This is a genomic window from Pseudomonas sp. NY15181, from assembly GCF_048068055.1.
Classification (GTDB): domain Bacteria; phylum Pseudomonadota; class Gammaproteobacteria; order Pseudomonadales; family Pseudomonadaceae; genus Pseudomonas.
Genome location: NZ_JBLUPT010000004.1, coordinates 1 through 229842 on the forward strand (window position 1 = coordinate 1; position 229842 = coordinate 229842).

At 63.0% G+C, this 229842-nt stretch carries 204 protein-coding genes, 3 tRNA genes, 1 other RNA gene and 1 pseudogene (1 of these 209 only partly in view); 89 read left to right on the forward strand and 120 right to left on the reverse strand.

What is annotated here, in order from left to right:
• Positions 1–444: 444 nt before the first annotated feature.
• The 6 genes from msrQ to ACNFBT_RS11800 form a co-directional block, all read right to left on the reverse strand.
• Positions 445–1053 carry a protein-methionine-sulfoxide reductase heme-binding subunit MsrQ gene (gene msrQ, locus ACNFBT_RS11775; protein ID WP_416749473.1) on the reverse strand — a complete coding sequence of 203 codons (609 nt, stop codon included), beginning with the start codon at positions 1051–1053 and terminating at the stop codon, positions 445–447.
• Positions 1053–2063, reverse strand: a complete 1011-nt coding sequence (gene msrP, locus ACNFBT_RS11780) for a protein-methionine-sulfoxide reductase catalytic subunit MsrP (RefSeq protein ID WP_416749475.1) — start codon at positions 2061–2063, stop codon at positions 1053–1055. The genes msrQ and msrP overlap by 1 nt, the downstream gene beginning before the upstream one ends.
• A 57-nt stretch (positions 2064–2120) precedes the next feature.
• Positions 2121–2945 carry a CDP-diacylglycerol--serine O-phosphatidyltransferase gene (pssA, locus tag ACNFBT_RS11785; RefSeq protein ID WP_015478888.1) on the reverse strand — a complete coding sequence of 275 codons (825 nt, stop codon included), beginning with the start codon at positions 2943–2945 and terminating at the stop codon, positions 2121–2123.
• 149 nt (positions 2946–3094) lie between these two features.
• Positions 3095–4111 (reverse strand): ketol-acid reductoisomerase, encoded by a 1017-nt coding sequence (gene ilvC, locus ACNFBT_RS11790; protein ID WP_275608675.1) that lies wholly within the window; start codon positions 4109–4111, stop codon positions 3095–3097.
• Between the two features lie 44 nt (positions 4112–4155).
• Positions 4156–4647: an acetolactate synthase small subunit gene (ilvN, locus tag ACNFBT_RS11795; protein WP_017516326.1), complete on the reverse strand. Its 492-nt coding sequence runs from the start codon at positions 4645–4647 to the stop codon at positions 4156–4158.
• 2 nt (positions 4648–4649) lie between these two features.
• Complete coding sequence (locus ACNFBT_RS11800) at positions 4650–6380, reverse strand: acetolactate synthase 3 large subunit (RefSeq protein ID WP_416749478.1); 1731 nt, start codon at positions 6378–6380, stop codon at positions 4650–4652.
• 404 nt (positions 6381–6784) lie between these two features.
• Here ACNFBT_RS11800 and ACNFBT_RS11805 point away from each other — a divergent pair, with 404 nt between their 5' ends.
• Complete coding sequence (locus tag ACNFBT_RS11805) at positions 6785–7228, forward strand: DUF4124 domain-containing protein (protein ID WP_416749480.1); 444 nt, start codon at positions 6785–6787, stop codon at positions 7226–7228.
• A 16-nt stretch (positions 7229–7244) separates the two neighbouring features.
• Here the strand turns inward: ACNFBT_RS11805 and ACNFBT_RS11810 are convergent, their stop codons facing one another.
• The 3 genes from ACNFBT_RS11810 to mrcB are packed head-to-tail and all read right to left on the reverse strand — an operon-like array spanning position 7245 to position 10757.
• Positions 7245–7574, reverse strand: coding sequence for a YqcC family protein (locus tag ACNFBT_RS11810; protein WP_416749482.1), 330 nt, complete (start codon positions 7572–7574; stop codon positions 7245–7247).
• Entirely contained in the window at positions 7574–8416 is an 843-nt protein-coding gene (locus ACNFBT_RS11815; protein WP_416749484.1) for a tetratricopeptide repeat protein, read from the reverse strand. Before ACNFBT_RS11815 ends, ACNFBT_RS11810 begins: the two co-directional genes overlap by 1 nt.
• A gap of 16 nt (positions 8417–8432) precedes the next feature.
• A complete protein-coding gene (gene mrcB / locus ACNFBT_RS11820) occupies positions 8433–10757 on the reverse strand; it encodes a penicillin-binding protein 1B (RefSeq protein WP_416749486.1) in 2325 nt (774 codons plus the stop codon).
• A gap of 206 nt (positions 10758–10963) precedes the next feature.
• Here mrcB and ACNFBT_RS11825 point away from each other — a divergent pair, with 206 nt between their 5' ends.
• The 3 genes from ACNFBT_RS11825 to ACNFBT_RS11835 all read left to right on the forward strand — a co-directional run bounded on the left by ACNFBT_RS11825 (position 10964) and on the right by ACNFBT_RS11835 (position 13889).
• Complete coding sequence (locus ACNFBT_RS11825; RefSeq protein ID WP_416749488.1) at positions 10964–12526, forward strand: AAA family ATPase; 1563 nt, start codon at positions 10964–10966, stop codon at positions 12524–12526.
• Between the two features lie 185 nt (positions 12527–12711).
• Positions 12712–12984, forward strand: coding sequence for a TfoX/Sxy family protein (locus tag ACNFBT_RS11830; RefSeq protein ID WP_152226099.1), 273 nt, complete (start codon positions 12712–12714; stop codon positions 12982–12984).
• 104 nt (positions 12985–13088) lie between these two features.
• A complete protein-coding gene (locus ACNFBT_RS11835) occupies positions 13089–13889 on the forward strand; it encodes a cyclic nucleotide-binding domain-containing protein (protein WP_416749490.1) in 801 nt (266 codons plus the stop codon).
• Positions 13890–14419: 530 nt separating this feature from the next.
• On the opposite strand, the gene ACNFBT_RS11840 is transcribed toward ACNFBT_RS11835, so the two are convergent.
• Genes ACNFBT_RS11840 through ACNFBT_RS11860 form a run of 5 tightly spaced genes read right to left on the reverse strand, consistent with a single transcriptional unit; the run spans position 14420 to position 19087 of the window.
• Complete coding sequence (locus ACNFBT_RS11840) at positions 14420–15307, reverse strand: ChaN family lipoprotein (protein WP_416749492.1); 888 nt, start codon at positions 15305–15307, stop codon at positions 14420–14422.
• An 11-nt stretch (positions 15308–15318) separates the two neighbouring features.
• Positions 15319–16086: a heme ABC transporter ATP-binding protein gene (locus ACNFBT_RS11845; RefSeq protein WP_416749494.1), complete on the reverse strand. Its 768-nt coding sequence runs from the start codon at positions 16084–16086 to the stop codon at positions 15319–15321.
• Positions 16086–17069: a FecCD family ABC transporter permease gene (locus ACNFBT_RS11850; protein WP_416750098.1), complete on the reverse strand. Its 984-nt coding sequence runs from the start codon at positions 17067–17069 to the stop codon at positions 16086–16088. Before ACNFBT_RS11850 ends, ACNFBT_RS11845 begins: the two co-directional genes overlap by 1 nt.
• 50 nt (positions 17070–17119) lie before the next feature.
• Complete coding sequence (locus tag ACNFBT_RS11855; protein ID WP_416749496.1) at positions 17120–18013, reverse strand: heme/hemin ABC transporter substrate-binding protein; 894 nt, start codon at positions 18011–18013, stop codon at positions 17120–17122.
• Between the two features lie 9 nt (positions 18014–18022).
• Positions 18023–19087, reverse strand: coding sequence for a hemin-degrading factor (locus ACNFBT_RS11860; RefSeq protein ID WP_416749498.1), 1065 nt, complete (start codon positions 19085–19087; stop codon positions 18023–18025).
• A 498-nt stretch (positions 19088–19585) separates the two neighbouring features.
• Here ACNFBT_RS11860 and ACNFBT_RS11865 point away from each other — a divergent pair, with 498 nt between their 5' ends.
• On the forward strand, positions 19586–19915 hold the full coding sequence (locus tag ACNFBT_RS11865; RefSeq protein ID WP_416749500.1) for a Rieske (2Fe-2S) protein: 330 nt from the start codon (positions 19586–19588) through the stop codon (positions 19913–19915).
• A 107-nt stretch (positions 19916–20022) separates the two neighbouring features.
• Here the strand turns inward: ACNFBT_RS11865 and sfsA are convergent, their stop codons facing one another.
• Both sfsA and ACNFBT_RS11875 read right to left on the reverse strand, forming a co-directional pair.
• Positions 20023–20730 (reverse strand): DNA/RNA nuclease SfsA, encoded by a 708-nt coding sequence (gene sfsA / locus ACNFBT_RS11870; RefSeq protein WP_416749502.1) that lies wholly within the window; start codon positions 20728–20730, stop codon positions 20023–20025.
• A complete protein-coding gene (locus ACNFBT_RS11875) occupies positions 20730–21902 on the reverse strand; it encodes a pyridoxal phosphate-dependent aminotransferase (protein ID WP_416749504.1) in 1173 nt (390 codons plus the stop codon). Before ACNFBT_RS11875 ends, sfsA begins: the two co-directional genes overlap by 1 nt.
• A gap of 333 nt (positions 21903–22235) precedes the next feature.
• Between ACNFBT_RS11875 and dksA the strand changes: the two genes are divergently transcribed.
• The 11 genes from dksA to pgi all read left to right on the forward strand — a co-directional run bounded on the left by dksA (position 22236) and on the right by pgi (position 34980).
• Positions 22236–22679: an RNA polymerase-binding protein DksA gene (dksA, locus tag ACNFBT_RS11880; protein ID WP_015478905.1), complete on the forward strand. Its 444-nt coding sequence runs from the start codon at positions 22236–22238 to the stop codon at positions 22677–22679.
• A 67-nt stretch (positions 22680–22746) separates the two neighbouring features.
• Entirely contained in the window at positions 22747–23634 is an 888-nt protein-coding gene (gene gluQRS, locus ACNFBT_RS11885; RefSeq protein WP_416749507.1) for a tRNA glutamyl-Q(34) synthetase GluQRS, read from the forward strand.
• Between the two features lie 84 nt (positions 23635–23718).
• Positions 23719–23895: a hypothetical protein gene (locus ACNFBT_RS11890; protein ID WP_275608689.1), complete on the forward strand. Its 177-nt coding sequence runs from the start codon at positions 23719–23721 to the stop codon at positions 23893–23895.
• Complete coding sequence (locus tag ACNFBT_RS11895) at positions 23879–26830, forward strand: sensor histidine kinase (RefSeq protein WP_416749509.1); 2952 nt, start codon at positions 23879–23881, stop codon at positions 26828–26830. The genes ACNFBT_RS11890 and ACNFBT_RS11895 overlap by 17 nt, the downstream gene beginning before the upstream one ends.
• A 26-nt stretch (positions 26831–26856) precedes the next feature.
• Positions 26857–28293, forward strand: a complete 1437-nt coding sequence (locus ACNFBT_RS11900) for a sigma-54-dependent transcriptional regulator (RefSeq protein ID WP_416749511.1) — start codon at positions 26857–26859, stop codon at positions 28291–28293.
• 758 nt (positions 28294–29051) lie between these two features.
• Positions 29052–30458, forward strand: coding sequence for a polynucleotide adenylyltransferase PcnB (locus tag ACNFBT_RS11905; protein WP_416749513.1), 1407 nt, complete (start codon positions 29052–29054; stop codon positions 30456–30458).
• Positions 30455–30940 (forward strand): 2-amino-4-hydroxy-6-hydroxymethyldihydropteridine diphosphokinase, encoded by a 486-nt coding sequence (gene folK, locus ACNFBT_RS11910; protein ID WP_416749515.1) that lies wholly within the window; start codon positions 30455–30457, stop codon positions 30938–30940. Before ACNFBT_RS11905 ends, folK begins: the two co-directional genes overlap by 4 nt.
• A 139-nt stretch (positions 30941–31079) precedes the next feature.
• Complete coding sequence (gene panB / locus ACNFBT_RS11915) at positions 31080–31880, forward strand: 3-methyl-2-oxobutanoate hydroxymethyltransferase (protein WP_416749517.1); 801 nt, start codon at positions 31080–31082, stop codon at positions 31878–31880.
• A complete protein-coding gene (gene panC / locus ACNFBT_RS11920) occupies positions 31877–32728 on the forward strand; it encodes a pantoate--beta-alanine ligase (protein WP_416749518.1) in 852 nt (283 codons plus the stop codon). The genes panB and panC overlap by 4 nt, the downstream gene beginning before the upstream one ends.
• A gap of 121 nt (positions 32729–32849) precedes the next feature.
• Positions 32850–33230 carry an aspartate 1-decarboxylase gene (gene panD, locus ACNFBT_RS11925; RefSeq protein ID WP_045216800.1) on the forward strand — a complete coding sequence of 127 codons (381 nt, stop codon included), beginning with the start codon at positions 32850–32852 and terminating at the stop codon, positions 33228–33230.
• An 85-nt stretch (positions 33231–33315) separates the two neighbouring features.
• Positions 33316–34980 (forward strand): glucose-6-phosphate isomerase, encoded by a 1665-nt coding sequence (pgi, locus tag ACNFBT_RS11930; RefSeq protein WP_416749521.1) that lies wholly within the window; start codon positions 33316–33318, stop codon positions 34978–34980.
• Between the two features lie 40 nt (positions 34981–35020).
• Here pgi and ACNFBT_RS11935 read toward each other — a convergent pair whose 3' ends face one another.
• Complete coding sequence (locus ACNFBT_RS11935; RefSeq protein ID WP_416749523.1) at positions 35021–36037, reverse strand: GlxA family transcriptional regulator; 1017 nt, start codon at positions 36035–36037, stop codon at positions 35021–35023.
• 60 nt (positions 36038–36097) lie between these two features.
• Between ACNFBT_RS11935 and ACNFBT_RS11940 the strand changes: the two genes are divergently transcribed.
• The 8 genes from ACNFBT_RS11940 to ACNFBT_RS11975 all read left to right on the forward strand — a co-directional run bounded on the left by ACNFBT_RS11940 (position 36098) and on the right by ACNFBT_RS11975 (position 46273).
• Positions 36098–37192: a DJ-1/PfpI family protein gene (locus ACNFBT_RS11940; protein WP_416749525.1), complete on the forward strand. Its 1095-nt coding sequence runs from the start codon at positions 36098–36100 to the stop codon at positions 37190–37192.
• 63 nt (positions 37193–37255) lie between these two features.
• On the forward strand, positions 37256–39193 hold the full coding sequence (gene acs / locus ACNFBT_RS11945) for an acetate--CoA ligase (protein WP_416749527.1): 1938 nt from the start codon (positions 37256–37258) through the stop codon (positions 39191–39193).
• Positions 39194–39273: 80 nt separating this feature from the next.
• A complete protein-coding gene (locus ACNFBT_RS11950) occupies positions 39274–40152 on the forward strand; it encodes an oxygenase MpaB family protein (protein WP_416749529.1) in 879 nt (292 codons plus the stop codon).
• A 190-nt stretch (positions 40153–40342) separates the two neighbouring features.
• On the forward strand, positions 40343–40957 hold the full coding sequence (locus ACNFBT_RS11955; protein ID WP_207882757.1) for a response regulator transcription factor: 615 nt from the start codon (positions 40343–40345) through the stop codon (positions 40955–40957).
• Positions 40958–41055: 98 nt separating this feature from the next.
• Complete coding sequence (locus tag ACNFBT_RS11960; protein WP_416749531.1) at positions 41056–44145, forward strand: DUF748 domain-containing protein; 3090 nt, start codon at positions 41056–41058, stop codon at positions 44143–44145.
• 11 nt (positions 44146–44156) lie between these two features.
• Positions 44157–44441, forward strand: coding sequence for a DUF2845 domain-containing protein (locus tag ACNFBT_RS11965; protein WP_416749533.1), 285 nt, complete (start codon positions 44157–44159; stop codon positions 44439–44441).
• On the forward strand, positions 44438–44752 hold the full coding sequence (locus ACNFBT_RS11970; RefSeq protein ID WP_416749535.1) for a DUF2845 domain-containing protein: 315 nt from the start codon (positions 44438–44440) through the stop codon (positions 44750–44752). Before ACNFBT_RS11965 ends, ACNFBT_RS11970 begins: the two co-directional genes overlap by 4 nt.
• 57 nt (positions 44753–44809) lie before the next feature.
• Positions 44810–46273: a rhomboid family intramembrane serine protease gene (locus ACNFBT_RS11975; RefSeq protein WP_416749537.1), complete on the forward strand. Its 1464-nt coding sequence runs from the start codon at positions 44810–44812 to the stop codon at positions 46271–46273.
• 78 nt (positions 46274–46351) lie between these two features.
• Here ACNFBT_RS11975 and ACNFBT_RS11980 read toward each other — a convergent pair whose 3' ends face one another.
• From ACNFBT_RS11980 to rlmE, 17 genes are all read right to left on the reverse strand, one after another.
• On the reverse strand, positions 46352–46702 hold the full coding sequence (locus tag ACNFBT_RS11980; protein WP_416749539.1) for a BON domain-containing protein: 351 nt from the start codon (positions 46700–46702) through the stop codon (positions 46352–46354).
• A gap of 175 nt (positions 46703–46877) precedes the next feature.
• A complete protein-coding gene (locus ACNFBT_RS11985; protein ID WP_416749541.1) occupies positions 46878–48293 on the reverse strand; it encodes a hypothetical protein in 1416 nt (471 codons plus the stop codon).
• A 93-nt stretch (positions 48294–48386) separates the two neighbouring features.
• The gene (gene pnp / locus ACNFBT_RS11990; RefSeq protein ID WP_416749543.1) at positions 48387–50492 is read right to left on the reverse strand and encodes a polyribonucleotide nucleotidyltransferase; all 2106 of its coding nucleotides are present in this window, start codon (positions 50490–50492) and stop codon (positions 48387–48389) included.
• Positions 50493–50661: 169 nt separating this feature from the next.
• On the reverse strand, positions 50662–50931 hold the full coding sequence (gene rpsO, locus ACNFBT_RS11995; protein WP_017518939.1) for a 30S ribosomal protein S15: 270 nt from the start codon (positions 50929–50931) through the stop codon (positions 50662–50664).
• Positions 50932–51029: 98 nt separating this feature from the next.
• Positions 51030–51944 (reverse strand): tRNA pseudouridine(55) synthase TruB, encoded by a 915-nt coding sequence (gene truB / locus ACNFBT_RS12000; RefSeq protein WP_416749546.1) that lies wholly within the window; start codon positions 51942–51944, stop codon positions 51030–51032.
• Positions 51945–51947: 3 nt separating this feature from the next.
• On the reverse strand, positions 51948–52337 hold the full coding sequence (gene rbfA / locus ACNFBT_RS12005; RefSeq protein ID WP_416749548.1) for a 30S ribosome-binding factor RbfA: 390 nt from the start codon (positions 52335–52337) through the stop codon (positions 51948–51950).
• A 106-nt stretch (positions 52338–52443) separates the two neighbouring features.
• On the reverse strand, positions 52444–54984 hold the full coding sequence (infB, locus tag ACNFBT_RS12010; protein ID WP_416749550.1) for a translation initiation factor IF-2: 2541 nt from the start codon (positions 54982–54984) through the stop codon (positions 52444–52446).
• A 27-nt stretch (positions 54985–55011) separates the two neighbouring features.
• On the reverse strand, positions 55012–56493 hold the full coding sequence (gene nusA / locus ACNFBT_RS12015) for a transcription termination factor NusA (RefSeq protein WP_015478930.1): 1482 nt from the start codon (positions 56491–56493) through the stop codon (positions 55012–55014).
• A gap of 45 nt (positions 56494–56538) precedes the next feature.
• Complete coding sequence (gene rimP, locus ACNFBT_RS12020) at positions 56539–56997, reverse strand: ribosome maturation factor RimP (protein WP_207882729.1); 459 nt, start codon at positions 56995–56997, stop codon at positions 56539–56541.
• A 127-nt stretch (positions 56998–57124) separates the two neighbouring features.
• A tRNA-Met gene (locus ACNFBT_RS12025) sits at positions 57125–57201 on the reverse strand.
• A 91-nt stretch (positions 57202–57292) separates the two neighbouring features.
• Positions 57293–57378: transfer RNA gene (locus ACNFBT_RS12030), tRNA-Leu, on the reverse strand.
• A gap of 16 nt (positions 57379–57394) precedes the next feature.
• A complete protein-coding gene (secG, locus tag ACNFBT_RS12035; protein WP_416749553.1) occupies positions 57395–57787 on the reverse strand; it encodes a preprotein translocase subunit SecG in 393 nt (130 codons plus the stop codon).
• Between the two features lie 2 nt (positions 57788–57789).
• On the reverse strand, positions 57790–58545 hold the full coding sequence (gene tpiA, locus ACNFBT_RS12040) for a triose-phosphate isomerase (RefSeq protein WP_416749555.1): 756 nt from the start codon (positions 58543–58545) through the stop codon (positions 57790–57792).
• Between the two features lie 65 nt (positions 58546–58610).
• A complete protein-coding gene (gene glmM, locus ACNFBT_RS12045; RefSeq protein ID WP_416749557.1) occupies positions 58611–59951 on the reverse strand; it encodes a phosphoglucosamine mutase in 1341 nt (446 codons plus the stop codon).
• On the reverse strand, positions 59948–60817 hold the full coding sequence (gene folP / locus ACNFBT_RS12050) for a dihydropteroate synthase (protein WP_416749559.1): 870 nt from the start codon (positions 60815–60817) through the stop codon (positions 59948–59950). The genes glmM and folP overlap by 4 nt, the downstream gene beginning before the upstream one ends.
• A 9-nt stretch (positions 60818–60826) precedes the next feature.
• A complete protein-coding gene (gene ftsH / locus ACNFBT_RS12055) occupies positions 60827–62743 on the reverse strand; it encodes an ATP-dependent zinc metalloprotease FtsH (RefSeq protein ID WP_275608716.1) in 1917 nt (638 codons plus the stop codon).
• 201 nt (positions 62744–62944) lie between these two features.
• A complete protein-coding gene (gene rlmE / locus ACNFBT_RS12060; protein WP_017518950.1) occupies positions 62945–63568 on the reverse strand; it encodes a 23S rRNA (uridine(2552)-2'-O)-methyltransferase RlmE in 624 nt (207 codons plus the stop codon).
• 79 nt (positions 63569–63647) lie between these two features.
• Here rlmE and ACNFBT_RS12065 point away from each other — a divergent pair, with 79 nt between their 5' ends.
• Positions 63648–63962, forward strand: coding sequence for a YhbY family RNA-binding protein (locus ACNFBT_RS12065; protein WP_207882711.1), 315 nt, complete (start codon positions 63648–63650; stop codon positions 63960–63962).
• Between the two features lie 42 nt (positions 63963–64004).
• Here ACNFBT_RS12065 and ACNFBT_RS12070 read toward each other — a convergent pair whose 3' ends face one another.
• The 9 genes from ACNFBT_RS12070 to grpE form a co-directional block, all read right to left on the reverse strand.
• Positions 64005–64409 carry a DUF4149 domain-containing protein gene (locus tag ACNFBT_RS12070; RefSeq protein WP_416750100.1) on the reverse strand — a complete coding sequence of 135 codons (405 nt, stop codon included), beginning with the start codon at positions 64407–64409 and terminating at the stop codon, positions 64005–64007.
• Between the two features lie 10 nt (positions 64410–64419).
• On the reverse strand, positions 64420–64896 hold the full coding sequence (gene greA / locus ACNFBT_RS12075) for a transcription elongation factor GreA (RefSeq protein WP_015478940.1): 477 nt from the start codon (positions 64894–64896) through the stop codon (positions 64420–64422).
• The gene (gene carB / locus ACNFBT_RS12080; protein ID WP_416749562.1) at positions 64893–68114 is read right to left on the reverse strand and encodes a carbamoyl-phosphate synthase large subunit; all 3222 of its coding nucleotides are present in this window, start codon (positions 68112–68114) and stop codon (positions 64893–64895) included. Before carB ends, greA begins: the two co-directional genes overlap by 4 nt.
• A gap of 19 nt (positions 68115–68133) precedes the next feature.
• A complete protein-coding gene (gene leuE, locus ACNFBT_RS12085; RefSeq protein WP_416750102.1) occupies positions 68134–68787 on the reverse strand; it encodes a leucine efflux protein LeuE in 654 nt (217 codons plus the stop codon).
• Positions 68788–68816: 29 nt separating this feature from the next.
• Positions 68817–69953 (reverse strand): glutamine-hydrolyzing carbamoyl-phosphate synthase small subunit, encoded by a 1137-nt coding sequence (gene carA, locus ACNFBT_RS12090; protein ID WP_416749564.1) that lies wholly within the window; start codon positions 69951–69953, stop codon positions 68817–68819.
• Positions 69954–70140: 187 nt separating this feature from the next.
• Positions 70141–70947 carry a 4-hydroxy-tetrahydrodipicolinate reductase gene (dapB, locus tag ACNFBT_RS12095; protein WP_416749566.1) on the reverse strand — a complete coding sequence of 269 codons (807 nt, stop codon included), beginning with the start codon at positions 70945–70947 and terminating at the stop codon, positions 70141–70143.
• Positions 70948–71005: 58 nt separating this feature from the next.
• The gene (gene dnaJ / locus ACNFBT_RS12100; RefSeq protein WP_416749568.1) at positions 71006–72136 is read right to left on the reverse strand and encodes a molecular chaperone DnaJ; all 1131 of its coding nucleotides are present in this window, start codon (positions 72134–72136) and stop codon (positions 71006–71008) included.
• A 122-nt stretch (positions 72137–72258) separates the two neighbouring features.
• Positions 72259–74175: a molecular chaperone DnaK gene (dnaK, locus tag ACNFBT_RS12105; protein ID WP_416749570.1), complete on the reverse strand. Its 1917-nt coding sequence runs from the start codon at positions 74173–74175 to the stop codon at positions 72259–72261.
• Positions 74176–74264: 89 nt separating this feature from the next.
• Positions 74265–74828: a nucleotide exchange factor GrpE gene (grpE, locus tag ACNFBT_RS12110; RefSeq protein ID WP_416749572.1), complete on the reverse strand. Its 564-nt coding sequence runs from the start codon at positions 74826–74828 to the stop codon at positions 74265–74267.
• Between the two features lie 199 nt (positions 74829–75027).
• On the opposite strand from grpE, the gene recN reads away from it, so the two are divergent.
• A complete protein-coding gene (recN, locus tag ACNFBT_RS12115) occupies positions 75028–76704 on the forward strand; it encodes a DNA repair protein RecN (protein WP_416749574.1) in 1677 nt (558 codons plus the stop codon).
• 98 nt (positions 76705–76802) lie between these two features.
• Here the strand turns inward: recN and fur are convergent, their stop codons facing one another.
• Positions 76803–77207, reverse strand: coding sequence for a ferric iron uptake transcriptional regulator (gene fur / locus ACNFBT_RS12120; RefSeq protein WP_009613072.1), 405 nt, complete (start codon positions 77205–77207; stop codon positions 76803–76805).
• Between the two features lie 96 nt (positions 77208–77303).
• Between fur and ACNFBT_RS12125 the strand changes: the two genes are divergently transcribed.
• On the forward strand, positions 77304–77840 hold the full coding sequence (locus ACNFBT_RS12125) for an outer membrane protein assembly factor BamE (RefSeq protein WP_416749577.1): 537 nt from the start codon (positions 77304–77306) through the stop codon (positions 77838–77840).
• Positions 77841–77910: 70 nt separating this feature from the next.
• Here ACNFBT_RS12125 and ACNFBT_RS12130 read toward each other — a convergent pair whose 3' ends face one another.
• The gene (locus ACNFBT_RS12130) at positions 77911–78219 is read right to left on the reverse strand and encodes an RnfH family protein (protein ID WP_416749579.1); all 309 of its coding nucleotides are present in this window, start codon (positions 78217–78219) and stop codon (positions 77911–77913) included.
• Positions 78212–78646, reverse strand: coding sequence for a type II toxin-antitoxin system RatA family toxin (locus tag ACNFBT_RS12135; protein WP_416749581.1), 435 nt, complete (start codon positions 78644–78646; stop codon positions 78212–78214). Before ACNFBT_RS12135 ends, ACNFBT_RS12130 begins: the two co-directional genes overlap by 8 nt.
• A gap of 153 nt (positions 78647–78799) precedes the next feature.
• On the opposite strand from ACNFBT_RS12135, the gene smpB reads away from it, so the two are divergent.
• Positions 78800–79279 carry an SsrA-binding protein SmpB gene (gene smpB / locus ACNFBT_RS12140; RefSeq protein ID WP_017518965.1) on the forward strand — a complete coding sequence of 160 codons (480 nt, stop codon included), beginning with the start codon at positions 78800–78802 and terminating at the stop codon, positions 79277–79279.
• 39 nt (positions 79280–79318) lie between these two features.
• On the opposite strand, the gene ACNFBT_RS12145 is transcribed toward smpB, so the two are convergent.
• Positions 79319–80095 (reverse strand): FCD domain-containing protein, encoded by a 777-nt coding sequence (locus ACNFBT_RS12145; RefSeq protein WP_416749583.1) that lies wholly within the window; start codon positions 80093–80095, stop codon positions 79319–79321.
• Positions 80096–80425: 330 nt separating this feature from the next.
• On the opposite strand from ACNFBT_RS12145, the gene ACNFBT_RS12150 reads away from it, so the two are divergent.
• From ACNFBT_RS12150 to ACNFBT_RS12205, 12 genes are all read left to right on the forward strand, one after another.
• Entirely contained in the window at positions 80426–82102 is a 1677-nt protein-coding gene (locus ACNFBT_RS12150; protein ID WP_416749585.1) for a lactate permease LctP family transporter, read from the forward strand.
• Between the two features lie 125 nt (positions 82103–82227).
• Complete coding sequence (gene lldD / locus ACNFBT_RS12155) at positions 82228–83373, forward strand: FMN-dependent L-lactate dehydrogenase LldD (protein WP_416749587.1); 1146 nt, start codon at positions 82228–82230, stop codon at positions 83371–83373.
• A 175-nt stretch (positions 83374–83548) separates the two neighbouring features.
• Positions 83549–86356 carry an FAD-binding and (Fe-S)-binding domain-containing protein gene (locus ACNFBT_RS12160; protein ID WP_416749589.1) on the forward strand — a complete coding sequence of 936 codons (2808 nt, stop codon included), beginning with the start codon at positions 83549–83551 and terminating at the stop codon, positions 86354–86356.
• Positions 86357–86485: 129 nt separating this feature from the next.
• A complete protein-coding gene (locus ACNFBT_RS12165; RefSeq protein ID WP_416749591.1) occupies positions 86486–87163 on the forward strand; it encodes a response regulator in 678 nt (225 codons plus the stop codon).
• Positions 87164–87168: 5 nt separating this feature from the next.
• Entirely contained in the window at positions 87169–88566 is a 1398-nt protein-coding gene (locus ACNFBT_RS12170; RefSeq protein ID WP_416750104.1) for a sensor histidine kinase, read from the forward strand.
• A gap of 85 nt (positions 88567–88651) precedes the next feature.
• Positions 88652–88903, forward strand: coding sequence for a hypothetical protein (locus ACNFBT_RS12175; RefSeq protein WP_416749593.1), 252 nt, complete (start codon positions 88652–88654; stop codon positions 88901–88903).
• Positions 88904–89096: 193 nt separating this feature from the next.
• Positions 89097–92387 (forward strand): carboxyl transferase domain-containing protein, encoded by a 3291-nt coding sequence (locus ACNFBT_RS12180; protein WP_416750105.1) that lies wholly within the window; start codon positions 89097–89099, stop codon positions 92385–92387.
• A gap of 401 nt (positions 92388–92788) precedes the next feature.
• The gene (locus tag ACNFBT_RS12185) at positions 92789–93799 is read left to right on the forward strand and encodes a sodium:calcium antiporter (RefSeq protein WP_416749595.1); all 1011 of its coding nucleotides are present in this window, start codon (positions 92789–92791) and stop codon (positions 93797–93799) included.
• An 88-nt stretch (positions 93800–93887) separates the two neighbouring features.
• Positions 93888–94565: a type 1 glutamine amidotransferase domain-containing protein gene (locus ACNFBT_RS12190; protein ID WP_416749597.1), complete on the forward strand. Its 678-nt coding sequence runs from the start codon at positions 93888–93890 to the stop codon at positions 94563–94565.
• 73 nt (positions 94566–94638) lie between these two features.
• Positions 94639–94996, forward strand: a transfer-messenger RNA (tmRNA) gene (gene ssrA, locus ACNFBT_RS12195).
• A 104-nt stretch (positions 94997–95100) separates the two neighbouring features.
• Positions 95101–97560, forward strand: coding sequence for a site-specific integrase (locus tag ACNFBT_RS12200; protein ID WP_416749599.1), 2460 nt, complete (start codon positions 95101–95103; stop codon positions 97558–97560).
• A gap of 309 nt (positions 97561–97869) precedes the next feature.
• Positions 97870–99177, forward strand: a complete 1308-nt coding sequence (locus ACNFBT_RS12205; RefSeq protein ID WP_416749601.1) for a site-specific integrase — start codon at positions 97870–97872, stop codon at positions 99175–99177.
• 114 nt (positions 99178–99291) lie between these two features.
• Here the strand turns inward: ACNFBT_RS12205 and ACNFBT_RS12210 are convergent, their stop codons facing one another.
• Both ACNFBT_RS12210 and ACNFBT_RS12215 read right to left on the reverse strand, forming a co-directional pair.
• A complete protein-coding gene (locus ACNFBT_RS12210) occupies positions 99292–101619 on the reverse strand; it encodes a relaxase/mobilization nuclease domain-containing protein (protein WP_416749603.1) in 2328 nt (775 codons plus the stop codon).
• Positions 101609–101914 (reverse strand): MobC family plasmid mobilization relaxosome protein, encoded by a 306-nt coding sequence (locus tag ACNFBT_RS12215; RefSeq protein ID WP_170859938.1) that lies wholly within the window; start codon positions 101912–101914, stop codon positions 101609–101611. Before ACNFBT_RS12215 ends, ACNFBT_RS12210 begins: the two co-directional genes overlap by 11 nt.
• 439 nt (positions 101915–102353) lie before the next feature.
• On the opposite strand from ACNFBT_RS12215, the gene ACNFBT_RS12220 reads away from it, so the two are divergent.
• Genes ACNFBT_RS12220 through ACNFBT_RS12230 form a run of 3 tightly spaced genes read left to right on the forward strand, consistent with a single transcriptional unit; the run spans position 102354 to position 103881 of the window.
• On the forward strand, positions 102354–102839 hold the full coding sequence (locus ACNFBT_RS12220; protein WP_416749605.1) for a hypothetical protein: 486 nt from the start codon (positions 102354–102356) through the stop codon (positions 102837–102839).
• 42 nt (positions 102840–102881) lie between these two features.
• Positions 102882–103487 (forward strand): antitoxin Xre/MbcA/ParS toxin-binding domain-containing protein, encoded by a 606-nt coding sequence (locus ACNFBT_RS12225; RefSeq protein WP_416749607.1) that lies wholly within the window; start codon positions 102882–102884, stop codon positions 103485–103487.
• Positions 103488–103545: 58 nt separating this feature from the next.
• Positions 103546–103881 (forward strand): hypothetical protein, encoded by a 336-nt coding sequence (locus tag ACNFBT_RS12230; protein ID WP_416749609.1) that lies wholly within the window; start codon positions 103546–103548, stop codon positions 103879–103881.
• 270 nt (positions 103882–104151) lie between these two features.
• Here ACNFBT_RS12230 and ACNFBT_RS12235 read toward each other — a convergent pair whose 3' ends face one another.
• Positions 104152–105828: a DNA cytosine methyltransferase gene (locus ACNFBT_RS12235; protein WP_416749611.1), complete on the reverse strand. Its 1677-nt coding sequence runs from the start codon at positions 105826–105828 to the stop codon at positions 104152–104154.
• Between the two features lie 34 nt (positions 105829–105862).
• On the opposite strand from ACNFBT_RS12235, the gene ACNFBT_RS12240 reads away from it, so the two are divergent.
• Positions 105863–106306: a very short patch repair endonuclease gene (locus ACNFBT_RS12240; RefSeq protein ID WP_416749613.1), complete on the forward strand. Its 444-nt coding sequence runs from the start codon at positions 105863–105865 to the stop codon at positions 106304–106306.
• 12 nt (positions 106307–106318) lie between these two features.
• Here the strand turns inward: ACNFBT_RS12240 and ACNFBT_RS12245 are convergent, their stop codons facing one another.
• The 4 genes from ACNFBT_RS12245 to ACNFBT_RS12260 are packed head-to-tail and all read right to left on the reverse strand — an operon-like array spanning position 106319 to position 113521.
• Positions 106319–108382 carry an AIPR family protein gene (locus ACNFBT_RS12245; RefSeq protein WP_416749615.1) on the reverse strand — a complete coding sequence of 688 codons (2064 nt, stop codon included), beginning with the start codon at positions 108380–108382 and terminating at the stop codon, positions 106319–106321.
• Positions 108375–109343 carry a PD-(D/E)XK motif protein gene (locus tag ACNFBT_RS12250; RefSeq protein ID WP_416749617.1) on the reverse strand — a complete coding sequence of 323 codons (969 nt, stop codon included), beginning with the start codon at positions 109341–109343 and terminating at the stop codon, positions 108375–108377. Before ACNFBT_RS12250 ends, ACNFBT_RS12245 begins: the two co-directional genes overlap by 8 nt.
• Positions 109333–112083 carry a Z1 domain-containing protein gene (locus ACNFBT_RS12255; RefSeq protein WP_416749618.1) on the reverse strand — a complete coding sequence of 917 codons (2751 nt, stop codon included), beginning with the start codon at positions 112081–112083 and terminating at the stop codon, positions 109333–109335. Before ACNFBT_RS12255 ends, ACNFBT_RS12250 begins: the two co-directional genes overlap by 11 nt.
• Positions 112073–113521 carry an ATP-binding protein gene (locus tag ACNFBT_RS12260; protein ID WP_416749620.1) on the reverse strand — a complete coding sequence of 483 codons (1449 nt, stop codon included), beginning with the start codon at positions 113519–113521 and terminating at the stop codon, positions 112073–112075. The genes ACNFBT_RS12255 and ACNFBT_RS12260 overlap by 11 nt, the downstream gene beginning before the upstream one ends.
• 406 nt (positions 113522–113927) lie before the next feature.
• Here ACNFBT_RS12260 and ACNFBT_RS12265 point away from each other — a divergent pair.
• Positions 113928–114143 (forward strand): annotated as a pseudogene (locus ACNFBT_RS12265) (WYL domain-containing protein); the annotation flags it as partial.
• A 213-nt stretch (positions 114144–114356) separates the two neighbouring features.
• Here the strand turns inward: ACNFBT_RS12265 and ACNFBT_RS12270 are convergent.
• Both ACNFBT_RS12270 and ACNFBT_RS12275 read right to left on the reverse strand, forming a co-directional pair.
• Positions 114357–115004, reverse strand: a complete 648-nt coding sequence (locus ACNFBT_RS12270) for a hypothetical protein (protein ID WP_416749622.1) — start codon at positions 115002–115004, stop codon at positions 114357–114359.
• Positions 115005–115176: 172 nt separating this feature from the next.
• Complete coding sequence (locus ACNFBT_RS12275) at positions 115177–116049, reverse strand: helix-turn-helix transcriptional regulator (RefSeq protein ID WP_416749624.1); 873 nt, start codon at positions 116047–116049, stop codon at positions 115177–115179.
• A 204-nt stretch (positions 116050–116253) separates the two neighbouring features.
• Here ACNFBT_RS12275 and ACNFBT_RS12280 point away from each other — a divergent pair, with 204 nt between their 5' ends.
• The 7 genes from ACNFBT_RS12280 (at position 116254) to ACNFBT_RS12310 (ending at position 127394) form a co-directional block, all read left to right on the forward strand.
• A complete protein-coding gene (locus ACNFBT_RS12280) occupies positions 116254–117324 on the forward strand; it encodes an ADP-ribosylglycohydrolase family protein (protein WP_416749626.1) in 1071 nt (356 codons plus the stop codon).
• A gap of 1067 nt (positions 117325–118391) precedes the next feature.
• Positions 118392–121424, forward strand: a complete 3033-nt coding sequence (locus tag ACNFBT_RS12285) for a hypothetical protein (RefSeq protein ID WP_416749628.1) — start codon at positions 118392–118394, stop codon at positions 121422–121424.
• A 13-nt stretch (positions 121425–121437) separates the two neighbouring features.
• Positions 121438–122124: a hypothetical protein gene (locus ACNFBT_RS12290; protein ID WP_416749630.1), complete on the forward strand. Its 687-nt coding sequence runs from the start codon at positions 121438–121440 to the stop codon at positions 122122–122124.
• 59 nt (positions 122125–122183) lie between these two features.
• Positions 122184–122978, forward strand: a complete 795-nt coding sequence (locus ACNFBT_RS12295) for a hypothetical protein (protein WP_416749632.1) — start codon at positions 122184–122186, stop codon at positions 122976–122978.
• Positions 122975–123625: a hypothetical protein gene (locus ACNFBT_RS12300; protein WP_416749634.1), complete on the forward strand. Its 651-nt coding sequence runs from the start codon at positions 122975–122977 to the stop codon at positions 123623–123625. Before ACNFBT_RS12295 ends, ACNFBT_RS12300 begins: the two co-directional genes overlap by 4 nt.
• A gap of 68 nt (positions 123626–123693) precedes the next feature.
• Entirely contained in the window at positions 123694–126372 is a 2679-nt protein-coding gene (locus ACNFBT_RS12305) for a hypothetical protein (RefSeq protein WP_416749636.1), read from the forward strand.
• Between the two features lie 410 nt (positions 126373–126782).
• Positions 126783–127394, forward strand: a complete 612-nt coding sequence (locus tag ACNFBT_RS12310; RefSeq protein ID WP_416749638.1) for a hypothetical protein — start codon at positions 126783–126785, stop codon at positions 127392–127394.
• Between the two features lie 106 nt (positions 127395–127500).
• Here ACNFBT_RS12310 and ACNFBT_RS12315 read toward each other — a convergent pair whose 3' ends face one another.
• The 3 genes from ACNFBT_RS12315 to ACNFBT_RS12325 form a co-directional block, all read right to left on the reverse strand.
• On the reverse strand, positions 127501–128073 hold the full coding sequence (locus tag ACNFBT_RS12315) for a hypothetical protein (protein WP_416749640.1): 573 nt from the start codon (positions 128071–128073) through the stop codon (positions 127501–127503).
• A 68-nt stretch (positions 128074–128141) separates the two neighbouring features.
• Complete coding sequence (locus ACNFBT_RS12320; protein WP_416749642.1) at positions 128142–128690, reverse strand: GIY-YIG nuclease family protein; 549 nt, start codon at positions 128688–128690, stop codon at positions 128142–128144.
• Between the two features lie 71 nt (positions 128691–128761).
• Positions 128762–132172 (reverse strand): TM0106 family RecB-like putative nuclease, encoded by a 3411-nt coding sequence (locus tag ACNFBT_RS12325; protein ID WP_416749644.1) that lies wholly within the window; start codon positions 132170–132172, stop codon positions 128762–128764.
• A 288-nt stretch (positions 132173–132460) separates the two neighbouring features.
• On the opposite strand from ACNFBT_RS12325, the gene ACNFBT_RS12330 reads away from it, so the two are divergent.
• Positions 132461–133468, forward strand: a complete 1008-nt coding sequence (locus tag ACNFBT_RS12330; protein ID WP_416749646.1) for a helix-turn-helix transcriptional regulator — start codon at positions 132461–132463, stop codon at positions 133466–133468.
• A 52-nt stretch (positions 133469–133520) separates the two neighbouring features.
• Positions 133521–133685, forward strand: a complete 165-nt coding sequence (locus ACNFBT_RS12335; RefSeq protein WP_416749647.1) for a hypothetical protein — start codon at positions 133521–133523, stop codon at positions 133683–133685.
• 532 nt (positions 133686–134217) lie between these two features.
• On the opposite strand, the gene ACNFBT_RS12340 is transcribed toward ACNFBT_RS12335, so the two are convergent.
• The 4 genes from ACNFBT_RS12340 to ACNFBT_RS12355 form a co-directional block, all read right to left on the reverse strand.
• Complete coding sequence (locus ACNFBT_RS12340) at positions 134218–134520, reverse strand: hypothetical protein (RefSeq protein WP_416749648.1); 303 nt, start codon at positions 134518–134520, stop codon at positions 134218–134220.
• Between the two features lie 114 nt (positions 134521–134634).
• Positions 134635–135306: a YceH family protein gene (locus tag ACNFBT_RS12345; RefSeq protein ID WP_416749650.1), complete on the reverse strand. Its 672-nt coding sequence runs from the start codon at positions 135304–135306 to the stop codon at positions 134635–134637.
• Positions 135307–135367: 61 nt separating this feature from the next.
• Positions 135368–136123, reverse strand: coding sequence for a cache domain-containing protein (locus ACNFBT_RS12350; protein WP_416749652.1), 756 nt, complete (start codon positions 136121–136123; stop codon positions 135368–135370).
• Positions 136124–136254: 131 nt separating this feature from the next.
• Positions 136255–136965 (reverse strand): FadR/GntR family transcriptional regulator, encoded by a 711-nt coding sequence (locus tag ACNFBT_RS12355; protein ID WP_416749654.1) that lies wholly within the window; start codon positions 136963–136965, stop codon positions 136255–136257.
• 331 nt (positions 136966–137296) lie between these two features.
• On the opposite strand from ACNFBT_RS12355, the gene ACNFBT_RS12360 reads away from it, so the two are divergent.
• Together ACNFBT_RS12360 and ACNFBT_RS12365 are read left to right on the forward strand one after the other, a co-directional pair.
• Positions 137297–138790, forward strand: a complete 1494-nt coding sequence (locus ACNFBT_RS12360; protein WP_416749656.1) for an aldehyde dehydrogenase — start codon at positions 137297–137299, stop codon at positions 138788–138790.
• 117 nt (positions 138791–138907) lie between these two features.
• On the forward strand, positions 138908–140392 hold the full coding sequence (locus ACNFBT_RS12365) for an APC family permease (RefSeq protein WP_416749657.1): 1485 nt from the start codon (positions 138908–138910) through the stop codon (positions 140390–140392).
• Between the two features lie 148 nt (positions 140393–140540).
• Here the strand turns inward: ACNFBT_RS12365 and ACNFBT_RS12370 are convergent, their stop codons facing one another.
• From ACNFBT_RS12370 to ACNFBT_RS12455, 18 genes are all read right to left on the reverse strand, one after another.
• On the reverse strand, positions 140541–142157 hold the full coding sequence (locus ACNFBT_RS12370) for an aldolase catalytic domain-containing protein (RefSeq protein WP_416749659.1): 1617 nt from the start codon (positions 142155–142157) through the stop codon (positions 140541–140543).
• Positions 142154–144004, reverse strand: coding sequence for a hypothetical protein (locus ACNFBT_RS12375; protein ID WP_416749661.1), 1851 nt, complete (start codon positions 144002–144004; stop codon positions 142154–142156). The genes ACNFBT_RS12370 and ACNFBT_RS12375 overlap by 4 nt, the downstream gene beginning before the upstream one ends.
• A 48-nt stretch (positions 144005–144052) precedes the next feature.
• Positions 144053–145327 carry a hypothetical protein gene (locus ACNFBT_RS12380; RefSeq protein ID WP_416749663.1) on the reverse strand — a complete coding sequence of 425 codons (1275 nt, stop codon included), beginning with the start codon at positions 145325–145327 and terminating at the stop codon, positions 144053–144055.
• Between the two features lie 35 nt (positions 145328–145362).
• The gene (locus tag ACNFBT_RS12385) at positions 145363–145818 is read right to left on the reverse strand and encodes a hypothetical protein (protein ID WP_416749665.1); all 456 of its coding nucleotides are present in this window, start codon (positions 145816–145818) and stop codon (positions 145363–145365) included.
• Between the two features lie 19 nt (positions 145819–145837).
• Positions 145838–146536, reverse strand: coding sequence for an ABC transporter ATP-binding protein (locus tag ACNFBT_RS12390; protein ID WP_416749667.1), 699 nt, complete (start codon positions 146534–146536; stop codon positions 145838–145840).
• Positions 146533–147996, reverse strand: coding sequence for an ABC transporter permease (locus ACNFBT_RS12395; protein ID WP_416749669.1), 1464 nt, complete (start codon positions 147994–147996; stop codon positions 146533–146535). The genes ACNFBT_RS12390 and ACNFBT_RS12395 overlap by 4 nt, the downstream gene beginning before the upstream one ends.
• A gap of 61 nt (positions 147997–148057) precedes the next feature.
• Positions 148058–148615: a dTDP-4-dehydrorhamnose 3,5-epimerase gene (gene rfbC, locus ACNFBT_RS12400; RefSeq protein WP_416749671.1), complete on the reverse strand. Its 558-nt coding sequence runs from the start codon at positions 148613–148615 to the stop codon at positions 148058–148060.
• Positions 148612–149499 carry a glucose-1-phosphate thymidylyltransferase RfbA gene (gene rfbA / locus ACNFBT_RS12405; RefSeq protein WP_416749673.1) on the reverse strand — a complete coding sequence of 296 codons (888 nt, stop codon included), beginning with the start codon at positions 149497–149499 and terminating at the stop codon, positions 148612–148614. The genes rfbC and rfbA overlap by 4 nt, the downstream gene beginning before the upstream one ends.
• A complete protein-coding gene (gene rfbD, locus ACNFBT_RS12410; RefSeq protein WP_416749675.1) occupies positions 149499–150398 on the reverse strand; it encodes a dTDP-4-dehydrorhamnose reductase in 900 nt (299 codons plus the stop codon). Before rfbD ends, rfbA begins: the two co-directional genes overlap by 1 nt.
• The gene (gene rfbB / locus ACNFBT_RS12415) at positions 150395–151465 is read right to left on the reverse strand and encodes a dTDP-glucose 4,6-dehydratase (protein WP_416749677.1); all 1071 of its coding nucleotides are present in this window, start codon (positions 151463–151465) and stop codon (positions 150395–150397) included. The genes rfbD and rfbB overlap by 4 nt, the downstream gene beginning before the upstream one ends.
• Before the next feature lie 4 nt (positions 151466–151469).
• Positions 151470–152435 carry a glycosyltransferase family 2 protein gene (locus ACNFBT_RS12420; RefSeq protein ID WP_416749679.1) on the reverse strand — a complete coding sequence of 322 codons (966 nt, stop codon included), beginning with the start codon at positions 152433–152435 and terminating at the stop codon, positions 151470–151472.
• A 464-nt stretch (positions 152436–152899) separates the two neighbouring features.
• Positions 152900–153571: a flavin reductase family protein gene (locus ACNFBT_RS12425; RefSeq protein ID WP_416749681.1), complete on the reverse strand. Its 672-nt coding sequence runs from the start codon at positions 153569–153571 to the stop codon at positions 152900–152902.
• 17 nt (positions 153572–153588) lie between these two features.
• The gene (locus ACNFBT_RS12430) at positions 153589–155097 is read right to left on the reverse strand and encodes an amidohydrolase family protein (RefSeq protein ID WP_416749683.1); all 1509 of its coding nucleotides are present in this window, start codon (positions 155095–155097) and stop codon (positions 153589–153591) included.
• Positions 155094–156293, reverse strand: a complete 1200-nt coding sequence (locus ACNFBT_RS12435) for an amidohydrolase family protein (protein ID WP_416749685.1) — start codon at positions 156291–156293, stop codon at positions 155094–155096. Before ACNFBT_RS12435 ends, ACNFBT_RS12430 begins: the two co-directional genes overlap by 4 nt.
• A gap of 213 nt (positions 156294–156506) precedes the next feature.
• Positions 156507–157559 carry an extracellular solute-binding protein gene (locus ACNFBT_RS12440; protein WP_416749687.1) on the reverse strand — a complete coding sequence of 351 codons (1053 nt, stop codon included), beginning with the start codon at positions 157557–157559 and terminating at the stop codon, positions 156507–156509.
• A 54-nt stretch (positions 157560–157613) separates the two neighbouring features.
• Positions 157614–158405 carry an ABC transporter permease gene (locus ACNFBT_RS12445; protein WP_416749689.1) on the reverse strand — a complete coding sequence of 264 codons (792 nt, stop codon included), beginning with the start codon at positions 158403–158405 and terminating at the stop codon, positions 157614–157616.
• Entirely contained in the window at positions 158402–159313 is a 912-nt protein-coding gene (locus ACNFBT_RS12450; protein WP_416749691.1) for an ABC transporter permease, read from the reverse strand. The genes ACNFBT_RS12445 and ACNFBT_RS12450 overlap by 4 nt, the downstream gene beginning before the upstream one ends.
• 2 nt (positions 159314–159315) lie before the next feature.
• Positions 159316–160386: an ABC transporter ATP-binding protein gene (locus tag ACNFBT_RS12455; RefSeq protein ID WP_416749693.1), complete on the reverse strand. Its 1071-nt coding sequence runs from the start codon at positions 160384–160386 to the stop codon at positions 159316–159318.
• A 140-nt stretch (positions 160387–160526) separates the two neighbouring features.
• Here ACNFBT_RS12455 and ACNFBT_RS12460 point away from each other — a divergent pair, with 140 nt between their 5' ends.
• Positions 160527–161213: a GntR family transcriptional regulator gene (locus tag ACNFBT_RS12460; protein ID WP_416749695.1), complete on the forward strand. Its 687-nt coding sequence runs from the start codon at positions 160527–160529 to the stop codon at positions 161211–161213.
• Positions 161214–161344: 131 nt separating this feature from the next.
• Here the strand turns inward: ACNFBT_RS12460 and yjiA are convergent, their stop codons facing one another.
• From yjiA to ACNFBT_RS12480, 4 genes are all read right to left on the reverse strand, one after another.
• Entirely contained in the window at positions 161345–162343 is a 999-nt protein-coding gene (yjiA, locus tag ACNFBT_RS12465; RefSeq protein WP_416749697.1) for a GTPase, read from the reverse strand.
• Between the two features lie 93 nt (positions 162344–162436).
• On the reverse strand, positions 162437–162640 hold the full coding sequence (locus ACNFBT_RS12470) for a YbdD/YjiX family protein (RefSeq protein ID WP_015478970.1): 204 nt from the start codon (positions 162638–162640) through the stop codon (positions 162437–162439).
• Positions 162641–162652: 12 nt separating this feature from the next.
• Positions 162653–164719, reverse strand: coding sequence for a carbon starvation CstA family protein (locus ACNFBT_RS12475; RefSeq protein ID WP_416749699.1), 2067 nt, complete (start codon positions 164717–164719; stop codon positions 162653–162655).
• A gap of 186 nt (positions 164720–164905) precedes the next feature.
• Complete coding sequence (locus ACNFBT_RS12480) at positions 164906–165418, reverse strand: DUF3015 domain-containing protein (RefSeq protein WP_416749701.1); 513 nt, start codon at positions 165416–165418, stop codon at positions 164906–164908.
• A gap of 179 nt (positions 165419–165597) precedes the next feature.
• Here ACNFBT_RS12480 and ACNFBT_RS12485 point away from each other — a divergent pair, with 179 nt between their 5' ends.
• The gene (locus ACNFBT_RS12485; RefSeq protein WP_416749703.1) at positions 165598–165966 is read left to right on the forward strand and encodes a PilZ domain-containing protein; all 369 of its coding nucleotides are present in this window, start codon (positions 165598–165600) and stop codon (positions 165964–165966) included.
• A 206-nt stretch (positions 165967–166172) separates the two neighbouring features.
• On the opposite strand, the gene radA is transcribed toward ACNFBT_RS12485, so the two are convergent.
• From radA to ACNFBT_RS12500, 3 genes are all read right to left on the reverse strand, one after another.
• Positions 166173–167552 carry a DNA repair protein RadA gene (gene radA / locus ACNFBT_RS12490; RefSeq protein ID WP_416749705.1) on the reverse strand — a complete coding sequence of 460 codons (1380 nt, stop codon included), beginning with the start codon at positions 167550–167552 and terminating at the stop codon, positions 166173–166175.
• Between the two features lie 254 nt (positions 167553–167806).
• Complete coding sequence (locus ACNFBT_RS12495) at positions 167807–168049, reverse strand: hypothetical protein (RefSeq protein ID WP_416749707.1); 243 nt, start codon at positions 168047–168049, stop codon at positions 167807–167809.
• Between the two features lie 76 nt (positions 168050–168125).
• Positions 168126–168368, reverse strand: a complete 243-nt coding sequence (locus ACNFBT_RS12500; RefSeq protein ID WP_416749709.1) for a YdcH family protein — start codon at positions 168366–168368, stop codon at positions 168126–168128.
• Positions 168369–168521: 153 nt separating this feature from the next.
• On the opposite strand from ACNFBT_RS12500, the gene mscL reads away from it, so the two are divergent.
• The gene (gene mscL, locus ACNFBT_RS12505; RefSeq protein WP_416749711.1) at positions 168522–168929 is read left to right on the forward strand and encodes a large-conductance mechanosensitive channel protein MscL; all 408 of its coding nucleotides are present in this window, start codon (positions 168522–168524) and stop codon (positions 168927–168929) included.
• 62 nt (positions 168930–168991) lie between these two features.
• Here the strand turns inward: mscL and ACNFBT_RS12510 are convergent, their stop codons facing one another.
• The gene (locus tag ACNFBT_RS12510) at positions 168992–169768 is read right to left on the reverse strand and encodes a ferredoxin--NADP reductase (RefSeq protein ID WP_416749713.1); all 777 of its coding nucleotides are present in this window, start codon (positions 169766–169768) and stop codon (positions 168992–168994) included.
• Positions 169769–169962: 194 nt separating this feature from the next.
• Here ACNFBT_RS12510 and ACNFBT_RS12515 point away from each other — a divergent pair, with 194 nt between their 5' ends.
• Positions 169963–171087 carry a methyltransferase gene (locus ACNFBT_RS12515; RefSeq protein ID WP_416749715.1) on the forward strand — a complete coding sequence of 375 codons (1125 nt, stop codon included), beginning with the start codon at positions 169963–169965 and terminating at the stop codon, positions 171085–171087.
• A gap of 67 nt (positions 171088–171154) precedes the next feature.
• Entirely contained in the window at positions 171155–172057 is a 903-nt protein-coding gene (locus tag ACNFBT_RS12520; RefSeq protein ID WP_416749717.1) for an alpha/beta fold hydrolase, read from the forward strand.
• Positions 172058–172133: 76 nt separating this feature from the next.
• On the opposite strand, the gene ACNFBT_RS12525 is transcribed toward ACNFBT_RS12520, so the two are convergent.
• The 5 genes from ACNFBT_RS12525 to ACNFBT_RS12545 are packed head-to-tail and all read right to left on the reverse strand — an operon-like array spanning position 172134 to position 178249.
• Positions 172134–172700 carry a nucleotidyltransferase family protein gene (locus ACNFBT_RS12525; protein WP_416749718.1) on the reverse strand — a complete coding sequence of 189 codons (567 nt, stop codon included), beginning with the start codon at positions 172698–172700 and terminating at the stop codon, positions 172134–172136.
• On the reverse strand, positions 172697–173668 hold the full coding sequence (locus tag ACNFBT_RS12530) for an XdhC family protein (RefSeq protein ID WP_416749720.1): 972 nt from the start codon (positions 173666–173668) through the stop codon (positions 172697–172699). The genes ACNFBT_RS12525 and ACNFBT_RS12530 overlap by 4 nt, the downstream gene beginning before the upstream one ends.
• A 3-nt stretch (positions 173669–173671) precedes the next feature.
• Positions 173672–174883, reverse strand: coding sequence for a c-type cytochrome (locus tag ACNFBT_RS12535; protein ID WP_416749722.1), 1212 nt, complete (start codon positions 174881–174883; stop codon positions 173672–173674).
• Between the two features lie 2 nt (positions 174884–174885).
• A complete protein-coding gene (locus ACNFBT_RS12540) occupies positions 174886–175425 on the reverse strand; it encodes a (2Fe-2S)-binding protein (RefSeq protein ID WP_416749724.1) in 540 nt (179 codons plus the stop codon).
• Positions 175418–178249 (reverse strand): xanthine dehydrogenase family protein molybdopterin-binding subunit, encoded by a 2832-nt coding sequence (locus ACNFBT_RS12545; RefSeq protein ID WP_416749726.1) that lies wholly within the window; start codon positions 178247–178249, stop codon positions 175418–175420. The genes ACNFBT_RS12540 and ACNFBT_RS12545 overlap by 8 nt, the downstream gene beginning before the upstream one ends.
• A 331-nt stretch (positions 178250–178580) precedes the next feature.
• On the opposite strand from ACNFBT_RS12545, the gene ACNFBT_RS12550 reads away from it, so the two are divergent.
• Positions 178581–179792: an MFS transporter gene (locus ACNFBT_RS12550; RefSeq protein ID WP_416749728.1), complete on the forward strand. Its 1212-nt coding sequence runs from the start codon at positions 178581–178583 to the stop codon at positions 179790–179792.
• 310 nt (positions 179793–180102) lie between these two features.
• On the opposite strand, the gene ACNFBT_RS12555 is transcribed toward ACNFBT_RS12550, so the two are convergent.
• Genes ACNFBT_RS12555 through ACNFBT_RS12565 form a run of 3 tightly spaced genes read right to left on the reverse strand, consistent with a single transcriptional unit; the run spans position 180103 to position 182713 of the window.
• The gene (locus tag ACNFBT_RS12555; RefSeq protein WP_416750106.1) at positions 180103–180252 is read right to left on the reverse strand and encodes a DUF2474 domain-containing protein; all 150 of its coding nucleotides are present in this window, start codon (positions 180250–180252) and stop codon (positions 180103–180105) included.
• Between the two features lie 10 nt (positions 180253–180262).
• Positions 180263–181270, reverse strand: coding sequence for a cytochrome d ubiquinol oxidase subunit II (gene cydB / locus ACNFBT_RS12560; RefSeq protein ID WP_416749730.1), 1008 nt, complete (start codon positions 181268–181270; stop codon positions 180263–180265).
• 3 nt (positions 181271–181273) lie between these two features.
• Positions 181274–182713, reverse strand: a complete 1440-nt coding sequence (locus ACNFBT_RS12565; RefSeq protein ID WP_416749732.1) for a cytochrome ubiquinol oxidase subunit I — start codon at positions 182711–182713, stop codon at positions 181274–181276.
• Positions 182714–183167: 454 nt separating this feature from the next.
• On the opposite strand from ACNFBT_RS12565, the gene ACNFBT_RS12570 reads away from it, so the two are divergent.
• The 4 genes from ACNFBT_RS12570 to betT all read left to right on the forward strand — a co-directional run bounded on the left by ACNFBT_RS12570 (position 183168) and on the right by betT (position 188693).
• Positions 183168–183947 (forward strand): MetQ/NlpA family ABC transporter substrate-binding protein, encoded by a 780-nt coding sequence (locus ACNFBT_RS12570; protein WP_416749735.1) that lies wholly within the window; start codon positions 183168–183170, stop codon positions 183945–183947.
• A gap of 119 nt (positions 183948–184066) precedes the next feature.
• On the forward strand, positions 184067–185257 hold the full coding sequence (locus tag ACNFBT_RS12575; RefSeq protein ID WP_416749736.1) for a trans-sulfuration enzyme family protein: 1191 nt from the start codon (positions 184067–184069) through the stop codon (positions 185255–185257).
• 20 nt (positions 185258–185277) lie between these two features.
• Positions 185278–186180 (forward strand): sigma 54-interacting transcriptional regulator, encoded by a 903-nt coding sequence (locus ACNFBT_RS12580; RefSeq protein ID WP_416749738.1) that lies wholly within the window; start codon positions 185278–185280, stop codon positions 186178–186180.
• Between the two features lie 554 nt (positions 186181–186734).
• Entirely contained in the window at positions 186735–188693 is a 1959-nt protein-coding gene (gene betT, locus ACNFBT_RS12585) for a choline BCCT transporter BetT (RefSeq protein ID WP_416750107.1), read from the forward strand.
• 139 nt (positions 188694–188832) lie between these two features.
• On the opposite strand, the gene ACNFBT_RS12590 is transcribed toward betT, so the two are convergent.
• The 9 genes from ACNFBT_RS12590 to yedA form a co-directional block, all read right to left on the reverse strand.
• A complete protein-coding gene (locus tag ACNFBT_RS12590; protein ID WP_416749740.1) occupies positions 188833–189198 on the reverse strand; it encodes a type II toxin-antitoxin system VapC family toxin in 366 nt (121 codons plus the stop codon).
• Positions 189192–189407: a ribbon-helix-helix protein, CopG family gene (locus tag ACNFBT_RS12595; RefSeq protein ID WP_416749742.1), complete on the reverse strand. Its 216-nt coding sequence runs from the start codon at positions 189405–189407 to the stop codon at positions 189192–189194. The genes ACNFBT_RS12590 and ACNFBT_RS12595 overlap by 7 nt, the downstream gene beginning before the upstream one ends.
• A 134-nt stretch (positions 189408–189541) precedes the next feature.
• A complete protein-coding gene (locus ACNFBT_RS12600; protein ID WP_416749744.1) occupies positions 189542–191581 on the reverse strand; it encodes an OPT family oligopeptide transporter in 2040 nt (679 codons plus the stop codon).
• A 238-nt stretch (positions 191582–191819) separates the two neighbouring features.
• The gene (gene tauD / locus ACNFBT_RS12605) at positions 191820–192653 is read right to left on the reverse strand and encodes a taurine dioxygenase (protein ID WP_416749746.1); all 834 of its coding nucleotides are present in this window, start codon (positions 192651–192653) and stop codon (positions 191820–191822) included.
• Positions 192654–192865: 212 nt separating this feature from the next.
• Positions 192866–193684: an ABC transporter permease subunit gene (locus tag ACNFBT_RS12610; RefSeq protein ID WP_416749748.1), complete on the reverse strand. Its 819-nt coding sequence runs from the start codon at positions 193682–193684 to the stop codon at positions 192866–192868.
• On the reverse strand, positions 193674–194465 hold the full coding sequence (locus ACNFBT_RS12615) for a taurine ABC transporter ATP-binding protein (protein ID WP_416749750.1): 792 nt from the start codon (positions 194463–194465) through the stop codon (positions 193674–193676). Before ACNFBT_RS12615 ends, ACNFBT_RS12610 begins: the two co-directional genes overlap by 11 nt.
• A 151-nt stretch (positions 194466–194616) precedes the next feature.
• Complete coding sequence (tauA, locus tag ACNFBT_RS12620; protein ID WP_416749752.1) at positions 194617–195636, reverse strand: taurine ABC transporter substrate-binding protein; 1020 nt, start codon at positions 195634–195636, stop codon at positions 194617–194619.
• A 177-nt stretch (positions 195637–195813) separates the two neighbouring features.
• Positions 195814–196710, reverse strand: coding sequence for an acyl-CoA dehydrogenase family protein (locus tag ACNFBT_RS12625; RefSeq protein WP_416749754.1), 897 nt, complete (start codon positions 196708–196710; stop codon positions 195814–195816).
• A gap of 143 nt (positions 196711–196853) precedes the next feature.
• Entirely contained in the window at positions 196854–197741 is an 888-nt protein-coding gene (yedA, locus tag ACNFBT_RS12630) for a drug/metabolite exporter YedA (RefSeq protein ID WP_416750108.1), read from the reverse strand.
• A gap of 178 nt (positions 197742–197919) precedes the next feature.
• Here yedA and ACNFBT_RS12635 point away from each other — a divergent pair, with 178 nt between their 5' ends.
• Entirely contained in the window at positions 197920–198366 is a 447-nt protein-coding gene (locus ACNFBT_RS12635) for an Lrp/AsnC family transcriptional regulator (protein ID WP_416749756.1), read from the forward strand.
• Positions 198367–198602: 236 nt separating this feature from the next.
• Here the strand turns inward: ACNFBT_RS12635 and ACNFBT_RS12640 are convergent, their stop codons facing one another.
• A complete protein-coding gene (locus tag ACNFBT_RS12640) occupies positions 198603–199880 on the reverse strand; it encodes an acetyl-CoA C-acetyltransferase (RefSeq protein ID WP_416749758.1) in 1278 nt (425 codons plus the stop codon).
• 165 nt (positions 199881–200045) lie between these two features.
• Between ACNFBT_RS12640 and ACNFBT_RS12645 the strand changes: the two genes are divergently transcribed.
• A complete protein-coding gene (locus tag ACNFBT_RS12645) occupies positions 200046–201401 on the forward strand; it encodes a 3-oxoacyl-ACP reductase (protein ID WP_416749760.1) in 1356 nt (451 codons plus the stop codon).
• Between the two features lie 154 nt (positions 201402–201555).
• Here the strand turns inward: ACNFBT_RS12645 and ACNFBT_RS12650 are convergent, their stop codons facing one another.
• Together ACNFBT_RS12650 and ACNFBT_RS12655 are read right to left on the reverse strand one after the other, a co-directional pair.
• Positions 201556–201960: an EF-hand domain-containing protein gene (locus ACNFBT_RS12650; RefSeq protein ID WP_416749762.1), complete on the reverse strand. Its 405-nt coding sequence runs from the start codon at positions 201958–201960 to the stop codon at positions 201556–201558.
• A 64-nt stretch (positions 201961–202024) separates the two neighbouring features.
• Positions 202025–203032, reverse strand: coding sequence for an AraC family transcriptional regulator (locus ACNFBT_RS12655; RefSeq protein WP_416749764.1), 1008 nt, complete (start codon positions 203030–203032; stop codon positions 202025–202027).
• A gap of 206 nt (positions 203033–203238) precedes the next feature.
• Between ACNFBT_RS12655 and ACNFBT_RS12660 the strand changes: the two genes are divergently transcribed.
• The 9 genes from ACNFBT_RS12660 (at position 203239) to ACNFBT_RS12700 (ending at position 208582) form a co-directional block, all read left to right on the forward strand.
• The gene (locus ACNFBT_RS12660; protein WP_416749766.1) at positions 203239–204096 is read left to right on the forward strand and encodes a MaoC family dehydratase; all 858 of its coding nucleotides are present in this window, start codon (positions 203239–203241) and stop codon (positions 204094–204096) included.
• A 67-nt stretch (positions 204097–204163) separates the two neighbouring features.
• Entirely contained in the window at positions 204164–204481 is a 318-nt protein-coding gene (locus ACNFBT_RS12665; RefSeq protein ID WP_207882535.1) for a nucleotide pyrophosphohydrolase, read from the forward strand.
• Positions 204478–205248 (forward strand): methyltransferase domain-containing protein, encoded by a 771-nt coding sequence (locus ACNFBT_RS12670; protein ID WP_416749768.1) that lies wholly within the window; start codon positions 204478–204480, stop codon positions 205246–205248. Before ACNFBT_RS12665 ends, ACNFBT_RS12670 begins: the two co-directional genes overlap by 4 nt.
• A 53-nt stretch (positions 205249–205301) precedes the next feature.
• Positions 205302–205883: a DUF4136 domain-containing protein gene (locus ACNFBT_RS12675; RefSeq protein ID WP_416749770.1), complete on the forward strand. Its 582-nt coding sequence runs from the start codon at positions 205302–205304 to the stop codon at positions 205881–205883.
• A gap of 119 nt (positions 205884–206002) precedes the next feature.
• On the forward strand, positions 206003–206563 hold the full coding sequence (locus ACNFBT_RS12680) for a DUF4136 domain-containing protein (protein WP_416749772.1): 561 nt from the start codon (positions 206003–206005) through the stop codon (positions 206561–206563).
• A gap of 13 nt (positions 206564–206576) precedes the next feature.
• Positions 206577–207071, forward strand: a complete 495-nt coding sequence (locus ACNFBT_RS12685; RefSeq protein WP_416749774.1) for a GNAT family N-acetyltransferase — start codon at positions 206577–206579, stop codon at positions 207069–207071.
• On the forward strand, positions 207058–207432 hold the full coding sequence (locus ACNFBT_RS12690) for a DsrE family protein (protein WP_416749776.1): 375 nt from the start codon (positions 207058–207060) through the stop codon (positions 207430–207432). The genes ACNFBT_RS12685 and ACNFBT_RS12690 overlap by 14 nt, the downstream gene beginning before the upstream one ends.
• A complete protein-coding gene (locus ACNFBT_RS12695; protein WP_416749778.1) occupies positions 207429–207890 on the forward strand; it encodes a glycine cleavage system protein H in 462 nt (153 codons plus the stop codon). Before ACNFBT_RS12690 ends, ACNFBT_RS12695 begins: the two co-directional genes overlap by 4 nt.
• Positions 207887–208582, forward strand: coding sequence for a M15 family metallopeptidase (locus ACNFBT_RS12700; protein ID WP_416749780.1), 696 nt, complete (start codon positions 207887–207889; stop codon positions 208580–208582). Before ACNFBT_RS12695 ends, ACNFBT_RS12700 begins: the two co-directional genes overlap by 4 nt.
• A gap of 36 nt (positions 208583–208618) precedes the next feature.
• Here the strand turns inward: ACNFBT_RS12700 and ACNFBT_RS12705 are convergent, their stop codons facing one another.
• Positions 208619–209203, reverse strand: a complete 585-nt coding sequence (locus ACNFBT_RS12705; RefSeq protein ID WP_416749782.1) for a hypothetical protein — start codon at positions 209201–209203, stop codon at positions 208619–208621.
• Positions 209204–209381: 178 nt separating this feature from the next.
• Here ACNFBT_RS12705 and ACNFBT_RS12710 point away from each other — a divergent pair, with 178 nt between their 5' ends.
• The 3 genes from ACNFBT_RS12710 (at position 209382) to ACNFBT_RS12720 (ending at position 210743) form a co-directional block, all read left to right on the forward strand.
• Positions 209382–209807 (forward strand): anti-virulence regulator CigR family protein, encoded by a 426-nt coding sequence (locus tag ACNFBT_RS12710; protein WP_416749784.1) that lies wholly within the window; start codon positions 209382–209384, stop codon positions 209805–209807.
• Positions 209808–209892: 85 nt separating this feature from the next.
• Entirely contained in the window at positions 209893–210456 is a 564-nt protein-coding gene (locus ACNFBT_RS12715; protein ID WP_416749786.1) for a GrpB family protein, read from the forward strand.
• Between the two features lie 83 nt (positions 210457–210539).
• Complete coding sequence (locus tag ACNFBT_RS12720; RefSeq protein WP_416749788.1) at positions 210540–210743, forward strand: hypothetical protein; 204 nt, start codon at positions 210540–210542, stop codon at positions 210741–210743.
• A gap of 59 nt (positions 210744–210802) precedes the next feature.
• On the opposite strand, the gene ACNFBT_RS12725 is transcribed toward ACNFBT_RS12720, so the two are convergent.
• The 8 genes from ACNFBT_RS12725 to fdnG all read right to left on the reverse strand — a co-directional run bounded on the left by ACNFBT_RS12725 (position 210803) and on the right by fdnG (position 221053).
• Positions 210803–211147, reverse strand: a complete 345-nt coding sequence (locus ACNFBT_RS12725; RefSeq protein ID WP_416749790.1) for a hypothetical protein — start codon at positions 211145–211147, stop codon at positions 210803–210805.
• 268 nt (positions 211148–211415) lie between these two features.
• Positions 211416–211511 (reverse strand) — tRNA-Sec (locus ACNFBT_RS12730).
• A 141-nt stretch (positions 211512–211652) separates the two neighbouring features.
• Positions 211653–213704, reverse strand: a complete 2052-nt coding sequence (gene selB / locus ACNFBT_RS12735) for a selenocysteine-specific translation elongation factor (RefSeq protein ID WP_416749792.1) — start codon at positions 213702–213704, stop codon at positions 211653–211655.
• Complete coding sequence (gene selA, locus ACNFBT_RS12740) at positions 213701–215107, reverse strand: L-seryl-tRNA(Sec) selenium transferase (RefSeq protein ID WP_416749794.1); 1407 nt, start codon at positions 215105–215107, stop codon at positions 213701–213703. The genes selB and selA overlap by 4 nt, the downstream gene beginning before the upstream one ends.
• Before the next feature lie 161 nt (positions 215108–215268).
• Positions 215269–216201 (reverse strand): formate dehydrogenase accessory protein FdhE, encoded by a 933-nt coding sequence (gene fdhE / locus ACNFBT_RS12745; RefSeq protein WP_416749796.1) that lies wholly within the window; start codon positions 216199–216201, stop codon positions 215269–215271.
• A gap of 134 nt (positions 216202–216335) precedes the next feature.
• Positions 216336–216962, reverse strand: a complete 627-nt coding sequence (locus ACNFBT_RS12750) for a formate dehydrogenase subunit gamma (RefSeq protein ID WP_416749798.1) — start codon at positions 216960–216962, stop codon at positions 216336–216338.
• 72 nt (positions 216963–217034) lie between these two features.
• The gene (fdxH, locus tag ACNFBT_RS12755) at positions 217035–217967 is read right to left on the reverse strand and encodes a formate dehydrogenase subunit beta (protein WP_416749800.1); all 933 of its coding nucleotides are present in this window, start codon (positions 217965–217967) and stop codon (positions 217035–217037) included.
• An 8-nt stretch (positions 217968–217975) separates the two neighbouring features.
• Positions 217976–221053, reverse strand: coding sequence for a formate dehydrogenase-N subunit alpha (gene fdnG, locus ACNFBT_RS12760; RefSeq protein ID WP_416749802.1), 3078 nt, complete (start codon positions 221051–221053; stop codon positions 217976–217978).
• A gap of 529 nt (positions 221054–221582) precedes the next feature.
• On the opposite strand from fdnG, the gene ACNFBT_RS12765 reads away from it, so the two are divergent.
• From ACNFBT_RS12765 to ACNFBT_RS12775, 3 genes are all read left to right on the forward strand, one after another.
• Complete coding sequence (locus tag ACNFBT_RS12765; RefSeq protein WP_416749804.1) at positions 221583–223607, forward strand: FAD-dependent oxidoreductase; 2025 nt, start codon at positions 221583–221585, stop codon at positions 223605–223607.
• A gap of 79 nt (positions 223608–223686) precedes the next feature.
• Positions 223687–223965: a type II toxin-antitoxin system RelE/ParE family toxin gene (locus ACNFBT_RS12770; RefSeq protein WP_416749806.1), complete on the forward strand. Its 279-nt coding sequence runs from the start codon at positions 223687–223689 to the stop codon at positions 223963–223965.
• Positions 223966–223980: 15 nt separating this feature from the next.
• On the forward strand, positions 223981–224268 hold the full coding sequence (locus ACNFBT_RS12775; RefSeq protein WP_416749808.1) for a HigA family addiction module antitoxin: 288 nt from the start codon (positions 223981–223983) through the stop codon (positions 224266–224268).
• A gap of 11 nt (positions 224269–224279) precedes the next feature.
• Here the strand turns inward: ACNFBT_RS12775 and ACNFBT_RS12780 are convergent, their stop codons facing one another.
• Positions 224280–224693: an SRPBCC family protein gene (locus ACNFBT_RS12780; protein WP_416749810.1), complete on the reverse strand. Its 414-nt coding sequence runs from the start codon at positions 224691–224693 to the stop codon at positions 224280–224282.
• 91 nt (positions 224694–224784) lie between these two features.
• Between ACNFBT_RS12780 and ACNFBT_RS12785 the strand changes: the two genes are divergently transcribed.
• The 6 genes from ACNFBT_RS12785 (at position 224785) to ACNFBT_RS12810 (ending at position 229010) form a co-directional block, all read left to right on the forward strand.
• On the forward strand, positions 224785–225234 hold the full coding sequence (locus tag ACNFBT_RS12785; RefSeq protein ID WP_416749812.1) for a DMT family transporter: 450 nt from the start codon (positions 224785–224787) through the stop codon (positions 225232–225234).
• Positions 225235–225276: 42 nt separating this feature from the next.
• Complete coding sequence (idi, locus tag ACNFBT_RS12790; RefSeq protein ID WP_416749814.1) at positions 225277–225876, forward strand: isopentenyl-diphosphate Delta-isomerase; 600 nt, start codon at positions 225277–225279, stop codon at positions 225874–225876.
• A gap of 33 nt (positions 225877–225909) precedes the next feature.
• Entirely contained in the window at positions 225910–226311 is a 402-nt protein-coding gene (locus ACNFBT_RS12795; RefSeq protein ID WP_243804510.1) for a YkgJ family cysteine cluster protein, read from the forward strand.
• A gap of 66 nt (positions 226312–226377) precedes the next feature.
• A complete protein-coding gene (locus ACNFBT_RS12800) occupies positions 226378–227727 on the forward strand; it encodes an MATE family efflux transporter (RefSeq protein ID WP_416749817.1) in 1350 nt (449 codons plus the stop codon).
• 85 nt (positions 227728–227812) lie between these two features.
• Positions 227813–228268 (forward strand): DUF2214 family protein, encoded by a 456-nt coding sequence (locus ACNFBT_RS12805; protein WP_416749819.1) that lies wholly within the window; start codon positions 227813–227815, stop codon positions 228266–228268.
• A 118-nt stretch (positions 228269–228386) separates the two neighbouring features.
• Entirely contained in the window at positions 228387–229010 is a 624-nt protein-coding gene (locus ACNFBT_RS12810; RefSeq protein WP_416749821.1) for a hypothetical protein, read from the forward strand.
• Here the strand turns inward: ACNFBT_RS12810 and ACNFBT_RS12815 are convergent.
• Positions 229001–229842, reverse strand: the 3' portion of a protein-coding gene (locus ACNFBT_RS12815; protein ID WP_416749823.1) for an arylamine N-acetyltransferase family protein. Its footprint extends 4 nt past the window's final position; the window shows 842 of its 846 coding nt (coding positions 5–846); the start codon falls outside the window, past its right edge; it ends in the stop codon at positions 229001–229003. The genes ACNFBT_RS12810 and ACNFBT_RS12815 overlap by 10 nt on opposite strands.

Below are 229842 nucleotides of genomic sequence, written 5' to 3' on the forward strand. Positions count from 1 at the left end.
CTGATAATCAGTCGATCATCAGTCTTACATCACAAGCACCCACACGAATTGCTTGATTCGACTTGTTAAAGAGCAGTTGGTTGATTCTTTCGTCTCAACCGAGGCGCGCATTCTACAGCAGCACCTCATCTTGTCAAGCGTTGTTTTCGAAAATTTTCTTTTCTACTCAACCGCTTGCGCCTCGGAGAAGGAAGCCTTCCCACCAGCGGGAGGCGCATTCTACAGCGATCAAACTCACTGTCAAGCACCTCGATGATCTTCTTTTCGACTCACCGCCGGAGCAGCAAAGGGAAAGTGGCAAGCGATTCACCTGCCGGACCACCACTCTCAACTTCGAACCTTTGTAAGTGCTTGATTTTCAAGCTCTTTCAGCGCTTCGTCGCTGGGAGTGGTGCGCATTATAGGGACTTAGAAAGGCCCGTCAACACATTTCCGTGAGAATTCTCAGTTGGGTACGAATCGGCTGCGGAGCAAGGGCAACTGACGCGCCACTGGGGGTAGCCGCAAGAGCATCAGGAAACATCCGATAGTGGCATATATCGCCCAGCGCTCCAGGTCGGAACGCACGACCCACAGCATATGCAGGAGCCCCAGGGCGAGGATGACATATACCAGGCGGTGCAGCTTCTTCCAGCCAGCCCCCAGCTTGCGCATGCTGTAGCGATTGGACGTCACCGCCATGGCCAATAGGCCGAGGAAGGCAGTCGCCCCGACGAAGATGTAGGGGCGCTTGCGCAGCTCGACGCCCAACTGCGCCCAGTCCAGGCCGAGAATGAAGACAGCATAGGCGCTCAGGTGCAGCACTATATAGGTGAAGCACCACAAGCCCAGCTGCCGTCGTACCTGTATCCAACCATTCCAGCGGGTGAGTTTCTGCAGCGGCGTCATCGACAGGGTGATCAACAGCAGGATCAACCCGCCCTGCCCCAGCCGGTCGACCAGTGCCTTGCCCGGGTCCGGCCCAAGAGCGAAGACCCACGCCTGGTACAGCCAATAGAGCGGCGGCAACAAAGCAGCGACGAACACGCCACTGCGCCACAACGGGTTGCGCATCAGTATTCCTTCCTCAGGTCCATGCCCGCGTAGAGCGAGGCCACCTCATCGGCATAGCCGTTGAACATGAGGGTGGGACGAACATTGGGGCTGAATAGTCCGCTGGGCAGGCGCCGCTCGTGCGCCTGAGTCCAGCGCGGGTGGTCGACAGTCGGATTGACGTTGGCGTAGAAGCCATATTCGTCGGGAGCGAGGCCCTGCCAGGTGGTCTTCGGCTGCTCTTCGACGAAGCTGATGCGCACAATGGATTTAGCCCCTTTGAAGCCGTATTTCCAAGGCACGATCAACCGCAGCGGCGCGCCATTCTGGTTGGCCAGCACCCGGCCATACATACCGACTGCAAGAATGGCCAGGGGATGCATGGCCTCATCCATGCGCAGCCCTTCGACGTACGGCCAGTCGATCAGGGCGAAGTTGGACTGCACGCCTGGCATGTCCTGACGGTCCACCAGGGTCTCGAAGCGCATGAACCTGGCATTGCCGGTCGGTTCGACCCGCTTGATCAGTTCGGAGATCGGGAAGCCGATCCAGGGGATGACCATCGACCAGGCCTCGACGCAGCGCAATCTATAGATGCGCTCTTCCAGCTGGTATGGCTTGATGAAATCTTCCAACGCGTACTTGCCGGGCTTGTTCACCTCGCCATCGATCACCACCGACCAGGGCTCGGTCTTCAGTGCACCGGCATTGGCGGCGGGATCGCCCTTATCCGGGCCGAACTCATAGAAGTTGTTGTAGTTCGTCGCGTCCTTGAAGGGCGTGATCGCCTCATTCTTCACCGTGACGGCATCCCAACGGGTGGCGGCAAGCTTCTCACTCAGCCAGGCGGGAGACTGCACCGCCTCGACATCGGCGTAACGTCCTTCCTCGGCAAAGCTCAAACGAGGCAATCCGGACAGCGCGGCAGCCGCTATCGCACCGGACATGAACTGGCGACGGGAGAAGTAGAGGGATTCGGGCGTGACTTCCGATTCGTGACAATCGGAAAGGCGGGACGACTTGATCAGCATGGCGGGCTCCGCAACGACTGGCTGTATGCGCCAGTAGACTGCGGGGCCCGCTGGAAATTACACGGCGGGCGGCTGCTTGCGACGGCGCAACTGAAGCAAGTATTGCACCGGACCGGAAGCGGCGTATGCAAGGAACAGCAGCAGCAGGATGCGCGGCGGGTCGGTGAAGACCACGGCGAACGCCAGCACTACGACCAGGATCGCCACGAACGGCACGCGGCCGCGCAGGTCGAGGTCCTTGAAGCTGTAGTACTTGATGTTGCTGACCATCAGCATGCCGGCGGCAGCGACCATCAGCGCGACCAGCAGGGATACCTTGGCACCCTGAACATCGAAGTCCGCGAACGCCCACACCGTACCGGCGACCAGAGCCGCGGCGGCCGGGCTGGCCAGACCGATGAAGTAGCGCTTGTCGGCCTTGCCCACCTGGGTGTTGAAGCGCGCCAGACGTAGCGCGGCGCCAGCCACATAGATGAAGGCGACCATCCAGCCGACCTTGCCCAGGCTGCTCAGCGCCCACTCGAAGGCGACCAGAGCCGGTGCAACACCGAAGGCGACCATGTCGGACAGCGAGTCGTACTCGGCGCCGAATGCGCTCTGGGTGTTGGTCAGGCGGGCCACACGGCCGTCGAGACCATCGAGCACCATGGCGACGAAGATGGCGATGGCGGCATTGGAGAAGTCACCGCTCATCGCATTGATGATGGCGTACAGGCCGGTGAACAGTGCCGCGGTGGTGAACAGGTTGGGCAGCAGGTAGATGCCGCGATGGCGGACCTTGCGGCCTTCGGCGTCGTGGCCCTCTTCGATGTGTTCATCGATGGGCAGCAGACTTTCTTCGGTGTCGGAAGCCTTGTTCGGCTCCTCGTGACCTTCACTCATGGACGATTCCTTGAGAACTCGTTGAGGCTGAGATTCGCCGGGGCACGCTACTGCGCTGACGGACCCGGCGCCCCCGCTTTATACCAGATCACTGCCCCAGAACGAAAAAACGCGGCAAGCGCCGCGTTTCTTCGTTTGTCGAAAGGACCTTAGTTCTTGGTCTTGTCGACGATCTTGTTGGCAGCGATCCACGGCATCATGGCACGCAGCTTCTCGCCAACAACTTCGATGCCGTGGGCAGCGTTGTTGCGGCGGTAGGCGGTCATCGACGGGTAGTTGGTGGCGCCTTCGGAGATGAACATCTTGGCGTATTCGCCGTTCTGGATGCGCTTCAGAGCGTTGCGCATGGCAGCACGGGATTCGGCGTTGATCACTTCCGGACCGGTCACGTACTCGCCGTATTCGGCGTTGTTCGAGATCGAGTAGTTCATGTTGGCGATGCCGCCTTCGAACATGAGGTCAACGATCAGCTTCAGCTCGTGCAGGCACTCGAAGTAGGCCATTTCCGGAGCGTAACCGGCTTCGACCAGGGTTTCGAAGCCAGCTTTCACCAGCTCGACGCAACCGCCGCACAGAACAGCCTGCTCGCCGAACAGGTCGGTTTCGGTCTCGTCCTTGAAGGTGGTTTCGATGATGCCGGTACGGCCGCCGCCAACGCCGCAGGCGTAGGACAGGGCGACGTTCTTGGCATTGCCCGAAGCGTCCTGGTAGATGGCGATCAGGTCAGGGATGCCGCCGCCCTTGACGAACTCGGAGCGTACGGTGTGGCCCGGGGCCTTCGGCGCGATCATGATCACGTCGAGGTCAGCGCGCGGAACGACCTGGTTGTAGTGGATGGAGAAGCCGTGAGCGAAGGCCAGGGTGGCACCCTTCTTCAGGTTCGGCTCGATCTCGTCCTTGTACAGGCGGCCCTGGAACTCGTCCGGGGTCAGGATCATGACCAGGTCGGCAGCGGCAACGGCTTCGGCCACTTCGGCGACTTTCAGGCCGTGGTTCTGAGCCTTGGCAACGGAGGAAGAACCCGCACGCAGGCCGACGGTGACGTCGACGCCGGAGTCTTTCAGGTTGCAGGCGTGGGCGTGGCCCTGGGAACCGTAACCGATGATGGCAACTTTCTTGCCCTGGATGATGGAGAGGTCACAGTCTTTATCGTAGAAAACGCGCATTTGGGAATTCCCCTGTCAGTTGGCCTCGTGGGCCGTATTTCAAATCAGATGCTGAGAGTCTTGTCGCCACGGGCAATGCCGGTGACGCCACTGCGGACGACTTCGAGGATCGACGCGGTGCCGATGGCCTGGATGAAGCTGTCCAGCTTGTCGCTGGTGCCGGCCAGCTGCACGGTGTAGACGCTGCTGGTGACGTCGACGATCTGCCCGCGGAAGATGTCGGTGGTGCGCTTGACCTCGGCGCGCTGGGCGCCGGTGGCCTTCACTTTCACCAGCATCAGTTCGCGCTCGATGTGCGCGCTCTCCGAGAGGTTCACCAGTTTTACCACCTCGATGAGCTTGTTGAGGTTCTTGGTGATCTGCTCGATGACCTCATCCTGACCAGCGGTGGTCAGGGTCAGGCGCGACAGCGTCGGGTCCTCGGTTGGGGCGACGGTCAGGCTTTCGATGTTGTAGTTGCGCTGGGAGAACAGGCCGACGACGCGGGAAAGCGCGCCGGGTTCGTTTTCCAGCAGCAGGGAAATGATGTGTCGCATGATCAGGTACGCTCCGTCTTGCTCAGCCACATGTCGCGCATCGCACCGCCGCGGATCTGCATCGGGTAGACGTGCTCGCTGGTATCAACCTGGATGTCGAGGAAGACCAGGCGATTCTTCATCGCGAAGGCCTCTTCCATCATCGGCTTCAGGTCCTTCAGGTCGGTGATGCGCATGCCGACGTGGCCATAGGCCTCGGCCAGCTTGACGAAGTCCGGCAGCGATTCCATGTAGGAGTGCGAGTAGCGGCTGTTGTACTGCATGTCCTGCCATTGGCGGACCATGCCCAGCGCACCGTTGTTCAGGTTGATGATCTTCACCGGCAGGTCGTACTGCAGGCAGGTGGACAGCTCCTGGATGTTCATCTGGATGCTGCCTTCACCGGTCACGCAGGCGACATCGGCGTCAGGGAAGTTCAGTTTCACGCCCATGGCGGCCGGGAAGCCGAAGCCCATGGTGCCCAGGCCACCGGAGTTGATCCAGCGATTGGGCTTGTTGAAGCGGTAGTACTGCGCCGCGAACATCTGGTGCTGACCCACGTCGGAGGCCACGTAGGCGTCGCCATGGGTGACCTCGCAGAGGGTCTCGATCACGGTCTGCGGCTTGATGATGCTGCCGTCGCCCATGTTGTACGGGAACAGGCCGCGGGTGCCGCGCCATTCCTCGATCTGCTTCCACCAGGCAGCCTGGGCGTCCTTGTTCGGGGTCTCGCCGATTTCCTTGAGGATCGCGACCATTTCGGTCAGGACGCTGTCCACCGGGCCGACGATCGGGATGTCGGCCTTGACGGTCTTGGAGATCGAGGCCGGGTCGATATCGACATGGATGACCTTGGCGTTCGGGCAGAACTTGGCGGCGGTTTCACCGTTGATCACGCGGTCGTCGAAGCGCGCACCGACGGCGAAGATCACGTCAGCGTGGTGCATCGCCAGGTTCGCGGTGTAGCTGCCGTGCATGCCGAGCATGCCGACGAACTGGCGGTCGGTGCCCGGGTAGCCACCCAGTCCCATCAGGGTATTGGTCACCGGCACGTTGAGCATGCGCGCCACTTCGGTCAGCGGCTCGGAGGCATTGCCCATGATCACGCCACCACCGGCGTAGATGATCGGGCGCTTGGCGGCCAGCATCATCTCGGCGGCCTTGCGGATCTGGCCGGAGTGGCCACGGACCGCCGGACTGTAGGAGCGCAGCTTGACCTTCTTCGGGTAGTTGTATTCGAACTTCTGGGTCGGATCGCCCATGTCCTTCGGAATATCGATCACCACCGGACCGGGGCGGCCGGACTGGGCGATATAGAAGGCCTTCTTGATGACCTCAGGGATTTCCGACGGGTGCTTGATGATGAAGCTGTGCTTCACGATCGGACGGGAAATACCGACCATGTCGGTCTCCTGGAACGCGTCGGTACCGACCATGTTGCTCGACACCTGGCCGGAGATCACCACCATCGGGATGGAGTCCATGTAGGCGGTGGCGATGCCGGTAACGGCATTGGTCGCGCCGGGACCGGAGGTCACCAGCACCACACCAGCCTTGCCGGTGGCGCGCGCATAGCCGTCGGCCATGTGAGTGGCGGCCTGCTCGTGGCGAACCAGGATGTGGGTTACTTCGTTCTCTTTGAAGAGAGCGTCGTAGATATGCAGGAGGGCACCGCCCGGGTACCCGTAGATGTACTTAACGCCTTCGTCACGCAGCGAGCGGACGACCATTTCAGCGCCGGATAAAAGCTCCACGTTGTCACCTCTAGAACGCTATATACGGAAACCCCCGACGTGGGGGACCGACTTGGATGGCTGCCCGGCAGACATGGGCGAATGTAATCGCCGGCTACGTCGACTGCCGATTGAGCAGAACCTGGAGGCACTCCTGTTTGTGTTACGGAGAGCCTCCACCCAGCGCGAGGTAACGCGAAACAGGGTGAAACTTTGCGGCGCGGGTAGCACCTCTTGTCTGCCGAGTAAAACCAGCTTGCGGCCGGCCCACTGCAGCGAACCTTGGATTCTTCTGATTCAGGAGGGGCAAGTCAAGCCATATATAGCTTTTGGATGAAGCCGGGATGTGAACTTCTCCGGATGAATAAGCTGGCGATTTGGTTATAGTTATCGACAGACTCCGTACTCCCAAGGATCGACAACTCATGCGACGGACGATTTTCATGGGCAGCCTGCTGCTCGCTCTGGCCCCGACCGTGATGGCCGCGCAGGTCTACAAATGGGTGGACGCTCAGGGTGTCACGCACTTCGGCGCGCAGCCGCCGGAAGGCATCAAAGCCTCGGCCGTCAACACCAACACGGCCCCACCCAAGTCGAACTTCCCGCTGCCCCCGCCCAAGCCGGTGGTCCCTCCCAGCGCGGATGACAAGCAGAAAGCCGTGGACGACAAGGTGAAGCAGGACGTCGCCCAGCAAGATGCCGCGCGCGCACAGAATTGCAGCCAGGCGAGGGAGAACCTGGCTCAGCTGAAGAACAATCCACGCGTTCGCGTGAAGGAAGAGAACGGCGAATACCGCCGCATCACCGAAGAAGAGCGCCAGGCGCGCATCGGCGAGAACGAAAAAGCCATCCAGACAAACTGCAACTGAGACAGCGCGGGAGCGCTCAGCGCCCCGCAGAGATCAGTCGATCGAACTCGCCAAGAGCTTCCAGCAGCCGCTTTACGCGAGCCCCTTCGGTGGCGTACGCCTCCTCGGCAATCTCGCGGATGCCGGATGCGGAGGGCAGATCAGCCCCGCTTTCGACGATCTGCTTCATCCGCGGCAGGAATATCCACTGCAGCCACTCCTCCAGCGCCAGCGTATCCACGCAGAACGGCTCGTGACTGGAGAGCTTTTCAGGCGACGGGCTCTCACTTCCCCACAGGCCAATGGCCCGCATCTCCTGCTCGATCAGCAGCAGCAGATCCGCTATCGCCGGCAGTCGCTCATCCATCACAGGGTTACCTTGGCTTTCTGCCGGGCTTCGGCGGCGCCAGCGGCGTCACCCTGCTGATCGCGGCACTTGCCGATCAGGTCCCACAGGCTGGCCTGCAAGGTCGGACGGCCGCCGGACAGCGACAGACCACGACGCGCCACCTGTTCGGCCTGCGCGGCGTCGCCCTGGGCCAGGCGGACCTGGGCCAGCTTGTAGAGCACCTGCGGCTCGCGCGGGGCGATACGCTGGGCGCGTTCCAGACTGGCGGCGGCGCCATTGAGATCACCGCCGCCCTGCTGTTGCGAGGCGGTGGTCAGCAGCGCCAGCACCGGACCATCGAGCTGCTCGTCAGCAGACAGGCCCGCGTTGCTCGAAGGAATGCCCGACGGCCCCTTGTAGGCACCGCCCTGGTTGTAGGTGCTGCCCTGGGTGGACGGCGCCGCAGGTTGGGTCTGGTAGGCCGGCTGCTGGTAGGTCTGCGACTGGAAGCCACCGTTCGAGGTGATGCCACCGCTGGTGGAGATCGGCTGCTGCGAATAGGTCGAGCCGGTACTGCCCGGTGCGGTCGTCATCGGTGAGGTACTGATCGGTGCCGCGCCGGTCTGCGCCGGGAAGGTCTGGATCGGTGCGGCGCCCGCATCCTTCGGAACCATCACGGTGACACCGGAGTCGCCCTGGGGAATGCTCTGGCCGGCGCTGGCGGAAACCGGCGCCTTGTAGTTGCCACCGCTACGGTTCACGCGCTCCGAGTTGGAGACGGTGGTGCCGGAGTCCTGCACGGGGATCGCACCGTGCTGCGGGGTCGCACAACCGGACAGAAGCGCCAGAGTCGCCGACGCCGCAAACCAAGCTTTTCTCACTTCCAAACCTCTCGCATCAGTTCAGCCAGCCACGCACCCAGTCCATGACTTCATTGGCCGGAGCCTGGATTCCGCAACCGGCGCCAGCGGCCGGTTCGCTTCCTCGAATATAAGGCATCTGCACCGCGCCGGGGCAGTTGGCGTCTGTGCCCTGCCCGGTGCGTGGATCAACCCAGGCCTGCACCACATTATCCGGCATCGGCATATCCAATGGCAGCGGATCGGCCTTGCGCATGAAGCTGGTCCAGATCTGCAGTGCACCGGTGGCGCCGGTCAGCGGCGTCTTGCCGTTGTCGTCGCGACCGATCCAGACCACCGCCAGCAGGTCCTGGCCGAAGCCGGAGAACCAGCTGTCGCGGGAATCGTTGGTGGTGCCGGTCTTGCCGGCCAGGGTCAGCGAGGCCGGCAGCTGGTTGTAGACCGAGCGTGCGGTACCCTCGCGCATCACGCGCTGCATGGCGTTCTGCACCAGATAGATGGCGCCCGGATCGAAGCGCTGCTGGACCTGGAACGGATAACGCTTGAGCGGTTGGCCGTCCGACGCCAGCACACTGCGAATGCTGCGCAGCGGGGTGTTGAAGCCGCCGCTGGCGATGGTCTGGTACATGGTCGCCACCTGCATCGGGCTCAACGCACCGGCGCCCAGCAGCATCGACGGGAAGGCCGGCCAGTCCGTCGAAACGCCCAGGCGCTCCAGGGTCTTCAGCACGTTCGGCACACCCAGGTCCAGACCAAGCTTGGCCGTGGACAGGTTCAGCGAGTTGGCCAGCCCCTGGTAGAGGAAGATGGTGCCGCGCGACTGATGGTCATAGTTCTGCGGCTTCCAGACCTGCCCGTCCTTGCCCTTCACCTGGAATGGCTCGTCCTGGATGTAGCTGGTCAGCGTGTATTGGCTCGGCCGCTCCAGCGCGGTCAGGTAGACCGCCGGCTTGACCAGCGACCCGATCGGCCGCTTCGCATCGATGGCGCGGTTGAAGCCGGCGAAGCGCGGGTCGCGACTGCCGATCAGCGCCTGGATTTCACCGGTTTCCGGGTTGGTCACCACCATCGCGGTCTCGGTCTCGGCGACCCCCTTGCGCCCGTCGAGGCGCTTGAAGGTCTCGCTGACGGCGGACTCGGCTTTCATCTGCAGGATGGGGTCGAAGCTGGTGAAGATGCGCAGACCTTCTTCGGTCAGGTCTTCATCCCGATAGTCTTCGCGCAGCTGACGCTTCACCAGGTCGAGGAAGGCCGGGTAGTTGCCGTTGGCCATGCTGCCCTGCTGGGTCACGCCCAGCGGCGCCTGCTTGGCGGCGGCGGCCTCCGCTGCGGTGATCACGCCCTGCTCGGCGAGCACGTCGAGCACCACGTTGCGACGTTCCAGCGCGCGCTCCGGGTTACGGCGCGGGTTGTAATAGGAAGGCCCCTTCACCATGCCGACCAGCAGCGCGACCTGCGGCAGCTTCAGCTCCGACAGCGGCTGGCTGAAGAAGTACTGGCTGGCGAGGCCGAAGCCGTTCACCGAGCGCTGGCCGTCCTGACCGAGGAACACCTCGTTCAGGTAGCTCTCGAGGATTTCGCGCTTGTCGTAATGCAACTCCAGCAGCACCGCCATCATGGCTTCGGTGAGCTTGCGCGACAGGCTGCGTTCGTTGGTCAGGAAGAAGTTCTTCACCAACTGCTGGGTCAGGGTACTGCCGCCCTGGCGCAGTTGCCCGGCGCTGGCGTTGACCCAGACGGCACGGGCGATCGACTTGATCGAAACCCCGTGGTGGGACCAGAAGTCGCGGTCTTCCACCGCCACCAGGGTATCGATCAGGTACGGCGGCACCTGGTCGAGCTTGATCAGGATGCGGTCTTCGTTGTGCGCCGGATACAGGCCGCCGATCAGCAGCGGCTCCATGCGCGCCACGGCGAGATCGGCGCCATTGGCACCGCTCAGCCCGGCGACAGAGTTGCCGGAGAAGCTGACGCGAATCCGCTGGGCGGGCTCGGCACCTTCATAGAACTGGAAGCCGCGGGTATTGAGGTCGACGGAGTTGCCGGAAACGGCGGCGGCGCCCGGACCGTTCACCGCGCTTTCGCGACGATAACCCAGCGCATCCAGCTCGCGCAGGAAGTCGTCCTTGCCCAGTTTCAGGCCGACGAACAGCTCCAGCGGGCGGGCATACACCTTGGCGGGAATGGTCCAGCGCTTGCCGGAGAACTTCTCCTGGACAACCGCATCGAGATACACGGCAAAACCGGCCAGCACCACGATGCCGACCAAGCCGAGCTTGAAAGCCCAGCCCAGCCACTTGCGCATGGCAGGCGACGATTTGCTGCTTTTTTTACGGGATTTGGAAGATCGGGGACGCGTCATGGCGGCGCATTATACGTACTTTATCCACAGGGGACAGACACCGTGCCAGACGGTATCCGGGTTCTTGCAAGGCACCGGCGCGGGGTGGCGCCAGGACTGCCGTGCTTCGACCTCCGCGCGACGGATTGGTTGCCTCGCGGGTTTGCACCACTGGACCCAGCCGCCATAATGCCTGCCTCTCGAAAATAGACAGACAAGGACATAACGTGAGCCAGACTCTGATCGCTGCGCTGCAGAACCCGGCGCTCTACCCTCATCCGGTCGAAAGCTTCCGGGTCATCGAAACCCACATTTCCTGGGTCCTGCTCACCGGCTCCTACGTCTACAAGATCAAGAAGCCCGTCAACTTCGGCTTCCTCGACTTCACCGACCTGGCCGCGCGCAAGCACTTCTGCGACGAAGAGCTGCGCCTCAACCAGCGCCTCACCGAAGGCCTGTACCTCGACGTGCTGCCGATCACCGGCAGCGAGAGCGCCCCGCGCCTGGGCGGCGAAGGCCCGGCCATCGAGTACATGATCCAGTGCCGTGAATTCCCGCAATCCCAGCTGCTCAGCGAAGTGCAGGCCCGCGGCGAGCTCAGCGCCGGGCACATCGACGGCCTGGCCCGGCAGATCGCCGAGTTCCACCTGCGCACCCCGCAGGTTCCGGCCGAACACCCGCTGGGCACCCCGGACGCCTGCATGGCCCCGGTTCGGCAGAACTTCGAGCAGATCCGCCCGATGCTTTCGGACAAGGCTGACCTGCTGCAACTCGACGCCCTGGAAGCCTGGGCCGAGTCCAGCTTCGAGCGCCTGCACGGCGTGTTCGAGTCGCGCAAGGCCAACGGCTTCATCCGCGAATGCCACGGCGACATCCACCTGGGCAACGCCGCCATCATCGACGACAAGGTGGTGCTGTTCGACTGCATCGAGTTCAACGAGCCGTTCCGCTTCACCGACGTCACCGCCGACTACGCATTCCTCGCCATGGACCTGGAAGACCGCGGCCTGAAGTGCCTGTCGCGGCGTTTCGTCAGCCAGTACCTGGAATACACCGGCGATTACCAGTCGCTGGAGCTGCTGAATTTCTACAAGGCCTATCGCGCCCTGGTTCGCGCCAAGATCGCGCTGTTCAGCCTGGCGCACCAGACCGACGCCGTGCAGAAGGCCGCGACCCTGCGCCAGTACCGCAACTACGCCAACCTGGCGGAAAGCTACAGCGCCATCCCCTCGCGCTTCCTCGCCGTGACCCTCGGCGTGTCCGCCGTCGGCAAGAGCCAGGTGGCCTTGCGTCTGGTGGAAGCCCTGGGCGCCATCCGCCTGCGCTCCGACGTCGAACGCAAGCGTCTGTTCGGCGAGCAAAGCGCCGAGCAACGCGGCCAGCATCAGAGCGGCATCTATTCCGCCGATGCGACGCTGGCGACCTATCAACGCCTGAACACCCTGGCGGCGGATATCCTGCGTGCCGGCTACCCGGTGGTACTGGACGCCACCTTCCTCAAGCGCGACCAGCGTGCGGCCGCCTGGAAGATGGCCGAGGAAACCGGCGTGCCCTTCCTCATCCTCGACTGCCACGCGCCGGAAAGCGTCATCGCCGGCTGGCTCGCCCAGCGCCAGAGCGAAGGCAACGACCCGTCGGACGCCACCCTGGCGACCGTCCAGGCCCAGCAGGCCGCCCGCGAGCCACTCAGCGACGAAGAGCAGCAGCACAGCAAGCGCGTCGACACCCCGGATGCCGCCAGCCTGGACGCCCTGGTCGCCAGCATCCGCCAACGCCTCCCGGGGCTCTGACCCCAGCGGCCGGACCGCCAGGAAGGCGGTTCCGGCCCGCGCCTCCACGCTCTCTCCCGCCTTGCCGCTCGCGCAGGGCGATATCACAAAGCCACGCTACACTTGCCTTGTGTATATCCGGCCGCTATGAGCAGCTCACGGCCCTGAACCCAATGCCTGATCGTGCCGCATCGCAAGGACCGACGATGAACGACGAACTGCTGCACCTGAAGAATCTTGGCAAGACCTCCGCCCAGTGGCTGCATGCCGTAGGTATCCACAGTGCCTCCGACCTTCGCCGGCTGGGCGCCGTTGGCGCTTACCGGGCGGTCAGGGCCCGTGGTTTCCGTGCTTCGAAGGTGCTGCTGTATGCCATCGAAGGGGCCCTGCTCGACGTGCACTGGAATGACCTTCCACCGTCCCATAAAGCCGCCCTACTGGGCGAGCTTGAGACTTTCCCCATGAGGAACAAGAGCTAGCTCACAAGCTCTGTGGGAAAATCTTTACGCTAAAGTACCTGTCCGCTTATGGTCTCAGGGCCCTTCGTGCGCCCTCGACTGCCGCCATTCAAGGAATTACGGCCATGTACCTACTCGGTGAACAACCTGCCTATGCCGATGAGCTGATCAACCGCCTGCAGGGAATACCGGTGCAACTGCTCGCTGGCCTGGCGCCCTGCGGCGAACCGATCCGCCTTGAACGCTCCGACGATCTCGAGGCCGAGCTGCCCGACAAGCACCTGTTCCTCATCGAGAATGGCCTGGTCCATGCCCTGGTGGACGAGCGCCCGCTGTTTTATCTGCAGGAAGGCGACCTGATCGGCCTGCGCCAGGGAATCGACCTGCCGCCCTGCCGCTACATCACCGAAGAGCCGCTGTGCCTGATCCCCTATTCGCGCAGCGAAGTGCTCCGCCATATCCATGACGACGAGCACCGCCAGGAGCTCTTCCTGCACTACCTGATCGGCCATACCGCCCTGCTCTCCGACGCCCTGGCACACCTGAAGCAGCCGGAGATCCGCCCGGCCACCGGCTTCCAGCACTTCGCCGCCGGCGCACAGCTGATCCAGCAGGGCGACGACGCCGAGCATGTATTCATCATCATCGAGGGACATGCCGAGGCCTTCGTCGACGGGCAGAAGGTCGGTGACGTGCAGAAGGACGAGATCTTTGGCGCCATGGCGGTGTTCACCCGTGAGAAACGCAGCGCCACGGTGATCGCCAGCGAGCCCTGCACGGTGATGATCATCCCCAAGGACCAGTTCCTCAGCCTGATGCAGAGCAATCCGCGCATCGCCCACAGCCTGATCGAAGGCATGGCCCGGCGCATCGACCTACTGAACAAGGAGGTCACCCAGCTGCGCGTGCAACGCCAGGCCGGCTGAGGCTCATCCCCAACCAGAAGCCCGGCCCTGCGCCGGGCTTTTCGTTTTTCGGAAAGGCTGCCTTCGCAGGCGCGAAAAAACTTCGCGCAAGAAGGTTGACTTGCAAATGATAATGATTATTATTGACTCATCTGGTCGCGAGGCCAGACGATAAGCTCAAGAGACCACGTAGTCGGACTCTTCAGATTATCTCCTCATCAGGCTAATCACGGTTTTAGACCCGGCACTTTGCCGGGTCTTTTTTTGCCTGCGTTTTGGTATCGGGGGCAACGATCCGCACGCGCCCGGCCATCGATCACGGGAAGAAAAAAGCGTTGACTCCCAATTGATAATGGTTATTATTACCACGCTGGCCGCGAGGCCAGTTGGATAAGCTCGAGAGACCACGCAGTCGGACTCTTCAGATTATCTCCTCATCAGGCTAATCACGGTTTCGACCCGGCACTTTGCCGGGTCTTTTTTTGCCCGAGATAAACGCAGCGCCAATGAAAACGGGGCCTCCCGGCCCCGTCCATGGTTGCTCGCCAGCGTTACTGGCGTAACGTCGCGCAATAGTCCGTAGGCGGCAGCGCCGGTGTGTACCAGGCGTAGTCCGCCTGCGCCGGAGCAACCGTCTTCCCCACCTCGGCCAGCATCAGCACCTGCAGGCCCTGCCCCGCCCCCAGGTCCTCCAGATGCAGCGGCACGCCCAAGTCACGGCGCGCATGGAAGCCGCCGGCGATCATCAGCGCCGGCCCGGGCGCCGCCTTCAGACGCTCCGCCATGCGCCGATCGCGCTGTTGCTGTACCGCCAGCATCGCCGGCAACTGGCCTGCCGGCAGCAGGCCGCAATGGGATTCACGCAGGTCATCCAACAGGCTGTTGCGCACCGTGCCTGTGGTGGAGCGCACGCCTTCCAGTACCGGCTGTTCGGCATAGATGCGCATGATCTCGCTGCGATCCAGGTTGGCCGACAGCAAAGGCGCCGGCTGTTTCACCAGCCAGGTCACCAGCGGACCATAGAGCGACCAGTCCCAGCCCGGCTGCCAAGCCAGTGCACCCAGCAGACCCGTCGGCACCTCGCCCCTGGCCGCTGCCGCCTGGGCGGCGGCAACGCGCGACTGCTGGTTCGGATTGATCATCTCCATCAGCACGCTGCCGCTCGGGCGTCGCTCCGCGAGGGCGCGCGCCAGCCAGAGTTCCAGGGCGTGATGGTCCGGATTGTCGTGCTGCTCGCCCACCAGCACCCGCGGCGCCGAGGCCAGCCGGTCGAGCAACTGCTGTGGCGTGAGTTGCTCTCCGCTGTGCAGGTCACGAATGACGCCCAGTTCGGCGCTGCTCCGTCCCTCCGGACTCTGCCAGGCCGGCAGCGGCGGTGCGGAGGTGTGGCTCTGGCAGGCGCCCAGCAGCGCCAGCACGGCAATCAGCAGGTACTTCACGTGGGCTCCCTTCAGCGGGCGATGATCAGCGGGTGACCGCGTTCGGGATGCCGCTGGACCAGCACGTCCAGCCCGAACACCGCACGCAAGGGTTCGGCGCACAGCACTTCCTCCGGCGTTCCCTGCAGGTGCGGCCGCCCCTGGTGCAGCAACAGCAGGCGATCACAGTAGCGCGCAGCCAGATTCAGGTCATGCAGGATCACCAGTACCGCCGCGCCGCGGTTGGCGAACTCGCGCACCGCCTGCAGCGTGGTGTGCTGGTGGAGGGGATCGAGCGCCGAGGTCGGCTCGTCGAGCAACAACACCTGCTCCCCGCTGCCCGGCCAGAGTTGCGCCAACACACGCGCCAGATGCACGCGCTGGCGCTCGCCCCCGGAGAGCGCCAGGTAATTGCGCCCGGCCAGATGGGTTGCATCCGCCGCCTCCAACGCCGCCGCGACGATCTCGCGGTCACGCTGGCGGCCGCTGTCGTGGGGCAGGCGCCCGAAGCCGACCACCGCTTCGACAGTGAAAGCGAAATTTAGCGTCGACGATTGCGGCAACACCGCCAGACGACGTGCGCGCTCGGTGCCCTGCCAGTCTTCCAGCGGACGGCCATCGAGACTCACTGCACCGCCGGACAGCGGCAACTCACCGTTAAGCGCCCCGAGCAAGGTGCTCTTGCCCGCCCCGTTCGGCCCCAGCACGCCGAGCACTTGCCCCGGCTGCATGGTCACACTCACGTTCTGCAGCACCGTCTGCGTGCCGCGCTTCACCCGAAGGTTATCTGCCGTCAGCATCAGGAGCGCCCCCGTATCAGCAGGTAGAGGAAGAACGGCGCACCGATCAGCGCGGTGACGATACCGATCGGCAGCTCCGCCGGTGCCAGCGCCAGCCGCGCCACCAGGTCGGCGAGCAGCAGCAGGATGGCGCCGCCGAACATGGATGCCGGCAGCAGTACGCGGTGATCGGGGCCGACGATCAGGCGCAACAGATGCGGCACCACCAGGCCGATGAAGCCGATCATGCCGGCCGCCGCCACCGCCGCCCCGACGCCCAGCGCCGTGCAGAGGATCAACTCGACCTTCAGGCGCTCGACGTCGAAGCCCAGGTGGCGCGCCTCGGACTCGCCCAGCAGCAGCGCATTCAGCGCATCCACCCGGCGCGGCAGCCAGCAGGCCACCAGCAGGGTGATCGACAGCAACGGCCACAACCGGGGATAGCTGGCACCGTTCAGGCTGCCAAGGTTCCAGAAGGTCAGGGTGCGCAGCGTGGCGTCGTCGGCCAGGTAAGTGAACAGCCCGATCAGCGCCCCGGCCAGCGCCGTAAGCGCGATGCCTGCCAGCAGCATGGTGGCCACGCTGGTCTGCCCATTGCGCCGCCCCAGGCGATAGACCAGCGCCGTCACCAGCAGACCACCGGCGAAAGCGCTGGCGGAGAGCAGATAAGGTGCGAAGGCTTCCGGCAACCCACCAATGGACGCACCGAAGACGATGGCGATCGCCGCCCCCAGGGCCGCGCCGCTGGAAACGCCAATCAGGCCGGGATCGGCCAGCGGATTGCGGAACAGCCCCTGCATGGCCACGCCAGCCAGCGCCAGCACCCCGCCAGCGGCGACGCCCAGCAGGGTGCGCGGCAGACGTATCTGGCCGACGATCAGCTCGGCCTGCCCCAGGCCGTCGGCGGAAACCGGCAGACCGAGCAGGCGCGCCAGTGCCCGCAACGTATCGCCCAAAGGCAGGCTCACCGGCCCAAGGGCCAGCGACAACCAGAGAACCAGCAGCAGAAGAAAACCGAGTAGCAGGAACAGTGGTCGAGCAGCAACGATCCGAGTCAAGGACGACCTTCCGAGTTCAGGGCCTGGGCGGAAGGATAAAAGGCTCGGGAGAGACTGGCCAATCCATCTGGAATGCGCGGTCCCAGACCGCCGACCAGGAGCGTCGGATCGAGGATCACCACGCGCCCTTCACGCAGCGCGCGGATCGCCATCAGGCCGGGGTTCTGCCGGGGTAGCGCGGCGCGGGCTTTGTCGCCGTCCAGGCTGCGATCGGCAAGGACCACCACGTGAGGATCGAGCGCAGTCAGCGCCTCGGTGGAAAGCGCCTTGTAGCCCGTGTGCGTGGCGAGGTTGTGACCGCCGGAATGCCGGATCAGCCAGTCGCCGGAGGTACCCTGCCCCGCCACCAGCAGGTTGCCGCCGGCATGTCCGAGCAGCAGCACGACACCTGGGGCAGTCTGGGTGGCCTGTGCCTTTTTCACCCACGCGGCCTGGTTTTCGATGCGTGCATCGAAGTCCGCCGCTGCGTCTTTCGCCCGCTCCGGCGTGCCGAGCAGTTCGCCCAGGCGCAGCAGGTTGTCGCGCAGCACCTGTTCATCGGCCATTGCCGAGAGCATCTCGATCCGCACTCCGGCGGCACGCAGCTGTTGCAGTACCGGCGGCGGCCCCATCTCATCGCTGCCGAGCAGCAGGTCCGGCTTCAGCGCGAGAACGCCTTCGGCGGACAACTGGCGCTGATAGCCAATCTTCGGCAGGCGCCGAAGACTGGCCGGATGCAGGCTGGTGGTATCGACGCCGACCAGCCTGGACTCACCGCCCAGGGCCACTACCCATTCGCTCAGCGCCCCACCGGCGCTGATCCAGCGCTGGGTCAGGCTCTCCGCCGCCAGATTGGAGGCGACCAGGCACAGACCGGCGAAGAGACCGATCAACAGAGGACGTACCGTCATGATCGCTCCTCAGCGTGCCGGGAAGGATTCGGCGAGCGAGCGCCATTCCTGCAGTTCGGGCACGCCTGGCTTGCGCGCACCGAACACCTGCAGCACCAACTCGCCCGCCGCATCGAAGGCTTCCCAACTGGTGATCACACCGTCACTGCTGGGCTTGCGCACGCGCCACAGCTCGCGCACGCCGGAAGTATTCAGGTGCAGGTTGAACAGCGGATCGAGAATGTTGAACCAGTCGTCCAGCCATTTCAGGTTATCCACAGTGCCGGTGTGGATCTGGATGCAATGGGCGTTGCCAACGAAGATCATGATCGGCACGCAGCGCTCGCCCGCCGACTCCAGCAGGCGCGGCAGCTCGGTGGTGTCCAGCGGCTCGGCCCATTCACGACCGGCCAGACGCAAGGCCTGGGCACGCTCGACCCCATGCTTCTTCAGCAGCGCGAAGAAGTGGTGGGTGTCCTTCAGCGTGGCCCAGCCGTCCTGCAGTGCGGCCACATCGATGTACCCGTCGGCCAGCGCGACGGCCTTGGGCGGCGCCTGGACCAGGTCCAGCCACTCGCTCTGCTCCTCGGCGCGGAAGCGTCTCACCAAGGGTGCCCAGGCAGATGCCGCGCTCTTGTCGGTCAGGAACACCTTGTGCACCGCCGTGCCCTGGCGGTCGAACACCTGGAGGCTGCGCTGGATGCCATGACCGGTCTCTTCACTGATGGCGAACGCACTGTGCCAGCCGCCCAGGAACAGGCGCAGGTCGATATCCGGGGACACCACCAGGCCCATCTGCCCGTTGGCCGACACCGTGACCTCGCGATACGGCCCTTTGCGCTCGTGCACGCAGTGCTCGTTGCGGGTCAGCGCCATGACCTCCCCGAGTTCCCCCAGCGCCGGCAGCAGGGTGGACCACTCCGGACGCAGGCGCACGGCATCCACCGACAGCCGGCTGGCGGTCAGCTCGGCCTCGCTCCCGCCCAGACGCCGGGCAGCGTCACGGGCGCGCAAGCGCGGCTGTTCAGCGCACAGCGCCTGCCAGGTGCGATACAACTCAGGGGCTGGACGGGATTTCGGGCTTGGGATGGTCATCGCAGAAGTCCTCGTTCAAAGGGGGCCGCCGCATCGCGCGGCAGGGAGGAACTGTGCCACAAGAAGCCAAATTATTGATAATAATTTGCATTTAGATTTGTCTGAGATTATGGTCTGCGCCGAGCCTCCGACCCCGTCTTCGGTGCACTGTTACGCAGCGATCAACAACCTCAGCCATCAACGGCGTGCTCGACCTGGGGTATGATGTCCCCCTGCAAATGCTTCGGCAGCGATCCGTTCTGGCCGCTGGCGCAGCCCGGCATCCCATCGACGACTCCGAAATCCCCGTACGCGTCTGGCGGCTACAACTGCCGGACCTGAGCGGCTGGGTGAAGATCCCTCTGGCGCCCCTATTCGAGAACAGTCCCTCCTGGATAGCCCCCAGCCCGACCGTCATGCCACGGCCAAACGGATCACCCTCTTCAGCACAGGGATGTGCACCCTCTTCCGGTCCTGCCGTCCGCGCGCGGATAATGCCCGCCCCCGATGGAGAACCCGATGATCCTGCTCTGCTCCCCGCACGAACTGGCCGAAGGCCAGAGCCGGGGCTTCAAGGCCGGCGGCCTGAACCTTTTCGTGGTGCGCCGCCAAGGTCGCCTTTACGCCTACCGCAACCGCTGCCCCCACCGGGAAATCCCGCTGGGGTATGACGCGGAGAACTTTCTCGATAGCAGTGGCCGCCTGTTGCAGTGCGGCCACCACGGGGCGTTGTTCCTGATCGAATCCGGGGAGTGCATCCAGGGGCCGTGCCTGGGAGATGGACTGGAGGCATTGCCCTGTCATGAGGATGAGCAGGGGATCTGGCTGGATGAGCTGGACGAGGCGTAGCTCGGCTGGGCGGGTTCGCAAGCAAGCGCGCTCCTTCGAAGAGCAGCAGGGCGCAGACCTGTAGGAGCGAGCGTGCTCGCGAAGAATCCCCCGCAGCGGAATCTCGGCTAAAGCAATACCTTCAACGATTGGCCAAGACGGAGATCCTGCAAATCGATCTGCGCGCCATAGGCCAGCACTTCCACCCCGGCGTTACGCGCCTCCGCCAGCGCCGCGGCATAGGCCGGGTCGATCTCCGCCGCCGGGCGCACCGCATCGATATCCGAGAGGTTTACCGCATACAGCAGCACGGCGCGCATGCCCTCGCGAGCCAGCGTCGCCAGCTCGCGCAGGTGCTTGGCACCGCGCTGCGTAACGGCGTCCGGAAAGGCAGCGACCCGGGTGTCGTCGAAGCCCAGGGTGACGCTTTTCACTTCGACGTACACCGGCTTGCCGGCGAACATCAGGCGGAAATCGGCACGGCTGTTCTCCTGCCCATAGGCCACCTCCCGGCGCAGCTCATCGAAGCCCGCAAGCTCGGTCACGCTGCCGGCCAGCAGCGCTTCCTCCACCAGTCGGTTCGCGCGGCCGGTGTTCACGCAGGCCAGGCGGCCCTGCGGGGTTTCCACCAGTTCCCAGGTGCCCGGCAGCTTGCGCTTGGGGTCATTGGAGCGACTGAACCAGACCCGGCAACCCTCGCTCATGCAGTTGAGCATCGAGCCGGTGTTCGGGCAGTGGATGGTCAGACGCTCGCCACTGGCGGTCTCGATGTCCGCCAGGAAGCGTTTGTAGCGCTTGATCAGGCGCGCCTCTTCCAGCGCCGGTTCGAAGCGCATCAGGGACGCCAGGTCTTCAGGCCACGGGCGATGCGTTCCACCGCCTGCTGCAGACGCTCGACACTCTGGGTGTAGGCGAAGCGCACATGGTGCGACGCCTGGTAGCGGCCGAAGTCCACCCCGGGGGTGAAGGCGACGTGCTCGGTCTCGATGAAGTGCTGGCAGAACGCATAGGCATCGCCGCCGAAGGCGCTGATGTCCGCATACAGGTAGAAGGCGCCCTCCGGCTCCACCGCGATGCCGAAGCCCAGTTCCCGCAGCGCCGGCAGCAGGTAGTCGCGGCGGCGGGCGAACTCGGCACGGCGCTCCTCGAAGATCGCTATGGTCTCGGGTTCGAAGCAGGCCAGCGCGGCATGCTGGGCCATGCTTGGCGCGCTGATGTAGAGGTTCTGCGCGAGCTTCTCCAGCTCACCGACCGCATCGATCGGCGCCACCAGCCAGCCCAGGCGCCAGCCGGTCATGCCGAAATACTTGGAGAAACTGTTGAGGACGAAGGCGTCGTCGTCCACTTCCAGCACGCTGGTGGCGTCGGCTCCATAGGTCAGGCCGTGGTAGATCTCGTCGACTACCAGATGGCCGCCACGCGCCTTCAGCGTGGCCGACAGTGCGACCAGTTCATCCCGGTGCAACACCGTGCCGGTAGGATTCGCCGGCGATGCTGCCAGAGCGCCTACACTGTCATGATCCCAGTGCCGCTCGATGAGGTCGGGCGTGAGCTGGTAGCGGCTCTCCGGCCCCACCGGCACCAGCTGCGCGGCGCCTTCGACCAGGCGCAGGAAGTGGCGATTGCACGGATAGCCCGGATCGGCCAGCAACCAGTGCTTGCCCGGGTCCACCAGCAGGCTGCTGGCGAGCAGCAGCGCGCCGGAGCCACCGGGCGTGATGAGGATGCGCTGCGGGTCGATCGACAGGCCATAGCGCTCGGCGTAGAAGCCGGCGATGGCCTCGCGCAGCGCCGGTATGCCCCGGGCGGCGGTGTAGCGGGTATGTCCGGCGGCCAGCGCGGCCTGGCCTGCGGCGATGATCGGCGCGGCGGTGGTGAAATCCGGCTCGCCGATTTCCAGGTGAATGACGTCGTGGCCCGCCGCCTGCAACTCGTTGGCGCGCGCCAGCAGCGCCATGACGTGGAAGGGCTCGATGGCGCGACTGCGTGCACTGTAGGAAGTAGCCATAGGTTTTCCGAACTTTACGACAAGGTGGCGATTCTAACAGGCCACCGAGCGACACAGGTGGAGCGGCGAAGATTGGCTGATCCACCCGAAATATGCGCGATTCACTCACGAAAAACAGGTGATCGTGCAGTGGTTTTCAAAAAATCCGGTAGCGACGCCTATCGGGTCGGCGACCAGGTCGCTGGGTCATGTGCGGGCGCGTGCAGGCTCGACAACAGGGAGTAGCGTCCCCGTTATCGTTCTGGTAAGTTCGCCCGCTTGCGAGCGCGGGGCCGGCAGTGCCGGAGAGGGACCATCCGCGAGAGGATTAGCGAGAGTGAGAGGCGGTCATCCATGCCCACCAAAGCAAAACAACAGAGCAGCCAACTGATTCGTGGCTTCGAGCCCTACCAGGAAACCAAGGGCGAGGAGTACATGAGCGATCGCATGCGCGCGCACTTCACCTCCATCCTCAACAAGTGGAAAGTTGAGCTGATGGAAGAAGTGGACCGCACCGTGCACCACATGCAGGACGAAGCGGCGAACTTCCCGGACCCAGCCGACCGCGCCAGCCAGGAAGAAGAGTTCAGCCTCGAGCTGCGTGCCCGCGACCGCGAGCGCAAGCTGATCAAGAAGATCGACGAGACCCTGCAGCTGATCGAAGACAACGATTACGGCTGGTGCGACTCCTGCGGCGTCGAGATCGGCATCCGCCGTCTGGAAGCCCGCCCCACCGCCACCCTGTGCATCGACTGCAAGACCCTGGCGGAAATCAAGGAAAAGCAGCTGGGTTCCTGAGCCTGGTTGATCCCGAACGGGGCGCTGCGGCGCCCCGTTTCGTTTCCGTCCTATAAAGAGAGCCTCCATGCCCGCTTCCCGCTACGTCGGACGCTTCGCCCCTACGCCCAGCGGCTACCTGCACTTCGGCTCACTGGTCGCGGCCGTCGCTTCCTACCTGGACGCACGCGCGGTCGGCGGCAAATGGCTGGTGCGCATGGAAGACCTCGACCCTCCACGGGAGATGCCCGGCGCCCAGGCGGCGATCCTGGAGACCCTCGAACGCTACGGCTTCGAATGGGACGGCCCGCTGGAGCGCCAGAGCGAGCGTGGCGATGTCTACGCCGCACAGGTCGAGCAATGGCTGCGCAGCGGCCTGGCCTACGCCTGCACCTGCTCGCGCAAGCAGCTCGAAGGCACCCACGGCATCTATCCAGGCACCTGCCGCGACGCCCAGCATGACTGGCACGGCGACGTTGCCATCCGCATCCGCGTGCCGGAACTGGACTATCGCTTCACAGACCGCCTGCAGGGCGAGTTCCGCCAGCACCTGGGACGCGAGGTCGGCGACTTCATCATCCGCCGCCGCGACGGCCTGTTCGCCTATCAGCTGGCCGTGGTACTGGACGATGCCTGGCAGGGTGTTACCGACATCGTCCGCGGCGCCGACCTGCTGGACAACACCCCGCGCCAGCTCTACCTGCAGGAACTGCTCGGCATCGCCGCGCCGCGTTACCTGCACGTGCCGCTGATCATCCAGCCCGACGGCCACAAGCTGGGCAAGTCCTACCGCTCGCCACCGCTGGAAGCCGATCACGCCGCCCCACTGCTGGTGCGCGCGCTGAAGGCGCTGGGCCAGAAGCCGCCCGCCGAACTGCTACAGGCCGCACCGCGCGAAGTGCTCGCCTGGGGTATCGCAAACTGGGACGCCGAGGCCATCCCCCACAGCCTGACGCTGGAAGACGCGCGCCTCTAGACTTGTACCTGTCCCCAGTGGCGGCCGGCTTGCCGGCGACTGTGCGCACAGGTAGCCTGCCCGCCGAACAACGAGAGAGACGACATGTACATCTATCGACTGGTGCTGCTTCTGGTCGTGGGCATCTACCTGTTCTCACCGGCCATCATGGACTGGTGGATCGAGCCCCACGGCGCCTGGTACCGCCCGTACCTGCTGTGGCTGATCCTGATCGTCGTCACCTTCATCCTGCAGAGCCAGCGCGATGCTGACGAGCTTTAGCCTTACCCAGCTGATCCTGATCAGCGCCTCCTACCTGATGGTTCTCTTCGGCGTTGCCTGGATCACCGAGCGCGGCTTCGTGCCGCGCTGGCTGGTGCGCCATCCGCTGATCTACACCCTGTCGCTGGGCGTGTACGCCAGCGCCTGGGCCTTCTATGGCACGGTCGGGCTGGCCTACCAGTACGGCTATGGCTTCCTGGCGATCTACCTGGGCGTCTCCGGTGCCTTCCTGCTCGCGCCGGTGCTGCTCTACCCGATCCTGCGCATCACCCGCGCGTACCAGTTGTCCTCGCTGGCCGACCTGTTCGCCTTCCGCTTCCGCAGCACCTGGGCCGGCGCGCTGACCACGGTGTTCATGCTGATCGGCGTGCTGCCGATGCTGGCGTTGCAGATCCAGGCGGTGACCGATTCGATCAGCATCCTCACCCGCGAGTCCGAGCCCAACCGCGCGGCCCTGGCCTTCTGCGCGCTGATCACCCTGTTCGCCATCCTCTTCGGTGCGCGCCACATCGCCACCCGCGAGCGCCATGAAGGGCTGGTGATGGCCATCGCCTTCGAGTCGCTGGTCAAGCTGGTGGCGCTGGGCGCCATCGGCCTGTTCGCCCTCTATGGCGTGTTCGGCGGTCCGGACGGCCTGGAAGTCTGGCTGCTGCAGAACCAGGAAGCCCTGAGCACCCTGCACACGCCGCTGGCCGAGGGGCCGTGGCGCACGCTGCTGCTGGTGTTCTTCGCCTCGGCCATCGTGATGCCGCACATGTTCCACATGACCTTCACCGAAAACCTCAACCCGCGCGCACTGCTCAGCGCCAGCTGGGGCCTGCCGCTGTTCCTGCTGCCGATGAGCCTGGCGGTGCCGCCGATCCTCTGGGCCGGTCTGCACCTGGGTGCCTCGACCAACCCGGAATACTTCACCCTCGGCCTGGGCATTTCGGTGGACAGCCCGGCCCTGGCGCTGACCGCCTTCATCGGCGGCATCTCCGCCGCCAGCGGCCTGATCATCGTGATGACCCTGGCGCTCTCGGGCATGGTGCTCAACCACCTGGTGCTGCCGCTCTACCAGCCGCCGGCCGAAGGCAACATCTACCGCTGGCTGAAGTGGACCCGGCGCGCGCTGATCGCCGCGATCATCATGGCCGGCTATGCCTTCTACCTGCTGCTGGGCGCCGAGCAGGACCTGTCGAACTTAGGGATAGTCTCCTTCGTCGCCACCCTGCAATTCCTCCCCGGCGCGCTGGCCGTGCTCTACTGGCCGACCGCCAACCGCCGCGGCTTCATCGCCGGCCTGGTCGCCGGCATGCTGGTGTGGGGCGTGACCATGCTCACACCGCTGATCGCGAACCTGCAGAGCATCTACGTACCGCTGTTCGATTCGCTCTACGTGCTCGACGACACCACCTGGCACCTCGCGGCGCTGGCCTCATTGGCCGCCAACGTGCTGGTGTTCACCCTGGTCTCTCTGTTCACCGAGGCCAGCGACGAGGAAAAGGGCGCCGCCGAAGCCTGCGCCGTGGATAACGTGCGCCGCCCGCAACGCCGCGAGCTGATCGCCGTCTCTCCGCAGGAGTTCGCCAGCCAGCTGTCCAAGCCGTTGGGCGCCAAGACCGCCCAGCGCGAAGTGGAGCAGGCCCTGCGCGACCTGCACCTGCCGTTCGACGAGCGCCGTCCCTATGCCCTGCGCCGCCTGCGCGACCGCATCGAGGCCAACCTCTCCGGCCTGATGGGCCCGAGCGTGGCCCAGGACATGGTGGAAACCTTCCTGCCCTATAAAGCCAGCAGTGAAAGCTACGTCACCGAGGACATCCACTTCATCGAGAGCCGCCTGGAGGACTACCACTCCCGGCTCACCGGCCTTGCCGCCGAACTCGATACCCTGCGCCGCTATCACCGCCAGACCCTGCAGGACCTGCCCATGGGCGTGTGCTCGCTGGCCAAGGACCAGGAAATCCTCATGTGGAACCGCGCCATCGAAGACCTCACCGGGGTCAGCGCGCAGCGCGTGGTCGGCTCGCGCCTGGCCGCCCTGCCCGAGCCCTGGAAGGGCCTGCTGGAAGGCTTCATCGAGGCGCCGGACGAACACCTGCACAAGCAGCGCCTGTCCATCGAGGGGCAGACTCGCTGGCTGAACCTGCACAAGGCGGCGATCGAGGAGCCATTGGCGCCCGGTAACAGCGGCCTGGTACTGCTGGTGGAAGACCTCACCGAAACCCAATCCCTGGAAGACAAGCTGATCCATTCCGAGCGCCTGGCCTCCATCGGCCGCCTCGCCGCCGGCGTCGCCCACGAGATCGGCAACCCGATCACCGGCATCGCCTGCCTCGCGCAGAACCTGCGCGAAGAGCGCGAGGGCGACAGCGAGCTGACCGAAATCAGCGGACAGATCCTCGAACAGACCAAGCGCGTGTCACGCATCGTGCAGTCGCTGATGAGCTTCGCCCACGCTGGCGGCAAGCAGGTGGCTGCCGAGCCGGTGTGCCTGGCCGACGTCGCCCAGGAAGCCATTGGCCTGCTATCGCTGAACAAGCGCAGCGTCGACGTTCAATTCTTCAACCTCTGCGATCCGGCGCATTGGGTCGAAGGCGACTCCCAGCGCCTGGCCCAGGTCCTGATCAACCTGCTCTCCAACGCCCGCGACGCCTCGCCGCCCAACGGCGCGATCCGCGTACGCACCGAGGCTCAGGAGCAAACCATCGACCTGATCGTCGAGGACGAAGGCAGCGGAATTCCCAAGTCGATCATCGAGCGCCTGTTCGAACCCTTCTTCACGACCAAGGACCCCGGCAAGGGGACCGGCCTGGGCCTCGCGCTGGTCTATTCGATCGTGGAAGAGCATTATGGGCAAATCACCATAGACAGCCCGGCTGACCCCGAACGCGAATGCGGTACCCGCATCAGCGTCACTTTGCCGCGGCATCCTGGCCCGACGGCCGAGCAGTAAACGAGCACGTCGAGAGAGCTGAATACATGGCACATATCCTCATCGTCGAAGACGAAACCATCATCCGTTCCGCCCTGCGACGGCTGCTCGAACGGAACCAGTACCAGGTCAGCGAAGCTGGCTCCGTGCAGGAGGCCCAGGAGCGTTACAGCATTCCGTCGTTCGACATGATCGTCAGCGACCTGCGCCTGCCCGGCGCACCGGGCACCGAACTGATCAAGCTGGCCCAGGGCACCCCGGTGCTGATCATGACCAGCTACGCCAGCCTGCGCTCGGCGGTGGACTCGATGAAGATGGGCGCGGTGGACTACATCGCCAAGCCCTTCGACCACGACGAAATGCTCCAGGCCGTGGCGCGCATCCTCAAGGACCGCCAGGAGAACCGTAACGCCCCTGCCGAAGCCCGCGGTAACGCCAAGGCCGCAGAACGTAGCAGCGGTAACACCGCCCCGGCGGATGGCGAGATCGGCATCATCGGCTCCTGCCCGCCCATGCAGGAGCTGTACACCAAGATCCGCAAGGTCGCGCCCACCGATTCGAATGTGCTGATCCAGGGCGAGTCCGGTACCGGCAAGGAACTGGTCGCCCGCGCCCTGCATAATCTGTCCAAGCGCACCAAGGCACCGCTGATCTCGGTGAACTGCGCGGCGATCCCGGAAACCCTGATCGAATCCGAACTGTTCGGCCATGAGAAGGGCGCGTTCACCGGCGCCAGCGCGGGCCGCGCGGGTCTGGTGGAAGCCGCCGACGGTGGCACGCTGTTCCTCGACGAGATCGGTGAGCTGCCGCTCGAAGCCCAGGCGCGCCTGCTGCGCGTGCTGCAGGAAGGCGAGATCCGTCGCGTGGGTTCGGTGCAGTCGCAGAAGGTGGACGTGCGACTGATCGCAGCCACCCACCGCGACCTGAAGATGCTGGCCAAGACCGGCCAGTTCCGCGAAGACCTTTATTACCGCCTGCACGTCATCTCGCTGAAGCTGCCGCCGCTGCGCGAGCGTGGCGCGGACGTCATGGAGATCGCCCGCTCCTTCCTGGCGCGCCAGTGCTCGCAGATGGGGCGCCCGGCGCTGAGCTTCTCCCACGAGGCCGAACAGGCCATCCGTCACTACCCGTGGCCGGGTAACGTGCGCGAACTGGAGAACGCCATCGAGCGCGCGGTGATCCTCAGCGAAGGCCTGGAGATTCCCGCCGACCTGCTGGGCATCGACATCGAGCTGGACGATCTGGAAGACGACTTCGCAGAAGAGCTCGACGCCCGCCCGACCAACGGCAACGCCAGCAACCACGAGCCCACCGAGGATCTGTCGCTGGAAGACTACTTCCAGCACTTCGTCCTCGAGCACCAGGATCACATGACCGAAACCGAGCTGGCCCGCAAGCTGGGCATCAGCCGCAAATGCCTGTGGGAACGTCGCCAGCGCCTGGGCATCCCGCGCCGCAAATCCGGTGCTTCGGCCGACTCGTAGGACGTTTCACACTGTTACCGGAGACATGCTCCGTAACAAAAGCCGGGTTCATCGGTAACGGAAACCCGGCTTTTTTGTGCCTGTCGCTCAGAGGGCAATCCTCGCAAACCATTGAAAAATAAGGATTTGCAAAAGTTGGCACGGCATCTGCTTTGTTATTGGCACAACAACAATAACAAGCACGACAACTCAAAATAAGAACAAGACGAAACGACTCCAGCACAACAAAAACAAAATCGCGGAGGCGCAGCTAACTGATTCTTTTGGAGAAGAGTAGCCGTCGGGACCAGTCCCGCAACCAGTCAGAGAAGAATAAAACTGCTTGAAGGCAGCACGAGGACTGGTTGGATCGCAAGATCATCGCTTACTCAGCGACCAAAGCAATCCGTTTGCTATTGGATCCCCTCATGGGGAGCATCCCCGAAGCAACTGGCTTCGAGGGACGGGTCAACAAACAAAAACAACAAGCCCGGCATCATAATAAAAACAAAGCACGCACCTATTTGGGGGGGAGCCTCGGCTCCCCCAGTAGCTTTCGCTACACCCTCTCCCCTTTCCCCCGCAAGTCCTTTTTTCCTCTTTTCTTCATCATCCCACCCCACGATGCTAGAATCGCCGCGGCGCAGACGGCACCCGATTTGCTGCCATTTGTTTCCAGGCAGCAGAATACGCCCGGCATCCGCTCGAAACGCCCAGGCTACAGGGCTGACCGGAACCTGCGTTGGCTACCCCCACATTCATTCCCCGATAGTGCACACATGCTGAAAAAGCTGATCCAGTCCATCCGATCCCCACTGCGCCGTCCGCGCGCCGTCCGCACTACCCCGGAAGTCATTGGCAACCATCAGCATTCGTTGCGGCGGGATCAGTTCAGCAGGAACGCGGTGAATGTCGTGGAGCGCCTGACCAAGGCCGGCTACCAGGCCTACATCGTCGGCGGCGGTGTACGCGACCCGCTGCTGGGCATTGCGCCGAAGGACTTCGACGTCGCCACCAGCGCAACCCCCGAGCAGGTTCGCGCGGAGTTCCGCAACGCGCGGGTAATCGGCCGCCGCTTCAAGCTGGTCCATGTCCACTTCGGTCGCGAGATCATCGAGGTCGCGACCTTCCGCGCCAACCATCCGCAGACCGATGACGATGCCGACAGCGCCCACGCCTCGCGCAACGAAGCCGGCCGCATCCTGCGCGACAACGTGTACGGCACGCTGGAGGATGACGCGCAACGCCGTGACTTCACCATCAACGCCCTGTATTTCGACGTCACCGGCGAGCGCATCCTCGACTACGCCCACGGCGTGCATGACATTCGCAACCGCCTGGTGCGCCTGATCGGCGACCCGGAGCAACGTTACCTCGAAGACCCGGTGCGCATGCTGCGTGCCGTGCGCTTCGCCGCCAAGCTGGGCTTCGAGATCGAGAAGCACAGCGCCGCGCCGATCCGCCGCCTGGCCCATCTACTCAACGAAATCCCGTCGGCGCGCCTGTTCGACGAGGTACTCAAGCTGTTCCTGAGTGGCAAGGCCGAACGTACCTTCGAACTGCTCAACGAGTACGACCTGTTCGCACCGTTGTTCCCGGCCAGCGCCAAGGCTCTCAAAGAGAACCCCGAATACGCCGGCAAGCTGATGCGCCAGGCACTGGCCAACACTGACGAACGCATCCGTCAGGGCAAGCCGGTCACCCCGGCCTTCCTGTTCGCCGCGCTGCTCTGGCCCGCCCTGCCAGCACGTGCCCTGAAGCTGCAGGAGCGCGGCATGCCGCCGATCCCGGCGATGCAGGAAGCCGCCCACGAGTTGATCATCGAACAGTGCAAGCGCACGGCGGTACCCAAGCGCTTCACCATCCCGATCCGGGAGATCTGGGACATGCAGGAACGCCTGCCACGTCGCCAGGGCAAGAAAGCCGACCTGCTGCTGGAAAACCCGCGCTTCCGCGCCGGCTACGACTTCCTCCTGCTGCGCGAGAGCGCCGGCGAGGAAACCGGCGGCCTGGGCGACTGGTGGACCGACTACCAGGATGCCAGCGATGGCGAGCGCCGCGGGATGATCCGCGATCTCTCCAGCCAGGAAGAAAGCAGCGGCGCGCCGCGTAAGCGCCGCCGTGGCGGAGCCAACCGCCGCCGCCGCGGTCCGCGTAACGGCGGTGAAGGCACCGGTAACGAATGAGCGAGCGCGTCTACATCGGACTCGGCAGTAACCTCGCCGAGCCGCGCCAGCAACTCGAGGCGGCGCTGAACGCCCTTCAGCAGTTGCCAGCGACCTCGCTGGCCGGCATCTCGCCCCTCTACGCCAGCGACCCGCTGGGCCCGCCGGACCAGCCGCGCTACGTCAATGCCGTGGCGGCGCTGGACACCGAACTGGAACCGCTGGCGCTGCTCGATGCCTTGCAAGCCATCGAGTTGGAGCAAGGCCGTGTGCGCAAAGACGAACGCTGGGGCCCGCGCACGCTCGACCTCGACATCCTGCTGTTCGGCGACCGCCTGATCGACGAGCCTCGCCTGCAGGTACCGCACTACCACATGCACGCCCGCGCCTTCGTGCTCTACCCGCTGGCGGACCTCGCCCCGCAGCTGCAGTTGCCCAACGGCCGGACCTTGCCTGATCTGCTGGCCGCCTGTCCGTTCTCCGGGCTGGAGCGGCTGTCCTGAGGCATCCTGCGCCCCATGTGGGGCACAGTGGCAGTAACGCCGTAACAGTCCGGTAACACCCGCAATTGACTTCGGTCCGCCCCATCCGGACTATAGGTGCCCGTTTGCCCCTGCCCGGCGCAGAACTGAGGACACTTTCATGCCTGATGTCACCCTGACCACCCTGCAAGGTCTCAAGCAAAGCGGCGAGAAGATCGCAATGCTGACCGCCTACGACGCCACGTTCGCGCACGTTGCCAGCCAGGCCGGCGCCGACGTGCTGTTGATCGGTGACTCCCTGGGCATGGTGCTGCAAGGACACGACAGCACGCTCCCGGTCACCACCCAGGACATGGCCTACCACACCGCCGCCGTGAAGCGCGGCAACAAGGGTTCGCTGATCCTGACCGACCTGCCGTTCGAATCGGGAACCTCCCTGGACCGTCTGCTGCGCGATTCGGTAACGGTCATGCAGGCCGGCGCCCACATGGTCAAGCTCGAAGGCGGCGCCTGGCTTGCCGAGCCGATCGTGCGACTGGCACAGCTCGGCATTCCGGTGTGCGCGCACCTGGGCCTGACCCCGCAGTCGGTCAATCTGTTCGGCGGTTTCAAGGTCCAGGGCCGCCAGGAAAACCAGGCCCGTCAGCTGCGCGCCGACGCCATCGCCCTGGAGCAGGCCGGTGCCGCGATGCTGCTGCTGGAGTGCGTCCCCTCGGCGCTGGCCCAGGAGATCAGCGAAGCGGTGAAAATCCCGGTGATCGGCATCGGCGCCGGTGCCGGCACCGACGGCCAGGTCCTGGTGATGCACGACATGCTCGGCCTGTCGCTGACCGGCCGAGCGCCGAAGTTCGTGAAGAACTTCATGGAAGGCCAGCCGGATATCGCTTCGGCCATGGTCGCCTACGTCAAGGCCGTGAAAGACGGCTCCTTCCCCGGCCCGGAACACGGATTCGCCTCATGAACACGGTAAAGACAGTCCGCGAGCTGCGCGCCGCGGTGGCCCGCGCCCGCAGCGAAGGCAAGCGCATCGCGCTGGTCCCGACCATGGGCAACCTGCACGCCGGCCACGCCGCGCTGGTGACCAAAGCCAGCCAGCGCGCCGATTTCGTCGTCGCCAGCATCTTCGTCAACCCGCTGCAGTTCGGCCCCAGCGAAGACCTGGACAAGTACCCGCGCACCCTCGCCGCAGACCAGGAGAGGCTGCTCAATGCCGGCTGCCACCTGCTCTTTGCGCCGACCGTCGAGGAGATGTACCCCGACGGCATGGACGGCCAGACCCGCCTACACGTGACCGGCGTCTCGGAAGGCCTGTGCGGCGGCAGCCGTCCGGGCCACTTCGATGGCGTCGCCACCGTGGTGTGCAAGCTGTTCAACATGGTCCAGCCGGACATGGCGCTGTTCGGCGAGAAGGACTTCCAACAGCTGGCGGTGATCCGCAAGCTGGTGCGCGATCTCAACCTGCCGGTGCAGATCTTCGGCGAACCGACCGTGCGCGCCGAAGACGGCCTGGCGCTGTCCTCGCGCAATGGCTACCTGAGCGAAGACCAGCGTGCTACTGCACCGGTGCTCTACCGCACCCTGAAGCAGCTCGCCGAGCAGGTTCGCGGCGGCGCGCGTGATTACGCGGCGCTGCTCGCCGAAGGGCGCCAGCAGATCGAGCAGGCAGGCCTGCGCATCGACTACCTGGAAATCCGCGAGTCGGCCGGGCTGCGTCCGGCAACGGGAGAGGATCGTCAGCTGGTGATATTGGTGGCCGCTTTCCTCGGCACCACTCGCCTGATCGACAATCTCGCCTTCCACATCGACTGAATCCCCGCCCGAATACCGAAAAATTCGCCTCAAGACCGCGTCAGCCGCGGCCTTGAGCGCTTTCCGGTGCTCGGGCATACTCGCACCGCACTCCCGTCCCCAGAAAAAGAGGAGCCATGCCATGCAGAGCATCATGCTCAAAGCCAAACTGCACCGCGCCGAAGTCACCCACGCCGTGCTCGACTATGAAGGCTCCTGCGCCATCGATGGCGAATGGCTCGATCTCGCGGGAATCCGCGAGTACGAACAGATCCAGATCTACAACGTCGACAACGGCGAACGCTTCACCACCTATGCCATCCGTGGCGAGGAAGGCTCGCGAATGATTTCGGTCAACGGCGCCGCCGCTCACAAGGCCAAGGTGGGTGACCGGGTGATCATCTGCGCGTACGCTCAGTTCAGCGACGCCGAGTTGGAAGGCTACAAGCCGCGCATGCTGTACATGGCGCCCGGCAACGAACTCAGCCACACCAGCAACGCCATCCCGGTTCAGCTCGCCTGACCCAGAAAAGCCCGGAACCTCCGGGCTTCTTTCTAGGTCGAGAGCACAGGTTCAAAACACGCACGTCACACCCCGAAGGTACGTCATGGAACACCACCTCACCCCGCTGGACGCCACCCGACTGGCGAGTTGGCAGGCATTGGCCGCCCACCGTCAGGACCTGCAGCACTTCACCATGCGTGAAGCCTTCGCCCAGGACCCGGAGCGATTCAAGCGTTTCTCCCTCAGCGCCTGCGGCCTGTTCCTCGACTTCTCGAAGAACCTGATCCGCCAGGACACCCTCGAGTTGCTGGTCAAGCTCGCGGAAGAGGCCAAGCTGGGCGAGGCCATCGAGTCGATGTTCCGCGGTGAGGTGATCAACGCCTCCGAGCGGCGCCCGGTGCTGCACACCGCGCTGCGCCGTCCCATCGGCGACAAGGTGATGGTGGACGGCAAGGACGTGATGCCCGAGGTGCACCGCGTACTGCACCAGATGACCGAGCTGGTTGCCGCCGTGCACAACGGCCTGTGGCGCGGTTACACCGAGAAGCCGATCACCGACGTGGTGAACATCGGCATCGGCGGCTCCTTCCTCGGCCCGCAGCTGGTGTCCGAAGCCCTGCTGCCGTTCGCCCAGAAGGGCGTGCGCTGCCACTACCTGGCAAACATCGACGGCAGCGAATTCCGTGAGATGACCGCCAGGCTCAACGCCGAGACGACCCTGTTCATCGTCTCGTCGAAGTCCTTCAGTACCCTGGAAACCCTGAAGAACGCCCAGGCCGCCCGCGCCTGGTACCTGGCCCAGGGTGGCAGCGAATCGGAGCTGTACCGCCACTTCATCGCCGTTTCCAGCAACAAGGAAGCGGCAACTGCCTTCGGTATCCGCGCCGAAAACATCTTCCCCATGTGGGACTGGGTCGGCGGTCGCTACTCGCTGTGGTCGGCCATCGGCCTGCCGATTGCCATGTCGGTGGGGATCAACAACTTCAAGGAACTGCTGTCCGGCGCCTACAACATGGACCAGCACTTCCTCACCGCGCCGTTCGAGAAGAATATCCCGGTGCTGCTGGGCTTGCTGGGCGTGTGGTACGGCGACTTCTGGGGCGCGCGCAGCCACGCGATCCTGCCCTACGACTACTACCTGCGGAACATCACCGACCACCTGCAGCAGCTGGACATGGAATCCAACGGCAAGAGCGTGCGCCAGGACGGCACTCCGGTCTCCGCCGGCACCGGCCCGGTGATCTGGGGCGGCGTGGGCTGCAACGGCCAGCACGCCTACCACCAGCTGCTGCACCAGGGCACCCACCTGATTCCGGCGGACTTCATCGTCCCGGTGTCCAGCTACAACCCCGTCGCCGACCATCACCAGTGGCTGTACGCCAACTGCCTGTCGCAGAGCCAGGCCCTGATGACGGGCAAGAGCCGCGCCGAAGCCGAAGCCGAGCTGCGCGCCAAGGGCCTGGACGAAGCAGAGGTGCAACGTCTGGCGCCGCACAAGGTGATCCCGGGCAATCGCCCGAGCAACACCCTGGTGATGGAGCGCATCAGTGCCCGCCGCCTGGGCGCGCTGATCGCCATGTACGAGCACAAGGTCTACGTGCAGAGCATCCTCTGGGGCATCAACGCCTTCGACCAGTGGGGCGTGGAGTTGGGCAAGGAGCTGGGCAAGGCGATCTACGGCCGCCTGGTGGGCAGCGAGGAAAGTGCTGCCGAGGACGCATCCACCCAAGGCCTGATCGACTTTTTCCGCGGTCGTCACCGCGGCTGAGGCCAGAGTGGACGGATGCGCACCGCGCATCCGTCCCAGCTCATCGGCAAAAGCGCTGCCGGTATTCTCCGGGCGTTACGCCCAGAGCCTGTACGAAGGCGCGTCGCAGGTTGTACTCGCTGCCGAAACCCGTGTGCTGCGCCACACGCTTGAGCGAAGACTCTCCACCCTCCAGCAATTTGCTGGCCTTTTCCAGACGCAACTGCAGCAGCAGCTTGGCCGGCGTCATGCCCATCTCCGCCTGGCAATGCCGGTGCAGGGTCCGCGTCGACATCGCCATTTGCGCGGCCATCGCGTCCACGTCCAGCGCCTGCGCGAGCCTTTTCCGCAGCCATGCCACCAGTTGCTCCATCTGCCCGTCCGGCGGAGCCTGTTGGGCCAGCAACTCCGCACTGAACTGACGTTGTCCGCCGGGACGCCGCAGATACATCACCAGCCCTCGCGCAACCTTCAGTGACAGCTCGCGACCGTGATCCTCTTCCACCAGGTTCAGGCACAGGTCCATGCCGGCGGTTACCCCGGCGGAGCTGAAGAACGGGCCATCACGCACGAACAAGGCGTCGTGCATCACCTGCAGACGGGGGAACAGGCGTTGCAGCAACTCGGCGTAGCGCCAGTGAGTGACCACCGTGCGTTCGTCCAGCAAGCCGGCCTGTGCCAGCAGGAAGGCGCCCGTGCACACCGACCCGCAACGCGCGGCCAGGGGCGCCGCCTGCGCCAGCCAGCGGGCGATGTCCCCTCGCTGCATGGCCGACTGCACGCCGTAACCGCCGGCGACCAGTAGCGTGCAACCTGATGCATCCGCCGGGTCAGGCAGCGGCAAAGTGGCCAGTTCCAGGCCGGTGCTGGAACGTACCAATCCGCCGTCAGGTGAAAGGGCCTGCAGACGATAAGCCGGTCGTGCGACCGGCAGAAGGTGTTCATCCACTGCGGCGAACACGTCCGCCGGCCCCGTGGCATCCAGCAACTGGAAGTCGGGAAAGACCAGTAACAGCACAGGGTGAGGAACACTCATCCGGGCAATCTCCAGGAAGGCGATTGGCAGATATTCACTCATTGCTGTTATAAGTGACAGATTCACTCCGGGCAAGCTGAAAGTCCCGACCTGGAGATCGCCATGCGCACCCACCCTTTCGTGCTCATCGTCCTGTTGATCATCACGGCCCTGGCAGAAGCTGGCGAAGCCTCGCTGCCGCCGTATCAACCGCGCTTCGGCCGAGAGCGGCCGGTGATCGCCGTGGTAGCCCAGAACCGCATGACCGAACTGGTCGACTATGTGATACCGCTCGGCGTGCTGCGCCGCTCCGCTGTGGCGGAGGTCCAGGCGCTGGCGACCGAACCCGGCCCGGTTCAACTGGCCCCGGCGCTGAAAATGCAGCCGCAGGCCACCCTCGAGGACTTCAGGCGACGGTATCCCCAAGGCGCAGACTACGTAGTAGTGCCCGCCGTGCACGACAGCGAAGACCCCGCCCTTGTCGGCTTCATCCGCGAGCAGGCAACGAAGGGCGCGATTGTGATCGGCGTCTGCGATGGCGTGCTGGTGCTGGGCCACGCCGGTCTGCTGCACGATCGGCGCGCCACCGGGCACTGGTATTCGCGCGGCCAGCGCCAGGCCGACTTTCCCGATGCGATCTGGCTGGAGAACCGCCGCTACGTGGTCGACGGTAATCTCATGACGACCGCCGGCGTCACCGCCGCCCTGCCCGCCTCCCTGGCGCTGGTGGAAGCCATCGCTGGAACAGCGAGGGCCACGGAACTGGCGCAGGATCTGGGGGTGCCGGAGTGGTCGCCACGGCACGACAGCCAGCATTTCACCCTGGGCGCCAGCGGCTACCTGACCGCCGCTGGCAACTACCTCGCGTTCTGGCGCCACGACACCTTCACCGTGGTGCTGCAACCGGGCTTCGACGAAATCAGCCTGGCACTGAACGTGGATGCCTGGGCGCGCACCTTCCGCACCAAGGTGAAAGCGAAGGCCCAGCACCCGGTCACCAGCACTGGCGGCCTGCTGTTCCTCCCTGACGAGGCGGCAGGCCAGCCGGAACTGCCGCAGTCGTCCGGCAGCGCCATCCTCGGCCTGGAGGAGGCTCTCTCCGCCATCGCCAGCCGCTATGGCGAGCCGACCCGGCGACTGGTCGCCGCCCAGCTCGAATACCGTTCGCCTGAACGATCTGCCCGGCAGGCGCGTCGAAACAGCATGGACAACCCTTGAACCCGCCAGGCCTTGGATGCACCCTTGTGGGCATCTCGCCTAACACAACAACAAGGATTCCCCATGTACGAGATCAGCCTTCACCCCGTCCCGGAGGCCGTACGCCAGCGTGCCTACCTCGACAACGACGCCTACCAGCGCCTGTATCGACAGTCGGTGGACCATCCGGAAGCCTTCTGGGGCGAGCAGGCCAAGGCCTTCCTCGACTGGTTCAAGCCCTGGACCTCGGTCCACCACGGCGACCTCGCCCGTGGCCAGGCCAGTTGGTTCAAGGGTGGCCAGCTCAACGTCACCTACAACTGCATCGACCGCCACCTGGAGCCCCGTGGCGAACAGGTCGCGATCATATGGGAAGGCGACAACCCGGCTGAGTCCGCGCAGATCACCTATCGCAAGCTGCACAGTCATGTCTGCCGCCTGGCCAACGTGCTCAAGAGCCGTGGCGTGGAGAAAGGCGACCGGGTGTGCATCTACATGCCGATGATTCCCGAGGCCGCCTACGCGATGCTGGCCTGCGCGCGGATTGGCGCAATCCACTCGGTGGTGTTCGGCGGTTTCTCCCCCGATGCCCTGCGCGACCGCATCCTCGATGCCGACTGCCGTGTCGTGATCACCGCCGACGAAGGCGTACGCGGCGGCAAGTACATCCCGCTCAAGCAGAACGTGGAAAAGGCCCTGAAGGACTGCCCGAACGTCTCCAGCGTGGTGGTGGTCGAGCGCACCCAGGGTGAAATTCCGTGGGTCGAAGGCCGCGACATCTGGTACCACGAGGCCCTGCGCGGCGCCAGCGAAGACTGCGCGCCGGAACCGATGGACGCGGAGGACCCGCTGTTCATCCTCTACACCTCCGGCTCCACCGGCAAACCCAAGGGCGTGCTGCACACCACCGGCGGCTACCTGTTGGGCGCGGCGATGACCCACAAGTACGTGTTCGACTACCACGACGGCGACATCTACTGGTGCACCGCAGACGTCGGCTGGGTCACCGGCCACAGCTACATCGTCTACGGCCCGCTGGCCAACGGCGCCACCACCCTGATGTTCGAGGGCGTGCCCAACTACCCGGACGCCTCGCGTTTCTGGCAGGTGATCGACAAGCACCAGGTGAACATCTTCTACACCGCCCCCACCGCCATCCGCGCCCTGATGCGCGAAGGCGAGGCGCCGGTCAGGAAGACCTCGCGCAGCAGCCTGCGCCTGCTCGGCTCGGTGGGCGAGCCGATCAACCCGGAAGCCTGGGAGTGGTACTACCACGTGGTCGGCGAAACCCGTTGCCCGATCGTCGACACCTGGTGGCAAACCGAGACCGGCTGCATCCTGATCACCCCGCTGCCCGGCGCCACGGCGCTCAAGCCCGGCTCGGCGACCCGTCCGTTCTTCGGCGTGCAGCCGGTTCTGCTGGATGAACAGGGCAAGGAAATCGACGGTCCCGGCTCCGGCGTGCTGGCCATCAAAGCCAGCTGGCCGAGCCAGATCCGCAGCGTCTATGGCGACCACCAGCGGATGATCGATACCTACTTCAAGCCCTACCCCGGCTACTACTTCACCGGCGACGGCGCGCGCCGCGACGAGGACGGCTACTACTGGATCACCGGCCGCGTGGACGACGTGATCAACGTCTCCGGCCACCGCATCGGCACCGCCGAGGTGGAAAGCGCACTGGTGCTGCACGACTCGGTGGCCGAGGCGGCGGTGGTCGGCTATCCCCATGACCTCAAGGGCCAGGGCATCTACGCCTTCGTCACGCCGATGAATGGCATCCAGCCCAGCGACGCGCTCAAGCAGGAGTTGCTGTCGCTGGTGAGCAAGGAAATCGGCAGCTTCGCCAAGCCGGAGATGATCCAGTGGGCACCGGGCCTGCCGAAGACCCGCTCGGGCAAGATCATGCGCCGCATCCTGCGCAAGATCGCCTGCAACGAACTGGAAAACCTCGGCGACACCTCCACGCTGGCCGACCCGAGCGTGGTGCAAGGCCTGATCGACAACCGCCTGAATCGTTGATCCGACTTCAGGCCTCGGGCGCAAGGTGTTAGGTTTGATTCACAGACCTGACGTCCTTGCCCCGAGGCCTGTTCAGCGCAATGGAAACCGTTCGCCGTCATATCGAAAGCCAGGTGCTCAGCCTGACTGGCCTCGCCCTGGGCGGGGTCGACTTCGAATCGCCCAAGGGCGATCCGGGCCTGTTCGGTCCGGACTCGATCTGCTGGAAAGTCCACGGCGACTTCAGCTCGATGCTGATTGGCGGCATCACCGCCTTGCTCCTGCAGATGCTGCATCCCGGCGCACTGGGTGGCGTCTGGGATCATTCCAACTTCCGCACCGACATGCTCGGCCGCCTGCGCCGCACCGGACAGTTCATCTCCACCACCACTTATGGTTCACGGGCGGACGCGGACAGACTCATCGAACGCGTACGTCGCATCCACGACAACGTCCATGGCACGCTCCCCGACGGCACCCACTATTCGGCCAACGATCCTGACCTGCTCACCTGGGTACACGTGGCCGAAGTCAGCAGCTTCCTCGCCTCTCACCTGCGCTATCTGAATCCAGACCTGTCATCGGCAGAACAGGATCGCTATTACGACGAGATCGCTCTGGTGGCCGAGCGCCTGGGCGCACGCAACGTACCCCGCTCACGCCAACAGGTGACCGACTACCTGCAAAGCGTGCGCCCGCAGTTGCGCTATGACGAGCGCACCCGGGAAGTCGTGCAGGTCCTGTTCAACGCGCCCGCGCCCAGCTTCCTGGCCAAGCCTTTCGGTGTCCTGATGATGCGCGCCGGCGTCGACCTGTTGCCGGAGTGGGCTGCCGACCAACTCAACCTGAGCCTGGGCAACCTGCAACGCCAGCTGATCCGCTCCAGCGTAAAACGCAGCGTGCCGCTGCTGCGCTGGGCGGTACGCAATGGCTCGTTGCACCGCGCCCGCCGGCGCATGGGACTGCCCCCGCTGCGCTGATTTCCGGATATTCATGGGCAGAGTTCCTATTGCACAGCAAGTCTCTGCTCCCGCGCGCCGAGGCGGGGTATCGATAGTTGATTCCGAGCAAGCTTTTTGTTGTATGCCTAGGATTTTTCCGTGGGACGCTGAACATTTGGGCTATCTTCATGCTCAATTCGCAGAAATGGCCACACTCAGGGAGTGACATATGAAGAAGCGTGTCGTGCTGATCGAAGATCACCCAGCGATGCGTTTGGCGATCCGCTCGTTACTCGGGCAGGACTCGCAGTTCGAAGTCGTTCGCGAAGCCGCCGACGGTCATGGTGGCCTCGACGCAGTGCGCAAGGAACGCCCGGACCTTGTAATTCTCGACCTCAACCTGCCGGGCATGGATGGGCTCGATCTGCTCGCGCGCATTCACATCTTCGACGAGAACATCCGCCTGCTGGTGCTCAGCTCCCAGGACGAGCGGCTGTATTCGAGCAAGGTGGAAGCTGCGGGAGCGCACGGTTTCGTCAGCAAGAACAACGACACCAGCGCCATTCTCAACGCAGCGCGCATGCTGGTCTCCGGCTACCGCTGCTTCCCGGAAAAGTCGCTCAACATCGCCAGCCATACCGACCCCGTCGCCAGCCTCACACCACGCGAGCTGGTCGTATTGCGCAGCCTGGTGCGCGGCATGAGCAACAAGGACATCGCCGAGGAGCTGTTCCTCAGCCAGAAGACCGTCAGCACCTACAAGACCCGCATCCTGGAAAAGCTCAACCTGGAAAGCGTGGTGGACCTGGTGGAGTTCGCCCGCACCCATCGCCTCAATGACTGATTCGCGCGCGAACAACGCCCGGTAGGGCATTCGTGTGATCGCAAACGCTCAGCCGTGCCATACTTCAACGGCACGTCACGACGGAAACGACACCCGCCATGCCCAAAGGATTGATACGCGCAATCGGCGCACTGTTACTGCTGTTCCTCTTCTACTGCCTGCTGGGCTTCCTGATCCTTCCCGGGGTCGCCCTGCGCGTGGTCAATCAGCAGCTTGCCCAGTATGCGAACGTTCCGGCGCGCCTTGAGCGCATCGAACTCAACCCGTTCAGCCTCGAGCTGACCCTGTGGGGACTGCATCTGGGCAAGGACGGCGAAGAGCAGGTGCGCTTCGAACGCCTGTACGCCAACCTCGAAGTCGACAGCCTGTGGAAGCGCCACATGCATCTCGCCGACGTCGAGCTGGATGCGCCGCACACGGAACTGCTGTTCGCCGAGAATGGCACGCTGAACCTGACCCAGCTGTTCAAGCTGCCACCCAGTCAGCCGACTCCGCCGCAGGCGGAGCCCAGCAAACCTTTCCCGCTGCGGATCGACCGTATCCGCCTGGCCAAGGGCAGCCTGCACTTCCTGGATCGCCGCCCGAGCGAGCCGGTGGAGTTCCTCTTCGACCCGATGGGCTTCGAGCTGAGCAACCTCAGTACGCTGCCTGAAGATGGCGCCAAGATGACCCTCGCAGCCATAGGGCCCCACGGCGGCAAGGTCGACTGGCAAGGCGACCTGAGCCTGGTACCGCTGACCTCCAAGGGCACCCTGTCGCTTCAGGGTGTCCCCCTCAAGGCTTGGTGGCCCTATGTACGTGACAACGCGCCACTGAACCTGGACAGCGGCATCCTCGGCGTCTCCTCCGACTATCACCTGGACCTCTCCAAGGGCACCCAGCTGCTGCTCGGCAAGACTGCGCTGAACGTGCGCGAACTCAGCCTGAAATCGCCCGACGGCAAGCCGCTGGCCAAACTGGCCAGCCTGGACGTCGGCGAGACCAGCCTGGACCTGGCCAAGCGCGAGGTCATGGTGGGCCAGATCCGCAGCCAGGGGCTGGAAGCCTGGGCCGCACGGGAAAAGGACGGGCAACTGGATTGGCAAAAACTCTTCGCCGACTTCCACCCCTACAAGCGCCCGCAAGAGCCTGCTCCCCAGACCGAAACAGCGCCGCCACCTCAGAGCCCCGAGCAGCCCGCAACTGCCAAGGCGGCTACACCCAGCGCAGAAAAGCCTGAAAAGAACTCAGCCCAGGCGCCCGAAAAGACCACGCCGCCTGCCGCACAAACGGCGCAGGCGCCCGCGCCAACGCCTGCCGCTCCTACCAAGCCGGCTCCTGCTGCCGAACCGGAGAAGGCCTGGCACGTGGTGCTGCGCGATACCCAATTGCGTGGCTACAAGGCCCACCTGGCCGACCGCGCGCCAGCCAAGCCAGTTGCACTGGAAATCGGCCCGCTGGATCTGGACCTGCAGAACCTCGATAGCCAGCTCACCTCCCCCCTGCAGCTCAGGCTCAAAACCGGTCTGGGCCAGCACGGGCAGATCGAGGCCAGCGGCCAGGTCAACCTCAGCCCGGTCAATGCCAAGCTGAAAGTCGCCACCCGCGACATCGACCTGCGCGTCGCCCAGGCCTATATCGATCCGTTCATTCGCCTGGAATTGCGCAGTGGCTTCCTCGCCAGCGACCTCAATGTCGACCTGAAGAGCACCGAACCACTCGCCTTCGGCGTCGACGGCAGTGCCCAGGTCACCCAACTGCACACCCTGGACACCATCAAGAACCGCGACTTCGTCAAATGGACCAAGCTCACGCTGGACGGCCTGGCCTACCGCCACGGCGACAGCCTGGCGATTCAGAGCGTCTCCCTCGAAGAGCCCTATGCCCGCTTCATCATCAACGAAGACCGCACCACCAACGTCAGCGAGCTGATCATCCCGCAGCCCGCCTCGGCCCCGTCCGCCTCAGCCGGTAAATCCGGCAGCGCGGGCGCGGCTGGTGGCAAGCCGATGGGCATCCACATCGGTGGCGTGAAGGTGAACAACGGTTCAGCCAACTTCGCCGACCTGACCCTGCGCCCGGACTTCGCCACTGCCATCCAGCAGTTGAGCGGTGAGATCGGCACCCTCGACAACCGCAATCCGCAGCCCGCCTCGGTGGACATCAAGGGCAAGGTCGACAAGTACGCGCCGGTCACCATCAAGGGCAGCCTGAACCCCTTCTCGCCGCTGGAGAAGCTGGACATCGCCACCAGCTTCAAGCGTGTCGAGCTGACCACCCTGACCCCCTACTCGGGCAAGTTCGCCGGCTACCGCATCCGCAAGGGACGGCTGAACCTGGATCTGCACTACCAGATCACCCAGGGCAAGCTCAAAGCCGAGAACAAGGTACTGGTGGAACACCTGCAACTGGGCGAGAAGGTCGACAGCCCCGACGCGGTGGACCTGCCGGTGAAACTGGCGGTGGCCCTGCTCAAGGACGCCAACGGCAACATCGATATCCAGCTGCCGGTGGAAGGCGACCTGAACAACCCGCAGTTCAGCGTCATGCCCATCGTCTGGCAAACCCTGCGCAACCTGGTTATTCGTGCGGTCCAGGCCCCCTTCAAGTTCATCGCCGGCCTCGCCGGGGGCGAAGGGCCCGACCTGGGCAGCGTGACATTCGCCCCGGGCTCCAGCGAACTGGAGCCGGATGCACAGGCCAATCTGGACAAACTGGTCGACGCGCTCAAGCAGCGCCCAGCGCTGAAGCTGGAGGTCGAAGGCGTCAGCGCGGCCAGCAGCGACGGCCCACCGCTGGCGCGGAAGCGTCTGCAGGAGGAATACCGCAAGAACTACTACAGCATGCTGCAACGCCGGGGCGACAAGGTGCCCAGCGATGCCAGCAAGCTGGAAGTACCGGAAGACCTGCAGCCGGCCCTGTTGGAAGGCATCTATCGCACTCGCCTGAAGAAGCAGCCGCCGGATGAATGGAAGGACCTGAGTCAGGCCGACCGCACGGTGAAGATGGAGCAGGCCGTACTGGCCTCCTGGAGCGACAGCCAACTGCTGCTGCGCAAGCTCGGCCAGGATCGCGCCACCCAGATCAAGGACTATCTGGTGTCCAAGGGCGGCCTTGGTGATGATCGCGTCTATCTGATCGACGTCAGCCTCGGCGAGGCGGAGAATGGTGGCAACGTGGCTACCCAGCTCCACCTGGACAGTGAATGAGGAGTCGTACCATGAAAGCCCTTGTGGCCTGCACGCTGCTGCTCTGCGCGGCCACCGCGCAGGCCGAGAGCATGCGGTGCGGCAGTACCCTGGTCAACGCGGGCGACCGCGCCTGGGAAGTCGAACAGAAGTGCGGCACGCCCGATCATCGCGATGAGGTCGGTTATTCCCTCGGCAGTTACGACAATCGCGAGTACCGCATTGAAGAGTGGGTCTACGGCCCGCGCAACGGCACGACCTACATCCTCACCTTCGAAGCCAACCGGCTCAAAACCATCGAGTTCAAGCGCAATTGACCCTACGCATTAGCCTACGCCCGGTGCTGCTGGTGCTCCTGCTGCTCGCCGTGCAGTCCGAAGCCGCCAGCCTGCGTTGCAACAGCAAGCTGATCAGCACCGGCAACCTCACCAGCGAGGTGCTCGATCGCTGCGGCCCCCCTGTCGACCGCTCGTTCCTCGGTTACAAGGAAGTGGTCGGTGACTGGGGGCAGCGCAACGAAGTCGCGGTGGAAGAGTGGATCTACGGCCCCTGGAACGGCATGGTTTATTTCGTGCGCTTCGAGGGCAACCGCCTGACGACCATCCAGAGCAAACGCAGCGGCAACTGACATCCGCGCCTAGCCAGTGCTAGCCTGCGGCATCTTTGCGCCAAGGATCGGTCGCCCATGGTCATCGTACCCGCTGAACACCCGCTGGACTGGAAGAAGCCCCCAGTCGTCACACTGCTGCTGATCCTGCTCAATGTCCTGATCTTCTTCGGCTACCAGAGCGGCGATGGCGAGCGGCGCGAGCAGGCGGTCCGGGTCTATCTCGAGCAGGACCTGCTGAGCCGCGAGCGACCGCTGTTCAGCACCGCCCTGGAGCGCCGCGAACGGATCGCGGCGGATCAACGCCGGACGGTGGAAGCCCTGCCCCGCCAGCAACTGGCCTGGCTCATCCTCAGCGACCTGGAATTCGGCCATGACCTGCGCAGCCTGCCGGCCTATGGCCAGGACGCCGCCTGGCAGGCCGCCCGCGCCAAGGCGGAAAGTGCAAGGGATCGCCTGAGCAGCCTGCGCTTCGGCTTCGTACCGGCGCGCTTCACCGTCGAAGGCCTGTTCGGCTCGATGTTCCTCCACGGCGACTTCTGGCACCTGGCCGGCAACATGGTGTTCCTGTTCATCTTCGGCTTCGCCCTGGAGATCGCCCTGGGCCGCTGGATGTACCTGGGCCTGTACCTGTTCTCCGGGCTCTGCTCGGGGCTGCTCTGGTGGGCGCTGGACCCCGCCTGGGTACCCGGCGTCGGCGCCTCCGGCGCGATCTCCGGGCTGATGGGCATGTACATCGGCGTCTACGGCCTGCGGCGCATCCGCTTCTTCTACTGGCTGGGGCCCCTGCTCGGCTACTTCAGCGCCCCGGCCCTGTGGATATTGCCGCTGTGGCTGGGCAAGGAACTCTTCGGCCTTCTGCGCGCAGCGGATCATGTCAATTACTACGCGCACATCGGCGGCCTGGTGTCAGGGTTCATCGCCGTCTGGCTGCCCCGTCAGCTGGGCGGTTTGAAAGTCGATCACGCCTATCTCGCCAAGGAAGACCCCGACGCCCCCTTCAAGCGCGCCCTGAACAGCCTTGACGAACAGATCGGCCGCTTCGCGCTCGACCAGGCCGCAGTCCGCGGGAACGAACTGTTAGAACTTCACCCAGGTCGTCTTCCCCTGATCGAGCGCCTGTATGGAGTCGCCAAAGCACGCCAGGACCGTGCCTTGATGAGCCCCGTGCTCAAGCAACTGTTCGCCCTGCCCCACAGCCCGGAGGCCGCCGCTCTCGTTCGCCGGCTGGCCGACGAGAGCGGCGCCAGCGGCACGCATCTGTTGAGCCATCCGGCCATCCAGTTGCACCTGCTGCGCAAACTGCTGCAGCTCGACGAACCGGCGCGCGCGCTGGTCTGCTGGCGCAGGCTGGCAGCATCCGGACAACGCCCTGAACAGCTGCCGCAGTTGACTCTGCAGTTGGCCAAGCGCCTGAATCCAAGACAGGACGCCCGGACCATCGCCGAGATGACGCGCTTCCTTCACCAGCACTTCCCGGACGCCGACCCGACCCGGCAGATCCTCATCTACCAGCAGCACCTGACACCCCGTACGCCCTGAGCGAAAAAGCCCCGCCAGGGCGAGCCCGGCGGGGCCATGAGCGGTCACTCGGCCGGTGCCCGGCACCGGCCGGCACACCTAATCGACCGACTTCAGTCCGTCAGCGGAAACGGCCTTCACGCCCTTGATGTCCTGGGCAGTCTTGATGGCCAGCTGTCGCTCGGTGTCAGTCTTGACGTTACCGGAAAGGGAAACCACACCCTGATTGGTTTCGACCTTGATGGTGGTGGCGCCGATGTCCTTGTTGGCGATCAGCATGGATTTCACCTTGCTGGTGATCCAGGTGTCGGAAACCGCCTGTTCGGTCTTCTGAACCGTATCGTTCGCAGCCAGCGTCGTCGGCTGGGCGAACACCGAGTTGGCAAACGAGAAGCTCAGGGCGGTTGCGGTGGCGGCGGCAAGGGCCAGTTTGCTGAAGCGATGTTTCATGGCGGTCTCTCCTTGTGGGTGAAGACTGCTGGCGGCAGTTACATAAGGAGTGTCGCAAGGCCTGTGCCAGCCTTGCATGCCATGAAAGCACCAATAAATCAGGTAGTTACCCAAACAAGCGTTATGCAGATTGCACAGTCGCCCCAAGGGGGCCATGCAACTTGCATGGCAGCACTCAGGCGCTCCTGCCAAGATTTGCCAGAACAGCCTCCAATTGCACGACCTCGCTCATTTGCTCGAAGGCCGGGTAGCGCTGGCGAATAAACGCCAGCAACTGCCGCGCTGGCTCGACCTGCCCAAGCTCCTCGGAAAAGCCCCTTGCCGCCAGCAGATAGGCCCGGGGCACTCCCGGGTAATCCGGGAAACGCTTGTGCAGGTTGCGCAGCAGGCTCAGTGCCTCCCGCGCCTTGTGCCGCTCGAGCAGCGCCTCGGCGATGCGCTCGCACACCAGGGGATCATCCGGCAGGTAGTCCGCCTGCAGTTGGCGAGCATTGAGGAAGGCCGTCACCGCCAAGGGCGTATTGAGACGAACCGCCAGCGGCAGGTAATGGGGCAGATGCTTCAGGCACTCGCTGCGGGCATTCACCGAGAACAGCAACTGGTGATAACGCTCATTCAGCTTGAGGTCCTGCGCCCCTTCGCGCAGCGCCTCCACAAGTATCTCCAGGGCGGCACCGCTCTGCCCTTCCTTGACCCGTATCTCGGCCTCGGCGAGCGCCTTGCGACGACGCCACTCCGGCGCGGCGAAACCCGCCGGGGCCTCGTCACCGGCAGCGACATACCCCAGTTCGCCCTGATACTGGAACACCGCATACCCCATCATGGCGCACATCACCACGCCGAAGTAGCCGCTGAGCAGGGCCACCACCGGCACCATCACCACCCGGGGCAGGCCCTGGGACAGGAACCAGCCGACATAGCTGGGCGACTGCCAGAGGATGAACAGGAACACGCAGAGGATCAGGTAGCGCCAGCCCATGGCGCTCATGACCTGGCCGATCTCCGCCGGGCTCAGCGCAGCGCCGAGACTCTTGTCCAGCGACAGGCGGATGATGCTCGCCGGCAATGCCAGCATGATCGCGACGTTTACGCCCCAGTAGATCGCCTCGCTGTGGAAGTCTGCGGCCAGCCAGAGCAGCACCAGCACGATGACGAACACCGACAACTGCTGGAAGAATGTCCGCAGGCTATCCAGGCGGAACGCCTCGACCAAGCTCGGAGCCTCCTGGCTGCCGAAGCTGGCGGCCTCGATCACGCTGTGCAGGTACTTGGTCGCCACCGCGAACAGCAACAGCCAGAGCAGCAGGACGCCGGGCATGAACACGCAGGCCAACGCCAGCAGCGCGGCGAATGCCAGAGGGCCGCTTTGCAGGCCGTAGGCGAAGAAGCGCGGCAGACGCTCCCAGAACGGCTGGGCGGTGTTGGCGGCGCCGAGATAGCGCAGCGCGCCCCGGCAGAGTGGACAGGCCGGCGCATACTCCGGGGCATCGGAGTTCAGCGGTACGCAGCAATCCCCGTAATGTCGCTCGCACGGCTGGCACTGCCAGGTGGCAGGCTGGGCGCTGTGATAGTGGCAATACCGCTTGTCCATCTCGGGGCATCCTTGGAACGAGATCGGGGAAAAGCACAATTTCAAGGCAAAAAAAGAGGGCCCGCAAGGGCCCTCTTTCATTTCGCAGCTCGCTTAGACGCCAGAGGCTTCAGCGGCGGCTACGTCCTTGATGGACAGCTTGATGCGGCCACGGTTGTCCACATCCAGCACCAGGACTTTGACTTCCTGGCCTTCCTGCAGAACGTCGGTGACCTTGTCGATGCGCTTGTCGCTGATCTGCGAGATGTGCACCAGACCATCCTTGCCCGGCAGGATGTTGACGAAGGCACCGAAGTCCACGATGCGCTCGACCTTGCCGACGTAGATCTTGCCGATCTCGGCTTCCGCGGTGATGCCCAGGACGCGCTGCTTGGCGGCCTCGGCAGCTTCCTTGGTTTCGCCGTAGATCTTCACGCTGCCATCGTCCTCGATGTCGATCGAGGCCTTGGTCTCTTCGCAGATGCTGCGAATGGTGGCGCCGCCCTTGCCGATGACGTCGCGGATCTTGTCGGTGTCGATCTTCATCTGGATCATGGTCGGAGCGTTTTCCGACAGCTCGGCGCGCGGAGCGGCGATGATCTGGTTCATCTGGCCGAGGATGTTCAGGCGAGCTTCCAGGGCCTGGCCCAGGGCGATCTCCATGATCTCTTCGGTGATGCCGTTGATCTTGATGTCCATCTGCAGGGCGGTAACGCCCTTGTCGGTACCGGCGACCTTGAAGTCCATGTCGCCCAGGTGGTCTTCGTCACCCAGGATGTCGGTCAGGATGGCGAACTTGTCACCTTCCTTCACCAGACCCATGGCGATACCAGCAACCGGCGCCTTGACCGGCACACCGGCGTCCATCAGGGCCAGGGAAGCACCGCAAACGGAAGCCATGGAGCTGGAACCGTTGGATTCGGTGATCTCGGACACGACGCGGATGGTGTAGGGGAACTCGTCCTGGGTCGGCAGCATGGCAGCAACGCTGCGGCGTGCCAGACGACCGTGGCCGATTTCACGACGGCCCGCGCTGCCCATGCGGCCACACTCGCCTACCGAGAACGGCGGGAAGTTGTAGTGCAGCATGAAGGGGTCTTTGCGCTCGCCTTCCAGGGTGTCGAGCAGCTGGGCGTCACGGGCGGTGCCGAGGGTGGCAACGACCAGAGCCTGGGTTTCGCCACGGGTGAACAGCGCCGAGCCGTGGGTCTTGCCCAGTACGCCGACTTCGATCTTCAGCGGGCGAACGGTGCGGGTGTCACGGCCGTCGATACGCGGTTTGCCGTTGACGATGTTCTCGCGAACGGTGCGGTATTCCAGAAGGCCGAAGACTTCTTTGACTTCACCCGCGGAGAACTGGCCTTCGCCTTCGCCGGCGAACTTGGCGACGATCTGCTCGCGCAGGGCGTCCAGGGCTGCGTAACGGTCCTGCTTGACGGTCACGGTGTAAGCCTCGGAGATGGCAGCACCGAACTCGGCCTTGATGGTGTTGACCAGGGCGGTGTTCTCCACCGGGGCGGTCCAGTTCCAGCTCGGCTTGCCGGCTTCGGTTGCCAGTTCGGCAACGGCACGGATGACCGCCTGGAATTCTTCGTGGGCATACAGAACGGCGCCCAGCATCTGATCTTCGGTCAGCTCGTCGGCTTCGGATTCAACCATCAGTACGGCGTCGGAGGTACCGGCCACGACCATATCGAGGCTGGAGCTCTGCTGCTGCTCGTAGGTCGGGTTGAGGATGTAGCCGATTTCCGGGTGGAAGCCAACGCGGGCAGCACCGATCGGGCCGGCGAACGGAATGCCGGAGATCGCCAGGGCGGCGGAGGTGCCGATCATGGCAGCGATATCCGGATCGGACTTCTTGTTGGTGGAAACGACGGTGCAGACGACCTGCACTTCGTTCATGAAACCTTCGGGGAACAGCGGGCGGATCGGACGGTCGATCAGGCGCGAGGTCAGGGTTTCCTTCTCGGAAGGACGGCCTTCACGCTTGAAGAAGCCACCGGGGATGCGGCCGGCTGCGTAGGTCTTCTCCTGGTAGTGCACGGAGAGCGGGAAGAAGCCCTTGCTCGGGTCGGCCTGCTTGGCGCCGACGACGGTGCAGAGCACAGTGACGTCGTCCATGGTGACCAGGACTGCACCAGTGGCCTGGCGGGCAATGCGGCCAGTCTCGAGGGTTACGGTCGACTGACCGAACTGGAATTTCTTGATTACCGGGTTCACGGTTTCTCTACCTTCTCTTTAGTTGCCTTGGGGGAAATCGTGGAAATGCCGGGAGTCGGACCCGAATTCATTCCCTATAAAAGCGAGAAAGCCGGGAGCCAGAGCCGATGAGCGGTATACACCGCCCATCGACTCCGGACTCCCAGCTTCCCACTTCAGGCTTGCCGTCTTAGCGACGCAGGCCCAGGCGACCGATCAGGGCGCTGTAACGAGAGGTGTCCTTGCTCTTCAGGTAGTCCAGCAGCTTACGACGCTGGTTAACCATACGGATCAGGCCACGACGGGAGTGGTGGTCTTTGCCGTTGGCCTTGAAGTGGTCCTGCAGCTTGTTGATGTTGGCGGACAGCAGTGCAACCTGCACTTCCGGGGAACCGGTGTCGCCTTCAGCTTGCTTGTACTCGTTAACGATCTGGGCTTTTTCTTGGACGCTCAGTGCCATGATGGGGCTTCCTCTGAGGTAACAGGCCAGGGACTTATCCCTGTGTTCATATAAGAGGAGTGACCGTGCCTGCTGACAGCCACCCTCGAGTTCCGGCCTTACGACCGAATCAGTCGACGCGGCGCCAGGCGCCCGTCTTCGGTCACTTCACCGATACCGATGAAACGACCTTCATGATCCTGCACCCGCAGCATGCCGAACTTCGGCATCTCGGGAGCGCGCACCGGCTGCCCATGCAGCCAGTAGTAGGCGCTGTGCTCGGAAAGCTGCAACAGCGGCCAGTGCTCCAGGCCGGCGTCCACCGGCAACAGGAAGCGGTCGAGGGCTTCGTTGCCGCCCTCGGCATGGACTTTCTCGAGTTCCTCCAGCGTCACCGACTGGCTCAGCTGGAACGGCCCGGCCAGGGTCCGACGCAGGGCGGCGACGTGAGCACCACACCCAAGTTCGCGGCCGATGTCTTCGACCAGGGTGCGAACATAGGTGCCCTTGCTGCAGGAAACGGCCAGCGTCGCACAAGGCGACTCGAAGGCAAGCAAATCCAAGCGCGCAATAGTAACAGAACGCGCCTCGCGCTCCACTACCTCTCCTGCACGCGCCAGCTTGTACAGCGGCTGGCCATCCTTCTTCAGTGCCGAATACATCGGCGGCACCTGCTCTATGTCGCCACGAAAGCGTGGCAGCACGGCCTCTATGGCTTCCCGACCGACGGTCACCTCGCGCTGCTCGAGCACCTCACCCTCGGCATCGCCGGTGGTGGTGGTGACGCCCATTTGGGCAACGGTCTCGTAGGCCTTGTCGGCGTCCAGCAGGTACTGGGAGAACTTGGTCGCCTCGCCGAAGCACAGCGGCAGCACGCCAGTGGCCAGGGGATCGAGGCTGCCGGTGTGGCCGGCCTTCTCGGCGTTGAGCAGCCAGCGCACCTTCTGCAGGGCCTGGTTGGAACTCATGCCGCGCGGCTTGTCGAGCACCAGCACGCCGTTGACCGCACGGCGAATACGTTTCACCTGGGCCACGCCTTACTCCTCGGAGTCGCCGCCGTGGCGACGATCTTCCGCCACCGCCCGCTCGATCAGCGCCGACAGCTCTGCGCCGCGACGAATGCTGGCGTCATAGCTGAAGTGCAGCTGCGGCACGGTGCGCAGCTTCATCGCCTTGCCCAACTGCATGCGCAGGAAGCCTGCGGCATCGTTGAGGATGTCGGTGTTCTGCTTCACCACCGCGGCGTTGTCGTCCTGCCCCATCACGGTGACGAACACCTTGGCATGGGACAGATCACGCGCCACCTCGACGCCGGTGATGGTCACCAGGCCCAGACGGGGGTCCTTGATTTCACGCTGGATCAGCAGCGCCAGTTCGCGCTGCATCTGGTCGCCGATACGCTGGGTACGGCTGTACTCTTTGGCCATTTTCCTAACCTGCTTACCCGAGCCGCGAGGCTCCGGGTCTAAAAGCGGCAAACGCCCGGGGCAGCTGGTTAGCTGGCCCGGGCGCTGCGTTCACGCTCGAATCCCCTTACAGAGTACGAGCGACTTCGACCTTCTCGAACACTTCGATCTTGTCGCCGACGCGGACGTCGTTGTAGCTCTTCACGCCGATACCGCATTCCATGCCGGCACGGACTTCAGAGACGTCATCCTTGAAGCGACGCAGGGATTCCAGTTCGCCTTCGAAGATCACCACGTCGTCGCGCAGTACACGGATCGGACGGTTGCGGTGCACCAGACCCTCGGTGACCATGCAGCCGGCGACCGCGCCGAACTTCGGCGAACGGAACACGTCACGCACTTCGGCGATGCCCAGGATGTTCTCGCGAACATCGCTGCCGAGCATGCCGGTCAGGGCTTTCTTGACGTCTTCGATGATGTCGTAGATCACGTTGTAGTAACGCATGTCGAGGCCTTCGGTCTCGACGATCTTGCGCGCACCAGCGTCGGCACGGACGTTGAAGCCGAACAGCACCGCGTTGGAGGCCAGCGCCAGGTTGGCATCGGACTCGGTAATACCACCGACGCCGCCACCGACCACGCGAACCTGCACTTCGTCGTTGCCCAGGCCGCTGAGCGAGCCCTGCAGGGCTTCCAGGGAACCACGGACATCGGACTTGAGGACGATGTTGAGGGTCTTCTTCTCTTCCTGGCCCATGTTCTCGAAGATGTTTTCCAGCTTGCCGGCGTGGGCACGAGCCAGTTTCACTTCGCGGAACTTGCCCTGACGGAACAGAGCGACTTCGCGGGCCTTCTTCTCGTCGGCGACCACGGTCATCTCGTCACCGGCATCCGGGGTGCCATCCAGGCCGAGGATCTCGACCGGAATGGACGGACCGGCTTCCTTGATCGGCTTGCCGTTCTCGTCGAGCATCGCACGGACGCGGCCGTAGTTGACGCCGACCAGGACCATGTCGCCCTGACGCAGGGTGCCATCCTGAACCAGCACGGTGGCCACCGGGCCACGGCCCTTGTCCAGGCGGGACTCGACCACCACGCCACGGCCCGGGGCCGACGGAGTGGCTTTGAGTTCCAGTACTTCAGCCTGCAGCAGTACGGCTTCGAGCAGCTCGTCGACGCCGGTACCCATCTTGGCGGATACGTGGACGAAGGGAGCATCGCCGCCCCACTCTTCCGGGATCACGTCCAGAGCGGCCAGGCCGTTCTTGATGTTGTCCGGGTTGGCGTCCGGCTTGTCGATCTTGTTCACCGCGACCACGATCGGCACGCCAGCCGCTTTCGCGTGCTGAACCGCTTCCTGGGTCTGCGGCATCACGCCGTCGTCAGCCGCCACCACCAGGATGACGATGTCGGTCGCCTGGGCGCCACGGGCACGCATCGCGGTGAACGCGGCGTGGCCGGGGGTATCGAGGAAGGTGACCATGCCGCGGTCGGTTTCCACGTGGTAGGCGCCGATGTGCTGGGTGATGCCGCCGGCTTCGCCAGCTGCCACCTTGGCACGACGGATATAGTCGAGCAGCGAGGTCTTGCCGTGGTCGACGTGGCCCATAACGGTCACTACCGGCGCACGGGAAAGGGCTTCACCTTCGAACCGGAGCGACTCGGCCAGTTGCTCTTCCAGGGCGTTCTCGCTGACCAGCTTGACCTTGTGGCCGAGTTCTTCGGCGATCAGCTGGGCGGTTTCCTGGTCGAGTACCTGGTTGATGGTTACCGGGGTACCCATCTTGAACATGAACTTGACGACCTCGGCACCCTTCACCGACATCTGCTGGGCGAGTTCGCCCACGGTGATGGTCTCGCCGATACTCACTTCACGCACAATCGGTCCTGTCGGGCTCTGGAACCCGTGCTGGTTACGCTTCTTCAGCTTGCCTTTGCCACGACCGCCGCCACGACGACCGAAACTGTCGTCGTCGTCGACGCCGCTGCGCACGACGCGCGGAGCACTGGTCTTTTCCTTTTCCTTGATCGACGGGCGATGCTGGGCATGCTTGCGATCGCGGCGCTCGTCTTCCTCATCGCGCTTGGGCGCGCGACGCGGCTCTTCCTTCTTGCGGTCATCTGCAGCGGGAGCCGGGGCTGCGGTGGCAGCCGGAGCTGACGCCGGCGCAGCAGCGCGCGGCGCCTCTGCAGCGGCCGGCTGGGCAGAAGCGGCAGCCTGCGGGGCCGCAGCAGCCTGACGGGCAGCCTCAGCCTGACGGCGAGCGTCCTCTTCGGCGGCGCGCTGACGGGCCTCTTCCTCAGCCTTCAGACGAACAGCCTCTTCAGCTGCACGCTGCTCTTCCAGCTCGCGCTGGCGCTCGGCCTCAAGCTCGTCAGGGCTACGCTTGACGTAGGTTTTCTTCTTGCGGACCTCAACGCTGACGGTCTTGCTGCCAGCGACCTTGATGGTCGAGGTGGTCTTGCGTTGCAGAGTGATCTTGCGCGGCTCTTCCGCGCGCTCACCATGGCTGCCTTTCAGGTGGGCCAGCAGCGCCTGTTTCTCGCTGTCGGTCACCACCTGCTCGGCGTTGTTATGGGGCAGACCCGCTTCGCGCATCTGCTGCAGCAGGCGCTCTACCGGCGTATCGACCGTCTTGGCCAGTTCTTTCACCGTGACTTGCGTCATGCACTTCTCTCCTCAGGCCGCGAATGCTTACTCGAACCAATGGGCCCGGGCGGCCATGATCAACTTGCCGGCACGCTCTTCGTCCATGCCGTCGATGTCGAGCAGATCGTCAATAGATTGCTCGGCAAGATCTTCACGGGTGGTTACGCCACGCAGCGCCAGGTCCACGGCCAGCTCTTTGGTCATGCCATCGAGGCTGAGCAGGTCTTCGGCAGGTTGTGCGTCGGCGAGTTTCTCTTCAGTGGCGATGGCTTTGGTCAGCAGGCGGTCCTTGGCACGCGAGCGCAGCTCGTTGACGATGTCTTCGTCGAAGCCGTCGATGCTGAGCATCTCTTCCATCGGTACGTAGGCAATCTCTTCCAGGGTGGTGAAACCTTCTTCCACCAGAACCTGGGCGAGTTCTTCATCGACATCCAGCTCGTCGACGAAGCGCTGCAGGATGTCGCCAGTTTCAGCCTGCTGTTTGGCCTGGATATCGGCCTCGGTCATCACGTTCAGGGTCCAGCCGGTGAGTTGGCTGGCCAGACGGACGTTCTGGCCACTGCGGCCGATGGCCTGTGCCAGGTTGTCCTCGGCGACGGCGATATCCATGGTGTGGGTATCTTCGTCGACGATGATCGCCGCCACTTCGGCCGGGGCCATGGCATTGATCACGAACTGCGCGGGGTTGTCGTCCCAGAGGACGATGTCCACACGCTCGCCGCCCAGTTCGCCGGAGACGGCCTGGACGCGGGAACCACGCATACCGATGCAGGCGCCCTGCGGGTCGATACGTTTGTCCTTGGAGCGAACGGCGATCTTGGCGCGCGAGCCCGGGTCGCGGGCGGCAGCCATCACGTCGATCAGCTGTTCGGCGATTTCCGGTACTTCGATGCGGAACAGTTCGATCAGCATTTCCGGCGCGGTACGCGACAGGACCAGCTGCGGACCACGGTTCTCGCTGCGGATTTCCTTGAGCAGGGCACGCACACGGGTGCCGACGCGGAAGGTTTCACGCGGGATGATCTGGTCGCGGGCCAGCAGCGCTTCGGCGTTGTTGCCCAGGTCGACGATCACGTTGTCGCGGGTGACCTTCTTGACGGTGCCGGAGATGATCTCGTTGACCTTCTCGCGGTAGGCGTCGACCACCTGGGCGCGCTCGGCCTCGCGGACCTTCTGCACGATGACCTGCTTGGCGGTCTGGGCGGCGATACGACCGAACTCGATGGACTCGATTTTCTCTTCGATGACTTCGCCGGCCTTCATGCCGGGGTGCTCTTCCTGCACGTCCTCGACGGTCAGTTCCGACGCCGGATTGGAGTAATCCTCGTCCTCGACGATGGTCCAGCGGCGGAAGGTCTCGTAGTTGCCGTTGGCGCGGTTGATCTCCACGCGCAGGTCAACCTCGTCCTCGAAACGCTTTTTGGTCGCAGTTGCCAGAGCCAATTCCAGCGCTTCGAAAATCACGCCAGGCGGTACACCCTTCTCGTTGGATACCGACTCAACAACCAGCAGTACTTCTTTGCTCATCGTACGCCTCGCCTTTCAATCCATTGGAATCCGCGCTCTGGCGGCTCACTCAAATCGGGGAATGATATTGGCCTTGTCGATCGAGTCGACCGGCAGCAGGTATTCATGGTCGTCCACCAGAACCACCACATCCTGCTCCTCAACACCACGGAGAATGCCCTGGAAATTACGCCGCCGTTCGAAGGGCGTGCGCAGCTTGATCTTTACCTGCTCCCCGACATAGCGGGCGAACTGGTCAAGCGTAAAGAGAGGCCGATCCATGCCGGGTGACGACACCTCCAAGGTGTACTCGCCACTGATCGGGTCCTCCACATCCAGGATGCCGCTGACCTGACGACTGACGATCTCGCAGTCATCGATCAGAATGCCTTCCGGACGATCGATATAGACCCGGAGCAGGGAATGGCGACCTTGGGAAATGAACTCCAGGCCCCAGCACTCATAGCCGAGCGCTTCTACTACAGGGGCCAACAAGGCCTGCAACTGTTCTAGCTTGCTCGACACCTGATCGCCTCGCGTATGCTGTAGAAACAAAAAATGGGCGAAACGCCCATCCCTTAAGGACCGCCTTGCCCTGGCGGCACGGACTGTCCAGCTAGCAAAAAGCCCCTGAAAAGGGGCTCTGCCAAACTGGTTGCGGGAGCAGGATTTGAACCTACGACCTTCGGGTTATGAGCCCGACGAGCTACCAGACTGCTCCATCCCGCGTCAAAGCTGGTGCGAAATTATACGGTTGCGCCCCTGGAAGGTCAACCGAAACTCCGGAACGAAAAGGCCCGCACTGCGGGCCTTTCGTATATGGTACCGAGGAGGGGACTCGAACCCCTACAGCCTATGGCCACTACCACCTCAAGGTAGCGTGTCTACCAATTCCACCACCTCGGCAAAAACTCTTGCCTGCTTACTTCTGCTCAGGAGCAGCCGGAACATCGCTGTTACCGGCCGCAGGGACTTGTTGCTGCCCTTGCGAGCCCGGCACATCGTTAGCTGCCGGAGCCTTTTCCTGCTTTTGCTCCATCACCACCGGATCAGGAAGCCCGGCATGACGAATCATATCAGCTTTTTCTTTAGCAAAATACGCTAAACCCAAGCTGGTAATGAAAAAAACTGCAGCGAGTATACCAGTAAAACGACTCAGGAAGGTAGCAGAACCTTGGCTACCAAATACGGTGGCCGAAGCACCCGCACCAAACGACGCACCAGCGTCGGCACCCTTGCCATGCTGAAGCAGGACCAGTACAACCAGACCCAGCGCCATCAGCAGGTGAATCACGATTACAACTGTTTCCAGCATCTTCAGTTTCCTGCGGCGCGACAGATCGCACCGAACTCATCCGCATTCAGGGAGGCGCCACCAATGAGCCCCCCATCGATATCCGGCATTCCGAACAGCTCGACAGCATTGGCCGCCTTGACGCTGCCGCCGTACAGGAGGCGAAGGCCGCGAGCCACCTCAGCGTTTTCCGCCGAGAGCTGCGCACGAATCGCCGCATGCACTTCCTGAGCTTCTTCCGGAGAGGCCGTCAGCCCCGTCCCGATCGCCCACACCGGCTCGTAAGCCACTACAGCGCGGGAAAAAGCCCCAACGCCCAAATCTTCGATCACCGAACCCAACTGGCGCCCGACGACTTCCAAAGTCTTGCCCGCCTCGCGCTGCTCGCGGGTCTCACCCACGCACAACACTGGAACCAGGCCACACGATTGAACCGCTGCAAACTTGCGGCTGATCACCCCATCGCTTTCACCCAGGATCAGGCGACGCTCGGAATGACCCACCAGCACCAGGGAACAACTCGCATCCGCCAACTGACTGGCTGCGATCTCGCCCGTCAAGGCGCCCTGCATCGGCTCTACCGCGCAATTCTGCGCACCGACGGCAATTGCCTTACCTTCCAGACCATGCTTGACCTGGTTGATGTACAGACAGGGCGGAAACACCGCCACATCGACACCCGTAGGAAGAGCCAGTTGCCGCAGGCCTTTGATCAGCTCCGTCACACTGGAGCGGGTACCGTGCATTTTCCAATTACCGGCCACCAGGGGTCGACGCATGCTGTACCTCGCTGAGCAAAGTGGGCGCAGATATTACTCGACAGTTTTAGAACTGACAAGAGAAATCAAGCACATACCTCAGTCACGACTTTCGCCAGCTGTTCGGCGTAAGCGCGCACCCGGACCTCTTCGTCGCCTTCGACCATCACTCGGACCAGAGGCTCGGTGCCGGATTTGCGCAAGAGAACACGGCCACGCCCCGCCATTTCGTCGGTGACCTTGGCACAGGCCTCCTTGACCGCAGGGTGCTCCAGCGGGTCCACATCGCCACCGGCAAAGCGAACGTTGATCAGCACCTGCGGGCACTTGCGGATACCCATGCGCGCCTCGGCCAGATTCTGACCACGCGTTTTCAGCGCCATCAGCACCTGCAGCGCAGCAATGACGGCATCGCCAGTGGTCGTATGCTGGCAGCAGACGACGTGGCCGGAGTTCTCGCCGCCCAGCTGCCAATTCCGCGCCAGCAGTTCGGACATCACATAGCGGTCGCCGACCTTGGCGCGCACGAACGGGATATTCAGCTCCTGCAATGCCAGCTCCAGACCCAGGTTGCTCATCAGCGTGCCGACCACGCCACCGTGCAACTTGCCGCGATCGAGCAGATCGCGGGCAATCAGGAAGAGGATCTCGTCACCATCGACCACTGCTCCAGTGTGATCGACCATCATCACCCGATCGCCATCACCATCGAAGGCGATACCGATGTCGGCCTGCTCGGCCAGCACGGCCTCCCGCAGCGCCTCGATGTGGGTCGAGCCGCAGTTTTCATTGATGTTCAAGCCGTTCGGCTGCACACCGATCACCGACACTTCGGCACCCAACTCGCGGAACACGCTCGGGGCGATCTTGTAAGTTGCGCCATGGGCGCAATCGAGCACGACACGCAGCCCGGCGAAGTCGGTATTGGACGGCACGCTGCTCTTGCAGAACTCGATATAGCGACCAGCCGCATCATTGATCCGCGAAACCTTGCCCAGGAGGGCCGACTCGACCACGGTCATCGGCGCATCGAGCAGCTCCTCGATGATCAGTTCCACCTCGTCGGGCAGCTTCGTACCCTGACCGGAGAAGAACTTGATGCCGTTGTCGTCGTGCGGATTGTGCGATGCGCTGATGACGATGCCGGCTTCGGCGTGGAAGGTGCGAGTCAGGTAGGCGATACCCGGGGTCGGCATCGGGCCGAGCAGCATCACATCGGCGCCGGCGGCAGATAGCCCCGCTTCCAGCGCGGACTCGAACATATAACCGGAAATCCGGGTGTCCTTGCCCACCAGCACGCGGCACTTGCCCTGCTGACGGAACGCCATGCCGACGGCCCAGCCCAGCTTGAGCACGAAGTCCGGCGTGATCGGCGGCGTGCCGACACGGCCGCGAATACCATCGGTGCCGAAATACTTCCTGCTCATGCGAATATCTCCTCTTCCTTTGCACTTTCAACTGCGTGAATCATTCGAACCACATCCACCGTCGCAGCGACGTCATGGACACGGACAATGCTGGCTCCCTTGGCTACCGCGAGCGCGGCAAGGGCCAAGCCGCCATAAAGTCTTTCGCCGACCTCACGCTCCAGCGCCCGACCGATCATGCTCTTGCGCGAGACGCCGACCAGCATCGGACAACCCAATTCCACCAACCGCTCCATCTGCCGGAACAAATTAAGGTTGTGGCCCTGGGTCTTGGCAAAACCGAAGCCAGGATCAATGACGATCCGATCACGGGCAATGCCCACGGATTCGCAAACCCTGACGCGTCCCTCGAGGAATCCACGGACCTCCTGAAGGATATCCGGGTAGCGCGGGTCGTCCTGCATGTTTCCCGGCTCGCCGCGCATATGCATCAGGCAGACGGGCAAGCCGGTATCGACTGCTGCATCCAGGGCGCCGTCGCGCTGTAACGAGCGCACGTCATTGATCAATCCAGCACCAAGTCGCGCCGTTTCGCGCATCACTGCCGGGGTGGAGGTATCCACCGAGATCACCACGTCCAGCTCTCGAGCGATGGCTTCCACAACCGGCGCCACCCGCTCCAGCTCTTCGGTAGGAGAAACCACGCGGGCACCCGGCCGGGTCGACTCACCACCGACATCGATCAGCGTGGCACCGGCTTCGACCATCTCCGCCGCATGGCGCAACGCCACGTCCAGCCGGTTGAAACGACCACCATCGGAGAAGGAATCAGGGGTGACGTTGAGGATGCCCATGACGTGCGGGCGGCTTAAATCAAGAACCCGGTTGCCGCAAGGCAACCGGGTCGGGTGGTACAACGAACTCATTCAGTGCTCTCAGTGTTCGCCGGCGGGCCCGCCAATCGGATTTTCCTGGCGACCTTCATCGCGCGGCGAAGCGGCGTTACCGGAGGAACCGGAATTGCCACCCTGCCAGTCACGCGGTTCGCGCGGAGTGCGGCCGGCCATGATGTCGTCGATTTGATCGGCGTCGATGGTTTCGTACTTCATCAGCGCATCGGCCATCATGTCGAGCTTGTCGCGGTTCTCTTCCAGCAGGCGCTTGGCGGTGCCGTAGCAGTCGTCGATGATGCGGCGCACTTCCTGGTCGATCATCTTCGCGGTCTCGCCGGACACGTTGGCGTGCTGGCTACCGGCGCTGCGACCGAGGAAGACCTCGCCCTCTTCTTCCGCGTACATCAGCGGACCGAGCTTTTCCGACAGTCCCCACTTGGTCACCATGTTCCGCGCCAACTGGGTGGCACGCATGATGTCGTTGGAAGCACCAGTGGTCACGCCTTCGAAGCCCAGGGTCATCTCTTCGGCGATGCGGCCACCGAACAGCGAGCAGATCTGGCTTTCCAGGGCTCGCTTGGACAGGCTGTAGCGGTCCTCTTCCGGCAGGAACATGGTCACGCCCAGGGCGCGGCCGCGCGGAATGATGGAAACCTTGTAGACCGGGTCGTGCTCCGGAACCAGACGACCGACGATGGCATGGCCTGCCTCGTGGAATGCGGTGTTCTTCTTCTCCTTCTCGGACATGACCATGGTCTTGCGCTCGGCGCCCATCATGATCTTGTCCTTGGCCAACTCGAACTCACGCATATCGACAATGCGCTTGTTGGCGCGAGCGGCGAACAGCGAAGCCTCGTTGACCAGGTTGGCCAGGTCGGCACCGGAGAAGCCCGGGGTACCGCGCGCGATCACGGCCGGATCGACGTTGTCACCCAGCGGAACCTTGCGCATGTGCACTTTCAGGATCTGTTCGCGACCACGGATGTCCGGCAGGCCGACCACCACCTGGCGGTCGAAGCGCCCCGGACGCAGCAGCGCGGGGTCGAGCACGTCAGGACGGTTGGTCGCGGCGATGACGATGATGCCGTCATTCATCTCGAAGCCATCCATCTCCACCAGCAACTGGTTGAGGGTCTGTTCGCGCTCGTCGTGACCGCCACCCAGGCCGGCGCCACGATGGCGGCCGACGGCGTCGATCTCGTCGATGAAGATGATGCAGGGTGCGTGCTTCTTGGCCTGGTCGAACATGTCGCGAACGCGCGAAGCGCCCACGCCGACGAACATTTCCACGAAGTCCGAACCGGAAATGGTGAAGAACGGAACCTTGGCTTCGCCGGCGATCGCCTTGGCGAGCAGGGTCTTACCGGTGCCGGGCGGGCCGACCATCAGCACGCCGCGCGGGATACGGCCGCCCAGGCGCTGGAACTTGCCCGGATCGCGGAGGAACTCCACCAGCTCGCTGACTTCTTCCTTGGCCTCGTCGCAACCGGCGACGTCGGCGAAGGTAGTCTTCACCTGGTCTTCCGACAGCAGGCGCGCCTTGCTCTTGCCGAAGCTCATCGGGCCGCCGCGGCCACCGCCGCCGCCCTGCATCTGGCGCATGAAGAACATGAAGACCGCGATGATCACCAGGATCGGGAAGCTCGCTACCAGCAGCTGGGTCCAGATGCTCTGCTGCTCGGGCTGCTTGCCTTCGACGACCACGTTGTTGTTGACCAGGTCGCCGATCAGGCCGTTGTCCTGGATCGCCGGGCGGATGGTCTTGAAGGTGTCGCCATCCTGGCGCTTGCCGGTGATGACGTAGCCGTCGACGGTCACGCGCTCGACCTTGCCGTCCTTCACCTGCTGGATGAAGTCGGAATAGTTGAGCGTCTGCGGCTCGCTCGGGCTGGAGAAGTTGTTCATCACGGTGACGAGTACCGCCGCGATGATCAGCCACAGAATCAGGTTCTTTGCCATGTCGTTCAATTGACTACCCTCTGAAGCCGGCTCCGCCCTGGAAACCGCTTCTCACGACGGCCAGACTCCTTCCGGCCAAAATTACTACACAACGCCCGCCGCCAGGCAGGCGCCGTCTGTAACCCTTTATGAACCCCGGCTTTCACCGGTACAAGCAAAACCTGCAAGGCATAGACCAGAAGCCTGCCCAATCATTCCAGTCTAGGCGCCGCGAAAGCCTCGTGCGAGCAGATACTGCTCCCGCGAACGGTCGCGGGACGACAGCGGTTTGCGCATCTGCACCTTCTCGAAGTTCTCGCGAACCTGCTTGTGGTAAGCGTCGAAACCCTCACCCTGGAAAATCTTGATCAGGAAATCGCCGCCCGGACGCAGCACACGGGTGCAAAGGTCCAAGGCCAACTCGCAGAGGAACATCGCGCGGGGCATGTCCACGGCGGGCAATCCACTCATATTGGGGGCCATATCCGAAATCACAAGGTCTACCGGATTTTCTCCGATGGCCTGGAGCAACTGGGCGAAGACCTCGTCCTCGGTGAAGTCACCCTGGATGAAGGTGACGTCCGGGATGCTGTCCATCGGCAGGATGTCGGAGGCGATCAGGGTGCCCTTGTCGCCAATCACCCGACTGGTGACCTGGGACCAGCCACCCGGCGCCGCGCCGAGATCGACCACGGTCATGCCCGGCCGCAGGATGCGGTCCTTCTCCTGGATTTCCAGCAGCTTGTAGCTGGCGCGCGAGCGATAGCCGTCGCGCTGTGCCATCTTCACGTACGGATCGTCGAAATGTTCTTTCAGCCAGCGATGGCTAGTCTTGGAACGGGCCACGTATTACCTCGTCTGAGCGGCATCCCGGTATAACCGAAACTCGGGTAGAATATCCGCCTTTTTTCCCAGGGGTCAGATTATGGCGCTCTCTCAGGAGCAGAAAAAGCAGTTCAAATCTATCGGGCATCACCTGAAACCCGTATTGACCGTCGCTGAAAACGGTCTGTCGGAAGGCGTGATGGCCGAGCTTGAGCGCGCGCTCAACGATCATGAACTGATCAAGGTGCAGTTCCGCATCGCCGAACGCGACGACCGTCGTGCGCTGATTGACGAACTCTGCCAGAACGGCAGCTGCGAACTGATCCAGGTCATCGGCAAGATGGCGCTGATCTATCGCCGCAATCCCAAGCCGAACAAGAACCTGTCGAACATCAGCCGCTACAGCGGCCTCTGACAGTCAAGCCCGGCAGCGCGGAGCCGGCAAGGCTCCGCCGCGTCAGGCCTGCTCGTCCCGCCCCGGCGCCGGCTGCAGCACCAGCAGCAACCCGCAGAGCGCCACCACCAGGTAGTTGAACAGCAGCCAGCGCTCGGCGTCCGGCGCAACCTGGCGCACACCGAAATACACCACCGCCATCACCAGCACGCTGAGCAGCAACTGCCCACGCATCTCGCGCATGAAGGCGGCGATTCCACGCGCCTGCCAGAGCACCAGGGCCTGGAGCAGCACGCAGAAACCCGCGAAACCCACTAGCAGCGGTTTCAGCGCATCCGCCACGGCGTCCACCAGCAGCGGCGCCAGACCGATCTTGCCCAGCGCCGGCAGCATCATGAACTGCAGCAGCCAGAGGCCGCCGACCCAGAATGTCTGGGCCAGCAGCCAACTGATGGTGCCTGCGCTCAGGGATTGCCGATCAGGCGTGGCGGACTTCAACGATCTCGTACTCGACGTCGCCACCCGGAGTCTTCACCAGCACGGCGTCGCCTTCGGTCTTGCCGATCAGCGCACGGGCGATCGGCGAGTTGACCGAGATCTTGCTGTTCTTGATGTCCGCCTCGTCGTCGCCGACGATCTGGTACGTCACGGTCTCGTCGGTCTCGACGTTGGCGATGTCCACGGTGGTGCCGAAGATCACCTTGCCGCTGTGCGGAATGGTGGTTACGTCGATGATCTGCGCGTTGGACAGCTTGGCCTCGATGTCGCGGATGCGAGCCTCGGACATGCCCTGCTGTTCACGTGCCGCGTGGTACTCGGCGTTTTCCTTGAGGTCGCCCAGTTCACGCGCTTCGGCGATGGCCTGGGTGATCTGCGGGCGCAGAACGGTCTTCAGGTGTTTCAGTTCTTCTTCCAGGGCGCGAGCGCCCTGGACGGTCATTGGAAATTTGCTCATGCGTTGATTCCTGCATGGAGATCCTGCAGACGGCGAACGGTCTTCTCGGGACCGAACTTGAGCGCCTCACAGATCGCCTGACCCGCCGCGATGGTGGTGGTGCAGTAGATCTTGTGCTGCAGGGCGTTACGACGAATGGAATACGAGTCAGCGATGGACTGGCGACCTTCGGTGGTGTTGATGATCAAGGTGACTTCGTCATTCTTGATCATGTCGACCACGTGGGGACGGCCCTCGGTCACCTTGTTCACGCGGCGCACCGGCAGACCGGCAGCCTCGATGACGCGGGCGGTACCGGCGGTGGCGACCACTTCGAAGCCCAGCGCGACCAGATCGCGAGCGACCTGAACGGCTTGCGGCTTGTCGTCCTCGCGGACGCTGATGAAGGCGCAACCGGCGTTCGGCAGGATTTCGCTGGCGCCCAACTGGGCCTTGGCGAATGCCTCACCGAAGCTGTCGCCGACACCCATCACCTCGCCAGTGGACTTCATCTCTGGGCCGAGGATCGGGTCGACGCCCGGGAACTTGGCGAACGGGAACACCGCTTCCTTGACGCTATAGTACGGCGGGATCACCTCCTGGGTGAAGCCGACTTCGGCCAGGGACTTGCCAGCCATGACGCGGGCCGCAACTTTCGCCAGGGATTCGCCGATGCACTTGGAGACGAACGGCACGGTACGGGACGCGCGCGGGTTCACCTCGATCACGTAGATGTCTTCGCCCTGCACGGCCATCTGCACGTTCATCAGGCCGACCACGCCGAGCTCCAGGGCCATTTTCTTGACCTGCTCGCGGATCTCGTCCTGGATGTGCGCCGGCAGCGAGTACGGCGGCAGCGAGCAGGCGGAGTCACCGGAGTGCACGCCGGCCTGTTCGATGTGCTGCATGATCGCACCGATCACCACGGTCTCGCCGTCGCACACCGCGTCGATGTCGACCTCGATGGCGCAGTTCAGGAAGCGGTCCAGCAGCACCGGGCTGTCGTTGGAGACTTTCACGGCTTCGCGCATGTAGCGCTTGAGCTCTTCTTCCTGGTAGACGATTTCCATCGCGCGGCCACCCAGCACATAGGAGGGGCGCACGACCATCGGGTAGCCGATGTTCTTCGACAGCTCCAGGGCCTGGTCTTCGCTGCGCGCGGTGGCGTTGGCCGGCTGGCGCAGGTTCAGGCGCTGGACCATCTGCTGGAAGCGCTCGCGGTCTTCGGCGCGGTCGATGGCGTCCGGGCTGGTGCCGATGATCGGCACGCCGGCTTCTTCCAGGGCACGGCAAAGTTTCAGCGGGGTCTGGCCGCCGTACTGCACGATCACACCCTTGGGCTGCTCGACGCGGACGATTTCCAGCACGTCTTCCAGGGTCACCGGCTCGAAGTACAGGCGATCGGACGTGTCGTAGTCGGTGGAGACGGTCTCCGGGTTGCAGTTGACCATGATGGTCTCGTAACCGTCTTCACGCATGGCCAGCGCGGCGTGTACGCAGCAGTAGTCGAACTCGATGCCCTGGCCGATGCGGTTCGGACCGCCGCCCAGGATCATGATCTTGTCGCGAGTCGACGGATTGGCTTCGCACTCTTCCTCGTAGGTCGAATACATGTAGGCGGTGTCGGTGGCAAATTCGGCGGCGCAGGTGTCCACGCGCTTGTACACCGGCAGCACCTTGAGCTTCTGGCGATGGCTGCGCAGGTTCTTCTCGGTCACGCCGAGCAGCTTGGCCAGACGGGCGTCGGAGAAGCCCTTGCGCTTGAGCTTGTACATCAGGTCGCGGTCGATGGCGGACAGACCCAGGGTCTTCACGCGCTCTTCGTCCTTGACCAGATCCTCGATCTGCACCAGGAACCACTCGTCGATGCGGGTCAGATCGAAGACTTCGGCGATGCTCTTGCCGGCGCGGAAGGCGTCGGCGACGTACCAGATGCGGTCAGCATTGGGCACGGTCAGCTCGCGCTTGAGGATGCTCGCGGCTTCCGGGTCGTTCAGGTCCAGCTTCGGATCGAAACCGGTGGCGCCGACTTCCAGGCCGCGCAGGGCTTTCTGCACGGACTCCTGGAAGGTGCGGCCGATGGCCATGACTTCACCCACGGATTTCATCTGGGTGGTCAGGCGGGCGTCGGCTTTCGGGAATTTCTCGAAGGCGAAACGCGGGATCTTGGTGACGACGTAGTCGATCGCCGGCTCGAAGGACGCCGGGGTGCGACCGCCGGTGATGTCGTTCTGCAGCTCGTCGAGGGTGTAGCCGACGGCCAGCTTGGCGGCGATCTTGGCGATCGGGAAGCCGGTGGCCTTGGAAGCCAGAGCCGAGGAGCGCGATACGCGCGGGTTCATCTCGATCACGACCATGCGGCCGGTGTTCGGGCAGATGCCGAACTGCACGTTCGAACCGCCGGTTTCCACGCCGATCTCGCGCAGCACCGCCAGCGAGGCGTTGCGCATGATCTGGTATTCCTTGTCGGTCAGGGTCTGCGCCGGGGCAACGGTGATGGAGTCACCGGTGTGCACGCCCATCGGGTCGAAGTTCTCGATGGAGCAGACGATGATGCAGTTGTCCTTCTTGTCGCGAACAACCTCCATCTCGTATTCCTTCCAGCCGATCAGCGATTCGTCGATCAGCAGCTCATTGGTCGGCGACAGGTCCAGACCACGGGCGCAGATCTCTTCGAATTCTTCGCGGTTGTAGGCAATGCCGCCGCCGGTGCCGCCCATGGTGAAGGACGGACGGATGATGCACGGGAAGCCGACCTTCTCCAGCACGCCGTAGGCTTCTTCCATGGTGTGGGCGATGCCAGAGCGCGGGCAGGCCAGGCCGATGTCGCGCATGGCCTTGTCGAAGCGCGAACGGTCTTCGGCCTTGTCGATGGTGTCGGCGTTGGCGCCGATCATTTCCACGCCGAACTGCTCCAGAACGCCGTGACGCTCCAGATCCAGGGCGCAGTTCAGAGCGGTCTGGCCACCCATGGTCGGCAGCAGCGCGTCAGGGCGCTCCTTCTCGATGATCTTGGCGACGGTCTGCCACTTGATCGGCTCGATGTAGGTGGCGTCGGCCATGGCCGGATCGGTCATGATGGTGGCCGGGTTGGAGTTCACCAGGATGACACGGAAGCCTTCTTCCTTCAGGGCCTTGCAGGCCTGTGCGCCGGAGTAGTCGAACTCGCAGGCCTGGCCGATGACGATCGGGCCGGCGCCGAGGATCAGGATGCTCTTGATGTCTGTACGCTTGGGCATGGGACTCTCGTTGCAATATTCAGGAAAGGGTTGCGCTGGCCAGCTTCACGCCAAAGCCGACGAACAGGGCGCCGACACCGCTCGAGGCGCCGGCAGCCAGCCGTTGCCGCCGACGGAACCAGGCCGCCAGACGCACACCGGAGAAAATCAGGAAACTCAGGTACAGGGCGCTGAGGATCTCGAGGATCGTGCCCAGCACCAGGAACGACAGGCCGGGGTAGGCGTATCCCGGGTCGACGAACTGGATGAAGAAGGAAATGAAGAAGAGGATCGCCTTGGGGTTGGACAGACTCAGGAGCAGCGCCTTGCGGAACGGCTGGTTGACGTCCACTTCCTTGGTCGGCGCGGCGGCCGCTTCCAGCGGGTGGCGCAGCTTCTGCCAACCACCGCGGAGCATGCCGATACCCAGATAGAACAGGTAAGCGGCGCCGACGTACTTCAACCCCAGGAACAGCATCGGCTCGGCCTTGAGCACCGAGGCGATACCCAGCGCCGACAGGAACATCAGGATCGCATCACCAAGGAACACCGCGCTCGCCGCCCGGTAGCCCGAGGCCACGCCGCGCTGGGCGGCGGTGGCGAGGACGAACAGCGAGTTCGGCCCCGGCAGCAGGACGATGAATAGCGTACCCAGGACGTAGGTCCAGAGGTCGGTGATTCCCAGGGTCGGCATCATCTTCTTCTACCTCTTCGAGCTCGGACTCAGCGGCGCTCGGCCATCGCCGCGATGAAGCGGTCGAACAGCGGGGCCACGTCGTGCGGACCGGGGCTGGCTTCCGGGTGACCCTGGAAGCTGAAGGCCACCTTGTCGGTGCGTTCGATACCCTGCAGGGTGCCGTCGAACAGCGACTTGTGGGTGGCGCGCAGGTTGCTCGGCATGCTCGCCTCGTCCACGGCAAAACCGTGGTTCTGGCTGGTGATCATCACCACGCCCGAATCCAAGTCCTGCACCGGGTGGTTGGCACCGTGGTGGCCGTGGCCCATTTTCAGGGTCTTGGCGCCGGAGGCCAGGGCCAGCAGCTGGTGGCCGAGGCAGATGCCAAACACCGGGATCTCGGTGTCGAGGAACTCGCGAATGGCCTGGATGGCGTAGTCGCACGGCTCGGGGTCACCAGGACCGTTGGAGAGGAAGATGCCGTCCGGATTCAGGGCGAGCACTTCACTGGCCGGGGTCTGCGCCGGCACGACGGTCAGGCGGCAGCCGCGGGCGACCAGCATGCGCAGGATGTTCAGCTTCACGCCGAAGTCGTAGGCGACCACGTGGTACGGCAGGTCGGCAGCGGCGATTTCCGGATGGCTGTCGGTTTCCAGGTTCCACACGCTGGAACGCCACTCGTAGCGCTCGGTGGAGGAAACGACCTTGGCCAGGTCCATGCCTTTCAGGCCCGGGAAGCCGCGCGCCAGTTCGAGGGCTTTTTCCTCGGTGGCGTCGTCACCGGCCAGGATGCAGCCGTTCTGCGAACCCTTCTCGCGCAGGATGCGGGTCAGGCGGCGGGTATCGATGCCGGCAATGGCGACGGTACCGTTCTCTTTCAGGTAGTCCGGCAGGGACTGCTTGTCGCGCCAACTGCTGGAGAGCAGCGGCAGGTCACGGATGATCAGGCCGGCGGCCCAGACCTTGTTCGACTCGGCGTCTTCCGGCGTGGTGCCGGTGTTGCCGATGTGCGGGTAAGTCAGGGTAACGATCTGTTGGGCGTAGGAAGGATCGGTGAGGATTTCCTGGTAGCCGGTCATGGCGGTGTTGAACACCACCTCTCCGACGGTCTGGCCGTCGGCGCCGATGGCTTCACCGCGAAAAACGCTGCCGTCGGCAAGTGCAAGTATGGCTGGCTTAGTCAAGAAGACCTCCCGTAGTTCAAGCCTGGCTGGGCGTGCGCAGATTGTAAAAAAGCGGGATGACGTCAGAAGAAGTCATCCCGCTTTTTATGTGATCATGCTGCGCTGCTTTTAGTGGACACACTAAAGCTGTAGTTTACAGAAAAGCGACATCATGGTCCACCTTTTGCACGACGTACGGCTATGCCACTCAGCGAAGGCCAAGCACGTCCTGCATGTCGTACAAGGCGTTGGCCTGCCCTTCCAGCCACTGCGCAGCACGCACGGCGCCGCGAGCGAAGGTCATGCGGCTCGAGGCCTTGTGGGTGATTTCCACGCGCTCGCCGTCGGCAGCGAACAGCACGGTGTGATCGCCCACCACGTCGCCAGCGCGCACGGTGGCGAAACCGATGGTCTCGCGCGGACGAGCACCGGTCTGGCCTTCTCTACCGTACACGGCCACTTTCTCCAGATCACGCCCCAGCGCATTGGCGACCACTTCGCCCATGCGCAGGGCGGTGCCGGACGGCGCGTCGACCTTGTGACGGTGGTGTGCCTCGATGATCTCGATGTCCACCTCGTCACCCAGCACACGAGCCGCGGTATCGAGCAACTTCAGGCAGAGGTTCACACCGACGCTGTAGTTGGCGGCAAATACGATCGGGATGTCCTTGGCCGCGTCATTGAGCAGCGCCTTCTCCTCGACGCTGAAGCCGGTGGTGCCGATGACCATGGCCTTACCGGCCTTGCGGCAGACTTCCAGGTTTTTCAGGGTGACGGTCGGGTGCGTGAAGTCGATCAGCACGTCGAACTCGTCGACCACTTTGGCCAGGTCGCCCGACAGCGGCACACCGATGCGGCCCAGGCCAGCCAGCTCACCCGCGTCAGCGCCCACCAGGGTGCTGTCCGGACGATCGACCGCCGCGGTCAGACCGGCGCTGCCAGCAGTCTGCTGTACCGCTTCGATCAGGGTCTTGCCCATGCGCCCGGCGGCGCCCATTACGGCTATACGTCGCATATAAAACTGCTCCAAAGCTAGAAAGCCCCGGACGATTCACACCGCCCGGGGCCTTGCATCATAGATCGTCGAAGAAGCGCTTCATGCCCTCGAACCAGCCACTGGCCTTGGGCGAATGGGAAGAGTTGCCCTGCAGGGTACCGCGGAACTCCTCGAGCAGCTCGCGCTGACGCTTGTCCAGCTGGACCGGAGTCTCAACCACGACACGGCACATCAGGTCGCCCGCACCACCGCCACGCACCGGGGCAACGCCCTTGCCGCGCAGGCGGAACAGCTTGCCGGTCTGGGTGCCTTCGGGAATCTTCAGCTTCACGCGACCATCCAGGGTCGGCACTTCCAGCTCGCCACCCAGGGCGGCGTCGGCGAAGCTGATCGGCACTTCGCAGTACAGGTGCTTGCCGTCGCGCTGGAAGATGTCGTGCTCACGCACGTTCACCACCACGTAGAGGTCGCCCGCCGGTCCGCCATGGGCGCCGGCCTCGCCTTCGCCGGTCAGGCGGATGCGGTCGCCGGTATCGACGCCGGCCGGCACTTTCACCGACAGGGTCTTGTGCTCTTCCACCCGGCCCTGGCCGTGGCACGAGCCACAGGGGTCGGTGATCATCTTGCCGCTGCCATGGCAACGCGGGCAGGTCTGCTGCACCGAGAAGAAGCCCTGCTGCATGCGTACCTGGCCGATACCACCGCAAGTGGTACAGGTGACCGGCGTGGTGCCAGGCTTGGCGCCACTGCCGCTACAGGTCTTGCAGCCGACCAGGGTGGGAACGCGAATGGTCACGGTGGTGCCGCGAACCGCGTCTTCCAGGTCCAGGTCGAGGGTGTAGCGCAGGTCCGCGCCACGCGCCGGGCCGCCGCGGGAGCCGCCGCGGCCGCCACCACCGCCAAAGAAGTCGCTGAAGACATCACCGAAGATGTCCGAGAAGCTCGCGCCGCCGAAGCCCGCACCGCCACCACCCATCTGCGGGTCGACGCCGGCGTGACCGTACTGGTCGTAGGCCGCGCGCTTGCTGGCGTCGGACAGGACCTCGTACGCCTCGTTGGCCTCCTTGAATTTGTCCTCGGCCTCCTTGTCGCCGGGGTTTCGGTCCGGGTGGAACTTCATGGCGAGCCGGCGATAGGCCTTCTTCAGGTCCGCTTCGCTGGCGCCGCGCTCGACACCCAGTACCTCGTAAAAATCACGTTTGGCCATAAATTCTTTGCACCTTGAAAACCTCTCCCCCAGACACGCCAACGCGGGAGCAAGCCCCCGCGTGACGTTTCATGCGCACCGACACGCTGGTCGGTGCGCCGGAGCGGAAGCAAGCACGCGGCTTACTTGTTCTCCTTGACCTCTTCGAACTCGGCATCAACGACATCGTCGCCAGCCTTGTCGTCAGCGGCCTCGCCCTGAGCGGCAGCACCCGGCTGCGGCTGTTCGGCGTACATCTTCTGCGCCAGCGGAGTGGACGCCTGGGACAGCGCGTTCATCTTCGCTTCGATCTCGGCCTTGTCGTCGCCCTTCACGGCAACTTCCAACTCGCCCAGCGCTTTCTCGATGGCGGCTTTCTCCTCGGCGGTGGCCTTGTCGCCAGCCTCGGTGACCATCTTGCGAGTCGCGTGGACCAGCGCGTCGCCCTGGTTGCGGGCAGCGGCCAGCTCTTCGAACTTGCGGTCTTCCTCGGCGTTCGCCTCGGCGTCACGCACCATCTGCGCAATCTCGTCCTCGGACAGACCGGAGGAAGCCTTGATCACGATGGACTGCTGCTTGCCGGTGGCCTTGTCTTTGGCGCCGACGTGCAGGATGCCGTTGGCATCAATGTCGAAGGTCACTTCGATCTGCGGTACGCCGCGCGGAGCCGGCGGGATGTCGGCCAGGTCGAACTTGCCCAGCGACTTGTTCTGCGCGGCTTGCTTGCGCTCGCCCTGCAGCACGTGAATGGTCACGGCGCCCTGGTTGTCATCGGCGGTGGAGAACACCTGCGACTTCTTGGTCGGGATGGTGGTGTTCTTGTCGATCAGCGCGGTCATCACGCCGCCGAGGGTTTCGATACCCAGGGTCAGCGGGGTGACGTCGAGCAGCAGCACGTCCTTCACGTCGCCGGCCAGCACGGCGCCCTGGATGGCGGCACCCATGGCTACGGCTTCGTCCGGGTTGACGTCCTTGCGAGCTTCCTTGCCGAAGAACTCGGCAACGGTCTTCTGCACCAGCGGCATGCGGGTCTGGCCGCCGACCAGGATCACTTCGTCGATCTTCGAGACGTCCAGGCCGGCGTCTTTCAGCGCAACGCGGCACGGCTCGATGGTGCGGGTGATCAGGTCTTCAACCAGGGATTCCAGCTTGGCGCGGGAAACCTTGACGTTCAGGTGTTTCGGGCCGCTGGCGTCAGCGGTGACGTACGGCAGATTGACGTCGGTCTGCTGGGTCGAGGACAGCTCGATCTTGGCCTTCTCGGCAGCTTCCTTCAGGCGCTGCATGGCCAGCGGGTCGCCCTTGAGGTCCATGCCGGATTCTTTCTTGAATTCCTCGACGAGGTAGTCGATCAGGCGCAGGTCGAAGTCTTCACCACCCAGGAAGGTGTCACCGTTGGTAGCCAGCACTTCGAACTGGTGCTCGCCATCGACTTCGGCAATCTCGATTACGGAAACGTCGAAGGTACCGCCGCCCAGGTCGTAGACGATGATGGTGTGGTCGCCCTTGGCCTTGTCCAGGCCGTACGCCAGCGCAGCCGCGGTCGGCTCGTTGATGATGCGCTTGACGTCGAGACCGGCGATGCGGCCGGCGTCCTTGGTGGCCTGACGCTGGCTGTCGTTGAAGTAGGCCGGAACGGTGATGACCGCTTCGGTGACCGGCTCGCCCAGGTAGTCCTCGGCGGTCTTCTTCATCTTCTTCAGGACTTCGGCGGAGACCTGCGGCGGAGCCATCTTCTGGCCCTTGGCCTCGACCCATGCGTCGCCGTTGTCAGCCTTGACGATGTTGTAAGGCACCATCTTGATGTCTTTCTGTACGACGTCTTCTTCGAAACGACGGCCAATCAGGCGCTTGACCGCGTACAGGGTGTTCTTCGGGTTGGTCACGGCCTGGCGCTTGGCCGGCTGACCTACCAGGATCTCGCCATCGTTGGCGTAACCGATGATCGACGGGGTGGTACGAGCGCCTTCGGCGTTCTCGATGACCTTGACGTTACCGTTCTCCAGGATGGACACACAGGAGTTGGTGGTCCCCAGGTCGATACCAATGATTTTGCCCATATTCACTCTCCAGAAATTAGATTCCGCGCTGACCCTGTTGCGGGTCTTTGGCTCGGTTGATTACCCAGATGGGGACCGGGTGATGAATTTCAAGCCTTCTCGTCGATCGAAGGCGGGGTTTGTTCGGGTGCCTTGCTGACCACGACCATGGCCGGACGCAGCAGGCGACCGTTGAGCAGGTACCCCTTCTGGAACACCTTGACCACGCTGCCCGGCTCCAGATGCACGCTCTCCTCCATCGCCATGGCCTGGTGATGCTCGGGATTGAACGGCTCGCCGTGCGGATCGACCGGCTCCAGGCTGTAGCGCTTCAAGGTGTCGTGGAACATCTTCAAGGTCAGCTCGATGCCTTCGCGCATCGGCTTGATCGCCTCGTCGTTCGGGCTGGACATCTCCAGCGCACGCTCCAGGGTATCGACGATCGGCAGCAGGTCGCCGGAGAACTTCTCCAGAGCGAACTTGTGCGCTTTTTCCACGTCCTGCTCGGCACGGCGGCGGACGTTCTGCAGTTCGGCGACGGCGCGCAGGCTCTGATCCTTGGCCGCGGCGACCTGCTCTTCCAGTTCCAGCACGCGGGCGTTCAGGTCCTCGGCAGCACCGGTCTCCGGCTGCTCGTTGAACTGGGAATCCTGAGTCTGTTGTTCGTCAGACATGCCACTCTCCTAAAAAAGAAAATAAGCCTTTGAAAACAAAGCGAACCCAATGGTCCGCGGCTCTGCCGTGTATATGGGGTGCCTTTTTTTTACTTCAAGGGCTTTGACTTCAAGGGCGAGCCAGCAAGCGACAAGGGAGAATTGCCAGCGGCGAAAAATACTGTATAAATAACCAGACCTATTTGTGGAGCCGCCGCCCATGCTGGTTCACCTGTCCGTGCACAACTACGCCATCGTCGAGCACCTCGATCTCGAGCTCGCCGCCGGCATGACCGTGATCACCGGCGAAACCGGCGCCGGCAAGTCGATCATGCTCGACGCCCTCGGCCTCGCCCTGGGCGACCGTGCCGACAGCGGCGTGGTGCGCCCCGGCGCCGACAAGACCGACATTCTCGCCAGCTTCGATGTCAGCGCCATTGCCGAGGCCCGCGACTGGCTGGCCGAACGCGACCTGGAACAGGACGGCCCGTGCATCCTGCGCCGGGTGATCACCGCCGAAGGCCGCTCCCGCGCGTATATCAATGGCACGCCCTGCCCCCTGGGTGATCTCAAGCACCTGGGCGAACTGCTGATCGATATCCACAGCCAGCACGAGCACCAGTCGCTGCTCAAGGCCGACACCCACCGCCGCCTGCTGGACGAATACGCCGGCAGCCAGGACCTGGCGCGCCAGGTGCACCTCGCCGCGCAACGCTGGAAGCAGACCCGTCACGAGCTGGACCGCCTGTCGCGCAATGGTGACGAGCAGCGCGCCCGCCACCAGTTGCTCAGCTATCAGCTGGAAGAACTGGAAAACCTTGGCCTGGGCGATAGCGAGCTGGAGACGCTGGAAGCCGAACACAAGACTCTGAGCAACGCCGGAAGCCTGATCGCCGCGTGCCGACAGGTGGTCGAACTGTGCAGCGAAAGCGATGCTGGCAACGTGCTGTCGGCGCTGACCTCCAGCCTCAACCGCCTGACCGCCTTCCAGAGCCAGCCGGCCGCACTGGGTGAAGCGGTGAATCTGCTGTCCAGTGCACAGATCCAGGTAGAAGAGGCGATTGGCGAACTGAACCGCTTCGTCGACAACTTCGACGCCGACCCGATGCGCCTGCAACAGCTGGAAGAGCGCATGGACGCCATCTATAGCCTCGCGCGCAAGCACCGCGTACAGCCCCATGAGCTGCAGGACCTGCAGCTGCGCCTGCTGGACGAGCTGGAAGCGCTGAATGCCGACGACGAAGCCGTGGAGCGTCTGGGCGACGAGCTGGCCGCCTACGCCCGGCATTATCAGGAGAAGGCCGACGAACTCAGCCGCATCCGCCAGACCGCCGCGCCGCAGCTGGCCAAAGCGGTGGAGGTGGAAATGCAGCGCCTGGGTATGCCCGGCGGTCGCTTCGCCATCGAGCTGCGCGAGTCCGCATCGGACGAACCTCAGGTGAATGGCGTGGAGCAGCTGGAATTCCTGGTCAGCGCCAACCCTGGCCAGCCGATGAAGGGCCTGGCCAAGGTCGCTTCGGGCGGCGAATTGTCGCGCATCAGCCTGGCGATCCAGGTCATTACCGCACAGACATCGCGCATCCCTACCCTGGTCTTCGACGAAGTGGACGTTGGCATCGGCGGTCCTACGGCCGAAGTGGTCGGCCAATTGCTGCGCCGCCTCGGCGACCGCGGTCAGGTACTGACCGTCACTCACCTGCCGCAGGTCGCCGCGCAAGGCCATCAGCACCTGTTCGTGCACAAGGACCGCGACACCAGCGAAACCCGCACCGCCGTGGCCAACCTTAAGAAGGCCGAGCGCATCGAGGAGATCGCCCGCATGCTCGGCGGCGTCGACCTGACCAAGGAATCCCTGGCCCACGCGCGCAAGATGGTGGATTCGGCCGTGCAGGGCTGAGATGTCCACTTGTAGGAGCGAGCTTGCTCGCTCCTACAAAAAGCCCGCACGAACGAAAACGGCGACCCGAAGGTCGCCGTTCTTGCATCTGCGTGCGCTTACTTCTTCTTGCGCACGTAGAGCACCAGATTGTGATCGACGAGCTCGAAGCCGCGCTCCTTGACGATCTCCTTCTGGCGTTTCTCGATTTCCGAGTCCATGAACTCGATGACCTCGCCGGTATCGACGCAGACCATGTGGTCATGGTGGCCGCTGTCGGCCAGTTCGAAGACGGCATGGCCGCCATCGAAGTTATGACGCACCACCAGGCCAGCGGCCTCGAACTGGGTCAGCACGCGGTAGACAGTGGCCAGACCTACGTCCTCACCCGCCTCCATCAGCGCTTTGTAGACATCCTCCGCGCTCATGTGGCGTTGCTCGGCGGAATCGAGCATCTGGAGGATCTTGACGCGCGGCAGCGTGACCTTCAGTCCGGCTTTGCGCAGTTCGCTATTTTCAACCATGTGTGCTTTCTCGGCGCGGGATGCTTCGCAGCTTCCCTCAATGCAGGTATGATCGGGGTTTCGTCGCTCAGCCAAGATAGTGGAAGTCACCACCCGATGCAAAACGCCAAGCTCATGCTGACCAGTCTCGCTTTCGCGCTGGGACTCGCCGCACTCGCCGGTTGCTCTTTCCCGGGGGTTTACAAGATCGACATCCAGCAGGGCAACGTCGTAACACAAGACATGATAGACCAGTTGAAGCCTGGAATGACCCGGCGCCAAGTGCGGTTTATCATGGGTAACCCCTTGATCGTCGACACTTTCCACCCCAATCGCTGGGATTACCTGTACAGCATCCAGCCCGGTGGCGGTCAGCGCCAGCAGGAGCGCATGAGCCTGTACTTCAGCGACAGCGATCAGCTGATCGGCCTCAATGGCGACTTCATGCCCGGCGTGAGCCGCGACGAGTCGATCCTCGGCAAGGAAGGCGGCGCGACCACTACACCGTCGCAACCGACCCAGCAGCAGCCCGAGCAGCCCAAGGAAGAACCGGCCAAGCCCGGCTCCGTGGAAGAGCAGATCCAGAAGGAAGTGGACCAGGTGGAAACCGTGCCGGTCCCGACTCCGGAACCGCTGGACAAGAACCCGCAATAAGGGTCTGCCCGACAAAAAAGCCCGGCCAATGCCGGGCTTTTTGTTGCCTGCCGTTTCATTGTTCGAGCAATCACCCCCTGGCGGCTTTGGCCCGGGCCGCGCGCTGCTTGCGAACCTCCTTGGGATCGGCGATCAGCGGACGGTAGATCTCTACCCGTTCCCCGTCTTCCAGTACCCGCTCATCGGGTCTGGCCACGGCCTTGCCGAAAATCCCCAGCGGGCAGTTCTGCACGTCCAGGTCGGGAAACTGCGCGGCAATGCCCGACAGCAGCACCGCCTCACGCACCCGGGTGCCGTAGGGCACACTCAGGCGCAGCAGGGATTGTCGCTCGGGCAGCGCGTAAACCACCTCGACGGCGATGCTCGCCGGTTCAGCCATGGAGTTGCTTGGCACGCTGGCAGAAGGCATCGACCATGGTGTTCGCGGCCTGGGTGAACAGCGGCCCGAGGGTGGCTTTCACCAGGGCGCCGGCGTAGTCGAAGGTCAGGTCGAGGGAAATCTTGCAAGCCTTGTCGCCCAGTGCCTTGAAGGTCCACACGCCGTGCAGCTGGGTGAAGGGGCCTTCCTCCAGCTTCATCTCGATGCTCTGCCCGGGCACCAGCACGTTACGGGTGGTGAAGCGCTGAGTGATGCTGCCTTTGGCCACGGTCAGCTCGGCGCGCATGGCCACCTCGCTTTCGTCCAGCACGGTGGAAGCCGAGCACCAGGGCAGGAACTCCGGGTAGCGCGCTACATCGTTGACCAGGTCGTACAGCGCCTTCGCCGGATAAGGCAGCAGCGCAGAACGCTGGATATGCGTGCTCATAGACGTCTCGCTTTGTTATGGGGCGACTGCCCGCCCGCCGATCAAAAAAACAGCGCGCATTCTCCGAGATTAGCCACGCCCCCTCAAGCTTGCATGCCTTCACACGCTGTCCCGATAGCGGCGCGGCGAGCGACTCCCTATAATGCGCGGCCTATGGCTAAACAGAAGAAACACCCTTCGGGGACCATCGCGCAGAACAAGAAGGCTCTGCACGACTACTTCATCGAGCAGCGCTTCGAGGCGGGCGTCGCCCTGGCCGGCTGGGAAGTCAAAAGCCTGCGCGCCGGCAAGGCGCAGCTGGTGGACAGCTACGTGCTGCTCAAGGATGGCGAGGCCTGGCTGCTGGGCAGCCACATCACCCCGCTGACCACCGCCAGCACCCACGTCATCGCCGATCCGGTGCGCACGCGCAAGCTGCTGCTGCACAAGCGCGAACTGGGCAAGCTGTTCGGTGCCGTGCAGCAGAAAGGCTACGCCTGCGTCGCGCTGTCGATGTACTGGAAGAAGCACCTGATCAAATGCGAGATCGCACTGGCCAAGGGCAAGAAAGAGTACGACAAGCGCGGCACCGAGAAGGAGCGCGACTCCGACCGGGAGATCCAGCGCGCCATTCGCCACGGCAAGGACGACTGACGTCCCTCGCGCCCTCCTTCAGCGAGGGCGCGTCGCCGATCAGGCGTCCACCGCGCCCTGGCGCCGCTGTGCCCGCTGCAGGCGCACCTCCTGCGCCTGGGCTTCGGCCAGTACTTCCTGTACGTAGTCGATGTGTCGCTGGGAAATTTCCCGCGCCGCTTCCGCATGCCCGCCGACAATCGCCTCGTATAACTCGCGATGCTGACGCATCAGTTGCTCGCGGGTCTCGTCGCGCTGCGCATACATCCCGCCGATATTGGTCACCACGTTGCGCTTGAGCAGGTCGAACAGGCCACGAATGGTGTGCAGCAGCACGGCATTGTGGCTGGCCTCGGCGATGGCCAGGTGGAAGGCCGCGTCCGCCGCCCCCTCCTCCGCCCGGCTGACCTTGCCGGGGCTCAGGTAGCAGTCCTGCAGGGTGTCGAAGGCCTGCTTCAGGCGCTGGCGATCCACCTCGGTCGCACGCTGCGCGGCGTAGTAGGCGCAGGAGCCTTCCAGGGTATGGCGAAACTCCAGCAGATCGCGCTGCGCCTCCGGATTGCTCTCCAGCAGATGCAACAGCGGATCGCTGAACATCGAGCCCAGCCCTTCGCTGACATAGTTGCCGCCGCCCTGGCGACTGACCAGCAAGCCCTTCGCCGCCAGCTTCTGGATCGCCTCGCGCAGCGACGGCCGCGACACGCCGAACTGCTCGGCCAGCACACGCTCCGCCGGCAGGCGCTCGCCGGCCTTGAGGGTGCCCTCGAGAATCATCGCCTCCAGCCGCTCAACGATGTCATCCGACAGACGGCGCTGCTTGACCTGACCAAATCCCATCTTCGTGATCTCCCACGGCAAAACGCTCTGCGCCGCGACCTGCGCGCCGAGCGCGGCAGCCTAATCAGCCCTGAAGCCGACCACAAGACCACCCGGCCCACCCGGGCCTCATCGACAAAAGTAGAACTGCAGCAAATTGACACGCCGACTGCAGGGCTTTTACCCTGAGCGCTCGGCTTTGTAAATTGGTCATACCAATTTACCGGAAGCTGGATTGCATGACAACATCAAGCCGCGATCAGTCGACCACTGCCAGCGCCACAAGCGCCAAGGATTCGCCCGACCGGCAACAAGGCCCTCCACCCAAAAACAATTAGGGAGCCAATCCAGATGCAAACCTGGCAGCAGATCTACACCCCGCTCGGCAGCCTCGGCCTGTCCGCACTGGTCGCCGTCATCCCGATCGTGTTCTTCTTCCTCGCCCTCGCCGTGTTCCGCCTCAAGGGCCACGTCGCAGGCAGCATCACCCTCGCCCTCTCGATCATCATCGCCATCGCCGCCTTTGGCATGCCCGCTGACATGGCCATCGCCGCCGCCGGCTACGGCTTCGCCTACGGCCTGTGGCCGATCGCCTGGATCATCGTCGCTGCGGTGTTCCTCTACAAACTCACGGTCAAGAGCGGCCAGTTCGAAGTGATCCGCAGCTCGGTGCTGTCGATCACCGGCGACCAACGCCTGCAGGTGCTGCTGATCGGCTTCTCCTTCGGCGCCTTCCTCGAAGGTGCGGCGGGCTTCGGCGCGCCGGTGGCCATCACCGCCGCCCTGCTCGTCGGCCTGGGCTTCAACCCGCTGTACGCCGCGGGTCTGTGCCTGATCGCCAACACCGCCCCGGTGGCTTTCGGCGCCCTGGGTATCCCGATCATCGTGGCGGGCCAGGTCACCGGCATCGACGCGTTCAAGATCGGCGCCATGACCGGCCGCCAACTGCCCTTCCTGTCGATCCTCGTGCCGTTCTGGCTGGTGTTCATGATGGACGGCCTCAAGGGCGTGAAGGAAACCTGGCCGGCCGCGCTGGTCGCTGGCGGCAGCTTCGCCGTCACCCAGTACTTCACCTCCAACTTCATCGGCCCGGAACTGCCGGACATCACCTCAGCCCTGGTCAGCCTGATTTCCCTGACTCTGTTCCTGAAGGTCTGGCAGCCGGCCAGCGAGCGTGAAGTGGTCGCCACCGCTGGCGGCGCCGCCGTCATGGGCGGCAACGGCCCCCGTGGCGCGGAACCTACGCCCTACAGCTTCGGCGAAATCCTCAAGGCCTGGTCGCCCTTCCTGGTCCTGACCGTGCTGGTCACCATCTGGACCCTGAAGCCGTTCAAGGCCATGTTCGCGCCGGGCGGCACGCTGTACAGCCTGGTGTTCAACTTCGCGATTCCGCATCTGGACCAACTGGTGGTGAAGACCGCGCCCATCGTCGCCAACCCGACGCCCATCGCCGCCGTGTTCAAGCTGGACCCGGTATCGGCCACCGGCACCGCGATCTTCCTCTCCGCCGTGGTTTCGATGTTCATCCTGCGCATCGGCGCGAAAACTGGTCTGACCACCTTCAAGGAGACCCTGGTCGAGCTGAGATGGCCGATCCTCTCCATTGGCATGGTGCTGGCCTTCGCCTTCGTCACCAACTACTCGGGCATGTCCACAACCCTGGCGCTGGTCCTGGCCGGCACCGGCGCAGCCTTCCCGTTCTTCTCGCCGTTCCTCGGCTGGCTGGGCGTGTTCCTGACCGGTTCGGACACCTCGTCCAACGCGCTGTTCAGCTCGCTGCAGTCCACCACTGCGCACCAGATCGGGGTCCACGACACCCTGCTGGTGGCCGCCAACACCAGCGGCGGCGTGACCGGCAAGATGATCTCGCCGCAATCCATCGCCGTGGCCTGCGCCGCCACCGGCATGGTCGGCAAGGAATCCGACCTGTTCCGCTTCACCCTCAAGCACAGCCTGATGTTCGCCGCCCTGGTCGGTCTGATCACCCTCGCGCAGGCCTACATCTTCACCGGCATGCTGGTGCACTAAAGGAAAATGGCACTGGATCGTCACTCCCGCCCCCTCGGGAGTCCGGATTAACCAGCTAGCTTTCTCTGGGTCCCCGCCTTCGCGGGGACGACGCCCGCAACAAGACCACGATTGATGAGACGCCCATGATCATCTCTGCCTCCACCGACTACCGCGCCGCCGCCCAACGCAAGCTGCCGCCGTTCCTCTTCCACTATGCCGATGGCGGCGCCTACGCCGAGCGCACCTTGCGCAACAACGTCGACGACCTGGCCGGCATCGCCCTGCGTCAGCGCGTGCTGAAGAACATGTCCGAGCTGAGCCTGGAGACGCGGCTGTTCAACGAGACGTTGAGCATGCCCGTCGCCCTCGCTCCGGTCGGCCTGACCGGCATGTATGCCCGGCGCGGTGAAGTGCAGGCAGCCCGTGCGGCCGCCGCGAAAGGCATCCCCTTCACCCTGTCCACGGTGTCGGTCTGCCCCATCGAGGAAGTCGCCCCGGCCATCGACAGGCCCATGTGGTTCCAGCTCTACGTGCTGAAGGACCGCGGCTTCATGCGCAACGCTTTGGAGCGCGCCAAGGCCGCTGGCGTCACCACCCTGGTGTTCACCGTCGACATGCCGGTGCCCGGCGCCCGCTACCGCGACGCCCACTCCGGCATGAGCGGCCCGAACGCTCCGCTGCGCCGCGTCTGGCAAGCCATGACCCACCCGTCCTGGGCGCTGGACGTCGGCCTGCTGGGCAAACCCCACGACCTGGGCAACATCTCCAGGTACCGCGGCAACCCCACTGGCCTTGCCGACTACATCGGCTGGCTGGGCGCCAACTTCGACCCGTCGATCTCCTGGAAGGACCTGGAGTGGATCCGTGATTTCTGGGACGGGCCGATGGTGATCAAGGGCATCCTCGACCCCGAGGACGCCAAGGACGCGGTGAAATTCGGCGCCGACGGCATCGTCGTCTCCAACCACGGCGGCCGCCAGCTCGACGGCGTGCTCTCCAGCGCCCGCGCCCTGCCGGCCATCGCCGACGCGGTGAAGGGCGACCTGAAGATCCTCGCCGACTCCGGCATCCGCAATGGCCTGGACGTGGTGCGCATGATTGCCCTGGGCGCGGACACCGTGCTCATCGGCCGCGCCTTCCTCTACGCCCTGGCGACCCACGGCGAAGCCGGCGTGAAGAATCTGCTGGACCTGTTCGAGAAGGAAATGCGCGTGGCCATGGTGCTCACCGGCGCCAAGTCCATCAGCGAGATCACCGGTGATTCGCTGGTGCGTGAACTGGGTGCCTGAGGGATTCCCATCTGTAGGAGCGAGCTTGCTCGCGAACCTGCCCAACTCCGGGCCTGCCCGAGTTCGCGAGCAAGCTCGCTCCTACAGGAAAGAACGTGCCTCGGCGCATTCGAACTAAAAGAACACCGATGGGCCGTCCAGCGGTCCACGCTCACCGATGATGACTGGAGCCGCCATGAGCCTGCCCGCCGCGTTCCTCGACACGGTAGAACACCTGATTCCCCGCGAGCGCCGCTTCGACGATCCGCTCTCGACCCTGGCCTTCGGCACTGACGCCAGCTTCTACCGCCTGATCCCCAAGCTGGTGATCCGCGTCGAGAGCGAGGACGAAGTCGCCACCCTGCTCAAGGCCGCCCACGCCCACCAGGTTGCGGTGACCTTCCGCGCCGCCGGCACCAGCCTCTCCGGACAGGCCGTGAGCGACTCGGTATTGCTCGTGCTGGGTGACAACTGGAACGGCCGCGACATCCGCGACGGCGGCACGCAGATCCGCCTGCAACCCGGCGTCATCGGCGCCCAGGCCAACGCCTGGCTCGCTCCCTTCGGCCGCAAGATCGGCCCCGACCCTGCGTCGATCAACGCCTGCAAGATCGGCGGCATCGTCGCCAACAACGCCAGCGGCATGTGCTGCGGCACCGCGCAGAACAGCTACCACACCCTGGCCGGCATGCGCCTGCTGCTGGCCGACGGCACCCTGCTGGACAGCGAGCTGCCCGACAGCGTCGCGGCCTTCCGCGACAGCCATGGCGCACTGCTCGACCAGCTCGCCGAGCTGGGCCGGCAGACCCGCGCCAATACCGAACTCGCCGCGAAGATTCGCCACAAGTACCGGTTGAAGAACACCACCGGCCTGTCGCTGAACGCCCTGGTCGACTATGACGAGCCGCTGGATATCCTCACCCACCTGATGGTCGGTTCCGAAGGCACCCTGGGCTTCATCAGCGCGGTGACCTACGACACCGTGCCGGACCACCCGAACAAGGCCAGCGCACTGGTCGTCTTCCCTGATGTGGAGAACTGCTGCAAGGCCGTGACCGTGCTCAAGCAGCAGCCGGTGTCCGCCGTGGAGCTGCTGGACCGCCGCAGCCTGCGCTCGGTGGAGAACATGCAGGGCATGCCGGTCTGGGTGAAAAGCCTCTCCGAAGGCGCCTGCGCGCTACTCATCGAATCCCGCGCGGCGACCCAGTCACTGCTGCACGAACAGCTCGCGCAGATCAGCGCCTCCATCGCCGATTACCCGGTGGAAAAACAGGTCGATTTCAGCGAAGACCCGGTCGTCTACAACCAGCTCTGGCGCATCCGCAAGGACACCTTCCCGGCCGTCGGCGCAGTGCGCGAGACCGGCACCACGGTGATTATCGAGGACGTCACCTTCCCCGTCGAACAGCTGGCCGAAGGCGTCAACCGCCTGATCGAGCTGTTCGACAAGCACGGCTACGACGAGGCCATCCTGTTCGGCCACGCGCTGGAAGGGAACCTGCACTTCGTCTTCACCCAAGGTTTCGAATCGCCTGAGCAGATCGCGCGCTACTCAGCCTTCATGGACGACGTCGCACACCTGGTCGCCGTGGAATACGGCGGTTCGCTCAAGGCCGAGCACGGCACCGGGCGCAACATGGCGCCCTTCGTCGAGCTGGAATGGGGCCACGACGCCTACCAGCTGATGTGGCAGTTGAAGCGCCTGCTCGACCCCACCGGCATCCTCAATCCCGGCGTGGTGCTGACCGACGATGCGCAGCTGCACCTGAAGAACCTCAAGCCGCTGCCGGCCGCCGACGAGATCGTCGACAAGTGCATCGAGTGCGGCTTCTGCGAGCCGGTCTGCCCGTCCAAGGGGCTGACCCTGAGCCCGCGCCAGCGCATCGTCCTGTGGCGCGACATCCAGGCCCAGCGCCGCGCCGGCATCGACACCTCGCAGCTTGAGCGCGACTACCAGTACCAGGGCATCGACACCTGCGCCGCCACCGGCCTTTGCGCCCAGCGTTGCCCGGTGAACATCAACACCGGCGAGCTGATCCGCAAGTTGCGCGGCGAGCAGGCGCGCCACGCGGGCACCGCCACCTGGCTCGCGCGCAACTTCGCCACGGCGATGAGAGGCACGCGCTTCATGCTCTACGCCGCCAACGGCGCACGCCGGCTGCTGGGCGCCCCGCGTCTGGCAAGTTTCAGCGCATCGATCAGCCACGCCAGCAAGGGCCGCGTCCCGCAGTGGACGCCGGCGATGCCGCAGCCAGTTCGCCTCGCCGCACCGTCGCACAGGCTCGATGACAGCCGCCCGCGCGTCGTCTACCTCACCGCCTGCGTGTCCCGCGCCATGGGTCCGGCGGCGGCGGACGAAGAGCAGATGCCGCTGATCGACAAGACCCGTCAGTTGCTGGAGAAAGCCGGCTATCAGGTGGTCTTTCCGGACAACGCCGACAATCTCTGCTGCGGCCAGCCCTTCGCCTCCAAAGGCTACAAGGACCAGGCCGACGCCAAGCGCGACGAACTGCTCGCCGAACTGCTGCGCGCCAGCCGTGGAGGTCTCGATCCGATCTACTGCGACACCAGCCCCTGCACCCTGCGCCTGGTGCAGGACCTGGCGGACGAGCGGCTGAAGATCTACGACCCGGTGAAGTTCATCCGCACGCACCTCGTCGAGCGCCTGGACTTCCAGCCGCAGGACAAGCCGGTGGCCATCCACGTCACCTGCAGCACCCAGCACCTGGGCGAAAGCCAGGCGCTGATCGATCTGGTCAAGCGCTGCACCCGCGAGGTGGTGATTCCCGAGGGCATCCACTGCTGCGGCTTCGCCGGCGACAAGGGCTTCACCACACCGGAACTAAATGCACACTCGCTGCGTACACTCAAGGATGCGGTGCAGCATTGCGAGGAAGGCGTTTCCACCAGTCGTACCTGCGAGATAGGCCTGTCCGCCCACGGCGGCATCGATTATCGCGGGGTGGTCTACCTGGTGGATCGCGTGACCCGCGCCAGAACGTAGGACGTTTTTCGTAGGAGCGCCCTCTTAACGCCCCGTTAAGCCAGCACTGCGACCCTCTGCCGCGAAACTGCCGCTACGGCTATCCTGCTCGGGATAGTCGCGGCAGCGCGGCGCGATGAGGGGGCACCAATGAGAATCCTGTTGGCGGAAGATGACCAACTGCTGGGCGATGGCATTCGCGCCGGCCTCGGCCTGGAAGGCGACACCGTGGATTGGATCCAGGACGGCCAGGCCGCCGATCAGGCGCTGCAGACCGATGAGTTCGACCTGCTGGTGCTCGACCTCGGCCTGCCGCGCAAGGATGGCCTGGAAGTGTTGCGCAGCCTGCGCAGGCGCGGGGACCTGACGCCGGTGCTGATCCTCACCGCCCGCGACAAGGTGGCCGACCGCGTGGCCGGTCTCGATGCCGGCGCCGACGACTACCTGACCAAACCCTTCGACCTCGACGAGCTGCTCGCCCGCGTCCGCGCCCTCACCCGTCGCCGCACCGGGCGCGCCGCCCCCCTGCTGCAGCACGGCGAGTTGATGCTGAACCCGGCTACCCACCAGGTCAGCCTCTCGGGCGCGCCGGTGGATCTGGCCCCGCGCGAGTACGCGCTGTTGCGCCTGCTGCTGGAACAACGCGGCAAGGTGCTGTCACGCACCCGCCTGGTGGAGGCGCTGTACGGTTGGGACGGGGACCTGGAGAGCAACGCCATCGAGGTCCACATCCACCACCTGCGTCGCAAGCTCGGCAATGGCCTGATCCGCACCGTGCGCGGCATCGGCTACGGCATCGACCGCCCCGGCAATCCGTCCTCGCCGTGAGTCCCATCCCGCGCCGCGCCGGCTCGCTCAGTCGCCGCCTGTTGCTGCTGCTGATCGGCGGCATCTCGCTGTGCTGGCTGGTCGCCGGCTTCTTCACCTATCACCTGACCCGCCAGCAGGTGAACGGTCTCTACGACCAGGACATGATCGACTTCGGCCAGGCCGCGCTGAGCCTGGTGGATATCGCCGACTCCGTCGATGCCCAGCCCACGCCACCGGGCGACATCATCGCCCGCAGCCGCAAGGCCATCGAAGGCCTGCCACTGATACGCCGGGAAGCCACGCTGGGCTACTCCATCTGGTACCAGGGTCAGCGACTGCTCACCACCGACGAGCCGCCGCCCGGCGTCGAGCAGCAGCCCCTGGGCTTCTCCAGGCTGGAGCAGGGCGACGTGAACTGGCGAGTGCTGCAGATCGCCTCGACGGGCCCGAATGGCGTGCGGATCTGGGTATTCGAGGACCTGCATTACCGCTCCAAGACGCTGCGCCTGCTGCTGTTCAGTGCGCTGTTCCCATTGCTGTTGGCCCTGCCGTTATTCCTCGTGCTGGTCTGGCTCGGCGTGCGCCAGGGCCTGGCGCCGTTGCGCAGTCTGATCACACAGGTCCACCTGCGCACCGCCCACAGCCTGCATCCGCTGTCGCTGAGCCGGGCGCCGGTGGAGGTGCACAGCCTGGTCAGGGAACTGAACCTGCTGCTGGAGCGCTTGCAGTCGGCCATGGAGGCCGAACGCCGCCTGACCAGCGATGCCGCCCACGAAATCCGTACGCCGCTGGCCAGCCTGCGCACCCACGCCCAGGTGGCGCTGCGCTCCTCCGACCCGGCGGCCCATGCACACGGCCTGCAGCAGGTCAGCCGTAGCGTGGAGCGCATCAGTGCGCTGATGGAGCAGATCCTGCTCCTGGCGCGGCTCGACGGCGAGGAACTGCACGAGACTTTCCGCCGTGTCGACCTCGGCCTGCTCGCCGAAGAAACCATTGCCGAACTCGCTCCCCAGGCCATCGACAAGCAGATCGAACTCACCCTCGACACCCACCCGGACGCCACGCTGATGGGGGTATCGGTCTGGCTCGGACTGATCCTCACCAACCTGGTCGGCAACGCCCTGCGCTATACCCCCGAAGGCGGCCGCGTAGCGGTAAGCCTGGAGCGCGCGGGCGACCAGCTGGAGCTCTGGGTGCGCGACAACGGCCCCGGTGTGGCGCAGGCCGAGCACGCGGCCATTTTCACCCGTTTCTACCGCAGCCCCAGCGTGGCCAGCAGCGCCGGCAGCGGGCTTGGCCTGCCCATCGTCAAGCGCATCGTGGAAATTCATCATGGCCGCATCAGCCTGCACGAAGGCCTGGATGGCGCCGGCCTCGGCGTATGCGTCGAACTGCCGGCAACCGTTGGCGAAAAAGAATGAACCTGGCAAGAAACCCGGCCGTCCACCCTTTACGGTCCGCATGAACGGTCCGCCGCGACTCGGTCGATTGGCCAGGAGTACCACCATGAAACGTATAGCCTTGCTCATTACCGTCGCTTTGCTGGCGTCGCCGGCCTTCGCCGCCGACCTGTGCAGCGACAACCTCCAGAAAATCGATGCTGCCGTGCAGTCCAATGCCGGCAGCGCCCAAACCCAGGATCAAGCCATGCGCCTGCAGGAAAAGGCTATCCAATCCCAGCAGTCGGGCAATACCAAGGCTTGCATCGCCCAAACTGAAAAAGCCCTGAAGTTGCTCAAGCAGAGTGGTAAATCCTGATCCCTCTGTGACGGCCGGCCGATCTGGTCGGCCGCCTTCCTTTCCGGGCGCTGACGACATCAAGGCGCTCAGCGGTCCATTGCGCCAATAAGCTTCACGAAGCTCTCCCCATTCGCGAGAAAGCACTTCATTCCTCCCCCCCACCACCTACCTAAGATGTAGCGATTGCCGACCGACAAGAATCACAACCGGAATCGCCATGCCCCTGACGCACCTGCTCATCGCCAACCGTGGCGAAATCGCCATTCGCATCGCCCGCGCCGCCGCCGAACTGGGTATCCGCAGCCTGGCGGTCTACGCCGAAGACGACGCCGACTCCCTGCACACCCGCCAGGCCGACCAGGCGCAGCCCCTGCGCGGACGCGGCGCCAGCGCCTACCTCGACCCGCAGCAACTGATCGACCTTGCCCTTGCCCAGGGCTGCGATGCCGTGCACCCCGGCTACGGCTTCCTCTCCGAGAACGCCGACTTCGCCCGCCGCTGCGAGGCCGCCGGACTGACCTTCGTCGGCCCCTCGGCCCAGGTGCTGGAGTGCTTCGGCGACAAGGCCCGCGCCCGCGACCTGGCCAGCGCGCATGGCGTGGCGCTGGCCGCCGGCAGCAACCGCGCCACTTCGCTGGAAGACGCCGAGCGCTTCTTCCGCGAGCTGCCCAGCGGCGCCGGCATGATGATCAAGGCCCTGGCCGGCGGAGGCGGACGCGGCATGCGCGCGGTACGCAGCGCCGAGGAAATCGCCGACGCCTACGCCCGCTGCCAGGCCGAAGCCCGCGCGGCATTCGGCGACGACCGCCTCTACGTCGAGCGCCTGATCCAGCGCGCCCGGCACATCGAAGTGCAGGTGATCGGCGACGGCCACAGCGTCAGCCATCTATGGGAACGCGACTGCACCCTGCAGCGGCGCAACCAGAAGCTGCTGGAAATCGCCCCCAGCCCCAACCTGCATCCACGCCTGCGCGGCGCCATCCTCGCTGCGGCCCTGCGCCTGGCCGAAGCGGTGAACTATCGCGGCCTGGGCACCTTCGAGTTCCTGCTGGACGAGGACAGCGGCGACTTCGTGTTCATGGAAGCCAATCCGCGCCTACAGGTGGAACACACCATCACCGAAGCCGTGACCGGCATCGATCTCGTGCAGGCGCAGCTGCGCATCGCCGCCGGCGCCAGCCTTGCCGAACTGGGCCTGACCCAGGCCGAGATTCCCGCGCCGCGCGGCCATGCCCTGCAACTGCGGATCAACCTGGAAAGCCTCGCCAGCGACGGTACGCCCCAACTCGCCTGCGGCCGGATCAGCGCCTACGAACCACCCAGCGGCCCCGGCCTGCGCGTGGACGGTTACGGCTACGCCGGCTACCGCAACAGCGCCGGCTACGACTCGCTGCTGGCCAAGCTGATCGTCCACGGCAACGGCGGCTATCCGCAGCTGGTCCAGCGCGCCTACCGCGCGCTCTGTGAATTCCGCCTGGAAGGCGTGGCGAGCAACATCCCGCTGCTGCTCAACCTGCTGTGTCAGCCGGCTGTCGCCGAGAATCACGTGACCACCCGTTACATCGAGGAGCACCTGTCCAGCCTGCTCGGCGCGCAGGAGCACGCACACCCCCACCGCTTCTTCAGCCATGCCGGCCACGCACCGGTCGAGCAGCGCGCCAGCGAAGCACCGGCCGGCTGTATTCCACTGGCGACGCCCAGCGCGGGCGTGCTGGTCAGCCTGAATGCAGCGCCCGGCGACGCTGTCGCACAGGGCCAGACCATCGCCGTAGTCGAAGCCATGAAGATGGAATTCGAGGTCAAGGCCAGCGCCAGCGGTATCGTCCACAGCCTCGCCGCGACACCCGGCGACAGCCTTGGCGAAGGCGACGCCTTGCTGTTCGTCGAGCCGGCGGACATCGAATCACAGGCCGGCCAGGATGCCGCCGCCATCGATCTCGATGCCATACGCGCCGATCTCGCCGACGTCATCGAACGCCACGCCATCGGCCTCGACGAGCGCCGCCCGGATGCCGTCGCGAAGCGCCACAGGATCGGCAAGCGCACCACCCGCGAGAACCTCGCCGACCTGCTCGACGACGGCAGCTTCATCGAGTACGGCGCCCTGGCCATCGCCGCCCAGCGCCGTCGCCGCAGCGTCGAGGAGCTGATCGCCAGCAGCCCCGCCGACGGCCTGGTCAGCGGCCTGGGCAGCATCAACGCCGCGCAGTTCGGCGACGAGAAGGCGCGCTGTCTGGTGCTGGCCTACGACTACACGGTGTTCGCCGGCACCCAGGGCGTGATGAATCACAAGAAGACCGACCGCATGCTGCACCTCGCCGAGCAGTGGCGCATTCCGCTGGTGCTCTACGCCGAAGGCGGTGGCGGGCGGCCGGGCGACACCGATTTCGTTGGCGTGGCCGGGCTGGACAACATGAGCTTCGTCGGCCTGGCACGGCTCTCCGGACTGGTGCCGCTGGTGGGCGTGGTCTCCGGCCGCTGCTTCGCCGGCAACGCCGCATTGCTGGGCTGCTGCGATGTGATCATCGCCACCCACGATACCAGCCTGGGCATGGCGGGCCCGGCGATGATCGAGGGCGGCGGCCTGGGCAGGTTCGCCCCCGAGGAGGTCGGCCCCAGCGACGTACAGAGCGCCAACGGGGTGATCGACATCTTGGTGGAGGACGAAGCCGAAGCCACCCGTATCGCCCGTCAGTACCTCGCCTACTTCCAGGGCGACACCGACGACTGGCAGTGCGCGGACCAACGCCTGCTGCGCCACGCGGTGCCGGAAAACCGCCTGCGCGTCTACGACATCCGCCAGGTCATTGAGCAACTGGCCGACAGCGGCTCGGTGCTGGAGCTGCGCCGAGGCTTCGCCGCCGGCATCATCACCGCGCTGGTACGCATCGAGGGCAAGCCCTTCGGCCTGATCGCCAACAACCCCATGCACCTGGGTGGCGCCATCGACGCCGAGGCCGGCGACAAGGCCGCGCGCTTCATGCAGCTGTGCGATGCTTTCGACCTACCGATCATCTCGCTGTGCGACACCCCCGGCTTCATGGTCGGCCCGGAGGCGGAAAAGACCGGCACCGTGCGCCACGTCTCGCGCATGTTCGTCACCGCCGCCAGCCTTACCGTACCCTTCTTCACCGTGGTGCTGCGCAAGGGCTACGGCCTGGGCGCCCAGGCCATGGCCGCCGGCAGCTTCCACGCGGCGCTGTTCACTGTTGCCTGGCCCAGCGGCGAGTTCGGCGCCATGGGGCTGGAAGGGGCGATCCGCCTCGGCTATGCCAAGGAACTGGCCGCCATGGAAGATATGCAGGAGCGGCAGAAGCTGTTCGACAAGCTGGTCGCCGCCGCGTACCGCAACGGCAAGGGGCTGAACATGGCGAGCTACCTGGAGATCGATGACGTGATCGACCCGGCCGACACCCGCCGCTGGCTGCTGCGCGGCCTGGCCTCGACGCCCCGCCCGGCGCCGCGCCAGGGGAAAAAGCGTCCACTGATCGACACCTGGTGAGCGGTCGGGTTGAGCTAAGCTTGCGATCGGCTAGAATGCGCGCGTCATTGGGGAGTAGCCGACCGTTCGTGCGAACGGGGGCGACGTCAACACACTTGGCCCAAATCCGTTGACGATCTCGCGAGCTAGAGCAGAACTAGGCGAGAGCTGCTGAGAAAGCGGAGTTTACGCGAGTAAATGAGCATTTCTCAGCGGGTCTCAACGATGTTCTGCCGACGCGCAGCAGATCGTAGACAGATTTCAGGCCATGGCGTCGCCAGCGATACATCGCCTGGCAAGACCTTTGACCACGCAGCCTCCGAACGGCCGGGGAGCGCGTGGTCATGGGTATCGAACCGGCCGGGAGTTTTCACCGTGATGCACCGCCCCGTCCCTCGCTCCATCCACCTGGAGCCCCGCACATGCTGACCTTCATCCTCGAACTGCTCGGCATGCTGATGGTGATCCTGGTCGCCGCCGAAGTCTTCACCAACGCGCTGGAGCATTTCGGTGAACGCCTGGGGATCTCCGAAGGTGTCACCGGCTCGCTGTTCGCCGCCATCGGCACTGCCCTGCCGGAAACCCTGATCCCCCTGCTGGCGCTGTTCGCGGGCACCAGTAACGCCAGACTCAACGAGGAAGTCGGCGTCGGCGCCATCCTCGGCGCACCGCTGATGCTATCGACCCTCTCCACCTGCCTGATGGCCTGCTTCGCCCTGCGCGCGCGCGGCCTGACCGGGCGCGTGCGCCCCGAGCGCAGCGGCTTGCAGCGCGACCTGAACTTCTTCCTGATCGCCTTCAGCCTCGCCACCGTCGCTATGTTCGTGCCGGCGGAATACCTGACGGTACGCCTCGGCCTGAGCCTGCTGCTGGTGCTCACCTACGTCGCCTACATCACCCTCACGCTGCGTGCCTCGCAGGAGCTCGTCGAGAACGGCCACGGCACCGAGGCCGACCACCACATGTACTTGTCACGCATCGGCTTGCCGACCAACCTGGCAACCATCCTGCTGCAGCTGCTGCTGGGCCTGGGTTTGCTGGTGCTGGGCGCCAAGGGCTTCATCCACGGCGTCGAGGGGCTGTCGCACCTGCTGGGCGTCTCCGCGCTGCTGCTGTCGCTGCTGATCATTCCGATCGCCACCGAGCTGCCGGAAAAGATCAACAGCATCCTCTGGGTTCGTCGCGGCAAGGACACCCTGGCCTTCGGCAACATCAGCGGCGCCATGGTGTTCCAGGGCACCCTGCTGCCCGCCATCGGCATCCTGCTCACCCCCTGGCAACCGCGCACCGAAGTACTCACCGGCGTTCTGATCACCCTTGGCGCCGCCCTCTGGCTGCGCCTCAACGCCCAGCGCGACGGCTTACCGATCTGGGTGCTGCTGCTCAACGGCGTGCTGTACGCCGCCTATCTGGGCATCACCCTGTCACGCTGACGAGCGCGGCGTACCGCCTACACTGACCAATCTGGGCTGCCGTTGCTGCGGCAGCCGCTCGTCACAGCGATACGCCGAAGGAGTGAGCATGAAAATCCTGGTAGTCCTGACCTCCCACGACCAGCTCGGCAGCACCGGCAAGAAAACCGGCTTCTGGCTCGAGGAGTTCGCCGCGCCCTACTACGTGTTCAAGGATGCCGGCGCCACCCTGACCCTGGCCTCCCCCAAGGGCGGCCAGCCACCGCTCGACCCCAAGAGCGATGAGGAAGACGCCCAGACCCCGGCCACGCGCCGCTTCCGCCAGGACAGCGAAGCGCAGGCCGCGCTGGCCAATACCGTGAAACTGGCCGAGGTACACGCCGACGACTACGACGCCCTCTTCTATCCCGGCGGTCATGGCCCGCTCTGGGACCTGGCCGAGGACCGCACGTCGGTGGCGCTGATCGAAGCCTTCCACTCCAGCGGCAAACCCGTCTCCGCCGTCTGCCACGCCCCCGCGGTATTCCGCCATCCACGCGGGCTGGACGGCCGTCCACTGGTGCAGGGCCGGCATGTCACCGGCTTCACCAACAGCGAAGAGGAAGCCGTGGGTCTCACCGACGTGGTGCCTTTCCTCGTCCAGGACATGCTCAAGGCCAACGGCGCCCGCTACAGCAAGGGCCCCGACTGGCAGAGCCACGTCGAAGTCGACCGCGGCCTGATCACCGGTCAGAACCCCGCATCCTCCGAAGCCGTGGCCGAAGCCGTGCTGAAATTCCTGAGCTGACAGGAGCTTGCGCCGCCCTGGGTGGCTATCAGGGCGGCTTTCCCGTAGAATGATCGGCGACCTTAAAGGTTTTGGGGCCGATTAGGATTCGACGCCGGTAACAAAACTCGAGGGGCATGCCGAGTAGGTGACAGTTCTCGTAAATCAGCTGCCACAACTTTATAGTTGCCAACGACGACAACTACGCCCTAGCAGCCTAAGTGCCGCTAGCAGACCCTAGGGGATGCCTGTAAACCCGAAGATTAGGTCTGTCATATAGAACAGGATCGCCGCCAAGTTCGCTGTAGGCGTAACGGCTAAAACTCATACAGCTCGCTCCAAGCACCCTGCCACTCGGGCGGCGCGGAGTTAACTCAGTAGAGATGGCTAAGCATGTAGAACCGACAGCGGAGAACTGGCGGACGGGGGTTCAAATCCCCCCGGCTCCACCAATCAAATCGTTAAGTCTTTGATTTTTAAGACTTAACTGATCAAGGGGTTCAAACCGAGTCTGGAAATTTCTCGCAAATTTCCAATTACGACGAGGTTGAACCCCATGATCCATCTCTCTCATTACCTGTACCGCGACCACGCAGATCGCCTGACCTTCCGGCTGATCCTGCCCAGCCTCCTGCAACAACGCTTTCCCTCCGTGGGCCGCGAAATTCGCTGGTCGCTCGACGGCGTCCCACTGGACGACGCTCGGGAGCTGGCCCTGAATCTCGCTCGGCGCATTCGCGATTTGCGCTTCCGTCTGGGCGACATCAAGACCGCCGAAGGCCTGCAGCAGGAGCTCCAGCGGATTCAAGGCTCGATTCCGCCACTGAGTCGCCAGAGTGCCCCCAGTCCGTCGGCGCGCCCCCAGAGTTCGCAGGTCGCCTGCCCGGTCCAGGACCTGAGCCTCAGTGTCGGCCGTCAACGCCTCGAACAACTGCGCCTGACGCCGACCTTTCTGTTGCGTGACGAGCACCAGCTCACAGTGCAGGCCCCCTTGCCGGAGCTGCTCGGAGCCGCCTACCCGCTGATGCTGAAAACCCAGGTGTTCGACCTGCACACCCTGAATCCCCAGGAAGGCGAGCAGCGTGCCGCTTTCATCCTGCAAGGCCTGGCGGAGCTGAACGAGCGACTTCAACATTGCCTGGATCGCGGTGAATGGCTGCCCCTCTACCAGGCCAGCTTCCATCTCGAGGCCCTGCGTCGCTACCTGCTTCCGGAACACGGCCTGCACTTTCACCATGACCCGCGCTGGCTGCCACTGCGCCCACAGGATCTGCGCGAGCGCGACCACGAGCACCTACGCCGTCTAGACACCCAGGCCGGTTCCGACACACCGAGCCATCGGTTGCATCCAGCGACCGGCGGCGCACATCGGCTGGACATCAGCACGCCTCAACTGCTGCGCGAGCACTACCCCCAACTGCCGGAACAGTTGACCCTCGACCTGCACACACAGGATCTGCACGAGGCTGTGCTGAAGGCGGGCTTTGTGCTGGAGCGCTTCGACTGGCTGACCGATCTGGTGAGGCAGGGCCAGCACTTTGGCGGAGGCATTCCAAGCCTGCACGAATTGCGTCTGCACGTGGAGGCAATTCGGGGCCGCTTGCGCCCCGATGACGACCATCCCCAGCCTCCGCGCCCCACGCAACCCGACGCTGCCGCCTCAACGCGAGACGCCAGTTGGACCTTGCCCAGCGCGCACGCCGATACGGTGCCAGCCAATCCCCTCGGCGCATTGTTCGCCAACGGCTTCCAGCCCCGCAGCGAACAGCGCACTGAGGGCCAGATGAGTGTCCATCAACTGATGGAGCGCTACCGGCGCGAGCAGGAGCTGACCGGCCAGTGGTCCCATCAAGGCACGCGCTTTCTCAACTGCGCACGCCTGGAAGTGGTCTGCGAGCTGTTGGGGCCTACGCGCCCCATTGCGTCGATCACCACCGAAGACTTTCGCAATCTGCGCACCGTGCTGCTGATGTACCCCCGCAACCGCCGACAGATCAGCGAGCTGAACGACACACCGATCCACGTCCTGATCGCACAAGGGGGCTATGAAGCCATTCACGCCAAAACGGCGAAGAAGTACTTCGATCTGGCCAAGGGCATGTTTCGCTTCGCCTACGACAATGAGTGGATCGCCCGCGACATCGCGGGCCCGGTTCGGCTCAAGGAAATCGCCCGCAAGAAGAGCAGCCGCGTTCGTCGCGCCTATACGCAGCAGGAGCTGCAGATGCTGTTCAATGGTCCGGTATACACTGCCCACGATGTTCCCCGTTGGCGGATGGACAGCTACAAATTCTGGCTCCCCCTACTCGGGTTGTTCACCGGTTCCCGGCTCAACGAACTCTGTCAGCTCACCCTGGAGGATATTTGCCAGAGCCCCGGAGGAATCTGGGTCATGCGCCACAACCTCAACCATCCACACAAGCTGCTGAAAAACGCCAGCAGTGAACGGGACATTCCGCTGCACTCGGTGCTCATCGAGAAAGGTTTTCTGGAGTTCCTCGCGCAACGCGGTGCCGAAGCCTCATCGCGCAAGGAGCTGCTGTTTCCCGAAATGCGCGCGGACATTCGCCGTGCTCACAGTCACCTCGCCTCGCGCTGGTTCTGTGGCGACCCGCAACGGGTCGGCTACTTACAGCAGTGTGGCTTTCCTCGACGCAATGGCCTCAGCTTCCATTCGCTACGCCACACCTTCGTCAACCAGTTGCGCCAGACCGGCGTGGATCAGCCACGTATTCAAGCGCTGACAGGGCATATCAATGACTCGACGACCAGGGAGTATGGCAATGGCTACAGCATGGAGCTCAAGCAGGAAACCGTGGAAATGTTGCGCTTCAACCTCGATCTCAGCCATGTCAGCTATGAGCGCTTTCAGGCCCTACAGAAACGCAGCTTTCGCCCTGGTCGCCCCACCTCGGCACGACACCCCTCGAGCGCTATTCGGAACACTCTGTCGACCGAGAAGCCCGATAACCAGGCACTGGTGGATTGGCTGAAGCAACAACACGACTCACAGTAATCCGTCGGAATGCCAGGCGCCGGCCAGAGTGCCGGCGTCACCATCAACCGCATCCATGGTCTCAGCCGCCCCTTACTTTCCCCTTCACGCAAAAAAAAATTTCTACTTATTGATTTTTCTACAACCTCCGCCAGCCGGAGGTTTAAAAATAATCAAGCACCGTTTTAAAGCATATCGACATGCAGCAAAGCTCATACTCTCTTGACAGAGCTAAAACCATTTCTATATTGGGTCCACAAGCTTGGTAGCCCCAGGCTTGGTCATAGAAAGAGTCTCCTTATGGCCTCACTTTGGAGCCAAGGAGTTGCAATGTCATGCACTAACACCCTGACCTTTACTGTCCCGCAACATAATACGCTCGACCCGCTCACGCTGGCCGCCACAATTCAAGCGCTGCTCAATAACCCTCAGCACTTGAACGCCCTCCCCGGTCAGTCTCTACGAGATACTGCAGCCCTCCCCAGCTCACCTGCTCCATCACGGCAGGTCACGCTGCAGTATGCCGCCAACGCCATGATCCATGAGTACGCCGCACTTGGACACTGGGAGTATGGCTCCACCTACAAATACCGCTCACAACTGCAGCAGATCATTAACTTGCTGGGCCCCGATCGCCTGACGAGCTCTTTGTGTACGAATGATCTCACCAGCCTAAAAGACTCCCTTAAGTTCAAGAACAAGAACTCCCTGAGTCTTCCAGTGATCGATTCCTCACGGACTCACGATGCAAACATCGAAGGCTATATCAGCGGCGAAACCATCCACCGCTACTTCAACCTGCTGAAGCGCTTCATCGTTTTTTGCCAGGAATCCAAGTATCAGCTCGGCCAGCTCGATATGAGCGTGAAGCTTGCTGGGCAATATCCCAGTACGGCTCATTACGCTACGTTTGACACGACCGAACTCAATGCGATCTTCACCAGTCGCGTCTACACCACCGAGCCGACTGATCGCTTCCGCTGGACGCCATACAGCTATTGCTTCTGGCTCCCATTGCTTGGCGTACTCACCGGTGCACGTCCTGGCGAACTGTGCCAACTGAATGCGGGCGACGTCTTCGAGGAGTCCGGTATCCCCGTCATACGAATCACTGACAGAGGTCCCCTGCAGCGCTTGAAGACCGACGCCAGCGCCCGGTACATACCGCTGCATCCTCAACTGATCGCCGTTGGTTTCCTCGACTTCGTCGCCATACGGCGACAACAGGGCGGTCGATTCCAACCGCTGTTCCCCGAGTTGCCCTATGACCGGAGGCATGGTCATGCGCGCGCAGCCTCCCGCTGGTTCAGTGGCCAAGGCATCACTGACTTGGGTTACCTCAACGCCTGCGGCCTCAGTAAGGGGATGGGCTACTGCCTCTACAGCTTTCGCCACACCTTTATTGATCTACTGCGTAAAGCCGGGGTGCAGGAGATGATGATCAAGACACTCGTCGGCCATGCACTGGACGACGACACGACCATCAACTATGGCCAGAATTTCTCCCTTGCCCAACGATACGAGAAGCTTGCTCAACTTCATCTGGATATCGATCTCTCGCACATCGCGCGGGAGAACTACCAACGTCTCCAGCGGCTCAAACCGCATTGCCAGAAGAACAGGCGAGCTGCGTCTTAGCGCTGCTGCCGCCCATCACGCGGCCATTTCCAGGAGGCAGCCCACCTCCTGGCTGTCGAAGGTTGGCTGCTTTAACGAGCGAGGCAGAACGTCCCCTGCAAAGCCGCCTACGACTCACGGAGCGGGCAATTCCGACTGGGGACGGGGTCGCCCATTCAGCAGCCCTTCATCGTGCTCATCAATGACCTGAGAACGTTGTATGGGTACAGCTCCCAGCATCCTGGGTGGGCCCGCTTCGCCCTTCAACTGCCGCAGTTGACTCGAAAACTGCATTCCCATCGTTTTTGGGGTGAGCCTGAAAGCACTACAGAGCTGCAGCTGCTCATCATGCCAGCAGTCAAACCCAGGCAATGGGAAGGACACGCTGCCAATGTGTGCCCGAACGCTCGCCTGAAGCCCAACCTGAACCTGCTCTGCCAAGCTATCCATAACGTCACGGCGCTCACATCCATAGTTCACATGCACGAAGATCTCGGTCACACCGTTCCGGGTGAACTGGATGGTCGGCTCAATTCCCCGTGCGCTCAGCACCAAGAGATCCGCCTCAGTTACATTGACCAGATGCAGCCAGCTGTCAGCCGATGAGAGCGACAACTGCACATTGCAGCCCTGGCTGTTCAGCACCTGTAAGTTGGACCAAGCAGAGTGAGCCTGCTCACTCGTAGTCAAATTGCAGAGTGGCTCGTTGCCGGGTCTAGCGCACGCGATACTCCACCGCGTAAACCTGCGATCCAGCTCCCATACCATGTCCATAATGGTCTGCAAGTCCTCGGTTTCGAGCGCAGAATGCACACCCTGGCGCAGCAATGCCGCCTTCCCCAGGCGAGAGGCTCGGCGCATATAGGGCGTGAAGTGAGGCTCGGGACTCAGTCCTGCACCTGCGGATACGAGGACCTCAACACGGTTTTGAGTTCCATCAATATCGCTCGAAGCTCGCTCATTTCCACCCTCATTTCCTGAACCTCGTTGCGCATCAACACACGCATTTCCTTGAGCAGCACCTGGTTCTCCAGTGCCAGTGATGTCATGCCCTGAAGCAACGGGTACATCGCCTCCGCCAGTTCCTCGCTGGTCGACACTTTTGCCCTCCGCATGGCATCCAACTTTACGGAGAGGGCCAGAGACATCTCCTCCGTCCGGAGTTGGACCGCCTGCCGAGCCATCTCCTCGGCCATTTTCAGCTTGCTCATTCATCCACCATTCCAATCGAAATCTATCTGCTTCTGTTGGTTCATACCCCACAACCGAAATGCCACGCAGCGCCAGCTCGAACCACATCCGCCTGCGGAATACCTCACCTCCGGTAACACCTACTCGCTTCACCCGACGCAGCCGAGAACGCTCGGCCATTGCCTCATAAACGGATTGATGGGCAGATCTGGCAACGCACACCTTGGGCGACTCGATGAATGCGGTCCGTGTCGGCTTGTTCTTCCATACCCAATCGATCCGTTGATCACTGACAGGTTTGGCAATAAATCGCTCGAGCGCTGGAGGCTTCCCTTGTAGCAAAGCCGGTACGGAGGGATCGGCCTCCATGTGTATCGACCCCGGATCGACGGGATCAACCGCGAAAGGCCGTAGCAGGTGAAGATGCTGCGATGGCGCAAAGTTGAGCTGTTTGGCGAGCGCCGACCATGAGTAGCCCTTCCCCAGGTCACTTCCTTTCATAGGAAACCCATCCCCATACTGAAACGAGACTCCAGAGACTCGACCAGTACTCGCTATCCGAGGGATTGGCGTGACACCGGCATCGAGCAGGCGCTGCCAGAAAACAGGAAATGGGGGATTTCCAGCCAACGCCACATCGACTATTTGCTGAAGCAACATTCGGTTTGAGGGCTGCCCGGTGCGAATGGCCATATTCAGCTCATTGCCCGTTGGCGACCTTTTCCGAGCCGGCTCCCCACCAGGCCGTCCAACGGTCACCTGATACAAGCCATGTTTCACTTCCAGCCGAGCTGCAGCAGCTTCCCAGAGTCGAAAATCCATGCGCGGATTCCAGATCCGTCCACCACGCTCGACGACAGAAAATACGATGTGGACATGCAGGTGAGCCTTATCGCCATGCACGACATACATCGCCTGCCGATCTCCAGGAGCGACTTCAACCATCGCCTCTTTAGCCAATTCAATCGCCTGCTCAGCTGTCAGTTGATCAGCCTTGTGCTCGGTATCTCCGGGGAAAAAACTCAGCACGGAATGTACAAAATAATCCTCCGGTGGCTTTTTCCCGCAGCGCTCCCGAGCAGTGAATTCCCACAGCGCAGCAGCCCACTGTTTCGCATAGCTGAGCGGTGTCTCGCCGGGCAACATCGGCAACGCGTTGATCGACTCATGCCGCAGCACGCGCTCATTTGACTCACCCTTACGAGACAGCAGATACCGAACCAAGATGCGCAAATGTCGCTTCGAGCGATGTTTGCGGACCTTAAAAATCATCCAGCAGCCCCCGCAGGGCACGCAGTTCGGCTGCGATTTCACGCAGTGCTGCGTCATCCACAAGCAGTCCAGCATTGGCCGAGTGAGCCAACTGATTGAGATTGTTGCCGATGCGAGACAAGTGATTGATCGACTCAGCGTCCCAGACCGGGATCGGCGGAATGATTTCGCGATCCAGCGCGGCCCGGACCAGCCAATCGGCAACGCTGAGATGGAGACCACGGGCTTTGGCGGTGATGATTCTCTTGTCGTGAGGAGTTATTCGGAGGCTTAGCCTCGCTGTTTTTCTATCCATGATGAGCACCTTGTTATTATTTTTATGTCAATGCTATTGACGTATTAAGTACGCCTTTTCTTTTTCAAGCGAAGCGCAGAAAAAGCGAGCCGCGTGGGGAGGAACGAAGTGACGTACAACGCCTTTGCTCGCAATCGCGCGGCCTCAAATAAAGTATCTCACAGCTAAACCTGCGGAAAACGCCGACAGGGAAACTTGGTCGTTTTCCAGGGAAATTCGGTAAGTTACCCCCAGGTTAGCCACCTTTTATGAGCGCACAGTCGTCGAGTGTCTTTCCCACTCAGGCCTTTCTTTTCCAAATTTGGACACCTAACGTCCGAATTCGGCCGTGCCATTCCGATTTCGGCCGCGCGTGGCCATACGCGGTGGTCGTCTGCCGTATTTGGCTCATTGCCACCGAAATCGCCGATGAAAAACCGAATTGGGAAAGGAGGTGCCAATGGCTCAGCTACGTATGATCAACGAACCTGGACTGGTCGAGCAGGTGCAATCCAGCCTTTACGAGGCCGGAGTGATCTCCCTGACCGAGGTCAGAGACTGCATCTCGAACCCCAGGATCCGGGATTTCTACGTGCGGGATCTCGACACCTCGGGTCTTCCGCTCGCCGGTATCAGTGCCCTGAGTGAAATCAGCATGCTGGCGGACAACTGGCAGAAAACCTATGCCATCAGCCTTGACGGCTGGCGAGACAGGCAGGGGTCGCTTCAGCTTGTCGATGGCTTCCACTTCCAGGACCCGAGCATCTCGATCGTACAGGTCTGGTACTGCGATCCACTGGAGATTCGCTCGCACGAGTTGGCCTGGCTGCTCGCCCTGGCAGTGTCCTTCACCGATTGCGAATTGCGCCGGTGCGAACGTACCTGTGGGGCGATCAACGAAGTCCTCGAACGCCATGGTTTTGCACTAGAAGACTCATGGTTCTGACAGCAAAGCGCATCATGCAGCTCTTGAGTGAGGGCAACCCCCATGGACAAAACCCTGGAAACCATCCTGTGCTCACGGTACCCCAAGCTTCTCCCTGCGCAGGGGCACGGATGCCTTCAGTTATTCGGCTTCGAATGCCAGGACGGCTGGTTCGCCCTGATCTACGCGGCATGCGATTTGATACAACAGCACATCGATCACACAGGTTCGGAACAGGCCATTGCCTCACAGATAAAGGAAAAATTTGGCGGACTTCGCTTTTACCACCACGGAGGTGATGACTACGTCGCGGCCGTAGTGGACCTTGTGGAGCAACTGTCAGAGTCAGTGTGCGAGCTATGTGGGGCCCCGGGCTGCATCCACGAACGCAATGGCTGGCTCAGCGCTCGTTGTCAACACCACGAGAAATGCAGTGAAACATCACCGCCAAACTCAAGCGCCCGGCTCAGGCAGGGGGAGTCGCTGACTCAGGTACTGGAAGCAGCACTCGCGCTCTTCGCCCTCAACGCAACCCAAACATCGCGCTGGTTGGTATCGCCTGCAAGAGCCTTTGGCATCAAGTCCCCTATCGAACAACTGCAAGAGCACAACGGCGATCGTGATGTGATGAGTCTGATTGGGCGGATTGAATATGGAGTCCTACGCTAATCGCCCTCTCTTGATCGACCATACGTGCGCTCAATACCTACCAAGGGGGATCGCAGCAATGGAACCAATCAAATCGGTCAGCGATGTACAGTGCGACGTTTGCGGCAATAGCACGCATGTTAAGGAGTATGGACTGCAATTTGGCACTCTTCGTGCCAATTGGTGCTATGGCTCAGCCCATGATGGCGAGCGCTATGAGATCGGTCTGTGCGAGCCCTGCTTTTTCAGAACGCTTTTAGGCCTCAGGCGCGATCGGATGGTGAACTTCATGTTCAGCGATGAGGGCCAAGACCTCAGCGTTTTGGGCATGTTGCTCGCGATGATCTTTTCGATGACAGTGGCGCTCGACCTCCTGACTTCTCTACCGAGGCAACATTATCAGCGGGGCGCATAGCCTTCTTCGTGGGAGGATACAGATTCCACACCATTCGGAGGCGTCGGCGATTTATTTGGCTATGTCCTTGGCGCTCGCAAATACCTTCCCATGGGTGAAAATTGAGAAAGCCAGACAACATCAGGTCTCGCCCAACCCCGGCTTGATCCCCAAGGAGCTGAAGAGCCGGTCCTGAAACAACATGGGACCAGTTGCTGAAGGAGGCCAAGTTGGAGACCGCGCGATTGAATTCAACAGCCGCCGCATACAGCTGCGCCAACAACCTGATGTTCAAGCAATCGCAACAAGCGGATGGTCCCTCTGCACGCCTGCAGCCGCCATCTGTTGCCGAACAACACCAAATACTATCGAAGCAATTTTGGACGCTAGCAGTGGGGGCACAGCATTACCCACCTGGTGGTACTGCTGCGTCTTGTTTCCTTGGAAGAAGTAGTTGTCAGGAAACGTCTGGAGCCTTGCCGCCTCTCTCACCGTCAGGCTACGGCATTGCAGGGGGTCATAGTGAATGAAGTAGTGCCCATCCTTCGAGATGTGACTGGTAATTGTAGTTGCAGGCTCGTTCTCGAGCTGTACGCGGAAGCGGTCACTGAACTTGCCGCTTTCCCAGTTTTTATGAGCGGGTGCGAGGCTAGGAAGATCAAACTCTTCGTGGCCCTTTGGTGAGCGATCATTCAGCTGTGCGAAGATGCTTGCGTAGATGTACCTACCCAAGTCAGAAGGCATATGGCTACGAGCCTGATGGTTGAGCCAGTAATCGAGGTGTTCGTCTCGATACCACTTGTCCAGATGCAGTATTCCAGTCGCTCCCTCGTCGCCCTTGCGAGGCACTCGTGGGGCACCAACGCCAAGCTTGGGGAGGTCGAGTTTCTGCCGCACAATCCCCAACTCGCTCGAAAGTCGCGGCTTGCCTCTTTCTTGGGCCTCACGCTTCAGTGTGCCCAGTTGATTAGCCACTTCGAGGTACCAGACCTCATCGCTATCTCGAGGTTTCGTCACACCGCTTCGGAGTTTTGGCAGCGTGCCAATTACCTCACCGACCGATACCTTGTCTGCTGTATCCAGCATAGAGTGCAGAGGAATCTCACCATTCTCATCAAGTGCTATACCCAGAAGGATTACACGGTGCCTGGCCTGCGGAATGCCGTGTTCCTCTGCCTTGATGATAAAGCTGCGGGGATCGACGAGATCGACATCCTCACCCGGGCCGTATGATTCTCGGCTAACCAGCGAGCAAATGCGGTACTTCGTGCCAGGCTCATTAATCTCAAGAGCCCGGTTCGGATCAGAGAGGTCTTGGAGAATCTGAGAGAAGATCTTTTCGCCCCCAACCCGGGACGAGAGGATACCCTTCACGTTCTCCATCACGAAAACGGCAGGCTTCCACTTCTGGATGATTTTGAGGTAGTCACGATAGAGGAAGTGCCGATGGTCATTTTCCGGCGTGTAACCAGCCTTGGCCTGATTGCGAGCACGCCCCACGATGGAGTATGCCTGGCATGGAGGACCGCCAATCAGCACCCAAGGGCGCTTGAAGTCTAGATTCTTTGTCTTGATGATCGCATGAAGCTCATCATCACCTTCCCTCGAACCCAAGGTAATGCAGCGAGCTTCTTGGTCGGCTTCATCCCACTCCTTCTTGGTGGCATCAGACCAAGGAGTGGCAGACTTACCATTGCAGTAGTCGTAGTAGTCCTTCAGCCCTTCAGAGTTCGCCCGCTTCAACCGACGGAAGAAAGCCCTTAGCCTTAGAGTTTCACGGGCAACGGGGTCCATCTCGGCCGAAACGACGATATCGAATCGGTTGCCATTGCCGGATGAAGCAAATCCCTCGCCCAGTCCTCCTGGACCTGCGAAGAGATCCACGATCTGTATGGGCTCACAAAGCGCAGAAGTGTTTTCCAAGGCGGTATCCTGCGACAGGGGCAAGGTCATCTGGGGTTTGTTCATGGACATAGTCAGCAGAGAAGTCAGGTCTCGAATGATGGCCGGCATCCGTGGCAGCGATACATTGCCAGAGATGAAAGTCAGGAAGCTGCTTCATCGGCAAGGCTTCAGGTACCGCTTGCATCAGCGAAATCTTCCAGGCAAACCCGATGTAGTGCTGTCTCGTTACCGGGTCTGCATCTTCGTTCATGGTTGCTTCTGGCACAGGCACCCGGGCTGCAGATACGCCACGACCCCCAAGACCCACGAGGACTTCTGGCAAACGAAATTCGACCAGAACGTGAAGCGTGACCTCAGGAACCGAGACGAACTGCTCAGGCTAGGCTGGCGAGTGATCGAGCTCTGGGAGTGCGGGATACGCGGACCGGAAGCAGAGATGAACTGGCTTCTGGAAACGATCCCGGATTGTAATCAAAAATACGTCTCCTGGCCCGACTTCTCCGACCAACCCGTTCCCAGCGATCAGCTCACAATGACCTGAGCCCATCGGCTCTCAGCATTCGATCTCCAGACGCTCCAGCAGATACTTCAGAGCGGTCTTCTCTCCCTTCGACAGATTCAGACGACCGGTGGCAATCTTGGTCAAAGCGCTCATGTTTTTTGGTGACGCCACTCCGCTTTGCCTAGCCTTGACGATGATTTCATTCGCCCGGGGCACGAGGCCGAACAGAGCGACATCGAAGTCAACCTCGAGGTTTCTGGCTGCTTCGCGATTGCCTTGTCGGGTTTCGTCACCGTAATTCTCCTGGGAAATACCGAACTGGAGAATCGCGTCACTCGGCACGCCGACCTTGCCCTTCACATGCTGCTCCCAGCAGAAATCTCGTTTCGCAAACTCCGAAATGTTTCTCACGTTGTCTGGTGGCGCCTTCAGGATATCTGCCACCCTCTGCGCCTCTACAAGCATCCAGCTAAGCATCGGCCCAGGAACACTCTGCTCTCGCCAAATACGATCGAGGTCAACCTGCTGGCCTTCCGATCGGAACCCGTCTGCGCAGGCCGCAATCGTGTATGTAACTATCTGAGCCTTGTAGCCTCGGTCAGCTTGGTACCAAGCTGACTTTTGAACGGCCTCATCAAGGTCGGTAAATAGAAGCGCCTTGGCCATTGCTCGGCGAAACCACGTTTCACTGAGCGAGGATCCATCACCAAGCTTCGTGAGTACCGATGTCGTATAGCGACTGAAGCATTTTTGGGCGCCCTCACTGACGTGATGGGGACGTCCCTCGAAAGACAACTCGAATTTCGCAAGGTCGGTCTTTGTCACGAGCCGCGTCTTCGGATACATCAGTTCGAGCTTCTTGCGCTCGGACGGGGTCTTGTACGAGAAGAGATTCTTGTACTGGCCTCTCGCCCGCTCATAGAACCACTTGCTGCTGTGAAGCTCGCCCGCTTTCTGGGGAACAGAAACCTCTTTGGAGAAGCGTTCAATTCGAATCTGTACCGGACTATTGGAAGCAAGATCAGCCAGCGAAACCTTGTTCTGAGTATTGGCGTACTCGGAGATTCGGGGTACTACATCAGCAAGCTGATTTTCCTCCACTACGGACAGCTTGACCTGGACGTAGACGTGATTGAGGTTCCTGCCCAGACCATCACGAGCATAGAGCAGGGACGCTGTGGTCTGCCCCCCGTTAACAATCTGGAAATCCTTGATGTGGGAAATTGCCAAAGCACCGTTGGCAAGCCTTCGGGTCTGCACGAAAGACGCCGTAGCAGTAATGCCATTGTTGTACGCGAAGAACATCCCTGGCTCGTCCGCGATAGTACGCAGAATACCTTTGTTGACGCCGGTCTTTGCCTGTAGATAAGTCCTGACGTTCTGCTCGAGCAGGCGATTTCCGAATGCTGCGAAGACCTTGGCCAGTACCGAACCCGGGATTGCAAAGAGATAACTCTGGTAGCTATCCGTCCCAACCGAAGCAGGCAGACATTCGATGGCACCATCGAAGTCCTCGTCGAAATCGACCTCGACCGGCTCTCCACCAGTCGAAGATATCCTCGAGTAGCGCTCGAGATCGAGGACGTTGATATGCATGGTCACGCCGTCGATATCTCTGGTTTCGAAGACGCTCTTGCGGACCCGCAGATGGCCATTGGTGAGCAGAATTACGCGCAGTCGCCTTATCCTAGCGTTGTATTGCTGAATCAGTACAGCAAGCTGATAAGCCGGGCTGGCCTCTTCCAAGCTATCAAGAAACTTTCGGCTGGTTGCAGCCCTGAAGAAGCGCTCGGCACCATCAACAGCTCGATCTATGTCCCGACTAATGATCGACGGCAGCTCCTCACCTTGCCGGTAATCACAAACCGCCAAATATAGATCGCCGGATTCACCGGAATCCCCTTCCAGCACATCCAGCGCATATCCATCTACGCGGTAGCCACCCTGCCCTTCCTTGAGTATCGGGCAGTACTCCATGTCCGGTGTATCGCCGTTCTCGGCAGCAACAGCCGAATAGATTCGGAAAAACTCGGTAATCTGGAGCTCATGATCCGCAATACTGCCAATGCGGACCTCCTCAAGCAGGTGCGAATACTCCTCCTGAAGATCAATCATTGATCAGGCCCACCAATTCAGAAGGGGCAATCACGAAGTCGCTTATAGTTTCACACGCGATCTCATATTTGACCTTGCAAATCCCAAGCGGGACGTTTCCAGGTACTAAACGCGGGAAGCTCTCCGTAACCCGATAGACTCTCAACTCTTCAAGCTTGAATGTCTCGTCAACATAGCCAGCATCGGGATCATAGCCCGCAACAATTAACTTGCGTTGGAACTCCATGAGTCCATGACTGTTGGTTACAAGCCTCGAGGAAACGGTCGAAACCAAAGATCCCAAGCTCACCCCCTCATCTGACGAACAAAAGCGATTGACTGCAATGAACAAATTCCGGCTGTCCCAGTCCAGCTGGTCCAGCGACGAGATTTTCAGTGATTGGCGCTGAGTAGAATGCTGCGCTTTCACTTCAATGCGCACACTGTTCAGACCAATATCGTTGGAGTCACCATCTGGTCCACGCCATCCGCGGATAGCCAGCGGAGCATCGACACAACACTCGTCGATAGCCCAAACCAACATGCTCAGCTCGCCAAGAAGACCCAATCTCTCGTTGAACGAGAGTTCGTGGTCGCGTCGGCGACGCAGTAGCTCTGCCCATCGACTCAGCCTGACCACGAAAATCCGGATCGCGCCTTCTGCTGCTCCCGCCACTGACGATGCATTTGCGAGATCACTACAGATGTTCGAGAAGAGGTCAGTTAACCCACGGTCCGTCAATCGCAAGGTCAGGCTATGAGTACCCCTGACCTCTCCCAGCTGGACATCGATGTTCTCGAATGCAGGTATCTCATCCGCCTTAAAGTCCGCAGTGGAGGACTCCAACGTGAACTCGCGCTCGCCCGCAACCGAAAAGCCTATGAACAGATCGAGCAGGTGATCAGGGCAGACACGAAAGCGTCCTGCACCGTGACCGCGCTCTGAAATTTCGTTCCACTTGCCGGTGAAGTCACTGTTCATCGTCCAGATCCTCATCGGTCTGAGCTTCTTCCAGTTGCTGCTTCAGCAACTGGGCCATCCGGACGGAAATAGCATATTCGCGTGGTTTCGGTGCCACTTCGGTGTTGGGGAAGGCCAGGCTCAAAGTGACAACCGGCAAGCCGCCTTGAAACTTGAGTTCTTTGCCGTCAGCTCGTTTCGAGTCAAGCTCGAAGTCAATCAAATGGATAACAAGCAGAGGGCGCTCTCTCGAAAGCAAGCATGACTTCTCGGCGCTGATCTTAGGATCTTCCGCTTCGATTTCCTTGATCCGCTCGTACAGTGCTGACCCGCGCTCCCCATACATGAGGTCATTGGGAGCAGCATCTGCTACAACGTTTTTCTCAGTGATTTTTACGACATCAGGATCGTCCGACTTGGGTACGCCGGAGTGTCGCTCGCGACAAAATACGTCCCCCATCCCCTCGATCTCCAGGGGAAACTTGAAAGAGCCCTTTTTTCTAAAGGGAATCGCAATGTCCCACTCGGCAAGCTCGCCAGCAGCCCGATCAGAGATGTAGTCAAGTGCCAAGCTTCTCTCTTCGTTGCCCAATGCAAACTCCAGCTGAGGGAGTTTGAATTTCCGAAGCAACTCTTGCACAACAGACACGTTGATACCGGACCAGACAAACGCCGACTCATCTTTCGCACGTTTGTCAGGGAAATCAGAATTGAGAGTAGACACCAATGAAGTGACTACCTCGAAGTGCTTGCGGTTGAAGTCGTCATTGTTGAACAGCTCGTATGCCTGTAAATGGCGCCCCGAAAGATCCAAAGCAATCAGGAGGGGTTTCGCTGCTCGCATCTTGTTCGCAGCCGTGATGGCGATACCTGTCGGACTCTGACGAACCTTAAGACCGAACTGATCTGGAGTGAGCCCCATTCTCTCCATGCGGACAAGGTCGTCTCGCAGCTCCTCAACTGAATCACTAACCTCGCGGAAATCTCCGAGCATGTCCTTGGTTGCGTGGATTCGGCAGAGTTTTTCGTATCCTGGACGGTAACCAAACCACCGCCCCATCTGAAGGAGGGTGTCAGCGGCCCCGACATTACGAAGCACATATGAAACCGCAAGGCCTTCGAGGGTAAGTCCACGTGAAAGAGCCAAGCCCCCAACAGCGATGACATGAAGTCCCGATTCAGGCGCCTTGGCATAGTCCAATCCGCCCCCACGCATATTGACCAAACGGACCTCGATCGATGAGATAGACCGTTGCAGTACTTCTCTCACCTCATTCCAAGTGAATTCGGAATACATTTCGTATTCTTTTTTCCAAACTTCGTGCAAACTACTTAGGACCTCGGATCGCTCCCAATTCGGACTCATCGACCATACTTCAGCAGTCGCTTTCAAGTCTTGGAGCAAACGATAGATCTCATCGTGAACCTGTTGCTGAATAGCATTGAACCTGCTGACGTTTACGAGCATGGAGGAATGGCGTTCCCCTTCACCCGCTAACGTACGGAGACACCTGAATAGCGCATATTCGAAAACAGCATTCTTGAGGCTTTGCGGAAGCTCTTTGACCGGATCTCCCGACTTATGCTTAAGCGGTAGAAGGTCCTGATAGTCGTCAGGAATCGACCTTACGCAAACATCGTAAAGCTCTCCATTTTCGGAAAACAGCTTGTCTGCCCCGATATAATTTCCCGGCGGTTCCAAAGACTTAATGAAGTGCTCAGGAAATAGATCATTCTTGAGCATTTCATCATTTGTATCTGGATCAATGAAGATATTCGCGAACGGAGTTGCAGTATACCCCACGTACGACGAGCGACGGGAACAGTCCAAGAGTTCACGAATGCGAGCATTGATCCTCGTCGTGGCCCCCGGATCCTTTGCCGTATTGATGGAGGCATTATCGGCCTCGTCATCAATCAACAACATTGGGCCTTCGAGCTGCCCGCCTTGACGAAGCCCTCTTAGCCAACCGGCAAGCTGCTCAAGAACTCTTTCATGTTTTTTTGTCACGAACAATATCGGGTCGGCAAAATTCCCTTCTGCTGCACCTATTCCGGTTGCCTTCCCAACATTGAAATCGGAAACCTGTGTTGTGCCACAATAGGGGTGGCGAATATCAGAGCTCTCGCCTTCGACCCCCTTGAATACATAGGAGACGGGATAAATCACCGACGCCACCGAATCACCAAGTGAGGACTTTCCAACAAAGGTCTGGTCAAGCCGCACTTGGGTCTGATATCGCAGCGAATTAGTAAGGCCCGCGAGAACAATGATGACTCGGTATCCGGCATCTGCCGCCTTGGCAATAAGTGCCGAGTAGTTGGTAGTCTTGCCGGACTGCACGTGTCCCATCACAAGACCTCGACGACGCCAAGACTTGCTCTCCTGAGGGTTGCCCAGATAGCCAACGATTTCGTCCGTTACGTTGTCTACGGACCCAACTACCTGGACAGGCAGGACTGAGTGATCCAACCAGTATTTCTGCAGCCGACGCCAGAAGTAGAAACTGATCTCTCCCTTACGCTTCGGGTACCACTCTTCAAAATCAGTTTTCAAAACATGGCCGTCATCTTGGTTGGTTCCGTAAAAAGTCTCAAGATGACGAATCAGCCGATCAGCCAACTCTTCCTCTAGGATTCTTGAAATTCCTGACTTCTCTTTTACATGACTTTCAAGAAACCCTTGAGGAACAGGAAATTTCCCCTTCACTATCTTGTCGATCTCCATTCGGAGAAAACTTAGAGCGGCATCAAAATCCATTTTTCATCCCCCACTTTTTGGCGGTATTTTTTCGGACATAGCTTTCAGTATATGTCCACTGGCTGGAGAAGGGTTCTACGTCCCGGATGAAATCAAGAAACTCGTCAACTTCAAGCGATCCATCACTGCTCTGAAGAAAATTGAGAACACACTGATGGACAAGAGACTCAAATTCCTCAGTTGAAGTCGGGCATTGATTGACGCCCACTCCATTTGCATCGGCAAGAAATCTGTCTGCCGGGAAATAGGACTCTAGAAGTCGAAGTACAGCATCGGCATTACCGGAAATGGAGTCCATATCCAGCAAGCTTGCCACCATGGGGTGATCTCGATTTACTCGATAGCGAACCTGGCCACTTTTGACATACCTTAGCCAGACGGACTGCACCTCAGGCCGGTCAAGCGAAACTCCTTTCTTACGATGAACCGAGAATGACCGTCGATTGAAGCGCCTGACGACATCCTGAAGACGGCGTTTGAGAGCAGCCGGAAGCTGAGCATCCGACTTATCCACAGTGATTCGCCACTCAGAGTCCAAAGTGTTAGGCAGGTCAACCCTGACCCTAGTCAGTTGGGAAAGCTCACCGTGTGGTACCAGTCGGAACCAAGTGCCGAATATGATGAGGCGCTTGTTTCGATAAACATAGAATCCCTGATTTCGAACCATTCCCTCGGGACCGCCCAGCCGCTCCTGTTCCTCGACGGTGAGTTTCGAAAAGTGAGGCAGAACGTAGGGCTGGATACTGATGGAAGATCCGCTTGCTGTCTTGATTTCATCGGCATCCAGCGTCTGCGTTGCATCATGGGAGGTCATGAATGGGTCGATTGGGCGCAACAGACGACCATTGACCGAGATAGTCAAACGCCGCTCGAGCTCACCTGCCAGATAGCGGTGAAATACCAATGACAGCCTCTGGTTGGCATGTGCAATGGCATAGGTAAGCGAGTCATCAAAAGAGAAACTGACATCCCTATCAAGCACACGATCGGAACGGGTCCATATCACTTCCGTACCTGATTTCGACTTGCGGGGTTTGGCCAGCAGGCCTTCTGCTTCAGGTCCTTCCAGAACCTCCATCCCCCAATCGTCGATGTCATCGATATCCCATCGCGCAGCATTGATAGCTCCGTCACACCACGAAACCACCGTCAGCACCCGGGCTTGAGACAGGGAGGCCGATTTCAGTCCCCATCCAAATCTCCCAAGATCGTCGGGCTCCCGTTCATCCTGTGGATTGGCGCTGGCGGGGCGCATGGCAATCTTTAGCGTCTCCAGGTCCATGCCGGCCCCATCGTCACGGATCCTTACGACAACATCACTTTCCTCGGGCTCGAACGAGATATCCACCCGAGTGGCCTTGGCCTTGATGCTGTTATCGATGAGATCCGCGAGAGCTGCTGCTAGGTCGTAGTTGCCAAAACTTCGCGCGGTCGCCATCAGGTCCCTTGCCTGGGGCGGATTCGCTATCCTCAATTCCCTCTCCTCAGCCCATCCAACTGGGCAATATGGCAACAACCCACTGCAACATTATCCTCAGCCGCAGTGTGGGTAAACGACGACTTTCGTGTATGGAAGAATGTTGCCGACGATTGGTTGAGTTTCCAGAAGGAATGCGCCTCTCGCCGACGCATCAACTGCCAAAACAGCACCACTCCCCTAGCTAGCACCAAGGCAAATGCAAGTACCCCTAAAGACATCCCGATACCAGTCACAGCTTTACTCCTTCCGCGTGCGAACCCGATGGTGGCGGTCGGCGAATGACACTCTGAGGATATGTAGCGTGGAACGACGCATCCATGGTGTTTACTCATACAGGTAAAGTTTTCGAGCAGATGTAGGGGCGATGAAACGCAAGCAGCCAATCGAGTCTGTGCGCAGGGATCTGGCCCTGCGTTATCGCCTGATCGAGACGGTGGCATGGTGGGAAGGCCGGCTGACAACGGGGCACTTGATACAAAGCTTCGGTATCAGTCGGCAGCAGGTATCGAAGGACATCAACACCTACATCGCCGAGCATGCGCCTAAGAACCTGACATATGACAAGCACCTGAAGGGCTACGCCTGCGCGACGGCCGCTCCATCGACCTGTTCAAACACACCTTCCGCTGCAGTGAGCCTGCCCATCTGCGGGGCCAAGACCTCAAGCATCTAGACAAGACGTCTGGACATCGCCAAAGCCTACCTGGGTCTGGCGATGATGGAGGTCGCCGGAGCGTGAACATTCCCATCTACGGCCCCCGGCTACCGGATCTGCAAATACGCAGGAAGAAGATCAGCTCACTACCGGATAACAGGCATCTCCCCAAAGAGTATTCGGGTTGTCCAGCATCAGTTGGATGATCAGGGGGACCAGCTTGCCAAGCAGGCTGCAGCAATCACGCAGTTGATCGCGGTTGACGCTGCCGTTCCACGTGGCGCCACCGTGGACGAGTTGGTTGCGCAGGGTATAGATGCGATTGAACAGTACCCCCAACACCGCTGGAGTATTGCGACTGGCAAGCGCTTGCTGAGCAGAGCGCTTACCGTTGCTGAAGCGCTCCTTCCACTCTGCCTCGCTGATCTTGCCGTTTTGATGGTCCCAGAAGCTCTGGAACACAAAGGGATTATCCAGCAATACACGGATGCTCCCGGAGAACTCGGACCAGACAAGCATCTCGATGCTGCGCGAAACGTCGAGTGAACAGAGCTTTTCCAGAAAGGCCTTGAAGGTCTCCTGCTCTGAGAGTCGACGCTGCTCGTCGATATCCGTGGCATAGGCCGCATTAAAGGCAATCCACAGGAAGATGAAACGACCATCGACATCATCAGCCTGTTCGGCGCGGTTCAGCCAACTCAGAGCACGGTGAATACGCAGGCTGAGATTGGGGTGCTGTTGGTCTCGCTCCAGGCGATGACGCTCCTTCAAGGCTTGGTACTGCATGCAACGACTCCCTGTGACAATGGCACAACGATAGCAGCCCTGTTCCAGTGCTGGAACTGCGACGATGTGCTGTAGCGTCACCAGGCATAAACGTGGCTACTGCGGAGTGGAATGGCGGACCGATTATCTAGGCACCACTCAACAAACCGCTCCGCACTACTGCTTCGTTCCGTCACTGATAGATCCACTGCCGAAGCTCTTCCAGGTTCGCCACCACGATCTGCTGCGCAGCGGCCTTAGCCTGGATCTTGTTCGGATCAATCTGATAGCGCTGCAGCACGTATTGCACCAAAGCACCGCGACTGGGGATTAGCAGTTGCTCCTGCTGCATGCCGTAATCCTGCGCGACGATAGCCTTCTGCTCCGGCTTCAGGCGCGGGTCAGGCTCAATGATCACAGTCACTTCGGAGGACCAACCTGCGTCCTCTTCTTGTCCGTTTTCGGAGACATCTAGTACGTCCGGTTCGCCACGAAAACGACTGAGGACGAAGTCGCGGTAGTCCCGGTTCTTCTCGCAGAAGGCCCGGACATGCCAGCGAATACCGGTATAGATGAGGGTGTGCGGAGCGATGAGACGTGTCTCTGGCACCGGATTGGCCAGAGAGACATATTCACACTCCAGGCGCAGTCCTTCACGGCAAGCTCTCACCAAAGGGCGCAACACCTCAGGACGTACCGAGCGATCCGGCACCTTCAGTACTTCGGTATGCGCATAAGCCAGGGCCAGCCCCTCGATGTGTGGTGCCCGCTCCTTGTTCTGGCTCAACAGGTGCAGGTAGGCACTGGCACTGCTGTCGATGAACTTTGGTGAGAACTTCAAGCTGGGGACATAGCCCTTCAGGTGCTTGTCATATGTCAGGTTCTTAGGCGCATGCTCGGCGATGTAGGTGTTGATGTCCTTCGATGCCTGCTGCCGACTGATACCGAAGCTCTGCATCAGATGCCCCGTGGTTAGCCGGCCCTCCCACCAGGCCACGGTTTCGATCAGACGATAACGCAGCGCCAGATCCCAGCGGACAGATTCGATCGACTGTTTCCGTTTCATTGAGCCTCCTTGTGTTCGAAAACTTTACCTGTACAGGTAAACACCATGGATATGTCGTTCAAAGCTACATAACCTGACACCGTCATTCAACAGATTCAGCAGCGAGCTGACACAGATGGGGCTGATCGAGCGCCCCGACATCCAACTGTCGCAATGCCAGCTGGAACTTTGTCAGCACGGCCGAAGAGATCTAAGGAGCGGAGTATGAATCGTCTGGATAGGATCAAAGGCTGCCTGCTGGGTGGGGCCGTCGGAGATGCCTTGGGGGCTCCGGTGGAGCTTCTCGATTGGACGACCATTGAGCGGAAGTTTGGCTCTTCAGGCATCCGGGATTTAGGTCAGGCCTATGGCATCACAGGTGCGATTACCGATGACACGCAGATGATGCTGTTCACGGCCGAGGGACTGTTGCGTGCCCATGTCAGACAAGAATCGCGTGGCCCCTGTCACCCGCCATCAGTGATCCACCACGCGCTATTGCGCTGGTACCTCACACAGGGCGGAGAGCCTGCCACCGAGGTGGCGAAAGATGGATGGTTGATTCAGGAGCGGGCGCTCTGGTCTCGTCGAGCCCCCGGTATGACGTGTCTATCGGCACTGCGTGCATGCAAGTCATTCGGTGAGCAAGCACGTAACAACAGCAAGGGCTGCGGTGGCGTCATGCGGGTAGCGCCCCATGCATTCTTCCCTGCCCCCTTCGAGCTGGCGGCTGAGTCTGCTCGCCTCACCCATGGGCATCCAACCGGTTATCTCGCGGCCGGGCTGTTTGCAGACATCCTCTCCCGCCTCCTGCCGCCCTCCTGTTCGCTGAAGGAGGCCATCCTGGGTAGCCTCCAACAGTACGGAGACCGGGAAGGCATGAGCGAGACACGCGAGCTAATCGAACTCGTGTTGGCATTTCATGAGAAGCGCGTTCGGCCCACCCCCAAAGTCATTGCACTGTTGGGAGGCGGATGGACAGCCGAGGAAGCACTGGCTATCGGACTATGGTGTGCATTGATGGCCGACAGTTTTGAGCAAGGCGTCACCTGGGCCGTCAATCACAGTGGCGACAGCAATAGTACGGGAATGATCGCCGGGAATTTGCTCGGCATCCAGCTCGGCTGCACCAACATTCCCGAGCGCTGGCTCGCATCGTTGGAGTTGAGCGAGGTGATCGAACAGATCGCCGTAGATATCGATGAGGTGCCGCGCGTTTACGGCGGTGAGTACGGTGAGTACGGTGAGGATCGCATTCTCGACAAGCAGATCTGCCAGCGATATCCGGGATGGTGATTGGGTCACCCCACCAGCCCCGCTCGACAGGGCGACGAGAAATGAACCTAGCGCCAGCGACGCAAGTTGTCGCGCGGCGTGCCTAAATTGTGGAACAACAAGGACTGAAGGTATCCCTATGCCGATCCCCCCGCCACCACTCACATTTAGCTGCCCACGTTGTTCGTGGCAGAAAACGACCCTACCGAAGAGCGATGTGTTCGCGATTGGACTCGATTATTACACCCAATGTCCGAAATGCGGTCACGAGCCAGTAGAGCGACACACAGCAACCATGATCGATGCAATGAAGGCTCGGCTCGAACACTTGCTTCGGCTTGATCGACGTTAAAAATCTCTGAACCTGGAGCATAGGCGCATGAAAAATCTTTTTGCGGTTATCGGCTTCATTGTTGTCGCCAAGAAAGGCTATGAGCTGTATCGCGAGCGGGAGGAGCGCGCAGCGAATAAAGGCATTGATGGTTAGGCAGTTGCACAGGCCAGCCAACCAACAATAGCTAGTTGCCATACTCCGGAAGCTTCCGTCATTCTATGCGCTTCTAGTTCGCCAAGGACGACGACATTGCCCACCACTTCCACGTAGCTGCAAGTTCTGGCGCTCGATGAGCAACATTCAACGTGGGTAATCGCTGCCGGATTCAGCGACGCCCACTTCCCTCGAAGACATCAATCCGGGCGCCCCAAGAAATCGGCGCGTCGAAATCCAACTGACCATCGCGCAACTGGACAAGAGTCCTGGCACCAACTGACGTCTGCAACGACATCGTCATTGGCATGCAAGCACAAGGAACGAACGATGAGCCTGGATCACACGAGCGAAATTCTCCGCAACCACAACCAATACTACGAGCACGCGGTTATGAATCTTTACCAGCAACTTGCTGGCAGAGGAAATAATTATCTGGCCATACATATTCGAGAACTAGCCTCTGTTGGCTCGCTCATGCAATCGCCCTGTTTATCAAGTCACATCTTACCGAAAGGTGCTCCGCTTCCGAGGTAGGTCTAGACGACACAGACTTGACTCCGAACATTCTTATTACCCTTCTTCGAACCAAGGTTTCCCCATGACCCGTAATTTCGCTCCCGGAAGCCAGACGCTCCATAACGTGGAGGGCGGCAATCTCGATCGCCTGCAGCTCAGTTGGGATGCTCCAAGTTTTGCGGAGCTTGGCTTGGTACTTGCCGGAGCGTGCGCTCCCGTCGAGTTTCGGCTGCTACACCTGACCGAGATCGGAGAGGGACAACCCGCGGCCTATCGTCGGGCTATGGCCAATGTCATCTCATGCCTGAGCAGCACCGATTGCTCGAGTCTGTACATCGTTTCCGGAAGGCCCGAAGGGGTTGAGCTATATGTTGGCGTCGCCGGGGCCAAGGGATCTAGGGCAACCCAGGCCATGGATCTTCTAGGTACCACGTTCAAGGGCAATTTTCCCGGGGCAGAATTGCTTGAACTACGGCACGGCAGTCCGACTCTTGAAGCCTTCAGCGAACGACTTGGACAGAGCCGCCATCTGGGTCTGATAACTGGCGTCCCGTCGCTCAATGAAGCTGACAGGGGGCAGACAGATGAGGACTTCCAAGGGATCGAACGCCTGGCAAACAGCCTAGTCGGCGAAACCTGGCAACTGATCGTCGTAGCCGAGCCGGCCAAAGAAACAGAAATCCACCAGACCCTCGAACAGATATACGAACTATCCACTGTCCTATCCGCCAACATCCGCCAGTCAGTACAGCATTCCGCTAACTCTAACTGGCAATTGACGAAAACGACGGGTACTTCGGAAACCCGCACCAAGGGGGAGTCGGTGGCGGACAGTCGTGGCAAAAGCGAGGGGTGGAACAACTCCAGTTCCCAGGGGAGCAAAACGAGGAACGCGGGTACGACAGAGTCGCGCACGACAACGGACAATGACTCCCTTGCCGTTGGTAGCAACTTGTCTTCCGCCGAAGGGAGTTCGCACGGAGCGAGCATCGCCATGACCCGTGAGCGTACCGACAAGCGCGCCGAGGAGCTGCAGAAGCACCTTAACGAAACTCTAATCGAACGCTTTCACTTGGGCCGCAGCAAGGGGATGTATCGGACAGCGGTCTATGCCAGCGCTTTGACTTCGTCCACCTATGAGCGACTTTCCCGTGGCGTGCTGTCGATCTTTCAGGGGGAAACATCCAGTGTCACCCCCTTGCGTGCGCACAAGCTGCAGTTCACCTCGCCACTGGCGCTCGATCCCCTTCTGCAGATTCAGAGCATGCCCAATGCCGGCAGCAATGTTGAAAATCTGCTGGCGCATAGTGTGCCTTTCGCGACACTGGATAACCTCTATGGCGCGACTTGGCTGAACACCCAGGAGTTGGCCTTGATCGCTGGCCTGCCGCATAAGGAGCTGCCAGGAGTCAAGATTCGTAAGAGCGTGGAGTTTGCTCTGAACACAGGTGCATCGGGAGGTGCTCCCGGGGAGCTCCTGCAATTAGGGCACATTATCCAGCACGGGCGGCTCCTAGAGCATAAACGCGTCGATCTGCCCCGGCGGGAGTTGTCCAAGCACGTATTCGTGACAGGAGTGACTGGTGCAGGCAAAACCACGACTTGCATGAACCTATTGCTTGAATCCAAGCGCCCGTTCTTGGTGATCGAGCCGGCAAAGACCGAGTACCGTGCTTTGCACGGATCTGGCATCGAAGTCGACTACTACACGCTGGGGCGCGAGGATCTCACACCTTTCCGGTTAAACCCCTTCGAATTAGTCTCACGTCATCAGAGTCTCGCTAGCCACATTTCTGTACTCAAGGCCACCTTGGCTGCGGTGTTCCCAATGGAAGCTGCGATGCCCTCGATCGTCGAGGAGGCGATAATCAACGCCTACAAGCAACAGGGCTGGGATATTCATTCAGGGGCTAACTTCCTGATTGATGATCCATGGGCTGAAGGCGCGCTTGCCTGGCCCACCTTTTCGGACATGATCTCTGAGCTCGACAATGTCATTGCCTCCAAGGGGATGGGGCGAGAGTTCGAGGAGAAGTACCGCGGCTCGCTAGTGGCGCGCCTTAGCAGCCTGACTCTGGGGACCAAGGGCCGGATGCTCAATACTCGCCATTCGCTGGATTTCGATAAGCTGCTGGACAGGTGCGTGGTCATTGAGATGGAAGAGCTCAAGGATGAGCAGGACAAAGCTCTGTTCATGGGTCTAATCCTCACACGCCTTGCGGAATGCATGAAGCATCGTCATCGCCGAAACTCCGAATTCCAGCACCTGACGTTGGTGGAGGAAGCTCATCGCCTGCTGTCGCGCCCGGAGCCGGGGGACGCAGAGTCGAAGAAAATGGGCGTGGAAATGTTCGCCAACCTGCTGGCCGAGGTCCGAAAGTACGGTGAAGGTTTGATCATCGCTGACCAGATCCCTAACAAATTGGTTGCGGATGTCATCAAGAACACCAATACAAAGATTGTCCACCGCCTGTTTGCGGCGGATGACCGCAACTCCATCGGGGATGCGATCGGTCTAAACGACGATCAGAAAAGCTTTCTGCCTCTGCTGCAGCCGGGGGAGACGGTTATTTACTGTGGCGGCTGGCATGCTCCGGTTAGGGTCCAGATCGCCCAAAACGCTCGTACCGACGGCGCGGAAATTCGCGAAGAGGAAATTCGTAAGCGTGGGGCGCGACAGCTCTGGGAGCAACGCAGCAAGCTGTTGCCGTCCTTGTCAGGTTTGGCTGTGCTGCAGCAGGAACAACTTGCAGGCTTCCTGCATGACGGTGTTCAGATGCTGAACATGTTCCTGAAAATCAATTACCTATCGCGGCGGGCACAGCAGCACCTGATGCGAGAGCGCATTCAGCAGAAGCTGAGCGCACATTTGAATGTCTGGAAGCAACACCTCGCACTTGCACCGCTCAGCGTCGAATCGCTGCTGCTGGCGCTATTCCGCGATTGCGCCAGCATGCTCGCGTGGCAGGAACGAGACTGGAGCATCGCCCGAGAGCAACTTCCTCAACTCTTTGAACAACTTTCCATCTCACTGGACGCCTACGACACACACCTAGGGGCGACCCGCAGTGCGCAGACGCTTATGACGACCATCGAGATATTCGATTCTTTCTGAAAAGGAGCCAGCCATGTCTTTTGTTCCCGTACTAGCTAGTCTTGTCAGCTCAGCCATAGCGACAATCACTCCGGTTCTGTCCGCGGCGGGGAGCGCAGCCGCAAGCTTCTGCACAACTGTGTTGCCCCGTGTTGCCCCGATGCTGCTAGGTGCCTTGGAAAAGCTCAATACCTTTGTCGGTGTTGCACAGGCGGTTCTGCAACTCCTGCAGGTGTTCAAGCCTAGCGAGCAGCTCGACGAGATGGGTGACAGGACCATCCAAGCGGCCGAAAAAGGTATCAAGCCGGATGACTTCGATAATTTCGAAGAGTACATGGACAAGATCCGAGCCTTCGAGCTGGATCCCAAGCGCTCGGCGGAGATTAGCTCCGAGCAGAAGTACGCCGCCGGCCTGATGGTTGGCGGACTGGCGTTGGACGACAAGTTCAAGGTTTCTGTGGGGACAATGGCGAACATCTGGGTTCTGCCGGCCAGCGCCCCAGAATACTTCAACGCCAAGCGCCTAGAAGCAATTCTGGGCCAGACACGCGATGTGCTGAATGTCATCAACTACTTCAATGGCAAGCTCGGTCCGGCCGACGCGCTTGCCGTTGAAGAGTCGCTAATGTCCGCAGAGAAAGCCTTGGACCCGGCCAAAGACAATGCGGCCATCTATGCCGACCTAGATGAAGTCAGTCGGCAAGTACAGAAGAGCCAGTAATTCCTGGCTGGCAACGCCTCCCGATAGAACGAGCGCCCGTCTTAGCGGGTGAGACGACCATGTCCCAACACATTGAACTGACTTTGCTGGCTTTGGCTGACCGGGTAGCCTGTTTTCACCTGCAGGACGAATTGTGGCACTGCCTGCAACTAGATGGCGAGCCTTGGAATAGCCTTGCCGACCAATCTCAGAGTGGCCTTGCCGGTATCCTGACGGCCATCAGCAAGCAGCTTTATCGACAGTCGCAGTTGGCGGATGTACAGCTGAACATCCTCTACGATCAGGACGCGCTCCCTCACCTGACCGCTGTGCCCAGTACCTTGGCTGCATTGGGCTGCCGCGCCTGGCAGATCCTGCGCTGGGAGCCATTGTTCTCCAGGCTGCCGGCGCAAGACAGAGCCTCTACCGACGGGTTACCGGAACATGTGTGGTTGCGGGCTTATGCGCTGCCGTATTTGTATGATCTCTTCCAGCAGCCACAGGATACGCTGAGCGACGAGCTCAATCTTCAAAGACAGCGCGCAGCTACCGAGTTGCAGCGCTTGCAGGAGCAGATTGATGCTCGGCAGTTGCCGAGCGTGGAGCACCTGTTGGTGTATCTACCAATGCTGTACCAGAACTTCTGGGGTCACGTCAGCCCGACCGAGGTCGCTGCTCTGGCTGGCTCGCTGCAGGTGCCAGACGTTCCGTCACCGTTCCCTGAGCCTTCTATCGAGATCCTGATGATCTTGCGCAAGCGCTTCCTTCTGTTGCCAGCAACTGAACGCAGCTGGATCATCAGGCTGGGGCAGCAGCTCGGTCAACGCCTCAAGTTGCGAGTGCAGATGCGTGACCTGGTGGAGGCCACCGAATGAGTGACAACGTGAAAAGCCTAGAAGAGTGCTCTCCGCTATACGACGAACCTCTGACACGGGACGCGTTGATTCGTCTGCTGCAGGATGACGCCCAAGTGCGCGACCTCATCACCCGACTGGTCGGAGATCAGACACTCACCGAAGAAACTGCGGCTCCGATGAACATCGAGCCGATTGCCACTCCCAGTGACACAGGGCAGCCAGCTCAGGCCTCCGACGACACTCTACGCGCGGAGATGGCAGAAGTTCTGGCGCTGCTGGCAGTGCTGCGAAACAAACCATCACTAGCTCCCGGTTGGCTAATTCACGAGGCTAGTGAGGGCGACTTGCTCATCCGTCTGGTCGCCATTGCAGCGCAATGGGACCGGCTGCTGGACTTGTGGGATGGCTTAGCGCAGCGCTGTAAGCAAGAGAGACGCCCAGCTCACGCTTTAGAGCTGCGTGTCCTGCAAGATTGCCTAGCCATCCACAACCGCATCTGGGATACCCGGCAGGCCAGCTTGATGTCCGTAGAGCCGGGAACGGCTTATGACTATCGGTGCCACCAGCGCGTTACCCCCACCGGGGAGACAATCCATGAGCTTTGGCTGCCCGGTCTCTGCAATGCCGGAGGAGAACCCCAAAAACTCCCTCTGGTAGCCACATGAGTACATCTCTCTCGCATGCCCGACTGTTGTTGACTCTCCGGACGATCGCCATATTCAAGGAATATGACATGCAGGACGTAATTCCCGAATCCCTCTACAAACGATACTTGGACAAGGAAATGGCCAAGATCGCACAAGCATTGGCACATTGTCGGTTCTGGTGGGTGATGGCACCAAACGAAAATACGAGCATGCTCTTTGACCGTGACACACTCCTGCTTTGGGAGTCGATCCCCGACACCAGCATCCGCGCAGATGTTGAAAGTGCCGAGTGCCTGGTGGAGGACAAAGAAATCATGGGTCTTACCCAATGGCGTCTACCACGGCGCGCAGAGCTGACCAGCTTTGCGAGTGCGTCCGGAAATCCGCTTCAGTCTGGTGCTCAATCGCGTTTGCTACGCGTCGCCATGTGGCTGTGCGACGAGCGAGTTATTGACTTGGAAAATAACAACTGGGAGGAGGAAATAAGCCATCAGGAAGGGGCCTGCATAGCATGTAACGACTACGCCGCAAATCTCACTCTTGTGAGTTTCATTACCGAGGCGAAGCAGAAGGGATGGCGAATTGAGGCCAACAATGGCGATGAAGATCTACTGGCAAACTTGGATCTCAGCACGACCATGCAGGCGTTATATGAGGCAATTGACTACCGCTCCTGCCGCTTACCTATGCTCGAGCAGTCGCAATTTACTGACCCAGACAAAGGACTGTGGGAGTTCTGGGGAATGCCCTCCGAACTGCTTGCAGCAGAGAAGCTACGGGCACGCAATCCTGCCAATGATATCCGAGACTGGAATATCGCCATCGATTTCGGGACCAGCAGCACCGTGGTCGCGTATGACGACAACGGCCGGCACAAGCTCCTGCGTATTGGCGTAAAAGACCATTGGGAGAGGGAGCAGCCCGCGCACTACGAGAACCCTACAGCTCTCGAGTTTATTGATTTCCAGGCATTCATGGGTCAGTGGCACAGCGAGTCTTACCGGCCCAACCTGAGCTGGGACGAGGTACGTTGCTCGCACGAGGCACTTCAAAACCTACGAAACAACGGAAGCAATCCGAGTACCGTGGCCAGTATTCTGACACGACTAAAACAGTGGGCACTGCGGCAGGAAAAAGATGCCCGAGTTCGTCTGATCGATATAAGTAGACAGCATGAACATGAGCTGGAGCCGCAGCGTTTACGTAACCCGGTGAAAGGAGAGCGGCTTAGGGTCGGAAAGGAGGATCCGTTCGATCCTGTGGAGCTGTACGCTTGGTTCCTCGGCATGACGATCAACTGGCGCCAACGTGGGCTATTCCTGCGTTACTACCTGACCTTTCCAGTGGCCTATCCACGGGCAGTCAAGGACAACATCCTTGCTGCCTTCCGCCGTGGTCTACAGCGCAGCCTGCCGGCGTCACTGATAATGCAGGATGCCTTTCTCAGCTTCAGCGTCGAGGAACTGGCCAACGAGCCGGCCGCCTATGCTGCCGCCGTTCTACCTCGCTTGGGATTGGAGCCAAGCGTAGAGGGGGCAGCCTATGCAGTATTCGACTTTGGGGGGGGGACTACCGATTTCGATTTCGGCTACTACCGTGCCCCAAATGCAGAGGAAGAGAATGATGGGTGGGAGGAAGTCATTGCTCATTGTGGCAATGGCGGCGATCGCTTCTTGGGGGGCGAAAACCTGCTGGAGAACATGGCGTATCAAGTGTTCCAGCACAACCTAGAATTGTGCAGGAAGCACAAGATTGCCTTCACCCAGCCACTCGATGCAGATGACTTCCCAGGCTCGGAAATGTTCTTGGAAAAAACCCAGTCAGCGTTGACCAACTCCCTGATGGTGATCTCGCGCCTGCGTCCGCTCTGGGAGAACGGCAAACTTCCCGAAAGTGATGGAGTACTCAAGATTGGGCTGCTCAATCGGACAGGTGAGAGCAAAAACTGCGAACTTGCCGTGCCGGTCGATGCCCTTCAAGCATACCTGTGTCAGCGCATTGAGCTTGGCCTGATAAATTTCTTCAGTGCTATGCGCAAGGTATTCAATCAGCAGGTTCCGGGGCAGATCCATGTGCTTCTGGCCGGCAACAGCAGCCGCTCACATATTGTTCGGGCCTTTTTCAACCGTTCGCTAGAGTCTGCGGAGCAAGACGAAAAGACGCAGTCCATTGATCAGAATGTTAGTCAGGGAGTGATGCCCTCCTCGGTTGAACAGGAGCTGGCGAACAGGCGTGATACCCTGATTCGACGGATATTCGGCAATTGCACACCAGACATCGTGGTTCATTTCCCTATGGGAAATGACTCCGAGGATATCTACGCCCCAAGCGCCAAAACCGGTGTAGCGCTGGGGCTTCTGCGCTTGGCTCCCGGGGGACCGATCAAAGTCATTCAGACCGCGTCCGACGAGCGTGTCGCGAATGAAGCACCTTTTGCCCACTACGTCGGCCGTCTACGACAAGGACGGTTCCAGCCAGGACTCAACCAGGGAGATCGCTATGGCGCCTGGCAAGAGATCGGAGTTCCTAGAGATGGGGTATTCAACCTCTATCACTCGCAGTCGCCCAAAGCATTCCAAGGGGAGATGCTTGATGGCGACCCTGGGTTGTACAAAAAGCGTCTGGATCTTGGCGGAAACCTTCAAGGACAGCGCGTATTTGCATGCGCGGTGGCGCCGAACCTAATCCGAGTCTGCACTGCCGTCTCAACGGAGGCCGCTAGCAGCAACGAGCATGACAACCTCAGGGAAGTTGAACTAGCTTAGTTCGCCCAAGCTGACTGGCAAGCCGCACTTGAGCCGAGGGCTGAGGGCTTGAGCTGTGACTGTTCAGTCAGCATATAACGCCGAGCGATGCGTTTCTATAGGTACCAGCCTAGAATGCCTCAGCGCACGGTGCTGACCATCTGCCAAAACATTGATCATACTCAGATCACCGAAATGGTCGGCGAACTGTCGAAGAAATCTCCAGCGATTCATGATGGTGAAACGCTCGCACCGGGTTGCAGGCATTCCTGAACAACCTGGACTTTGGATGGTTTGGGGTAAGAGCTTCATTGGCGCAGGGAGATCCCGTCGATAAGGGCCATCGCGCCCGCTTAAAAATCCATTCAGAACAGCACACAATCATATGAATCTCAAACAGCCAAAAAATCGAACTTGAAAAAGGACTTAAAATGATAAAAGGAATTGCATTACCAATCGCATTTTACCGCCAACGCGGAGAAAAACTTCTATACAAGGAAATTCAAATTTACTTCTCCTTTGAGCCAATTCCTATTGAAATAAGGGACACCCCCTTCAATGGAGACCTAGACAAAAAACTGCTCAGCGAGATGATAAACAAAAGCTATCCAAAAGGCTTTGACTTCTTAGTTCCATATAAAATCACCAAAGGACACTCATACGAAGCCACCCATGGTGTTAGAAGAAAAATATCCATACTAGACCTAAACCCAACCACTGCGACCCTCAGAAATCACATCGGATTAATGCCGTGCTCACATAATAATCTACCACCACTACTCGAGGCCTTTGGCCACCCTGACTTCTTCTTAGAAAGCGACACCAACTCAATGAAAATCAACATCAAGAGTGGAGATCAGTACTTCTCTGTCCCATCACAGAACTACTCACCGAATTGCTGGGCAGAATTTGCACATCCCTCGATCACTCTTGAAGGCGGAAGCCAGCCTATGAATTATGAAGAAATTAATTGGAGCCAAGCATTTATCGAGATGGCAAGATACTCTCATGAAATACAAAGCCTTGACCAAGTCCATACATAACTTCAAAACCACTATCACAATGACGCCACTCATCGCGTGGCGTTAATGTAGTCGAGATCGTTCGACTTGTTAGCAGCGCGCTTCACTATGCTGCAGCTACAGACAGTTATCGGTTACCAAGCGCAATACATTTTCGAACATATCGGAAGAGCAATTCAAAGTATTTAGTAGGCAGGCTGTTTTTATCGAGCAGCTGGAAATGTCGACCTACGGCCTTGCCGACGCTCAGCAACGTCTGAGCTGAGTTTGGCGTGCCCGCAAAACCGCGTGCAATCAGCAACGCCTCTGCAGTCTTACCCAAGCGATGCGACTCCTCATGAAAGTGCCCAACAAGCCACACAGCAACGAGACAGACCTGACGATGGTCATCACCTGGCAAGAAGAAATCACGACCTCTATTTACTTCCAGCAAACCTTCCCAACCACCGGCAGCAATAACTTTCAGGGCTGTGACAGGAAGCGTTACCAGATCAAACTCCCCCTCCCGAATCGGGAAGCAATATGAACGAGCAGTATTCGGGCTGCTGACGACCTTGGAGCGAATCAACCACTCTTGAAAGTCGATAGTGCCCAGTTCAGCGGTACCGGCACTGCGATAATTGAGGTAATGCTTCAATACCTCGGGAAACGGGTGACCGGTGGGTACCCACTTACAGCCGTCGACATCGGAGTTATTCATTAGCTTTTACTTCCAGAAAAAAGAGGCTGGGTTGTCACAAGATCACAGCGTGATAGTTTCAATGCTGGCTAGCGCGCCCCTTGGCGACCGAACATAGGCTGGCGACTGGCCCACAACCCATCCTCAATTACTTGAATGACCGCCTTGGGCGTTTCTTTGGAAAAGCGCCAAACGTCAATCTTGAGCGATCCGCTCGATTGGGGGGGAAGCCAATGGCAAATCTGCATGGCATAAGTGCCCTTGGCCCCGAAGCCGAGATGCTGCTTAAGGCGCGCCATCGGGGAGCTCGAACTGCCCACGTAGAGGCACTGGGACGCGTGGTGAAGGCGAGCATAAGCACGGCCCCCCGTCTTGTTGTCTTTCGCCAAGCTGAACGCCTTATGCAGATCGTCGATGACCATACCTTCAGAGGCCGATACCTGATAAATGTATTGAGCGTCATTGCCGCCGGCAGCTACCCAGGATTTCAGTGCAGCCAGTGGAGCTTCGGGATAACCCGCCCGAACGTCTTGCAGGGGGAGTTGCACCGTGTGCGAAGCCTCAACGCTCGCCTCCTTCACTTGCTCTGCCAAGCTGACAAGGTTTTCAGCGATCTGCTCCAACAGCTCTTGATTCATCATCCTGTCCTTCGACGTTAATTTTCTCTGTCTACCAAGTGTCGTGGCGTGCGGCTACCGCTCGAATACCCTCACTGATTAGCAGCTTCGCCGGGCGGCGTTCCGTACTCGATCAATTGGCAAAGCGTATTCACCAGCGCCATTTCCTCCGGCGTGGTGCAGCGGATCGCCGTGAGCGCAGGATTAGCCACGACACACGCCAGGGATTTCGCGCGGCTAACCGCTACATTCAATCGATTGCGCGAGTACAAGAAGCCAATATCGCGTGGCAGGTAGTCCTCACTCGAGGTCGCCATCGAGACGATGACAATCTCGGCTTCCTGGCCCTGAAATTTGTCGACCGTCCCCACCCGGGCGCCTGCCGGAAGCAGCTCCTTCAGCAGCTGAACCTGCAGGTTGTAAGGCGCCACAACCAGGATGTTCTCCACACCGATTCGGTGCTGAAAACCCTGTTTGTCGACATAGGGCTGGCGCAGAAAGTACGTATAGAGTTCCAGCACCACCTTGGCTTCCTCTTGGGAGCGTTGGCTATTGCCCTCGTGCGCGACGGGATGGAAATACAAGCCCGCAGCTGGAATGCATGGGCGTTGTCCATCAAGGAGAAGCTGTTGCCGCTCAGTACCCGGCGCTGAGCGTAATTGCCCTTCGTAAGCCACTGCCGAAACAAACGCGCACAGACGTGGATGCATGCGCCAAGTCTGGCTCAGGAAGATGCCATAGCCTGCCGGGATCACAGACTTCCCATCGAGCAAGTAATCGAGCGTCGAATCTCCCGAGCGCCCAGGGTGCTGCCCCTTTACCGGCTGAGCCAATTGCATCTGATCCCCCAGCAGCACCAAATTACGCGCGGACATCCCCATAGCGACCAAATTGGCCACACTTACCTGACCCGCTTCGTCGATGAAGAGATAGTCCAACGCGCCATCAAGCGCCGAGTCAGCGAACGTCCAGGCGGTACCTGCAATGAGATCGGCGCCAGCGCGCCACTGAGCGAGCAACTGTTCCTTGCTGTCCACCGACACGATCAGTTGCCCCACAAAACGTGTGTCCTCATCGCTCGTTGATTTCTTCAAACCGCAGAACGCAAAAGACGCCGCTTTTGCGCAGGCCTCCACCGCCGCCAGCAGGTTGTGAATCGCATGATGGGAGTTGGACGTTATGCCGATCTTCTTGCCCGCTTGCAGCAGATCCACAATCACGTGGGCAGCGGTAAAAGTCTTACCGGCACCCGGTGGGCCCTGGATAAACAGCGCGCTCGAATCGAGACCACGCACAACCTGTTGCACCGCTTTCAGTGTCGGTGCATCGGCCCGTGGTAAGACCTCGCCCATGGTCGTTCCACGTAGACGTGGATGCCGGCGCTGCAGAAAATCACCGATCGCCGAATACTGAGACGCGTCCGCCAGGATTGCATCGGCGTAGCGGAAGATGGCCTCGCGAAGTACCTCCGTGCCGATCGGAGCAGTCGGGCCCAGGTCAAGACTCCTTGCCGGCTCATTGGCCTTTGTGGCCCTGAGCGTGGCGAAGCGTCCCTGCAAATCCAGGTGATGCAACGTGACAGTCTTCGAACTGCCTATCACCTTCGCCTGGGAGCCACTGCGCAACTTGGTTTCCTGCTCGGGAAATGCGTACTGGTAGAGGAATGATTTTTTGTCGGGAATCGGCGGGGCATCGGTGCGCACCAGCCCAGCCAGACTTTCAACATCTTGCAGAAGCTCCTCGCGACTCATGTCGTCGCGCTTGAACATCTCCCACCACTCCGGCTTCGCCGCGCGACGGTGAAAATCCAGTAGCTGAAAAATCAGTTGCCGAACCTGCGCTTGCTCGTCCCATAGCGTGTCATCGCTGGGCAAGCTGCCCAACAGTCGCTGGTGGTAGTGCTCCAGACGCTGCTCCAACTCATTCGCGAGAGTGGCCGCAGGCTGATCCACTGGCTCGGCGGAGACGGTCACATCCTGAGAGTCCGAGGGGGCCGGGGCAATTTCGAACAACCAGTTTCGCAACAGATAGGTCGAGCGCACGTCATCCTCGTTGTAGCGCTCGATCTGCTCCAGCAAGTCGGGATTCAACGTTGCCTTCCAGCGCTCATAGAACACGATGCTGGCTCCGGCATTGGTGACATCACCAGCGCGGCGCCCCATATAGAAATGCTCGATGTTCTTGATCGAGTACCCAGGCTCGGACACCCGAATGGCTTCACGCACAACCTTGTAAAGATCCACCAGCTTGCCGTTGCGCAATAGCCAATCGACCTGAGCCTCCCGTGTGCCATGCTGAGTCATCAACCGCTTGAGTGCGGTCTCCTCGTAGCTGGCATAGTGATAGATATGCGCGTTGGGATAGTTAGCCAGGTGCCCAATCACAAAATCGATGAAGGCCTCGAAGGCTTCCTTTTCCTCCTTACGCGAATGCGCCCAAAAGGACGTGAATCGCTCGCCTTCGCTATCGACAATGTAGAGTCCAAACAGATACTCCAGACCACCGTCCTCGAGAGGATCCCCTTCCATGTCGAAGAACAGGTCGCCGAGGGCAGGTTCGGGAATACGTCGAAAGCCGCGCTTGCCAGGTTGCTCAGGGAGTAGCTCAAATATCGGCACGCCATCCTGCCGACCTTGGTGCTGCAGACGCGCTTGATGGCGCAACCTGGCCAAGGTTTCCGCACTCAGTTTGGGCACCTGAACCCCCTCCCCCACGGTGGCCAATTGCGCCAGCGTCATGACCCCTGCTCGTTGCAGATGGCGAATGTTCAATTGGCTGATACCCGCCACGGCCGACAGATGATCATCCTGTGCGCGGCGCTCGGCACATCGCTCGCGCCAACCACAGAAACGGCAATGTCCGCAGGGTTCAGGGTAGGTTTCGGGCCGCACCGAAGAGGATACGAATGCCTCAAAACGCTGCAGTACACGGTCGAGGTAGGCCGTGTAATCAGCCACTCGGAAGCTCCGCTCGCTCTGGGCCGGATCACCCAGAACCAGATGCATGTACTCAGGCGAATGTCCCTGGAGCGACTTCAGCAGCCGAGAGTACAGGGCCAATTGGATCAGGAATTTTGCTTTGGGCGCCTTGGCAAGCTTGGTGTCGATGACCTCATAGCTGTAGTCACCCAGCGCAGACGGGCGAGCAACCTTCCTAAGGAAGTCGGCATGACCAACGTAGATGCCCTCCCTAAAAGTGGCCTGGAATAGGACGTCGACCCCACGCGCCATGGCTTCTCGGGTCAAGGCCACCCGCTCGGCCAAGGAGCGCGCGCCACTCGCGGCAATATCCACCACCGAAGCGTGCTCTTGCTGGAGACGGGCGAAATAAGCCGCCTCATGAGCCAGCCCCTTCTCCTGAATCAGGCGATTTTCCTCACTCTCTTCCGCCTTCTGCTGCGGCGAGTCGAGGTGGGCCAGATCGGTTACCGTCAGGTGTGCACACTCGAGAAACCCGCAAATATCCGAAGCCGAATAGAGGCGCTCGCCATCTACTACCTGCATCCCTGTACTCCTTACTCCGTGACTTTGTGCATGTTCACTGCTGAAGCGCCGGGAGTAGCACACTCCCTCAACGCATAATGCCATACCGACATCACACCCACGGCAAGGCAGCGCAACGCAATCGCCGAGCGACTTCATGCCAGCAGCATGCTTGTGTACGTGCAGACGACAACGCTTTCCCGAATCGGCTCACTTGATGCCCCTCGCTATCGCCTTGCCATCTTTTGTTTATTATCTCCCCAGCTCGCGACAGCTTGTGTCGCGCCGTACAGACACTGGAGATCAGGGATGAATGAACTGAAGCGACGGCATGCACTGCTGAATATGCTGCCACCCAAGGCAAGCGCCGTGGATACGAATGCGCTCTACGAGCGCCTCAACGAGCAGGGAATGAGCATCAGCAAACGGACGCTTCAGCGCGATCTGGCGTGGCTGCTCGACGAATATGAGCTTCAGGTGCATCGGAAAGAAACGGGGCAAGGCTATCGCTGGTGGGCAACGCGCTCGCTGGCTCACCTCAACTTACTGCCCACTGACGCGATGAATCTGACCATGATCATGGATCACGCCTCCCGCTTCGGCATGCAGGCACAAGTCGACAATTTGGCGACCCTGCGAAATTACGCCAGATCGGTGCTAAAGGACGCACGACCAACTGAAGACTGGTCGAAGAAGATTATCAGCACGACCCGCTTCATCACCCTACATCCCGGTAGAGTGGATGCAACGGTACTCAGTACCTTGCAACAGTCCCTGCTAGATAACTGCTCTGTCGAAGCGCTCTACGTACCACGGGGAGCCCAAGAACCGAAGACCTATCGCCTGAAGCCCTTGGGGCTGTCGTATCAGGACTCCAACATCTACCTGTCCTGCGTATTCGAAAATCACCGGCCAACAGATCGCCCCAGGGCTCTTCCCCTACACCGCTTCGTCTCAGTCAAGACGATTTTCTATGACATCAAGGCGCCAGAGGCATACGACATCAACTCCATCGAAGCGCGCTATAGCCTGGTGGATCTGAAGTCCGATGCCTCGGTTGGTATTCGCCTTCGCCTGCGAAAAGAAATGTTCGAGCGCCTGGTAGAAAACCCGCTGACCGATGACCAACAGCTCGTTCAAGAGACCGACGATCGCTGGCTCATGACCGGGAGCCTGCTCCCCAGCCAGGGCCTCAAGCTGTGGCTACTGGGTCAAGGCGATTTGCTGGAGGTGCTGGAGCCTCTCGATATGCGAGATGACATTGCCGCCACCGCGTTACGCACTGCCGCTCTCTACGATAAAGCGACTGCGACATGAGGTGACGCAGGTCGAGCCGATACTGTCTCCGACGCCCATCAGGAGACGTGTCATGAAGACCTACAGCGCCTTTCTGCAACGTGTTAACCCGAATGCCGGACAAAAAGCCAACTTTACGGTGACCGTCCAGGCCGTCAGTTCGGAGATGGCTCGGGTAACGGCCGAAGCTCAATATCCGGGTTACAAGTGCGCTAGCGCCCCGGTTCAAGTGCGCTAAGACGCTGAGAACCTTGATCTGCATTGAACGCACATTCCACCCAGTCAGTTGAAAGAGACTTCCGGTCCACGTAACGCTCACGGCCATCGCGAATGAACACGGACTCCGAAGCGGAGCGGTGCAGTGGGATGGGTAGAGATGAGCGCACGCATGGCCAGGCATGCCCACTCAATGCGGGCATGCAAACGAGGTGTGCAGTGTCAGATTTTTCGAGCGCAAGAGCTGTCGGCGGACACCCTACCAACTGGATCAATACCCCTCAGATAGCGGCAGAATTTTCTGATACGAAATGAGAGAGAGCACGGCTCAAGCGGAGGGTAAGCAAGAGGTCAACGACCATTGCCACAGCCGATCAACAGGTTTGAGAAGCGAGGGAATCGTCATGCCCGGACCGACGCAGATCGTGGAGGGCACGTCAATCGCGCCTCTGTTGGGGAGCCGCGAGCCGGCTATTCGAATGCTTTCGAAAGAACAGGAGCCGGCGAGGTGGCAGCTGAAATGAGCGGTAGAAAAACTGCAGGCGAATAGAAAACTAGACGACCAAAGCTGCCCAGACCGCCCGGTGGGCGTCGGCCTCCACATCGATAGCTATCTCCTCCTGCCTCCGGCGAATACGCAAACGCTCTGCGCTGTAGAGCAAGGGACCGTCACCGTCCTCGGCGCCAAACGGGTCATCGATCAGCACGCCGCTGATCAGTCCCTGTCGAAACAGCTCACGAATGACCAACAGGTTTCGCTCACGATTGCCGCTCAGATCGTTCACGGTCTTCAAGTCGGTTTCCGAAAGCTGGCTGAGCACGGCGGTCAGCTGGGCCTGGGAGAAAGGACGACTCATGGTGAACTCCGGATTGAAACGGGTAATGCGGTGACTATCGAGACCGAATGTTAACGCTTGATTAGAGGGAGAGCAGGCCGACCAAAGTCGGTCGGCCTGTGGCGAATACCTGATTCAGTCCCGCGAGACGCCGAGCTCCAGCAGGGCAAGGCGCTCCTCCAGGGCGGCGATGCGGGCTTCCAGCTCGACCAGGCGGCCTTCGTCATGCCCACCGACGTCACTGCGCTCGCCGGAGCTGCGGCTGCCGCTGGCAGCGATGGCGGCCTCGCGGTCTTCCTCGGTGCCCAGCAGGTGCATGTAGCGGTCTTCGCGCTGGCCACTCTGGCGCTCCAGCTGCACAGCCATGCCGCGAGCGGCGAGGCGCTCGAGCTGATGGCGGACCTCCTCGGTATCGTCGAAGTCGTGCATGCGCTGGCTGCGGGTGAGCAGCTCGTTGAGGGTCTGCGGGCCGCGCAGGAACAGCAGGCCGAGCAGGATGACCTGCGGTTTGACCAGTTCCAGCGCCTTGTCCAGCCGCTGCTCCCAGCGGTCGGCGCGGCTGCCCATGACCAGGCGGGTCATCTGGCGCCCTTCAAGATGGCGCAAGGACTGGCCGACCTGCCCGGGTGTGAGGTTCATCACCGGGTCACGGCTGGTCTTCTGGTTGCAGGCGGTGACCAGGGAATTCAGGGTCAGCGGGTAGGCTTCGGGCGTGGTGAGCTGCTTTTCGATCAGGCACCCGATAACGCGGGCATCCACTGCACTCAAGGGTTCGAAGTCGGAGAGGGTGTCGAGCGACTGGCTCATGGCGGCATCCGTCGATGAGGGAACCGCCCTAGCCTAGCCGTTTACACGAGATTTGGCAGCTTCAGGCCGCACCGGCCAGTCGGCGGTTCAGCGGCCGCTCGATGACCGCCCAGTGGGAGAAGGATTCGGCCAGCTCCTGCTCGCGCCCCTGCGCATCTCGGCCCAGCGTGCGCCGGGCGAGGTCGCCGGTGAACCAGTTGGCGGTGTTGGCAGCCACCACGCGGCCTTCGCCGTTGACCACCAGGGCCTCGTGGCCCATCTGCATCAGGCTGCCCAGCAGCACGCCCTCGAACTCGTGCAGGGCGATGTCGGCGGCGGCCACGCCGATGAAGCGGCCGTCCACCTGGATCGGCACCGAGAAGGCAAGGATGTACAGGTCGGTGCCGTAGAGGTCGACGAAAGGCCCGACCACCGACGGCTGACCGCTGGCGCGCGGCCGCGAGAACCAGGGCATGTTGAGGTAGTTGTAGAAGTTCTCGCTGCGCCGGTTGAAGTTCAGGCTCATGGGCACGACCTTGTTGCCGCGGCCGTGATACCACCACTCCAGGTACATGTCCTGGTCGGCGAGCTCGCCCGGTTCGATCACCACGCCGGTACCGTGCAGGCGCGTGCCGTCGTCGGTGAGGTCGTGCTGGATGCGCGGACGCAAGACACCGAGGTCTTTCGAGGAAGGACGCTTGCCCTCCTCCGCCAGCGCGCGCCAGATCGCCACGACCTCGCCGGCCAGCTCGTCGAGACGCTGGAAAACGTTACGGATGGAAGCGTCGATGCGCTGGGCGCAGCGCTGGAGTTCATCCGTGGGTTGCTCGCTGGACATGACCGGGGGCCTCGCTGTTCTTGTTGCTGTTCTTGTTATTGGGCGGGCCAGAGAGGCCCGCTGGGTCTGTTCGGTGAGTCATTGCAGGCGCCCGTTCGAGCGCATCGTGAAAGCAGCAAGCACTGTGCCACTCAGCCGTCGTCGGCGAGCAGGCTCAGGCGCAGATTGATCAGACGCTTGATGCCACGAGTGACATGGGCTTCGGCCAGGGCGCCGGCCAGATTGGAGTCGCCCGCGCTGATGGCTTCGAGTATGGCGCGATGCTCCTGTTCGACGGCCGCAGCGCCGGGGAAACCTTCCACCGGCAGCCACAGCCATTCGCCGATTTCCGCCTGCAGGCGCGTCTCCGCGTGGGTGAGGCGCACGGACTGGGCGGCAACGGCGATCTCGATGTGGAAGCGCGCATCCGCGCGACGCTGCTCCTGGCGTGTGCCGGCATTGGCGAGCGCATCGAGGTACTGGGTAATGCGCGCCTGCTCATCAGACGTGGAGCGCTGGGCCGCCAGACGCGCAGCAGCGCCAGCGATGGCGACGTGTTCATCCCCCAGGTCCCGCAACTCCAGGGCACTCATCTGGCGCAACTGGCCGAGCAAGGCGTCCTCGGACGTGTGCTGCGGCGAGCAAACGAAGCTGCCGCCGTTGCGCCCACGCCGGGTCTCGATCACTCCGCGTTCGCGCAGCTCAGCCAGGGCATCGCGCAGGGTCACGGTGGCGACGCCGAACTGCATCGCCAGCTCGCTTTCGCTGGGCAGTTGTTCGCCTTCGGCATAGAGACCGAGGTCGACCATTTCCACCAACCGGCGCGCAACTTCCTCGGTGCGCCCTTCCTGGCGCAGGCGCATGAAACTGGCTGGGCGGACTTTCCTGAATTCGTTCATAGGCAGCAGTGCGAGGAGCGCGGACGCTTCCTGCGCGAGAAATTCCTGTTCTGGCGTTGATGGCGAGTCTACCTGTCAGCTGGGCTGCGGCCTCGCTCAAAACTATGTCTCCATATTTTTAAATCGATTCCCGCAGTTTCAGCAAGGTATTTCCGCGCAAAAACCCCTTTATACCGCTCGTTTTTCGACCTGTATTGGCAATCGCCGATTCATAAGATATGGTTTTAAATGTATTAGCCCGAGACGGTCTGCGAACCGTCCCCGCCAACAACAGCAAGAACGAGGAGCGATACGCATGAGCCAGCCAACCCGCGCCGAATGGGAAGCCCGCGCCAAGGCCCTGAAAATCGAAGGCCGCGCCTTCATCCAGGGCGAGTACCTTGCCGCCGCCTCCGGCGACACCTTCGATTGCATCAGCCCGGTGGACGGCCGCCTGCTGGCCAAGGTCGCCAGTTGTGATGCCGCTGACGCCGAACGCGCCGTGCAGAGCGCCCGCGCCACCTTCGATTCCGGCGTCTGGTCGCGGGAAGCGCCTGCCGCGCGCAAAGCCGTGATGATCCGCTTCGCCGCGCTGCTGGATGAGCACGCCGAGGAACTGGCGCTGCTGGAAACCCTGGACATGGGCAAGCCCATCGGCGACTCGCTGAACGTCGACCTGCCGGGCGCCGCCGACTCCCTGCGCTGGAGCGGCGAAGCCATCGACAAGGTCTACGACGAAGTGGCCGCCACCTCCCATGACCAACTCGGCCTGGTCACCCGCGAGCCGGTCGGCGTGGTCGCCGCCATCGTGCCGTGGAACTTCCCGCTGATGATGGCTGCCTGGAAACTCGGCCCGGCCCTGGCGACCGGCAACTCGGTGATCCTCAAGCCGTCCGAGCGCTCGCCGCTCACAGCCATCCGCATCGCCCAGCTGGCCATCGACGCAGGCCTGCCGGCCGGCGTGCTGAACGTGCTGCCCGGCTACGGCCACACCGTCGGCAAGGCCCTGTCCCTGCACATGGACGTGGACACCGTGGTCTTCACCGGCTCCACCAAGATCGCCAAGCAGCTGATGGTCTATGCCGGCGAATCGAACATGAAGCGCGTCTGGCTGGAGGCCGGCGGCAAGAGCCCGAACATTGTCTTCGAGGACGCCCCGGACCTTCAGGCCGCCGCCGAATCCGCCGCCGCCGCGATCGCCTTCAACCAGGGCGAAGTCTGCACCGCCGGCTCGCGCCTGCTGGTGCAGAAGTCCATCAAGGCGAAGTTCCTGCCGCTGGTGGTCGAAGCGCTGAAAGGCTGGAAAGCCGGCCACCCGCTGGACCCGGAAACCAACGTCGGCGCCCTGGTCGACGGCCGTCAGCTGGAGCAGGTACTGGGCTACATCCAGGCCGGCCAGGACGAAGGCGCGAAGATTCTCACCGGCGGCAAGCGCGTGCTTGAGGAAACCGGCGGGACCTACGTCGAGCCGACCCTGTTCGACGGCGTGAGCAACGCCATGAAGATCGCCCGCGAGGAAATCTTCGGCCCAGTGCTCTCGGTCATCGAGTTCGAGGACGCCGAGGAAGCCATTCGCATCGCCAACGACACCCCGTACGGGCTGGCGGCGGCGGTATGGACCCGTGACATCTCCAAGGCCCACCTCACCGCCCGCGCCCTGCGCGCCGGCAGCGTGTGGGTGAACATGTACGACGGCGGCGACATGACCGCGCCCTTCGGCGGCTTCAAGCAGTCGGGCAACGGTCGCGACAAGTCGCTGCACGCCTTCGACAAGTACACCGAGCTCAAAGCCACCTGGATCAAGCTGTAACCGACCAGGGCCTGAGGTTTGAAGGAAGACGGCGCGCGGCCAGGTCCCGCGCCGAACAATAACAACAACGCTTTCCGTTGCACTGCCGACGCGAAAACCTCAAACAGGACAACCACGATGAATAGTCCGATCCAGCCAGGCATTGCCCTGGACCGCGACGCGGAACAGCTCCGCGCGCTGGGTTACACCTCGAATTTCGAACGCAGCATGACCCTGTGGCAGAACTTCGCCTTGGGCTTCACCTACCTCTCGCCGGTGGTCGGTGTGTACACCCTGTTCGGCCTGTGTCTGGCCGCAGGCGGTCCTCCGATGTTCTGGTCCTACCTGCTGGTGGGCATCGGCCAGATGCTGGTGTGCCTGATCTTCTGCGAAGTGGTCTCGCAGTTCCCCATCTCCGGCGGCGTCTATCCCTGGGCGCGGCGCCTGGTGGGCAAGCGCTGGGCGTGGATGGTCGGCTGGATCTACTCGATCTCCCTCTGCGTGACCATCGCGGCCGTGGCGCTGGGCGCGGGTCCCTACATCGCCACCCTGCTCGGCTTTGAATCCAGCCCGGTCACCAACACTATGGTCGCGCTGGCGCTGACCCTGATCGCCACCCTGCTCAACCTCAGCGGCACCAAACTGCTCGCCCGCGTGGCCATGTTCGGCTTCCTCTGCGAACTGATCGGCGCGCTGGTAATCGGCGGCTACCTGCTGATCTTCGAGCGCCACCAACCGCTGTCGGTACTGTTCAACACCTTCGACATCCGCATCGATGGCGACTACTGGCCGGCGTTCCTCACCGCCTCGCTGGCGGGCATGTTCCTCTACTACGGCTTCGAAGCCTGCGGTGACGTCGCCGAGGAAACCCCCAACCCCAGCCGGCGCATTCCCAAGGCCATGCGCATGACCATCTGGATCGGCGGGGGCGCCTCGATGTTCGCCGCCCTGGCGCTGATCCTCGCGGTACCGGACATGCAGGCAGTGATCTCCGGAGCCGACAAGGACCCGATGACCACCATCCTCGACAACGCCTTCGGCGTCACCGGCGCGCGTCTGGTGATGGCGGTGATCATCGTCTCCTTCGTCTCCTGCGTGCTCAGCCTGCAGGCCGCGGCCAGCCGCCTGCTTTACTCCTACGCCCGCGACGAGATGGTAATGGGCAGCGGCCTGCTCAAGCGCCTGTCGCCCAACACCCATGTGCCGACCGCCGCGCTGATCGTCTGCGGCGTGGTGCCCAGCGCCATCGTGTGCGCCGGCTTCTACCTGCAGAACGCCATCGCCATGGTGGTGAGCTTCGCCGCCATCGGCATCTACCTGTCGTTCCAGATGATCGTCGGTGGCGCCCTGTTCGCCCGCATGCGTGGCTGGAAGCCGAGCGGCGCCTTCACCCTGGGCAACTGGGGCTGGATCGTGAACATCCTGGCGCTGACCTACGGCGTGCTGGCGATCGTCAACATGTCCTGGCCGCGCACGCCGGATGCGCCCTGGTACCTGAACTACGGAATCGTCCTGGTGGGCGGCATCGTGATCGCACTGGGCCTGGCCTACATGACGCTGTTCCGCCCATACGACAAGGGCACCGCGCCCCATGGCGATGCGTGGAAGCTGCACAAGCAGTAAGCGTTTGAGCAAAACGAAAACGCCCGGCAGGATGCCGGGCGTTTTTTAACCCCTTGGAAACAAGGGCCTGTCGAGAATGAGGTGTCAGCGACCTGCCTGGAGCCGGCTTTGCCCGGTGGAGACATGCAGGGCACCCACACCCTTCATTTCAACTATCCATCGCGTAAACCGATTTAGCCTTCAACGTATAGCGGGAAGGAGTGACGGCGCACAACTCCAAGTCCGGCATTGCCTCCGCAAATGTATTCAGTACCTGCTGGACTTCCTGGCTTCGGGGATCGTCCGCACCGTAGCCATCGAACCCAGCCAGATAAACCACCGGCGCCTTGCCGCTCGCGGCGACTGCCAGGGCATAGGCAAATACCAACAGCGTCGGCAGAGTGCAGTGATGCTCACTGACTTCAAGCGTATTGCCTTTTATGCAGATACCGAAATCAAGCACCTGCTTGTCGCCCAGTGCTGCTTTTACATTTTCCGGCAACATGCTGGCCGGCGTAATGAGCGGTTGCGGCAGCATTGTATGCTGCTGGCAGTCAGCAAGGAGCCTGACCGGATGACAAGCCACGCGAGCATCGATCAGTGCCGAATCGATCGTTGATTGGGTATTGAGAGCCATGACGAAGGGATTGGCCTTGCGGATATAGGCCTCCAACGCCAACTTGTGGTCAGACACACCGGGCCCGGTACCCAATAAAAGAACCTCTCGCCCCCCCAACAGACTCTCGGGCGACCAGGCACCGCGTGGGGGGCCTTTGTAGAAGTTCCTTGCTGCGTCCAAAGTGTTCGCACTGAACCGCTTGCCACCCTCTAGCTTCAGGTGATTGATCACGGCGAACACATCTTCCACGCTGTAACGCGAATCCGCCAACATCTCCTGGATGTAGGTAGGGTGGATGCCATATTTACCCGCCAGGTAATAATAGGCATTGGTGCCCCAACCACACTCATGCTGAAGAGGCTTGAAGTAGCTATCAATAAGCGCCATCAGCGGCACCAGATTTACCTGATCGCCTCCACGGTCTCCCAACTCGAGCAGCAGAAACTCCGTCTTGGCATTTCCCGGACCACGTCCCATGCCGGTGACCGTCGCATCGAGCCATTCCACGCCAGAATTGGCTGCGCACAGAGTATTGGCCAGTGCATGCCCCATATTGTCATGGGTATGAATACCCATCGGGCCTTTCCAGTACTCCCGGAACCAGCCGATCACCTCAGCAACATCGTCAGGGCTCATGCTGCCCATGCTGTCGGCAAAATAGAGTACATCCAGCGGCCATTCGCTGGCCTGCCTGGCAAGCGCCTCGATTTCAGGCTGTTGGCGATCAGCCACCTGCATCAGGTTGAAGCCGACGGTGAACCCTCTCGCCTTGAGCCAGGCAGCCGCCGGCAGCGATCGCTCGAACTCATGGACGTGGCAGGCAATGCGTACCAGCGAAACTGGGCTGGTGTCTGCACCTTCCGGGAACAGACGAGCCAGAGTCAATTCAAGCGACGTGTCGCCGGATAGAAGCTCAACGGCGTTGATCATGACCGCCACAGTCAAGGCGTCGGGGATGTTCAAGCTGCGAAGATAGGCATCCGTAGTGAATGCGCTCGCACCTTTGAACGCCTTGTTATTGAGCGAGCGCAACCCGAGCTCGACGATTTGAACATTAGCCGCGACCATCGCGTGGAGGTAACTTTGCACAACCTCGGGGGGGAAGTTCCAGTTGTTGTAATAACCACCATCACGTAGTGTGCAATCGATAACTGTGCAAGTCTTCATACCGAAACCCCGAGTAAGATGTCGCGAACTTCCTTGTAGACTACGCGCCAGTCGAGACTGTAACTGATGAAATCCATCCGTCGCCCGGCTATATCGGGTTGATCGACGATCAGCGACTTGTCCACCAGGCGCGTACGCTTGCGAATGTGGTAATCGACATCGATCATTTGCGTGTTCAAGTGTGCAACCCCCGGACAACCCGCAAATCGGGCCACATGCAGCCCGCCGGTCCCCGAATTTCCAACGTAGACGTCAGCGCACTTGCCGAAGAAAATTTTCTGCACGCTGTCTGCGCCAACGACGCTGAACACTCTGATGCCGGGGTCGAGTTGAGCAACGATCTTCTCCACCACGCCACTGTCCTTTGCAGTCTCTTCAAGATCCCTGGCTGTGGGGTGAAGGGGAGAGGTCCAACCATCAAATACAACACCAACATTCGGGTAGGACTTCTTCAATTCCGTCAACAGGCCAACGGCCGCCTCTACCTGCTCGATCCAGGAACGTTTCTCAACTGTGATGCCGAACCAGACCAGCGGATAACACGACAGCAAGTCTATAGGTGCATTTGCCTGCTGTTGGCTAAACTGCTGTCTCGAATAAGTATTGAACTCACTATCAAACCGCGATGTACTCTTCAACCGCCCTTGGTCAAACACCATGCCCACATGAAAATAGAAACCACGCTCAATCACATTGCGCGACCACAGCTCATCAGGCGTCAATCGACACTCAACTGCATCGAGCTTATATAAATCTTTGAATGAGCAAAAATCGCCGCCCGCATAATAAACAACCTGCGCAACATTCTTTAGAACACCAGCCTGATTCAAGTCACTCATCGCCGGAGCCACATCGTAATAAAAGTGGTAAGGACGGGCGTGCGAAGCAATTACTCCGAGGAAACGTCTACTACCGAAACTGTACTCAGCAACACGACTCAAGTTCCTGATAAATCTATAAACGAAATTTTTCACCTGTGCGGAGTTGACATGATGAGCAAGCACAATAGCGCGCCGAGTCGGAAAATAGAGCGCATCGGCAGAACCAACATGCTGAAACAGGAAGAAGACTTCCCCTGTCGATGAGAGAAACTTCAGTACGTTTATCTGATCGCTAAAAAGATAGCTCTCGTCCGAGAAGGCCATACCATAGCCAAATGGATCGGGAACAATGACAGCACCTTTAGTCAATGCAGACTGCACCGCATCAATGCAAAACTCTTCTCGGGTTACGTATTGCAAAAATCCTCGGCATCGCTCCAGGCCCGCAATGTCCATGCCCCTGAGAATGTCCTTGGTCAGATACTCTCCTGTTTGTTCAAAGAGCAAAGCTTGCAACATCGTATCATCAAGACGATCTAACTGATTGACTGACACTCCAGCATCTGGTTCAAGCTGCTTGCCATGGCAATAAGCAGACCAAATTTGCGCCACGCCATTGGCATCGATACCCGTAGGTTTCAAATTGATTGTTTTCCAAAGGTACTCGATCCCATTGAGCTGAAGCGAAACGAGCGTGGGCTGATCGAACTGCATATCGACTTCAATACTAAAGCCGCACTTCAACTGTGGATGACCAACCTGCGAAGCGTCGTCAACACCTAGTACCCTTCGGATTACGTCACGCCGCTCTATGGTAAGCTCTCGAATTATCTCACTATTGCCGCTACGAATTACCATATTCGCCGGACCTGCAGCATCAGTGGTCAAAACCCAGCCGGAAATTAATAACTTTCCAGTACACAACTGCCGGTCTCGGGGAAAATCCATGCATGAGTTAGCTATTGCGCCCACCCCTTCCACGGCGACGTCATCATGCACTGAAATCTCCACCAGTTCCGATATCACAATGTTTCTCCAGCCGCAGTGAATAAATGGACCCTTAGCCCGTTTTGATCAGATCAATCCCCGCTCGAACGCAGCACGCTTCCAACCGAAAAGGGTGTTGCGCCCAAAGGGTCTGGCATACATCAGCCGGCGGAACCTGACGGCTTGCTCTTCCCCCAGATCATCGGAAATGATTTCCACGTCGCGCACCGAGAACGCGCCACGGTACAGGCCATCCAACTTGATAAACGGCAAGCCGATGCGGTGCAGGAAGATACCGTTCTGGTGAACTTGCGAACCTTTGATGAAAAAGTCGAGGAATGCATACAGCGCCTCGCTTCTCAGAGACTCGGCCAGCGCGTCGCCGACGTGTTCGCCACCAATCACGCTGGCACCGATGAATCGGCTGAAGTCATCGATGCTTTCTGCATAGTGCACAGGCAGGCTCTCGAGCTTCTCCAGTTCGCTGCCTTCGAGGTTGACACCTATCAGGCTGGCCGTGTTGTGCAGGTATTTGGCCACGATTTTCTCGGATATATGGCCGAACGAGAAACTGCGAAACTCCGGATTGACGTCCTCCCGAACCAGCGCATGGATGCCATTGAGGACCTCGGGGTTGGCCCTGAGGTACGCTGACGCCGCAGCGACATCATATTGGGCGCGGAAGTTCTCCGGCGAGCTGACGCAAGAGCGCAGCGTCTTGGACAACTCCATTTCCCCCCGTTTGATCACCAGCGGGCGAACATCGGAGCACTTGTATTTGGCCCAATACTTGCGCAATTTAGGGTGTCGCAGAACGGTACCGGCAAAGGCAATGCAGAACGACCCAAGGTGGTGCTCGATTTCGAAGTTCTCCGTGCCGCCCAGTGCCTCGACAGGCGAATCGAACATGTCCTTGAGGAATGCACAGTTCTTCAGTTCGCTGTAGAAGACGCTGTCATTGAGCATCAATAACCGCGGGCACTGCTCGGCAAGCCCCTGCTTGTACAGGTAATTGAAACCCGTCTGGTAGCTCCCGAAATCACGCCCGAAGTTATGCTTCTCGATGTAGCAATCGATGACATCGCCGTACTGTGCAGGACTTCCAATCTTCAGCGTGTTAACACACAGAACGTAAATTCCCTGACGCTTGGCGCTGGCCAGCAGGCTCAGGATGTCCTGGCGGATCTCGCCCTTTTCGAACAGCGCAATCAAGAGAATCTTTTCGCCCTGATAAGGATTAGCAAAAACCACCTTATCTTTCTTGCCGATGCTCTTCAGCCTGTTCAGCTCCGATTGCAACGATACATAGGCATAGGCCGCCGGATAGAGCAGGCGGTTTTTGACATTCTGCAGGATACCCATCCTAAATTTCCTTCAGCCAAACTTCCGGGCCGTTATCAGATGAAAATCAAGTTCTTCTTGATATCGCACTGTACGGTGCGCTTGCCTTCGGACATCTTCACCATGATGCTATAGATGCCGTGCGGCAACGCCGAGGCGTCGGCAACGAGCTGAAAACCAGCGTTCCTGATATCTTCCTTCTTGTAGGCCTTGGCCACATCAGGGCGTTCATCACGCTTGCTTCCCGGGAAGTTATAGGCATTACCCTGACTATCCTTGAGCACAACCTCTACATTCGAAGGCGCGGTCATAGTGCCCCTGTCGAACGCCCAACCGCGCATACTTAACTGTCCTGGCGTCAATCGCACCAAAGTTTCCTGATTGCCGTTGATTAGATCCAAGTGACAGGTATGAGTTGACGTTATCACTGCGACGGCCTCAGCCTCGTCGGAACCGCAACCCGTCATGGCCAACGCGAGCGAAAACGGAATCAAATAAACGAACGACTTCATACACTCCCTCAAAAAACAATTATTTCGCACGAACTATTTCGTCATAAATCGATAGTACTTCATTTACCGATCCGCCGGTAATGACATGCCCATCCTGCAAGATCACGCAACGATCACATAGGTTTTCTATTTGACTTCTTGAGTGCGAGACCAGTACGACCGTCTGCCCCGAGGCAATCTTCTGCATCATGGTACGCTCGGCTTTCTTCCTGAAACCGGCGTCCCCGACACTCAACACTTCATCGACTAGCAGAACATCGGGACTTATGGTCGTACTAATGGCAAAACCGAGGCGTGAGGCCATGCCTGTGGAGTAATTACGGACCGGCTCGTTGAAATAATCACCGAGCTCGGAATACTCCTTTATTTCATCAAGCCGTTGCAGAATTTGCTTTTTGGTATATCCCAGCAGCATGCCGCCAAAGATGGCGTTGTCCCGCCCACTGAGATTGCTGTCGAAGCCGGCCTGCAGAGCCAGCAGGGAGACCGAGGCACCATGGTTCGTCAGACTGCCGCTGTCCGGCTTCAGCGCGCCGGACATGATTTTCAGCAGCGTGGATTTTCCCGCGCCATTCATACCAAGCACGCCAAGTGTTTCGCCGGCATAGACATCGAGGTTGATGCCGCGCAACGGCTCGAAGTAGCTCGCTCGCCCACCTTGCCCAACCAGCTTGAAACGGACACCGACATCCTGTAGTGAGAGGAATGTCTTGCTCATGACATCCCTCTGCGCACGAAATTGCGCCGCTGATGCTTGTAGACCGCTGCCACCACCAGGCCCACAGAGAGTGCCACGGCCAGCACGTATGCCAAGTTAGCGCCAGCGGGCGCCTGGCCCTGAAGTATCACTTCGCGATAAGCCGCAATGACCAGGGTCATGGGGTTAAATTCGACCCAATGACCGATGGTGCCGGAGAGGGTCTGGTACTGGTAGATGACGCCGGACAGGAACATCAACAGCATCAAGCCGGTGCCGACCAGGTTGGCCAGATCACGCACTATGCTCACTACTGCGGCGATCAGCATGCCCAGAACAATAGTGAGTGCGAACTGCACCAGGATTATCACGGGCAAGTACAACAAGGCCCAACTGAGCGTCTTCGGATCGGTCGCCATCCCCAGCAATAGCAACAGCAACAACGCCGGCAGTTGTTTGAGAGTTGACTGCACGACACTGACCAACGGAAAAAAGGCTGGAGGCACATTGCTGTTCAGCATCAGCGACTGCCCGCCCAGGATGCTCGTTGCACACGTCGAGATTGCCTTGCTGAACCACATCCACGGCACCAGGCCGCAGAGCAGGAACAACCCATAGTTTTCGACGCCGGCGTTGAGCAGCTTGCCGAACAGGAAATAGTAGATCACCAGGTGCAGCAGTGGCTCGATGACCACCCAGGCATGGTTCAGGTGTGTCCTTGCGGCCTCGGACTTGAGGTTCAATATTGCCTTGGTGAACACCAGCCCCATGAGGTTGAGCCCATGCCCACGCTGGACGCCGCCGCGACGCGCAGGCTCTGCCTGCACCGAGGGCGCCACTGCGTTCAAGATCTCGGGACCGTATTGCGAAGCCAGGCGATAACGGCGGGCAGTCACCAGATCACCCTGCATTTTGCAGGCGTTGGCAATCTGCAAATAACCACGGGCGTAATCCGGCTTCAGCTCGATCACACGCCGCCAACGTTGTTTTGCCTGTTCCCAATCACCGAGCTTTTCGGCAAATTCAGCCGTCTGGATTGCCGGTTCGGAGCGCTCGGGAGCATTCTCCTGGGCCAACTGATTGAGGGTCTGGGCTTGCGCATGGTCGCCGCGGCGCATTTCAAGGTCGGCCGTCTGGCACAACAGCTGCCACTGGTCCCCCAGTAGCTGACGTCCCTGCATCAGGAACTCAGCCTCTTGCCGCAGATCGCCCTGCAGGCGCGCCCACTCGGCACAGATCAACCAGGTGGCCGCATGCTGGGCAAAGCACATCCGCGCGTGCCCCAGTAGCTCATCGGCAGCCGCGTATTGCCCTTGGCGCATCAGACTGACAGCCCCTTGCAACCAAGGTGCGGGATGGCCGCTGTACTGCTGACGAAAAGCCTGCCAAAGCGTTGCGGCCTCGACCCAGCGTTTCTGACGCATTGACTCCATTGCCAGCTCGAACGCCTGCGCAGGAGAGAGATTTTCGATCTGAGTCATATAGTGAAGTACGCAAAACGCAGGGCGAGCGCCCTGCGTCTGATCGACCGATACCTTCGTTTCAGCTTTCCAAAGACTCGAACACGTCCGCCTCAGCCAACTGCTTGCCCAACTGATCCTTCGCCGACAGCTGCGGCTCGCCTTCGAACGGCCATTGGATACCAATCCGCGGATCGTTCCAGGCAATGCAACGCTCATGCGCCGGGGCGTAGTAGTCGGTGGTCTTGTAGAGGAACTCGGCGGTTTCGGAGAGCACCACGAAGCCATGGGCAAAGCCTTCAGGCACCCACAGCTGATGCTTGTTCTCGGCAGACAGGTGGGCACCGACCCATTGACCGAAGGTCGGCGAGCCGCGACGGATATCCACGGCCACATCGAACACTTCGCCCTGCACCACGCGCACCAGCTTGCCCTGGGGCTGCTGCATCTGATAATGCAGGCCGCGCAGCACGCCCTTGACCGAACGCGAGTGATTGTCCTGGACGAACGTCACAGGGCGTCCGACCACTTCGTCGAAAACCTTCTGGTTGAAGCTCTCGAAGAAGAAGCCGCGCTCGTCGCCAAATACCCGGGGTTCGAACAGCACCACGTCCGGGATGGCCATCTGGATCGCTTTCATCCGTAGATCGTCTCCTGAAGCAGGCGCTTGAGATACTGGCCATAACCGTTCTTCAGCATTGGTGCCGCGAGGTCTTCCAGTTGCTGCGAGGTAATCCACTGCTGACGGAAGGCCACCTCTTCGGGACAGGCGACCTTCAGGCCCTGGCGATGCTCGATGGTTGCGATGTAATGGCTCGCTTCCAGCAGCGAGTCGTGGGTCCCGGTGTCCAGCCAGGCGTAGCCACGGCCCATGATCTCCACCGACAGGTTTGCCTGCTCCAGATAGATCCGGTTGACATCCGTGATCTCCAGTTCGCCACGTGCGGAGGGCTTGATGCTCTTGGCGATTTCCACAACCTGCTGGTCGTAGAAATACAAGCCGGTAACGGCATAGTTGGACTTGGGTTGTAGCGGCTTTTCTTCCAGGCTGATGGCCTTGCCCTGGTCATCGAACTCGACCACACCGTAGCGCTCGGGGTCGGTCACGTGGTAGGCGAATACGGTAGCGCCCTGCTCACGCGCGGAGGCGCTTTCGAGCAATTCACTGAAATGGTGGCCATAGAAAATGTTGTCGCCCAGCACCAGTGCCGACGGGTCGTTGCCGATGAATTGCTCGCCAATCAGGAATGCCTGGGCCAGGCCGTCCGGCGACGCCTGCACCGCGTAGGAGATATTCACACCCCAGCGATGGCCGTCACCCAGCAGTTGCTCGAAGCGCGGCGTGTCCTGCGGCGTGGAGATGATCAGGATGTCGCGGATTCCGGCCAGCATGAGTGTGGTCAGCGGATAGTAGATCATCGGTTTGTCGTACACCGGCAGCAATTGCTTGGAGATCGACAGGGTTGCCGGGTGCAGCCGGGTGCCCGACCCGCCGGCCAGGATGATTCCTTTACGTTTGCTCATCATTGCTTCTCGATAATTTCCTTCAGCATCCGTGCTACCCCGAGTTGCCAATCGGGGAGATTCAGCGAAAAGGCCTTTTGCAGTTTTTCGGTATTCAGGCGGGAATTCGCCGGGCGCTTGGCGGGTAGTGGGTAGGCATCTGTGTCTAGCGCGTTGACGGCCTCGGCCGTCACTTTCAACTCGACGCCCGCCGCAGCGGCCTGCTCGAGGACGAAACGGGCATAGCCACACCAGCTGGTCTCGCCGCCCGCGGCCAGGTGGTACAACCCGACCAGCGCGGGGTCACGCCGGGTCGCAAGGATGGCGTGTGCGGTGACATCGGCGATCAGCTCGGCGCCGGTGGGTGCACCGAACTGATCGTCGATCACACCCAAGGCGTCGCGCTCTTTCGCCAAGCGCAGCATGGTCCTGGCGAAATTGCTGCCGCGGGCGGCGTAGACCCAACTGGTGCGGAAGATCAAGTGCTGACAGCCAGTCGCCTGGATTGCCTGCTCGCCAGCCAGCTTGCTCTGGCCGTAGACATTCAGTGGTGCGACATCGTCGACTTCACGCCAGGGCGTCTGGCCATGACCGGGGAACACATAGTCAGTCGAGTAATGCACCAACAACGCATCGCTGCGAACGGCGAACTCGGCCATCACGCGCAGCGCCTCGGCATTCACCCGCTGGGCCAGCAGCGGCTCGGATTCAGCCTTGTCCACAGCGGTATAGGCCGCCGCATTGACGACAACGTCCGGCGCATAGCGCGCCAGCGTCCCGGCCAGTCCCTCAAGGTCGGCCAGGTCGCCGCAATAGTCGGCGCTGCGCGAGTCCAGCGCGAGCAGCTCTCCCAACGGCGCCAGGCTGCGCTGAAGCTCCCAGCCCACCTGGCCATTCTTGCCCAGCAGGAGGATTTTCATGCGCTGCGCTCGGAGTAGTTCTTCTCTACCCATTCGCGATACTGGCCGGACTGCACGTTCTCGACCCAGGCCTGGTTGGCTAGGTACCACTCGACCGTCTTGCGGATGCCGGTCTCGAAGGTTTCGGCCGGTTTCCAGCCTAGCTCGCGTTCGAGTTTGCGAGCGTCGATTGCGTAACGGCGGTCATGGCCAGGGCGATCGGTAACATAGGTGATCTGCTCGCTATAGCCCTTGCCGTCAGCACGCGGGCGCAGCTCATCCAGCAGCGCGCAAACACGATTGACGATTTCCAGGTTGGGCTTTTCATTCCAGCCACCGACGTTGTAGACCTCACCGACCACGCCAGCCTCGAGCACTCGGCGAATGGCGCTGCAATGATCCTTCACATACAGCCAGTCGCGAATCTGCTGGCCATCGCCGTATACCGGCAGCGCCTTGCCCGCCAGGGCATTGACGATCATCAGCGGAATGAGCTTTTCCGGGAAGTGATAAGGACCGTAGTTGTTCGAGCAGTTGGTGGTGAGCACCGGCAGGCCGTAGGTGTGGTGATAGGCCCGGACCAGATGGTCGCTCGCGGCCTTGCTCGCCGAATATGGGCTGTTCGGTTCGTATTGGTGCTGCTCGGTGAATGCCGGAGCGTCGATGGCCAGCGAACCATATACTTCGTCAGTCGAGACATGCAGGAAGCGGAACTTTTCCTTTTCATCGTCCTCCAACCCATTCCAGTAGGCACGTACCGCCTCGAGCAGGCGGAATGTCCCGACAATGTTGGTCTGGATGAAATCTTCCGGGCCGTGGATGGAGCGATCGACGTGGGATTCAGCCGCAAAATTGACGATAGCCCGCGGGCGGTGCTTGCTCAGCAACGTCTGCAGCAGCGAACTGTCGGCAATGTCGCCATGCACGAAGACGTGCCGCTCATCGCCCTCCAGGCTGGCGAGGTTTGCCAGGTTGCCCGCGTAGGTCAGCTTGTCCAGGTTGATGACGGTCTCATCCGACTGGGCGATCCAGTCGAGCACGAAGTTGGCGCCGATGAAACCGGCACCACCAGTTACCAGAATTGTCATGTGATCAGATCTTTTTCAGTAGTATCGCGAGAAGCAATCCAAGGTTGCCCAGAAGCGTTTGCCGGTGCAGTCCGGCCTTCAGGATGCAGGCGATCCGGCCAGGCAGGCGTCGTTTGCGTGCAACCTTGAACAGCTTGAGAGTCTTGCGGTGGTCCTTGTTCAGCCGATGGCTCATCGACTCAAGAGCCCGAATGTTCTGAGCGCTCCACTCGTAGAAGCGCCCTTGGAGGACCATGGCCAGGCGCCGGAGGCGAGCGCACCAATCCGAGTTGCTGCCGATCACGTTCTTGCCATGCTGCCGGTAGAACACCCGAGGCTGCGGATCGTAATGAACGACGCCTCCCGCCCCGCTGATCAGCTGGTAGCACCACCAGTCGTGGGAAGGCACGCTCAAGTCGGCACCGGCCTCCATGATCAGCGCCCGTGCAGCCTGATTAAACACCATGGTGTTGCCGCCCCCAATGCTCTGCACCAGGGCGTTCTTGAAATGCGGCGGAAGCGAAAAGTTCGGTGACAACCCGAGAGGGATCCCCTCTTCGCAGATGATCTGAGTACGCCCGCAGTAAAGCGCAGGCACCTCCGATGGAATGTTGCGCAGCCAGTCGACCGCGACCTGCAGCTTTTCGGCGCTCCAGATATCGTCCTGATCGGACCAGGCAAAATAGTCCGCCACGATATCGGCCCGACACGTCAGGGAAAGGAAGTTACGGGCAAAGCCTGCCTGCGGCCCACCGACGACCCTGAGTCTGTGATCGCCCCACACCTCGGCATAAGTCCGCAGTACCGCGTGCGTGCCATCCACCGAACCGTCGTCGGAAACGTGCAGCGACCAGTTGCGATACGCCTGCTGCTCGAATGAATTGAGCTGCTGGGCGAGGAACTGGGCACCGTTGTAAGTGCACATGAGAATAGCGACAAGGGGAGTTTCCGGGAGACTGAGCTCTCGGGAAAACGCCTGGCTGCTCGGCATGTCGACGCCAGGAGGCTGGAATAGCACCGCCACTGATCTTCGTCCCTGAATAACACTCGCCGAAGCGAGCTGTCCTCTAAATAAGCACCATCAAAAAGCCACTACACAAAACGCGGGCAAGGTTAGCACGGCCTCAGAAAATTCTTAAGAACTCGTTAAGAAACCGTGAAAGCCTCAGATATTTTTACCCCCACTACCAGGCCCGAGCCTTCTTCTGAAAAATACGGAAAAATCTCGAAAATACCGATAAATATCGTTAAAAATTAATAAAATAACGACTATTCCAAGGGTAGATTTTCTGATAACCGCTCGTCTGATTCCTCCTGAGCGACACGAGACGTGTCATATCTTGTGACAACGCCAGCGATAAGCAAGCCGCCCTCGGACGCGCTAACATGGCCAAGTAGACAACCTCTGCGAGCGGGCGCCGCGTGCAGTCGCGGACATGGCCCACGCCTGCAAGATCAGGCCAGTTCTCCGGACTGAACCCAGAGACGCTCTCCCGTGCCAGGAGCCTCCACCCACTGCTTCAACGAACGCGTCGGCAGATCGAAATACTCCCGTGTGCGCGCATAACCATGCCCACCCATACGCCCGATGGCATCGAGGCCTAGCTGGTCGATGTAGAGCGTCGCCGGGTCGATCAAGTCGTCGCGCACATGGGCCATCAGCACTTCACCGAGGATGATCTCCCGCGACTGGCCGATGGACAGTGCCATCATCCGCCGGCACTCCAGCGCTACCGGCGCCTCGCCGATCCGCGGGCAACCGACTCGGGTGCCAGGGATGGCGGTGAGGCCGGCCGCGACCAGTTCGTCGAAACCCGGCTCGAAAGGCACTGCGCAGACGTTCATGGCTTCCACCAGTGCATCGGAGACGATGTTCACGGTGAACTCCTGGTTGTGACGGATGTTCAGCGTGGTGTCCTTGGGGCTGAGGTCGCTGTAGTTTTCCACGCCCAGGGCAAGGATCGGCGGGTCGGCCGAAAGTGCGTTGAAGAAGCTGAAGGGCGGGGCATTGGCACGGCCCTGCGGGTCGATCGTAGTGACCAGGGCGATGGGCCGGGGCACCACGCTGCCGATGAGGATCTTGTATTTCTCGCGGGCGGACAGCTGCTGGAAGTCGAAGCTGAGCATGGGGTGATCCTTCAGGCTTAGGTTTCCAAAAGACGGTTCGGTGCGTGGGCGTCGAGCAGGGGTGCGTCGGCGCTGTAGGCGTCGGCAAAGGGAATCGCGGAATGGAACAGCGTGCGCCACGGCGGGTTGCCGAAGGCGCGCTCGGCGTGGTGTTGCATCTGCTTCTGGAACAGGGTGTCGGCGCGGTGCTGCAGGTCGGCGTAATCGCTACCGATCACCTGGCCGTCCTGCATCACGCTGCGACCGTCGATGAAGCTGGCAATGCAGTCGTCGCCACAACCGGCGGTGAACAGGTTCTTCAGCGGGTCGAAGAACGGCCCCTGGTGGAAGGCTCCGAGGCGGAACACGGTGATGTCCGCGCGAGCGCCGGGGGCGAGGCGGCCGAGATCGTCGCGACCCAGCGCCCGGGCGCCGCCCAGGGTCGCCGCGTTGTAGAGGTCGAGCATGCGCGTGTGTTCTGCATCGCCCTCCTTCACCCGCGCGATGTTCAGGCCCTGGCGCAGGTTGTCGAGCATGTCCGCCGGGAAGGTGTCGGTGCCCATGGCAAGGTTGATGCCGCGTGCGCGGTAACTGCCGAAGGAGTCCAGCGCGTCGCCTTCGCGGGCGAACACCACAGGGCAGTGCACCAGGCTTGCACCCGTGTCCGCGAGACGCTGCAACTCGTGCTCACCGCTGTGCAGGATGCCGTGGGGCAGCACGCTGCGCGGATTGAGCAGGCCGTAGCTGTCCAGCCATTGCAGCGACGAGGTATCGCGCAGTCGGCGCACCAGCTCCACTTCGTAGCGCGACTGGCAGCAGTGCAGGCGCAGCGGTGCACTCAGTTCGCGCTGGACGGCGGCGGTGCGCTCCAGCAAGGCGGGCGTGCAGGTTTCGATGCGGTCGGGCAGCAGCGCGCCGCGCACCAGTCCGTTGTGGGCACCGTCGAAATCACGGAAGAAGCGCTCGGCTTCGCGCAGCCCCGCAAGGCCGGCGGCTTCGTCCCAATGCTGCGCCGGGCTGCCGTCGGCGCAGGCGTAGGTCATGCCGCTCATGTAGCAGGGGCCGAGGTAGGTGCGCAGGCCGAGTTCGCCGGAGAGCGCGGCGACCCCGGCAAATTCGTCGTAGTGCTCGGCCCAGCGCCGGTAGTACATCGAGGTGATCGGCATTGCCGTGGTGATGCCATTGCGGATCAGCTGGGTGAAGGCGTAGCGGTACTTGAACAGTTCCTCGTCCGGGCTGTAGCAGTCGGTCGGCCCGGCGCGCAGGTAATCCTCGGACCAGACACGGCCCATGTTCCACTCGGCGCCGTTGTCCAGGGTGAGCACCGTGGAGTCGAGATCGCCGAGGGCGTCGAGGTCGATGAAGCCGGGGCCGATCAGCGCGTGGCCGTAGTCGATCCACTGGCTGACTTCGCCGGGAAAGCCGCGCCCAACGAAAACGATTTTCCCTCCCTCGAACACCACTTCGCCATGGCGCCACAGCACGTGCTGCCTGCCGTCGAAGCCGACGACGAAGCTGGCTTTCAGGCCGATGCGTGGAGCACTCACAGACGCGACTCCAGCAGGCGACCATTCTCGGCAATCAGCTTGCCGGCCTTGAATACCTGGCGCTGCGCCGGGCGCGCGACCACGGCTTCGCCGAGGGTCTGCACCGGCAGCAGGAGGAAGTCCGCCGCTGCGCTGACATCGATACGCGCCGGCTCGCGGCCCAGCGCGCGGGCGCCGTTGGCGGTCGCGGCGCCGAAGGCGGCGGCGAGGTCGTCGTCCTTGCACAGGTCGAAGCGGAAGGCGAGGAGCATGGCGCGTTCGAGCATGTCGCCGTTGCCCATGGGAGACCAGGCATCGCGGATGCCGTCGCTGCCCAGGCACAGGTTCACGCCGGCTTCGCGCAGGGCGAGGAACGGCGGCACCGGGGTATCGGCTGGCGCGGAGCTCATCAGGGAAATCTTCAGTTTGGCGAGACGATCTGCCAGCGGCTTCACCTGCTCCCAGGGCGCCATGCCCAGGCAGTAGGCGTGGCTGATCATGACCTTGCCCTGCAGGCCGTGGCGTTCGGTGTAGTCGGCGATGCGGGCGATCTGCCAGAGGCCCAGCTCGCCCTTGTCGTGCAGGTGGATGTCCACGCCACGACCGAACTCAACCGCCAGGCCGAAGACGATATCGAGCTGGGCGATGGGGTCGTCGTCGATGCCGCAGGGGTCGAGACCGCCGACGTTTTCCACCCCCATCTGCAGGGCTTCGCGCATCAGTTCTGCGGTGCCCGGGCGGCTCACCAGGCCGGTCTGCGGGAAGACCACGAACTCCATGTCGATCAGGTCGGCATAGCGCTCGCGCAGCACCATCATGGCCTCGACGTGACGCAGGCCCAGTTCGGGGTCGATGTCGACGTGGCAGCGGAAGGTCAGCGAGCCGCGGGCGATGCACTGCTCCAGCAGCGCGCCGGCACGGGCGGCGATGGGCGCCTCGATCTCACGCAGCACGCGGCGCTCGTTGGCGATGTAGTCCTTGAGCGTGGGGCCGGCGCTGTTGGGGCGCCAGGGTTGGCCCCAGAGGGTCTTGTCCAGGTGGCAGTGGCTTTCCACCAGCGGCGGCAGCAGGAGCTGGCCGGCGCCGTCGATGTCGCCGGATTGCGGCGCAGTGTTGCTCGCGGGGCGGCGCTCGGCGATGCGGCCGTCACGGATGAGGAAGTCTGCCGCTGCGTTGCCCAGCGGACGGATGTTGCGCAGCCAGTAGCTGTCGGTCATGGGGACCTCGAAATCGATTGGAAACTCCAAGAGCGGCGGCTTCCGTCGGGAAACTCAGTGCCGATGCATTCCCCCTCACCCCAGCCCTCTCCTTCAGGGAGAGGGAGCAGTACGTGCCGGCTGACGCCTGGGTTTCATCCTGCACCGACCGGTTCCCTCTCCCGCTTGCGGGAGAGGGTTAGGGTGAGGGCGCTCTTGCGAAGATCAGTTGTGTCAGCCCTTGAGCTTGGACCAGATGCGGTCCTGCAACTCGCGGGACTTGTTGCTGCATTCCTTTTCCAGGCGCAGGCGCTCGGCGAACTCAGGCGGCATGTTGATGGCGTCCATCACCTTCCACTTGGCGTCGAGCAGCTTGTCGGTCTCGATGCCGTTGGAATAGGCGATGGCGTTGGTCACCGCGGCGGCGTTCTCCGGCTTCATCATCCAGTTGATGAAGACCTTGGCGTTTTCCGGGTGCGGCGCGCTTTTCGGCACCGCGAAGTTGTCCTGGAAGGACGCCACGCCCTCACGCGGGTAGACGTACTTGATGGTGTTCTTCTGCAAGGTGGCGCGAGCGGTGGAGCCGTTCCAGTTCTGCATCAGCACCACCTCACCGGAGGCCATGCGGTCCACGGTGTTGTCCGAGCTGTACATCTTCAGGAAGGGCTTCTGCTTCTGCAGCAGTTCGAGAATCTTCTTGGCGTCCTGCGGGCTCTCGGTGCACTCGTCGACGTTCAGGTAGTGCGCGGCGGCGTTGATCAGGCTGCTCGGGGTATCCAGCGCCGCGACCTGGCCTTGCAGTTCCGGACGCGGTTCGAAGAACTCCTTCCACGAATCATCCAGCTTGCCGCCCGGCACCCGCGCGCTGTCGTAGGAGAAGCCGGTGGAGCCCCACAGATAGGGCGCCGAGTACTTGCGGCCCGGGTCGAAGGCAGGATCACGGAAGGCCGGCTTCACGTACTGGAAGTTGGCGAGCTTGGGCGTGTCGATCTCCAGCAGCAGGTTCTGGTTGATCAGCGTCTGCATGATCGAGTGCGACGGCACGATCACGTCGTACGCGGCGCCGCCGGCCTGCAACTTGGCCAGCAGCGTCTCGTTGCTGTCATAGCCATCCATGGTGACCTTGATGCCGGTCTCCTTCTCGAACTTGGCCAACAGTTCCACCGGGTAGTAGTCGGTCCAGTTGTAGAAGAACAGCTGTTTGGGCTCCTCGGCCTGGGCGATGCCGGCGGCCAACAGAGTGAGGGACAAACCGGCAAGGCCGTGACGCAGGGCGTTCAACTTCATGGCGTTCTCCGAAAGAAAAGTCCAAAAGCAAAAGGTCAGGGTCGACAGTCGTTATCAGGCATCGGGTTTACCGCGCTGGCCGAGCCAGTACGACAGCACCACGAGGACGATGGAAATCACCAGCATGAGGGTCGAGATCGCATTGATCTCGGGCGTTACCCCGGCCTTGATGGCCGAGAAGATGTAGACCGGCAGCGTTGTCGAACCGGGACCGGCGACGAAGAAGGTCATGATGAAATCGTCGAGGCTGACCACGAACGCCAGCACTCCGCCGGACAGCACCGCCGGCCACAGCAGCGGCAGGGTCACCCGGCGGAACACCTGGTAGGGGCTGGCGTAGAGGTCGCCGGCGGCTTCCAGCAGGCTCTTGTCCAGGTCGTTCAGGCGCGCGCGGATCGGCAGGTAGGCGAAGGGTATGCAGAAGCCGACGTGGGCGACGATCACCGTCATCAGGCCCAGCTTGATGCCCAGCGACATGAACAGCAGCAGCGTGGCCACCGCGATGACGATCTCCGGCAGGATCAGCGGCAGGTTGATCCCGCCCTCCACCAGGCGCCGCCCGTAGAACGGCCGCGAGGTCGCCAGCGCCGCCGCCAGGGCGATCGCGGTGGACAGCACGGTAGCGAAGCCCGCCACCACCAGCGAGTTGAACGCAGCCGCCTGGATCGATGGGTTGGCGACGATTTTGCCGTACCAGGCGAAGGAGAATTCGGTCCACACCGTGGCCGAGCGGTTGGCGTTGAAGCTGTAGGCGATCAACACAAAGATCGGCAGGTACAGGTAGGCCAGCACCAGCAGACTGGTCTCGCGGGTGCCGGGGAGTTTCTTCAGGTGCTGGGCGATCATGCGTTGGCTCCTCCCAGATGGACGGCCTTGGCGGCGCGGCGGCTATACAGGGCGAACGCGATCAGTGCGAGGAGCATGATCGCCAGCAGCAGGAACGACAGCGAGCCGCCCAGGGGCCAGTTGCGCGCGGTGCCGAACTGCTGCTGGATCAGGTTGCCGATCATCAGCGTCTTGCCGCCGCCGAGGATCGCCGGGGTGATGAAAGCGCCCAGGCTCGGTACGAACACCAGCAGGGCGCCGGCGACCACGCCGGGCATGGACAGCGGCAGGATCACCCGCTGCAACGCCTTCCAGCGGTTCGCACCGAGGTCATAGGCGGCCTCCACCAGACGCCAGTCGAGCTTCTCCAGGGTCGAGTAGATCGGCAGGATCATGAACGGCAGGAAGCTGTACACCAGGCCCACGCAGACGGCGAAGTCGTTGTACAGCAGCGTGATGCCACCCGCCTGGGGGAACAGCGCGTTGACCGACTGGGCGATCCAGCCGTGCTCGCGGAGGATGATCAGCCAGGCGTAGTTGCGGATCAGCAGGTTGGTCCAGAACGGAATGGTGATCAGCAGCACCATCAGGTTGCGCGAGCGCTCGCTGAGGCTGGTCATCCACAGTGCCACCGGGAAACCGACGAGGAAGCACAGCACCGTGGTGCCGCCAGCCTGGAACAACGAGCGCAGCAGCGCCTGGGCGTAGACCCAGTTGAGCTCCAGGTTGCCGTCGAAGTCTTCCTGGAAGAACAGCTGCACGTAGCTCTGCAGCTGCCAGCTGGCGTGCCAGTCGACGCCGCCATAGACGTTGCGCGGTAGCAGGCTGATGTAACCCATGATCGACAGCGGGATGGCGATCAGCCCAAGCAGCGTCAGCGCCACCGGACTGAGCAGCAACAGGCGGCGGGTGGTGGGCGACTCGGTCATGGTCACGCCTCCATCAGCAGGCAGGCCTGGGGCGGCAGGTGGACTGCCACGGCCTCGCCGACGTCACGGGCACGCCCGCCTTCGTTACTCTCGCGCAGGGTGATCTGCGAGGCATCGGGCAGGCGGCAGCGGTACAGCGTGGCGGTGCCGACGTACATCACCGTCTCGATCACCGCACGCAGGTGGTGCGGCTGGGACGGGTCGACCAGCTTCGAGCGCTCCGGGCGGAAGGCCAGTTGCACGCTGTTCTGGTCCAGCCCCTCGGGCACCTGGCAGTGGATTTCCGCCGGCATCGCGTTGGGGTGGAAGGCGCCCTGGCGCATCTGGCCGGGGAGGAAGTTGATATCGCCGATGAACTGCGCGACGAAGCGATGGGTCGGGCGTTCGTAGATCTCGTTGGGCGTGCCGATCTGCATGATGTTGCCGTGGGACATCACGGCGATGCGGTCGGACAGGGTCAGCGCTTCTTCCTGGTCGTGGGTGACGAAGATGAAGGTGATGCCCGCCTCTTCCTGCACGCGCTTGAGCTCGACCTGCATCTCCTTGCGCAGCTTCAGGTCCAGCGCGGAGAGCGGTTCGTCCAGCAGCAGAACAGAGGGCTTGGGCGCCAGCGCACGGGCCAGGGCCACGCGCTGTTGCTGGCCGCCGGAGAGCTCGGCCGGCTTGCGCCGCGCCAGGTGCTCCATCTGCACCAGCGCCAGCATCTCCTTCACGCGATTGGGGATTTCACCGCGGGACAGCCCCTGCATTTCCAGGCCGAAGGCGATGTTCTCCGACACAGTCATGTGCGGGAACAGTGCGTAGCTCTGGAACACGGTGTTGATGCGACGGCGGTACGGCGGCAGGTCGTTGACCCGCTCGCCACCGACGAGGATATCGCCGGAAGTGACGTTCTCGAAGCCGGCGATGCTGCGTAGCAGTGTGGTCTTGCCGCAGCCGGACGGCCCCAGCAGGGTGAAGAACTCGTTATGGGCAATGTCGACCGATACCTCGTTGAGGGCGGGGGCGACGTTCGGATCGTCGGTGTAGCGTTTGCTGACCCGACGCACCTCAACTGACGACGAGTGATTCATTTTGGTGCATTCCTCTTATTTTTGTATGCAATATTTGAATGCAACCTAGAGATAACTGGTTTATTTTTCTTCTGCAACTGGTTTTGCACGGACGGTTTTGCGGCATCCTTTCCAGGGTCAAGCAAGAGGCGGAGTCGCTCATGACGGAGAAACACCCCGAGTCCACGGTGGAACGCGTCTACCAAGGGGTTTACGAGGCAATCAGCAAGCGCAGCCTGCGCCCGGGCATGAAGCTGGGCGAAGCTGCGCTGGCGGAATTGTTCAAGGTCAGCCGCACTTCGGTGCGCGCGGCGCTCAAGCAACTGGAGGCCGACGGACTGGTATCCACCGCGCTCAACAAGGGCGCATGGGTGTCGCTGCCCAGCGACGAGGAGATCCGTTCGCTGTTCGAAACCCGGCGGCTGATCGAGATCGGCATCGTCAGCGAACTCTGCCGGCGCGCCGACAGCGCGATCTTCCAGGACCTGCGCGACCACGTGGCGCTCGAAGACGCGGCCCACGACCATGACCATGCACAGTTCGTCCACCTGCTCGGCGAGTTCCACCTGAAGCTCGCGGCGGCGCTGAACAACCCGGTGCTGCTGGACTTCTTCCGCAAGCTGATCGAGCGCGCCTCGCTCTACGCCACCACCCTGGACGACGAGCACCACGAAACCTGCCGGGGCAACGAGCACCTGCGGCTGATCGAGTTCATCGAGGCGGGCAACCAGGCGGCGGCCATCGAACTGACCTGCATGCACCTGAACGCCATCGAGCAGGCCATCCTCAAGGCGGCGGGGAACCTGAAGGCGGATTACCACCCGCTCAAGCATCTGATCGGCGGCTGAACCGCGTCGCCGCTTTTTTGTAGGAGCGAGCTTGCTCGCGAACATCTCCGCTGCGGGGCTTGGTTCGCGAGCAAGCTCGCTCCTACAGAAGAACCAAATGAAGACGCCCGGCACTGGCCGGGCGTTTTCATTCAGGCGGCAGATCCGCCCGTGATCGCTTCGAACCCCTGCCGAATCTGCTCTTCCGGCAGGTTGTCACCGATGAAGACAATCACGCTCTCACGCGTCTCGTCGCTCTTCCACTCGGTGTCCCAATCGAAGCCATAGAGCCGCAGCACCCCCTGGAACACCAGGCGGCGCGCCTCATCGGCGATGTTCAGCACGCCCTTGTAGCGCAGCAGCGAATTGCCGTGCCATTGCAGCAGGTCGTCCATGAAGGCGCTCAGGCGCTCGATGTCCAGCGCACGCTCGCTACGCAGCACCAGGGTGGTGATGCGGTCGGTGGTGTCCGCCGCCGGGCGCACGGGACGCAGCAGCGGCCGCAGGCCGACATCGGCGTTGAGGTTGAAACCGCGCACGTCGAGCAGGCGCTCCAGCTCGATGGCGCCATGCTTCACGGCGTGTATCTCGGCGCGGCGGTTGATGCGCTGCAGGCGCTCCAGCAGCGCCTCGAACTGCTCCGGCGACACCAGGTCGCCCTTGCTCACCAGGATGCGGTCGCCGAAACCGACCTGGGCCTGGGCGATGGCTTCCTGCAGGTGGCGATCGGCGTTGGCGGCATCCACCAGGGTGATGATGCCGTCGAGCAGGTAGCGCTCACGCAGGGTCTCGTCGACGAAGAAGGTCTGCGCCACCGGAGCCGGGTCGGCGAGGCCCGTGCACTCGATCACCACGCGGTCGAAATCCAGCTCGCCGTTGTCGCGCCGCTCCAGCAGCACGTACAGCGCACGCTCAAGGTCGGTGTTGATGGTGCAGCAGACGCAGCCGTTGGACAGCGTCATCACCTGCACCGCATCGTCGCCCAGCAGCTGGCCGTCGATGGGGGTGTCGCTGAATTCGTTCTCGATCACGGCAATCTTCAGGCCATGCTCGGCCTTGAGGATGTGCTTGAGCAGGGTGGTCTTGCCCGCCCCGAGAAAGCCGGTGAGGACGGTCACCGGAATCTGCGGCGCGCTTGCGGAATCGGTCATGGGAACATCCAGGCAATCAGAATTGAAAACAGGCAGAAATGAAAACGGGCCGCGATCGCTCGCGGCCCGTCCGTTATACACCTATCCGTGTGGTCAGCAGCAGCGGATTGGTCGTCCCTTGCCGCCACCGTAGCGCGCCTCCTGGCGCTCGCGGAAGAACTCCTCGTAGGTCATCGGAGTCTTGTCCGGGTGCTTGTTCTGCATGTGCTGAACGTAGGTGTCGTAATCAGGCATGCCGACCAGCATGCGCGCGGCCTGCCCAAGATACTTACCCATGCGGCTGAGGTCGTTGAACATGATCTACCTCCCTCACGCGTCCGGAATCGGCTGGAACGGCGCTTCCTTGTCGGTGCGCTCCTTCTTGGTCCAGGCACTGGCGCCGACCTTGATGGAGTACACCAGCACGCTGAACACCACCAGCAGGAACAGCACGGTGAGACCGGCGTTGATGTAGGCGTTCATCATCACGGCCTGCATCTGGCCGATGTCCTTGGCCGGGGCGATGATCTGCCCGGCGTCCAGACCTGCCGCGTACTTCTTGCCCAGTGCAATGAAGCCGACGGCCGGGTTGCTGTCGAACAGCTTGATCAGACCGGCGGTGCTGGTGCAGATCAGCAGCCAAGCGGCCGGGAAGGCAGTCACCCAGACGTACTGCTGGCGCTTCATCTTGATCAGCACGACGGTGGCGAGCATCAGCGCGATACCGGCGAGCATCTGGTTGGAAATGCCGAACAGCGGCCACAGGGTGTTGATGCCGCCCAGTGGGTCGACCACGCCCTGGTACAGCAGCCAGCCCCACATCGCGACGCAGCCGCCGGTGCCGACGATGTTGGCGCCCCAGGAGTCGGTCTTCTTCAGGGCCGGGACGAAGTTGCCCAGCAGGTCCTGCAGCATGAAGCGGCCGGCACGGGTGCCGGCGTCGACAGCGGTGAGGATGAACAGCGCCTCGAAGAGGATCGCGAAGTGGTACCAGAAGGCCATGGTGTTCTCACCCGGCAGCACCTGGTGAAGGATGTGCGCGATGCCCACGGCGAGGGTCGGCGCGCCGCCGGCACGGGCCAGGATGGTGGTCTCGCCGATGTCCTTGGCGGTCTGGGCCAGCACGTCCGGGGTGATGGCGAAGCCCCAGCTGCTGACGGTAGCCGCCACGGCGTTGACGTCGGCACCGACCACGGCCGGCGGGCTGTTCATGGCGAAGTAGATGCCCGGCTCGATCACCGAGGCGGCGACCATCGCCATGATGGCCACGAAGGACTCCATCAACATGCCGCCGTAGCCGATATAGCGGGCGTCGGGTTCGCGGTTGAGCAGCTTGGGCGTGGTGCCCGAGGAGATCAGCGCGTGGAAGCCGGAGACGGCGCCACAGGCAATGGTGATGAACAGGAACGGGAACAGGCCGCCCTTCCACACCGGGCCGGTGCCGTCGGTGAACTGGGTCAGGGCCGGCATCTTCAGCTCCGGCGAAACGATCACGATGCCGATGGCCAGGGCAACGATGGTGCCGATCTTCAGGAAGGTCGACAGATAGTCACGCGGCGCCAGCAGCAGCCACACCGGCAGTACCGAGGCGATGGCGCCGTAGGCGATTAGCATCCAGACGATCTGCACGCCGTGGAAGGTGAACACCGGGGCCCACTCGGGGCTGGCGGCAACCTGCCCGCCCATCCAGATGGAACCCAGCAGCAGGGCTACGCCTACCACGGAAATCTCGCCGATGCGGCCCGGGCGGATGTAGCGCATGTACACGCCCATGAGGATCGCGATCGGAATGGTCGCCAGCACGGTGAACATACCCCACGGGCTTTCAGCCAGGGCCTTCACCACGATCAGGGCAAGCACCGCGAGGATGATGATCATGATCAGGAAGGCGCCGAACAGAGCGATGGTCCCCGCCACCTGCCCCATTTCCTCGCGCACCAGCTCACCCAGCGAGCGGCCGTTGCGGCGACTGGAGATGAACAGCACCATGAAGTCCTGCACGGCACCGGCCAGTACCACGCCGGCGATCAGCCAGAGCGTACCGGGCAGATAGCCCATCTGCGCCGCCAGTACGGGGCCGACCAGCGGGCCGGCGCCGGCGATGGCGGCGAAGTGGTGACCGAAGAGGATGTGCTTGTTGGTCGGGACGTAGTCCAGGCCATCGTTGTTGAGGACCGCGGGGGTCGCCCGGTTGGGGTCCAGTTGCATCACCTTGGTGGCGATGAACAGGCTGTAGTAGCGGTAGGCGACCAGATAAATGGCGACTGCTGCGACGACGATCCACAAGGCGTTGATGGCTTCGCCGCGGCGCAATGCCACGACTCCTAATGCAAAGGCACCGACTATCGCCACCACCAGCCATGCGAGGTGACGTAGCAGGTTGTTGTTATTGTTCATAGCGAGGCTTCCGACAGTTTGAAGGCGAGAATTCGCAGAAAAATTCTAGTCCTTTCCCGCGACCCATTCATACGACCTTAGTCTAGAGCGGTTACGTGCTTATTGCCCGAAGTCAAATACCGCCCGGCGGCGCGCTGCGCCAATGAAAAGCCCGCCGATTGGCGGGCCTTTCGGGTCGAACGAAGGTCAGGCCGGTTGCTTGGCGTACTGCGCCAGCACCTGGTCGCGGCTCATAACCGCCAGGGTGTTGTTCAGCACCTGTTCGCCGGTGGCGTTCTGGGAGGTGAAGATCTCACTGAAATGCTGCTGGGTGACCTGGGCGAAATGCGCGCGGTCCTCGGTGGGGATGCCGAGCAGGACGGCATAGGCGTCCAGTGCCTCGCCATGGCCCTGGGCCATGTTCTCGGCGATATTGTCGAGCATGCCGTTCATGGCGAAGATCGAGCGGCCGCCGTAGCCGATGCGCTGGTTGGCATCGCAACCGTTGGTGCCAGAGGTCAGGCCGAAGGTGGCGTTGCCCGAGGTGCCGTTGGTGGTGGTGGCCAGCAGGTGCGGGAACAGGCCGCGCTGACCTTCGAAGACCATGTTGCCCCAGCCGCAGCCGTGACCGCTTTGTCCGGCCTCATCGGCCTGCACTACAAGGCTGGCAACGCTCAGCACCCCGAGAATGAGCCCCTTGTATACGAACTTCTTATCCATGTTCTGCACTCCACAATTGGTATTGGATTGACGCCCCAAGAGCTTTGGCGAGCGACTGAGGACTGTCAAACCCGCACCGGACGTGGCTGACGGACGAAAGCTCGGAAAATGGTGTACGACGCATCACCGGTGCTTTGTCTATAGTGAGGCGAAGCAGAAACGGCCGGAGAGCCACGACAATGAGTGACGATCACGCCGAGCGCCGGCGCTTCCAGCGCATCGCCTTCGATGCCGGCACGGAAATCAGCCAGGGCGACCAGCGCTGGAAGGTCACCCTGCTCGACCTGTCATTGCAGGGCGTGCTGGTCGAGCGCCCCGAACACTGGGCGGTGGTGCCCGACGAGCCGGTACAGGTGCGCATCTACCTCGGCTTCGACGCCAACGTCTACATGGAAGCCGAGCTGGCCTGGGAGCGCGAGGGGCTGCTGGGCTTCACCTGCAAGCACATCGACCTGGAATCCATCAGCCACCTGCGGCGGCTGGTGGAACTCAACCTGGGCGACGAATCGCTGCTGGAACGGGAGCTGACACTGCTCAGCGAGCATTGAAGAGTCCGCTTGCACGGGAGCAGGTGCGCAGGGCGTATAACGTTCGACGTTATACACCGTTTAGCGTTGGTCCCCGACCACACAATCGCCAAACAGAAACTGCCACAGAACGCTTCGAACTCGACCAGCGCGCCAGCTGGCAACCGGGGTGAAACGGCGTACAACCGCGAACGGTTGTACGCACTACGATTCGTGGGCCTGCATCATCACTCGAACAGCGCATCCAGCGCCTGCTCCAGGCGTGTCACCGCGATCACCTGCAATCCGGCCGGCGCCTCTTTCGGCGCGTTGCCCTTGGGTACGATGGCGCGCTTGAAGCCGTGCTTGGCCGCCTCTTTCAGGCGCTCCTGGCCGCTCGGCACCGGCCGCACCTCACCGGACAAGCCGACTTCGCCGAACACCAGCAACTGGTGATCCAGCGGGCGGTTGCGCAGGCTGGACATCACTGCCGCCATCAGCGCCAGGTCGGATGCGGTTTCCAGCACCTTCACCCCGCCGACGACGTTGAGGAACACGTCCTGGTCGTAGGTCGGGATGCCGCCGTGGCGGTGCAGCACCGCCAGCAGCATGGCCAGACGGTTCTGGTCCAGGCCGAGGGTCACGCGGCGCGGGTTGGCCAGGTGGCTGGTGTCCACCAGCGCCTGCACCTCCACCAGCATCGGCCGCGAACCTTCCCAGGTGGCCATGACCACGCTGCCGGGCACCGATTCCTGGGCGCGGGTCAGGAAAATCGCCGAAGGGTTGGAAACTTCCTTCAGGCCCCGGTCGGTCATGGCGAACACGCCCAGTTCGTTGACCGCGCCGAAGCGGTTCTTCACCGCCCGCAGCAGGCGCAGGCGGCCGTCGGACTCGCCTTCGAAATACAACACGGTGTCGACCATGTGCTCCAGCACGCGCGGGCCGGCCAGGGAGCCTTCCTTGGTGACGTGGCCGACCAGGAAGATCGCTGTGCCGCTCTGCTTGGCGAAGCGCACCAGCAGGGCCGCGCTCTCGCGCACCTGGGCGACGCCACCGGGGGCCGATTGCAGCTGTTCGGTGAAGATGGTCTGGATCGAGTCGATCACCATCACCTTGGGTTGCTCCTGGCGCGCCGTGGCGATGATGCTTTCGATGCAGGTCTCGGTCATGACCTTGAGCTTGTCTTCCGGCAGCCCCAGGCGGCGAGCGCGCATGGCAACCTGCTGCTGGGATTCCTCGCCGGTGACGTAGAGCGCCGGCAGGCGCGTGGCGATGTTGCAGAGGGTCTGCAGGAGAATGGTGGATTTGCCGATGCCGGGGTCGCCGCCGATCAGCACTACCGAGCCGTCGACCAGGCCGCCGCCCAGGGCGCGGTCCAGCTCCGCCGAGGCGGTGGAGAAGCGTGGCATCTCTTCGACGCTGACTTCGGCGAGGGTCTTGATGTTGGCCTGCTGGCCGGCCCAGCCGCCACGGCCGGAAGAGCTGCTGCCCGAGCCGCCGGTGGGCGTGGTGTCGATGACGGTCTCGACCAGGGTGTTCCAGGCGCCGCAATCAGGGCATTGGCCGGCCCATTTCGGGTAGGTGGCGCCGCACTCGGTGCAGCCGTACATGCGCTTGGCCTTGGCCATGAGCGGACTCCGTCGAAGACAAAGCCCGCATCATAGCCAATCAGGCCAGGCGCATCAGGATCTGTTTACGATCTCGCGAGCTAGAGCAGAACAAGGCGAAACGACCAACGGGAGTAACAGCCTTTAGGCTGGCCCGAAGGGCGAGCACAGCGCGTCAATCGGTTACGGGAGCGGAGTTTACGCGCAGTAAATGAGCATCCCGAAACCGATTTCAACGCCGTTATGCCGACGCGCAGCAGATCGCAAGGAGGTCCTCAGCCCGCCAGGCGGCGATATTGGCACTCCATGTCGTACTTGAGGCTTTCGCGACGCATGCGCAGCGACGCCAGGGTGCCGTCGGGACGCTCGATGCCCTCCTCCACCCGACCGATGCGTTGGTCCAGCAGTTCGTATTGCAGCTTCAGGCGCACCAGGCGCTCCTGGGCACGAAGGACTTCGACATTGCGTTGGCTGGACTTGGTGACGGACTTGCCAGAGGACGAAAGGGCTTTACGCATGGCGGTGGCACCGATTGGAATGAGATGAGAGGAGCCTACGCCTCGCTCCAATTCACACCCTTGATATCGATCAAGCTCAGCCGGATCGCTTGAGCAGGTCGGCGATCTCGTCCTTCAGCGTCACGCGTTGCAGTTTGAGGGAGTTGAGGGAGAGGTCGTCCATCGCCTGGCGGCCGTCCTCGATGTCGTAGATCTTCTTGTCCAGCTCCTCATAGTTGGCGGCGAGGCGGGTGAAGGTGGCGTCCTTCCCGTGCAACCGGGTCATCAGTGCCTTCTGGTCGGGAAATTCGCGGGACAAGGGATGATGCTCGAGTGGCATGGCGGACCTCCTTAAATGGATGGGTTGCCCGATAAGCCTAGCCCACCCGGCAAAAGCGCCCAGCACCGTCGGTCATTGAACGATTCGGGGTGTTCAGGTGGCGGCGGGCCGCTAAACTGCCCACCTGTCCCCTCTGTTACAAGGAGTTCCTGCATGAGTCTGCTTAGCGAGTTCAAGGCCTTCGCCGTCAAGGGCAACGTGGTCGACATGGCCGTCGGTATCATCATTGGCGCCGCCTTCGGCAAGATCGTCTCGTCCTTCGTCGGCGACGTGATCATGCCGCCCATCGGCCTGCTGATCGGTGGCGTGGACTTCTCCGACCTGGCGATCACCCTCAAGGCCGCCGAGGGCAACGCGCCGGCCGTGGTGATGGCGTACGGCAAATTCATCCAGACCTGCCTGGACTTCCTGATCGTCGCCTTCGCCATCTTCATGGGCGTGAAGGCCATCAACCGCTTCAAGCGCGAGGAAGAAGCCGCGCCGGCCGGGCCGACCAAGGACCAGGAACTGCTGACCGAAATCCGCGACCTGCTCAAGGAGCAGCGCAACCGCTCGTCCTGATACCCCGGCTCACCCCGTCGCGTCGACGGGGTGGGCAATCCTCGTCCCCAGCGGACAATGCCCTACCAGTAATTCTCCACGGCGATCTGCCCGGGCTTGCGTGTCAGCGCCAGGCTCATGCCGCGCGCCTTCAGCACGGCGCGGGTGTCGTCGATCATCTGCGGGTTGCCGCAGAGCATCACCCGCGAATGTTCCGGGCTGAGTTCCAGGCCGGCGGCACGCTCCAGTTCGCCGTTCTCGATCAGCGTGGTGATCCGCGCATTCAGGCAGCCGGGCACGCTCTCGCGGGTGACCACCGGGATGAACTGCAGCTTGTGGATGTGCTCCGCCAGGTGCTCCATCCCCGCGAAGCTGGCGATCAGCTCGCGGTAAGCGAGTTCTTTTTCCTCGCGGGCGCTGTAGACCAGCTTGATGGTCTCGAAGCGCTCCCAGGCCTCGAAGTCCTGCAGGATCGACAGGAAGGGCGCCAGGCCGGTACCAGTGGCCAGCAGCCAGAGATCGCGGCCGTCGGGGAAGCGGTCGAGGGTGAGGAAGCCGAAGGCCTGGCGGTCCACCAGCAACTGGTCGCCGACGCGCAGACGGCTGAGTTCGCTGGTGAACTCCCCATCAGGCACCACGATGGAGAAGAATTCGAGGAACTCGTCGTGGGGCGCCGAGACCATCGAGTAGGCACGCCAGACGATGCTGCCGCTGGGCTTGTACACGCCCAGGCGGGCGAACTGCCCGGCGCGGAAGCGGTAGCCACTGTCGCGGGTGGTGCGCAGGGTGAACAGGCTCGGCGTGAGCGTCTGCACGTCCAGCAGGGTCTGGCGGGTGAACTTCTCTTCGCTGGCGGTCATCGTCCGCTCCTTTCACAAGAACCGACCCATTTTCCCGTATTGGGGGCGCGAGAAACACCCGCAAGGCTTGTGGTCATCGCTCGTCAGGGCACAACGCAGACGAAAGCCTCGCGGATAGGCGATAATTTCCGGTTTCCGGCCGACCTACGGCGGTCGCCGGAACCACCCATCCGAAACGCCCGCTCGAGAGCCCCATGACCGTCCTCGCCAGCCCCTTCGCCCAGCTCGACCTGGTCCGCCACCCTGAACAGCAGGGCGACCCGCTGCAGGCCTTCGATGCGGCCGACGAGTACCTGCTCAATCACCTGCATGAGCAAGGCGTCAGCGCGGACACCCGGGTCCTGGTGCTCAACGACAGCTTCGGCGCCCTCGCCGCCAGCCTTGCACCCCATGTGCGCCTGACCAGCAGCGGCGACTCGCACCTGGGCTGTATCGCCCTGCGGCGCAATCTGGAGCTCAACGGGCTGACGGCCGCGCCGCTGACCTTCGTCCCCGCCAGCGAAACCCCGCAAGGCCCGTTCGACCACGTCCTGGTGCGCGTGCCCAAGACCCTCGCCCTGCTGGAGGAACAGCTGATCCGCCTGCACGGCCAGCTCGCGCCGGGTGCCAAGGTGGTCGCCGCTGGCATGATCAAACACCTGCCGCGTGCCGCCGGCGACCTGCTGGAAAAGTACATCGGTCCGATGCAGGCATCCCTCGCCGTGAAGAAAGCCCGCCTGCTGATCGCCACCGCCGAGCAGCGCCCGACGCCGACCTCGCCCTACCCCACCCGCTACCGCCTGGACAAGCCGGCGCTGACGCTGGTCAACCACGCCAACGTATTCTGCCGCGATGGCCTGGACATCGGCACCCGCGCCTTCCTCCCGCACCTCCCGCATTACCACCACGCAGTACGCGCCGCCGACCTGGGCTGCGGCAACGGCGTGCTCGCCATCGCCTTCGCCCAGCTGAATCCGCAGGCAGACCTGACGCTGGTAGACGAGTCCTACATGGCCGTGCAATCGGCCCGGGAAAACTGGCAGGCCGCCTTCGGCGACCGCCCTGTGGATATCCACGCCGACGACGGCCTCGCCAGCCAGGCCGCCGACTCACTGGATCTGGTGCTGTGCAACCCGCCCTTCCACCAGCAACAGGTGGTCGGCGACTTCCTTGCCTGGCGCATGTTCCAGCAGGCCCGCGCCGCGCTGGTCACCGGTGGCGAGCTGTGGATAGTCGGCAATCGCCACCTGGGCTATCACGCCAAGCTCAAGCGCCTGTTCCGTGGCGTGGAACAAGTGGCGGCGAATCCGAAATTCGTAGTGTTGAAAGCGACGAAGTAAGCACCTGGGATTGCTCCTGCCTGCGCGCGGGAGCAGCATGGGACGGCCCTTTCCGAGAGCCGCGCCGATGTCCGAGACCTTCCAGCCCGTTCGCCCCGACACCCCAGGTCCTGCGACAGCGCCCCAGCACGCCGGCCCGGAGCTCATTCGTACCGCCGACGGGGTTGCCCTTGCTCTGCGACGCCTGGGGCCATCGGACGGCGTGCCGGTCGTCCTGACCCACGGCACCTATTCCAATCACCGCAGTTGCATGGGGCTGGCCAATCATCTCGCCGGCGGTGGTTTTTCCTGCTGGGTGTTCGACTGGCGCGGGCATGGCGACAGCGGGCGCAACGATTTCCGCCACAGCTTCGATGACGTCGCCGAGCAGGACGTGCCGGCGATCCTCGATGCCGTGCGCCAGCGCAGCGGCCATTCAGCGCTGTTCTGGATCGGGCACTCCGGTGGCGGGCTGATCGCCTCGATGTGGGCGGCACGCAACCCGGAACTGGCCAGGGAGAAACTGCGCGGTCTGGTGCTGCTGGGCTCTCAGGCCACGGCGGCGGGCGCCAGCCTGCGGCATCGCCTGACCATCCAGGCGTTCGACTGGATGCTGCGCTGGCGGCGCATCTCGCCGGGCCGGCCGAAGAACGTCGGACCGGAAGCGGAGAGCGCGCGGCTGATGCGCCAGTGGTGCCAGTGGAACCTGCGGCGGCGCTTCGATTCGTTGAGTGGTTTCGACTATCTGGCCGGCCTGGGCGGCGTCGAGCTGCCGGTGCTCGGCGTGGCGGGCAGCGGCGACCGCTTCATCGCACCGCTCGCCGGTTGCGAAGCGTTGGTGGCGGCCTTCGGCGGGATGGACGCGAAGCTGGAATTGTTCGGCGCGGGGCAAGGCCATCGCGAGGATTACAGCCACAACCGGCTACTGCTGTCGCGCAATGCCAGTCATGAAATCTGGCCACGTATCGCCGAGTGGCTGGGGCAGCGCTGAAGCAGAGAAGTAACCGTAGGAGCGGACTCCGTCCGCGAAGTTTTCGTGCTAAGCGGATCGCGGACGGAGTCCGCTCCTACAAGAGCAATGCGTCCGGGGTATCCACATCGCGCAGCACGCCCGGGTCATTCACCTCGACAACGACGCAGCGACCGCGATGCGCTTGGACCACAGCCCGAGCTCCTTCATCGCCGGTGAGCTGCGTCAGCGCCGGCCAGAATTCACGACCGAACAGCACGGGGTGTCCACGCTGGCCGTCGTAAAGCGGGAAGAGGATGGTCGAGGCCGTGGCGGCTTCGTCCAGTTGGCGCAGGGTTTCCGGGGCGATCCAGGGCATATCGCCGAGCAGGATGGCGACGGCCTGGGCGTCCGAATCCTGCAATGAAGCCGCACCCGCGGCCAGGCTATGGCCCATGCCTGATGCGGCGTCCGGGCTGTGGATAACGTGGCAGCCCGTCGGCAGATCGAAGTCGCCCGCCCGCTCGCCGTCACGCAGCACCACGCGCACCTCATCGAACACGGCCTGGGCCCGCTCGACGCTATGGGCGAGCAGGCTGCGGCCATCAGGCAAGGTCGCACGGCGCTTGTCCGCGCCGAAGCGCGAGCCTGCGCCTGCGGCCAGGACCAGCGCAACAACCGTCACAGCGCCTCGCGAGCGATACCGCTGCGGGTGCGCAGGATGTCGGCGAGGACCGCCAGGGCGATTTCCGCCGGGGTCTTGCTGCCGAGGTTAAGGCCGATGGGCGCGTGGATGCGCGCCAGCTCAGCCTCGCTCAGGCCGCCGATACGATGCAGGCGTTCGCGGCGCTTCTCGGAGGTGGTGCGCGAGCCCATCACGCCGATGTAGAAGGCTTCGGTACGCACCGCTTCGAGCATCGCCAGGTCGTCGATCTTCGGGTCGTGGGTCAGCGCGACCACGGCGGTGTCCGCGTGGCAGCCACCGTTGGCGATGAAGATTGACGGCAGTTCGCGGCGGATCTCGATGCCGTCCAGCACCACGCCATCCAGCGCCTCTTCGCGGGGATCGCAGAGGATCACTTCGAAGCCCAGGCCCTTGCCGAACTCCGCGCAGAAATGCGCGACGCTGGAGTAGCCCGCCAGCAGCAGGCGCTGGGCGGCGCCCACACGCAGGCGCACGCTGGCTTCGTCGCGCTCCACGCGCGGACCGTGGTCGTGGTCGTCGCCCAGGCGGCGCGCCCCATCGACCAGGCTCACTTCGCGGAGCAGGCGACGCTGGCCGAGCAGCGCCGATTCCAGCTCGCGCAGGTGCGCCTGCACGTCGCAATCCGACGCGAGGTTCTCCACCAGCACATCGAGGATGCCACCGCAGGGCAGGCGGACGTTCGAACGCGTGTCGCTGCCATCGCCGTAACGCACGACGGCCACCGGATCGCCAAACTCGCCTTCAGCGACGCGTTCGAGGAAGTCATCCTCGACACAGCCGCCGGACAGCGAGCCCACCCACTGGCCGCTGGCGTTGACCGCCAGCAGCGAGCCCGGCGCGCGAGGCGCCGAGCCGTAGGTGAAGAGCACGGTGCACAGCCAGACGCGCTGGCCGACAGCGGACCACTTGAGCGCCTGACGGACGACTTGCAGATCGAGATGCTGCACGACTTACTCCGCTTTGAGTTGAGCGACCTGTTGTACGCCCATGTCGCCCGGCAGACCACCCCAGGCCTGGCGCAGGTAGTTGATCAGGTCGGCGAGCTGCTCATCGCTGAGCTTGTCGGCGAAGCCCGGCATAGGCTGCATGCGCTCGAAACCGGTGAATTGCTGCTCGCGGATGCCCTCGACGATGACCTTGGCCAGGTTGCGCGAATCGGCCAGGCGCAGGGTGGTGTTGCCCTGCATGGCCACGGCGATGTGCGGCTTGCCCTCGCCGTCGTTGCCGTGGCAGCCGGCGCAGACGTTGAGGTACTGCTGGCGGCCGCGCTTGGCGCTGTCGCTGAGCTTGTCCTCGGCCACCGCCTGCACCACCTTGGCCTGCTGAGGCTGATCGCCGAGCAGGTAGGTGGACATTGCGGCCAGGTCCTCGTCACCCAGGTGCTGGGTGCTCAGGTGCATCACCGGGAACATCTCGTTGAACATGCTGCCCTGGGGACTCATGCCGTGCTTGAGGAAGCCGGTCAGGTCGGCGCTGGTCCAGCCGCGCTCGGCCAGATCCTGGGCCAGCAGACTGGGCGCGCTGTAGCCGTTGAGCAGGCCGCCGGTGAAGCGCTTGTCCTGCTGCAGGGCGCCGATCTGGTTACGCGGGGTATGGCACTCGCCGCAGTGGCCGAGCACTTCCACCAGGTATTGGCCGCGCTTGTAGGCGTCGCTCTTGCCCTCGGTGTTTTCCATCTGGACGCTCTTGCCGTAGAGCATGTTCCAGCCCGTCAGGCCCAGCCGCACGTTGAACGGGAAGCTCAGGCTGGTCTCGGGCGCGGCGCGGTGCACCGGCGTCTGGCTCATCAGGTAGGCGTAGAGGGCATCGCTGTCCTCGCGCTTGATGAGGTGGTAGGAGGTGTAGGGCATGGCCGGGTAGAGATTGGCGCCGTCCTTGCGCTTGCCCTCGGTGAGGGCGGCGAAGAAGTCGTCGGCACTGTAGTTGCCGATGCCGAAGTCCTTGTCCGGGGTGATGTTGCTGCCGTAGATGGTGCCGAACGGCGAGTGGATCGGCAGGCCGCCGGCGAACGGCGCGCCGCCCTCGGCGGTGTGGCAGGCCATGCAGTCGGCAGCGCGGGAGACGTACTCGCCGCGCTTGATCAGTTCCTGGTCCGCCGCCTGGGCGCCAACCGCCAGACCGAGCCCGACAGCCAGCGCGAGGCCGGAAAGAATGCGCTGCATGCTTAGCCCTCCTTGACCAGGCCGAGATCGGTCAGCACTTCGCGGGTGGCGTTGTAGTAACGCACGTACCCGGTGCAGCGGCAGATGTGGTGGCCCAGGCTCGCCTCGATGGTCGCCTCCAGCTCGCTCTTCTTCAGCGGCTGGCGCTGGGCCTTCTCCACCAGCACGGTGGCGGCGTTGACGAAGCCCGGTGCGCAATAGCTGCACTGGAAGGCGAAGCGGTCGACGAACTTCTGCTGGATCGGATTCAGCTCCTTCACCGCGCCGTTCTCGTCACGCTTGGCGTGGCCTTCGATGGTGCGCACCTTCTTGCCTTCGAAGTAGTGCGCGCCGGTGATGCAGGTGCGCACTTCCTCGCTGGTGCCGTCGGGGTTGTCGACGATCACCACGCAGGCATGGCAGATGCCCTGGCCGCAGCCCAGGCGCGAGCCGGTGAGGTTCTGGTATTCGTGCAGGTAGTCGATCATCGGCAGGTCCTCGGGAACCTCGACCGGACCGACGGTTTGACCATTCAAGGTCAGGTTGAGCGGACGGTTAGCCATTGAGGGCCTCCTTGATGCGAGCGGGGGTGATGGGCAGGTCGCGGACGCGCTTGCCGATGGCGTGGGCCACGGCGTTGCCGATGGCGCCGACCACCGGGATCATCACCACTTCGGCGATGCCCTTGGACGGGTCGCTGGGCGAGAGCGGCGGAAGGATTTCCGAGCTCTGCTGCCAGACGGCCACGTCTTTCGCCTTCGGGAGACGGTAACGGTTGAAGTTCCAGTCGCCCTCGCCCGGGCCACCCTCATACAGCGGCATGTCTTCGAGCAGCGCATGGCCGATGCCCATGGCGGTGCCACCCTCGATCTGGCCTTTCACCAGCTCCGGTACCAGCACGCGGCCGCACTCGATCCAGCTGTGGTGGTTGAGCACCGCAACCTCGCCACTGCCCTTGTTCACCTTCACCTCGACGATGGTCGCCACCGGGCTGTAGTAGGTGACCATGGCGTTGTTCAGTTGGGTCGACGGATAGGCGGCGTTCTGACGGTCCAGCAGGTGGAAGCCATTGCTGCTCATCTGCGCCTTCTTCACCGAGGGCGCACCGTTGCCGTACTTCACCGCCAGCGCGTCGAGCGGCAGTCGCTCGCGCACGCCGTCGATCACGAAGTCGGCTTCCGCCCAGCTCCAGCGGTTGAAGCCGTGGACGCTGGCGCCGGTGACCAGGCCCAGCTCATGGGCGACCTGGGCCAGTTGCGCGAACGGGAGCGGTTCCAGGCCATTGGCGGTCAGCTTGCCGTCAACCCAGTGGGCGTCTTCGCGGCGCACCACCAGCGGGTTGGCCGAGCCACCGAACGGGCCCTTGCCCCAGAGGTGCAGCGCCGCCGGCCACAGGCCGTGGTTGAACAGCACACGCGCCGCTTCGCGGGTGGCGTGGCTGAAGTAGTAGGCCGAGTTGGTTGCCGAGGACGGCGAGGCCAGCTTGCCGACCCAGCGCGGGTTGCGCAGGGCGGCGTCCTGGTCGGCCTGGCTAATCAGGTAGGGGTTGCCGCTGGTGGTCAGCTGCAGCTCCGGCCATTCGGTTTCGGCGGTGCGCACTTCGTCCGCCGGGCGGCCGAGGAAGTCAGCGACCACGAAGGCCTGGGAAGTGGACATGCCAGTACCCAGCTCGGTACCGATGTGGCGCAGGAACACGCGGCCGTCGGCGCCGAACTCGACGTGCGCCATGGGCGATTCGGAACCGGTGCCGAAGTCCTTCTGGCAGATGGCGAAGCCGACGCCATACCAGTGGTCCGGGTCCTTGGCGTCCATGTCCTTCTTGCGGGCGTCGCGGTTCTTCCACCAGTCGTGGGCGGCGGCCTTGTCGAGGATCTCGTGCAGGCGCAGCGCACCGGCGGGCACGGCGCCCTGCGTGTTCTTCATGCCCGACTTGAGCGCGTTGACGCGGCGCAGCTCGATGGCGTCGACGCCCAGGATGCCGGCGACTTCGTCCACCATCATCTCGGTGGCGGCCATGGTCTGCAGGGTGCCGTAGCCACGCATCGAGCCGGCTTCCACGCCGCGCGAGTGGTAGGCGGTCACCGACAGGTCGTTCTGCGGCATGTAGTAGATCGACTGCGCGGCCGTGGCACCCACCGCTGCCACCGAGGGGCTGTAGTTGATGCGGCCGCCGCCGTCGACGTTCATGTCGGCGCGGAAGATCTTGAAGCTGAGGTCTTTCTTGTCCACCGCCAACTGATAGCGGATATCGAACGGGTGGCGCTTGATGCCGCTCTGGAACTGCTCGTAGCGGTCATTGGCCAGGCGCACCGGCACACCCTCGCCGTACAGCGCGGCCACCGCGGCGTAGAAGACGAAGATGTTGTTGTCCTTGGAGCCGTAGCCCACGGTGTAGCCGGGGTGCATGTTCAGCTTGTTCAGGGCGAAGCGCGACGGCTTGATCATGTGCACGCTTTCGCTGGCTACCTCGAACGGGCACTGGGTGGCGACGACGAAGTGCAGGGTGCCGGTCTTGGGGTCGTACCAGCCGTTGCCGTTGTCCGGCTCCAGCGCCGCCGGCTCGATGGACGGGGTCTTGTAGCGCTGGTCGAAGACCAGCCAGTTCTCCGGCGGGTTGTCGATCTGCTGCTTGATCTGCTGGGCGTAGAACATGCCCTGCTCGGTCAGGTCGCCGTGCTGCTTGGGCTCGGACGTCCACACCGGCTTGCGGTTGAGGATGGTGGGGAACAGCATCGAGTCCTTCAGGCTGGAGAACTCGTCGTCGTCGAACGGCGTCTTGCCGCCCACGCGGACGAAACGGAAGCTGCCGTAGGGGTCGCGCTGGAACAGCGGCGCCTGGGCGCCGTAGCGGATCGCCTTGTCGTTGAACTTCAGCTTGAGCTTGGCCTGGCGATAGCGCTCGAAGTCGTGCCAGATCAGGATCGCCACCGGGTGGCCGATGAACATCGGTACCTGGCCCTTGGGCAGCAGCGGGTCCGGCGAGTGGGCTTCGGGCCAGGCGATGCCGTCCCTTTTCAGGTCCTCGGCGGTGACGATGCGGTCGGGCTGCAGCTCGGCGCCCAGCCAGGACAGGTCGATGCCGTCGAAGATGCGGTCGGCCTTGGTGATCTTGAGCAGCATGGCGTGGCCCTGCTGCTGCGGCCAGCCGGGCATGTCCTTGGAACGGATGTCGCGGGCGAACACCTTGTTGCCGCAGACCTTGGAAAGCGCATCGTTACGGAAACGCGCCTTGCCGTCGTGGCCCATCCACTGCTGGGGCGAGACGGTGACGGAGTTTTCCATCAGGGCAGCGAAGGCCCGGCTGCCGAGCGGTGCCATGGTCACGCTGACACCGGCAATCAGCCCGCCTTGCAGGAAGGCGCGCCGGGAAATATCACGGTTGGACATGGTTCATCCTCTGGACGGAACAGGCCCGCCCATGTGGTTTTTCTGTGCTGGAGAGAGTTCGGAGGCCGCACAATCGCGGGCGTCTCGGGGATGGCGCCGAAGGAAGGATCCTGCAGTAAAACCTGACTCTTCTGTCAACTTTAACGCACCTCAATAGTGCGAAGCAAAGTCAATCGGGCGGCTTGTCGCGGTGCTGAAAATTTTAGTCGACCAGTCGAGACTAATCGCCAATTGCGGATTTCGCCGGCGACAGGCGGAGAAGTGTTACACCGTGCTACGCTTCGCAGCCCTTGCTTAGCCCCCTAACGAACTTTCTTTCAAAGCCGCCGCCATGCCTGCCGAAGCCACGTCCCTGCTGCGTCACCGCCCTTTCCTCGCCTTCTGGCTCGCCCGCGTCTGCACCGCCAGCGCCTTCCAGATGATCACCGTGGCCATCGGCTGGCACATCTACCAGTTGACCCACAACGTGCTCGACCTGGGCCTGGTGGGACTGGTGGAATTCCTCCCGCGGGTGATCTTCATGCTGCACACCGGCCACGTCGCCGATCGCTACGACCGCCGGCGCATCGCCTCGCTCTGCCAGATCGGCCAGGGCCTGGTAGCGGTGGCGCTGGTGGTGGGCGCCAGTACCGACAACGTGACCCGCGAGATGATCTTCGTGATGGCCTTCCTGCTCGGTACCGCGCGCGCCTTCGAGATGCCCACCACCCAGGCGCTGCTGCCGAACATAGTGCCCTCCCCGCTATTCCCCCGTGCCGTAGCCGCCTCCGCCTCGGCCATGCAGGCGGCGACCATCGCCGCGCCCGCCCTCGGCGGCCTGCTCTATGCCTTCGGCGCCTTCTGGGTCTACACCCCGACTGCGGTGCTGTACTTCATCGCCTGCACCCTGGTCATGACCCTGCCGTCGCGCCAAGCACCGGCCGTCCAGGGCAAGGCCACGCTGGAGTCGCTGCTGGCCGGCATCCGCTTCATCCGCAGCCGCCCGGACATCTTCGGCGCCATCTCCCTGGACCTGTTCGCCGTGCTGCTGGGTGGCGCCACCGCGCTGCTGCCGGTGTTCGCCAAGGACATCCTGCTCACCGGTCCCTGGGGCCTGGGCCTGCTGCGCTCGGCACCGGCGGTGGGCGCGCTGCTGATGTCGTTCTGGCTGGCGCGCTTCCCCATCGAGCGCAACGTCGGGCGGATCATGTTCCTCTCGGTGGGCATCTTCGGGGTCACCACCATCGCCTTCGGCCTGTCGACCTCCTTCTGGTTCTCCCTGGCGGTGCTGGTGGTGCTGGGCGCGGCGGACATGATCAGCATGGTGATCCGTGGCGCCTTCGTGCAGCTGGAAACCCCGGACGAGATGCGCGGCCGTGTCAGCGCGGTGAACGGCCTGTTCATCGGCGCCTCGAACCAGCTCGGCGAGTTCGAATCCGGCGTCACCGCCCACTGGTTCGGCACCGTGCCGGCGGTGGTGCTGGGCGGGGTCGGGACGCTGATCGTCACGGGTGCCTGGATGAAGCTGTTCCCGAGCCTGGCCAAGCGGGACAAGTTGCACTGACCTGCCGTTGTAGGAGCGAGCTTGCTCGCGAACGGACCTCGGCGCGCGCATTTATCCCCTCACCCCAACCCTCTCCCCAGGGAGAGGGGGCCGTCCGTGCCGGCTGATGTCACGGTTTCATCCTGCGCCGATCAGTCCCCTCTCCCTCCGGGAGAGGGTTAGGGTGAGGGCGTGCCTTGCTCCGATGTTCGTGAGCAAGCTCGCTTACGTAAAGCCCAATCCCGAACACCAGACAAAAAAATCCCCCGCAGGAAACACCTGCGGGGGATGTGGGAACGGGCGCCGCGGTACGGCGCCCGGATGGGATCTGTCAGTGCGGCGTGCCCAGCCCCGCCGCGCTCATGAACAGGCGCATCAGCCAGGCCGCAACACCCAGGCCGGCGACGCTCAGCGCCCAGATCAGCACCAGCCAGCCGAGCCGCTTGTGCAGCGGCGCCTTCTCCTGCTCCTGATGAGTCATCGCGCGCACCTCAGTGGTAGCCATCGCCGTGCTTCACCTTGCCGCGGAACACGTAGTAGCTCCACGCGGTGTAGCCGAGGATGAAGGGGATGATGAACAGCGCCCCCACCAGCATGAAGCCCTGGCTCTGCGGCGGCGCCGCGGCGTCCCAGATAGACAGCGACGGCGGCACGATGTTCGGCCACAGGCTGATGCCCAGGCCGCTGTAGCCGAGGAAGATGAGCACCAGGGTGAGCACGAAGGGCTTCACGTGGTCGTTGTTGGCCACCGAGCGTAGCAGGCTGTAGAGGGTCAGCAGCACCAGCAGCGGCACCGGCAGGAACCAGAACAGGTTGGGCAGGCTGAACCAGCGTTGGGCGATGGCCTCGTGGGCCAGCGGGGTCCACAGGCTGACGATGCCGATCACTGCCAGCAGCACCAGCGCCAGCGGTTTCGCCAGGTCATGCATGCGTTCCTGCAGATGGCCTTCGGTCTTCATGATCAGCCAGGTGCAGCCCAGCAGGCTGTAGGCGACCACCAGGCCCAGGCCGCAGAACAGCGGGAAAGGCGCCAGCCAGTCCAGCGCGCCACCGGCGAATGCACGGTTTTCCACCGGAATGCCCTCGATGAAGGCGCCCAGCGCCACGCCCTGGAAGAAGGTCGCCACCAGGGAGCCGACGATGAACGACTTGTCCCACAGGTGCCGCTTGGCCGGTTTGGCCTTGAAGCGGAACTCGAAGGCCACACCACGGAAGATCAGCCCCACCAGCATCAGGATCAGCGGCAGGTAGAGCGCCGAGAGCACGGCCGAATAGGCTACCGGGAAGGCGCCGAACAGCGCCGCGCCACCCAGTACCAGCCAGGTCTCGTTGCCGTCCCAGACCGGCGCCACGGTGTTCATCATCACGTCGCGGTCGCCTTCGTCCTTGAAGAACGGATAGAGCATGCCGATGCCCAGGTCGAAGCCGTCCATCACCACATACATCATCACGCCGAAGATGATGATGATCGCCCAGATCAGCGGAAGATCGATTCCCATGGCTCAGTTCCTCCCTGCCGGGCTATCGCTGTCATCGTCGTCGAAGCCCTCTGCGGTGGCCGACAGCGGCCGCGAGGCAGTGCGTTTCTGACCGGGGCCGCCATGGCTGGCCTCGCGGCCTTCATGGGTGACCGGGCCCTTGCGCACCAGGCGCATCATGTAGCCGATGCCCACGCCGAACAGCGAGAAGTACACCAGCACGAACATCACCAGGGTCAGGCTCATCTGCGCGACGCTGTGGTTGGACACCGCCTCGGAGGTGCGCATCAGCCCGTAGACCACCCAGGGCTGGCGACCGATCTCGGTGGTGAACCAGCCGGCGAGGATGGCGATCAGGCCCGACGGCCCCATCCACAACACCAGGCGGAGGAAGGCGCGGTTCTGGTAGAGCCGCTTGCGCAGGCGCAGCCAGACGCTCCACAGGCCGACCAGAATCATCAGCATGCCCAGCCCCGCCATGATTCGGAACGACCAGAAGATAATGGTGGAGTTGGGCCGGTCGGCTTTCGGGAAGTCCTTCAGCGCCGGGATCGGCTCGGTCAGGCTGTGATTGAGGATCAGGCTGCCGAGCACCGGGATCTCGATCTTGAAGCGGGTTTCCTCGCGCTCCATGTCCGGCCAGCCGACCAGCACCAGCGGGGTCGGCCCGCCTTCGCTGTTGTCCCAGTGGCCTTCGATGGCGGCGATCTTCGCCGGCTGATGCTTCAGCGTGTTGAGGCCGTGGGCGTCGCCCACCATCGCCTGGATGGGCGCGACGATCAGCGCCATCCACATCGCCATCGAGAGCATCTTGCGGATCGCCGGGTTGTCCCGGCCGCGCAGCAGGTGCCAAGCCGCCGAGGCGCCGACGAAGAAAGCGGTGGCGACGAAGGAGGCGATCGCCATGTGCAGCAGGCGATAGGGGAACGACGGGTTGAAGATGATGGCGACCCAATCCACCGGCACCACGATGCCGTTGACGATCTCGTGGCCCTGCGGGGTCTGCATCCAGCTGTTGGAGGCGAGAATCCAGAAGGTGGAGATCAGCGTGCCGATGGCCACCATCACCGTGGCGAAGAAGTGCAGGCCCGGACCGACACGGTGCCAGCCGAAGAGCATGACACCGAGGAAGCCGGCTTCGAGGAAGAACGCGGTGAGCACTTCATAGGTCAGCAGCGGGCCGGTAACGCTCCCGGCGAACGCCGAGAAGGCACTCCAGTTGGTGCCGAACTGGTAGGCCATGACCAGGCCCGAGACCACACCCATGCCGAAGTTGACGGCAAAGATCTTCGACCAGAAGTGATAGAGGTCTCGGTAGACCTCATCCGACGTCTTCAGCCACAAGCCTTCGAGCACCGCCAGATAGCTGGCGAGGCCGATGGTGATGGCGGGGAAGATGATGTGGAAGGAGACGGTAAAGGCGAACTGGATCCGGGCCAGGTCGAGCGCCTCTAATCCGAACATGACGATTCCTCTTCAGGCTGACGCCCGCCACGCCAGTGGCCGGGCACCGTGCCTTGCGCATGCGCAGGGCGTTCTTGCGTGAGTCTGTGTTGCGAGCCACCGATCTGTCGTCGGTTCGGCTTCATCTGGCCGCCCATTCAGAATGGACCGTGATCTGCATTGATGCCGCTCAATGAAGCCACTCGATCTTACGCCGCCGACCGCGGCGCACCGCCGTGGTGGGTTGCCGCGCGGCGGGGTGTCGCGCGACAGGTTGTCTCAGTCCTTGATCGCCATATGAACAAAATCGAATATCAAAATGAAAAATTAATATTTTATTGGAATAAAAAAGCTCGGTAAGTTCTGCCTCAACCGCAGCCGCTGGAGCCGCGGAAAAAGAATCCACCGCCCGTACGAAGGCCCCATCCCGGCCGGCCCGGACGCCAGCGGTCATCTGCCCCACAAGGACATCGCAATGAAAAAACTGCTGCTTCTGACCGCCCTCGCCGCTGCCTTCACCACCTCGGCCTTCGCCAATGAAAAGCTGGTCATCGCGGCCACGCCGATCCCCCACGCCGAGATCCTCGAGCTGATCAAGCCGACCCTGGCCAAAGAGGGCGTGGACCTCCAGATCAAGGTCTTCACCGACTACGTACAGCCCAACGTACAGGTGGCCGAGAAGCGCCTGGACGCCAACTACTTCCAGACCAAGCCGTACCTGGACAACTTCAACAAGGGCAAGGGCACCAACCTGGTCACCGTGACCGGCGTGCACGTCGAGCCCTTCGGCGGCTACTCGAAGAAGTACAAGTCCATCGACCAACTGCCAGACGGCGCCACCGTCGCCATCCCCAACGAAGGCAGCAACAGCGGCCGCGCCCTGCTCCTGCTGCAGAAGGCCGGCGTGATCAAGCTGAAAGACCCGAGCAACGCCCTGGCTACCCCGAAAGACATCGCCGAGAACCCCAAGCACCTGAAGTTCAAGGAGCTGGAATCGGCCCTGCTGCCGCGCGTACTGGACCAGGTCGACCTGGACCTGATCAACACCAACTACGCCCTGGAAGCCAAGCTCAACCCGGTGAAGGACGCGCTGATCCTCGAAGACCGCAACTCGCCCTACGTGAACTACCTGGTGGCGCGTCCGGACAACAAGGACAGCGATGCCCTGAAGAAACTCTCCGCCGCCCTGACCAGCCCGGAAGTCAAAGCCTTCATCGAGAAGAAGTACAACGGCGCCGTAGTACCCGCCTTCTGATCCAGCCGCCCGGCTGCGTGCCGGGCGCAACGACTCCCACGCTGGGCGCGCCTCGAGCGCACCCGCTTCAACGCCGGTGGGCAGGTTCCACCGGCGTTTTTCTTTCCCGAGGTAAAGCCATGAGCGACAACGCCAAAGGCCCATCCACCCGCGCTGTGCATACCGGCCAGGATGCCGACCGGCGCATGGTCACCCGCGCCAAGAGCCTGCCGATCTACCAGAGTTCGGTGTTCGTCTACGACTCCCTGGAGCAGGTCGACGACTTCCTCGCCGGCAACCCCGACAACTACATGTACACGCGCATCGGCAACCCCAACCACACCGCCGTGGAGGAACTGCTGCGCGAACTGGAAGGCGGCGAGGACGCGCTGTTCTCCACCTCCGGCATGGCAGCGATTTCCGCGGCCCTGCTGGGCGTGCTGAATGCCGGCGACCACCTGATCGCCAGCCGCGAGCTGTACGGCACCACCCAGAGCCTGATCGAGAAGGAGCTGTCGCGCTTCGGCATCGCCTCCACCCTGCTTGACCTCAACGACCTGAGCGCCGTGGAAGCGGCGATCACCCCGAGCACCAGGCTGATCTACACCGAGACCGCCTCCAACCCGCTGGTGCGCGTGAGCGACGTGCCGGCGCTGGCCGACCTCGCCCACCGCCACGGCCTAAAGCTATTGGTGGACAACACCTTCCTCTCGCCGGTGCTCTACCAGCCGCTGCGCGACGGCGCCGACCTGGTGATCCACAGCACCACCAAGTACCTCAACGGTCATAGCGACGCCATGGGTGGCGCGCTGGTCGGCGATGCGCAGTGGATCGCCGCCGCGCGGCGCTTCCAGATCAACGCCGGCGGCAGCGCCAGCCCCTTCGAGAGCTGGCTGAACTTCCGCGGCGCCAAGACCCTGGCCCTGCGCATGAAAGCCCATTCGCAGAACGCCCAGGCTCTCGCCGAAGCCCTCGAAGGGCACCCGCAGGTGGCCCGCGTGTATTACCCCGGCCTGCCCTCGCACCCGGACCACGAACGGGCGCAGCGCCTGTTCCGCAAGGGGCATTCGGGCATGTTGAGCTTCACCTTGAAGGGCGGCCTGGACCAGGTGGACAGCCTGATCGGCCACCTGCAACTAGCCGCCTTCGCCCCCTCGCTCGCCGGCGTGGCGAGCAGCATTACCCACCCCGGCAAGACCTCGCACCGCGCATTGTCCGCCGAGGCCCTGACCGCGCTGGACATCCACGACGGCACCATCCGTGTGTCGGTGGGCATCGAGGACAGCGAGGACATCGTCCGTGACTTACTGCTGGCGCTGGACGCGCTGTAAGAGCAGAAGGAGAAATACCCATGAACGCCCCCCACGCGCCGCTACCGCTGCTGACCTTCCCCGACGCCGACAAGAGCCCGCTGAGCATCCGCGCCAAGGCGCTGGTGTTCTTCGACCCGCGTTCGCATCAGGTGCGCGACGAAGTGGAACGCCTGGCGCCGCTGCCGCAGCCGGTGCTGATCCACGGCGAGACCGGCACCGGCAAGGAACTGCTGGCCCGCCACATCCACCGCGCCAGCGAACGTCCCGGCCTGTTCGTCGCGGTGAGCTGCAGCGCGCTGAGCCGCAACTACGCCGAGGCCGAGCTGTTCGGCTACGCCCCCGGCGCGCACAACGGCCCGGTGGGCAGCCGCGCCGGCTGGTTCGGCTCGGCCAATGGCGGAACCCTGTACCTGGACGAGATCGCCGACCTGCCGCTGTCGCTGCAGCAGAAGCTGCTGCGCGTGCTGCAGGAGCGCGAGGTATTGCGCGTCGGCGCCCGCGAGCCGGTGCCGGTGGACGTGCGCCTGGTCGCAGCGACCAGCCTTGACCTGGGCCAGGCGGTGAAGGCGGGGAAATTCCTCGAAGGGCTGCAGCAGTACCTGCACGACGGCAACCTCACCCTGCCGCCGCTGCGCGAGCGCATCGGCGATATCCAGCCTTTGGCCGAATACTTCCTCGGCGTGCACGCGCAACGCCTGGAACTGCCGGTGCCGCAGATCGCCAGCGACACCCAGCGGGTGCTGGAGAGCTATCCGTGGCCGGGCAACATCCGCGAGCTGGAGAACGTTATCCACTTCGCCCTGCTGGTCAGCCCCGGGGCGGAAATCGGACCGCAGCACCTGAACCTGCCGGACACCACCCTGCCGGATTTGCGGGCGTTGCTGCAGCGACCGGGTGTCCGCGAACAGTTGCGAACCCTGCTCAACGAGGCGGAGCGCTGAACCGTTTCACTAAAAGCGACGAATGGTCGCAGTGAAAGGATTGGCCCGCCCCCGAGACGACGGCAGAGAATCCTGAGCTTGCTATCAATTTCAGGATTTTGTCTGGCTAAAACACATCAAGACAGTCTCATCGACCAGATCAATATCAACCATAAAGACCATTCACTTATATTTGTCACAAATATCAGGGAAAATGGCTATCAGGCAGTCGGGACCCAATTTCCCCGAGCCTTTGGAGACTATCGTGACCAGCTTTGCCGCTCTTGCCAGCTTTTTCGCCGCCACCGCCTTCCTGAACGTACCTGCGCAGGTCGACCCGGAACGCCGTGAGATTCGCCAAGCGAAGAAAGCCCGCCGCAAGTAAAGCAGTACCCGCTCCGCTCGGCCCTCGTACAGGGCCGGCGGCGGGACCATCGGTCCCACCGATTGGCCTTTGACGGCCATCTCGTGTTTTCATTGAATGCTTGTTCAAGGAAAAAACACGAGGGACCCCGCCCGTTTTGACTGCCCCCCAATCCCCTACTCCGTCCGCAACAACCGCCCCTTCCATGCGCATGAACCCACCGGTCTTCTACGGTGCGGCGGCGCTGATCCTGCTCTTCGCCCTCTTCGTCATCGGCCTGCCGCAACGCGCGGGTGACTGGCTGCTCGCCGCCCAGACCTGGGCCGCCGGAACCGTCGGCTGGTACTACCTGCTGGCGATGACGCTGTACCTGATCTTCGTGGTGGTCACCGCGCTTTCCGACTACGGAAAGATCAAGCTCGGTGCCGACCACGACGAGCCGGAATTCAGCTACCTGTCCTGGGCCGGCATGCTCTTCGCCGCCGGCATCAGCATCACCCTGTTCTTCTTCTGCGTCTCCGAGCCGCTGACGCACTTCCTCCAGCCGCCGCAAGGCGAAGCCGGCACCCCGGAAGCGGCGCGCCAGGCCATGCAGCTGCTGTTCCTGCACTGGGGCCTGCACGGCTGGGGCGTGTTTGCCCTGGTGGCGATGGCGCTGGCCTACTTCGCCTACCGCCACAACCTGCCACTGGCGCTGCGCTCGGCGCTCTACCCACTGATCGGCAAGCGCATCAACGGCCCCATCGGCTACGCGGTGGACTGCTTCGGCATCATCGCCACGGTGTTCGGCCTGGGCGCGGACATGGGCTTTGGCGTGCTGCAGCTCAACGCCGGCCTCGACTTCCTGTTCGGCATCGCCCACAGCCACCCGGTGCAGATGACGCTGATCGTGCTGATGATGGGCGCGGCGATCCTGGTTGCCATCTCCGGCGTCGACAAGGGCATCCGCCTGCTCTCGGACATCAACATGGTCCTGGCCTGCGCCCTGCTGCTCTTCGTGCTGTTCGCCGGCCCCACCCAGCACCTGCTCAACACCCTGGTGCAGAACATCGGCGACTACCTCGGCAGCCTGCCGACCAAGAGCTTCGACCTCTACGCCTACGGCAAGGACGGCAGTGAATGGCTGGGGGGCTGGACGGTGTTCTACTGGGCCTGGTGGATCGCCTGGGCGCCCTTCGTCGGTCTGTTCATCGCGCGCATTTCGCGCGGGCGGACGATCCGCGAATTCGTCTTCGGCGTGCTGTTCATCCCGCTGGGTTTCACCCTGGCGTGGATGTCGATCTTCGGCAACAGCGCACTGGACCAGGTGCTCAACCACGGCTTCAGCGAACTGGGCCGGGTCGCCGTCGAGGAGCCCTCCATGGCGCTCTACCAGTTGCTGCAGAACTACCCGGGCAGCAAAGCGGTGATCGCCGTCACCGTGCTGGTCAGCTTCGTGTTCTTCGTCACCTCGGCGGACTCCGGCACCGTGGTCCTCTCCACCCTTTCCGCCCACGGCGGCAGTGCCGACGACGACGGCCCGAAATGGCTGCGGGTGTTCTGGGGCGTCGTCACCGCGCTGGTCACCGGCGGCCTGCTGTTCGCCGGCAGCATCGATGCGCTCAAGTCGGCGGTGGTGCTCACCTCGCTGCCGTTCTCGCTGATCCTGCTGCTGATGATGTGGGGGCTGCACAAGGCCTTCTACCTCGAATCCCAGCGCCAGCGCGCGCGCACTCACTCCCTTGCGCCACCGCCCTCGACCAAGACCGGCGGCTGGAAGCGCCGCATCTCCCAGGCCGTGCACTTCCCCACCCGCGACGAGGTGTACCGCTTCATGAGCGACGTGGTCAGCCCGGCCATCGCCGAGGTCTCGGAGGTGTTCCGCGAGAAGGGCCTGCAAGTGGATTCCGACCTCGACCTGGGCAACCTGGAACTGGGCGTGGAGATCGGCCACGGCGAGCAGCATCCGTTCCTCTACCAGGTGTCGATGCGCGGCTATTTCACGCCGTCCTTCGCCCGCGCCGGCATGGGCGGCCTGCACCTGAAGAACCGCCGCTACTTCCGCGCCGAGGTGCACCTCTCCGAAGGCAGCCAGGACTACGATCTGATGGGCTACAGCAAGGAGCAGATCATCAACGACATGCTCGACCAGTACGAGCGGCACCTGCAGTTCCTGCATCTGGTGCGGTGAAGGCCGCAGGGCGTACAACCGTTTGCGGTTGTACGCCTCGTCTGGGCGTCGAGCTCAGGCTCAGAGTGCTCGGGTACCCAGACCAAACGGCGTATAACGCGGAGCGTTATACGCCCTACGCTTCCGGCAAGTTCGCCGCTCACAACCGATACGGCAACCGCACGCCCGGCTCGCTCTCGGCGAAATCCTTGATATTACGCGTCACCAGCAGCCGCCCCTCGACCTCCGCTGTGGCCTTGATGATCGCGTCCGGCAACTTCACCCGCAGGCGCTGCCGCACCTCGACCGCGCGCTCGGCAATGCGCTCATCCAGCGCCAGCACGGTGAAGCTGGAGAGGAAGGCGCGGGTCGCGGCTTCAGTGTCGGGCGATACGCCAATCATCACTTCCATCCAGGAGATGATGCTGATCGCACGATCGCTGTAGAGCGCCAACTCATCCCGCGCCTGCCCATAACCGTTGAGGTAGTCGATCAGGATGTTGGTATCGAACAGGCCCCTTACCATTCCTCGCGGGCCTTTTCCTGGTAGACGAGGCCGTCGACCTTGCGCTCCTTCCACAGCCCGAACGCCGCGTCAGCGTCGGCCTGCGCGTGGTTGACCAGATATTCGGCGATGGCCTCGCGGATGATCGCAGCGCGGGACTGCTGTTGCCGCTCGCTGATATCGTTCAGGCGTTCCAGGTATTCAGCAGGAATGTCCACCAGGGTGCGCATGGGAGCCTCCGATAAATGATATCGACATCATATATCACCCATTAAATCTTACGTCGCGCCCAACGACGAACAACCGAAAGCTCCGACGACAAAAAAGGCGCCCGAAGGCGCCTTTTTCGCATCACGACGAAGGATCAGCCGCGCGTGCCGGTGAGCACCTTGCGGTAGAACAGCACGCAGATCGCAACGAACACCACCAGGCCCAGCCACTGCGCGGTGTCCTCGAAGGAGCCGCCGACCAGCGCCAGCGGAGCGTCCTTGCCAGTGGTGCCGATGATGGCCGCCAGCAGGATGCCCATCAGGCTCTCGCCGACGATCAGGCCCGAGGCCAGCAACACGCCACGGCGCTTGGGCTCGTCGGAGAACTTCTCCTCGCTGACGCCCGCCGCCAGGGCGCGTTTCTTCAGCGTCGTCTCCAGTAGCCAGGCAAGCACCGCACCGACCACCAGAGTCATGCCGATGGTCGGCGGCAGGTAGATACCCAGGCCCACCGCCAGCACCGGCAGGCTGGCCTTGCCGGTGCGGCGCAACAACACGTCCACCAGGATCAGGGCAATGCCCAGGGCCACGCCGATCAGGATCATGTTCCAGTTCAGCGCGTTGTGGAAAATCCCGCTGGCAATCGCCGTCATCAGCGTCGCCTGCGGTGCGGCCAGCGCGGCGTTCGGGTCCATGCCCTCGCGCGGCAGGGCGCCGGTGAAGCCATAGGCGTTGAACAGCAGCTCCAGTACCGGCGGGATCACCAGCGCGCCCACCAGGCAGCCGACGATCAGCGCCACCTGCTGCCGCCACGGCGTCGCGCCGACCAGGTAGCCGGTCTTGAGATCCTGCAGGTTGTCGTTGGAAATCGCCGCGATGGCGATCACCACCGAGGTGGTGAACAGCGCCAGGGCGATGGCCAGCTTGCCGCCCTCCATCGCCAGGAAACCATCCTCCAGCGAGCCGACGCCGAGGATCAGCAACGACACCAGGATCACCGCGATGATGCCGATACCGGAGATCGGGCTGCTCGACGAGCCCACCAGGCCGGCCATGTAGCCGCAGGCGGCGGCGATCAGGAAGCCGAAGAAGAAGGCGAAGATCACGCAGACCGACACCAGGCCCCAGAACCCGAAGCCCTTCAGGTCCGGCGCGGCGTCGCCGAGGAAGTAGGAGAACACCACGAACAGCGCCACCAGCAGAACGCCGGCGATGGCCACGATCCACTTCGCCGAGAGGTCCTGCTCGGTACGCAGGTCACTCACTTCACCGCGTCCACGGACCGCGCTGAGCGACGCCCAGACGCCCTGCACCATGGGCTTGAACAGGGTGGCCAGGGTCCACAGCGCGGCGATGCCGATGGTCCCCGCGCCGAGGAAGCGCACCTGGCTGCTCCACAGTTTGGTGGCCAGTTCCGGCAGGCTCTGCCCGGCGGCCAGCACACTGTTCACCGAGAGCAGCGGTACCGCCACGCCCCAGGCGATCACCACGCCGATGAGGATCGCGATACCGGCGGTGATGCCCATCAGGTAGCCGGCGCCGACCAGCGCCAGGGAGAAGCCGGTGGACAGGCGGAATGCCGCCTGCCCCGCGGTGAGCCAGAAGCTGAAGCCTTCGGCGAGCACCCTGAAGCCGCTGCTGAGCAGGCTGAAGGCGGCGGCGATCACGCCACCGGCGAGGATGTCGCGCAGGCCCGGGCCGCCGGCTTTCGCGGGCTTGCCGGTCTTGTCCGCTTCCTCCTCATGGCTGCCGACGCGCAGGATCTCCGCCGCCGCCACGCCTTCGGGGTACGGCAGGTTGCTTTGCACCACCATCACCCGGCGCAACGGGATGGTGTAGAGCACGCCGAGGATGCCGCCGATGGAGCAGATGGCCGCGGTCTGCCAGAACGGGAAGCCGCTCCAGTAGCCGATCATCAACAGGCCCGGAAGGATGAAGATGATCGAGGACAGGGTGCCGGCCGCCGAGGCCTGGGTCTGCACCATGTTGTTCTCGAGGATGTTGGAGCCGGAGAAGTAGCGCAGCACGGCCATGGAAATGACGGCTGCCGGGATCGACGAAGCGAAGGTCAGGCCGACCTTGAGGCCGAGGTAAACGTTGGAGGCGGTGAATACCACGGTAATCAGCGCACCCAGGATCAGGCCGCGAACCGTCAGCTCGGCGAGGTTGGACTCGTCGGGAATCCTTTCTTGCATGTAGGCAATCTCTTGATGAAGCGAAACTGCCAAAGCGTAGGACAGTGAGCCTGCCACCGCGACCCATAATGGCGACGAATGCGGTCTGCGGTGCGGCTTTGTTGCCGCAAGTCACGGGGATGGTGGGAAATTCCCAGGCAAAGCAGGCCCCGTAGGAGCGAGCTTGCTCGCGAACCGCATGACGGAGGATTCAGGCTGGAATCCGTTCGCGAGCAAGCTCGCTCCTACAGGTGAGTCCTCAGAACGGCCTGTCCCCCAGAATGGTCGCCCGGTGCATCACCCGGCGCTGCGGGCGGTAGTCGTCCACCGCGTAGTGCTGGGTCACGCGGTTGTCCCAGAAGGCCACGTCGTTTTCCTGCCAGCGCCAGCGCACGGTGAACTCCGGGCGGCTGAAGTGGGCGAACAGCAGGTCGAGGATGGCGCGGCTTTCCGCCGGCTCCAGCTCGTTGATGCGGGTGGTGAAACCGTCGCTGACGAACAGCGCCTTGCGCCCGGTGACCGGGTGCGTGCGGATCACCGGATGGCTGCGTGGCGGGTTCTTCCTGCGCGCTTCTTCCAGGCGCGCGAGGTCCGCGTCGGTGGCGCCGAAGCGCTCCTGGGGGAAGGACTTGCTGATGTCGTGGGTCGCGGTGAGGCCGTCGAGCAATTGCTGCAGCGGTTTGGACAGAGCCTCGAACGCCGCGATGCCACTGGCCCACAGGGTGTCGCCACCGTAGCGCGGCAGCTGCTTGGCGGCCAGCACGGCGCCGAGCGCCGGGGTTTCCAGGAAGGTCACGTCGGTGTGCCAGATGGCGTTGTCGCGCACGTCGGTGACGGCGGTGTCGAGGACGATGACTTCGCGCTGTTCGGGCGAGCTGGGGTAGATCGGGTGGATATGCAGGTCACCGAAGCGCGCGGCGAAGTTCGCCTGCTGGGTGGGGGTCAGCGGCTGGTCGCGGAAGAACAGCACCTGGTGGTCGAGCAGGGCCTGCTCGATCAGGCGCTGCGCCGCGTCGTCCAGCGGGTCGGCCAGGCGTACGCCGGAAACGATGGCGCCCAGGGCCGGGCTGATGGGTTCGATGGTCAGGGTCATTTCAATGCACTCATCAAGTTTGGGCGGGGCGTTGTGGCCCTCACCCCAGCCCTCTCCCAGAGGGAGAGGGGGTTGTTCGGTGTGTTCGGGAAGGTCGCTGCCGTCCTTCAACAGCGGAGGAATGGCCGTGAGGCAGAGGACGAAAACCCACTCGGAACAGTCCCCTCTCCCACTGGGAGAGGGCTAGGGTGAGGGGCTCTTGCTCTGGCTCCCTACTCCCAGGAAGCAAACCGCTTCTGCACCCACCTCAGCCCCAGCTCGAAGCTCAGCGCGATGGCCGCGATCAGCAGGATTCCCAGTACCACCACATCGGTGGCGAGGAACTGCGCGGCGGACTGCACCATGAAGCCCAGGCCTCGGTTGGCGGCGATCAGCTCGGCGGCGACCAGGGTCGACCAGCCCACGCCCAGCGCAATGCGCAGGCCGGTGAGAACTTCCGGCAACGCGCTGGGCAGGATCACGTGACGCACCACCTGCAGGCGGCTGGCCCCCAGGCAACGCACAGCCTGGATGCGCGACTTGTCCACACGGCGCACGCCGGCTGCGGTGGCGATCAGCAGCGGGGCGAACAGCGCGAGGTAGATCAGCAGCACCTTGGACAGCTCGCCGATGCCGAACCAGATGACGATCAGCGGCAGGTAGGCCAGCGGCGGCACCGGGCGGTAGAACTCCACCAGCGGATCGAAGGCCGCGCCCACCAGCGGGTTGAGGCCCATGAGGATGCCCAGCGGAATCGCCGTGAGCACCGCGGCGCCCAGCGCCAGCAGCACGCGCAGCAGGCTGGTGCCGATGTGCTGCCACAGCGATGCATCGACGTAGCCCTCGGCGAGCAAACGCTGGAAGGCTTCCACCAGTTGCTCGGGCGCGGGCAGGAACAGGGTGTCGACCCAGCCCAGGTGCGTGGCCAGCCACCAGAGCACGAAGATGCCGCCGACGCTGCCGGCAGCGGCCCAGCGGCGGTAATCGCCCGGCACGGCGCGGGCTTTCGGCATGGCGGCCGGGAGTTTGGCGGCGAGGGTTTCAGTGGACATGCTCGGCCTCCGGTTCCTCAAGGAACTCATCGAGAAGCAGTTGGCGCAGACGCGCGAATTCCGGGTCGGACTTGATCGAACGCACCGGCTCGCCAGCGGCGTAGCGACGGGCGAAGTCCAGCGGCAGGCGCTTGACGATGCGCGCGGGCGGGCCGTCCATCACCACCAGGTCGGTGGCGAGGAACAGCGCCTCGTCGACACTGTGGGTGATCAGGAACAGGCCCTTGCCGGTCTTGCGCCACAGGTCGAGGGTCAGCACCTGCATGCGCTCGCGGGTCAGCGCGTCGAGGGCGCCGAAGGGTTCGTCGAGCAGCAGGAAATCCGGCTCCACCGCCAGCGCACGGGCCAGGCCCAGGCGCTGCCGCTGGCCGCCGGAGAGCTGGGAGATGCGGTAGTCGGCATGCTCGCCCAAGCCCACCAGCTTCAGCACTTCATGGGCGCGGGCGTTGCGTTCGGCAGCGCCGACGCCACGGATGCGCAGGCCCAGGGCGACGTTATCCAGCGCGCTCAGCCAGGGCATCAGCGCGTCATCCTGGAACACCACGCCGCGTTCGCCACCGGGGCCGTCGAGGGTGCGGCCGTCGATCTGCACGCGGCCGCTGTCCGGTGCCTGGAAGCCCGCCAGCACGTTGAGCAGGCTGGACTTACCGCAGCCCGACGGACCGAGCACCACCAGGGATTCGCCCTTGGCCAGGCTGAGAGAAAGGTCCCGCAGCACGACGCGCTCGCGTCCGCGCTGCTGAAAGGTGAGGCTGACCGCCTCGGCCGTCAGACGGCTCATGTTCTGCCCTCCGTAGGGTGAGAAGAAATGCGTGGCGCTGTTTGCTCTTGTAGGAGCGAGCTTGCTCGCGAACCGCCCTGGCTTCGGAGCCGACAGGTGTTCGCGAGCAAGGACAAGGCGTCCCCCTCGGTCCTACAGGAAGAGCAACGCCTCAGCGCTGCCCGACCTGAACGCTCTCCGCCTGGCGCACGTAGTCCGCGCTGACGTAGGGCGAGTAGTCCTTGAGCACCGACGGCACGCGCTTCTGCTCTTTCAGGAATTCGGCGGTGCCGGCGATGTCCTTGGCGGTGCCGCCACCCAGCAGTGCGGAAGAGAGCTGCGCCTGGGCTTCGGGGAAGGCGGAGCCAGCCAGCAGTTCGGGCACGTCCTGCGGATCCGCGCCGGTCAGCTTGGCGATCTTCTTCACCTGCTCGGAGTCGGCGGTCCACTGCGCCTTGTGGGCGTTGTAGTCGGCGAAGGAATCCAGGCTCACCCTGGCGAACTTGGCGATGACGTCCGGGTGTTTCTCGGCGAAGTCCTTGCGGGCCACCCAGACCTCGAAGGTCGGTGCGCCCCACTGGCCGACTTCGGCGGCGTCGGTCAGCACCTTGCCGGACTTCTTGATCTCGCCCAGGGCGGGCGACCAGACGAAGGCGCCGTCGATGTCGCCACGGCGCCAGGCGGCGGCGATCTCGGTGGGATTGAGGTTGACGATCTTCACCTTGGCCGGGTCGATCTTCCAGTGCTTGAGTGCGCCCAGCAGGCTGTAGTGCGAGGTGGAGACGAAGGGCGTGGCAATGGTCTTGCCGACCAGGTCTTCGGGCTTCTCGATCTTGCTGCCGTTGCGCACCACCAGGGCCTCGGCCGAGTTGATCTGCGCGGAGACGATGAAGGCGACGATGGGCAGGCCACGGGAGGTGGCGGCAGCCAGCGGGCTGGAGCCGATGTTGCCCAGCTGCACGTCGCCCGAGGCGATGGCGGCGATCACTTCCGGGCCGCTATTGAAGCGGCGCCAGTCGAGCTTCTCGCCGATGACCTTTTCATAGGTGCCATCAGCCTGGGGAACCTTGGTCGGGTCGATGCCGGTCTGGTAGCCGAGGACGATATCGGCGAACGCGGCGCTCTGGGAGAACAGCGCGGCCGCAACAGCGACGCCGGCCAGGGCACGGCGTACGAAACGAGGTTTGTTCATGGTGTTTCCTCTGGGGTAACGGCGGTGCCGGCCTCCGCAGAGGGGGCGGACCACGGGACGGGATTCGATGGGTTGAAACGGTGTCCGGTGGTCCGGTAGAAACTAGATTAACGGTATAAAAAACTCGTAATAAATAATATTTGGTTCTTAACTTATGAGCGCCCGAAGCAACGCACTTCAGGTCGCGCCGGCGAGCAAACGCGCACGCACGCCCTCCTCGCGCAGCCCCAGCGCCACCGCCTGCTGCGCCACGGCGGAGGTTTCCGCCACCAGGGTCGCCAGCGCGGCACTACGGGTGAAGCTCAAGCCGTTGCCCGCCGCCAGCGCTGCCTCGAAGGCCACGGCGGACTGTTCGGAGAGGCGCAACCCCAGCCCCAGCAAACGTCGCAGGCCTCTGACCGCCACCCGTGCAGGCAGCGCATCGCACGCCTGTATGGCCAGGCCCAGCGCAATGTTCGCCTGCAGCAGCGCCGACAGGCTGCCGCGCAGCTGCGCGCGGGGCGTCCAGGGCAGGCCCGGTGGCAGCAGGATGTCCTCGGGATGCAGGCGCACTTCATGGCAGCGCAGCAGCCCGCCGCCGTTGGGTTCGAAGCGGTCCAGTCCGTCGCGGTCGGCCGGCAGCGCGGCGATCAGCAGGCCTTCGCTGGGCGCGTGCCAGGCCGAAAGCACCAGCCAGTCGGCCGCCTCGGCGCCGAAGCAGTCGTGGCGACCGCCCTGCAGCAGGAAGCCACCGCGCCGGTGCTCCCGCGCCAGCAGGCGGCGCTCCTGGTGATCCACCGCCTCGCCCCACAACCAGTCGCGCGCGACGCTCAGCGGCAACAGGCGTTCGCGCTGCTCGCGGCTCCCCAGCAGTTGCACGCTGGCCAGTTGCAAGTGATGCACGGCGAACAGCCGGGCCAGGGTGCCGTCGCGCTCGGACAGGTCGCGCAGGGTCTGCAGCACTTCGTCCCAACTGGTACCGCGCCCGCCGTAGTCGCGCGGCACCGACAGGTCGAGCAGGCCGGAGGCGCGCAGCGCACGGCTCCAGCGGGCAGAGGGAAGATCGGGAAGGGAAGCGGTCGCCGCCAGGTTCATGCGCACCTCGTCGAGAGAGTCGGTCAGTGGCCTGGGCGTATGGCGCGCGGGTGTACTGAGAAAGGAAAACGGCCTCACTGGGGAGGCCGTTTCATACCCTAGCGAAGTCGCCGGGCGGGGCGAAATAACCTTTCGGGCTTAGCTCATGCCGCGTCCTGGCGCCGCCACTGCGGCAGGCCGATCAGCACCACGGCGCTGATGATCACCGCCATCGCCAGGGACTCGGCGACGCCGATGTGCTCGCCGGCGAAGACCACGCCGAGCATCACCGCCACCGCCGGGTTGACGTAGGCATAGCTGGTGGCCGCAGCCGGGCGCACGTTGGCCAGCAGGTACATGTAGGCGCTGAAGGCGATGATCGAACCGAACACCACCAGGTAGGCCAGCGCACCCCAGCCGGCGGCGGTCGGCATCTGCGTCATGCGCTCGCCGCTGAGGAAGCTGCCCAGCAGCAGCACGCCGCCGCCCACCAGCATTTCCAACGCGCTGGCCATGGCGCCGGCCGGCAGAGACAGGCGCCGGCTCCACACCGAACCGAAGGCCCAGGTGGCCGCCGCGAAGATGATCAGCGCCGCGCCCGCCGGGCTGCCCTGCAGGTTGGAGCCGAGGTTGAGCAGTACGATGCCGAACAGGCCCAGGGCGATACCGGCCCATTCCAGCGCATTGGTCTTGTTGCCGAAGAAGCGCCCGAACACCAGGGTGAACAGCGGCACCGTGGCCACCGCCAGCGCCGCCACGCCCGAGGCCACGCCCCAGTGCTCGGCGACCGTCACCCCGCCGTTGCCGCAGCTGAGCAGGAGGATGCCGATGGCGCCCGCCGACAGGCATTGCTTGAGCGTCGGCAACGGCGCGCCGCGCCAGAGCATCCAGGCGAACAGGAGGGTCCCGGCGATGATGAAGCGGCAGCCCGCCATCAGCATCGGCGGCCAGGATTCGACGCCGATGCGGATCACCAGGTAGGTCGAGCCCCAGATGAAGTACAGGGCGAAGAACGCAGCGATCAGGGTCAGGGAGACGCGGGCTCTGGGCATGGTGATCGTGGTCATGGGAAGCGCTCGACAAGACAGGCGGAGCGCTTCATTTTATGAGGGTCGATAACGCCAGATAAGGCACAGACGACGTTAAAGCAGGCATAACACTTTTCATTCGACGGATTTTCCGGTGACTTTCCGTTGAATCCAATTTCGTCGAAAACCCGAGGTTACCCCCATGGACAAATACGACCGCGCGCTGCTCGCCGCCCTGCTGGAAGACGGCCGGATGTCCTTCGCCGAGCTGGCCCGGCGCATCAACCTCTCCCCTCCAGCGGTGGCCGACCGCGTGGCGCGCCTGGAGGCGGACGGGGTGATCACCGGCTACCACGCCAGCGTAGACCTGTCGAAGATGGGCCGCTCCATCCAGTGCCTGATCGAGATGCGGCTGAACGACCACCGCAGCAAGACCATGCTCGACCCGTTGATGGAAATCCCGCAGATCATCGACTGCTACCGCATCACCGGGGAGGCCTGCGTGATGCTCAAGGTCGCGGTGAGCTGCACCCAGGAGCTGGAGGAGCTAATCGACCGCCTGGCGCAGTTCGGTACCAGCAAGACCTCGCTGGTGCTGTCCACGCCGTTCTCCGGGCGCGTGCATCCGGCGATGTTGCAGGGCGGTTGAGGGGCATTTCTAGAAGGAAATTGCCCCCCCGAGCGACGGCCTCACTTGTAGGAGCGAGCTTGCTCGCGAACCGCCCTGGCCTCGGTGCCGACCGGTGTTCGCGAGCAAGCTCGCTCCTACAGGTAACGCCCACCCGACGCGCGGATAAAAAAAGGCGGCGCCGCTTGCACGGCACCGCCTGAAGTCACGGAGTTGCTACATCGTGGGGGCGACCATGGCCGCCCCGATGTATTGGATTACCTTTCCACGATCGCGGTCACACCTTGGCCACCCGCCGCGCAAATCGAGATCAGCCCGCGCCCCTTGCCGCCGGCGTCCAGCAGCTTGGCCAGGTTGGCGACGATGCGCCCGCCGGTGGCGGCGAACGGGTGGCCGGCGGCGAGCGAACTGCCCTTCACGTTGAGCTTGCTGCGGTCGATGGAGCCCAGCGGCGCGTCCAGGCCCAGGCGCTCCTTGCAGTAATCGGCGTCCTCCCAGGCCTTGAGGGTGCACAGCACCTGGGCGGCGAAGGCTTCATGGATTTCGTAGTAGTCGAAGTCCTGCAGGGTCAGGCCGTTGCGCGCCAGCAGGCGCGGCACCGCGTAGACCGGCGCCATCAGCAGGCCCTCGTGACCACCAACGAAATCCACCGCCGCCGCTTCGCCATCCTTGAAGTACGCCAGGATCGGCAGGCCGCGCGCCTTCGCCCACTCCTCGCTCGCCAGCAGCACCACCGAGGCGCCGTCGGTGAGCGGCGTCGAGTTGGCCGCCGTCAGCGTGCCGCGCGGGCCCCGCTCGAACACCGGCCTCAGGGTGCCGATCTTCTCCAGGTTGATGTCCGGGCGCAGGTTCTGGTCGCGCACCAGGCCGCGGAACGGCGTCATCAGGTCGTTCTGCCAGCCCTCGTCGTAGGCGGCGGCCAGCTTGATGTGGCTCTCGTAGGCCAGCTTGTCCTGCTCATCGCGGGGGATGGCCCAGGTCTGCGCCATCAGCTCGCAGTGCTCGCCCATGGACAGCCCGGTACGCGGCTCGCCGTTCTTCGGGATGTGCGGCATCAGGTGGCGCGGGCGGATCTTCAGCAGGCTCTTGATCTTCTCGCCGTTGGACTTGCCGCGATTGGCCTCCAGCAGGATCTTGCGCAGCCCTTCGTTAACGCCGATGGGCGCGTCGGAGGTGGTGTCCACGCCGCCCGCAATGCCGCACTCGATCTGCCCCAGGGCGATCTTGTTCGCTACCAGGATCGCCGCTTCCAGGCCCGTGCCGCAGGCCTGCTGGATGTCGTAGGCCGGGGTCTCCGGCGCCAGGCGCGTGCCCAGCACGCATTCGCGGGTCAGGTTGAAGTCGCGGGAATGCTTGAGCACCGCGCCGGCGACCACTTCGCCCAGGCGTTCGCCGTGCAGCTTGTAGCGCTCGATCAGGCCGTCCAGCGCACAGGTCAGCATCTCCTGGTTGCTCGCCGTGGAATACACAGTGTTGGAGCGGGCGAAGGGAATTCGGTTGCCGCCGACGATGGCGACCCGGCGCAGTTGGGTCATGCAGGGCTCCTGAGAATGAGCGTTGAAGTGCGCTCAAGGCTAACCTTAGCCGCTTGTGTCGCATTGGCCGCCCCGCCGTTGCGCAGGTCAGCGCGGTCAATTGCGCCGAACCCGCCGCTGCGTAGAGTGGTCAGCACTTCGAGAATCCGTGCAGGAGCCCGTTCCATGACCGATCGCTACATCGCCTTCGCCAACTCCAACGTCGGCCGCCGCCTGGTCGGAGCCCTCGGCCTGCCCGCGCCGGTCCGCCTGGAGCGCTGGAGCGCCGGGCGCACGCGGCCGGTGGACGGGGCGCTGCTGCTCGGTGGCGAGGGCAACCTGAACGAGGCGGTGCTGACGTTCTCCGGGCGCCTGACCGACGCGGTGTTCGCCTTCGCCGAAGGCCAGTACGGCCTGCCGCGCTGGACAGCCGAGCACGGCCCGAAGCTCAAGGCCATCGTCTTCGACGCCAGCGGCCTGACCCGTTTCGAGCAGACCCTGGAGCTGCGTACCTTCTTCCAGGGCGCGCTCAAGGGCCTGGACAAGTGCCCGCACGTGGTGATCCTCGGCCGTGCGCCGGAATCCCTGAAAGACCCCATCGCCGCCAGCGTGCAACGCAGCCTGGAAGGCTTCAGCCGCTCCCTGGGCAAGGAAATCCGCCGGGGCGGCAACGTGCAGCTGGTGTACGTCGGCAAGGGCGCCGAAGACCAGCTCGAAGGCGCGCTGCGCTTCTTCCTCTCGCCCAAGAGCGCCTATGTCTCCGGGCAGGTGGTGCGCCTCTCTGCCTACGACAAGCAGGTGCAGGACTGGAGCCGCCCGCTGGTGGGCAAGCGCGCGCTGGTGACCGGCGCCGCCCGTGGGATCGGCGCGGCCATCGCCGAGACCCTCGCCCGTGACGGCGCCGAGGTGGTGCTGCTGGACGTACCGCCGGCCAAGGATGCCCTCGACGCCCTCGCCGCGCGCCTGGGAGGCCGTGGCGTGGCGCTGGACATCTGCGCCGCCGATGCCGGCGCGCAGCTGGTGGAAGCGCTGCCCGACGGCGTGGACATCGTGGTGCACAACGCCGGCATCACCCGCGACAAGACCGTCGCCAAGATGAGCGAGGCTTTCTGGAACTCGGTGATCGACGTGAACCTCAAGGCCCCGCAGGTGCTGACCCAGGCGCTGCTCGATGCGAACAAGCTGCATGACGACGGCCGCGTGGTGCTGCTCGCATCCATCAGCGGCATCGCCGGCAACATGGGCCAGACCAACTACGCGGTAAGCAAGGCCGGCCTGATCGGCCTGGCGCAGGCCTGGGCGCCGGTGCTGGGCAAGAGGGGCATCAGCATCAACGCGGTGGCGCCGGGCTTCATCGAAACCCAGATGACCGCCGCCATCCCGCTGACCATCCGCGAGGCCGGCCGGCGCATGAACTCCATGGGCCAGGGCGGCCTGCCGCAGGACGTCGCCGAAGCCGTGGCCTGGTTCGCCCAGCCGGGCTCGGGTGCAGTGAGCGGGCAGGTATTGCGGGTGTGCGGGCAGAGTCTGCTCGGGGCATGACCCGTAGGGCGTACAACCGTTCGCGGTTGTACGCCGATACACCTCGACCGATCGGATGGCGCCAAGGTCGATCCCGGAGCGCTCTGGGACCAAGGCTAGACGGCGTATAACGTCGAACGTTATACGCCCTACGTCCCGGCCAGCCGCACCGAACTCACTTCCCGCGCGCCGCAATCAACTGCCGGAACTCCTCCGCACTCACCCGATGATCGCCATCGCGATCGCCCCGCAGGATCAGCGCCGGTTCCTGGGCCATGAACTCGGCCGGGCTGATCTTCTCGTCACCATCGCTGTCCGGCCAGACCACGGCATTAGGCGAAGGATTGCTGCTCTGGCTCGGCGGGGTGAGCTCCTGGCGGCTGAGGAAGCCGTCGGTATCACGGTCCAGCCGGCGGAACATGCGCTCGCGCATCGCCGTCATGTCGCTGGCCTCGATGTAGCCATTGGCATCGCGATCCAGGCGGGAGAAGGCCGTTTCACCCGTCTGGCTCGCCAGCGCCTGCTGACTCCCCAACAGCACGACGCTGCACAGCAGGGCGTTACGAATTCGGCTTTGCATCTGGAACTCCTCGGGTGGAAAAAGCGCGCCAAGCCTACTCAGCACTCCACTCGAAGAGGTTCGATCACTCCGCCGGCGTCTGTGGCCGGCCGCGGCGGCGGAACTCCACCGGGGTCTCGCCGACCCAGCGCTTGAAGGCCCGGTAGAACGTGCTCGGCTCGGAGAAGCCGGTGCGCTCGACAATCACCTCGATGCGCTCATCGGTCTTGAGCAGCAGGTCCTTGGCCAGCCGGCAGCGGTAGTCGGTGACCAGGTCGTTGAAGCGCACCCCGGCCATGGCCAGGCGCTCGCGCAGGCGGCGCGCCGGCATGTCCAGGCGAGCGGCGACCTGCTCCAGCGTCGCGCCGCCGTCCACCAGCAGCAATCCGATCAGCTCGCGCACCTTGCGCACCAGGTCCAGGCGCTCGACCTCCGCCAGTTGCCGGCGCGCCAGCGACTCGTGCATGCGCAGCAGTTCCGGGGCGGCATGGCGCGAGGGCTTGTCCAGCACGGCGGCGTCGAACACCAGGGCGTAGCGCTCGGCCCCGAGCACCGCCGGGCAGCCGTAGACGTCCCGGTAGCGCTCGGCGGGCGCCCCGGCCTCGTGCATCAGCTGCACTTCGCGGGGCTTGAAGTCGCCTTCGGTGAGGGCGTGGAACAGACGGACCACTGCGCCGGCAAGCATTTCCGGGAAATGCCGGTTGGTCCCGGCGGTGTGGCCGAGCAGCAGCACGGCGCGCTCGTCCTCGATTTCCAGGCGCGCGTTGAGGGTGTCGGAGAGCAGGCGCACGTAGCGCAGGGCATGGCGCAGGCCTTCGCCGAAGGTCGAGCTGGAGAGGAACAGGTATTCCAGCAGCAGGCCGTGGAACGCCGGCAGGTGGCCGGCCAGGTAGAGGCCGACGTGCTCCTGGCCGCACTCTTCGGCGGCGGCCTTCCAGAACAGATTCTGTGCGCTGTGGGGGAAACGTCCGGCGGGCAGGCTGCCGGCGGGCAGGCCGACGCGCGCCAATACAAGGTCGGGGTCGGTGCCACTGGCGCGCAGGGCGTCGATCACCGGGCGCATCAGCGCCACATCGTCGGTCAGATCACGCATGGTGTTTTTTCTAGTTATCCATGGGGCGGGCCCATCTTAGGCAGCTTTCCTCTCCCCCCTCAAGAGAATCAGGAAGGCCATTGAACGAAATCTCCGAGCAATCGGACGGTCAGATTGACTTGCCTGCCGCACGCCGCGTTATCACGGCCAATGCCCGACGCAGAGCGGCGGCTAAGCTGACACTATGACCCGTCAGGAGATACCCGATGCCCCGTGATTGGCTCGACCTGTCCGCTCCCCCTGCCCTCACCGGCCTGTTCGTCCGCGCCGCCCTGCGCCGTGGCGTGCGTGGCCGCAGCCTGCCGACCCGCGGCCTGCGCTGCCCGGTGACGGTCGATCCGAAGCATCTTGAGCGCTATCGCAAGGTCTGCGGCTTCCCCGACAACCACCTGCTGCCCCCCACCTACCCGCACGTCCTCGCCTTCGGCCTGCAGATGGGCTTGCTCACCGACGCGCGCTTCCCCTTCCCGCTGCTGGGCCTGGTGCACCTGGAAAACCGTATCAGCGTATTGCGGCCCCTGGGCGGGCTCGGGCCGTTCAACGTCAGCGTGCGGGTGGACAACCTGCAACCCCACGAGAAGGGCGTGACCTTCAGCATCATCACCCAGCTGCACGACCAGCTCGGCCTGCTCTGGGAAGGCGACAGCCGCATCCTGTTCCGCGGCATGCGCCTGGACGGCACGCCGCCCGCCCGCGAAGACGTGGCCGAGCTGCCGCTGGAGCAGATCGACGCCTGGAGCTGCCCGGCGGATATCGGCCGCCGCTATGCCCGCGTCGCCGGCGACTACAACCCGATCCACCTGTCCGCCGCCAGTGCCAGGCTGTTCGGCTTCCCCCGCGCCATCGCCCACGGCCTGTGGAACAAGGCGCGCAGCCTGGCGGCCCTGGGCGAGCAACTGCCGATGGCCGGCTATCAGGTCGAGGTGCGCTTCCAGAAACCGGTCCTGCTGCCCTCATCGGTCAACCTGCTAGCCAGCGAACCGGCGCCGTCCGGGCAGTTCAGCCTGCGCGGCAAGGACGACCTGCCACACATGGCCGGCAGCTGGAACCCTCTCGATAGCTGAAGCGCGACGCTTGAAGGCGCTCGCCTGAAGCCTGAAGCTATGGGGCTCACGTTGGAGCCCCATCTGCATGAACCTCGAAGAACTCACTGCGCGCCTGCACGCCATCCGCGACCACAACGACTGGAGCCGCTTCCACAGCCCGAAGAACCTGGCCATGGCCGCCAGCGTGGAAATGGCCGAGCTGGTGGAAATCTTCCAGTGGCTGCGCGAGGACGAATCCCGCCAGCTGCCGCCGGAGACACTGGCCCACGCCGGCCAGGAAGTCGGCGACATCGTGCTCTACCTCCTGCTGCTGTGCGCGGAGCTGGGCATCGACATGGAACAGGCGGTGCGCGCCAAACTGGCCGACAGCGAGCGGCGCTTCATCGAAGGGGGCGCCAAGTGAGCCAGCCTCCCAAGACCGGCGACCGCCATTTCGACGAACTGGCCACCCGCTTCGCCGAGAAGATCTACGGCGGCGCCAAGGGCGCGATCCGCCTCGCCGTGCTGCAGGCCGACCTCGCCGAAGCCCTGCCGGACCGCCCGCTGCGCGTGCTGGATATCGGCGCGGGTCTGGGCCACATGTCGCTCTGGCTGGCCGGGCGCGGCCATGACGTCACCCTCGCCGAGCCCGCCGCGCCGATGCTCGAAGGCGCCCGCCGGCGCTTCGAAGAGGCGGGCCTGAAAGCCACCTTCATCGAAGCCCCCTGGCAGGACCTGCTCGGCCAGCTCAACGAACCCTACGACCTGGTGATCTGCCACGCCGTGCTGGAATGGCTGGCCGAGCCGCTGGCGATCCTCCCCGTGCTGCACCAGCTGACCCGCAGCGACGGCTGGCTGTCCCTGGCCTTCTACAACCGCGATGCGCTGATCTACCGCAACTTGCTCAAGGGCCATTTCCGCAAGCTGCGCAAGAACCGTTTCTCCGGCGAGGGCCAGAGCTTGACCCCGCAGGAGCCGCTCGACCCGCGCACGCTGGAAGAGGCCATGGACGGACATTGGCGCATCGAGGCACGCAGCGGCGTGCGGGTGTTCCACGACTACATGCCGGTGGAGTTCCAGCACAAGGCCGAGCCGCTGGACCTGGTGGAGATGGAACTGCAGTACCGTCGACATCCCGCCTTCGCCGGTCTGGGCCGCTACCTGCACTGGCTGTGCCGGCCGCAGGATTAGGTGCATAGTTTCTGCTGCGCACGCCGACCGGACCGGGCGTGCGGGAGTCCTTCATGCCGCGTTACCTGCTGATCCTGCCGCTGTTCGCCGCCCTGGCCGCCTGCCAGAGCCCCAACCCGTACACCGCCGCCTCGCTGCCGATGCCGCCTGCGCCGGCCTCGGCCGCCCATCCGGGGCTCGCCCCCGGCAGCTACCCGACAGCGCCGATGGACTACGGGCACTACCGCTCCTGGAGCTGGGCCGACGGCACCGGTTTCGGCGGTCCGTTGCAGGACGCCGTCAGCGAAGCCCTCGACCAGCGCGGCCTGCGCCCGGCAAGGAACAACACGCCGGCGGACCTGGTCGTCAGCGCCCAGCTGTCCAGCGAGCAACGCACCCGGCAGACCACCGACTACTACGGTGGCGGCTACTACGGCGGCTGGGGCGACCCCTGGTACGGCGGCGCCTACTACCCGGTCGTCCGTACCTACGTGGTGACCGTCAGCGTGGTGCACATCAGCCTGTTCGACGCCCACAGCCACCAGCCGGTGTGGAGCGGCAGCGCCGAATACGAGAACGGCAGCAGCCAGACCGACCAGGCCCGCGCGCTGCGCGAAGCCGCACGCAAGGCCATGGACGGCTACCCGCCGGGTTGAGCCGGCAGTGGCCATAGAAGTTGCCGACTGAACGGCTCCAGCCCCCAACGCAACCGCTCTGCCGCTTGCCTTTGCGTAGACTCTGCGCTTGGATGGAAGCTCTATCAGGAGTATCCACCATGATCCGCCGTTTACTGCTTCTGGGCCTGATGCTGGGCCTGGCCGCCTGCGAAACCACCAGCGTCAGCCGCGACTACGACACCACCCGCGACTTCTCCCGCTACCTGAGCTGGAGCTGGGCGCAGCCGTCGTTCGAGTACCGCCCGGACGACCCGCGCATCAAGAGCGACCTCACCGAACAGCGCATCAGCCAGGCAGTGGCCGACGAGCTCGACCGGCGTGGCCTGCGCCAGGCCCAGGGCGGCAACATCGGCGACGTGAGAGTGCGCGCCTACCTGATCGTCGACCAGCGCCAGGACCAGATCACCTCCTACAGCAGCGGTTACTGGAACGGCTACTGGGGTGGCTACTGGGGCCCGCCGCCGATGGCCGAAACCCGCACCGTCACCTACAAGGTCGCCACCATCCAGGTCGACCTGTTCGACGGCAAGGACGGCAAGCTGGTCTGGCGCGGCAGCGGCGAACAGGTCATGCGCAGCAGCCCGCCCACGCCTGCCGAGCGTGAAGCGGCGATCCGCGAGACGGTGCAGAAAGTCATCGCCCAGTACCCGCCGCGCTGAATCGGGGGAAAATGTGGAACTACCAGTCCTCTCCCACCGCCCCGCCGCCGCCGGCGACCTCGACGAGGTGGTGCGCTTTCCCCAGGATCGCGACGAACTCTTCTACTGCTACCCCAAGGCGAGCTGGCCGCTGACCGTCGGCCAGCTCGCCGCCGCCATGGCCGAGCGCCGCGGCAGCACCCTCGCCCTGCTGGACGGGCGCGCGGCAGGCTTCGCCAACTTCTACCAGTGGCAACCGCGCGAATACTGCGCACTGGGCAACATGATGGTCGCCCCCTGGGCGCGCCAGCACGGCGTGGCCCAGTACCTGATCGAGGTCATGGAGAAACTCGCCCGCGACCAGTACAAGGCGCAGGTGATGAAAGTGTCCTGCTTCAACGCCAACGCCGCCGGGCTGTTGCTCTACACTCGGCTGGGTTATCGGCCGCAGGCCATCGTCGAGCGCGCCGACCCGCAGGGCCGACGCATCGCCCTGGTACAACTGGAGAAAGCCCTTGAGCCCATCTGACCGGCAGCGGGTGCTGATCATCGTCAGCAGCGGCCCGAGCACCCCGGCGCGCTGCGCGGCGCCCTTCTACACCGCCACGCTGCTGGCCTGCATGGACGCCCAGGTCACCTTGTTCCTCAGCGGCGAAGGCACCCGCCTGGCCCTCCAGGACGTCGCCGACCACCTGTACGCGGCCGAGGATGGCGAGCCCATCAGCCACTTCATCCAGCAGGCCAAGGAAGCCGGCGCGCGCCTGTTGATGTGCCGCGCGCCGGGTGTGCCAATCGACGAAAGCCGGTTGATCGAGGAAGTCGACGAGATTGCCAGCGGCGGCGAACTGGCGCGGATGATCCTCGAATACGACCGGGTGCTGACCCTGTGAAGCTGCACGGTCTCAACTTCCCCGACGACCGCCTGTACGCCCCCGAGTACAACCTCTGGCTGCACGAGGAGCCCGGCGGCGCCGTGACCCTTGGCCTCACCGCCTATGGCTGCGCCCTCTACGGACAGATCTTCGCCTTCACCCCCAAGCGCGACGGTTGGCACATCGACTGCGACCGCAGCTTCGGCGTGGTCGAATTCGCCAAGGCCGCCTCTTCCGCCCGAAGTCCGCTGGCCGGCCACATCCTCGCCAGCAACGACGCCGTGGTGCGCAGGCCGGGCCTGATCAATCAGGATTGCTACGGCGAAGGCTGGATGGTGCGCCTGAAGCCCGACGACTGGGCTGCCGCCCGTGGCCAATTCCTGCAAGGGCAGGCCGCGCTGGAGGCCTTCGCCCGCCGCATGCACCTGGACAACTTCGACCCCGAGGACGACGGGGTGCAGGCCCTGCGCCCATGAGCCGAACAGGCGCGGCCCAACGCTGGCGCCTTCCGCTCCTGCTGTTGCTCTTCGCCTGCCTGCCGCTGCGTGCCGACCAACCGGCGCAGCCTGGCTTCGTCTACCTCGACCAGATACTGAAATCCGCCCGCTATGACGTGCGCTACGCCGGCTCCGACAACTTCGTCGGCGAGCCCATCGACGGCTACCAGAAGGCACGGATCATCCTCACCGAACCCGCCGCCAAGGCCCTGGCCGAGGTCGAGCGTGACCTGGCGCTGAGCGGCCTGGCCCTGAAGATCTTCGATGGTTATCGCCCGCAGCGCGCCGTGGAGGCCTTCAAACGCTGGGCCGCCGATCCGCAGGACACCCGGCAGAAAGCCCGCTACTACCCGGACCAGGACAAGCGCACGCTGTTCCGCGACGGCTATATCGCCCAGCACTCCGGGCACTCGCGCGGCAGCACGGTCGACCTGACGCTGGTGGATGCAAAGACGGGAGAGGAATTGGACATGGGTAGCCGCTTCGACTTCTTCGGCCCCATTTCACACCATGGCACGACGCTGATCAGCGTGCAGCAGACCCGCAACCGCGAAACCCTGCGCCAGGCCATGCTGCGATACGGCTTCGAGCCGTACGCCGCAGAGTGGTGGCATTACCGGCTGAAAGCCGAGCCCTATCCAGCGACCTACTTCGATTTTCCGGTACGGTGAGGGAAGGATAGCGGCCGTCCCTGGCCGCAGGACGACTTACTCGTCGTCGCTGTCGTTTTTCGAGGAGTTATCGGTAGCGTTGTCCAGGCCCTTGGTGTTGTGGGTACCCGGAGTGGTGTCGGAGATCGCCGTTGCCTTGGACAGGCCACGGGTGTCCTTCGAATGGGCCACGGACGAGGTCGTCGCGCCATGTCCCTTGCTGTCGTGCTTGGTGGTGCCGTTGTGGTTGCCGTTCAGGCCATGGTCGCGAGTGGCCTTGCCGGCGTGCTCGACACCCTCGACCTTGCCATTGCGCTTCGCACCGTGGACGCCGGAGTTACCGTCGGACGGGTCGCTTGTGTGGCCAAGAGCACCTTTGCCCTTGCCATTGCCGTGACCATTTCCATCGCCATCACCGCCGCCATTGCTACCGCTATGGCCGGCACTGTTGCCGCCGCCATGACCACTGCCATTGCCACTGCCACCACCGTTACCGCCGCCGTGGCCACCACCATTACCGCCACCACCGCCGCCATTGCCCTTGGCATAAACCGAACCAATCGGCGAGAGGTCGGCGGGCAGCATGGCTGTGGCGCCGAGGGCGAAAGCACAGACTGCTGCAACAACCAGGGTTTTCTTCATGATCGATACGCCTCCAGGGGCGGGGTTGAGATACTCCTCCGACTACTCTGCAGCCCCGATGGTTCGGGGCTTTCCGACGAAATGCATGCACTCAGGTGCCAACTTGCCTGCTGCCGACAGGACGCAACTGCGGCTACGCTCAGCAACATCAGGATTCTAGGACAGAGGAAACACGGAGATGCCCAAACTCAATACCCTGCTGGCAACGACGCTTGGCCTTGCCCTGATTGGCGCCAGCCCGGTGCTGCTGGCCGGCAATGGCAACGGTAATGGCCATGCCAAGAACGCCCAACACGGCAATCAGGGACAAGGCGGCAGCAACTGGCAAGGTGGCCCGCAGATCGATGTCGGCGGCGTGCGCGTCATCCTCGATGACAATCGCGACTACTGGAGCCCGGGCGCGGCACTGCCGCCGGGTATCCGGAAGAACCTCGCCCGCGGCAAACCGCTTCCGCCCGGCATCGCCAAGAAGCTCGACGGTCGCCTGATCGGCCGCCTCCCCCGTTACGACGGCTACGAATGGCAGCAAGCCGGCACCGACCTGCTCCTGGTCACCATCGCCACCGGCGTCATCTACGAAGTCCTGAACAACGTGCTGGATTGATCCCGCCGGACCCGGCCCCCATGAATTCGACTCGCGAGCATGGGGGTTGCTCCCATTACTCCCCGTCCGACACGCTGGAATGCCCATGTCAGCTCAGCCGCCCCATTTCGATGGCCAACACTGGAGCAACGCCGACGAGGACCGCGTCGAAGTCGTTGCCGCCGATCCCTGCTGGGCACAGCGCTTCGTCGAGGAAGCCGAATCGATCCGCGGCGCGTTGCAGCTTCCCGACCTAGCCATCGAGCATATCGGCAGCACCGCCGTACCCGGCCTGGACGCCAAGCCGATCATCGACATGCTCCTGCTGCCGCCCCCCGGTTTCGACCGTTCCAGCCTGGTCGAACCGCTGGAACGCCTCGGCTACCAGTACTGGCGAGAAAACCCCAACCCCGGGCGAATGTTCTTCGTCAAAGGCATGCCGCCCTTCGGTAACGGGCGCACCCATCACATTCACCTCATGGAGTCGCACGAGGTGCAGAGCCGCCTGGCGTTCCGCGACTGGTTGCGCGCCCAGCCTGACGACGCCCGGAGGTACGCGGATGTGAAACGTGAACTGGCGCGCCGCTTCCCCACCGACCGCGAGGCCTACACCGACGGCAAGGGCGAGGTGATCGCACAGATCCTCCGTCGCGCCCTCGATTCGCCGTAAACATCCCGCCCCACTGGGCTCCTCTTAATCCGCCGTTAATCCTCCCGGCCGACTCTCGAGGCTCACTCCAGGAGGACTCTCCCATGTTCAAGCTCTCCGTGGTCACCTTCGCCTGCATCGTCCTCGCCGGCTGCGCCGACGCCCCCCACTACAACCACTTCAGCGCTATCGAATCGCCTGTGCGCGAGTCCTTCGGCGAAGACAACCTCGAACGCCAGCCCACGCGCGTCCAGCTGCAGAGCGACGACTACTCGGCGCAGCAGCAGCGGATGCTGTGGGGACAGTGAGCGCGAGCGGGAGCCTTTGGCCGGCACGCCCATTTGCTATTGACGTGGCGTGAACCGGCTTACTCGTTCAAGGCCGGATCGGGGAAGGGCAGCTTGCTCTGCGACTCACTGGGCTGAGCAACCCACTCGCCGTTCTCGCGGTAGAAATCCGCCTGTGTCTCCGACGAGCCGGCACCGATGCTGACCAATACCGTACAGGCGATCTGGCCCTCATGTTCCGACTGGACCGGCTCGACGCAGGTGCCCACCCTGACATCGGCCTGACCGACTTCAGGTATGTTCATCATGGCCAGGATGGCGCGTGTCGCATCCTCGGGCCCCGGGCGAGATGAATCTTCGGCCTGCACCGTGGACGCCAGCACGGCAAGGGCGAGCAGGCAGAGCGGACGACGTGGTTGCTTCATGAAAGCTCCTCAATGAGCAGTTCGTGAATGAAGGTACAAGGCAGGCGATCCATCCTGCCCCAATCAAAACCTAAGCACTTGCCCCCCGATGCCGCCAGTGATCGAGCCGTCCCACTTCCTGACGCTGGATTACGTCATCACGTCGAGGCTTCCCCGGACACGCTACTAGTACAACATCCGCTCGCTGATGATCCTCGGGGCCAATGGCGTCGCCCCAGGCAAAGCACTGAGCCCTGGAGACGGAATACTGGTCGGCTGAAAAGGGAATTGGCGGAAGGCAGTGGGAGTCGAACCCACCCAGGAACGGCTGCCGTCCCCCACCGGGTTTGAAGCCCGGCCACGCCACCGGGCGTGATTGCCTTCCCTGGACTGCTACCGGCGCTGGAGCCCGTCGGCGAACCGGGAGCCTGGATGTTGCCATCATTGCCTTGACCGATGCCAGCGCAGCGATGCCGCAGGAGGCTTGAATGGCCTTGGAGAGTCGCCGCTTGGCCGGGACATGCGCCTAGTTCGACTCGTGGTCCATCCCTCTTGCCCTCCGGGCCGCGAAGGCCGCTTCGACTTCCTCGTCCGAGCGCCCTTCTCCAGCCGCCATCGAAGCTCGGCCGGCCTCGATCCTGGCTTCCAGGAACTTACCGTAGTCATCCCCCGGCGCAGTACTCGCCAGCGCCGACTCCTCCCGAACCCGCCGCTCGTTACCGAAGCGGCGGGTGAAGCCGATGCGATCGAAGTATTCCAGCAGCTGGATGCAGCGCTTGCGGCCGATGCCAATGCGGTCGCGGAAGGCGGCGGCGCGGATGATGCCGGCTTCGTCGCGCAGGTGCAGGGCGTGGCTGGCGAGTAGGCGCAGGGTTTCTTCCGGGTAGAACAGGTCCTTCACCACCTGGTGCAATTGGCCGAGTCGGGCGAGCTTGCGCAGCAGCAGACGCACTTCGCCCTCCTCTGCGCCCAGCTCGCGGGCCAAGTCGCGTACCCAGGGTGGATCGAAGGCGCCAGCGAGTAGTAGCGGCCAGAGGCGTTCGCGCAGGCGTTCGTCAGCTTCGCCCAGTTGAACGCGATGATCGGGTAGGTGCAGCCAGGGGCCGCTGCTGTCGATGCGTTGGTTCGCCAGCAGGCATTCCAGCAGCGCGATGAAGACAGGCCGCTCCAGCTGCGGCAAGGCGTAGCGGCGCAGGCGATCACGGTCGGGGCCGAGCTCGTCGGGGGCTTCCTCATGGAAGCGTTGCAGCGCGTCGATCACCTGTTGTTGCAGGGCGGTCCAGCGCCGGGCAGCAAACAGGCGTGGACCGAGACGGGTGCTGATTTCGACCAGTTCGGCAGGCAGCTTCCAGCTCTCCCGTGGGCGGTTGAATTGCCGCGCCAGCAGCACCGGGTCAAGCCCGTTGCTGGCGTGCGCCAGCAGGATCGGCAAGGCGCTTTCCAGGCCCTCGCCCTGTAAGGCGCGCAGTTGTTCCAGGCGCTCCGGGCTGCGGCGATTGCGCGCCGCGGCGAAGGGATCGAGCACGCGGCCGCCACCGAGGGTGCGCTGGGCGGACTGGTCGCGCAGCACCAGGCGGTCGCCGTGGACGGCATGGCTGGGCGCATTGAGGACCAGCTGCGCGAAACTGCGCTCGCCCGGTTGCAGGCGTTCGCCTTCGAGCAGGGCGACGCGGCCGGTGACGTCCTGCGCACCGAGGTGAACGTGAACCGGCGTCCAGTGAGCGAAGGTGCGCGTCTCGCTGGGCAGCAGGTGCAGGTCGATATCGATGCGCATGGTGGGTGCGTGCAGCTCCCGGGCGATCAGCCAATCGCCCCGGTGAATCTGGTCGAGGCGCAGGCGTTCGCCAGCGATGTTCAGGGCCACGCGTTGGCCTGCATGGGCCTGCTGCGCCTCACGGTTCTGCGCGTGCAAGCCACGAATTCGCACACGGCGGCCCGCATGGCCCAGCAGCAATTCGTCGCCGACGTTGGCGGTGCCTGCGAAGGCCGTGCCGGTAACGACGATGCCCGCACCGCTGACGCTGAAGGCTCGGTCCACCGCCAGGCGGAAGCCGCCCAATGCTCCGCGCTCGCGGGTTTCGCGCGCGGCTTCGGCAAGCGCTTCGCGCAGGGCGTCGATGCCGTCGCCGCTGACGCTGGAAACCGGAAAGATCGGCGCGCCGGCCAGCGGCCCTTCGGCGAGCAGCTCCTGCACTTCGCGCGTTGCCAGCCCTACCCGCTCGACAGGTACACGGTCGGTTTTGGTCAAGGCGACGATGGCGCGGCGGATACCCAGCAACTGGACGATGTCGAGGTGCTCGCGGGTCTGCGGCATCACGCCGTCGTCGGCGGCCACCACCAGCAGCACCAGGTCGATGCCACTGGCGCCGGCGAGCATGTTGTGGACGAAGCGCTCATGCCCCGGCACGTCGATGAAGCCGGTGAGCGCCCCATCGCCGAGGTCGGCGTAGAGGTAGCCAAGGTCGATGGTGATGCCGCGCTCGCGCTCGGCCGGGCGGCGATCGCCTTCGATCCCGGTGAGGGCGCGTAGCAGTGAGGTCTTGCCGTGGTCGATGTGTCCGGCGGTTCCGACTATCACACTGCGTCCTCGACCAGCCGCGGCAGTTGGGCGACGAAGCCGGGCTCGTCGTCGAGCTGGCGCAGGTCGAGCCACAGCGCGTCCTCGTCGATGCGGCCGAGCACGGGGATGGGCAGGCAGCGCAGGCGCTCTTCCAGGTCGAGCAGCGCGCGGCCGCGCTGGCGCTTGGGCTGGTTCGGGCGCAGGCAGAGCGCGGCGCTGGGCAGCCGGGCGACCGGTTGGGCGCCGCTGCCGATCATACCCAGGGCGTCCACGGCGCTGACGCTCCAGCCTTCGCCCAGCAAGGTCGCCAGGGCTGGCGCCAGGCGCTGAGCCTGGGCGCGGATATCGGCCTGCGGACGACTGAGCAGGCGCAGGCTGGTGAGGCGCTCGGCGAGGCGGTCCGGGTCGCGGTAGAGGTTGAGCACGGCCTCCAGCGCGGCAAGGGTCAGCTTGTCTACCCGCAGTGCGCGCTTGAGCGGATTCTTCTTGATCTTGCCGATCAGTTCCTTACTGCCGAGGATCAGCCCGGCCTGCGGACCACCGAGCAGCTTGTCGCCACTGAAGGTGACGATATCCGCTCCATCGCGCAGGGCTTCCTGCACCGTAGGCTCCTTGGGTAGGCCCCAGCGGGTGAGGTCGACCAGGGTGCCGCTGCCCAGGTCTTCCAGCAGCGGCAGGCCGTGGGCGTGGGCGATCTGCGCCAGCTGCGGGGTGGCGACGCTGGCGGTGAAGCCCTGCACGCTGTAGTTGCTGGTGTGCACGCGCATGAGCAGGCCCGAGCGCGGGCCAATGGCGGCTTCGTAGTCCTTGGCGTGGGTGCGGTTGGTGGTGCCGACCTCGACCAGCTTCACGCCGGCGCGGGCCATGATGTCGGGAATGCGGAAGGCACCGCCGATCTCGATCAGCTCGCCGCGGGAGATGATGCCTTCCTTGCGCGCGCCCAGGCTGTTGAGCGCCAGCAACACGGCGGCGGCGTTGTTGTTGACCACGGTGACGGCCTCGGCGCCGGTCAGTTCGCGAATCAGCCCGGTAACGAGGTCGTCGCGGTCGCCGCGTTTGCCGGTGGCGAGGTCGAATTCGAGGTTGAGCGGGTAGCGCGCGGCCATCGTGATCGCTTCGATGGCTTCTTCCGGTAGCAGCGCGCGGCCGAGGTTGGTGTGCAGCACGGTGCCGGTGAGGTTGAAAACCCTTCGCACGCGGCTGGCGTGGTGGGCGGCGAGGCGCTCGCCAGCGCGGCCGGCGAGCACCGCTTCCTGCAGTTCAGCGGCGGCCAGCTGGCCGTGGCGGGCTGGCTCGCGCAATTCGTCGAGCAGGTCGCGCAGGGTCTTGAGCAGGGCTTCGCGGCCATAGCGCTGCTGCAGCGGCTGGCAGGCCGGGCTGCGCAACAGGCGGTCGATGGAGGGCAGGCGTACCGAGGTCATGGACGGGCCTTGTGCTAGGGGCAATGGCTGGAGTCAGTGTAGGGCGTATAACCGTTCGCGGTTATACGCCGATGCACCTCGGCCCCTATCCGAACCGGGGTTGAACCCGGAGCGCAGTGATGCCGAGGCCAAACGGCGTACAAGGTGGAGCCTTGTACGCCCTACGAGGAGCCTCCGGGCGCCAGCAGCAGGTTCGGCGCGGTGCGCAGGAAGCCGTCCTCGGCAAGGCGGATGTCCAGCGCCAGGCTGGCGAGGTCGTCGGCCTGAGCCTCGGCGTGCTTGTCGTGCTGCAGGTAGAACTGCTTGAGGTAGGACTGGCAGCCGGGGCAGGTCTCGGCCTTGAGCGGCGCCTGGTCGCTGGCCACGCCTTCGCGCTGCAGCGAGTAGTAGGCCAGTCCCTTGCTCTCGGCGCAGTGGCTGCATTTGACCCGCACGTAGTGCCACTCGCAGGAGCACAGCGAGCAGGACAGGTAGCGCAGGCCGGCGTGCTTGCCCTGGTGGCGGATCATCCCGGCCACCGGTGGTGCGCCGCAGGCCGGGCAGAGAGTCTGGCTATCGGTTTCCGCCAGGGTGTTCTCGGGCAATTGCAGCAGCCACTGGCTGAAGGCGACTTGCAGCACGGCGCCGAGGAAGGGCACCAGGGCCGGCGGCAGCAGGTCGAACTGGCCATTGAGCAGGCCCAGGGCCCAGGCCTTGCGCTGGCCTTCGTCGGCGCTGCGCAGGGCTTTCAGCGCCTCGACGATAGCCGGGTTGGCCGTGGGCTCGTAGGCGTCGAGGAAGGCGTCCAGCAGCGGCAGCCAGGCGCCTTCGCGCACCAGCACTTCGTAGGCCAGGGGCGGCATGCTGTGCTCGCGGCTGCGCGCCAGGGCGGCAGCGTCGGGCCCCGGCAGTGGCAGCGTGCGGTCGAGCAGCGCCTGTTGGGCGTCGCAGACTCCAGCGATCAATTCGAGGTAGCCCTGCAGCGGATTGCCCGGCGCCAGCTGGCGCATTCGGGCGGCGCGGCGGGTGAAGAGATCGGGGGACGGCAGGTTGAACAGCGGTGGGATGTTGGCGGCAGCTTCGATCTGCCCGGGTTCGAGAATTCGGCCTGACACGCAGGACTCCTTGTTGATGGGGGATTGGGGCTTGAAGAGCCCCTCACCCTAACCCTCTCCCGGAGGGAGAGGGGACTGTCCGTGCCGGCTGGCAATCCAGTGTCAGCCGGCATTCATTTCAGCAGCGTTGCAGGTCAGTGGCCCTTGCCCTTCTCCACGTCCTTCAGCCAGCCGTTGTGGTGCTTGCGCGCCCAGCCACGGCTGACCCAGCCGTAGAGCATGGCGCCCATCGAGCCCTTCACCCAGATACCGGCGTAGATGTGCACCAGGATGCTGCAGATGAGCACGAAGGCGGCGAAGGCGTGCAGCAGCGACGCCAGGCGGATGATGTCGATGCCGAACCACTGGCTGAAGTACGCCCGCCACATGACGAAGCCGGTCAGCAGCAGCACCAGCATGCACAGCAGCAGGGTCCAGAACAGCAGCTTCTGCCCGGCGTTGTAGCGGCCGACTTCCGGGAGGTTTTCCTCGCGGTTGGCGACCACGTCGCGCCATTGCTTGAGCCATTGCACGTCGCGTTTTTCCATCAGGTTGTGGTGGGCGAAACGCACCACCAGCCCGAGGAAGAACAGGAACATCGCCACCCCGAGGAAGGGGTGGAGGATGCGCGTCCATGGGCCGCCACCGAACAGGTTGGTCAACCAGAACATGGCCGGGTGGAACAGCGCCAGCCCCGAGAGGCCGGCGAGGAAGAACAGGATGGCCACCATCCAGTGGTTGCTCCGTTCGTTGGCGTTGTAGCGCTGGATGTCTTTCTTCATGTCTCGATCCTCGTAGCCCTCACCCCAGCCCTCTCCCCGAAGGAGAGGGGGCAAAAGCGACTGCCTGGGGTGTCATGGGTGCTCACGTGGGTCATAGCGATGCACCGACGGGTCGACCTTGTGCACCGGCGCCTCCGGATCGGAACCACCCGGTTCGTCCTCTTCCACCCGGTTGGGACCGGTGCGGGTGTAGTGGAAGAACCCGGCCAGCACCACCGCGCCCATGGCCAGCAGGCCGAAGGGTTTGCTGATGCCTTTCCACAGGCTGACCAGCGGGCTGATCGCCGGTTTGTCGGGCAGGCCGGCGTAGAGCGAGGGCTGGTCGTTGTGGTGCAGCACGTACATCACGTGCGTGCCGCCCACACCTTCGGGGTCGTACAGCCCGGCGTGCTCGAAGCCGCGCGATTTCAGGTCCTCGATGCGCTCGGCGGCGTGCTCCTTCATGTCCTCCTTGGTGCCGAAGACGATGGCGCCGGTCGGGCAGGTCTTCACGCAGGCCGGCTCCATGCCCACCGCCACGCGGTCGGAACACAGGGTGCACTTGTACGCTTTGTGGTCCTTCTGCGAAATGCGCGGGATGTTGAAGGGGCAGCCGGTGATGCAGTATCCGCAGCCGATGCAGTGGTCCTGGTTGAAGTCGACGATGCCGTTGGCGTACTTCACGATCGCCCCCGGGCTCGGGCAGGCCTTCAGGCAGCCGGGCTCGGCGCAGTGCATGCAGCCGTCCTTGCGGATCAGCCACTCCAGGTTACCGGCCGGCGCTTCGTATTCGGTGAAGCGCATGACCGTCCAGGAGTCGGACGTCAGGTCGATCGGGTTGTCGTAGGTGCCGTGGTTGTGGCCCACCTCGTCGCGCAGCTCGTTCCACTCCGAGCAGGCGACCTGGCAGGCCTTGCAGCCGATGCACTTGGACACGTCGATCAGCTTGGCCACTTCCTCCTCGCGCCGCACCGAGGGCATCGGCGTGGTGGTGGCGGAGCGGGCGTAGATGTCTTGGCTACTCATGCTTCACCTCACGCCTTTTCCACGTTGACGAGGAAGGACTTGAACTCCGGCGTCTGCGTGTTCCCGTCGCCCACGAAGGGGGTCAGGGTGTTGGTCAGGTAGCCGTTGCGCGCGACCCCGGAGAAGCCCCAGTGCAGGGGGATGCCCACGTGGTGCACGGTCTTGCCGTTGACCTGCAGCGGACGAATGCGCTTGGTCACCACCGCCACCGCCTTGATGAAGCCGCGGTTGGAGGAGACCTTCACGCGGTCGCCGGCCTTGATGCCGAGTTCCTTGGCCAGCGCCTCGCCGATCTCGACGAACTGCTCCGGCTGGGCGATGGCATTCAGACGGCAATGCTTGGTCCAGAAGTGGAAGTGTTCGGTGAGCCGGTAGGTGGTCGCGGCGTAGGGGAACTCGTCGGCCTTGCCGAACAGTTCCATGTCGTTCTTGAACACCCGCGCGGCCGGACTGCTGATGGCCTGTGGATTCTTGTGCAGCGGGTTGATCCCGATGGGCGTCTCGAACGGCTCGTAGTGCTCGGGGAACGGGCCCTCGGCCATCTTGTCGACGGCGAAGAAGCGCGCCACGCCTTCGGGGTTCATGATGAACGGATTCATCCCCGCTTCCGGCGCCGAATCGGCCTTGAAGTCCGGGATGTCGGTACCGCCCCAGGCCTTGCCGTTCCACCACACCAGGCGCTTCTTCACCGGGTCCCAGGGCTTGCCGCTGGGGTCGGCCGAGGCGCGGTTGTAGAGGATGCGCCGGTTGGCCGGCCACGCCCAGGCCCAGCCCAGAGTCTGGCCCATGGCGTAGGGATCGCTGTTGTCGCGGCGGGCCATCTGGTTGCCCAGTTGCGTCCAGGAGCCGGCGAAAATCCAGCAACCGCTGGCAGTGCTGCCGTCGTCGCGCAGCAACGCGAAGCCCGGCAGCTGTTCGCCAGCCTTGGCCAGGACCATGCCGTTGGCCGGGTCGACCAGGTCGGCGAGGGCCTTGCCGTTGTACTCCTTGGCCAGCTCGTCCGGGCCGGGCTCGTCGGGTTTCAGGTAGTTCCAGTCCAGGCCGAGGATCGGGTCGGGGAACTTGCCTCCGTCCTTGGCGTAGGCATTGCGCAGGCGGTGATACAGGCCGGCCATGATCGCGATGTCGGTGCGTGCCTCGCCCGGCGGTTCGGCGCCCTTCCAGTGCCATTGCAGCCAGCGGCCGGAGTTGACGATGGAGCCGTCCTCCTCGGCGAAGCAACTGGTGGGCAGGCGGAACACGGTGGTCTGGATGGCCTTGCTGTCCACCTCGTTGAACTCGCCGGCGTTGCGCCAGAATTCCGAGGTCTCGGTGGCCAGCGGGTCCATCACCACCATCCACTTCAGCTTGGCCAGCGCGGCGCTGACCTTGGCCTTGTTGGGGAAGGAGGCGATGGGGTTGAAGCCCTGGCAGAAGTAACCGTTGACCTTGCCCTGGTACATCATGTCGAAGTAGCGCAGCACGTCGTAGCCGGCACCGGGCATGTCGAGCTTGGGCAGCCAGTCGTAGCACCAGTTGTTGTCCTTGGTGGCCGACTTGCCGAACCAGGCCTTCATCAGGCTGACGTGGAACTTGGGATAGTTCTGCCAGTAGGACAGCTGCCCCGGGCGCAGCGGTTTGGCCGTGCGCTTGGCGATGTAGGCGTTGTAGTCCTGCTCGGCATCGCCGGCCAGGGTCAGGTAGCCGGGCAGCGAGTTGGACAGCAGCCCCAGGTCGGTCAGGCCCTGGATGTTGGAGTGGCCGCGCAGGGCGTTCATGCCGCCGCCGGGCATGCCGATGTTGCCCAGCAGCAGCTGGACCATCGCGCCGGTGCGGATCATCTGTGCGCCCACCGAGTGCTGGGTCCAGCCCAGGGCGTACATGATGGTCATCACCTTGTCCGGTGCCGCAGTGGTGGAAATCTCTTCCCACACCTTGAGCATCATGTCCTTGGGCGTGCCGCAGATGTTGCTCACTACGTCCGGCGTATAGCGGCTGTAGTGCTGCTTCATCAGGTTGAAGACGCAGCGCGGGTGCGCCAGGGTCGGGTCGACCTTGGCGAAGCCGTCCTCGCCCAGTTCGTACTGCCAGGAGGACTTGTCCGGGTAGGTGCGCTTCTCGGCGTCGTAGCCGTTGAACAGCCCGTCGTCGAAGCCGAAGCCTTCCTTCACGATGAAGGAGACGTCGGTGTAGTTGTGCACGTATTCCTTCTGGTACTTGCCGTTTTCCAGCAAGTAGTTGATCAGGCCGCCGAGGAAGGCGATGTCCGTGCCGGTACGGATGGGCGCGTAGTAATCGGCCACCGACGCGGAACGGGTGAATCGCGGGTCGACCACCAGCAGGCGCGCCTTGTTGTGCGCCTTGGCTTCGGTCACCCACTTGAAGCCGCACGGGTGCGCTTCAGCAGCGTTGCCGCCCATGATCAGGATCAGATCGGCATTCTTGATGTCGGTCCAATGGTTGGTCATGGCTCCACGGCCAAACGTCGGGGCAAGACTTGCCACCGTCGGGCCGTGTCAGACACGCGCTTGGTTATCGAACGCCAGCAGTCCCAGGGAACGCACCACCTTGTGGGTGATGTAGCCCGCTTCGTTGGAGGACGCCGACGCGGCCAGGAAGCCGGTGGTCAGCCAGCGGTTCACCGTCTGGCCCTGGGCGTTCTTCTCGATGAAGTTGGCGTCGCGGTCTTCCTTCACCAGCTTGGCGATGCGGTCCAGCGCCTCGTCCCAGCCGATGCGCTTCCACTCGCTGGAGCCCGCCTCGCGGATTTGCGGGTACTTCAGGCGGTTGGGGCTGTGGACGAAGTCCAGCAGGCCGGCGCCTTTGGGGCAGAGGGTGCCGCGGTTGACCGGGTGATCGGAATCACCCTCGATGTGGATGATGTTCTGCGCAACGTTCTTCGCCGCATCACCCTGGCTGTACATGAGGATGCCGCAGCCTACCGAGCAATACGGGCAGGTGTTGCGGGTCTCGACGGTGCGCGCAAGCTTGAAGTGGCGGACCTGGTCGGCGAATGCATCCGGGGGTGCGACCCCGAGTGCCGCCAGGCTCGATCCTCCAAGGCCTACAGCGCAGACCTTGAAGAATTGCCGACGGTTCATATCCATCGTGCGTCTCCTGATCAGGCAGCGTACGTCCGGTACATGGCCGGACCCCTGCTGCTTAAAAGATAGCCAAGCCGGGCCGATGCGCCAGCTTGAGCGGGGCAGACCATGCACGCTGGGGGTTTGCGGCGCATTGACGCGCGTCAGTCCGTCCCCCGGATCGGACGGGGCAATACTCCCGAAGGGGAGTCAGGGGTAGGCGCAGGAGATACTGCTACCGTCGGGACGGCACGCCGACTGCTGACGCTCGGGTTGGAGGGACTGGTGCAACCCCAGAAGGGCCAGCCCGATGAGAATCGCGAGCAGGTAATGGCGCGCATGTCTTCTTCTTATCGCTTTCATGACGTCCTCCCGTCACTTCAGCTTGCGATCGGGGCACGAAGCCCTGCCATAAGGAAAAGTCTGCGGCCGATCTGCCCGCTGTCAACCGCCGGCTTGACCGAAATGCCCGAACGGCACGGCATTCGGGCCGTTCACCGACGCACGGCAAGCCAATAGGGTGATGGGAACTCAAATGCCCACGGTTTATTCCATGTCCGCTCCCGCCTCGCCCTACCCTCACCTGCTCGCCCCGCTCGACCTGGGCTTCACCCAGCTGCGCAACCGCGTGGTGATGGGCTCGATGCACACCGGGCTGGAGGACCGCCTGTGGGACTTCGGCAAGCTCGCCGCCTACTACCGCGAGCGGGCGCGCGGCGGCGTCGGGCTGATCATCACCGGAGGCTTCGCGCCCAACCGCGAAGGCTGGCTGCTGCCGCTGGGCAGCAGCCTCACCAGCGGCCTGCAGGTGCCGGCACACCGACGCCTGACCCAGGCGGTGCAGCGCGAGGGCGGCAAGATCCTCCTGCAGATCCTGCATGCCGGGCGCTATGGCTATCACCCGCTGGTGGTGTCCGCCTCGCCGATCAAGTCACCGATCAGCTGGTTCAGTCCGCGCGAACTCTCCGAGCGCGGCATCCTGCGCACCATCGCCGCGTTCGTCCGCTGCGCGAAGCTGGCCCAAGCCGCCGGTTATGACGGCGTGGAGATCATGGGCAGCGAGGGCTACCTGCTGAACCAGTTCCTCTGCCCGCGCACCAACCAGCGCCGCGACCGCTGGGGCGGCGACCTGGGCAACCGCATGCGCCTGCCGCTGGAGATCGTCCGGCGCATCCGCCGCGCAGTGGGCGAGCGCTTCATCATCAGCTATCGATTGTCGCTGCTGGATCTGGTGGAAGGCGGCAATAGCTGGGACGAGGTGCGCACCGTTGCCCGTGCGCTGGAAAGCGCCGGCATCGACCTGCTCAACACCGGCATCGGCTGGCACGAGTCGCGGGTGCCGACCATCGTCACCTCGGTACCGCGCGCGGCCTTCGCCGAAGTCAGCGCGCGCCTGCGCCGCGAGCTGCGGGTACCGGTGATCGCCAGCAACCGCATCAACACCCCGGAGGTCGCCGAACGACTGCTCGCTGAAGGCCACGCGGACATGGTCTCCATGGCCCGCCCGCTGCTGGCCGACCCGCAGTTCGTGGCCAAGGCCGCCGCCGGGCGCGCCAAGGCGATCAACACCTGCATCGCCTGCAACCAGGCCTGCCTCGACCACGCCTTCGCCAACCGCCGCGCCAGCTGCCTGGTGAACCCGCGCGCGGCCTTCGAGACCGAGCTGCGCTACCGCAAGGCCAGAGTGCACAAGCGCATCGCAGTGATCGGCGCAGGTCCCGCCGGGCTTTCCGCCGCCTGCGTGGCCGCCGAGCGCGGACACCGGGTGACGCTGTTCGAGGCCAGTAGGGAGATCGGCGGGCAGTTCAACCTGGCCAAGCGTGTGCCGGGCAAGGAGGAGTTCCACGAGACGCTACGCTACTTCGCCGTGCGGCTGGGCGAACTGGACGTCGAGGTGCAGTTGGGCCGGCGTATCAAACGCGGCGAACTGAGCGGGGAATACGACGAGGTGATAGTCGCCACCGGTATCCGGCCGCGCACGCCGTCGATTCCGGGGATCACCCATCCCAAGGTACTCAGCTACCTCGACGTGCTGCGCGGCGCACCGGTGGGCGAGAAGGTCGCGCTGATCGGCGCCGGCGGCATCGGCTTCGACGTCGCCAGTTTCCTCCTCGCCGAACGCGACGGCCCGCAACCGCTGGGCGAATGGCTGGGCCAGTGGGGCATCGACCTGGACAACGCCACGCCGGGCGGGCTGATCCCGCCGATCGCAGCGGCGCCCCGCCGGCAGCTCTGGCTGCTGCAACGCAAGGCCGGTCAACCCGGCGCGGGGCTGGGCAAGACCAGCGGCTGGGTGCACCGCGCTCACCTCAAGCAGCACCACGTGCATATGCAGGGCGGCGTGGAGTACCTGCACATCGACGATGACGGCCTGCATCTGCGCATCGATGGCCAGAAGCAGTGCCTAGGGGTAGACAACGTGGTGATCTGCGCCGGGCAGGAGCCCTTGCTGGAACTGCAACCGACGCTGGCGGCGGAGAACCTGCGCTACCACGTGATCGGCGGCGCGAACGTGGCGCGGGAGCTAGATGCCAAGCGGGCAATCCGCGAGGGCGCGGTGCTCGCCGCTCGGCTGTAGGTTCAGCGCCTACGAGGAGGCAATCTCCCACAAGCATCTCAGCTAGGGCGACTGTAATCTGTTAGATTACAGTCCAGCGATGATCAGGAGCTTCCGCCACAAAGGGCTGCGCGCCCTTTACCAGCAGGGTGATACTCGCGGAGTGAGGGCCGATCACGTGCCCAGGCTGCAACGCATCCTTGCCGCACTGGATACCGCCAACAGCCCCAGGGACATGGACCTGCCCGGTTACCGCCTGCATGGACTGAAAGGCCCGCTGTCCGGCTACTGGGCCGTCAGCGTCTCAGGCAACTGGCGGGTCATCTTCCGCTTCATCGACAGCGACGCGGAGCTGCTGGACTATCTCGACTACCACTGACCGGAGGACCACTGCATGGCGATGCACAACCCGCCCCACCCTGGCGAAATCCTCCTTGAGGATGCGTTGCCGGAACTTTGCCTTTCCGTGACCGCGCTGGCGGCTCACCTTGGTGTAAGCCGGCCGCACCTGTCCAGGGTTCTCCATGGCCGTGCGCCCATCAGTGCCGATCTGGCCTGGCGTCTGGAACAGGCCGGCGTGGGCGTCGCCCGCCACTGGCTGGCGATGCAGGCCGCCTACGACCTCTGGCAGGTCAGTCAGCAGTCCCACCCGCACATCGCCCGATTGCAGGCAGTAGCGTAAGCCCCTGCCGATCAGAGCTGGGCCTGGGACTCCAGTAACACCTTGATCGCCTGCAAATCCTTCTCCACCCACTGCGCATCCCGTTGAAAGGTGGCGTCGTCCATCTGCGGCTGGCGAAACAGCGTGAGCTGCAACTCGCAGCCCTCGCCATTGGCGATCAGCCGCAGCGGAATATGGATCGCCGGGCTGTCCTCGGGCAGCACCGCATGGTCCAGAACGCCGAATGCGTTGCGCGGTGAAAAGCGCACCCGCAGCGGCCCCTGCGGCGTCTGCGCCAGCCACAGGTCGCCTTGCAGCGGCTCGATCGCGTGGCACAGCCCCGACGCCCAGCGCGGGAAGTTCTGCGGCGCGGCGAGAAATTCGTAGGCTTCGCTCCAGCGTCGCTCGATGCGAACACTCAGGGTGCGGGAGGGCAAGGTCGTCATGGCGGCTCCAGGAGTCGGGGCGGAGAGAAACTCCAGTCTGGTGCATACTAGCCGGCTGCCCTTTTCGCTTCGATTGCCCAGGAGTCATTCCATGCCCACGCCGCCCTGGTGGATGTTCGTACTACCCCTGATCGCCGGCGCCTGCCTGCCGTTGCAAGCCGGCATCAACGGCCAGTTGGCCAAACAGGTGTCCAGCGTGCTGGCCGCCGCGCTGATCTCTTTCTTCGTCGGCACCATGGGCCTGCTGGTGCTGACCCTGGCCAACCGGGAGTTCCCCAGCATCAATGCCCTGCGCGAGCTGCCGTGGTGGCAGTGGTGTGGCGGCTTCCTCGGCATGTTCTTCATCTTCATCGCCGCCTTCGCCGCGCCGCGCGTCGGTGCGCTGATGTTCATGGTGCTGGTGCTCGCCGGCCAACTGGGCATGGCCATGACCCTCGATCACTTCGGCTGGGCCGGTTTCCGCGAAGCGCCGGTCAGCGGCCTCAAGGTCGCCGGCATGGCCGCCATCGCCGTCGGCATCTGGATGATCCGCAAGGGCTGATAAGCTGGAAGACAGCGGACGCTGCGCTCGCCGGAGAATCCCATGACCGACATCCAGGTGATCCTGGTCGACGAACACGACAACCCGATCGGCACGATGGAGAAGCACGCGGCGCATCACCAGGGGCTGCGCCACCGGGCCATCTCGGTGTACCTGTTCAACGGTGCCGGCGAGCTGCTGCTGCAACGCCGCGCCCTGGGCAAGTACCACTGCGGCGGACTGTGGAGCAACAGCTGCTGCGGCCACCCGTACCCGGACGAGTCGGCGCAGCACGCCGCCGAGCGCCGGTTGCGCGAGGAAATGGGCGTACAGGTCTCGCTGCACAAGCTGTTCGAGTTCAGCTATCGCCTGGAGCTGGCCAACGGCATGACCGAGCACGAGTACGGCCACCTGTTCGGCGCCATCGACGACCAGACGCCGCACCCGGATCCCGCGGAAGCCGACGACTTCCGCTATATCGCCCTGGCCGACCTGGAAACCGAGATGGCCGCGCACCCGGAGCGCTTCACGCCGTGGTTCCGCCTCTGCTACCCGAGCTTCCGCCAATACCTGCACGACCACGGCGGGCTCGCGGTCCTCTCCGCACACCAGGGTCCTCAGTTCGTCGAAAGGCCGCGCAATTCTTCGCGCCGGCCACTATGATGCGCGCCTCGCTTCACCCTGCCGAATGCCGCCATGAGAAAACCCCCGCTGATCGCCAACGCCGAACTGGACCGCCTGGAAACCTGGGCCAAGTACACCTCGGGTCTGTGCAAGGATTGCAACGCCACCTGCTGCACCATGCCGGCGGAAGTGAACGTCAACGACCTGATCCGCATCGGCGTCGTCGATGAATTCGAGCGCGACGAGCCGGCGAAGAACATCGCCAAGCGCCTGCTGAAGGAAGGCATCGTCGAGCGCTTCAACCAGAAGAGCGGCATCTTCACCCTGACCCGCACCAGCAACGGCGACTGCTACTTCCTCGATCGCAAGACGCGCCTGTGCACCGTCTACGCCAAGCGCCCGGACACCTGCCGCAACCACCCGCAGGTCGGCCCGCGCCCCGGCTACTGCGCCTATCGCAAGAAAGCGGATTGATCGACACGGACTGAAATCCCGGGCACTCCCGGCTCGCTATACTGCGGGCCAATTCAGGAGCCCCGCATGAATCCCCTGCTCGAAGCCTGGCGTCACCAGCCGACCCACCGCCGGGTCTGGGCGCTGGCCGCGCCGATGATCCTCTCCAACGTCTCCGTGCCCCTGGTCACCCTGGTGGACAGCGCGGTCATCGGCCACCTGCCGCACGCCCACCAGCTGGGTGCGGTGGCCGTCGGCGGCGGGCTCTACACCCTGCTGGTGGGCGTGCTGGGTTTCCTGCGCATGGGCACCACCGGCTTCGCCGCCCAGGCCGCCGGCCGCAGCGACGGCGGCGCGCTGCGGCGCATCCTTGGCCAGGGCCTGCTGCTCGCCCTGGGACTGGCGCTGCTGCTCGGCGCCTTGGCGGTGCCGCTGACCGATCCGGCCCTGGCGCTGATGCGTCCCTCCGCCGAGCTCGACACACTGGCCCGCGAGTTCTTCCACATCCGCCTGCTCGGCCTGCCGGCGGCGCTGGCCACCTACGCGCTGGTCGGCTGGTTCCTCGGTACGCAGAATGCCCGCGCGCCGCTGGCGATCCTGCTCACCACCAACCTGATCAACATCGCCCTCGATCTGTGGTTCGTGCTCGGCCTGGAATGGGGCGTGGCCGGCGCCGCGCGGGCCTCGGTGATCGCCGAGTGGAGCGGTGCATTGCTCGGCCTCGCGCTGACCGGCGGAGCGCTCAAGCGCTACCCCGGCCAGCCGGACTGGACGCGCCTGCGTGCCTGGGCGAGCTGGCGGCCGCTGTTGATGGTCAACCGCGACATTTTCATCCGCAGCCTGGCCCTGCAGGGTGTGTTCTTCCTGCTCACCGTGCAGGGCACGCGCCTGGGCGACGCCACGGTGGCCGCCAATGCGCTGCTGCTCAATGGCCTGATGGTCACCTCCTATGCCCTGGACGGTCTCGCCCACGCGGTGGAGGCCCTGTGCGGCCATGCCATCGGCGGCCGCGACCGCACCGCGCTGCGGCGCTCGCTGGTGGTGGCCTGCGGCTGGTCGCTGATCGCCAGCCTCCTGTTCGTGGCCTTCTTCACCTTCGGCGGGCACCTGTTCATCGCCCTGCAGAGCGATATCCCCGAGGTGCGCGCCACCGCCGACCAATACCTGCCCTACCTCGCCTGCCTGCCGCTGATCGGCCTGTGGAGCTACCTGCTGGACGGCCTGTTCATCGGCGCTACCCGCGCCCGCGAGATGCGCAACGCCATGCTCCTGGCCTGCGCCGCCAGCCTGCCGCTGGGCCTGTTGCTGCAACCCTTCGGTAATCACGGTTTGTGGCTGACCTTCCTATGCTTCATGTTGCTGCGCGGGCTGATTCTCGGGGCCTACGCCTGGAGGCTGACGCGCCACGACGCCTGGCAGGTGCCCGCCGAGACGTGAGACGCTGGCGACTGCGTTTGCACATCTCAGGCCGATCCCACTACACCCTCCACCCACCGAAGGCCCCACCAGAAGGACCCGCTCCATGGCCCAAGCCATTGCCGCCTACCTGCACTACCTGTCGATCTTCGTCCTGTTCGCCCTGCTGGTGCTGGAGCACCGCCTGTTCCGCTTGCCGCTGGACCTGGAGCGTGCGCGCAGCCTGATCGTCGTCGACATCGGCTATGGCGCCTGCGCCGGTGTGGTGCTGCTGACCGGCGCAGCGCGGGTGCTGTGGTTCGCCAAAGGCACCGAGTACTACCTGCACAACAGCCTGTTCCACGCCAAGATCGGACTGTTCGTGCTGGTCGCGCTGCTGTCGATCCTGCCGACCATGACCTTCCTCAACTGGCGCAACGACCTCAGGGCCGGCCGCGTGCCGCAGGTCAGCGCGCGCCAGTGCAGACTGGTAACCATGACCATCCGCCTGGAGTTGCTGGTCCTGTTGATCCTGCCGCTGCTGGCCACCCTGATGGCGCGCGGCTACGGAATGATCGGCTGATACCGACGCCGCACTGATCGGCACAGTCCCACGAAGCTTCGGGACAACTCCGATTCCGGCGCCTCCCTGATCCAAGGATGCTCCTGCGCAGCCCGCCGAACTGCCGCAGGACATCCCCATGCACCCTCCCGCCACCCGCCTCGCTTTCCTGCTCAGCCTTGGCCTGGGCGGCTGCGCGAGCAACGACTTCACCCTGGAGGCCGATCTGCCCGGTGACTTCAAGTTCACCGGCGATGCCTTGTACGTCGCCCCGCACAACAGCGCCTGCACCCAGGAGAGCCGGCACCGCCTCTTCGAAACCCCGGGCAATGGCGAGCGGCCACGTCGCATCAGCTTCGTGGTGCCGCTCGAACAACGCCGCGACGGCTGCACGCTTGAACTGAGCGGCATCCGTATCGAGCTCGATGGCAGCTCGTTGCCCATCTACTCCGACAGCAATCGCGCCGACGTCGCCCTGGCGGGCCTGGTCGTTCGCGACCGGCTGCCCGCCGGTGAGCCCGAGATGCCTCGCCAGGGCACGCTCATCTTCGACGGCCAGTGTCGCTGGATTGCCCCGGCGGACGGCAGCCCCAGGAGCCTCTACTGCCGCGCGTCGGACCTGCAGGGGCAGTGGTTCGAAGGCGCCCCCGGCGGCGTGGTGCAGCGCAACCGGCTGGCCGGGCGCACCGTTCGCCTGGCCATCGCCATGCCGGCGGAACCACCTGCGATAGCCGGCGAAAACCCCGGCGCAACTCAGCGCTGAGCCGCGAGCAATTCCCCCAGGCGCCGCCGCAAGGCGGGCACGTCCTGCTCCGCCGGCCATAGGTGGAAGCGCTCGCCCAACACCGCCAGCAACTCGTCCGCATCCTCGATGCTGTGTTGCTCGACCGCGCCGCTGGCGGTACGCCGGGTGAACTGGCCGTTGTACAGCGACAACCGGGCACCGTCCTCGCTGAAGGCCACGCGCAGGGAAAGGCGGAACACGCTCTGCGGATGGGTCGAGGTGTACCAGTTGCGCATGGCGTAATCGATCCACGGCTGCGGCTGCAGGGTGAAGCGGTACAGCGTTTGCCAGCCGGAGCTGGAGCGGGCCGCCATCTCCAGCTCGCCGCCCAACTCGCCGGTCAGGCGCCAGCCACCGGGCAACTCCTCGTTCAGCCGCAGCGGCAACGCGCGGGGCGATGCCGGGCCGCCAAAGCCGATGTCCACCAGGTACGCGCCTTCCTCCAGGTCGACCCGCAGCAGCAGGTGCGACTGCGGGGTCAGCGGCGCGTCGGCCGGCAAGCCCCAGCGCACCCGTCCGACCAGCAGCGTCACCCGGTAATCGAGGCTGGTCAGCAGGCGCGCGAAAAGGTTGTTCAGCTCGAAGCAGTAGCCGCCACGGCGCTGCTCCACCACCTTGGCGAAGACCGCCTGCGGGTCGATGTCCACGTCCTTTTCCAGGAGCACATCGAGGTTCTCGAAGGGCAACTGGTGCAGCGCCGCGTCGATCAGCCGATCGAGGTTCGCCAGGCTCGGCGCCGGGCGTTCCAATGGCAGGCCGAGGCGGGCCAGGGTGGCGTCGAGCTGGTCGGCGGTGAAGGGGCTGAGCGGGG

Coding starts and splice junctions, on each gene's coding strand:
- ACNFBT_RS12210 (WP_416749603.1), bottom strand. CDS start 101,619: ATGATTTTTAAGGTCCGCAAACATCGCTCGAAGCGACATTTGCGCATC.
- rfbA (WP_416749673.1), bottom strand. CDS start 149,499: ATGAGCAAACGTAAAGGAATCATCCTGGCCGGCGGGTCGGGCACCCGG.
- ACNFBT_RS12310 (WP_416749638.1), top strand. CDS start 126,783: ATGATAAAAGGAATTGCATTACCAATCGCATTTTACCGCCAACGCGGA.
- ACNFBT_RS11860 (WP_416749498.1), bottom strand. CDS start 19,087: ATGACCATCCCAAGCCCGAAATCCCGTCCAGCCCCTGAGTTGTATCGC.
- grpE (WP_416749572.1), bottom strand. CDS start 74,828: ATGTCTGACGAACAACAGACTCAGGATTCCCAGTTCAACGAGCAGCCG.
- betT (WP_416750107.1), top strand. CDS start 186,735: ATGAACCCACCGGTCTTCTACGGTGCGGCGGCGCTGATCCTGCTCTTC.
- ACNFBT_RS12200 (WP_416749599.1), top strand. CDS start 95,101: ATGATCCATCTCTCTCATTACCTGTACCGCGACCACGCAGATCGCCTG.
- ACNFBT_RS11830 (WP_152226099.1), top strand. CDS start 12,712: ATGAACGACGAACTGCTGCACCTGAAGAATCTTGGCAAGACCTCCGCC.
- msrQ (WP_416749473.1), bottom strand. CDS start 1,053: ATGCGCAACCCGTTGTGGCGCAGTGGCGTGTTCGTCGCTGCTTTGTTG.
- ACNFBT_RS12250 (WP_416749617.1), bottom strand. CDS start 109,343: ATGAACAGTGACTTCACCGGCAAGTGGAACGAAATTTCAGAGCGCGGT.
- ACNFBT_RS11810 (WP_416749482.1), bottom strand. CDS start 7,574: ATGGATGAGCGACTGCCGGCGATAGCGGATCTGCTGCTGCTGATCGAG.
- ACNFBT_RS12600 (WP_416749744.1), bottom strand. CDS start 191,581: ATGCAAGAAAGGATTCCCGACGAGTCCAACCTCGCCGAGCTGACGGTT.
- ACNFBT_RS12330 (WP_416749646.1), top strand. CDS start 132,461: ATGAATGAACTGAAGCGACGGCATGCACTGCTGAATATGCTGCCACCC.
- ACNFBT_RS12625 (WP_416749754.1), bottom strand. CDS start 196,710: ATGAACCTGGCGGCGACCGCTTCCCTTCCCGATCTTCCCTCTGCCCGC.
- ACNFBT_RS12425 (WP_416749681.1), bottom strand. CDS start 153,571: ATGCTCAGCTTCGACTTCCAGCAGCTGTCCGCCCGCGAGAAATACAAG.
- dapB (WP_416749566.1), bottom strand. CDS start 70,947: ATGCGACGTATAGCCGTAATGGGCGCCGCCGGGCGCATGGGCAAGACC.
- ACNFBT_RS12535 (WP_416749722.1), bottom strand. CDS start 174,883: ATGCAGCGCATTCTTTCCGGCCTCGCGCTGGCTGTCGGGCTCGGTCTG.
- ACNFBT_RS12065 (WP_207882711.1), top strand. CDS start 63,648: ATGGCGCTCTCTCAGGAGCAGAAAAAGCAGTTCAAATCTATCGGGCAT.
- ACNFBT_RS12785 (WP_416749812.1), top strand. CDS start 224,785: ATGCCCACGCCGCCCTGGTGGATGTTCGTACTACCCCTGATCGCCGGC.
- ACNFBT_RS12460 (WP_416749695.1), top strand. CDS start 160,527: ATGACGGAGAAACACCCCGAGTCCACGGTGGAACGCGTCTACCAAGGG.
- ACNFBT_RS12285 (WP_416749628.1), top strand. CDS start 118,392: ATGACCCGTAATTTCGCTCCCGGAAGCCAGACGCTCCATAACGTGGAG.
- ACNFBT_RS12370 (WP_416749659.1), bottom strand. CDS start 142,157: ATGAAGACTTGCACAGTTATCGATTGCACACTACGTGATGGTGGTTAT.
- ACNFBT_RS12635 (WP_416749756.1), top strand. CDS start 197,920: ATGGACAAATACGACCGCGCGCTGCTCGCCGCCCTGCTGGAAGACGGC.
- ACNFBT_RS12325 (WP_416749644.1), bottom strand. CDS start 132,172: ATGCAGGTAGTAGATGGCGAGCGCCTCTATTCGGCTTCGGATATTTGC.
- ACNFBT_RS12615 (WP_416749750.1), bottom strand. CDS start 194,465: ATGAGCCGTCTGACGGCCGAGGCGGTCAGCCTCACCTTTCAGCAGCGC.
- ACNFBT_RS12205 (WP_416749601.1), top strand. CDS start 97,870: ATGTCATGCACTAACACCCTGACCTTTACTGTCCCGCAACATAATACG.
- ACNFBT_RS12340 (WP_416749648.1), bottom strand. CDS start 134,520: ATGAGTCGTCCTTTCTCCCAGGCCCAGCTGACCGCCGTGCTCAGCCAG.
- ACNFBT_RS12645 (WP_416749760.1), top strand. CDS start 200,046: ATGACCGATCGCTACATCGCCTTCGCCAACTCCAACGTCGGCCGCCGC.
- dnaJ (WP_416749568.1), bottom strand. CDS start 72,136: ATGGCCAAACGTGATTTTTACGAGGTACTGGGTGTCGAGCGCGGCGCC.
- ACNFBT_RS12725 (WP_416749790.1), bottom strand. CDS start 211,147: ATGAAGCAACCACGTCGTCCGCTCTGCCTGCTCGCCCTTGCCGTGCTG.
- ACNFBT_RS12780 (WP_416749810.1), bottom strand. CDS start 224,693: ATGACGACCTTGCCCTCCCGCACCCTGAGTGTTCGCATCGAGCGACGC.
- ACNFBT_RS12215 (WP_170859938.1), bottom strand. CDS start 101,914: ATGGATAGAAAAACAGCGAGGCTAAGCCTCCGAATAACTCCTCACGAC.
- ACNFBT_RS12510 (WP_416749713.1), bottom strand. CDS start 169,768: ATGACCGCCAGCGAAGAGAAGTTCACCCGCCAGACCCTGCTGGACGTG.
- ACNFBT_RS12135 (WP_416749581.1), bottom strand. CDS start 78,646: ATGAGCACGCATATCCAGCGTTCTGCGCTGCTGCCTTATCCGGCGAAG.
- ACNFBT_RS12705 (WP_416749782.1), bottom strand. CDS start 209,203: ATGAAGAAAACCCTGGTTGTTGCAGCAGTCTGTGCTTTCGCCCTCGGC.
- rfbC (WP_416749671.1), bottom strand. CDS start 148,615: ATGAAAGCGATCCAGATGGCCATCCCGGACGTGGTGCTGTTCGAACCC.
- ACNFBT_RS12675 (WP_416749770.1), top strand. CDS start 205,302: ATGCCGCGTTACCTGCTGATCCTGCCGCTGTTCGCCGCCCTGGCCGCC.
- ACNFBT_RS12160 (WP_416749589.1), top strand. CDS start 83,549: ATGAGCCTGCCCGCCGCGTTCCTCGACACGGTAGAACACCTGATTCCC.
- cydB (WP_416749730.1), bottom strand. CDS start 181,270: ATGGGAATCGATCTTCCGCTGATCTGGGCGATCATCATCATCTTCGGC.
- ACNFBT_RS12145 (WP_416749583.1), bottom strand. CDS start 80,095: ATGGGATTTGGTCAGGTCAAGCAGCGCCGTCTGTCGGATGACATCGTT.
- ACNFBT_RS12290 (WP_416749630.1), top strand. CDS start 121,438: ATGTCTTTTGTTCCCGTACTAGCTAGTCTTGTCAGCTCAGCCATAGCG.
- secG (WP_416749553.1), bottom strand. CDS start 57,787: ATGCTGGAAACAGTTGTAATCGTGATTCACCTGCTGATGGCGCTGGGT.
- recN (WP_416749574.1), top strand. CDS start 75,028: ATGCTGGTTCACCTGTCCGTGCACAACTACGCCATCGTCGAGCACCTC.
- ACNFBT_RS11960 (WP_416749531.1), top strand. CDS start 41,056: ATGCCCAAAGGATTGATACGCGCAATCGGCGCACTGTTACTGCTGTTC.
- infB (WP_416749550.1), bottom strand. CDS start 54,984: ATGACGCAAGTCACGGTGAAAGAACTGGCCAAGACGGTCGATACGCCG.
- ACNFBT_RS12305 (WP_416749636.1), top strand. CDS start 123,694: ATGCAGGACGTAATTCCCGAATCCCTCTACAAACGATACTTGGACAAG.
- ACNFBT_RS11865 (WP_416749500.1), top strand. CDS start 19,586: ATGATCCTGCTCTGCTCCCCGCACGAACTGGCCGAAGGCCAGAGCCGG.
- dksA (WP_015478905.1), top strand. CDS start 22,236: ATGCCCACCAAAGCAAAACAACAGAGCAGCCAACTGATTCGTGGCTTC.
- ACNFBT_RS12545 (WP_416749726.1), bottom strand. CDS start 178,249: ATGTCCAACCGTGATATTTCCCGGCGCGCCTTCCTGCAAGGCGGGCTG.
- ACNFBT_RS11955 (WP_207882757.1), top strand. CDS start 40,343: ATGAAGAAGCGTGTCGTGCTGATCGAAGATCACCCAGCGATGCGTTTG.
- tauD (WP_416749746.1), bottom strand. CDS start 192,653: ATGACCCTGACCATCGAACCCATCAGCCCGGCCCTGGGCGCCATCGTT.
- ACNFBT_RS12610 (WP_416749748.1), bottom strand. CDS start 193,684: ATGTCCACTGAAACCCTCGCCGCCAAACTCCCGGCCGCCATGCCGAAA.
- ACNFBT_RS12435 (WP_416749685.1), bottom strand. CDS start 156,293: ATGACCGACAGCTACTGGCTGCGCAACATCCGTCCGCTGGGCAACGCA.
- ACNFBT_RS11895 (WP_416749509.1), top strand. CDS start 23,879: ATGCTGACGAGCTTTAGCCTTACCCAGCTGATCCTGATCAGCGCCTCC.
- tpiA (WP_416749555.1), bottom strand. CDS start 58,545: ATGCGTCGACCCCTGGTGGCCGGTAATTGGAAAATGCACGGTACCCGC.
- ACNFBT_RS12355 (WP_416749654.1), bottom strand. CDS start 136,965: ATGCGCCTGCGCCAGGAAGGGCGCACCGAGGAAGTTGCGCGCCGGTTG.
- ACNFBT_RS11805 (WP_416749480.1), top strand. CDS start 6,785: ATGCGACGGACGATTTTCATGGGCAGCCTGCTGCTCGCTCTGGCCCCG.
- ACNFBT_RS12720 (WP_416749788.1), top strand. CDS start 210,540: ATGTTCAAGCTCTCCGTGGTCACCTTCGCCTGCATCGTCCTCGCCGGC.
- ACNFBT_RS12320 (WP_416749642.1), bottom strand. CDS start 128,690: ATGAATCAAGAGCTGTTGGAGCAGATCGCTGAAAACCTTGTCAGCTTG.
- ACNFBT_RS12520 (WP_416749717.1), top strand. CDS start 171,155: ATGTCCGAGACCTTCCAGCCCGTTCGCCCCGACACCCCAGGTCCTGCG.
- ACNFBT_RS11985 (WP_416749541.1), bottom strand. CDS start 48,293: ATGGACAAGCGGTATTGCCACTATCACAGCGCCCAGCCTGCCACCTGG.
- mrcB (WP_416749486.1), bottom strand. CDS start 10,757: ATGACGCGTCCCCGATCTTCCAAATCCCGTAAAAAAAGCAGCAAATCG.
- panC (WP_416749518.1), top strand. CDS start 31,877: ATGAACACGGTAAAGACAGTCCGCGAGCTGCGCGCCGCGGTGGCCCGC.
- ACNFBT_RS12390 (WP_416749667.1), bottom strand. CDS start 146,536: ATGAGCAAGACATTCCTCTCACTACAGGATGTCGGTGTCCGTTTCAAG.
- ACNFBT_RS12130 (WP_416749579.1), bottom strand. CDS start 78,219: ATGGCTGAACCGGCGAGCATCGCCGTCGAGGTGGTTTACGCGCTGCCC.
- ACNFBT_RS12225 (WP_416749607.1), top strand. CDS start 102,882: ATGGACAAAACCCTGGAAACCATCCTGTGCTCACGGTACCCCAAGCTT.
- leuE (WP_416750102.1), bottom strand. CDS start 68,787: ATGCCGACCCTGGGAATCACCGACCTCTGGACCTACGTCCTGGGTACG.
- ACNFBT_RS12680 (WP_416749772.1), top strand. CDS start 206,003: ATGATCCGCCGTTTACTGCTTCTGGGCCTGATGCTGGGCCTGGCCGCC.
- ACNFBT_RS12175 (WP_416749593.1), top strand. CDS start 88,652: ATGAAACGTATAGCCTTGCTCATTACCGTCGCTTTGCTGGCGTCGCCG.
- ACNFBT_RS12260 (WP_416749620.1), bottom strand. CDS start 113,521: ATGGCGACCGCGCGAAGTTTTGGCAACTACGACCTAGCAGCAGCTCTC.
- yjiA (WP_416749697.1), bottom strand. CDS start 162,343: ATGACCGATTCCGCAAGCGCGCCGCAGATTCCGGTGACCGTCCTCACC.
- ACNFBT_RS12350 (WP_416749652.1), bottom strand. CDS start 136,123: ATGTCCAGCGAGCAACCCACGGATGAACTCCAGCGCTGCGCCCAGCGC.
- selA (WP_416749794.1), bottom strand. CDS start 215,107: ATGACCTCGGTACGCCTGCCCTCCATCGACCGCCTGTTGCGCAGCCCG.
- ACNFBT_RS12485 (WP_416749703.1), top strand. CDS start 165,598: ATGAGTGACGATCACGCCGAGCGCCGGCGCTTCCAGCGCATCGCCTTC.
- ACNFBT_RS12565 (WP_416749732.1), bottom strand. CDS start 182,713: ATGTTCGGATTAGAGGCGCTCGACCTGGCCCGGATCCAGTTCGCCTTT.
- pgi (WP_416749521.1), top strand. CDS start 33,316: ATGGAACACCACCTCACCCCGCTGGACGCCACCCGACTGGCGAGTTGG.
- ACNFBT_RS12150 (WP_416749585.1), top strand. CDS start 80,426: ATGCAAACCTGGCAGCAGATCTACACCCCGCTCGGCAGCCTCGGCCTG.
- ACNFBT_RS12805 (WP_416749819.1), top strand. CDS start 227,813: ATGGCCCAAGCCATTGCCGCCTACCTGCACTACCTGTCGATCTTCGTC.
- panB (WP_416749517.1), top strand. CDS start 31,080: ATGCCTGATGTCACCCTGACCACCCTGCAAGGTCTCAAGCAAAGCGGC.
- ACNFBT_RS12365 (WP_416749657.1), top strand. CDS start 138,908: ATGAATAGTCCGATCCAGCCAGGCATTGCCCTGGACCGCGACGCGGAA.
- ACNFBT_RS11875 (WP_416749504.1), bottom strand. CDS start 21,902: ATGGCTACTTCCTACAGTGCACGCAGTCGCGCCATCGAGCCCTTCCAC.
- yedA (WP_416750108.1), bottom strand. CDS start 197,741: ATGCCCAGAGCCCGCGTCTCCCTGACCCTGATCGCTGCGTTCTTCGCC.
- rbfA (WP_416749548.1), bottom strand. CDS start 52,337: ATGGCCAAAGAGTACAGCCGTACCCAGCGTATCGGCGACCAGATGCAG.
- ACNFBT_RS11890 (WP_275608689.1), top strand. CDS start 23,719: ATGTACATCTATCGACTGGTGCTGCTTCTGGTCGTGGGCATCTACCTG.
- ACNFBT_RS11935 (WP_416749523.1), bottom strand. CDS start 36,037: ATGAGTGAATATCTGCCAATCGCCTTCCTGGAGATTGCCCGGATGAGT.
- idi (WP_416749814.1), top strand. CDS start 225,277: ATGACCGACATCCAGGTGATCCTGGTCGACGAACACGACAACCCGATC.
- ACNFBT_RS12245 (WP_416749615.1), bottom strand. CDS start 108,382: ATGATTGATCTTCAGGAGGAGTATTCGCACCTGCTTGAGGAGGTCCGC.
- ACNFBT_RS12470 (WP_015478970.1), bottom strand. CDS start 162,640: ATGTTCAACGACCTCAGCCGCATGGGTAAGTATCTTGGGCAGGCCGCG.
- ACNFBT_RS12190 (WP_416749597.1), top strand. CDS start 93,888: ATGAAAATCCTGGTAGTCCTGACCTCCCACGACCAGCTCGGCAGCACC.
- pssA (WP_015478888.1), bottom strand. CDS start 2,945: ATGAGTGAAGGTCACGAGGAGCCGAACAAGGCTTCCGACACCGAAGAA.
- ACNFBT_RS12495 (WP_416749707.1), bottom strand. CDS start 168,049: ATGCGTAAAGCCCTTTCGTCCTCTGGCAAGTCCGTCACCAAGTCCAGC.
- ACNFBT_RS12300 (WP_416749634.1), top strand. CDS start 122,975: ATGAGTGACAACGTGAAAAGCCTAGAAGAGTGCTCTCCGCTATACGAC.
- ACNFBT_RS12395 (WP_416749669.1), bottom strand. CDS start 147,996: ATGACTCAGATCGAAAATCTCTCTCCTGCGCAGGCGTTCGAGCTGGCA.
- ACNFBT_RS12595 (WP_416749742.1), bottom strand. CDS start 189,407: ATGCGCACCCTGGTGGACATTCCTGCTGAATACCTGGAACGCCTGAAC.
- ACNFBT_RS12235 (WP_416749611.1), bottom strand. CDS start 105,828: ATGAACAAACCCCAGATGACCTTGCCCCTGTCGCAGGATACCGCCTTG.
- ACNFBT_RS12580 (WP_416749738.1), top strand. CDS start 185,278: ATGAACGCCCCCCACGCGCCGCTACCGCTGCTGACCTTCCCCGACGCC.
- gluQRS (WP_416749507.1), top strand. CDS start 22,747: ATGCCCGCTTCCCGCTACGTCGGACGCTTCGCCCCTACGCCCAGCGGC.
- tauA (WP_416749752.1), bottom strand. CDS start 195,636: ATGAACAAACCTCGTTTCGTACGCCGTGCCCTGGCCGGCGTCGCTGTT.
- ACNFBT_RS12345 (WP_416749650.1), bottom strand. CDS start 135,306: ATGAGCCAGTCGCTCGACACCCTCTCCGACTTCGAACCCTTGAGTGCA.
- ACNFBT_RS12775 (WP_416749808.1), top strand. CDS start 223,981: ATGGCGATGCACAACCCGCCCCACCCTGGCGAAATCCTCCTTGAGGAT.
- ACNFBT_RS12220 (WP_416749605.1), top strand. CDS start 102,354: ATGGCTCAGCTACGTATGATCAACGAACCTGGACTGGTCGAGCAGGTG.
- ACNFBT_RS12440 (WP_416749687.1), bottom strand. CDS start 157,559: ATGAAGTTGAACGCCCTGCGTCACGGCCTTGCCGGTTTGTCCCTCACT.
- ACNFBT_RS11835 (WP_416749490.1), top strand. CDS start 13,089: ATGTACCTACTCGGTGAACAACCTGCCTATGCCGATGAGCTGATCAAC.
- ACNFBT_RS12280 (WP_416749626.1), top strand. CDS start 116,254: ATGAATCGTCTGGATAGGATCAAAGGCTGCCTGCTGGGTGGGGCCGTC.
- nusA (WP_015478930.1), bottom strand. CDS start 56,493: ATGAGCAAAGAAGTACTGCTGGTTGTTGAGTCGGTATCCAACGAGAAG.
- ACNFBT_RS12665 (WP_207882535.1), top strand. CDS start 204,164: ATGAACCTCGAAGAACTCACTGCGCGCCTGCACGCCATCCGCGACCAC.
- dnaK (WP_416749570.1), bottom strand. CDS start 74,175: ATGGGCAAAATCATTGGTATCGACCTGGGGACCACCAACTCCTGTGTG.
- carB (WP_416749562.1), bottom strand. CDS start 68,114: ATGCCCAAGCGTACAGACATCAAGAGCATCCTGATCCTCGGCGCCGGC.
- ACNFBT_RS12500 (WP_416749709.1), bottom strand. CDS start 168,368: ATGCCACTCGAGCATCATCCCTTGTCCCGCGAATTTCCCGACCAGAAG.
- ACNFBT_RS12230 (WP_416749609.1), top strand. CDS start 103,546: ATGGAACCAATCAAATCGGTCAGCGATGTACAGTGCGACGTTTGCGGC.
- ftsH (WP_275608716.1), bottom strand. CDS start 62,743: ATGGCAAAGAACCTGATTCTGTGGCTGATCATCGCGGCGGTACTCGTC.
- ACNFBT_RS12420 (WP_416749679.1), bottom strand. CDS start 152,435: ATGCCGAGCAGCCAGGCGTTTTCCCGAGAGCTCAGTCTCCCGGAAACT.
- ACNFBT_RS12570 (WP_416749735.1), top strand. CDS start 183,168: ATGAAAAAACTGCTGCTTCTGACCGCCCTCGCCGCTGCCTTCACCACC.
- ACNFBT_RS12185 (WP_416749595.1), top strand. CDS start 92,789: ATGCTGACCTTCATCCTCGAACTGCTCGGCATGCTGATGGTGATCCTG.
- ACNFBT_RS12475 (WP_416749699.1), bottom strand. CDS start 164,719: ATGAACAATAACAACAACCTGCTACGTCACCTCGCATGGCTGGTGGTG.
- ACNFBT_RS11900 (WP_416749511.1), top strand. CDS start 26,857: ATGGCACATATCCTCATCGTCGAAGACGAAACCATCATCCGTTCCGCC.
- ACNFBT_RS11950 (WP_416749529.1), top strand. CDS start 39,274: ATGGAAACCGTTCGCCGTCATATCGAAAGCCAGGTGCTCAGCCTGACT.
- ACNFBT_RS12550 (WP_416749728.1), top strand. CDS start 178,581: ATGCCTGCCGAAGCCACGTCCCTGCTGCGTCACCGCCCTTTCCTCGCC.
- ACNFBT_RS12335 (WP_416749647.1), top strand. CDS start 133,521: ATGAAGACCTACAGCGCCTTTCTGCAACGTGTTAACCCGAATGCCGGA.
- ACNFBT_RS12700 (WP_416749780.1), top strand. CDS start 207,887: ATGAGCCGAACAGGCGCGGCCCAACGCTGGCGCCTTCCGCTCCTGCTG.
- ACNFBT_RS12810 (WP_416749821.1), top strand. CDS start 228,387: ATGCACCCTCCCGCCACCCGCCTCGCTTTCCTGCTCAGCCTTGGCCTG.
- fdxH (WP_416749800.1), bottom strand. CDS start 217,967: ATGAGTAGCCAAGACATCTACGCCCGCTCCGCCACCACCACGCCGATG.
- ACNFBT_RS12240 (WP_416749613.1), top strand. CDS start 105,863: ATGGCCGGCATCCGTGGCAGCGATACATTGCCAGAGATGAAAGTCAGG.
- ACNFBT_RS12765 (WP_416749804.1), top strand. CDS start 221,583: ATGTCCGCTCCCGCCTCGCCCTACCCTCACCTGCTCGCCCCGCTCGAC.
- ACNFBT_RS12315 (WP_416749640.1), bottom strand. CDS start 128,073: ATGAATAACTCCGATGTCGACGGCTGTAAGTGGGTACCCACCGGTCAC.
- ACNFBT_RS11975 (WP_416749537.1), top strand. CDS start 44,810: ATGGTCATCGTACCCGCTGAACACCCGCTGGACTGGAAGAAGCCCCCA.
- ilvN (WP_017516326.1), bottom strand. CDS start 4,647: ATGCGACACATCATTTCCCTGCTGCTGGAAAACGAACCCGGCGCGCTT.
- ACNFBT_RS12575 (WP_416749736.1), top strand. CDS start 184,067: ATGAGCGACAACGCCAAAGGCCCATCCACCCGCGCTGTGCATACCGGC.
- folK (WP_416749515.1), top strand. CDS start 30,455: ATGAGCGAGCGCGTCTACATCGGACTCGGCAGTAACCTCGCCGAGCCG.
- lldD (WP_416749587.1), top strand. CDS start 82,228: ATGATCATCTCTGCCTCCACCGACTACCGCGCCGCCGCCCAACGCAAG.
- ACNFBT_RS12640 (WP_416749758.1), bottom strand. CDS start 199,880: ATGACCCAACTGCGCCGGGTCGCCATCGTCGGCGGCAACCGAATTCCC.
- ACNFBT_RS12445 (WP_416749689.1), bottom strand. CDS start 158,405: ATGATCGCCCAGCACCTGAAGAAACTCCCCGGCACCCGCGAGACCAGT.
- ACNFBT_RS12655 (WP_416749764.1), bottom strand. CDS start 203,032: ATGCGTGATCTGACCGACGATGTGGCGCTGATGCGCCCGGTGATCGAC.
- glmM (WP_416749557.1), bottom strand. CDS start 59,951: ATGAGCAGGAAGTATTTCGGCACCGATGGTATTCGCGGCCGTGTCGGC.
- ACNFBT_RS12295 (WP_416749632.1), top strand. CDS start 122,184: ATGTCCCAACACATTGAACTGACTTTGCTGGCTTTGGCTGACCGGGTA.
- ACNFBT_RS11965 (WP_416749533.1), top strand. CDS start 44,157: ATGAAAGCCCTTGTGGCCTGCACGCTGCTGCTCTGCGCGGCCACCGCG.
- ACNFBT_RS11845 (WP_416749494.1), bottom strand. CDS start 16,086: ATGCTGACGGCAGATAACCTTCGGGTGAAGCGCGGCACGCAGACGGTG.
- ACNFBT_RS12540 (WP_416749724.1), bottom strand. CDS start 175,425: ATGGCTAACCGTCCGCTCAACCTGACCTTGAATGGTCAAACCGTCGGT.
- ACNFBT_RS12270 (WP_416749622.1), bottom strand. CDS start 115,004: ATGCAGTACCAAGCCTTGAAGGAGCGTCATCGCCTGGAGCGAGACCAA.
- rpsO (WP_017518939.1), bottom strand. CDS start 50,931: ATGGCACTGAGCGTCCAAGAAAAAGCCCAGATCGTTAACGAGTACAAG.
- ACNFBT_RS12255 (WP_416749618.1), bottom strand. CDS start 112,083: ATGGATTTTGATGCCGCTCTAAGTTTTCTCCGAATGGAGATCGACAAG.
- ACNFBT_RS12660 (WP_416749766.1), top strand. CDS start 203,239: ATGCCCCGTGATTGGCTCGACCTGTCCGCTCCCCCTGCCCTCACCGGC.
- fur (WP_009613072.1), bottom strand. CDS start 77,207: ATGGTTGAAAATAGCGAACTGCGCAAAGCCGGACTGAAGGTCACGCTG.
- ACNFBT_RS12590 (WP_416749740.1), bottom strand. CDS start 189,198: ATGGTAAGGGGCCTGTTCGATACCAACATCCTGATCGACTACCTCAAC.
- rfbD (WP_416749675.1), bottom strand. CDS start 150,398: ATGAAAATCCTCCTGCTGGGCAAGAATGGCCAGGTGGGCTGGGAGCTT.
- ACNFBT_RS12450 (WP_416749691.1), bottom strand. CDS start 159,313: ATGACCGAGTCGCCCACCACCCGCCGCCTGTTGCTGCTCAGTCCGGTG.
- ACNFBT_RS11855 (WP_416749496.1), bottom strand. CDS start 18,013: ATGACGGTACGTCCTCTGTTGATCGGTCTCTTCGCCGGTCTGTGCCTG.
- ACNFBT_RS12380 (WP_416749663.1), bottom strand. CDS start 145,327: ATGGGTATCCTGCAGAATGTCAAAAACCGCCTGCTCTATCCGGCGGCC.
- ACNFBT_RS12165 (WP_416749591.1), top strand. CDS start 86,486: ATGAGAATCCTGTTGGCGGAAGATGACCAACTGCTGGGCGATGGCATT.
- acs (WP_416749527.1), top strand. CDS start 37,256: ATGTACGAGATCAGCCTTCACCCCGTCCCGGAGGCCGTACGCCAGCGT.
- ACNFBT_RS12480 (WP_416749701.1), bottom strand. CDS start 165,418: ATGGATAAGAAGTTCGTATACAAGGGGCTCATTCTCGGGGTGCTGAGC.
- ilvC (WP_275608675.1), bottom strand. CDS start 4,111: ATGCGCGTTTTCTACGATAAAGACTGTGACCTCTCCATCATCCAGGGC.
- ACNFBT_RS11905 (WP_416749513.1), top strand. CDS start 29,052: ATGCTGAAAAAGCTGATCCAGTCCATCCGATCCCCACTGCGCCGTCCG.
- ACNFBT_RS12555 (WP_416750106.1), bottom strand. CDS start 180,252: ATGACTCATCAGGAGCAGGAGAAGGCGCCGCTGCACAAGCGGCTCGGC.
- ACNFBT_RS12385 (WP_416749665.1), bottom strand. CDS start 145,818: ATGAAGTCGTTCGTTTATTTGATTCCGTTTTCGCTCGCGTTGGCCATG.
- mscL (WP_416749711.1), top strand. CDS start 168,522: ATGAGTCTGCTTAGCGAGTTCAAGGCCTTCGCCGTCAAGGGCAACGTG.
- smpB (WP_017518965.1), top strand. CDS start 78,800: ATGGCTAAACAGAAGAAACACCCTTCGGGGACCATCGCGCAGAACAAG.
- ACNFBT_RS12750 (WP_416749798.1), bottom strand. CDS start 216,962: ATGAAGAAAGACATCCAGCGCTACAACGCCAACGAACGGAGCAACCAC.
- rfbB (WP_416749677.1), bottom strand. CDS start 151,465: ATGACAATTCTGGTAACTGGTGGTGCCGGTTTCATCGGCGCCAACTTC.
- msrP (WP_416749475.1), bottom strand. CDS start 2,063: ATGCTGATCAAGTCGTCCCGCCTTTCCGATTGTCACGAATCGGAAGTC.
- ACNFBT_RS12360 (WP_416749656.1), top strand. CDS start 137,297: ATGAGCCAGCCAACCCGCGCCGAATGGGAAGCCCGCGCCAAGGCCCTG.
- radA (WP_416749705.1), bottom strand. CDS start 167,552: ATGGCCAAGGCCAAGCGCATGTACGGCTGCACCGAGTGCGGCGCCACC.
- ACNFBT_RS12650 (WP_416749762.1), bottom strand. CDS start 201,960: ATGCAAAGCCGAATTCGTAACGCCCTGCTGTGCAGCGTCGTGCTGTTG.
- ACNFBT_RS12795 (WP_243804510.1), top strand. CDS start 225,910: ATGAGAAAACCCCCGCTGATCGCCAACGCCGAACTGGACCGCCTGGAA.
- sfsA (WP_416749502.1), bottom strand. CDS start 20,730: ATGCGCTTCGAACCGGCGCTGGAAGAGGCGCGCCTGATCAAGCGCTAC.
- ACNFBT_RS12770 (WP_416749806.1), top strand. CDS start 223,687: ATGATCAGGAGCTTCCGCCACAAAGGGCTGCGCGCCCTTTACCAGCAG.
- folP (WP_416749559.1), bottom strand. CDS start 60,817: ATGAGTTCGTTGTACCACCCGACCCGGTTGCCTTGCGGCAACCGGGTT.
- ACNFBT_RS12710 (WP_416749784.1), top strand. CDS start 209,382: ATGCCCAAACTCAATACCCTGCTGGCAACGACGCTTGGCCTTGCCCTG.
- ACNFBT_RS12715 (WP_416749786.1), top strand. CDS start 209,893: ATGTCAGCTCAGCCGCCCCATTTCGATGGCCAACACTGGAGCAACGCC.
- ACNFBT_RS12455 (WP_416749693.1), bottom strand. CDS start 160,386: ATGAATCACTCGTCGTCAGTTGAGGTGCGTCGGGTCAGCAAACGCTAC.
- ACNFBT_RS12275 (WP_416749624.1), bottom strand. CDS start 116,049: ATGAAACGGAAACAGTCGATCGAATCTGTCCGCTGGGATCTGGCGCTG.
- ACNFBT_RS12800 (WP_416749817.1), top strand. CDS start 226,378: ATGAATCCCCTGCTCGAAGCCTGGCGTCACCAGCCGACCCACCGCCGG.
- panD (WP_045216800.1), top strand. CDS start 32,850: ATGCAGAGCATCATGCTCAAAGCCAAACTGCACCGCGCCGAAGTCACC.
- ACNFBT_RS11980 (WP_416749539.1), bottom strand. CDS start 46,702: ATGAAACATCGCTTCAGCAAACTGGCCCTTGCCGCCGCCACCGCAACC.
- ACNFBT_RS12515 (WP_416749715.1), top strand. CDS start 169,963: ATGACCGTCCTCGCCAGCCCCTTCGCCCAGCTCGACCTGGTCCGCCAC.
- greA (WP_015478940.1), bottom strand. CDS start 64,896: ATGAGCAAATTTCCAATGACCGTCCAGGGCGCTCGCGCCCTGGAAGAA.
- ACNFBT_RS12125 (WP_416749577.1), top strand. CDS start 77,304: ATGCAAAACGCCAAGCTCATGCTGACCAGTCTCGCTTTCGCGCTGGGA.
- ACNFBT_RS11940 (WP_416749525.1), top strand. CDS start 36,098: ATGCGCACCCACCCTTTCGTGCTCATCGTCCTGTTGATCATCACGGCC.